Here is a 225,614-nt window from a genome sequence, read left to right on the forward strand (position 1 = left end):
TCCTTTATCTTGGAACAGCGCGAAGTATCTGCAGTCTTCAATGGCATCTCAACAACCGCTCTGTTTTTCGGCGTCATCGTCGCCTCACCGTTTATCGAACTTGTCGTGCGCAAGTACGGGGCGAAACGCACGATCCTCTACAGCACGGGACTGGCGATCATCATGACGCTGGCATTCCCGATCTGGGACAATCTCTACGCGTGGATCGTCTTCCGCGTGATCTTGGGGATCGCCCTCTCCGGCATCTTCGTCTCGACGGAGATCTGGCTGAACACCATCTTGACCGCAAACAACCGCGGGCGCATGTTCGCGTTTTATGGACTGGCCATCGCCATCGGGCTGATGATCGGCCCGCTTGGCATCAACCTGCTCAGCATCTCGCTGTGGGCGCCGTTTCTCGTCAGCGCGATCTGCTATGTCATTCCAATGCTGATCACCATCCGCATCCCGGATGAAGACTCCTGGCTCGCCGAAGCGGAGGAGGAAGAGGGCAGCGGCGTGAAACGCTGGTGGCGCATCTTCTGGCTCGCCCCGTTTGCGATGCTCGCGTCCCTCGTCTACGGCTATCTGGACGGCGCGCTGATCGGACAGTTCCCGATCTACGGCTCGCGTCTTGACATGCTGCCGGCAACGATTTCACTGACGCTCTCGGTCTTCGTCTTTGGATCGATCGTCTTTCAATTCCCGCTCGGCTGGCTATCCGACCTGTGGGGCCGCCGCCAGACGCTGTTGCTGGCTGCCGTCATCGGAATGGTAGGCTTCCTGCTCCTGCCGCTGGCGCAAAACAACACCTGGATGCTGATGACGATGTTTTTCCTCGTCGGCGGCGCACTTGGTTCTTTTTACTCGCTGGGGCTCGCGTATCTCGGGGACCTCTTGCACGGGAACAACCTTACCACCGGCAATGTCCTGTACACGATGCTGTACGGCGTCGGCTCGATCATGGGCCCGTCCTTTACCGGCGCGGCGATTCAGTACCTCGGCAAAGAATGGTTTGCCTGGTCGATCGCGGCGATGCTGCTGATCTACGCAGGGTATGGTTTATTTCACTCACAATCCATTAAGAGCAAGAGTTCATCGTTCACAACAACTGGCAATTGAATCTGAATTTTTGTTCAAAAATAGGACAAAGCGAGTCATTTATGGTAAGATACTTGTGTGGATTCGGTAATTAGAAATCGCGGAAACTTAATGCGATTTACAAAAAATACTAGGGCACTAAGACACGGAAGGGGCTAGGCATAAACATGAAAAAGGCAATTGCAGGCGCAGTGATCGGTGCAGCGGTCGTTGGCGGTATCTGGTTCTTTTCGAACACAGAAAGCAACGTGGCAACGGTAGGCAACACGAAGATCTCTGAGGAGCAGTTCTACTCCAAGCTGGAGCAGGCAGGCGGCAAAGACACCTTGAAGCGCATGATCGAAGAACAAGTCGTGCTCAACCAAGGCAAGTCGATGGGCCTGCTGGCAACCGATGCGGAGATCGACAAAGAGATCCAAACGATCATCGACGAGCGCTTTGAAAAAGACAAGGCGAAGCTGGAAGCAGCGCTGAAAGAAAGCAACATGACCCTCGATGACCTGAAAAAAGAAATGATGATCTCCGTTACCGCGAAGAAGATCGCGACCAAGGACATCACCGTTTCCGAAGAGGAAATCACCGAATACTATGAGCAAAACAAAGAAACCACCCTCGGCACTCCGGCCAAGGCAAAAGCGAAGCACATCCTGATCAAGGATGAAGGCAAAGCAAACGAGATCTACAAGCAGCTGCAAGCGAACCCGGCTGATTTCGAAAAGCTGGCGAAAGAGCATTCCGAAGACTCCTCCAAGGACCTCGGCGGCGACCTCGGCGAGTTCCCGAAAGGCACCATGGTTGCTGAGTTCGAAGCGGTCGTCTTCAACAAGGACGTCAAGCTGAACGAAGTGCAGAAGCCGGTCAAGACCGAGTTTGGCTACCACATCATCAAAGTTGAATCCCGCACCGATGCAGTGGTTCCGAAGCTCGAAGACGTGAAAGAAAAAGTGACCAACACGCTGAAAGAACAAAAAGCGAAGCCGTTCACCGATCTGATCAACGAATTGACTGCAAAAGAAGAGATCAAGATCAACAAAAAAGACTACGAAGGCATCATGGACCCGGCTCCGGCTACTGAAACTCCGGCAGAAGGCACTCCGGGAACCACTACCGAAGACGGTCACAACCACTAAGATGTCATCTCTATCGTTTCCACAAAAAGGCTTGGGCACTCGCTGCCCGGGTCTTTTTTTGTGCATTCAAACGCATGCGAAGTGCTACACTACATAGTAAGAGAGGGGTGCGCTCGCATGGACAATGTCACGCATGCTCTTCACGGTCTCGCCTTGTACGCATTGGCGGCGACCGACCCGGCCCTGGCACAGGACCCGACGGCGATGAGCGCTGTGCTGTGGGCCGCATCGCTTGGTTCGCAGGCGCCCGATTTTGATTTTGTGGTGCGGCTGTTCGGCGGAGATATCGCCTATCTGAAGCATCATCGCGGGATCACCCATTCGATCCCGGCCTGGCTGATCTGGCCGACGGTGCTGGCACTGGTGCTGTGGATCTTTTTCCCGGGGCATTTCGGCTTGCTCTGGTGGTGGAGTTTCCTTGGGGTGATCGTGCATGTCGGGATGGATTTGCTCACGACGTACGGCACGGTGGCATTCTGGCCGCTCTCCAAGCGCCGCTACGGATGGGACATTTTGATGATCGTCGATGTCGTGCTCTGGGCGTTTGGCGCCTTGGGGATCTACTTATGGTGGACGGGAGTGTCTCCTGAGCGCGTACTCTGGTATACAATTTTGCCCTCGGCAGTCTATCTGTTGCTGCGTGTTGCAGTACAGTTTTACCTGCGCAGCCAAGTGCGGCGCTTTTATGAAAAAACGGGTCTGAAAATCGGCCGCATTTCGGTGATCCCGTTCCTTGGGATGTTCCGTTGGAACCTGGTGGTGGAGAGCGCGGAAAAATATGAGCTGGGCACCGCGCATCTGCGCAAAGGAGTCTCGATCAAGAACTCCTACGAACGCAAAGGCGCAGAGCAGGCGCTTGCCGTTCTGGAGCAGTCGCAGGTGTATCAGGTGTTCCGCTGGTTTGCGCGCCATCTGTTCCTCGAAGTGAAAAAAGACGAGACGGGACAGATGCGGGCGGAGATGGCCGACCTGACGTTTGGCTTCAGCGACCGGCTGCCTTTGACCGCGCAGGTGACGCTCGATGCGGAAGGCAAAGTGCTCGAGGAGAAGCTGATCCGCAAACCTGACAAATTCCGCAAAAACGACAAAACAAACAAAAACCACGACGCCAAGTGACAGGTGTCGTGGTTTTGTGTTATTTCGTCGTTTCTAAAAATTCATGCAGCGCCTTGATGATGCCGCGCTCTTCGCCTTGCAGTTCATACAGGCGTTTCGCGAACATGATATATGGCACCGAGTCCTCTTGGAGCAGGAACGCTTGCGTATCCGGTGAGAATCGCGACAGGATACGGTCCGCTTCGGAGTACATGTCCTTGTCGATCGTGTCGTCATCGTGCAGGTAGTGCACCGGGATCTGCAAAGCGTTGGCCAGTTTGCGCACCACTTCCATCGAAGGCTTGGTGCGGGTGCCCCGCTCCAAAGATGAGATGTGGCTGATCGAGAGGCCGGAGCGCTGGGACAGCTCATTCAGCGTCCACTTTTTGCTCAAACGCATCTCGCGCAGTTTGGCTCCCAGCGTATAGATCGAGGATTGTTCCACAGTCGATTCCTCCTCATAAAATGCCGAGCGATTTTAGTAGTAAGTATAACATAGATAGAAGATGTTTGTGAACTAAATTTAAAACGGGATAGTACTTCAAGTAAGATTCGCTACTTTATGTACACATATATACTAAAATTGAACCAGAAATTGTAACTCGACAATCAATCGACACCTTTCGCTAAATTTATGCGCGGATAACCAGAGGCTTACATAGGACGAAAGGAGTATAACTCACAATTTCTTTAGGTCAAATTCACTATTTATCAATTGTAACGGTTGTAGAGGTATAGATTTTTGTAGTAAAGTGTAAATATCATTATATCAACTAATTCTAGCCGCAACTCAGGAGTCAGTTTACAGCTTACAAGAGACGGCAAAGATAAAAAAGGATCACCCGTACGTCGGGTGATCCACCGTTAGACTCGTTTGCGCGAAGCGATCATCTGGCGCAATTTGCGCGATCCGTCGCGGAGCAGTTCCAGGTCGTCCGTCTGATCGGCCAGTTCGCATTGGATCAGAGCGGCCGAGCAGGGGTCCCCTGCTTCGTGCAGGGCGTCCACCGCCTGCTGCATGTACGTTTTGTACCCGTCGGTATTCCCAGTCTGCAGATCGCAGCCGGCGAGGATGCGGTAGAGCCGGGAGCGGTCCCGCGGCTTGTGCAGCCCGGTCAGCGCTTCCAGCGCATGCTGGCGGGCGCTCTCCGGCTCTTGTTGCAACAGGGACAGGGAGGCGAGCCCTCCTTTGGCGCGGTGCAGCTCATCGTGCCCTGCGCTCTCTGCCAGCGTCATCGCCTGCAGGTAATGCTCCCGGGCGAGCTCGTACGCTTGCAGGCTGCTGTGGATCTCGCCCAGCAGGCGCGCCGCTGTGGCTTGCTGCTGCACGTCACCCACCGCTTGAAAATGGTTGTGGGCCGCTTCTGCAGACTCCAGAGCCTGCTCCAACTTGCCAAGCTCCGCCAGCGCCTGCGCGCGCAGGAATTTCATCGCTGCCAGACCGTCCGCATCGCGGAGGAAATCGAACACGAGCTCGGCCTGGCCGCACAGCAAGACGGTCTCGTTCTGCTCGACGCTCTCCATGTGGATCTGCGCCATCTCCATTAAAATACGGCCGACGCGGTCGAACAGCTGATGGCGGTAGGCGAGTTCCAGCGCTGTGGTGTAGACGCCGATGGCGCGCTGCAGTTGATCTTTCGTTTTGGCAAAATCGGCGAGGGCGCAGATCGCATCGACCTGGCGCGGGTAGCTTTTGGTCAAAATAAACAGCTTGTAGGCATCTGTCATCGCCGTTGTTGCACTGTCAAAACGTCCATTGTCGGCGAACACTTGCGCGATCTTATACTGGATCTCGGAGGTGTGCTGTTCATGGTCGGGCAGTTCGGCGGCCACCCAATACATGTCGTAGAGCAGGGTCAGGGCATCGTCCGTCTCACCGTGCGCGACCATCTCGTCAATGCGGGTGAACAGCACTCCGGCCGTTTTTGTAAAATCGGGGTAAAACAGCAGAACTTTCTCAGGCTGCAGCTGCAGAACTTGGCACAGATAAAGCACCGTGTCGATCGTGGGGTTGATCTTGCCTTTTTCAATGTTGTTGACAGCGGTGGGGGAAAGCGAGGAACCTGCCACGTCGCGCATCGTCAGACCGAGTGTGGTCCGGCGCTCGCGCAGCAAGTCCCCGAGAGTGACAGCACGATACTTGTCCATCCGGGACCCCCTTGGGCAATTGTAACTTTTTTCTAGTATATCAAGCAGGGTGAGCTGGTACAACTGTAAACCGACAGCACGTAAACTTCTTAAAAAGTTTGAAAATATCGGCTAAAATCGGAAAAGAATTGTGGTTACTTAGTTGACAGATTTTATATATTTCTTATAATGAAACTAAGTTGAACTAACGATAAATGATTACTCATCACATATATAATCCCGGTTTCTAAAAGTAAGTCAGGCGATAATACGGAGGAGACAGCTATGAAAGCCACTTTAGGACAGAAAATTCGTGAACTGAGAATTCGAAAAGGATTGACGCAAAGCGATCTGAGCGCAGGTTTGGTGACGCCGAGCATGATCTCCCAGATCGAATCGGACAAAGCCAACCCGTCGCACAACCTGCTGGCCGCGATCGCGGAGAAGCTGGATACGCCGATCGAGTACTTCCTGACCGACACCGAAACGCAAATGGAAAAAGTCAGCGTGTACAAGATTGCCAAGGCGCTGATGGCAACTCGTGAGTTTGACAAAGCGATCGAAATGCTGGTCGACTTGGAAGAGAACCCGTCCCCGCACGTGTCCTCGATCGACGTTGCGTACGATCTGGCGGTGTGCTACCTGAACACAGGCAAGCTGAACGATGCGACCGACCGCTTCGAAAGCGTTCTGGATTCTGCAGTGGCGCGCAACGACAACGGCATCCAACTGCTTGTGCTGAACAAACTGGGCGAACTCTCCTATATGGAGAAAAACTACCCGATCGCCATCCACTACTGGAAAAAGGCGTACGAGATGATCAAAAAAGGCCAGCTCGCGGAGCTGTACCTGCAGGCGAACATCATCAAGAACCTCGGCACCGTCTACTACAAGCTGGGCGAGTACAACGAGGCGCTGACGTTCTACCAGGAGTCCAACTCGCTGCTTACCGGCAGCAACCACTTCAAACAGATCGGCGACATCTACCTCGAACTGTCCTTCACCTACCGTGAGATGGGCGAGTTCGAAAAAGCTGCCGAGTACTCCCAATCGGCGCTGTCGATCTTCCAGTCGCTGAACAACATGAAGATGACGATCGACGTGAAGGCAAAATACGGCATCGTCAAAGGCGAGACCGGCAACATCGACGAAGCGATCTCCATCCTCACCCAATGCATGCGCGACTATGCGGACATCGGTTGCGAGACGGAAGTGGGCCAACTGCACAGCGACCTCGCCCGCATCCTGATCCAGGACAACCGCGTCGAGCAGGCGGCGGAGCACTGCGCATCTGCGCTCAAGTTCTTCCCGGAAGAAAACCTCGACCGCGCACACGTCTACCGCATGAGCGGCCAGATCGCCTCGGCGGGCAACCAGGCGGAAGACGCTGCTGAGTTCCTGCGCCAGGCGGTTACGATCTACCAGGACGTGCAGGCGTTTGGCGAACTGGTCAAGGCGTACTCGATCCTCGGCGATATCTACAAAGCAAAAGGCGACTTCAAAGAAGCGATGGAGTGCCTCGAAAAAATGAACGAAGCGATGGAAGAAAACCTCCGCGAACGCAAGATCGTGATTTAATTGCATCGAAAACATAGAAAAAGACCGGGCTCTCTAGCCCGGTCTTTTTTGCGTGTGGAACAGGGAGCGTCCGATCTTGGACAGCCCAAAGCCCAGTGAAACGGCAAGCACGCCGCCCCCGGCCAAGGAGAGGACCGAGACCAGCCGGTAGCCCGAGTCTTCCACGTCGTTCAGATAAAAACGCGCGATCACAAACAAGGCGAGAAACACGCCAAGTGCCAGTTCGTGCCATTTCCAGCGTGAAGCAAACAGCAGGCCGTAGCAGACCAGCCAGACCGGCGTGAACAGAATCAGAAACACCATAAACCAAAAGTGATAATAGAGTTGGAAGGCGATCATGCCTACAAGCGCATACGTCATCACGACGACGGTGCATAAGAGCCCGGAGAGCAGGCTCTGCCGCCAGACCGGGTGTTTCAGAAACCGGCGCCATGGAGCGCCACGGTTGTTTTTAAATGCAGGTGGCAAGCCGGACTGTGCGCCGCCCGGCGGTTTGGACAAGTTCATGAATAGAAGTCTCCTCAAGAGTAGTTGTATTCAAGTGTGGGCGAACGGCAGATGATTTATACCGCACTCTTTAGAACTACTCGAAAAATCACGAAACATGATACGAAATGAAAATTTCGGAATGTTTTTGGCGCAAATCTATATATCTAAAACGAGAGGCTGTGAGAGATTCGTTTGCGAAAAATAGAGGAGGTTTAGACTACATGGTCAAAATGATAGCATTGTACAAACATCCTGAAGATTTGGATGCCTTTAACTCCCACTACTTTGGCACACATTTGGAACTGAACGGGAAGACGCCGGGTCTTTTGCGCACCGAGGTGTCGAAGTTTTTCGACCTGCGCGGGGGCGAGACGGAACATTATTTGATGTGCGAGATGTATTTTGAGAGTCTCGACACGCTGAAAGCGTCGTTTAAAACGCCGGAGAGCAAGGAAGCGGGCGCAGACCTGCAGTCGTTTGCCGGCGGGCTCGTGACGTTCTCGTTTGCTGAAGTGGTGGACTAACTTATTTTGAAAGGGAGTCTCTCACATGTACGAAACGATTTTGTATGCTTTGGAAAACGGAGTTTTAACCCTTACACTCAACCGCCCGCAGGTGATGAATGCCTACAACCAGCAGATGGGCGATGAATTGTATGATGCGCTGAAGAAAGCGGAGCAGGATGACAACGTGCGCGTGATCGTGCTGACCGGAACCGGGCGGGCGTTTTGCTCGGGGCAGGATTTAAGCGACGGGTCTGAATTTAACAATGCCGATCTGTCCAACGCGGTGCGCGAGCGCTACAACCCGCTGATCGTGCGCATGCAGACGATGCGCAAGCCGATCATCGCGGCGGTCAACGGCGCAGCAGCAGGCGCGGGCGCGGCGTTTGCCATGGCGGCCGACTTGCGCATCGCCTCCGACAAAGCAAAATTCACGATCGCGTTCTGCAAAATCGGCCTCGTGCCAGATTCGGGCGCGAGCTATTTCCTGCCGCGCTTGATCGGCGTTGGCAAGGCGATGGAACTGGCGCTGACCGGCGACGTGATCACCGCCGCCGATGCGGAGCGTCTTGGACTGGTCAATAAAGTGGTGCCGGCCGAAGAGCTGGACACGGCAGTACGCGAATTTGCGGGCAAGATCGCCCAAGGGCCGACCTACGCGCTGGGCCTGACCAAGCGCTCGATCTACCAAGGCTCGGAAAACGATCTGTTCACCGCGCTGGAAACGGAAGCGCAGTATCAAGGAATGGCCGGGCGGAGCGAAGATTTCCGCGAAGGGGTGCAGGCATTTTTGGAGAAGCGCGCGCCGGAGTTTAAGGGGCGCTAGTTCTTTCGTCTGCAGGGGCTGACCCGGTCAACTCTGACAGGGAGGTTGCTAACGAATGGCTTTGTCCGAATTGGAAAAAGAGCAGCGGTTGCTGGAGAAGATTGCCCGCGGGGAAACGATCGAGTCGCCAGAGGAGATGACCGAGGAGTATCGGGAGCACCTGATTCACCTCATGCTGATGCAGGCCGACTCGGAAGTGGCCGGCGCGTTTGGCTATGTCCCGTGGATCATGAAAGCGCCGACGACGGCAGAGATGCTGTCGGTGGCGACGATCACCAAGGATGAAGTGCGCCACGGGCGCGTGATGTATAAGCTCCTGCAGGAGCTTGGCGTCGATGTCGATTCGCGCCTGAAAGAGTTCGACTTCACGCTGCGCGTCGGCGAAGAGGTGGAGTTGGGCGCGACCCGGGCGGCGCAAGATGACCGGGTGAACATTTTCTACTATCCGATCAATACGTGGTATGACTTTATCATGTTCAACGTATTGATGGACCGTGGCGCCGGGCACCAGCTGGAGGACTCGGAAGAGTCGTCCTACGGCCCGTGGCGCCGGGTGATGGAAGGGATCATGAAGGAAGAGCTGATGCACGTGGCGCACGGCGATTCCTGGCTGGTGCGTCTGGGCAAAGACCCGGAGCACCGCGAAGCGACGCAAGAGGCGCTCGACCGCTGGTTCCCGCGGGTGATGAATATTTTTGGTAAACCGAATTCGAGACGCAACCAAGTGTACCGCAAGCTGGGCCTGAAAAAGCGCGACAACCACGAAGTGCGCCTCGCCTTCCAGGAAGATGTGCGCAAAGTGGTCGAGCGCGCCGGGCTGCGCATGCCGGCGTGGACGCCCGACTGGGATAAGCTGCAAGAGGACGCGACGATCACCGGGTAACTTTTGATGAAGATGTGTGAAGAGGAGATACCGCAGAAGAGGTATCTCCTTCTTACTGAACCGGAGGTGTCTTTTGTGATTCATAAAGGGCTGACTGTAGGCGAAGTGGTGCACAAATACCCGGAGGCGATCGAGGTGTTCGACAAGCATGAGCTGACCTTTTGCGCCGGGTGCTATGTCACCTTGTTCTCCGAGTTGGAAAAAGCGGCCGGGTATGCGGCGGTAAAAGATCTGGATGAGATGATCTGCGACCTGAAAGCGCTCGTCGAGCGGCTGGAACGGGTGCGCGGTTAGGGAGGCTGGCTGCAGGATGAACGTGTTGGAGCAGCCGGTCGGCGTTATCGGCGCGGGCACGATGGGCATCGGGATCGCCCAGGCGGCGGCGCAGGCCGGGTATGAGGTGTTGTTGTACGATCTGAGCGAAGAGGTGCTGATCGCTTCCCTCGGCGGCCTGCGCGGACGGCTGGAGAAGCGGGAGCAAGCAGGCAAACTGCCGCCCGGCACCGGGGCCGGGGTGGTGAGCCGCATCCGTCCGGTGACCCGCTTGGAGCTGCTGGCCGAAACGGCGCTGGTGATCGAAGCAGCTCCGGAGAAGCTGGAGGTAAAACAGGACTTGTTCGCCAAGCTGGAAGCGGTGGTGTCGCCGACGTGCATTTTGGCGTCAAACACGTCGTCGCTGCCGATCACGGCGCTGGCCGGCAAGCTGAAGCGGCCGGAGCGGGTGGTCGGGCTGCATTTTTTCAATCCGGTGCCATTGATGCAGCTGGTGGAAGTGATTCAAGGGCTGCGGACGGAGGAGCGTGCGGTGTATCTGGCGCGCAGCTTTGCCGAGTCGCTGGGGAAGACGACGGTGCTGTGCAAGGACACGCCGGGTTTTCTGGTCAACCGGGTGGCGCGGCCGTTTTACGGGGAGGCGCTGCGCTTGCTGCAGGAAGGCGTGGCCGATGTGGAGACGATCGACCGGCTGGCCCGCGACGGGGGACGATTCCGGATGGGGCCGTTTCAGCTGATGGATCTGATCGGGATCGACGTCAATCTGGCGGTGAGCGAAAGCGTGTACCGGGCGATGTATGAGGAGCCGCGCTACCGTCCGCACCCGCTGCAGGCCCGTCTGGTGCAAGCCGGGACTTTGGGCCGGAAGACGGGAAGGGGGTTCTACCGCTATGACGAATAGCCGTGTGCTGGTGCTGGGAGATGGGATCATTGCCCGTGAAATGGCTCGGGAACTGGCCGATTCGGGGCAGTTGGTGACGTCGTTTGTGGCGGACGGGCCGCTTTTTGTCTGGAAGGGGGACGGGCTGCACGCGGTGCGCGAGCTGATGCAGACGGTCGAGGTAAGGACGTTTGATGCGGTCGTGCTCGCCTTTGCGTCGGAACGCGAGACCATGCGGGAGATCGTGCGTGAAGTGGAGCGGCGGATGGCGTCCGATGCCCTGTTGCTGATCGCAGCACTTGGGCAGTCGGTCACAGAAGCGGCGTCGTGGTGCGCAGCGCCGGAGCGGGTGGCCGGATACGGATATGTGCCGCCGCTGGCCGGGGTGACCTGTGTGGAGGCGGCAAGCGGGCTGCTGACCTCGGCGGAGACGGCGGAGCGGGCGAGCCAGTTTTTGCAGCAGGGGCTGGGCCGGGAAGCGGTCTGGGTCAAGGACAGCGCCGGGCTGGTCATGCCGCGCGTGGTGGCGATGGTGATCAACGAAGCGGCGTACGCGCTGATGGAAGGGATCGCCGGGGCGGAAGATCTGGACACGGCGATGCGGCTTGGCACCAACTATCCGTTTGGCCCGCTGGAATGGGCCGATCAGATCGGCGTGGAGCAGGTCGTCGCCATCCTGCAAGGGGTGTTTGACGAGCAGGGCGATGACCGCTACCGACCCGCACCGCTCTTGCAGCGGAAAGCGCGGGCAGGACAGCGTTTTTATCCGGAACGGGAGGAGGCGGGAGATGATGCGGATGCGCGAGGCGGTCATTATTGATGCGGTGAGGACGCCGATTGGGCGTTATGGCGGCGCTTTGAAAGAGGTGCGGCCGGACGATCTGGCGGCCGGGGCGATCCGGGCGCTGGTGGAGCGGACGGGGATCGACCCGCTTTTGGTGGACGATGTGATTCTTGGCTGTGCGAACCAGGCCGGAGAGGACAACCGCAACGTGGCGCGGATGGCCGGGCTCTTGGCCGGGCTGCCGGTCAGCGTGCCGGGCGTGACGGTCAACCGGCTCTGCGCGTCGGGGCTGGAAGCGGTCAACGGCGCGGCACGGGCGATTTTGGCCGGGGAAGCGGACGTGGTGATCGCAGGCGGGGTGGAGTCGATGACCCGGGCGCCTTTTGTGATCGGCAAGTCGGAAGGGGCGTTCGCACGCGACGTGCAGGTGTTCGACACGACGATCGGCTGGCGGTTCACCAACCCGCGTCTGGGCGAGCTCCACCACCCGTACGCGATGGGCGAGACGGCCGAAAATGTGGCGGAGCGCTGGAATGTATCGCGCGAGGAGCAGGATGCGTTTGCCCTGCTCAGCCAGCACCGGGCGGCAGCGGCGATCGAGGCCGGCGTGTTTGCCGACGAGATCGTGCCTGTCGAAGTGCCGCAGAAGAAAGGCTTACCATTGCGCATCGAGCGCGATGAGCATCCCCGCGCCGACACGACGATGGAAAAGCTGACCAAACTGCGCCCGGCCTTTCGCGAAGGAGGTACAGTGACGGCGGGCAACTCGTCGGGCGTCAATGACGGCGCGGCTGCTGTGCTGGTCATGTCTCGGGAGAGGGCGGAGCAGTTGGGCCTGACGCCGTTGGCACGCTATGTGGTGTCGGCGGCGGCAGGCGTCGATCCAGCCGTGATGGGTGTCGGGCCGGTGCCTGCTGTGCAAAAAGCGCTCCGGGCGGCCGGGCTGACCCCGGAGCAGATCGATCTGTTTGAGATCAATGAGGCGTTTGCCGCGCAGGTGCTGGCGTCGGTCCGGGAACTGGGCATCCCGCTGGAAAAAGTGAACCCGAACGGCGGCGGCATCGCGCTGGGGCATCCGCTTGGCGCGACCGGGGCGCGGATGGTGGCGACGCTGTTGCACCAGATGAAGCGCCAAGGGCACCGCTACGGCGTGACGACGATGTGCGTTGGGGTCGGGCAAGGCGTGGCGACCGTGTTTGAACGGATCTAAGGGGGCGGGGTCAATGGCAGAACACTATTCGATGATCATCAACGGGGAAGCGGTGGACACGGGCGAGACGTTTGCCGTACAAAATCCGGCGACGGGGGAAAAGATTGCGACGGTGGCACAGGCGTCACTGGCGGACGTCGACCGGGCGGTCGAAGCGGCCCGGGCAGCTTTTCATGGAGTTTGGAAAAAAACAGCTCCGGCCAAGCGCACGCGGCTCTTGATGAAAGTGGCGGAGATCATGCGCGAGAAAATGCGCGAACTGGTGGCGCTGGAAGTGCTGAACACCGGCAAAGCGGTATCCGGCGTGATCGGCGAAGTGCATCAGGCGATCGAAGACTTTGAGTTTTACGCCGGGGCGACGACAAAGATCTACGGGCAGACCTATCCGGCCGCGCCGTTTGTGCTGAACTATACGCTGAAGGAGCCGGTCGGGGTCTGTGCGCAGATCATCCCGTGGAACTATCCGCTGATGATGGCCGCGTGGAAGATCGCACCGGCGCTGGCGGCCGGCTGCACGGTGGTGCTGAAGCCGGCATCGCTTACGCCGCTGACGGCGGTGAAGCTGGTCGAGATCTGCCACGAAGCGGGGATTCCGCCGGGCGTCGTCAACCTCGTCACCGGGCCGGGCGCAAGTGTTGGCGCGTATTTGGCGGAGCATCCGGGCGTGGACAAAGTCGCGTTTACCGGCGAGACGGAAACGGGTAAATCGATCCTCGCCGGTGCGGCCAAAACGATCAAAAAAGCGACGATGGAGCTCGGCGGCAAGTCGCCAAACATCGTGTTCCCCGACGCCGACCTCGAAGATGCGGTGAACGGGTCGATCTGGGCGGTCTTCACCTCGACCGGGCAGACCTGCGAGGCGCGGTCGCGCTTGTTCGTGCATGAAGACGTGTATGACGAGTTCGTTGCGAAGTTTGTGGAGCGCACGAAATCCCTGCGCATCGGCGACCCGGCCGACAAGACGATGCATGTCGGCTCGCTGATCTCCCGCAAGCAGTGGGAGACGGTCGATTCCTATGTCAAAATCGGGCTTGGTGAAGGCGCGGAACTGCTCTGCGGCGGCGCGCGTCCGGAAGGGCTGGAGGAGGAGTTTGCCGACGGGCATTTTTATCTGCCGACGGTGCTCGCGAATGTGCACAACAAGATGCGGGTGGCGCAGGAGGAAATTTTCGGACCGGTCGTGGTGATCATCAAATACTCGACGGAGCGTGAAGTTGTTGAGTTGGCCAACGACACGATCTACGGGCTGGCAGCGACTTTGTGGACGAAAGACACCGCACGGGCGCACCGCGTGGCCGGGCAGTTGCAGACGGGGATCGTGACGGTAAACCATCCGTACACGGCATTCCCGGGCACTCCGTTTGGCGGAAGCAAGCAGACTGGATTTGGACGGGAGCTGGCGTTTGAGACGCTGAATCTGTACACGGAGACCAAGTCGGTTTTGGTGTACACGAGCGACAAGCCGGTCAATCCGTTTGGGCTGTAAGATCGAAGAAGGGCCGTCCATGCCGGACGGTTCTTTTTGTATTCTAGCAGTAATAGGATGTAGAAGAGGGAGAGAGTGGGACAAGGGGGCGTGTGTGATGGGAATTTTTGATGAGATGGCCAAGTATGGGCATGAGCAGATTCATTTCCTTCAACATAAAGGCACGGGGCTGAAAGGCATCGTGGCGATTCACGACACGACGATGGGGCCGGCGCTGGGCGGATGCCGGATGCGGCCGTATGAGTCGGAGGAAGATGCTTTGTTTGATGTGCTGCGGTTGTCCAGAGGCATGACGTACAAGTGCGGCGTGGTGGATGTGGACAACGGCGGCGGCAAAGCGGTCTTGATCGGCGATCCCAACCTCGACAAATCGCCGGAGCTGTTCCGCGTTTTCGGGCGTTATGTGGAGAGTCTGGGCGGGCGTTTTTACACGGGGACCGATATGGGCACAACGCCGCAGGATTTTGTGCATTCGCAGCGGGAGTCGTCCAGTTTTGTCGGGCTGCCGGTGGAGTATGGCGGCTCGGGCAACACGGCACTGCCGACAGCGCTGGGCGTGTTTGAAGCGATCAAGGCGACCGCGCAATGGCTGTGGGGGAACACGGAGCTGAGCGGCAGGCGTTTTGCGGTGCAGGGTGTGGGCAAAGTCGGGTCGCTGGTCGTGCAGCATCTCGTAGAAGCGGGCGGGACGGTGTATGTGACCGACGTGTACCCGCCTTATCTGGAGGCGGTGGCGGAAGCGACACCTAAGGAGCAGTTGCTTGGTGTGGTCCGGCCGGAGGAGATCTACGGGCTGGATGTCGATGTGTTTGTGCCGTGTGCGCTGGGGGCGATCTTGAATGATGACACGATCGCAGAGCTGCGCTGTGCGGCGGTGGTCGGGTCGGCGAACAATCAATTGCTCGACATGGAACGGCACGGCGCGATGCTGGCGGAGCGCGGGATTTTATATGCGCCCGACTATCTGGCGAACGCGGGCGGGCTGATTCAGGTCGCCGATGAGCTGAAAGGCTATGTGCCGGAGCGGGTCTTGGCGAAGACGAAAGGGATCTTTGAGATGCTGCTGCAAGTGTATAAGCTTTCGTCTGAGCAGGAGATTCCAACCTGGCTGGCGGCGGATCGATTGGTGGAGCAGCGGATTGAAAAGGTGAGAGATCTGAAGTCGGTGCGGGTGTAGGAAATCGAAGAGTAAAAAAGTACCCTGCTTGTCCCGATGCTGTGCGCGGCAAAGCAGGGTATTTGTGCTGGAAAATTATCGTGCGGAAGAAGTGGAGAAAAAGCCAATTGGGAGATGCGAAGGAGTTCGCGGCGTACACGCGGGGTGTATCCGGCTTTTTTTGACGGCGAAGGCTTTAGTCTTGGAGGGGTCCGTGCATTTCGTTGTTCAGTTTGCCCATCTGAAGCCTAAGGTGATAGACGTCCATTCTGTTCTTGTAGGACTGGTGTCTGAGATAGGTGTAATCGGTTTTCAGATCGGCGATCTGTTCGTGGATGATCCGGATGTCATCCTTCGTCGCCATCTCTTCACGGAGTTCAGCCAGCTCTTTTTTTGTGGCCATCTCTTCGCGGAGCTCAGCCAGTTCTTCTTTGGTTGCCATCGTCTCGCGAAGATCTTCGACCTGTTGGGTCAGCCCTTTCATCTGTGCGCCTAACATTTCATAATTGGCCATCAGAGCTTTCATCATGCCGCGCATTTCGTCCATGAAGTTTTGCGTCACTTCCATCTTGCACACGCTCCTTTTGTTATGTCAGGTCCCCCCCTGCAGGTATAGACTAGCATGAGAGTTACGCTGTAAACAACAATAAATTTGCACAAATGTGTAACGAGGGGCTTTTATCGAATTGTAGAGAGATTTTTGCAGAACTTTTCGCATATATAGGGAACGAAGGGGGGACAAGTTGATGAACCGGATTGATCAATGTCAGGCAACAGGGAAATCGCTTTCGCCTGAGCTGTTAACGGAAATGTACAAGTGGATGATCACCGTCCGCCATTTTGACCGCCGCGCGGTGCACTTGCAGCGCTCGGGACGGATCGGCACCTATGCGCCGCTGGAGGGGCAGGAGGCGGCGCAGGTCGGGTGCGGTTTTGCTTTGGAAAAACGGGACTGGCTGTTCCCGACCTACCGCGAGCACGGCGTGTCGATGGTGCACGGCCTGCCGATGGCGACGATCTTCCTCTACTGGAACGGCCGCCCCGAAGGCTGCATCTCGCCCCAAGGCGTCAACATCTTCCCGATCGCCGTGCCGATCGCCACGCAGCTCCCGCACGCCGTCGGCGCCGCCTGGGCTGCCAAACTGCGCGGCGAAGACACCGTCACCGTCGGCTTCCTCGGCGACGGGGCGACGTCAGAAGGGGATTTTCATGAAGCGATGAACTTTGCAGGCGTCTTCCAACTGCCTGTGATCTTTTTCTGCCAAAACAACGGCTACGCGATCTCCGTTCCGCTGTCCAAACAGACGGCCACCGAAACGATCGCCGAAAAAGCGGCCGCGTATGGCGTCGAAGGCATCCGCGTGGACGGCAACGACATCATCGCCGTCTACGAAGCGGTCAAACTTGCAGCCGACAAAGCCCGCAGCGGCGGCGGTCCGACCCTGATCGAAGCGGTCACCTACCGCTACGGCTCGCACACCACCGCCGATGACCACACCCGCTACCGGGATGGGGCGGAAGTGGAAGCATGGCGGGAAAAAGACGGGATCGAGCGCCTGAAACATACCTTGCTCGACCTCGGCGTCTGGTCGGAAGAACAGGATGCCGCCGCCTGGAAACAAGCGGACGAAACGGTGCAGCGTGCGATCGACGAAATGCTCGCCGCCCCGCCGGTCGATCACAACCGCATCTTTGACTTCGCTTATGAAACGCTGCCCCGGCACCTGCAGGAACAGCGCGAGGAGATGCGGACTTTGTACGGAAACGGAGGCGGCAAGTGATGGCAAAACTCAATCTGATCCAAGCGATCACCGACGGCCTGCGCGTCGCTTTGCGCGATGACCCGCGCGTGCTGGTGCTCGGCGAAGACGTTGGCGTCAACGGCGGCGTGTTCCGGGCGACAGAAGGCCTGCAGGCGGAGTTCGGCAGCGACCGCGTCGTCGATACGCCGCTGGCCGAAGCGGGCATCATCGGCGCGTCGGTCGGACTGGCTGTCAACGGGATGCGGCCGGTGCCCGAACTGCAATTTGCCGGCTTTATCTATCCGGCGGTCGAGCAGATCGTCTGCCACGTATCACGGGTGCGGATGCGCTCACAAGGGCGGTTTTCCTGCCCGATGGTGATCCGCGCACCGTATGGCGGGGGCATTCGCGCACCAGAATTGCACGGGGACAGCCCGGAGGCTTTTTTCGTGCACCAGCCAGGGCTGAAAGTGGTCTGCCCGTCCACACCGTACGATGCAAAAGGCTTGCTGCTCGCGGCGCTGGAAGAAGGCGACCCGGTGATTTTTTTCGAGCCGATGCGCATCTACCGCGCGTTTAAGGAAGAGGTGCCGGAGGGGCATTACACCGTGCCGATCGGCAAGGCGAGCGTGGTGCGCGAAGGCACCCAGCTCTCCTTGTTCGCATGGGGCACGATGCTGCGCGTGTCGCTGGAAGCGGCGGAGCTGGCCAAGGAGCAGGGCTGGGATGTGGAAGTGGTCGATCTGCGCACGTTGTCGCCGCTCGACCGGGACACCATTTTGTCGTCCGTGGAAAAAACGGGCCGGGCGCTCGTCGTGCATGAAGCGCCAAAGACGGCAGGACTCGGCGCGGAGATCGTGGCGCTGATCAACGAAGGGGCTTTGCTGTCGCTGGAAGCTCCCGTCGGCCGCGTCGGGGGATATGATGCGCCGCAGCCGCTTTTTTCGCTGGAAGATCTGTATGCGCCCGATGCCAAGCGGATTTTGCATGGCATTGCCGGCGTGATGAACTTTTAACAGGAGGGACGTTCGATGACCGTTGCATTCAAGCTTCCCGACGTCGGCGAAGGCATCCACGAAGCGGAGGTCGTGCGCTGGCTGGTGCAGGAAGGCGATGTTGTGCGCGAGTTCGACCCGCTGGTGGAAGTGCAGACCGACAAAGCGTTGGTCGAGCTGCCCTCTCCGGCGTCCGGATGCGTGCAGGAGATCAAAGCGAAAGAAGGCGAGCTGGCTCGCGTCGGCGAGGTGCTGGTGGTGATCGGGGAGAAACAAGAGTCCGTACCGGCCGCTAAGCGGGTGCTCGCCACGCCGTCCACGCGCAAGTTCGCCCGCGATCAGGGCGTGGACATCGCCCAAGTGACCGGCACCGGCCCGGCTGGGCGCGTGACGAAAGAGGACGTGCAGGCTTTTCTACATACAAAAGAAAATACAGTTGCGCCTGCCGCGACGCAAGTATCCAACACCGCGAACAGCCCGGCACCATCATCTACCGTACTTGCCACTGCACCGACCAACACATCCGCCAACTCACCTACTACTGCACCCACCACCACACAGACCTCTGCACCTACTACTGCATCCACCACCCGCATTCCGCTGCGCGGCCTGCGCCGCACCATCGCCGACCGCATGGCCAAGTCGGCGTTCACCGCGCCGCACGTCACGGCGGTCGACGAAGTGGACATGACCGAGCTGGTCGCCTATCGCGCCCATGCCAATGAACTGCTCGCACCAACTCGCCAAAAGATCACCTATCTGCCCTTCATCCTCAAAGCCCTGACTACAGCCCTCAAGTCGCACCCGCACCTCAACGCCCACATGGATGACGCAGCTGGCGAGATCGTCCTGCACAGCGATTACCACATCGGCATCGCCGTCGACACCGAAGACGGCCTGATGGTGCCGGTGATCAAACACGCCGACCGCCGCTCCCTGCTCGACCTCGCCGCGGCTGCTAAAACGCTGACCGATCAGGCCAAAACCCGCACCCTCGCCCTCGACGACATGCGCGGCGGCACGTTCACCATCTCCAACATGGGCCCGATCGGCGGCCTGTTCGCCACCCCGATCCTCAACTACCCGGAAGTGGCGATCTTAGGCATCCACGCCATGCAGGACCGGCCGGTCGTGCGTGGCGGCGAGATCGTCATCCGCACGATGATGAACCTCTCGCTCTCCTTCGACCACCGCGTCATCGACGGTGCCGAAGCGGTGCGCTTTACCAACAAGATCAAGCAGCTTCTGGAAACGCCCCAGCGGCTGTTCCTCGAAATGAGCTAAGGAGGTGCCTCCATGGTCGTAGGAGACATCGCGCAAGAAGTCCAAGTCGCCGTCATCGGCGGCGGCCCCGGCGGCTACGTGGCTGCGATCCGCGCCGCCCAGCTCGGCAAAGAAGTCGTGCTCGTGGAAAAAGCAGACCTGGGCGGCGTCTGCCTCAACGTCGGCTGCATCCCGTCCAAAGCGCTGATCCACGCCGCCAACACCGCCGCCGGATTCGCCCACGCATCCGAGATGGGCCTGCACACCGCCGCCCCCGAGCTCGACATGCCCAAGCTCCAAACTTGGAAAAACGGCATCGTCCAAAAACTCACCGGCGGCGTCTCCACCCTGCTCAAGCAAAACGGGGTCACCGTCACGAAAGGCTCCGCACTGTTCATGACCGATGACCGCATCGCTGTGGAGACGGCATCGGGCATGGAGTACTACCGCTTCGACCAGGCGATCATCGCCGCCGGCTCGCGTCCGCTCCAACTGCCCAGCCTGCCTTTTGACGGCGAGCACATCCTGTCGTCGACCGAGGCGCTGCAACTGACCGAACTGCCTCGCGAACTGCTGGTCATCGGCGGCGGCTACATCGGGCTGGAGCTTGGCACCGCGTTTGCCAAACTGGGCACCCGCGTCACCATCGCGGAGATGGCATCCGACCTCCTGCCTGGCATCGACCCCGCTCTCGTGCGGATCGTGAAAAAAAATCTCCGGCGCTTAGGCGTCACGTTGCTCACCGAAACGGAAGCCCGTGCCCATGCGATTGAAAACGGCCGCGTGCAAGTCACCTTGCGCGAAAAAGGGGCGGACAAAACCATCACCGCCGACAAAGTGCTCGTCACCGTTGGCCGCCGCCCCAACACCGAAGGGCTCGACCTCGACCGTGCGGGTCTGCATCCAGATGAAAAAGGGTTCTTGCCCACTGACGGGCAAGGCCGGACCGCCAACCCCAACATCTTCGCCATCGGCGACATCACCCACGGCCCGATGCTCGCCCACAAAGCCAGCAAAGAAGGCATCATCGCTGCCGAAGCGATCGCAGGTCTGAACAGCCAAAAAGACATGGCCTGCCTGCCCGCCGTCATCTTCACCGACCCGGAGATCGCCGTCTGTGGCCTGACCGAAGCGGAAGCGCGGGAGCAGGGATATGCCGTCAAAACCGGCCAGTTCCCGTTCGCCGTCAACGGCCGCGCCTTAACCACCGGCGCAGGCGACGGCTACTGCCGCATCGTGGCGGACGGGGACAGCGGCGTCGTGCTTGGCGTCCACATCGTCGGCCCCGAAGCGTCCTCCCTGATCGGCGAAGCGGCGCTCGCCATCGAGATGGGCGCCACCCTCGAAGATCTGCACCTGACCGTCCATCCGCATCCGACCCTGACCGAAGTCCTGATGGAAGCGGCAGCCGACGCCGACGGAGCAGCGATTCACCTCGCCAAACGCAAATAAAAAGCATCTGTCTCTTTTAGGAGACAGATGCTTTTTTCAACACCTTCCACTGGCTCACCGCAACCAAAGCGGCCACGCCGACCAGCCCGGCGGCGAGCAGATAGACAAATCGCACCCCCACCGCATCGGTGAGCAGACTCATCATCAGCGATGACAAGGCAAATCCCGTATAAAACACAGTCAGCTTCACCGAAAACACTTTCGGCAGCAGGCGGGCTTCAACCTGCGTTTGAAACAGGGTCTGCTGCACCACGCCTTTCAACTGATGGGGCAGCCCCATTAACAGGCAGATCCCCAGCGCCAGCCACGCCGTGCTGTTCAAGGCGAACCCGACATTGAGCAGGGCATAGATGACCGAGCCCGCGATCAGCAACACGCCCATGCGCGCTTCGACCCATTTGGAAAACGCCGTGACCAGCATCCCGCCAAGCAGCATGCCTGCCATGTACCCGGCGTTCAAAAAGCCAAACCACTGCGCCCCTTGCCCCAAGGCCTCCTGCACAAACACCATCACCACCGCGCCGATCCACACGCCTTCCGCAAGCACTTCCAGCGCGTCCATCACGATCACCAAACGGAGCAGCGGCGAGCGCCAGACGGTGACCCAGCCTTCTTTGACCGACTCCAGCCCCGACTTTTTAGGTTCCTCGGCGTCCTCGTGCTCCGCCTGCAGCGGATCGCGCACACCAAACATCAGCAAGGCGGCCAGCGCATGCAGCCCAAAGCACAGCCACAAGCTGAGCGTTCCCCCAGCCGCGACAAACAGCACCCCGCCCAGCGCCCAGCCGGCCAATTGCACGGTCTGGTCGGTCGAGGCCAGCATGCCGTTGACTTTCACCAGCCGCTCCGTGTCGACCAAGCGCGGCACCATCGCGTTGCGCGCCGGGTTCGCCGCCGAATCAAGCCACGAAAACAGCGCCATCAGCACATACAGGAGCGGCAGCCAGCCCTCATGCAAAAACAGATCAAGATTGACCACCAGCAAAACATACAACAGCGTCTTCCCGAGCTGCGTGCTCCAGAGCAGCACGTCCAGCCGAAAGCGATCGATCAAAAGCGGCGCGGTGAATCCGCCGATCAGCTGCGTGCTCATCGTTACGATCGGCACCAGCGCAGTCAGCATCGCCGACCCGGTCGCACCGTAGATCAAGGCGATGATCACCACGACATACAGCACATCCCCGAGATTCGCAGCCGTCTGCCCAATCCACAGAAAGCGAAACGAAGCGGTCCTGCTCATCGCTTCCTCCCGAAGAGGAACAGGAACAAGGGAATGCGCGCCCGCCGCAGATACTCCTCTTCCGTCGGGAACAGCTCCCGTTTCGGCTTCGACTCGCGCAGCATTTCGACATCAAAACCGGCCCCTTGCAAAGCCAGAAAATACTCCTCAAGCGTATGATGAAACTTTTGCACCCGTCCGCCAAGCCATTCCGCCTCGCGCGGTCCGCTGTGAAAATAGTCATCAATCACCAGGCTGCCTCGCGGTCCCGAGGTCTCCTGTGCAACGCTTGACGTCAGCAGAGGATGCTCCACCGAAAACAAAAACCGTCCGCCGCTGACCAGGCTATGCTGCACCTTGGCAAACACCGGGCCGAGATCTTCCACATAATGCAGAGCCAGCCTCGACAAGGCCAGATCAAATTTTTCTGCGGGCAGTTCGATCTCTTCAAAAGTCCCCTGCACCAAAATCGAGCCGGTTCCTTTCAGTCGTTCCTGGGCGGCCTCCAGCATCTTTTCTGCCGCATCCACGCCATACAGCGACTTCGCGCCGCGTTCCAGCAGCGTAGCCCCGTATTGTCCGTTCCCACAGCCGAGATCGAGCAGATTCAAGCCTGCCACCGACCCGATCAGCTCGTCAATCACAGGCTCCTCCAGCACGGCGTTCGCGCTCAATCCGCGCCCACGCAGCCGCCAGTAGTTTTCGAACACCTCTTCATTATCAAAAAAGTTCTTTCCGGTATGCAGCATACGGAATCCTCCTGAATTTTTTCTAATCGTTGGAAGTTTCCCTAACTATACAATGGTGGCAATGCTCTGCCAAGATGGAAGTTCCTGTGCTAGACTAATGAAAAATGAGCGTTTACAGGGGAGGTTATTCTCATGAGCAAATTTCGACTTGTCCAGCCAGAGGAAGACCGGGCAACGATCGTGCAATTTTTCACCGACATCAGCGAAGCGGAAGCGGCAGAAGGGGACATTCATTTCAACGAAGAGGACTACATCCAATTCGCCAAGCAAAAAGCGGCCGACCTGCCGGAAGGGTTTGTGCTGCTGGAAGACGACGGTCACACTGTCGGCGAGCTCGTCCTGCGCCGCGCCCAGTATGAAGAACGGGAGATCGGCTACCTCAGCTTCATCTACGTCATCCCCGAGGGCCGGGGCAAAGGCTACAGCCAGCAACTGCTCGCTTACGCCGAAACCCTGTTCACCAAGCTCGGCCTCCCCGAATACCATCTCCGCGTCGCCCAAGCCAACGCCCGCGCGATCCGCTTCTATGAAAAGCACGGCTTCCACAAACTCGCCGAAGAAACCAACTCGCTCCAGCAGCTCTGTTGGCGAATGGGGAAGGCAATACAATAAAAGATTCCGAAAACATTAATTAACAAATGTATAAGATTTATCCTGGTGATTTTTTTGAGCAAAAATGAAACCATCCGTCTACTAATTCGTTATAACTAACATACCAACTGTTAGTAATGATGGAGGGAAGATTCGTGCAACTACATGACCCGAGTCTGATTAAGCCGTTTTTCCAAATTCTCACGTACCAGACGAGTGAGGGTGAGTTTGATGAACCAGCTTTTAGACAACTACTGCAAGAGCAATTTAACGCAAGTCATCGTGGCCATGTATACGGTTTTATTTCAGACCCTTTGCCATATCGGCCGTTTGAGAATACGGTCGTGTATCTGATATCACACAAATCCTATCCGTCGTGGCTGAGAACTGAACACAGAACAACTGAGACGATGGATTCGGAAACAGACCTGCTCATCCTCTACAGTGAGCAATCCTATTTATTTGTTCACAGCACTTGTAGCAACATTTCGAAAATGGTTGCCAATTGTTTACAACCAAACTATCGTAAGCTCAACTACAGAGAATACGCAAAAATCCTTTCATCGCAATACAACATCCAGTTTAAATCGCTGGGTATTAAGAATATTTTTGGGGCTGGCGGAATGGCTCCAGAGTCGAAAGCATATTTCGGCAAAGATACCAAACAAACATTATCGTACACAGCAGATTCCGGGTACGGGATGAAGTACTTTTTGGGAACGCGGACTTTGGTTGAAGACGGAGATCCGGAAACGCTTGGGTGCTCTCCACAGAAAAATAAGCTCTGGGGTGGTTGGGCGGAAAATTTACAGGATTTTGTCGACCGCTGCCGGGAGATTGTAATGCAATTGGAACTAGGTGATGGCCAGTTTGGGCTGGACGTGCTGGTTCAGCCTACAGAACCCGTTGAAGCACAATCTGCTGTAGCTTTCTATTTAGATTACAGCGTTGAAAAAAAGGGGTTTGTGCTGTTAGGTACTGATCAAATCGAGCTAACTCCGCACTGGGATGTTTCACTGTTGCCAGATCCGCAAAAAATTCGAGTACGATTCAACGATGATGATGCGCAGATAGCAGATATCAGTTTGACGCGTCATCCAGATGGAACAGCATGGGTTTTCAGCACAAATCACGAGCAGACGGTAATGATGCAGTTTTCTGCTGAAGATCCATTAGAATTAGAGGTGTTCAATGGGCGAAGAGCAAGAGACCTGATTGCTTACCTGAATGAAAACCAAAATTTCACGATGCTCTTTGAAGGCGGTATCGCGTTTCGCGATGGTGAATATTACAAAGACAACCGCTATACTCGACCCTTTCAGGCATCGAAAAGCGATTTGATTGATTGGGCAAATGTTGATTTGCGGAAGGAGTCAAGCCCGCCCTCACCTCCATATACAAAAAATATCTCCACTGCTGTTGAGGAGCATTTGTGCCAACAAAATCCCTTGGTTGGGATCAATGATGATGGGGCTAATGAGGCTGCAGACTTTGTTTGCGTGACGCGGGGCAAGTACATTTTGGTTCATGCGAAATACTCTGCCGACACTAATCCGGGGTTACGAGTTGGGGATGTACAGGTAGTCATTTCTCAAGCGATAAAAAACTTGCGCTTCTTTACAAGTACTTCGTTTCAGTCAAATACTCTAAGCAGATGGAGCGATCGACAGTTTTACCAAGCTCTTCAACAAGATGAGTTAACAGAGCGTCTCTTTGATGCGGTCGAGAACAAAATGGTGGACAAGGAATGTTGGATCGTACAACCAGGTATCTCAAGAGTACAGCTGGAAGATGATCCAGAAAATAAAATACATTGTTTATTGAACCATATGGACGCAATCTGTAAAATGCGAAACATCAAGTTTCGTTTTATCTGTAGTCCATAAAATGGGCTTGAAGTTTATCCCGTAAAAAGATATAATAGGATTAACAGTGCTCACCACGCCTCTCAACGATGCGTACCAGGGTGGGCCTTTTTTGTACCCATTTTTGAGGGGGTAAAATATGAGCAGTACACCGACACCTGTTAAACAGCATTCTTCGTATCAAGATCAGATTCAAAACCTTCTTGACAACGGTCTGCAGATCGCTGATACATTGAAAGCACAGGAACTTCTGAAAAAGGTTAATTATTATCGTCTATCTGGATATATGCGCTTCTTCAAGGATAGAACGACTGGGAAATTCGATTCAAAAGCGACGCTTGAAAACGTATTTCGCCTCTATGAATTTGACAGACGGCTCAGACAATTGGTCATGGGGCAACTTGAAATCATTGAAGTGATGTTTCGGTCGCGGATTAGTTTTCGGATAGCTGACTTTCATGGGCCGCTTGCTTATAAAGATCCCCAATATTTTAAGGATCCGCAACAGCACGCAACTTTTTTAGTTGATCTGGACAAAGAGATTAGTAGAAGTTCGAAGGTGACATTTGTAGCACATCACATCCAGAATTACGGAGGCAACTTGCCAATCTGGGTTGCGATTGAGGTGATGTCTTTCGGTACGCTGTCAAAACTGTACGGTAATATTAGCACTACCGACCAGAAGGGGATTGCAAAAGAGTTTGGGACTTCTCATGAACATGTTGAGAGTTGGCTGAGACATTTTTGTTTAATTCGCAATATATGCGCTCATTATTCTAGAGTGTATGGACGAATGTTTTCCTTCGCCCCGAAGATTTATAAAAGGGATAAAGGGCATTTCTTTGTCATTCATCCTGCTCAACAGCGCACTTTTTATGGAACTTTGTATGCGATGAGGAAGTTACTTTCATCGGAAGAGCAATGGACAAGCTTTTTGATTGAACTTGATGCGTTGCTTGAGGAATACAAGGACGTGGTTACGTTGACTGAACTTGGATTAGATAAAAATTGGTTATCAAAAATGAGGTAACAAAATAAGGCACTCACCATTAACGGTGAGTGCCTTTATATATATCTTCAATCCCATCCAACACTTCCTGTATCCGCATGAAAAACTTCCCCACATGCACACCATCAACCAACGCATGATGTGCCTGCACGCCAAGCGGCACTTTCACCTTCCCATTCTCCTCAAAAAACTTGCCCCAGGCGATGCGCGGTACGCTGTCGTGGGGGTCCATATGTATAGGATGCTGGACGCTGGTGAAGGAGACCCAGGGGAGGCAGGTCACGTACAGCAAGTCATCGCGGCCGGGCTCGTCTTCGAGGTAGACGGTGTCTTTGGCCGCTTCCATCACGCGGGCGGTTTCCTCTAAGAAAACGTGCATCTCCGGATGATACTTCGTTTCTGTAAAACGGAACACATCCTCTGACGTCATCAGTGTAAACGACGGATGCACCACCTCATGCTCGACCACGCCGTCCTCACGAATCCGATGGCGGAACTCTTTCAGCTCATTGGCCGTCCGCACGACCGCGTACAAAAACGCTTTGAAAAAAGACAATTTGTGTTCCTTGACCACTGCTGAGAAACGTGTCACATCAACATTCGCACAGACGTTAAAATGCGGGTAATCCATCGTGCGGAAGTAGTTGAAATGATTTTTCCTCGGCCAGGTTTCCAAATCGATATATCGCATGAAATCGAACTCCTTTTCTGCTATCCTACGAGTAGGATTTTACTGGAAGGGGTGCTGTAAGAGCAAACAATGAAATGTTATTTTGTATCTCGCGTGCAGCTTGGACGGATTTATCGCCACCGAGGACCACGGTGTGGAGTGGCTGCACGAAGCGGCGCGCGCAGAAAATGGCGACAACGGCTATTCTGTCTTTTACAACACGGTTGACGAGATCGTCAAGGGGCGCTTTTGGACAACTCGTCCAGTTGACGTATAGAACGCAATAAAATACGGGAAAGGCTAACAGCATCGAAACGCAAGGAGTGTGCAAGATGAACGAAATTGCGGTCAAAGAGCTGAACGCCTTTCTCGAAGGACAATACATGGGCGTCCACGCCTATGAGCACTACATTCACAACGCGCAAGACCCGCAGCTGAAACGGGAGCTGCAGCGCATTCAGCAGGAGCATAAGCGAAACGCCGCCCGCATCGCTGAACGCATTCAGAACCTCGGCGGGCTGGCCGCAGATGATGTCGGTTTTAAAGGGGCGATTCAGGAGCAGATGGCCGAATGGATGGGTTTCGCGGACACGTACGACGGCATCTTAAAAGAGGCGTACCAAGGCGAAAAAATCGGCTCCGGCATGGCGGAAGAAATCGTACGCGGTGACCTCGACCCGGAAAGCCATCGCCTGATCCAAGACGTGCTGACCGACAACCGCCGCCATCTCGACGAACTGCAAAAAATGCTCCACTAACACTATCCGATTTGCTGCAAAGGGCTGTCATCCGACAGTCCTTTTGTTGTATAATTCTGGTAATAAATGAAAGTGGGGATTTTTCTATTGATGAAATTAGGCTTGATGCACAAGGTGGTCAGCACCGTGCAGGAAAACTGGACGAGCCAGCTGGCTGAGCAAATCGCCGCACCGTGGGGGTTCGACAACGGCAGCGTAAAATATTTTCGGGGCAGCGCGAACTTTATTTTTGTCGGCAAACGAGAGGGACAGACGTATATCCTGCGCTTCAACCATGAGGATGAACGCGAGATAGCAGCGATCGAGGCCGAATTGAAAATCGTCAACTATTTAGCGGAGCAAGGGCTTCGCGTCGCAAAACCGGTGCTTTCCGCCGAACAGCGTGTGGTCGAAACGATTCAGACCGAGCTCGGCACTTTCTATGCCGTCGTGTTTGAAGCGCTGCCGGGCGGACATTGGGAGTTCGAAGCGCTGACCCTTGAGCAATTTGAAAGCTGGGGGCGCGAACTCGGCCGACTCCATCAGGCTCTGAAACAGATGCCGGAGTCATACCGCCAAGGACGTCCGTCTTGGAGCGAACAGCTTGCCCCCTTGCAGCAAACACATCCCGAAGCGGCCGAACTGCTGCAATGGATGGAGACGCTCGATCATTCACCGCAGTACGCGGGGGTCATCCATTATGATTTTGAACTGGACAACATCTGCTGGGATGGGGACAGCGCTGGAATCCTCGATTTCGACGACTGCGCGGTGTACCGCTACGAAGCGGACATCGCCTTCGCCCTGCGCGATCTGTTTGAACATGGCGTCGATGCGCAAGATTCACGCTTGCATGCCTTTCTCACCGGCTACACATCGCTCACAGAACTTGCGCCGGATGCCATCGCGCATCTGCCCAAATACCTGCGGGCGCACGAACTGATTCTGCAGGCCCGCCTGTGCCGTGCGGTCGACATCGCCGACGACCCGATGTACCCGGACTGGCTGCGCGGACTGCGCGTCAAACTCTGGAAGCGGGTAGGCGGGCATTGAAAAAAGAAGTCCGGGCCTAAAACAGCTCCCAGACCATCCACAGACCGAGCAGGATCAGCACGATCCCGCCGAGCTTTTCTGCCGCTTCGCCGAGCAGCGGCTGCAAGCGTTTGCCAAATGTCAGCCCCAGCCACGTAAATAGCAGCGCCTGCAAGCCAAACAGCAACACCGTCCAGCCGAGGGGCAGTCCGGCCAGACCAAATGACAAGCCGACCGCTAACTCATCGACGGAGATTAGCAGGGCGGCAAAAAGCAGCGCCCAGCCGGTCAGTCGGGCTTTTTTCTGCAAGCCTTCCACTTCATCATCATCTTCAAACAGCAGATAAACTCCGACCCCGATCACCGCCAATGCGCCCACCCATGGTCCGTACGTTCCAAGCCAGCTCAGCGCCGTGCGGCCGAGCAGCAAGCCGAGGGCGGGCATCAAGGCTTCGGCGAGCGCAAACACCAGCGCGATCTTTACCCGTCCCTGCACGCCGGACAAGCTGAGCCCGACCGCCATGAAAAGCGTATCCAAGCCAAGCGCCAGAATCGGCGCGATCCATTTTAGTACGTCCATTCGATCCGGCACCTCGCAAAAGTTCTGACATATCCCATGTCTTTCGATCATAGCATCTATGGAGGCTGGTGCCTATTTCCTTGACGGTCAAGCCCAACTGATTTACAATAGAACAATCAAAGGGGAGTAGCTTGCAGGCAGTCCCCCTGCCTGAGACAAAGTCGTCATGACGAGGAGTGATCCTCCGGCTTTGTTGAGCCTAGTGCTTAGCGAGACCTTTGCCATTATTTCCAATGGCAGAGGTCTCTTTTATTTTTGTCCAAAAGGGACATTCTGTATAGGTGAAAGGAGCGATTCCGACGTGTTTGAGTATATCTGGGCCCTGATTTCTATCATTATTATCGACCTGGTCGTTTCGGGTGACAACGCGATGGTCATCGCCCTTGCTTCCCGCCGCCTGCCGGATGAACAGCGCAAGCGTGCGATCCTCTGGGGCACAGCCGGTGCGGTCGGGCTGCGCGTGTCGCTGACCGTCGTGGCGGTCTACCTGCTGCAAGTGCCGCTCTTGCAAGCGATCGGCGGCGTGTTCCTGCTGTGGGTGGCGATCAAGCTGCTCATCGACAACACCGATGAAGAAGCCAACATCAAAGAAGGCGCCACTTTTGGCGCGGCGATCCGCACGATCATCATGGCGGATCTGGTCCTGTCGCTCGACAACATCTTCGCTGTTGCGGCAGCGGGGAAAGAACATATCTCCCTCGTCCTGATCGGTCTGGCTATCTCCATCCCGATCATCGTCTGGGGTTCGACGATCATCCTCAAGCTGATCAACCGCTTCCCGATCCTGATCTACATCGGGGCGGGCGTGCTGGGCTGGACGGCCGGCAACATGCTGATCGATGACAAACTGCTTGCGCCGATCTTCTCCGCGGAGTTCCTGCACTACCTGATCCCGGCAGTTACGACGCTGCTCGTCGTCGGCTTTGGCAAATGGTGGACCTCCCGCCACAAGCCGCAGGTGGAAGCGGAAGCCTAAGAGTTGGGCGCACCGCCCTGTACACGCCCGCATAAGATAGAGCAGGAAAAGGAGGGGAGCGCGATGTGCAAAAACGCTCTCACCCGTGTTCCCGCCGGTCATATGCGAGAGCGCGAACGCGCCTTGATCATCAAACTGATCGATCTGCGCGTCACGAGACAGGAGCGGGGCCCTGTGCCTCTGCATGAGGTGAAGCAGGGAAAATCCATCAAAAAAACACCGCAGTGATCACTGCGGTGTTTTTCTTTTGGCTTCAAAAAACGTGACCAGCTCTTCGGTCAGCCACTCCGGATGTTCCTCCATCGGCATGTGCCCGCAGTTGTTCAGCCGCTCATAGCGGACGACATTGGGCAGCACATCCCGATAGCGGTCACCGATGCGCGGCGGCACGATGCGGTCCTGATCGCCCCACAAGAGCAGGGTCGGGATCTTGATGTTGCTGCACAGGTCCGGAGAGATGCCCGCTTCGCGGTCATGGGCCAGCCGCCGCATCGCCAGCGGGAACTCCTCCCGGCGGTACGGCGCGACATATTCGGCGATCACATCCGACCCGTAGACCGACGGATCGGCGACGATGCGCGAGATCGAACGCCGAAAGCCTCTTTCATCAAACCTGCGTTTCACCAACCATCCCATCCACGCCCCCGACAGCAAGCGCCGCTGCCATGGCTTAAACGCCGGGCGGAACCCGTCGGCCGCGACCAGCACCAGTTGCCGGAACGGGGTCGGGTCGAAGGAAGCGGCGAGCGCGGAGATCTCGCCGCCCATCGAGTGTCCGACGAGGCGCACGTTTTGCAGCTCCAATTTGCCGATCACGTCCAGCACGCGCCGGGCCTGCGCCGACTGCGAATAATCGCCGTCGTTTGGCATGTCGCTTTTGCCAAAGCCGAGCAGATCGAGCGCATAGACCGTATAGCGCAAGGCGAGCTGCTCCGCTACCAGACGCCAGCAGTATGACGAAGCAAACAGCCCGTGCACCAAAAACACCGGCTCGCCTGCTCCGCGCTTTTCTACATAAAGAGTCCCGCCGTCGACGTCAACGTTCAGAACCTGCGGGTTCATCGCTCTTAGTGGTCGCCGTGGTTGTTTTTGCTCGGGTTGGTGATCTTGAAGCCTTCGCTCGGGTAGAGCAGGTATTTGATCGACAGGCCGTTGAGGAAGTCTTTGTTATCCGGACCGACGAGCAGTTCCATGCCTTGTGCGGTCACCACTTCGTCTTCCGGCTTTTGCGTGTCAAAAGCCAAACCGTAGTGTGCGTGGTCGCCGTGCACGTGGTCCACGTAGACGCGGCATTTCAGTTCCGGGTTGTTTTCTTGTGCCAATGCTTCGCGGATCTTTTTCGCCGCGAGCGAGTTCATCTCGATAGTCGTTGTCAAAGGAAAGCACCTCAGTCTTTTTATGGAATACCTCTTAGTATAGCGATTCTTGGTCACGCGCGTCAAAAAAGACCTGCAACAATCCGTTCTGAATCGCCGTCAGCAGGATCGCATTCAACGGCAACATCAAGGCCAGCGTCCCGACGGAGAAAAAGGCGTTCAGCAGAAAGGCCAGCACCGTGTTGACGCCGGCGATGAGCAGAAAATACGTCAAAGCTTTTCCCTTAACCTTGTTCCGCAACTCCACCGAACGGCGAAACGCTGCTTTGAATCCGGTCTGCTCCACGACCACCGTGAATTCGAAAAAGAGAAAATGATAGCGGAACCACAGCATCAGCACGATCGCCAACAAGCCGCCAAACACGCCAAAAACTCCGATGATCGGCACCATGATGCCCATAAACAGCGCCTGCGTAAACATCCACAGCAAAATCTTGCCGAACGAACGGCGCGCATCCTGCCCCGATGTGCCGGGCAGATCGCGCTGGCTGCGGGCGAGCAGCGCAAGGTAATAGGCATTGCCCAAACCATAGATGAACATCGATGAGATCAGCACCAGCAGCGCCATAAAGCCCTTGCCTGCAAAAATTGCGTTGTTCGTGCTCGGCTGATGCGCTGCTTCCAGCAGCGACTGCAGCCCTGGAATCCCTACGTTGGCCGTCACTTTAAACGAAGCGATCGAATCCATCGACTGCGGACCGCCGAGCAGCCCCCAGCTGATCAAGAGACTCCCCGCTTCAAATGCAATCGCAAACAAAGCCGCACCCAGCCACAACGTGCCTTTTCCCGGCATCTTTTGTAATTCCGTCCTCATGTCATCCCTCCCGGAACTGTCTGCTTCCATTATAATAGATAAAAGATTCAAACAATACAGCAAACCCCAATTTTTGTGAAAATGTCTCTTGTCAAAGGACATGTCCACATGCTAAGATACATGGAACAAGTGGAAGGGCCTCTAGGGAGCCGACGGGAAACCGGATCGAACCAAGCGGGGCCGAGCGCATCGGAGATGCGTTACACCGTGGGGATAAAAGACCTGCGGCAAGTTCCAGCACCACGGGAACTTGTCGGCAGGTCTTTTCTGTTTTCCCGACCGGAATTCCGAAGATTGAAGGTGAAGGAGGAGCGTGCAGATGTCCGCGATACGTGTACAAGGATTAACAAAGTCATTCACGATGAAACACAAGCAGGCTGGGCTTATCGGCAGTATCAAAGGGTTGTTCAACCCGACCGTCAGTGAAAAGGTGGCCGTCAAGCCGATCGATTTTACCGTCGAACAAGGCGAAGTCTTGGCCTTTCTCGGGCCGAACGGAGCAGGCAAATCGACAACGATCAAAATGTTGACCGGCATCCTGCATCCCTCCGGCGGCGAAGCGGCCGTGCTCGGCTACTGTCCGTGGACGGAGCGGCATAAGCTGGCCTTTCACATCGGCTCCGTCTTTGGCCAAAAATCGCAGCTCTGGTACCACCTGCCGCCGCTCGACACGTTTGAGCTGATGGGCCGCATCTACGAAGTTGGGCAAAACGATTTCAAAAAGCGCCGTGACGACCTGATCGAGCGCTTCGAGCTGGGGCCGTACCTGCACACCGCCGTCCGCAAACTGTCGCTTGGCGAACGCATGCGCTGCGAAATCGCTGCGGCGCTGTTGCACCGCCCGCAGATCGTCTTTCTCGACGAGCCGACGATCGGCCTCGACGTTGTGGTCAAACACAAGATTCGCGAGCTGATCCGCGAGATGAACAAAGAGGAAGGCACCACGCTCTTCCTGACCTCGCATGACGCCGGCGACATCGAGCAGCTCTGCAAGCGGGCCATCGTGATCAACCACGGCCAGATCATTCTCGACGATACCGTCTCGAACATGAAACGAGACTTCTTAACCTATAAAACGATCAAGCTCAAACTGGCCGAAACGCCGGAGCACTTCCACTGCCAAGGCGTGGAGATCGTCAAGCAAAATGGCAGCGGGCTGCGACTGTCGGTCGACACGACCCAGACGACGATCGAAGAAGCGCTCGCCTACATCGTCAACAACCACCGCCTGGTCGACGTGACGATCGAAGACCCGCCGATGGAAGAGATCATCACCCACATCTACGCCCGCACGGGAAAAGAGGAGGCGAGGAGCGATGCAGCAGCAACTCTCTCGTGAGCCCCGCGTGTCCACCCTGGCCTTGAAACTGGCCAAATACACGGCGGTCGGCTCGATCACCGTTCGCAACAACCTGGCTTATATCTATGACTTTGTGATTCGTTCGTTCTTTCTGATCGTGATCTTGTATGTTTTCATCCAGCTCTGGAGCGTCACCTACGAAAGCGTCGGCACGACGCGGATCGCCGGGTATACGTTTGAACAGATCATCTGGTACCTGATCTTTGCGGAAGCGTTTGTGCTCGCGGCGCCGAAAGTCTCCTTGAAAGTCGAAGAAGAAGTTTTGAAAGGCGACATCGGCTACCAGTTGACCCGCCCGATGAACTACCTCCTGTTCCACTACGCGTCCTACATGGGCGAAGCGCTGGTGCGGGTGGCGATCAACCTCGTGATCGGCGGGCTGTTGGGACTCCTGCTGTTTGGCTGGCCTGATTTTGGCTTTGGCTGGCTGGGCTTCCTGATCGTGATGATCGGTTCGTACACGATGCACTACCTGATCACGATGATGGTCGGACTCTGTGCGCTCTGGGTGGAAGAGGTGCGCGGGATCGATTTTGTTTACAATAAGCTGCTCTTCACGATCGGCGGGATGATGATTCCGCTGGAAATGATGCCCGACACGCTGCAGAAAGTCTGCGAGTTCCTGCCGTTTCAGGCGGTCGTCTACTTTGCGGCGAAGACGGCGGTGCAGTTTGATTTCATTTCCATGCTGAAAATGATCGGCATCCAGGCGCTCTGGGCGCTGGTGATCGGGCTGATCTTGACGGTGATGTATGCGAAAGGAGTGAAAAAACTCAATGTCAACGGCGGTTAAGTATTGGCGGTTTATGCTCACCTGCTGGAAGCTGAACCTGGCGGGGGCGATGGAGTTTCGCACGTCCTTTCTGATGCAGGTCGGGATGATGCTGATCAACAACACGGTCTGGATTTTCTTCTGGGGTGTCTACTTTACGTCGTTCCCGATCATGAACGGCTGGAGCTTCCAGGACGTGATGATGATGTGGGCGGTCTCTGCCGCCGGGTACGGGCTGTCGGCGACGTTGTTTGGCAATGTGTACCGGCTGGCGAACATCATCGCCACAGGGCAGCTCGACACGTATCTGGCCCAGCCCAAGCCGGTTTTGCTGCACGTTTTGATCTCGCGGATGCAGATCGCGGCGATCGGCGATATTTTGTTCGGCGTGATTTTGTTTGGTTTGTTTGGGGATCTCAGTATCTTGGGCATCGTGAAATTTGCAGTGGCGCTGCTGGTCGCGATGCTGATCTTCACCTTTTTTATGGTCTTCGCGCAGTCGCTTGCCTTTTACATCGGCAATGCGGAGGGCTTAGCGAACCAGTTTTTCATCACCTTTATCACCTTTGCGACCTACCCGACCGATATTTTCCGGGGCATTGGACGGATGGTCTTGTTCACGGTGATTCCAGCCGGATTCATCTCCTACTTGCCGGTCGGCTTCCTGCGTGATCTGGATTGGACGTTTACGCTGACTGCAATGGGTGTGGCGGTGCTGCTCACCGTCGGCGGCACATGGTTCTTCTACCGGGGGCTCAAACGGTACGGTTCCGGCAACATGATGAGCGTTCGGATGTAATTTGGAGGAAAATGTTCCCCAGAATGAAGTAATTTCCTAAAAAGACCCGTCTACTTGTATGGACGGGACTTTTTTTTGACTAAAATAGGTAGCAAGATGCTAGTTTTAAGAATCGGGGGGCAGTTATGTCACAGACACCTGTTGTGCAGATCCGCAACTTAACGAAAAAGGTCGGCAAGAAGACGCTTGTGCAGGGCTTGACGTTTGACATTCCGCAGGGTGAAGTCTTTGGGTTCCTCGGACCCAACGGCGCGGGCAAAACCACGACGATTCGCATGATCACCGGCCTGATGAAAATGACTGAAGGCCAAGTGCTGATCAACGGCAAAGACGTGGAAAAAGAGTTCGAAGCGGCGATGACCCAAGTCGGCGCGATCGTCGAGAACCCGGAGATGTACAAGTTTCTCTCCGGCTATGACAACCTCGTGCATTTTGCGCGGATGAACAAAAATGTGGCGCCGGGGCGCATCGACGAAGTGATCAAGCTCGTCGGCATGGAGAACCGCATCAACGACAAAGTGAAAACCTACTCGCTGGGGATGCGCCAGCGCCTTGGGCTGGCCCAAGCGTTGCTGCACAAGCCGACCGTGCTGATCCTCGACGAGCCGACTAACGGGCTCGACCCGGCCGGCATCCGCGAGCTGCGCGACCACCTGCGCATGCTCGCCAAAGAGGAAGGGCTGTCGGTGATCGTCTCGTCGCACTTGCTGACCGAGATGGAGCTGATGTGCGACCGCATCGCCGTCATCCAAAACGGCAAGCTGATCGACGTCAAACCGGTGCGTGAAATGGTCGGCGAGGCGGAGCAGATGGTGGTTCGCTTTGAAATCGACCGTCCGGAAGAAGCGGCAAAAGTGCTGGAGCTGGTCGTCAGCGGCGCTGCGATCACCGTGCAGCCGGACGGGCTGGAACTGACTGTGACCCGCGAGCAGATCGCCGATGTCAACCGCCACCTCGTGCAGGCGGGCCTGAACGTATACGGCATCCGCACCCAGATCAAATCGCTGGAAGACCGATTCCTTGAAATGACAGGCGGTGGACAAATTGTTTAACCTGATCCGCAATGAAAATATGAAGATCTATGGCCGCCCGCGCACCTGGTTGATGTTCGCGGTGCTGATCCTCGTGATCGTCGTGCAGCTGGTGATCACCGACCGCTTCTTCTCCAAGCCGGAAGAAGGCGTTGACTGGAAGCAGGAAATGACGCAGCAGACGCAGAGTTTGCAACAGGCGCTGCACGAAAATCCGGAGATGGACGTCACTTCGCGCAGACAGATGGAAGCGCGGATTTTAATGAACGATTATGCGATCGAACACAACATCGCACCTTACGAATATACCGCTTGGAAATTTGCAGAAGAAACTTCCGACATTATCTTCCTCGTCACCTTGTTTACCGTCATCGTCGCGGGTGATATCGTGGCGACCGAGTTTACCTGGGGCACGATCAAGCTGTTATTGATCCGCCCGGTGAACCGAACGAAGATCTTGTATTCCAAATACGTTTCGACGTTGATGTTTGGGCTGCTGATGGCGGTGATCCTGCTCGTGACCTCATTCTTGCTCGGAGGTCTGGTCTTTGGCTTCGGCGGGGTGGATCAGCCGTTCATGTATGTTGATCAGGACGGCACCTTGCAGCAGATGAACATGGCCGATCGCGTGCTGATGTCGTTTGGTCTGGAATCGGTGACCTTGCTGATGATCGTGACGATCGCCTTTATGATCTCGGCGGCGTTCCGCTCTTCGTCGCTGGCGATCTCCCTGTCGATCTTCGTCATGTTTGCCGGCACGATTGTTGTGCAGGTTCTGGCGCGCTATGACTGGGTCAAATACATCCTGTTCGCCAACCTCGACCTCTCGATGTATTTCATGGGCATGCCGCTCGTCAAAGGCATGACCTTGGGCTTCTCGGTGCTGGTGCTGGCGATCTACTTTGTCATCTTGCATCTGCTGGCGTGGCTCCTGTTTACGAAGCGCGACGTCGCAGCATAAAAAAAGACCGACGGACACTCTGTCCGTTGGTCTTTTTTACGTTTTCTGGGGGGCGAAGATGTCGATGCCAAGCGACTCGAGGACTTCCGCCGCTTCCTCGACGGGGAGTCGGGGCAGGCGGAACTCTTCGGCGAGCGCCTGTTTGATCTCCGGCACCGAGGCCAATTTTTCCTGCTGTGAGGAGCCGTCTTCAAATCGCTGAGTCAATGTGTTGTTGACGAGCGAGATCGAGCGGCCAAGATCAGGCTGCCAGAGCTGGAAGCGCAGGGTTTGCATGAAAAAGGTCTGGCCGGGCGTGTTTTGCTTCTTGATGATCTCGGTAAAATCGGCGAGGGTCAGCTTGCGGTCGGGATACATCTCCCACTCCAAGGTGACGCTGCCCTGCGCGAGGTGTTGAAACTTGCCGTCTTGGATGCGGATGCCGGTGCCGCAGTAAACCTGTTCGCCGCCTGCGGGGAGGGGGATCGGGGAGAAGACGGGTGCGCCGACGCCGACGTCCACGTAGTGCAAGCCTTCGGGCAGCTGGACGGCGATGCCCATGTGGTTCTCGCTGAAGCCGACGAGCCAGGCGTCATAGCCGAGGGCGGTCAGCAGCCGGTGGAAAGAGCTGTTGTGCGTGAAGCAGGTGCCGCCGGCGTCGAGTGTGTGCATATTTTCTACAAATACATCGATCGGGGGATGAACCAGCCCGTTTGTTCATATCGCTTAAAGTAATACAGTTTCGAGATGTTCTCAAATGCGTTGGTGGTCAGATGTGCGGTGCACAAGCGTTCCAGCGCCGCATAGCTTGGCGGTTCGGCGGGCAGGTTGAGGTGCTGCAGGTAGGATGTGACCCAGTTCATCAATCGCCGCCTCCACCGCCACCGCCGCCGTCTCCTCCGCCGGAGTCGCCGCCGCCAAAGTCAAACCAGCCGCCGTTGTCGGTGTCGCTGCTGTCGCTGTCGGGGGTATGGAAATTATAACCGCTGCTCTTTTTATACGAACTTTTTCCGCCGCCTTTTAAGCCCGACAGCAAGACCGCAACGCCGATGATCACGATGAAGAAAATGATTTCCATTTCGTTCACTCCTTTAGCAAGTGGTATTTGCAACCCTTGTCAGATCATCTTACAATGAATCATACGAACTCGCTAACAAATAGTTCCATCATTTCGTCTATCGTAAAGGGGGACCCCCTATGAGTCAAGATGATAAACTCAAACAGCTCGAAGCGGCATTAGATCTGCAAAAACAGGAGATCAAATCTCTCCAATGGCAGGTCGATCTGTTGAATGAACGGATCGGGAAACTGCAGGGGACGGCCGGTCAGAACGGCATGCAGCCCTCTGCACAAGCGGCGCCTGGCCAACCAGGCATGTCGTTGACAGGCACGCAAGGAGCGGCAGGGGCACATGGCGTAAACTCTGCTGCCGGTCTGCCGGGGCAAGCGCCTGTTCCTCCTGGCGCCCAGCCGAAGCAGGCGGAGGAGCAACCGCCGGAGAAGACCGACTGGGAGCACCTGCTTGGACGGGTCTGGCTGCCGCGCATTTTCGTTTTGGTGCTGCTGCTGGGCGTGGTCTGGGGCTTCCGCGCCGCTGTGGTGGCGGGGCTGCTCACGGAGCCGGTGCGGTGCATCCTCGGCGCGCTGGCCGGGGGCTTGTTCCTGTGGTTTGGCGACCGCCAAGTGCGGGCCAAACGCACGGCGCTTGGCAACGTCCTGCTCGGCGGGGCGCTGGCGATCTGGCTGCTTACCGTCTTTGCCGCTCATATGCTTTACGGCATGTTTGGTTCCGGCATCGCCTTCAGCCTGAACGTGCTGATCGTTTTGGCGGGCATCGGGCTCACCCAACTGCACCGCTCCCAGACCTTGGGCATCCTGACGGCGTTTGCAGGCATGCTTGTGCCGTTCCTGCTGAAAAGCGAAACGCCAAACGTCTTGCTGTTCGTCAGCTACGAAGTTTTTTCCTCGCTGATCTACCTGGCGCTTGCGCTGCGCCACAATTTTAAAGCCTTGTATGTGCTGAACTTCATTTTCTTCCACGCCGCGCTGCTCTTTTTCAGCATCGCGACCGGCACCCGGGCCGAGCAAACGGTCGGCTATGGCGTCCTGATCCACCATCTCGCCTTGCTGGCCGCGATGATCGCGCTGAAAGCCCGGGAAAGCCGCTTCCTGACCCTGTTCACTTCGGCGGCGTTCACCATGGGCTGGTGGTATGCTCTGTTCGAACACGACCCGGTCAGAGGAAACCTGTACACGTGGCTGCTGGTGCTCCTGACGGTGATCTACGCGGCGCTGACCTATTATTACCACAAACAAAAAGACACCAGCCGTTTTGCTGTGACGCTGACGATCTCGTCTTTTGCTCTGATGTTCTACTTGCTGCGCATGCTGGCCGGTCCCAACGAAGCGATTGCCTTGCTGCTGGAAGGAGCCTGCCTGTTCGCGCTTGCCCTCTTCCTGCGGGCGCGCGTGCAGGGGATCATGTCGATCGCCATCTTTACCATCGGGCTGGTCGAAACGATCTCCCACGCCATCCCGCAGCTCATATCCGGCCGAACGTTAGCCTGGATCGTGATGACCGTGTCGCTCAGCGCAGTGCTTACCTTCACCGCCAAGATTTTGCGCGCTCGTGAAGCTGACGGAGAAGAGATCAAATTCGAGTGGGTCGTGCTCAAAGCAACGTGGGTCGCCAACGCGATTCTGCTCTTGGCTTTCCTCACGCAGCTCACCGACTTGCTGACCGGCAACTTGTCCAACGATATCCAGCATTTTGCGATCTCCGCCGTCTGGGCGCTCTATGCTGTCGCGGCGATTCTGCTCGGCACCGTCCGCAATTCGCCGCTTGCCCGCATCGCCGGCATGGTCCTCTTGTTCGGCACGCTGCTCAAGCTGCTGTTCTTCGACCTGCCGACCGTCTCGATCCTCGTCCGGGCCCTGCTCTTCATCGGTCTCGGCCTGATCGGACTCGCCATCTCGCGCGTATTTTATAAAAAGTAGGAGGCACACCCATGACGATCAAAATCGCACCGAACCAAAACACGCTCGCCGAAGCGCTGGGCATCCAAATCACCGAACTCAGCTCTGACAAAGTCACCGCCACCATGCCGGTGCATCCTCCGACACATCAACCGTTTGGCTATCTCCACGGGGGCGCATCGGTCGCCCTCGCCGAGACGGCCGCCAGCGTCGGCACCTGGAACCTGATCGACCAGCAGACCCAGGCTTGTTTTGGCCTGGAGATCAACGCCAACCACATTCGCTCCAAGCGCGACGGCATCGTCACCGCCACCGCAACGCCGCTGCACAAAGGCCGCACGACGATGGTCTGGGACATCAAAATCACCGACGAAGCGGGCAAACTGATCTGCGTTTCCCGCTGCACCGTCGCCGTCGTGCCGCAACAGCTCGCATGATCATCGGCACCGGCCTCGACATCACCGAAATCGCCCGCATCGAGCGGCTCTGGCAGCGGCTCGGCGAGAAAGTCTGGGAACGCATCCTCGCGCCCGCCGAGCGCCGCGCCATCACCAATGACAAGCGCCGCATCCAATACCTGGCCGGCCGTTTCGCTGCCAAAGAAGCGGCTGCCAAGGCGCTGGGCACCGGACTTGGCAAAGTGAGCCTGCATGACCTGATCGTCACCAACAACGAGCTCGGCGCCCCGATCCTGACTTTGCATGGACATGCTGCCGAGCTGGCCGGGCAAAAAGGAGTTGGCGCGATCCACCTCACCATCTCGCACTCCGACCAGTACGCCGTCGCACAGGTGATCCTCGAAAAATTTTGATCCTAAAAACTTGTACATAATCGGCGTGGGACGAGAATAGACATGTACCAGTGCAGGGACAACATCCCTTGCGTGATATTTCCCGGGTAATTGCGACAGGACCACACAAACCCTGTCGAATAAGTTAAGGGGGAGAGAGAACGTGCGCAACAAAAGATCGATTTACCTCGTTCTCATCACCGTACTGGTACTCAGTCTCGCGATGGTTGGCTGCGGGAGTAAGAATCAAGAGACGGTGATGAAAGACCTGACGAGCTTCAAGCAAGAACTGAAAAGCTATGAATCGAAAGCAACGATGACCGTCACGGCTCATAACAGCCAGCAAAAGTACTACATCGAAACCTGGTACATGGCACCGAACTACTATCGCATCGCCCTTGGCAATGACGCCAAAGACATCACTCAGGTGATTGTCAAAAACGACGACGGCATTTTTGTCGTGTCGCCGCAACTGAAGAAATCGTTCCGCTTCAAAGGCGACTGGGCGGAAAACCAAGGCCACGTCTACCTGTACCACGCTGCGGTTGACCGCATTTTGAAAAGCAAAGACCTCAAGTACGACGCAGCGGAAGGCAAGCTCAACTTCACGATGAAGATGGAGCCGGAAAACCCGCTCGTGGCCCAGCAGCGCATCGTGCTGAACGAAACCAACCTGCACCCGCTGCAAGTGGCTTTGCTCGACAAAGACGCCAAATCGGTCGTCTCCGTCGATTTCAACTCCTTTAAAACCGGCGTTGACTACAAAAAAGACTCCTTCACTCCGGAAGCTGCGATGACGCTTGCGCCGACCGACGCCCAGCCGGTGATGGCCGGGGCGAAAGACTTTGGCATCATCGAACCGCGCTACCTTCCGGAAGGCGTGACCAAACTCGCGCCGCAGGAAACCCAGTCCAGCGTGCTGCTGCGCTTCTCCGGCAATGATCCGTTCACGATCATCGAACAGCGTCCGGCGGCGGTCAGCTCCGCGCTGAAGAGCGGCGAGATCGTCGATCTCTGGGGCACCACCGCAGTGCTCGCCGAGGTCGAAGGCGGCGAGACCCGCTCGATGCATTGGTTCCACAACAACGTTGAATTCTCGCTGACCGGCAAACTTCCGGTCGATGAGATGATCAAAGTGGCCCAATCGATGATCGGGACGGTAGGAAAATAGACAACACGTACGAACAGGATGGGAGTGCTGATTTTGCGGCACTCCCTTTTTGCAGCAGGACAATTCGGCCCCCTGTCGAATTCTTACAAATCACAATCTGATCGGAAGGTGAAGGGAAAGTGGAAGGGAAGTTTGTGCGCCCGACGTGGGCAGAGATCGACCTCGACAGCATCGCGCACAACGTGCGTGAAGTCAGCAGCATCCTGCCGCCGGGCACCGGCCTGATGGCGGTGGTCAAAGCAAACGGCTACGGACATGGCGCGTTGCAAGTGGCGGAGACCGCGCTGCAAAACGGCGCCAGCTTCCTCGGCGTCGCCGCAGCGGACGAAGGCATCGAACTGCGCGAGGCGGGCATCACCGCCCCGATCCTCATCCTCGGGTACACGCCGACCGACTGCGCCGACCTGGTCGTCAGCCATGGCCTGGCCCAGACCGTCTACAGCCCGGAGCTGCTTCATGCTTTGCACGACGCGGCGATGCGTCAGAACCGCACGGCAGCGATCCATATCAAAGTCGACACCGGCATGGGCCGCCTCGGCTTTATTGACATCGACGAAGCGGTCGAATTTGCGAAAGAAGCTTCCACGTTGCCTGCCCTGCATGTCGAAGGCATCTATACCCATTTTGCGACATCGGACGAGCTCCATTCGCCGTATGCGGAAGAACAGATGCGCCGCTGGGGAGCGTTGCGGGAGCGCTTACAAAATGCGGGTCTGAAAATCCCGTATCAGCATATATCCAATAGTGCGGGCATTCTCCAGTACACGGGATGCCCCGGCAACATGGTCCGGCTCGGCATCTCCATGTACGGCTATTACCCGTCAGACGAAGTTCCGCAAGACATCGAACTGCGGCCGGCGCTGCGGTTTGTTTCACACATCGTGCACTTGAAGTCAGTGCCTGCAGGCACCAAGATCTCCTACGGCGCGACTTATGAAACGACCGCGCCTGCGATGATTGCGACCATCCCGGTCGGCTACGCGGACGGCTATTCGCGCCTCTTGTCCAGCAAAGGCGAAGCGCTGGTGCGCGGCGTGCGCGTTCCGGTGATCGGCCGCGTCTGCATGGATCAGCTGATGCTCGATGTGACCGCTGTGCCCGGCGTGGCAAACGGCGATGAAGTGGTGCTCTACGGCCAGCAGGGCGCAGACCGCATCGCGCTGGAAGAAGTGGCGGAAAAGATCGGCACGATCACGTATGAAGTTTGCTGTATGCTGGGGCGCAGAGTCCCAAGGAAATACCAGCACCTGGGCAAGACAATACAGATTCAAACGATGTAAACAACCTGCGTTTCTGGTCGAAACTGGTATGAAAGGCGAGATGCTTTGACATACTTAGGCTATGATGGGTATAATACTCGTTGGATGTCTAGTGAAAAGGGATTGTATTGTTGCTTGGAGGTGCCGCGTTTTGTCCAATACCAAACGCATTATGGTTAGTGTACCGAATCATCTTTTGCAGGAAGTGGACGGCATTGTGGAGAAGGAAAACCTGAACCGCAGCGAGTTCATTCGCGAGGCGATGAACCTGTATCTGCAAGAGAGAAAGAAGCGTTATATCCGGGAGTCTCTGCAAAAAGGCTATCTGGAGATGGCGAAGATTAACCTAAACATCGCATCAGAAGCGTTTTTGGCGGAGGAAGAGGCGGAGACAACTCTAGACCGTTTAGTTAGCGGGGTGTAGTCGGTGAATGTAAAGCGCGGCGACATCTATTTTGCCGATTTATCGCCCGTCGTAGGTTCCGAGCAGGGCGGGTTTCGACCGGTCCTCATCATACAGAACGACATCGGCAATCGATTTAGTCCAACGGTGATTGTCGCGGCGATTACCGCGCAGATTCAAAAGGCGAAACTGCCTACCCATGTGGAAATAGACGCAAAAACGTACGGTTTGGATCGTGATTCCGTAATTCTGTTGGAACAAGTCCGCACGATTGATAAGCAGCGGTTGACCGATAAGATCACTCATCTCGACGATGAGCTGATGGCAAGAGTAAACGAATCTCTGATGATCTCCTTAGGACTTATCGAGTTCTAAGTCAAAGAGCTGATCCTGTGGGCAAATGGATGTGCAGCAGGGGACGGCTCTTTTTTGCGAGAAAAAAAACCACCTGACCGAGGTCAGGTGGTTTTTGTGTGCGAAACTTTGCTTAAGAATCCTGTGAACCGCCGCGGATGATCACGCTGTTGCCGCTCGGAGCCACGAGGCCGCGCACGATGGCGCTGTGCTCGTTCGGGCCGTCCGGCGTGTTCAGAGAACGATCCGGGGAGCCGCCGCGGATGATGACAGCAAGCTGATCACCATTGTCCATTGCGTCACCGCGGATGATGACTGCTTCCTCTTGGATGTCGCCGCGGATGATGACATCTTGGAAGCCAATCGCCGTAACAGCAGCGATTGCGAAGCTGAGGATTGCGAGTGTTTTCTTCATGTATAAACTCCTCCTTGGTGTCCTCTTGGGACAAGAGACATAAACTTTTTAACTACTTCAATAAATTGAAATAGCAAAAATAATAGAGTCATCAACAAGAATATAGCACAGTTTAGTAAGACTGACAAGCAGTATTGGTAAAGGAGAACCCTACTTACTTTAAAAGAATCTGAATTCTATAATTACTATAAAGATATAGTAATTTGAAAGTACTACAGTCACGCTGCTGGGCTTGTCTTGTGTAAAACTCCACTACTATATAGGACGTAGGTTGTGTTATAAATGTTGCAGAAGGAGGGGAAAATACCCATAGAAAATATATATGAGCGGGACTCTTTACGAATTCGCTCCCTGCTTCTATAATAGAACCAACGCAATGAGGAAAGAAAAGTAAGGCAATTTCCGCTGTCAGAGAGAGAATCCCGAGGCTGTGAGGATTCTTCAGCATGGAGTGCCCGAACGCTGCTTTCTGAGTGCAGGCAAAACCTGCCGGCTTGTGCCCGTTAGCGCACATCTGAGGTGACCGGTCTTCTGCTATGGCTGGTAATCAGGGTGGTACCGCGAGAGTGTGCACAACGCCTTTCGTCCCTGTTTTTTGGGGATGGAAGGCTTTTTTTGTTTGTTTGGCGTTTTACTTTTGCTGTTACTTGCTGTTACTCAATGAGGAGGAGTTTCTTGCTATGAAGTCATCAGAAATTCGCAACCGCTGGCTGAAATTTTTCGAATCGAAAGGTCATGAGATCGTGCCGAGTGCATCGCTTGTGCCGTACAACGACCCGTCCCTGCTCTGGATCAACGCCGGGATGGCGCCCTTGAAGAAATACTTCGACGGCAGCGAGATCCCGCGCAACCCGCGCATGACCAACTCGCAGAAGTGCATCCGCACCAACGACATCGAGAACGTCGGCAAAACGGCGCGCCATCAGACGATGTTTGAAATGCTCGGCAACTTCTCGATCGGCGATTACTTCAAAAAAGAAGCGATCCACTGGGCGTGGGAATTCGCGACGCAAGAGCTCGGTTTTGACAAAGAGCGCATCTACGTGACGATCCACACCGAAGATGAAGAAGCGTTTGGCTACTGGACGAACGACATCGGTCTGCCGGCGGAGCGCATCGCGCGCACCGAAGAAGACAACTTCTGGGACATCGGCGAAGGCCCGTGCGGCCCGTGTTCCGAGCTGTTCTATGACCTCAAGCCGGAGATGGGCAAAGACGAAGTCTTCCATCCGGATAACCATGACGGCAACCGCTACCTCGAGTTCTGGAACCTCGTCTTCACCCAGTTCAACCACAACGCGGACGGTTCCTACAACGAGCTGCCGAAGAAAAACATCGACACCGGTTCCGGTCTGGAACGCCTCTGCCTGATCTTGCAAGGCGTGGAAACCAACTTCGACACCGACCTGTTCCAGCCGATCATCCAGGAGACCGCCCGTCTCGCAGGCAAAGCGTACCATGAAACAGCAGAGTGGGACGTCGCGTTCAAAGTCATCGCTGACCATGTCCGCACCGTCGCTTTCTCGATCGGTGACGGCGCGTTGCCGTCGAACGAAGGCCGCGGCTATGTCATTCGCCGCCTGCTGCGCCGTGCTGTTCGTTGCGGCAAGGTGCTCGGGATCGAGAAACCGTTCATGTACACGCTGGTCGGCATCGTCGGCGACATCATGGGCGAGCACTACCCGGAACTGGTGCAAAAGCGCGAGTTCATCGAGCGCGTCGTGAAAGCGGAGGAAGAGCGTTTCCATGTCACCTTGGCGGACGGCGAGAACCTGCTGGCCGAAGTGCTGGAGCGCGTCAAAGGCGAAGGCAACAACGTTCTGCCGGGCGACCAGGCGTTCCGTCTTTATGACACCTACGGCTTCCCGATCGACCTGACGGAAGACATCTGTGCCGAGCAAGGCATCGCGATCGACCGCGAAGGATTCGAGCGCGCGTTGAATGAGCAGCGCGAACGCGCGCGTGCAGCCCGCAAAGACGTGGCATCGATGGCGGTGCAGACCAACCTGTACGATGAGATCAACATCGATTCCGACTTCGTCGGCTATGACGAATCGGCAGCTCCGGCGACCGTGCTCGCCTTGATCAAAGACGGCGAGATCGTCACCGAAGCGCATGAAGGCGACGAGATCGAGCTGTTCCTCGACCGCACTCCGTTCTACGCAGAATCGGGCGGCCAGGTGGCAGACGTTGGCCTGATCACCGTCGGCGAATCGGCGATCGTCCAAGTCACCGACGTGCAAAAGGCTCCGAACGGCCACAACCTGCACAAAGCAAAAGTCCTCTCCGGCACCGTGGCAGCGCTGGCGACCGTCGAAGCATCGATCGACCACGAGCGCCGCGTTTCGATCACCCGCAACCACACCGCAACACACTTGCTGCACAAAGCGCTGCGCGAAGTGCTCGGCGAGCACGTTGCACAGGCTGGCTCCCTGGTCGGCCCGGACCGTCTGCGTTTTGACTTCTCGCATCTGTCGGGCATGACGCCGGAAGAGATGGCGATCGTTGAGCGCAAAGTCAACGAGCAGATCTGGGCAAACGAAGCGGTCGAGATCAACGAAATGAACATCGACGAAGCGAAGAAGCTGGGCGCGATGGCACTGTTCGGCGAAAAATACGGCGATGTCGTCCGCGTGGTCAAAGCTGGCGACTACTCGACCGAGCTGTGCGGCGGCTGCCATGTCCGCTCCACCGGCGAGATCGGCCTGTTCAAACTCGTCTCCGAGTCTTCGATCGGCGCGGGCATTCGCCGCGTGGAAGCGGTGACCGGCAAAGGCGCGTATGAATTTGTCGTCAGCCAGGAGCGTCTGCTCCAAGACGCGGCAGGCAAATTGCGCGCCAACGTCAACGACCTGCCGAACCGCATCGACCACCTGCAGGCGAACATCAAAGACCTCAGCAAAGAGATCGAAGGCCTGAAAGGCAAGCTCGCAGCCGGTGAAGTCGGCAACCTGCTCGGCAAGATGACCGACGTGTCCGGCGTGCCGTTCCTCGCGGCGAAGCTGGACGGCGTGGACATGGACGGCCTGCGCAACATCGCAGACGACATGAAGAACCGCATCGAGTCGGGCGTTATCGTGCTCGGCGCTTCACAAGGCGAAGACAAAGTATCGTTTGTCGTCGCAGTGACCAAAGACCTGAACGGCCGTGGTATCCAAGCGGGCAAAATCGTCAAAGAAGTCGCAGCGATCACCGGCGGCGGCGGCGGCGGTCGTCCGGAGCTGGCACAAGCGGGCGGCAAAGATGTCTCCAAGCTGCAAGCGGCGCTGGATCAGGCTTCCGCGATCCTCGCCGGCATGCTGTAAAAATTGAGTGAACAGAACGCTCCCAGCCCCGTCTTCTAAAAGACGGGGCTTTTTTATATAAATTAAATGGGGGGCGTGACCGATGGAACTTGCCGAGCTGGAGATTCGAAATCTATTGCTTCATCTGTTGATCGTGCTGTTGCCGGTGCTGTTGTATTTCACCGTCCAAGGCGATGCGGTGTACCGCCGCAAACATCAAATGCTGGTCGGCGTCTTGGGCGGCACAACGGCGATGCTGTGCCTGTCCTTGCCGGTCAAGATCGACAACGTGCTGTGGGATCTGCGCATGATCCCGCTGATCCTCGCCGTCGTCTACGGCGGGTGGCGGGCGGGGCTGATCGCTGCTGTGCCTGCCCTGCTCTACCGGGCGCAGCTCGGCGGCGGGTCGGTGTGGCTGGAACTGGCCGCCGGTGCGGTCAGCCTTGGCATCTGCTTTGTTCTGGCCCGGAGTTTTCTCCGCTTTGCGCCGCGCCAACGCATTTTGCTCTGCATGCTGCTCTCCTTTTTGTCCTTCCTCCCGCTGGGCCTGGCCGTGAACGCATCCCATCTCGATCTGCTGCTCGTGCAGGGCGCTCTGCACATCCTCGGCATCGGGATTTGCTCCTATTTGATCGAAAATAAGATCCAGACCCTGCTCCTGCACCGCGAACTGGCGAATAAAGAACGGCTGAACATCATCTCCGAGCTGGCGGCCGTGATCGCTCATGAGGTGAAGAATCCGCTGACGGTGGTGCGCGGTTTTTTGCAGCTGGCATTGGGATCGCTCGATGAAAAAGCCCGCCCGGCGATGCAGATTGCCCTGACCGAGCTCGACCGCGCCAACTACATCATTTCGGACTATCTCAATTTTGCCAAACCAAGACCGGAGAGCATCCAAGTGTTTGATGTGGCCGATGTCGTGCGCCACATCGCGATGGTGATGGGGGCGTTTGGTACGCTGCGGGGCGTGGAGATCCGCACCGACTGCTCGGAAGGGCTGCTGGTGAACGCAGATGCCGGGCAGTTGCAGCAGGCTTTGATGAACCTCGTCAAAAATGGCATTGAAGCGATCGCCGAGCCGTCGGGCACGGTGACGATTCAGGCTTTTCTGCAAGGGGAGACGGTGCTGCTCTCCGTCCGCGACACCGGAGTGGGCATGAGCGCCGAGCAATTGCGGCGCATGGGCACCCCGTTTTACACCACCAAAACCAGCGGCACGGGCCTTGGCACGATGGTGACGCGCAAGATCATCGAAGGCATGAAAGGCACGCTGACCTTCCACAGCGCGCCGGGGCTTGGCACCGAGGCGGTGGTGAAAATCCCGGCAGTGCTTGTTAAAGAGGTGGTTTGATTGATTTCAGTCATACTCTATTTTCATATTTCCGGATTGTACAGCTGTGAAATAAGTTATACTCGGTAACGTATGCTCCGGGCTATTTCACGACTGTAAAATAAGCTATACTCGGTAAGGTATTCTCTACTTGGAGAATCCTAGTTGTTGCAACAGGAGGAGTCCTTAATGGTGATTCGATTGGCACAAGAGCAGGACCAGCCGTTTCTGGTCCGTGAATATTTGCAGCACTTCAGCCCGCATATGGGAGAAGCGGAGCGTTATGCCTGGCTGCACCTGCAGGTCGACCGGGCTCTGCTCTTGGAGGAGCAGGGGTTCATCCTCGGCCTCGCCACCTGGGGCGCCCGCGACGGTGTCCGCGCCGGCCTCGCCCAGCTCACCGGCCTGCGCATCATCACCACCCGCCGCCGCCAAGGGTTGGGCAGAGAGCTGTTCCAAGCAGTGGTGCGGGATATGGAAGCCTTTTATGACGAGCGCGATGCCGCCCTGCGCCGCCTGTTCCTGTTTGCACCGGAGGAGAGCGGGGGATTTTTTGAGGGGCTGGGCTGTGAAAATCTTGCTTTTGTGAAGGATCACCGCGGAGTACGCCGTAATGATCTCCTCTATATTTGGGAGGAAAAAAATGGCACCTATTGAACTTATTTTGCTATCTATGTAACGCTCAGAAGCGGTACAATAAAAGGGATACATACTAACTTGTTTGTAAGGGGTTTGAAAATGATGACAAAGCGCGTGCTGATCATGACAGCAGTCGAAGCGGAACGGGACGCGATCGTAAAAGGTTTGGGCGATACGGAGCGATTTGACGTGCGGGTCGCGGGCGTTGGCCCGGTCGCGGCGGCTGTCAGGACGGCGAATGTTTTGGCGGGCGGGGATTACGGGCTGGTCGTCAGCGCCGGGATCGGCGGCGGCTTTACGGAGGTGGCTCCGGTCGGCTCGCTGGTCGTCGCGACCGAGATCCTCGCTGCCGACTTAGGCGCACAGACGGGGCAGGGGTTCTCCAGTGTGGACGAGCTGGGCTTTGGCTCTTCCAAGCTGCCCGTCGACGCCGAACGGGCTGCAACAGTCACCGCAGCTTTGCAAGCGGCCGGGCTGATCGCAGCGGCCGGTCCGGTGCTGACGTTGGCGACGGTGACCGGGACGGCGGAGACCGCTCGGGAACTGGCAACACGAGTGCCTGGCGCTGCGGCGGAGGCGATGGAAGGCTACGGGGTGGCTTTTGCTGCGCAAGAGAAAGGCATTCCCGTGCTGGAGATCCGCGCGATCTCCAACGCCGTCGGCCCGCGCGACCGGTCTGCCTGGCGGATGAAAGACGCGTTTGACGCGCTGCAAGCGGCAGGCAAAGTTTTGGTGGAGGTGCTGTAAGATGAAAATCGCTTATTCGCCGTGTCCGAACGACACGTTTGTATTCCACGCCTGGGCGCACGGGCTGATCCCCGGCGCACCGGAGCTTGACGTGATGTACGCCGATATCGACATCACCAACTCCCTGGCTGCCAATCCCGGCGGCCCGGAGATCTTGAAAATTTCCTACGCTGCGCTCCCGTGGGTGCTCAAGGAATACGCCCTGCTTCCCTGCGGCGGCGCACTCGGTCGCGGCTGCGGACCGTTGGTGCTGACCGCGAACCAAGAAGCGGCAGGCAACCCCGCCGCACTTGCCGGCAAAAAAGTCGCGGTGCCAAGCGAACGCTCCACCGCCTACCTGCTGTTCCGGCTCTGGGCGGCGCAAAACGTGCCGGGCGGCGTCGGCGAAATCGTCGTCATGCCGTTCCACGAGATCATGCCCGCCGTGCGCGATGGTAAAATCGACGCGGGTCTCGTCATTCACGAAGCCCGGTTTACCTATCAAAACTTCGGTCTGACCCTGCTCGCCGACATGGGCAACTGGTGGGAAAGCGACACCGGCCTGCCGATTCCGCTCGGCGCGATCATCGCCAAGCGCTCGCTCGATCTGGACGAGATCGCCAACTGGGCCCGCGCCTCGGTCGAATATGCCTGGGCGCACCCGGAGGCATCGCAGGACTATGTCATGTGCCACGCGCAGGAGATGTCGCCTGACGTTGCGAAACAGCACATCGACCTCTACGTCAACGAGTTCACCCGCGACCTCGGTGACAAAGGCTATGAAGCGGTCACCTCCCTGCTGTCTCGCGCGGCAAAAGAGGGTCTGGTGCCGGAGTTCGACCTGTCCCTGCTGAAATAACAAAAGAACACGAAAGGCCATCCTGCTCGTTGCAGGATGGCCTTTTTTATGACTCAAAATAAAGATGATGGTGCAACTGGCACCCCGGATTAAACGACGCCGCGCAAGCTGGGCATTTCGAATCGCAGCCTTTGTACTCCTGCACGGTCAGCTCATGCCCGCACGCGCCGCACAGCACGGCCGGTTCGTCAAACTTTACACGCGGCCATGGCTTCGGCTCGTGATCCGCAACCTCCTGATGGCATTCATAGCACGGATAGTAGCGCTCACAGCACCCGAACTTCAGCGCGATGATGTCCACGTCTGAGTGGTAATGCTTGCAGCGCGTCTGTGCATCGACGTCGACGCCGTATACCTTGGGGCGGACTTCAGGCAGCGGCTCGCCTGCGACCACTTTGCCGATCCCTTCTTGACAGACGCCGTAGGGAAGCCACGGGCAGGTCGAGCAAATTTCCAGCAAATCGTCCGGTTGCATCGACTTGGCCACGCGCGAAAGGATCTCCTCCCACGGCACGACCTCGCCGATCTCCAACCCTAAACGCTGCAAAATCAACGCATCACGCTCCGCCACATTTTGATCCTCGCAGTGATATTCCCCGTCAGGCGGAAAACAGGCGCAAAGCTGATCCGGCCCTTTTACGATCTCACAGGAAGTCTGCGGTTCTGCGAGCAGCGTTCGATAGACGTTGGTCATGTTATCCGCATAGGCGTCCGAATAGCCCATCCCCCGGTAGCCGAGCAGACAGAGCAAGTGATGCCCGCGCAGTGAAATCGGCATGTCGCCCCCTCCTTCTGAACAATTCTATCTCCTATATATAGCACATGCGCTGGCTTCTGAGGAGGGTCTTAGTCGGCCCTCCGTCCCGAGGCGGAGCGTTTACCCGACTGTGGGGCGGCGCGTGTCTGGGTGATTTTTCCTACAATGAAGTTAACAAGAGTTGGAGGGAGACAGCGGATGAACACGGTGTACGAAGTGAACGGACTGACCAAGATCTATGACAATCAGAAAAAGGCCAACGACAACATCTCCTTGGCGATCCGGCAAGGCGAGGTCGTCGGCGTGCTGGGCCCGAATGGCGCGGGCAAATCCACCTTGATCAAGCAGATGGTCGGGCATGTCAAGCCAACCGAAGGGGAGATCCGGCTGTTTGGCGCAGATGTGATCAAACGCTCCGACCTGATCCCGCAGTATGTCGGATACTACGACCAGCGTCCGGCGGCGCTCGATGCGCTGACCGGGTATGAAGCGATCTACTGCACGGGACGGCTGCGCGGCATGTCGCGGGCGGCGGCGAAAGGGGCGGCCGACCGATTGATCGAGCTCTTAAACCTCGGCGAAGTCCGCAAGCGCGAGATTCGCAAAATGTCGGGCGGGCAGCAGCGCATGGTCGGGTTTGCCACCGTTTTGATCGGCGAACTTCCGGTGTTGATCCTCGATGAGCCGACCAACGAGCTCGACCCGGAGCGCCGCCGGCAGTTGTGGGATACTTTGGCGGAAAAGAACCGCCAGGAAGGCACGACGATCCTGCTCGTCACGCACAACGTGCTGGAAGCGGAGCAAGTCGTCGACAAAGTCGCCGTCATCGACCACGGCCAACTGCTCGCCTACGACAGCGTCGGCAAGCTGAAGCAGCAGGTGGACAGCCGTTTGCGGCTGGAGCTGACCGTGCGGCCGGAAGAGGGCGAGCGTCTGGAAGCGCTGCTGAGCGGATACGGCACCTTGCAGCGTCCCGCCGCGAATAAAATCCGCCTCTTTATGGAAGAGGGGCGTGCCGGAGATGCTTTGCAAGCGGTGGTCAGCGAGGCGGGCGACGGCTGCGAAGAGTACCGCGTCGTGCCGCCGAGCCTCGAAGATGTGTATTTTAAGCTGGGTGGAAAGGAAGGATCGATCTAAGATGAAAGCAACAGCTATGCAAGTGCAGGCGGCCCCGATGCCGCAATCGATCGTCAAGCGCGAACCTATCCCGCTCTGGAAGCGCAAAGTCAGCGAAGTGGCCACCCTCTGCTGGATGCAGCTGCTCGAACTCCGTCAAAACTGGATCTGGGTCGTGCTGCTCGCCAGCATGTTCCCGCTGACGACCCTGATGTTTATGAAATTCTTAAATCCCAATCCCACCCCGGCCTACATCGTGCAGGCCATCGCCGGTAACATGATCTTTGGCGTCATCGTGACAGGCGTAAACATGATGTCGCAAAACATCTCCTGGCAGAAAGAGCAAGGGCATTTTACCTACTATCTCTCGCTGCCTGTCCACAAGCTGTCATTCATCACCGCCGTGCTGTTCCGCGGTCTGCTCAATACCGTACCGTCGCTGGTGGTGATGGCGCTGATCGGGAAGCTTGCCTTCGAGGTGGAGTTCCATTACAGCTGGTGGCTCCTGCTCCTGTTCTTCCTGGCGACGTATGTCTGCTCCGCGTTTGGCACGGTGATCGGTTTTTGGAGCAAGAATCAGCAGCTGACCAACATGCTGTCCCAAGTGCTGATGATGTTCCTATCGTTCCTCTCCCCGGTGATGGTCACGATGGAACAGTTGCCGGGTGCGTTGCAAGGCGTTGCTTATGTGTTCCCGACGACTTACATCGCTGAAGCAGCACGGGCGTTGCTGTTGACGGGCTACTCTTCGGCGGTGGGCTGGCAGTTGCTGATTTTGACGGGGTATGCGCTTGTGTTTACGGTGTTGATTATTAAAAAGGCAGATTGGCGTGCGAAATAAGTGAAAATAGGATACAAAAGAAACCTTGCATCTGGGCAAGGTTTCTTTTCTTTTTGAATAGAACAAATAAAACTTGTCCGACTTAAGTTTATATGATATGGTAATTTGTTTTTAACATATAAAATATAGATGGAGGTTTCTATGGTTAAACTAAAAAGTAAAGCGGCTATTTTTGCGATTTCCGCTATGGTGGCAATGGTCCCATTCACAGCACTCGCAAGCAGTTACAACATTTGGTACGAGTTTGATACAACATTAACTGGCCAGACACGTTATTATGATGGTCAAAACATCTCTCTGTCATTGAACTCAAGTACTCCAATATCAGGAATCACGACTTTTAACGTCATGCTTTACCGTGAAGTTAACTGGGGAGTAGATGTTGTTGTGGGTTCTGGTACTGCTCAACGTAACGGGGTCACGAGCTTAAAGTTTCCAAATGTAGGCCCAGAGAATTACTACACCTATTTTTCAAAAGCTTATGACACCGATACTGTTACTGGAACCGGTATCTTTTCCAATTACTAAGTTGATATACTCCATCAAGAATTTATTGTAAAGTAAAGGAGGGGGGATGCAGATTCATGCACCTCCCCTCTTCAAATTTGAAAGGGTGATAATAATGCTGGATTTTGATGGACTGCAGATCGTCATTGCAGGAATACTTTACTTAGTCGTCATCTCTTTGTATATTTTGAAGAAAAAACCAATAGTAGATTGCTTTATTTTAACTGTTTTCTACGTTTATGTTGTCGGTGTCATTGCCATCACTATTTTTCCGATACCTATTCATGATAATGTACTTGAAATTCTTAGAGAAGGTAATATCGAGCCGCCAAACAACTGGGTTCCTTTTGAGTCTATCTCCCAGATGTTGACCAATGCTTCTACGCAGGTTGCAACAAAGCAAATCTTAGGGAACTTACTTTTGTTCCTTCCTTTTGGCTTTTTGCTACCACTGTTAGGAGGACGGGTGATTAAGGCATATCAAGTCCTCGGTTTGGGTTTGGTCGCTTCTTTCTTGATTGAAGGTTTTCAACAATTGATCGGGCTGATAATTAACTTCAATTATCGAGTTTTTGACATTGATGACTGTCTGATCAATACGTTTGGGACCATACTCGGGTATATGCTGTTTAGATTGGCGCTGCCGTTGCTGCAACAGATAAAACCTCTGGGGTACCCCGACAGGAAGAACACTTTGCGTGAATAGGGAACAGCAAAAAATAATTTGGCAGTACCTGTTGCGACATGCGCGAAATTGAACCGGCAACTGGGTAAGCTCAAAGTAGATTGGCGTTCTAAATAAGCGAAAAGCGGCTCTTGCACAGAGCCGCTTTTTTGATATATTGGTGATGCAGAGAATCTGAAATTCAGAAATTCTGCCTCGAATAGCATACAGAAATGCAGACAAAACTGAATAAGGGAGTGCATAGTATATGGCGACAGCAGTCAAGCAGATCATGGATTTAAGGAAAGGCGTGACGGACATGGCGAAGATTCGCCTGAACAAACGCTCCACCATCACCATACCGAAAGCGATTGTCGACCAGTTTAAGCTGCAGGAAGGCGACCAGTTGGAGATCACCGTTGAAAATGGACGGATCATTTTGGAACCGATGTTTTCCGTGCCGATGGATCAGGCGTGGTTTTGGAGCAAAGAGTGGCAGTCAAAGGAGCGCGAAGCAGAGGAAGACTTGCAAGCGGGCCGCGTGTCGGGGCCGTTCACTTCGATGGATGACATCAAAGCGAGACTCGATTCGCTGAAAAAACAGGACTGACCAGGTGCGGCCGATGTGGCATAATCAGATGCAAATCATCATGACCGCCCGATTTGAAAAGTCATTCATGAAACTCGATGCACAGTCACAGGCAGCCGTTCTGGAGGCAATCGATAGGTTGTTTCATCAGCCGGACCATCCTTCTTTACGCAGGAAAAAGGTGCAAGGAACGCACGGCAAAGTGTGGGAGATCAGCGGCAACATGGACATCCGCATCACCTTTCATCTTGCAAAACCGAACGGGATCATCCTGCGCAACTGCGGTCATCATGATGATGCATTAAAAAAACCATAGAAAAAGCGGCTCTCGCACAGAGCCGCTTTTTTGATCCATTATGAACCTTTTGGTTTCGCAAACGGAAACGAATAAACAGCGGCATTAGGAAGTGAAGCTGCTAAACTCTGCAGTTCACGTTCACTCAGGTTTCCGGCGATCCATACGACATGACCTTGATCAATGTAGTAGAAGAGGGTGCCGGTGTCTTGCTTGACGTACCACGCATCGATGCCATTCATCTGAACGACCTTGGCGTTTTTGAGAGCGGAAAATGCTGTGGAATGCGGGTATTTGCCAATGACGATCTGCTTCTTATCGTCTGCGAATACCCAAGCTTGGTTGTCCTCCGTGTTTACGGAGAGTTTGGAGACCACAAATTGTTCCATGGGCAGGTCGAGCCCTTCTTTGTCTGATAACATGCCTGCTTTCTTGATGTGAATGTCAGCGAGTCCGGCTATCGACCACTGCTCTCCGTTATGGGTTAAGAAGAGGAAGGTGTAGCATGGATCGGCAACAGGAACTTTCAGAGCAACGACACCGTTTTGCAAAAAGGTTGTTGCCCATTCTGCATCTTGTTCAGTAGGAGCACGCTTCGTAGAATCGGAAAATTCCCACTCGGTTTGATGGATCGCCGCTTGAATCGGTGTCTGTTTTTGTTCAGAAGGTGCACTTTTGCTGATAATGCTGCGCAACTGAAGGTTATTTTCCGGACTTTGAACTGGGGGCTTCTGGGGCGGATCATTCGGTTTCGATTCTTCGGAACAACCGGAAATGATACTGGCGACAAGTACAAGGGATACGCCGAGGCCAGCTAGTCGGAGGTAACTCATGCTACAAGGTACCAACGCAGCGCGTGCGGTGTTTTGTAAGATTTCCAGCCTGCGATCAATGCTGTTGTCATAACTTGTGTAGCCCCCTAGTGACTTTCTGGATTTCCAGAGAAAGTATAAGTGATGACTTTAGTAGAGCACATATGTCGATGCAGAGCAATAACTTTAATTGAATTGAATCTTCTGTCCAATACAAAAGTGTGCCACTTCCCGCGCCCTTTGAATCTCGCTCACATATGGGATCGCAGTTGCTCATTTTGACTGCGGATGAGTTTCTCTTCACGGTACTGAATAGCAAAAAGCGGCTCCTGATGAGCCGCTTTTTATAGCTGTATTTTTCTTGCCTGACAGTCTCGTTCTGTTGGTCATAGACGGCAACATGGAGTTCCCATTCGAACGAGCAGCGGCATTTGTCTCCGGAAAATCGCCACTTTTTGATGAGTATTATTGACCCTCTCGGGCATCACGTAATTTTAGTTCGCGCAACTTGATCGGCAAGTCTAGCACCTTAATATAGTCATCCCGAACCTCCGGGGACATTGGTTTGCCGTTCACGTCAAGTATTTTGTTTTGAGCAATCTCGTCACGAATTTCTTTTATCGTTTTTCCTTCTGTGGTGGGGAGGATAGCATTTTCTTCAACCAGTTGTCCCAATAAAAAATCGGGTGAAGTCCCAAAATATTCAGCGAGTAGACAGAGGTTGTGGTATTTTGGCTTCGATTCGCCAAGTTCGTATCGAGTATAGGTAGTTCGATCGATTCCTAAGTGTGCCGCAACGGTTTTTTGCGAAACACCCTTTTTTTCACGTAAACACTTTAAACGAGTGCCTATTATCTGCATGCCATCACCTACCTGTACCCCATTATATGTGACAAAATGGCACATTGAAATACGTGTACAATTCGCACATACTAGTCTTTGAAATGTGTATATTTTGCACCTGAAAAGACGGAGGGGAACGGCGGAGTGAACAATACATGGCTTACCGAAAAGCGAAAAAACAAAGGACTCAGCCAGTCTCAGCTCGCAACTCTAGTCGAAGTTGACAGAAGCTACATCACACGGATCGAAAACGGTCGAAGACCCAGCGTGGAGATTGCACAGCGCATCGCAGTGGTGCTTGATTTCCCATGGACCAAGTTTTTTGAATAAATAGTAAGTGGTTTGTTCCTGTTGATAAAGGCGTTTATAGAACAAAATAATAATATTGACACAATTGTTGACTTTAGTTAGTAGTGTTATTACAATTGTAATTGTGTTACTTATGTTTTTCAGGGGATTAAATCCCCCCGAAGAATCTCTTTTAGGAGGTGATCAGGTTGTCTTTGCTGGCACAAGTTAAAGCGGTTACCGTAGCTGTAGAATCCACTCGAAATGCTACGAATAACATCAACATTAAAGGCTAATCGCAATATCATCTGCTCGTTCTATCCTTCTATGTAATGAACGAGCAGACTTTTATATAAAAGGGGGAGTTAGGATGAGTACATTGTTGCTTTATCCGCCGATCACTGACCCGACTTCGGGTTATCATAGTCTGACATACATTGAGACGTATGCTCGGAGTCAGGGCTTTCAAGACATCGATCTGATCGACACAAATATCGAGGCTTTTTAATACACAATGAATTTCGAACAGATTCAACAAATCAAGCTGCGGACTCAATCAAGGCTCAATGAATTAGAGGATCGGGAATCTCTGGATGCCTCTGAACAGATGGAGCTTTTTTATTTGTGGAAAGCGAAGCATTTTCCTTACGATGATTTGCAAGATGCTGTGAAAACCTTGCGAGATGCAGAATCCTTTTACGACTATTCACAATATCGTCCAGCAGTTGAACTGATCGAGGATTGGTTGAACGTGCTGTCTTTATCAGGTTATCCGGGGCAGTTTAGCGGTTTTAGCCTTTCGATTCGTTCTCGGTTTAACTTAATGAGTTCAAAGGATCTGAGTGACCATCGGATCGCTGAACGTATTGCGGCACCTTTTGAGTCATACTTTCAAGATATTCTTCTCCCCATGGTGTTACTACTGCCCTAATATGTCCGTAAATTGATAGGCTCTGCTGTCCAAGAAATGACGGAAAAGATGACCGCGTGAGCGGTGTTAAACAGGAAAGAAAAAACGGGAGAATCAAGTCAATTCTCCCGCGATTACCCGTTTCACCATGTGGTCGTCAATGATTCGATGCTTATTTGCTGCTCCATAGATCAGACTATGTGTGGCCGCCTTATTCACCAAGCGAATCGTACCACTTGAATAACGATAGATCTCATCAACCGCACCATCCGTGAAAATGTCACGGCTAACGCCCGCATATTCCAGATGACGAGCTATGTACGCCCCAACCTGTACGCGGTCGTAGTGAACCAGTTTGCACTGTAGATCAATCCTTTGCCGAATGGCCGTAAACATCTGGAGTTGAAGGCGATCCCACAGTTCATTTTGTCCGACTAGGATCAGAGCCATTGGACTCTGGGCATCCATTTTGAAGTTCAGCAGAAACCGCACTTCTTCAAACATTTCTTTGTCTAACAGATGCGCTTCATCGACCACCACGACTGGTTGCAAGCGATGAATCCCCCGCATCAGCTCAATTTCCCGATGCAGTTGTCTCTTGCTGTCCCCTCGATAAAACTTCGCTTCACACCCCAACTGTTCAAGCAAACCCTTGTAAAAATGGCGAGGCGTTAGCTTTGAATCGGATAGGTACAACAGTTTAAATCTCGATGTGTCGAGCACATCCGCGAATCGGCGGATCGTCGTTGTTTTACCAGTTCCGCAATCGCCGGTCACAACGGAGAACCATTGCCTTTCGGCCGTATATTCCAATCTCTCAAGCGTTTCTTCCAAAACATCCGACGCATACAGCTCATGGGTAGGAATATCACGAGAAAAAGGGGTTCTCGCCATTTCATAAAACGCCTCAAACATCTCGGTTCGCCTCCTCCCGAATTTTGCGGAATGAGACGGCGCGTGTTTGACGTTCTTTCCTGACTTGATTCTTCTTCTCCGCAGCGTCCAGTAACCGTGAACCTTCGACTGTAAGCAGTTCAATTGACGACGGGATAGAGGGGCGTTTTCCTGCCCATTCACCGATAATCAGTTCTTTCGCCTGCCACGGTGTATGGCTGCCATACTCAATTGTAATCGTTGAGATGTCACGCGGGTCGTAGACGACTTCAACCTTATGCCCAATGAAAGAAAGCCCGACCTCGTATTTCTTCCCCATAAAACTGATACAGCCAGCTTTGTCCACTTTTCGCGTTTCGCTGTGTAAAAACGCATCCGCAATGAGAGATTCTTCGGCAAGTCGGAGCGGCGACGAGTCGCTTCGAAACGCCACCTGCGGGCTAGAGTTGTCATCGAGTGCGGAATGGGGTTTGGTCTGGTAACATTCGGTGAGCCAAACTTGGAATAACAGATTGAGCTGGTCGAGTGTCTGGGGCTTTTCAAGCGCAGCTTCCGCTAGGAAACTGTCTATTACCCGGTTGAAACGCTCGATTTTCCCTTTGGATTCGGCTGCATACGGTCTCGTAAAGCGAAGACGTATGCCAAGTTTGGCACAGGTACGAGTCATACTTTTGGTTCGAAATTGCTTGCCGTTATCAAAGTAGACAGAATCAGGTACGCCATTTGTTTGAATCGCGTAACGGAAACAGTCTTCCACAATCGTTTGATCGAGTGTTGGGTAAAAAGCCGCATGCAACACGTAACGAGTTGCATCGTCGATGAACGCAACAAGATAGACTTGCTTGTTGGCTCCGCCTTCACCAATCGGTAGATAAGGCCCGAATTTGATATCAGCTTGCCACAGTTGGTTACGCTGTTTGTGTTGAAAGCGTCTGGCCGCAAGGCCAGAGGTTGAGTATAGTCGCATGTGGCGAGTACTGTAGCCACGCTCCATCAATTTTTCCTGCAAGGTGCTGCGCTTGATCTTACCAGGCTTCGCCAAGCCTTCCCACTCCAAGATCTGAATGATCTGCGCGACACTACGGCTGGGAACCTCTCGGCGAAGCAGTATCGCTTGCTCGAGGAGATTGGGCGTGATAGCTTCGGCTGTTTGCCGCTGACTTTTTCTTTTAGGTCGAAGTCCTGCGAACCCTTCGGTTCGATAGGCAGACAGATAGCGGCGGAGGGTTCGCTCGGATAATCCGGTTTGCTCACAAATGGCTTTCTTCAGTTCTTTGGCTTTTCCAGGGTCAATCCCTTGGGCTACAAGAGGAGAGATCAGTTGCATTCTTTCAACGGCGATTTCTTCCGCCTTTTTTTCACTATTCATAGGAATCTACAGTCCTTTCCAATAGGATGTAGATTCACGATACATCAAGGGACAGCGGACAAGAAGGCAAAACGGGTATGTACCCATAATTGAGAATGAACGATGGGTCGGACAAGTCTCGCCAGCCATCCGACTCCTTGTCCAACATAATGTCCGATCCTTTGGAGTGCAGACGGTGAAGATACGGACAATGGCTCCACCGGATTTCCTGTACGCGCCGCTATCGTTGATAAACAATTCACCCAGTACTGCCAACACTTCTTGAACCAAACGTGCCAGCGATGCAAGGTTGAGTCATCTGCAGCTACGCCTACGGACTGTCCATGTGACAAAACTGATTCGAGGCATTCAGCTTCGTAATGTTTGTTAGGAACGAGCAAGTCCGGCAATTCATGATGGATCTTCTTGCAACACTTGCAACGCAGACGACGAATGATGTAGGTGATTCGTTCACCGGTTGGCTTACGCCCAATACGACTTCGGCTTCCGATAACAAACAGATCTTGCTCACACAAAGGGCAAAAATGTTGCTCTGCACTCCTTACGAAAAAAGTTCTCTATTTTTTTCGAGCTGATAATTTGATATACTAATCATGCTATTTTTGGGGGACGACTCTGGTGCAACTGTTCGAGCAGTGGCACGTCATACAGAGGCGTCCTTTTCCTTTGTAAGATATGTATGGTGGTCATTATATCCGTCAACCATTGGACAGGCAACAGCGTCAGCTTTTGGTCATTTTCAATCGGCTGTAACACCATGGTTCAAGAAAAGGGCTATATTACTGTGGGGATTAATGTTACGTACTGTGCGCAGCTTCCCTTCGCTTTGTATATTGGACGAAAAATACGCGAAGCGTTCCCGGAGATGATGATCTTGTATGGAGGGACAGAGGTATCGGATGTCTGGAAATATCTATCGGATAGATCTAAATTCTTTGATATTTTTGATGCATCTGATGCGTGTGTTATCGGTGAGGGAGAAGCGGCATTTACGAGTTTGCTTGAAATGATTGAGGTGGATTCAAAGTTTTCTCCCATTTCTAATACTGTGTTTCATCCTAAGTACAACTTATCGGTTCCCGACCAACTTATACAATATCAATCCCTCCAAGACACTCCGACTCCTGATTTCAGTAAGCTGAATTGGAATTTATATTTGTCACCCCACCCCTATATCTACTATTCGCCTTCCCGTGGCTGTTATTGGAATAAATGTACCTTCTGTGACTATGGTTTGAACTTCGATTCGCCGACAAGCCCGTGGCGACAGCGTCCCCTTGAGAAAATCATCGAAGACCTTCGTGAACTTTCCAAGCAATTTAAACATATCTACTTTTCTGTCGATGTGCTTGCTCCAGCTATGCTTTTGCAATTAGCAGAACGATTAGTTGAGGAGAAAATCGATATTCGATGGGGGGCGGAAATTCGTTTAGAGCAGTACTGGTCGCTTGAGAGATGTCAATTGTTAAAGGCAAGTGGTTGTACTGACATTTCGGTTGGGTTTGAATCAGGAAATCAACGCATCTTGAACCTGATCAATAAGGGGACACAAGTGACACGGATTCAAGAAACCATTCAGAATTTCCATGATGCCGGCATTGGCGTTCAAGTGATGGGGTTCACTGGATTTCCGACCGAGAGCTTGGAAGATGGATTGGAATCGGTTCGCTTTCTTCATGAGCACCTTGATTCGTGGACTTTCGGAGGATTGGGGACATTTGTGTTGACTCCTGGGGCGATTGTTGCAAAAGAACCGTCAAGATTTGATATCTATAACGTCACCCCATATCAGGGCGAGGATATCGTGCGACAACTTTATTATGACAACCCAACCGGATTGAGCGAGTCAGATAAAAAGATAGTAGAAGAGGAGAAAAAGAAGCTGGTCAAAAATCATTTTGCCCGTCCTTGGGTAGGCGGTATCGACACAGGACATACCATGTTCTACCACGACCGTTATGGGCGACAGGTAGTCTCGATTATACATAAGGACGAGCAGATAAAAGATACTCAAGCGAGATACCGCTTGAACGGAGTTATTGCAGCAGACCTTATTTCGTTCCCAGTTCACTGTTTGTTTCGTGAAGGTGATTTAGACCAACTTCATGAGCAATTCAACCGCGAACAAAAAGGACTGCATCATCATGAAATTAAAAACTTACTTGCTGAGCGTGTAGTGAAACGAGCAGAGACGTCAATAGAACGGCGCAGATATTTCATCAAAAATGATGGTAACGTATATCCGTTTCCTGAAGCGATGATAGACTTCTTATCCTTTTTTGCAAATGGCAGCACACTAAGCAATTTGCTGGAGGCAGTTACCGAAGAAGAGAGAACGTTCTATGCGGAGCTTTGGGAATTTAGTATCTCTAAGCATTTCATTCGCCAAATGCAAGATAAAAATGAACAGCCTCATGTCGAGCGGGAACGAACATGCGTGAGTGGATAGCTGATAGGGAGGACCTAAGATGAATAGCTTGTTCACCGGGATGAATAGTTTGTTCACAAACCGCAATTTTCGTAATCTGTGGTGGGGGCAAACGATCTCTTATTTTGGCGATGTGGTGTTTAGTATTTCGATTTCTTGGTATGTTTTTGAGAAAACGGGCTCTTCGATGCATGTTGCGCTTCTATTGATCGCGGCCTTTTTGCCCGAAGTGCTGTTCGGTATGTTTCTTGGAGCACTGGCCGACCGGTGGGACCGGAAACGATTGATGCAACTATCCGACTTGTTCCAGTTCACGGCGACAGGATTGCTAGCGTTATCTTTCTGGCTGGGGTCGTTTCAATTGTGGCAGATCTACGCGGTGTCGATCTGTCTGTCCCTGGGGAACTCTCTGTTTTCAAGTGCTTTGACAGCGTGGTTGCCTGAAATGGTGGAACAAGAGCAACTGTTGCGTGCCAACTCACTCATGTCTACTTCCAAACAAATCAATCGTCTGGTTGGCGCTACGGTGGGGGGAGCTTTAGTTGCAGTAACGGGTGCGGTCGCAACGATTGCTATTGACTCGCTAACGTTTTTGATTTCCTTTGGATTTCTGCTGTTCGTGCGGGATCAAGGGAAAGTGATGAGATCAACAGATCAAACGGAGTTCTCAATATGGGAAGATATTAAAGTTGGACTAAGCTGGATCAGGAGGCAGCCCGTCATCCTTTTGCTGGTACTGATCGGCATGATCAGCAACATCGCACTTGGCCCAACGAACGTGCTTCCTCCGATGTACATTCAGGTAGAGCTTCAGGCGGATGCAAGTGCTTTGGGGATCTTTGACGCAGCCATCGGATTGGGATTGTTACTTGGCGGGATACTGGTCGGCGTGGTGTCTCCGAAAAGGATCGGAGTATGGTTTCTTGCCGGGCTGGGGCTGCAAGGCACCGGGATGTTGATTGTCTCGCAGGCGCCAACTTTGACAGGGGCGTGCATTGGGAACTTTTTGCTTGGTTTTGCTGTTATGATGGCGGCGTTGCCGCTTGGCACGATGATCCAAGTGCTCACCCCATCTGCCATGCGTGGTCGTGTCGGCAGTGTGATGTCGATCGGGCTGTCGATGGCGATTCCCATTACGTACGGCGGCATTGGAGCATTAGCTGGAGGGATCGGGTCGCGGGTGACTTATGTGCTGGGCGGTTGTTTGCTGTTGTGTTGTGTGGTGTTGGGATTGCTAAATGCCAAGTTGAGAGGGTATCGTTTATACGCTGCTGCAAGTGATGCACTGAGTGAAAAGCCGGCGTGAATGTTTTTGGTGTTTCGTTAGCAGGAGGACTCCTTTCAGTTAATTACAGAGTGTTACCTCGGTTGCAAATGTTGTAGTGCCCAAAACCAGGAGTATCAACAGACCTGACACTTTTGTAATCTTTAGTTTTAATTGTATCCGGGATAGTTTATTATGAGAGTAAACACTGAAGGGGGAATTTGGCATGAAATCGAAAATTGGGGCAATCATACTTGCAGGTCTATTGGCTTGCGGGGTGGGGTCCGTTATGCATGTGGCTAATGAAGCGCCTCCGCTTCCGATGACCAAAATTGCAAATGAAGCACCACCACTACCCATCGATGCATTTGTGGGCTAATTAGTGTGTTCAATTTCAAATGTAACGCTATTGCTGAAGAATCACAGCCTGCACTAGTTGCGGGCTTTTTTGTTTGCGATGTTGTTACAGCAGATGGGAAACCAGCAACTGACAGTGTTGCCTATCCAACGGTTGACGGAATTAATGACCACCATACATCTTTTTGGTTTTGTTTGATATGAAAACATTGTCCCGGCACGAAGACAATGTTTAGATGCTAGTAGGAGAGATCCATATCAAAAAGGGGGACGTAGCGTGCGTTTCCTTTTTCTCAATCGAAGATTCGGTTCACTTTTCGGATCGAGTCTTTTTCCGCACTTGGTGACTCGATTTATTTTGTTCTAATTAACAAACACAACGTAATGCATGATTCGTTGTATATGTTTCTTATTGTTAATTTTCCGTCGCATGTTACGATATAAATAAAAAGGAGTGTGTTCCTTGAAGACAAGGACGATGTTCTTTACGACTGCTTTCGTTTGTATTCTCACGGCGAGTCTACTTTTCAGCGCGATTCAATCTAAGGCATCAACCACGGCAGAACAAGAAGCAAGATATGCTGTAACGCAGTATATCCATGCGTTAAAGACAAGCGATGTTCAGGAAATTATGAAATACACCAAAGACCTTCGCTACCCCAATGAATCACGTAAAAAGCAAGCCTATACCAACATGGCGCAGGATCAGATTCTTTCTGATGTGCATCTGATTTCTTTCAAAAGAACTGACAACGATGAGATGATTGCTACTCTCCGTTTTGTCTCAAAAGTGGCCGGAACACATGAGCTGGATTATCCGGTCATCCAAGAAGAAAACGGAGATTGGAAAGTCCTTATCGAAGGAAAGGCCGTTACGAAAAATAATAAGAAGTAAGGAGTGCAGACACCAGTGTCTCTGATTAAAAAACTAAGTGCCACAGCAATCTTGTTGTCTGCACTATGTGTTTTTGCATCCCCAACTTACGCTGCAACCGCACTTTGCTATTACTCGTTCAATTCGCCTTGGGGTGCAGGTTCACTAACTAATTCTATTGAAGGCCCTGCCTTTGTTGTGAACAATACTGCCGGAGTTGTCAGCATCAAAGGATGGCAGGATACGCCATATTCCGGAACTCCAAATGTCTACTACGAACTCATGAGATCAGACTGGGGGTTTGACACGACGGTCGGCAGTACGACAATTCGCGGGGGTTACCCGCAAAGTTCATCTGCATTGTGGTATTATCATACGTTCACGGGAGTTCAAAAAGGAACAGAGTATTATATCAGAATGTCGTCTCGGTCCTCGACGGGAATGGATGGAGCGGGGAATGCTTACGATGGATATTAAAGAAGAGCGGTCTGTAAGACCGCTCTTTTCATTCGTACTGACGAAAAACCCACACTCGTTTAGATATTTCCTCATTCGACTTCTTCTGTCTGCTCATACATACATCTGCATGCCTCTGCGTAGCTCTTGGTGAGTTCGAAAGACTCCTGTTGCGTATCTGCCACAGCGATTACATAGCCAATGTCGAGATCGGATTTTTTATTTCCAGCCGAAACGCGCTGTTCTTTCCGAGTGAACTTGCTGGCCACAATACCTGGGGACACCTCTTTAGGAGGAATTACTTCTGTTACAGTCCCATGTTCCTTAGGAACGAGAAAATGAACGGTCGCACACTTTCCCTTTAGCAACTTCGGAAAATCCGGAAGTGCACGCCCTAGGTGCAAATCGAGCAGGGCTGCGGAGTTATCTCGTCCTTGCGCATATCGCACGAGTTCATTGATCATGCCGCCTGCCGGACGCGGGTTCACTTCCATCAAGGCTGGTACTCCGTTTGCAGTGATTTTAAACTCGACATGAGCGGCACTGTTCAAAAATTTCAGACTACCTAACCAAGAACGAATGACCGCCAGAACCGAGTCATCCATGTCGTTTCCGAATGAGTACGGGAACGAGTGGGCTACCTCAATGCAGTAGGGCAGGGTAATATATTTTTTCGTATAGCCGATCAATTGCCACAGCCCTGCTTTCGCGTCCCAGATCATCTCCGCACTGTACTCGTCGCCTTCAACATACTCCTCGATCAGTACTTTTCCAGCCCGCTTATATCCGCTCTTTTTTACTGTCTCCATCACCGAAATTGCTTGCATTGCTGCTTGAAAATCTTGTTTTGAATAACAAACGCGAACGCCGGTACTGCCGCTTTCGTCCAATGGCTTGACCACGCAAGGAAGTCCAAATGAAGGAAGTTGGTCAATCTCATCCGGCTCTCTGACTTCAAAAAGCACGGGCTGGCCTGCTCCCGAGACGTTTGTGAACATTCGGGTCTTCTCTTTGAATCGAACGTTCACCAGTCCATCGAGTCCCGTGTGAACCAAACCGTGTTGTGCGGCAACGATTGCAGCCTGAAATACATGGAAGTCATCAAAGGTCAGCACGGCGAGCGGTTGTTTATCCGCCATAAAATGCAAGAGTTTGATGACATCATTGGTATCGATTAGCGTACACTGATCGGCCGCTTCCATCGGATTCACATCGAAGCTTTGGTATTTCTCGGGTTGGCAAGTCAAAAAATGTGTGCTATATCCCAAACGTTTCGCTTGCAGAATGGCTGACAAGCCAGAACCCGAACTGTTGCTTTCAATGATAAAAACTTCGCCTTCGTAACTCACTGCCGCACCTCCGCTAGTTTTAGATGATTGGAAAGGGTACATGTGTACACTTGAATAAAACCAATATAATATGTTTCTTTTTATATATCAACAATTATTAATTTATATCGCTGTTTTAGTGATACTAAAAACTCGTTCTCTCTGCCTGAATGTTTTTCCGCAAATAAACAGGAGTATTTTTATGGTGTAAGTGATCCGTTCACTGATTTGGCTTATGCCCATCACGACTTCTGCTGCCGATCACGAACAGTTCTTGCTCACAGACACTGAGATCCTTTAGCAGTCAGGAATTTTCCAAAACGATATTGTCGCTCCTTTCTGATAAAAGATTAATCGAGACACCCCAAAAGTTTACATAGAAGCGGAAAATGTATTTTGTTTCCGAACTTCACTATGAATGATTTACACTAATGTGTTGTGTCCTTTTTATAAGTGTTACGCATAACACCTTGATTTACGTGCTTGTTGACAAATATTTTTCACAAGTGATAAACTTTAAATGGTATGTAGTGGTTATTAGTAATCGCTATAATGATCACCTACAATACTTGAAAGGGAGTGTGCATGATGTATGAAATAAATTCAGTCATCGCTCGTAATCTTCGCTTTTTGCGAGTTGAGCAAGGTCTTACCTATGAATATATCGCCAAGGTAGCTAATATGGGGAAATCTTCAGTTGAAGATATTGAGAAAATGAAGAAGCATCGGCCGATTAATCCGGATTTTGTCAATGGAATTGCAAAAGCGTTAGGTATAACACCAGACGTACTGAAGGAAGACAACGATGAGATTCGAATGCGAATCGACAACTTAAAAAAGGATATTGATGATGTCCAGTTCTCCGAGAATAAGTCACATCATAATATGGCTGCTATCCAAGGAGAAGCAATTCAACTTGTAGAACTCACTTCTAAACGCGGACCTTATGAACGAATCAATGCTCTTATGATGTTGGGCTACATCGAGTTTCTAAGCTCACGATTTGCCGATGCTCTTTCCAAGTTCCATCAAGCTTATCATATTGCTGAAGCTATCGAAGATAATGAGCAGAAGCATAAAACACGCCACAATATGGCCATGACGTACCTAAGCCAGGGAAACTACAACGAAGTGATAACAATTGTAATGGCAGACCTGAATGAAATTGTAGAATCCGCCTATCGCGCAAGAGATTTTTTTCTGTTAGGCACCGCATTTAAACAACTTCGGGCTTGGGGCAGGGCTACAGACTATCTAAAAACTGCGATTCATGAAATACATCGTTCTAGTCCAAATGGCAGCCCGTTTGAAGGGAGATGCTACCAGATTCTCGGTGATATTCAACGAATCAATGGGAACTATCGTGACTCGATGAATAACACAGAAACCGCAATTACCATGGCTCGAAAATTTTGCGATCTTTTGAACGAGATATATTCAATGCGAACTATGGCATTAACACTTTACAAATGCGGAAAAATCGATGAGGCGAAAAAGGCTTTACAAACGGCCAATCTGAAAGCTAGGGAGTACACCGTCGTTAACGATCTCGAGGTCGCCATTAACACTTTCCATATTGGTGAATTCGAAAAGGATTTTGCGACCGTCAAAAAAAGCATCTCTAAGATCGAACAATTCGAAACTCCTCCTCGAGACTTAGCACTAAAATACGAAACTGCCGCACGAATTGCTATGGAAATCGGTAGTTTTAAAGAAGGACAAGTTTTTTACGAAAAAGCTATAAAGATCTTAGCTGAATAGTTTATTATGGTATATAAAAGGGGGGGAAATGATGAAACTCAAAGCAATTCTATTGATCTTCTTGTTCTTGATCGGAATCACAGCAACTACCGGTTCAATTCTCGCAAACAATGTGCCACCAATCGGCTATAGTCAACCTGTGGCAAATAATGTGCCGCCAATTGGTTATATTGATGGACTGCTGCTGGCTAGTGAAGCGCCTCCGTTGCCACTGGGATAGCACCATACAAAAAAAGTGACCCACACGAATGTGGGTCACTTTTTTTGTAAGATCCGTATCGTTTCAGATAAGCATGTCCTCTGCTGAGATGATATGCGATCGGTATTTTTGCTGTTGACCAGACCGCGAGGGAAGCTCCACCGATTCCGAAAATCACCGGAAGTGCTCCTACACAAATTGCGGAGATTGCTCCGCCGATTGTTGGCAGTTCATTGATTGGCTAATAGGAGCGTAGAGCCTGCACGAGGTGTGGGCTCTTTTTTTTGTTCAAAGATATAAATACGATGACTTAAAAACGGAAATAAAACTCAGCTTCCGAGTTTAACCCAAACCCCTTTTTTTGAACCGATGTGCATGTTAATGTTTGTTCGTGGAGTAAATTAAGCATCGCGGAGATTAATAAAACTTATTTCAGAAAGGAGCGAACCCATATGCAAGACACCTCCCTTGGTCAACGCATCCGCAATCTGCGCCTGCAAAAAGGCTTCACACAGATCGAACTGGCGAAAGGCATTTGCACGCCGAGTATGATCTCGCAGATTGAGTCGGACCGGGCAAGACCTTCTTTCAAAGTCCTAAATGGTGTTGCGGAGCGTTTAGAAGTCCCGCTTGAAAAACTGCTCTCGAACGTGGACATGCATCTCGATGTTGTCAGCAACTACAAAATGGCTCGTGCTATGGTGGCGTCGGGAGAGTATACGTCGGCGATTCCGCTGTTGAATGGGCTGTCGGAAGCATCGCATGGGCAGCTTTCGATCAGTGAGGTTTTATACGATCTTGGTGTTTGTTATCTGAAGACGAATCAACTGGAGGCAGCTGACCAGACCTTCGATCAGGTGTTTGAACTCGCCGTTCTCCGTCAAGACCGACACCTGGCTGCGCGTGTGCTTTGGAATAGTGGTGTTCTGGAGTTGTATCGAAAGAAAAATCAACTCGCTGTATACAAACTTGAAAAAGCGCTTCGCGAGGCTGACGGTATAAAAGAAGTCGATGTGATGCTGACGGGGAGTATCCTCTACGACCTCGGGCGAGCCCATACTCAGTGTGGGGAACCTGACAAGGCGGTGAGCAGCTACGAGGAAGCAGGCAAGTATTTGGAAACCGCTTCAAATGTACGCGATTTAGCACATTTATATTTTGAACTAAGCAAGTCCTACAAACAGCTCGGGGATTTCGAAAAGGCAATCGCTTATTCAGATCGCGCAACCGTCCTTTTTGCGGGGATGGAGAACTTGATTTTAAAGACCAAAATCGAGTGCGAAACTGCTGTGCTGTTAGGGGAAGAAGGGCAACACACGTCAGCAATTGAGATGTTGCAAACGGGTCGTGCTCAATTTCTCGACTTTGGCGAGCGAGAAGAGGCCGGGACAGTTTGCTTGATGATTGGGAAGTTTCAAGTGCTGAGCGGAGAGTTGGAAGGTGCACAAGAATCATGTGAACAGGCGAGGCTGCTATTGCCTGACATTCCCTTACAACGGGGGCGTATCTGGAACCTCGCCGGTCAGATTGCTTTGAAGAAGAACGACCGGGACGAAGCAATCACCTGTTTTGAAAAAGCTGCAGACCTGCTCCAAAAAGCTGATGTGTTCTCAGCGTGGGAAGCTGTGATTCGAGAATTGGCAGAACTTTATGATGAAGTACAGGATTCGAAGCGTGCGTTTGAACTTATGGACGCAGCTCGAAAGATGGCGCAGATCGAGATGCGGCGTCGGGGGATCTCGTTGTGAGTGAGCTACTGCTACTTCAGCCGCGCACCGCTTTGATCCACGCGAGGAGGGCAAAAAAGCTGACCCAAGAACAGCTCGCGAATCGATGTGACATCACGAGGGCTTATCTAGCCAACATTGAACGAGGCAAACATGCACCGTCTTTGCGGACTGCATTTCGGATTGCAAATGTACTGGATTCGACGCTTGAACAGCTTTTTTCAACAGACAGGGAGTGAAAATGTGGAGAATCGTCGTCTTCCTAAGGAACAAATCAGCTATATCAGGTTGCCTGACGCAGATGATTTACAGAACGATATCATGCTGCCCGCCTTTGTGATTTCAGCTACGCAGGCTTTTGCGATCTGCGACAACCAGTTGGAGTTGTGCGTGATCAGCCCTACCCGCCAATCGAATGTATATGAAAGAGTTGCACTGGCCGATCCGATGTTTTATGTAGGAAATGATGAGCAGGTTGTGTTTTACGACCTGACTTCGATGACTTTTGCCGAGTTTGCCAAGAAGTACATGCACATGACCCTGCATGAAAAATGCAGGCACCACTTAATAGAAGCGCGATGGAAGCATCAGTTGACGGTCGAAGAAGTTGCAGGTCGAACTGGTATCACAGTTCACGATTATCTCCAGATCGAACATGGACTACAATCCCCATCTGTAGATGTTGCGCATTCCTTATCAAGGTTGCTTGGCTCTTCGATCGAACAACTCTTTTTTCCGCAAGAAGTAACGGTTTGGCTGGACGAGGTGAAGTAAATGATGGCAGACGTCGAATTGCAATTGTTGAAACAGTTTGAAGATACTCCAGAGTATAAGTCGGTGGTAAGGCGGATTCGCGAGTTGGAATCTGCCGTTAAAAACCGTGTCGATGAAGACTCTTGGGAATTGATCATGAAATGGGAAGAGTTGTGGGCTCAGTTGCTTGTGGCGCAGCAGAGAACGTTGCTTGCAGCGCCGGTTGTGCTTGAGGGCCTGTCTTAATGGAAGAAACGTTTGGAGAATTCCTGCGTGCAAGAAGGCAAGCCAAGGGAATGTCGATCCGTCAACTCGCGCTGTACGCAAACTGTTCCGACTCATATCTCTCTTTATTGGAGCGCGGGATTGCAGGCGGACGCGGACCAACACCAAATTTTTTACTGAAACTTTCGAAGGCGCTTCGTATCCCTCATGAGGTTTTGATGAGAAAAGCCGGTCACTGCACCGACCACCCCACCGAGGTGGTCACGGTTCCCTTTTTGCCGTTGCTTCGCGAGTGTCTCGCAGACAGCCTGGAGGATTTTGCTGAACGGACGGGTATATCTCTTGAGGAAATCCAGCACTTAGAGGAAAGCAAAGATGTAAGCGCAGAAACTGTGATGCTGATCTTCGACATGCTGTTTTGCAAACAACGCGCCTTTACACGCGGGCAACAGACGCTGCTCAATTTGGTGGAGAAGACGTTTCAAAAGGATTCGAAATTGAGTCCGCAGTTGGAGTCCTTGCTGACTTGGTTTTTCGAGGCGCAGGGAGCGCCCGCGGCCAAGGCGGAAGGTGCAGGATTGTTTACAGTGCTAATTTTCAAGAAGGAAGATTGGTGTGCGAAAAAAGCAAGAAGCGGCTCTTGTGCAGAGCTGTTTTTTTGATAGATTGGTGTTGCAGATAATCTGAAAGTCATAATACTGCCTAAGAAAGGCGTGAGGGAGATGGCGAAGAATCGCTTGAACAAACGCTCCACCATCACCATACCGAAAGCGATTGTGATGGATCAGGCGTGGTTTTGGAGCAAAGAGTGGCAGTCGAAGGAGCGCGAAGCAGAGGAAGACTTGCAGGCTGGCCGCGTGTCGGGGCCGTTCACTTCGATGGATGACATCAAAGCGAGACTCGATTCGTTGAAATAAACATGGCCGACCAGAAGCCGTTGATGTGGCTCGCACCTGCGGGCATCATGATAATGCGTTACAAAAACCATAACAAAAGCGGCTCTTGCACAGAGCCGCTTTTTCGCATCGATTTTTATACTGACACTTAGGGGTCACTGATAAAGTTCATCCAAGAACGCAGCGACTTTTTTATAGGTGTCCACGGGCAGCGTATAGTAATACGTCTTGTCTTGGTACTCAATCTTGCTGTAGCCGGTGTCGTTATTGATACACATCAGCCCAAGCGTTGTATCCTTGTTGAACAACAAAGTGTAGTCGGGCATGCACTTGACTTTCAGATTCTTGGCTTCCCAACGATCTGTTTCTAGAAGTCCCAGCAAGGTCTTGATCTCGCTTGGTTGTGTAAGGACGTGGACATCATTTACGCCTTTTACGACTTTGATTTCGTCAACTGGGCCATGCAAAACATCATTGGGCAGATTGCGTCCTTTATTCATGGTCAGCAGATACACCCCAATCAGGACGGCAACGATCAGCAGCAGAGATGTGACCAGTGCTGCCCGCTTACTGAACTTCATAGTAGTACGCTTCTTTTCCGAGCAAGTTCGTTCCGTCGATTTGATATTCGGTAAAGACTACGTAGTAATATTTCCCTTTTTCAAGATCCAAAACTTGTTTACCGGTTTGAGCCAGTTCCTTGTAATTCGCCTTGAGTTGCTTTTTCGCCAATTTCTTGGCATCGGAAATTTGAAGTTCCGAAACTTTCTCCGCGATTTTTGCCTTGGCCGGTTTGGTGTCGATTTTGTTGTTGTAGATCGCTTTGACTTGGTTGTTTTCAACCAAAGCCACAAATCCGCTGGTGGTGGTAAACTCACCAACCGTTTCGACAAGATCTACGACGGCCGAACCGGTGCCTTGATCGATCATGCTGATTTGATAATCCTCAGCGTGGAAAGACTTGTCGATGTTTGCCGCGATGTAGGAGAGAAGCTCGTCATACTGCGGGGAGACCGTATCGAATTGAATTGCGGTTTCCGGCACATGTTTCCGCTTCGCTTCATCCAACGCGACTTCGCTGAGTTCAGCAGTGGACGAATCTTTTGCATAGATGATCGGGATAATCTGGGAAGAGTTGCCGTAAATCTTCGCGTTCTTGACCAGGTTATCCGAGTAGGTGAAGGAGTTTGCATAATCGACCGCATTTTTCACCGTCGTGACGCCCGACACGAACTTCCCTGTATATCGTGCCAACCAGGAGGTGTGGGAGCCAGCTTCAATCGAATCCGGCCAGCCGACAGCTGTATTCGCCCCTTCGTCTACAGCAGTTTTGGTGATATTGCTGGTCCCCAGAGCGGTTTTACAGCCGGCAAAGGTGATCAGTTTGACACTGTTCATATCATAGCTTTGGATGCCGGCATATTTGTATCCGGTGGTGCTGTCAAGGTTATAGCCCATGTAGACACCTGTCATATAAGAGCCATCGTTTCCTTTATAGTTCCATGCCATGTTGTCATAGTTGGCATGTGCGCTGAAGAACAAGATTTCACTCTCCATGCGGGGGGTTCCGGTGTCAGGGTTGTTACCTCTCATATAGGTGACAGTCGGTGCGGTGTTGTAGTACGATTTGTATCCGGCAGACGCAAAGTTATTCGATGCCGTCGTGGCATCACCGCTGGTATCGATGTCGAACAGTCCGTAGTCAGTACCGATTGAATACGCATACTGATATGCAGATGCCCCGGTCGCTGTTGCGGCCAACAAACTGGCCCCCAGCACAAAAGAAGTGATCGCTTTTTTCATTATTTTCTCCCCTTTAAATTATCTAATATATTTACCTCTGTGTAGGTAAATATTACCAAGGAAATAAGGGTGTGTCAATAATGAAATTACTATTTTTATATTAATATAAAATAAAATAAAAGCGACTCTTGCACAGAGCCGCTTTTTTGCGTCCTTCCCTACACAGCCACTTCCCGTACCCTCTGAATCCCGCTCACATACTGGATCGCCTCGAACGTCTCTTCATCGAGCGACTTATCCACCGCCAGAATCATCAGCGCCATACCGCCCTGCGAACGGCGGGCGACTTGCATGGCGGCGATGTTGATGTCGGCGCGGCCGAGGAGGGTGCCGACTTTGCCGATCATGCCGGGCTGGTCGAGGTGCTCGGTCATCAGGAGCGTGCCTTCCGGGGCGAGGTCGACTTTGAAATCGTTGATCTGCACGATGCGCGGGCCGAGGTCGGCGATCAGCGTGCCGGCGATCGTCACATCCCCTTGGCTTGTCTGCACCGTCACCTGCAGCAGGTCGGCATAGAGATCATGGCGCGTCGTCTTCGTTTCCGTCAGCTGAATGCGATGCTGCTCCGCCAAAAACGGCGCGTTGACGTAGTTGACCTCCTCGCCGTGGTGATACCCGAGCAGCCCTTTCAGGATCGAACGGCTCAGCGGGTCGGTCTGCTTGTCGGCGAGCTTGCCCGCGAACGTCATCTCGATCTTCTGCACCGGCCCTTCCGCCAGCGCCGCCGCCAGACGGCCGGCTTTTTCGGCGAGGTCGAGGTACGGCGCAATCGTGCGCATCGCTTCATCCGACAACGACGGCAGGTTGACCGCATTCTTAAACGGCCGATCCCGCAGCAGTTGGAGCAGCTCACGTCCGACGTCGATCGCCACGTTGATCTGCGCTTCTTCGGTCGATGCGCCCAGATGCGGCGCAACCACCACGTTGTCGAAGCTCAGCAGCGGATTCTCCAGCGTGGCCGGCTCGCTTTCAAAAACGTCCAGCGCTGCGCCTGCCACCTTGCCGCTCTGCAACGCCTCGACCAGCGCCGCTTCGTCGATGATGCCGCCGCGGGCGCAGTTGAGCAGGCGCACACCCGGTTTCATACGGGCGAACTGGTCATGAGAGAGCAGATGTTTCGTCTCTTTGATCAAAGGCGTATGCACGGTGATAAAATCGGCCGCTTCGACGATCTCGTCGACCGACGCCATCACCACGCCCATCTTCTCGGCCCGCTCGCGGGTCAAAAACGGGTCGAACGCCAGCACCCGCATGTTAAACGCCATGGCCCGTTTGGCCACTTCCGAACCGATCCGGCCAAAGCCCAAGATGCCAAGCGTTTTGCTGTTCAGTTCCACGCCGACAAATGATTTGCGGTCCCACGCCCCGCCTTTCAGCTTGCCGTGCGCCTGCGGGATCTTGCGCGCCATGGCGAGCAGCATGGCGAAGGTGTGCTCGCAGGTGGAGATCGTGTTCCCGTCCGGCGCGTTGATCACGATCACGCCTTGCCGGGTCGCCGCCAGCACGTCGATGTTGTCGACGCCAACACCGGCCCGCCCGATCGCGCGGAGGTTGACGCCGGCCTGCAAGACTTCGACGGTGACTTGCGTTTGTGAACGGACGAGCAGCGCGTCATACCCGCCGATCACCTCAAGCAGCCCCCCAGGGGTCAAGTCGGTGCGAATGTCCACGTCCACTTCGGGGGCTTCGAGCAAAGCAGCCAGACCCTGCTCCGAAATCGGGTCGCTGACTAATACGCGGTAGTTAGCCATGGGAAACGACCTCCTTCTGCGTCAAAAAGACTTCCTGCGCCGCCCGCACACCCCGGCCGAGCACGACAGGCGCACCTGCCTGGAACAGCCCGATCTCCAACAGCGTCAAGGTCTGCAGCACATCGGCCGGCGAGCAGTATCCCATGTGGCCGATGCGGAAAATCTGGCCTTTCAAATGCTGCTGTCCGCCCGCGACGGCAAGGTTGAACTCGGTGCGCAGCGCCTTGCGCAGTTTCTCCACATCGAAGTCGCAGATGCCGACCGACGTCACGGTTGGCGAAGCGGCCTCATCGGTGGTGAACAACGGCAGTTCCAACGCTTTGATCGCGCTGCGGGTCATCTTTTGCAAGAGCAGATGGCGGTTGAAAATGTTCGAAAGCCCTTCCGCCTCGATCATCGTCAGCACTTCGGCCAGCCCGTAGATCAACGAAACGGCCGGGGTGTACGGCGTGGTGTTCGCCCGCACCTGCTTGCGGTAGGCGCGGAGGTCGAAGTAGAAGCGCGGAGCCTGGTTGCTCTCCACCGCAGCCCACGCTTTATCGCTCACGGCGAGAAATGTCAGTCCGGGCGGCAGCATCAGCGCTTTTTGCGAACCGGTGACGACGATGTCCAGCCCCCAGTCGTCCATCGGCAGGTCGACCGCACCGAGCGAAGACACGGCGTCGACGATCAGCAGGGCGTCGGTCTGTTGCACGCGCCGTGCGATCTGCTGGATCGGATGCAGGACGCCGGTCGATGTTTCGCAGTGCGTAGCGAAGACGGCCTTCACATCGGGGTGCTCGGCGAGGGTGGCGGCGACGAGCTCCGGGTCGATCTCCTCGCCCCATTTCGCTTCCACCTGCAGGACATTCGCCCCGTAGGCTTGGCAGATCTTCACAAAGCGTTCGCCAAAATTGCCTCCGCACAGCACCAGCGCTTTGTCGCCCGGCGAGACGACGTTGGCGACGGCCGCTTCCAGCCCGGCTGTACCGGACCCGGCGAGGATCAGCACGTCTTGGCGGGTCTGGAACACCAGTTTCAACCGCTCGGCCGTCTCGGCGAACAGACGGGAAAAATCTCCGCTGCGGTGTCCGGTGATCGGGCGGTTCATCGCGCGCTCCACCTGCGGGGGATCGGGGTCGGGCCTGGAATACGCAACAGCACTTGTTCGTGGAACATTTTATTTTCCTCCTCATCTCAGCCCATCGTAATGGGTCACAGCAAGTTAAAACAAAAAATCCTCCCATTCCTTTCCGCACATACACACACTGGTGTCTATGATGTGCAGAAAGGGACGAGAGGATTATGAAACTCCTTCGCGGTTCCACCCTTCTTCGCAGTTGGCTCGCGCACAACTGCCTCAGCAGGTCGCAACAGGGGCGCTGCCCCAATCGATTGCTACCCAGAACAAAGCCGATAACGGGGCCGTCCGTCTCTCCCTACTAATCCTGCCCGCCTCCACGAGGTCGAACGGCGTTCGGAAAAAATGCTCTGGAATGCTCGTCTCACTTCCCACGTACCGGTTCGCAGCCACCACCGGCTCTCTGAAACGCGAATAAGCGGACAATTCCTTCGTTGCGTTTTCGTATTTGGCTAAGATGTGAGTTATCTTATCACCCGAAAATAAAAAATACAATCCCTGTTTTTCTTTTGCACCTCCGTCTCATTCTCAGCCTGCAGACGGATGGAAACCTGCGCCGACCTGTCTTATACTTTGCTTAGAGATTGAGAGGGGCGAACGAGATGGCAAATCGCATGCTGGGAATTGTGCTGCTGGTAACCGGTTTTATATTTGTCGTGCCGAACTTTGACTGGTGGGAAGTCTGGACAGTCAAGCTGTCATTTTGGACGTTCTGGCCGTTGTATCTGATCATCTGGGGGGCAATCAACGTGATCGACAGCTTCCGCAAGCGGCGCCGGGCGGGCCTGTTTTCGCTGACGGTGATCGTGCTGGGGACGCTGCTGATCCTCGACCGCCTGCATGTCGCGTCGTTCTCGGCGTGGGCGCTGCCAGGCATCCTGATCCTGTTTGGGCTGATGCTGCTGTTTGGACGCCGCCCGAAAGGCAACGTGTCGATCATCCGCAATAGTCAGCAGGCCGAGGCGTATGTCGACGAGGTGACGCAGGAACTGAGCGGGGATGTCGCCGAGATTCGCGGCAAGATGGGCGATCTGTTCATCGGCGGGCCGCACTGGGAACTGAAAGATTCGGTGATCGAGCAAAAAGTCGGCTCGGTGCGCGTCGATCTCACCGAGACGACGATCCCGCTTGGGGAGACGGTGCTGGAAGTGGAATGCAAGATGGGCGATGTTTTCATATTGGTTCCGGAGGGGCTGCCCGTGACGGTGCAGGCGACCTGCCGGGTCGGTTCGCTCAGCCTGTTCCAGCAGATCAACAACGGCGGGGGCAAGCTCCATCATCAGAGCCCCGGCTATGAGGAAGCGGAGCGCAAAGTCCGCATCATCGCAGAAGTGAAGATCGGTGATCTCAGTGTCAAACGAGCGTGACGTGAAGTTTCGCAGCATCCGCTGGTCGATGTTGTTCGCCTATGTGCGGGCATCGGCAGCGGTTCTTGCTGTTTTCTCCGGGCTGGTCATGCTCGGAGCTTTGTTGTGGGATCTGTTTGCAACAAAACCGCTGCTGCCGGCCGACATCTGGACGGGCGGCTTGTTCACTGTGGTCTTCCTGGCTGCGCTGTTGTCGGTCGTGCTGGCCGGCGGCGTGTCCGGGTATGTGGAAGCGCGCTCGTTCCGGCGCAAGATGATCATTTTTCACGAAGCGACTCTGCTCTGGGCCAACGGTCGCCTCGGGCATCGCGTCGCCGTGCAGGAAGCGGACGATGAGATGGAGAATCTGGCAGGAGCGCTCAATCGGATGGCGGAGCGGTTGGAGGAACAAAAAAGCGCATTGGAGCGCCTCGTGGAGACGAACGAGCAGCTCTATCAGCAGGCGTCCGGAATCGCCGTGCTGGAAGAGCGGGCGCGTTTGTCGCGGGAGCTGCATGACTCGGTGTCGCAGCAGCTGTTCGCCTTGGGCATGACGGCAGGCGCGGCAAGCAAGCTGATGCAGGTGGACGTGGAACGCGCGCGTCCGCTGGTGGCGCAGACCGAAGAGATGGCGGCGAAAGCGCAGGCGGAAATGCGCGCCTTGCTGCTGCAACTGCGCCCGGTGGAGCTGGAAGGAAGATCGCTCGCCGAGGCGCTGGAGCGCTTTTTGCAAGATGTCTGCCCGCGCCATGCGATCCGCTATGACCTCGATGTGGAGCAGGAGAGCGGGCTGTCGGAAGGCTTGGAGTCGCACCTGTTCCGCATCGTGCAGGAAGCGGTGTCCAATGTGATCCGCCACGCCTCCGCCCAGACGCTGCAAGTGCGTTTGGTCAAAGAAGAAGACGATCTGGTCGCGCTGATCGTGCGCGATGACGGGGTGGGATTTGACACGAAGTCGGAGCGGGACGGCTCGTTTGGGCTGCACGGCATCCGCGAGCGCGCCTTGGAGATCGGCGGGAGATGTGAAGTGCGCTCCTCGCCCGGCACGGGGACGGAAGTGCGCGTGAGTGTGCAGCGCTTGAAGCGATAGGAGGGATGGAACGATGGGGACTCACATACGCATTGTATTGGTCGATGACCACGACATGGTGCGGCAAGGGATTCGCACCTATCTGCTGACCGAAGCGGACATCGAAGTGGTCGGCGAGGCGAGTTCCGGCGCAGGTGCGGCCGAACTGGTGCAGGAGCTGGAGCCGGATCTCGTGCTGATGGACCTCGTGATGCCGGGGATGGACGGCGTGGCGGCGACCCGCGAAGTGCTGCGCGTGCGCCCGGAGACGAAAGTGCTGGTCCTGACCTCGTTTGTCGAAGATGACAAAGTCCTGCCCGCCCTCGAAGCGGGCGCGTCGGGGTATCTGCTGAAAACGGTGCTCGGCGACGAACTGGTCGGGGCGATCCGCAAAGTCTTTGCCGGCGAAACGGTGCTCGAACCGGCCGCCGCCGCGAAGATGCTGGCGGCACTCCAGAAGCCAAAAGGTCTGGAGACGGGCAAGTTCGAAGCGCTGACCGAGCGCGAGCAGGACGTGCTGCGTTTGCTCGCAGAAGGGCTGACCAATCAGGCGATCGGCGAAACTTTATATATCGGCATCAAGACGGTGAAGACGCATGTCAGCAACATCCTTGCCAAGCTTGGCGTAGAAGACCGCACCCAAGCGGCGATCTATGCTTTGAAAAACGGGCTGGTGGAAGCGGACGCGAAAAAAGAGTAAGATGGACGGAAAGGATGGGCAAAAGGAGGCAGCAGAGATGAACAGCAGAGGAATTTTGCTCGTCGCTCACGGGAGCATCGTGCCGGGCGCAGAAGGAGATGTGGAGCAGTTGGCCGCATTTTTGAAAAAAGCGACCGGGGTGCAGACGGTGGAAATCGGCTACCTCGACTACACACAACCGTCCATTAGAGATGCAGCAGAGGTCTGTACAGCCCAAGGCTTGACAGACCTTTTGGTGGTGCCTTATTTTCTGACAGATGGATATTTATGCAAAAAAGCGCTTCGGCAGGTGCGGGAAGCGCTTCGTGGAACGGCTGTGAATGTGCAGGAAGCCAGGCCGCTGGGCGGCGCGCCTGAACTGGTCGACGCGATGCTCGACGCGGTGCAGCGCGCAGACTCGCAGCAACCTTAGTGGCAGTCGCCGCACTGGCCGAAGATCTCGAAGCGGTGCGACTCGATCTGGAACCCGCGCGGCGCAGTGATGCCGAGGGCGTCCATCGGGCAGCCTTCGACCAGCTCCGTCTTGCCGCAGACCGTGCAGATGTAATGGTGGTGGTGATGGTTGTTCGTGTCGCAGGTGATGCGGTATTTGCTGCCGCCGTCGCCAAACGTCGATTCTTCGATGATGCCTTCGTCTTGCAGCAGGCGCAGATTGCGGTATACAGTATCGAAAGAGAGGCGCGGGAATACTTCCTGCATCCGCTCCAAAAGTTCTTTGGCTGAGATGTAACGGTCTTCTCCAAGCAGGATGTCGACGATCATCTGACGCTTGCCGGTCAGTTTGAAGCCTTGTTCTTTCAAGCGCTCCAAGAACTTGTCCTTGGCAGCTTGCAGACTGTGGTCATGGCGATGATCGTGAGCCTGCGGATGGTCTTTTTCCGACATGGCAGGGACACTCCTTTCCCAACTTCACTCTATTATAGCACAACAGAAAGGGTGTTAGATTCCGGTGGAACAACAGCTGCGTGCGGTCGGTGCCGCGACGGGCAAGCTTCGGCTGCTCGGGAGCTATTATTTCTTCTTTTTTATCGCGTTTGGCGCGCTTTATACGATGCTGCCTTTATTTCTCGAAGGCAAGGGCTTAAGCAAGCAGCAGGCATCGTCGATCATGGCGGTCGGGCCGGTCGTCACCGTGCTCTTCCAGCCGATCTGGGGGATGATCTGCGACCGCTACAACGCCCAGCGCAAAGTCCTGATCGGCACGCTGATCGCTGCGGCGACGATCGGGCTGATCTACTCGTTTGGCGACACCTATCTGCTGTATCTGGTTCTGTTCGCCGGCATGGCTTTGTTCCATTCGTCGGGCGTGCCGATCCTTGACTCGATTTCGCTCTCGTATACGCAAAAGCACGGCGGCGATTACGGTTCGCTGCGGCTGTGGGGCGCGATCGGCTTTGCGGTGGCTTCCTGGGGCGCCGGGGCGATCGCCGAAGCGACCGATCTGTCGGTGATTTTTTATATTTATGCAGCGGCGATGTTTGTCTGCATCTTCCTCACCAATGGGCTGCCGCAGGAGAGCACGCCGCTTGCGGGGAACATGCTGCACGGGGTGAAGCGGCTGTTTTTCATCCCGCGCTATCTGCTGTTGATGCTCTCGACGTTTCTCGTGTTTGGCGTGATCCAGGCGAACAACGCCTTGTATGGATTCTTCTACATGGCGATCGGCGGAACGGTCGCCGGGGTCGGGCTGTCCTTTTTGATCGCGGCAGGCTCAGAAGCGCCGGTGATGCGCTTCGCCGGAAAGCTGATCAGGCGGTACGGGATGATCCCCGTGCTGATCATCGCGGCCACCGTGTCGTCGATGCGCTGGATCTTCTACGGCACGGAGCCGTCGGCGGTGCTGGTGATGTGGCTGTTGTTCATGCAAGGCATCTCGGTCGGGCTGTACCTCCCGGCTGCGGCGCAGCTGGTGCGCGAGGTGTCGCCGCCGGAGATTCAAGTCACGGCGCTTGGCATCTACTCGGCGGTTGGACATGGGCTGGGCGCGATGACGTGGACGATGGTCGGCGGCGTGCTGGCCGACAAGTATGACATTTTCACCACTTACCAGTTGCTCGGGATCGTCTCTTGGCTCGGCGTCGGGGTGCTGGTGACCTTATACTTTGTAAACAAAAGGCAACGGAGCTGATCCGTTGCCTTTTTTTGGTTGACGATTGGAAAGTTATGTATAATAATATAAACGCATAATAAAAACATTAGAGAAATGGGAGGGTTTTAGATGAACAAAACGTTAAAGCGTCTGGCGATGCTCGGGGCGGTTGCCGCTGTGACTTTGTCGCCGCTGTCGGTGTCTGCTGCACAGGACAAGCAGTATGATCCGTGGCTGGACAAGTCGGTGCTGCATTATCTGACCAACTCCGCCGATGCCAAGCTGTTGCATGACGTGGAAGAGCTGCAGGCGGCCGTCGGGCTGACCGATGCGGAAGTGTCGGCGCTGCGCGGCATCGCCAACGAGGAATACAGCGGGCTGATGCATTTGAAAGGCATGTCTGACGTGTATGTGAAAGACAAGTCGCTGAAGCACGAAGAGAAAGTCAAAAAGGTCGAAGCGATGAACTACAACGGCCGCCACAACGCGATCCTCGCGCAGACCGATGCGAAAGTGCACGCGCTGCTCGGCGGACGCTACAAGGCGTTCCGTGACTATATCAACAGCTGGTGGGCGGAGGATGTGAAGTTCCGCCACGCCGAAAAGCGCGGTCAGATCAACCAGCAGGAATACGGCTACAACGGCCTGCTGCCGGAAGCGCGCGCGGTGAGCACCGTGTACTCGTGGGCGACCCAGTACAATCCGAACACGGCAGGCAAAGTCGAAGTGGCGCTGCCGGATAAGCAGCTCAAGTTTGCCAACCTCGGCTGGGCGACCACCTACACCAACCCGCCGTACACGGTGACGGTGAAAAATGAAAGCAACGGCACGATCCGCTCCGGCCTGCGCGTCGACGAAGTGGGCCCGTGGAACCAGGATGACAACTACTGGGATGCCAACCCGCGCCGGATCTACTCCATGCTGAAGTACACCTCGGCGTGGCTCGATCCGGGCTTCGAGGAAGCGTACATGGCTTATACGGAGAACTACAACAGCGGCTACGACCAGTTCAACCGCAAAGTGGCGAACAAGGCGGGGATCGACATGTCGATCGAAGCGGCGAAGCTGCTGGGCTTCTCGTATCTGCAAAACGGCTGGGTGACGACGACGGTGACCGATCTGCCGTAGGGGAAGAAAAAGGCCGCTGCCGAAGCAGTGGCCTTTTTATATCTTACTCGTAAAAGTCGACTTGGGTGGTGAACCATGCGCCGTGCTGGTCTTGCTGCACCAGTTTCTCGACAGTAGCCAGCGCATATCCCGTGCCGTCTTTTTTGTCGAAGCGGACGAGCGCTTTCGTGCTGCCCGCTTCGATCACAGCCGGCGGGCCGTACTCCTGCGGGGAGAGGATGCCGCCGGTAAACAGATCGTCCATCGCGGCGTGGTCGGCGACGAGGCGTCCGGGCTGTGCGCCGTTGTTGACCTGCTCCTGTACGGGACGCGCCGTTTCTGACGTCCATTTGCCGAGCGGTTGTGTTTTGACCAGTTTGAACTCCTGCGCAGGCTCCTGCGGCGCGGGAGCCTTGTCACCGCTAAACGTGTCAAAGTGGATCACAAACGGCTCTTTCAGCGCAAATCCCTGCGCGTCTTTTGCTGTTTTGGCGATGGAGATCGTATAGGAAGCGTTTGGCTTCAGTCCAGCTGGAAACCACAGCTGCAAGGTCTTGCCGTCCTCCTGCCAGTCGAACAGGACATCGGTGTCCGGTTCGATCGTCAGCGCTTCCTGCACAAAATAGCGTTGCATCGGCTCCGAGAACTTGAGCGTAATCGGGGTGTCGGGCGCTGTGGGCACATTTTTCGCGCCGTCGGGCTGTGAGGCGTAGACCACCGTCGGGGTCGTCAGGTTGAAGTAGGACACTCCGCCCAGACCCAGCGCGAGGATCACGGCTGCAGCCGTCGCGATTTTGGTAAACGGCCGAAACGGACGGCGCTGCTGCTTGGGGAGGATCAGAGGCGGCTCCTGTACAGCGGACACTTCGAGTTCCGGCGGGGCAAAGCCCGGCAGTTCGCGGAACATCTTGCTGATGTCTTGGAAGTCGGCCAGCATCGCCCGGCACTGTGCACAGCTTTTCAAATGCAGGTCGGCCTGCGCCCGCTCGCTTTTGGATAGCATGTCATCGAGATAAGATGACAAAGTGCGTGCATCGAGATGTGTGTTCATCTTAGATCCCTCCGTTTTCATGGCTGAGCAGTTTGCGAAGCGAGATGCGGGCGCGGTAGATGATCGTCTTGACCGCATTTTCCGAGCAGCCGATCGTCTCGGCGATTTCCAAGTAGGAAGCGCCTTCCCGTTCGCGCAGCAGGAGCGCCGCCCGGGCCCGCGGTGGCAACTGGCCCAGCGCCTGCTGGAACTCGCGGAACATCTCCGCTTCCAACAGCGCCGCTTCCGGCGTGTCCGCCGCGCCTGCGACCGGCTCAGGGGCGTCTTCCAGCGCCAGCGCCTGCTTGTTGCGCCGTTTGCGCCACTGATCGACAAACAGGCGGTACCCGGTCTGAAACAGCCAGGGTTTGATCGAGGACAGCGTGTGCTGGTGCTCGTAATATTTCAGGAACGTCTCCTGAAACAGATCATTGGCGTCATGTGCATTCCCCGTCAACCGCAGCAAAAAGTTATACAGCGCGACCCGATGCGCATGATATGTTTCCTCAAAATGCCCTTGGGGCAGAGGCGAGGACATCGAACCATCATCCTTTCGATTGCGGCTTCTTACTCTTTCAGACGCAGAAAACGGTCAAAAGTGTCGCTTGCGGCAAGAAAAAAGCCACGGAAGCTGTCCGTGGCTCTGAAAGCGGTCTATTGAAAGAATTGCGGCACTTTGATCGTAAACGTCGTGCCGGCGCCCAGTTCGCTCTGGACGTAGAGGGAGCCGCCATGCGACTCGATGATTTTTTTGCAGACGGGCAGACCAAGGCCGGTGCCCATCGCTTTGGTGGTGAAGAACGGCTCGAAGATGCGGGTCAATTGCTCCGGCGCGATCCCGACGCCGTTGTCGGTGACGGTGAGCAGGTAGTGGCCCTGTTCGTTTTGCAGGCGCAGGTGGATCAGCCCTTCGCCGCCTTCCAAGGCGTCAAAGGCGTTGCGCACGAGGTTGATCAGCACTTGCTTCAGCTCGCGGGCGATGCCGCGGATGTGGCAGTCTTCGGCGAGTTCCAGCGACAGGTTGACGCCGCGATAGTTCGCTTCGCCTTCCAAGAGCATGAAGGTGTCGCGCACCAGCTCCGTCAGGTGGATCGGCTCCCACTCCGGCTGCGGCGTGCGCGCCATGCTCAGGTATTCGCTGAGGATCGTGTTCATCCGGTCGATCTCGGTCGTCATCACGTCGAGATACTTGCGGTGCGTATCGCCGGTGATCTGCGAGGAGAGCAGCTGCAGGAACCCGCGCACCGAGGTCATCGGGTTGCGCACCTCATGGGCGATCGTCGCCGCCATCTGCACGTAGTTGGTGTGCTGGTCGACGCGCTGCGACAGGTCCTCCCACTCGCGGTACAACGTCTTGTCTTTGATCAGGATCATACAGCCGTCGGCCGATGACGTGTATGCGTTGAGGATCGGGAAGAAATCAAAATCCAGATCGTACTCGCGCCCGTGGATCAGCGCCTGAATGTTGGAACTGTGCATGCGCATGCCTGTGGACAGCGCTTTGTGCAGCGGTTCGCACAAGACTTGACTGTGGTCATCCAACTCCCAGGGCAGCGCCTCCGACAGCTTTTTCCCGAGCAGATCGTGCTCGTTGCAGGAGAAGAGGCGGGAGACGGACGGGTTGATGTATTCGATCTCCTTGTCCTCGTTGATCAAGAGCACGCTCATCGGGATCGCGTTAAACAAATAGTGAATCTTCTGCTCCTGCCGGTCGAGCGCGATCTCTTCCGACAAGTTGCGCACATACAGGAAATAGCCTAACGGTTTGCCTTCGTCTTCCGGCAAACTGCGCAGCGTCGCGGCAAACGGAATCTCCTGGCCGTTGCTGTGCCGGATGACGCCAAGGCAGTTGTCGATCTGCACTTGCTTCTCGACAAGGTCGGAGATGTAGGAGCCGTCCGCCAGTTGGTAACAGCTGCGCCAGTCCTCGACCGACATCGTCTCCAGCTCTTCCTGGGTGCGTCCGAGCAGACGGCGCAGCGATGGATTGGCATAGGTGATCTTCGCATTCACATCGAGCATCAGGATTCCGAGCGGCAGATGTTCGAGCACATGCCGTTTCTGGAGCCGGGCGAACTCGACGAAGCGGATCGCTTTCTGGAACTCGGCGGGAAGCTTCTTGAGCAGAGTCAGTTTGCGGTCGACATCGGCGGTCGAGACGGAGCTCCAGGTCAGCCCTTTCAGCCACTTCGTCACATTGTCGAGTTCGCGCATCAAGGTGGATTCGCGGCGGTATTCGCCGACCGCCGCAACAAACAGCACGAGCAGTGCCAGCCCGCAGATGATCAAGCCGTACAGCCAGATGGTGCGGGTTTCGCCGTGGACGGAAGCGGCCGTCTGGTTGACGGAGATCAGGGCGACTTTTTTGCCGTCCACTTCCAAGACGTTGATATAGTTATAGATCGGCTGTTTGCGAATCTCGTTTTGGACCGAATAATAGCCGGGCTGGCCGGACTGATAGGCCCGGACGGCCTCTGCGGAGATCGTGACTTTTTTGTCGAGGCTGCTGCCATTCATCGCCGAACGCGGGGAGAAAGCGACATTGCGCTCCTGATCGGGCAGATAGATCGAGGCGCCGAGGTTGCCTTGCTCTTCGAGGATCTTTTGATCGAGCATCGGCTGCAGCAACTCTTCCAGCTTGGCGTTGTCACGGGCCAGAAACGCCGCTTTCGCCGCTGCGTTGTTGCGAATATCGTTTTCGAGAATTTGCGCGACCAGTCCAAGCTTGTTGCGGTTCTCTTCATGGACAGCATCTATGGCGACCTGGACGAGAAACCAGGTAGTCAGCAGGATCAACAAAGCGGGCAGCAGGTATTTCCAGGTGTAAAGCGCTTTTCGGTTCATCGAGTTCCCTCTTTTTATGGATAGTTGTTCCAGCTGGATTTATATGAAACACTTTATGAGCTATGTAATTATTCTATTAGCAAAGATGGGCTCTTTATGAGTTCTTTGGTACGATTGCCAAATCCTTTATTTGCCCCGAATTCATTACTTTCCAAAAGGATTTTCGGGCATCGCTGCCGAATCTTTTACCTGTTACGGAACATCTGTTCTCTTGAAGGGATGATGAGGTTTGTCGATCGATATGCTTCTTGATGAGTGGAAGCGCACCCCCTCTTTTATCCAAAATGTCACCCATTGGCGCGTCTACCCCGGTCAGGAAGCGGTGTATGCCGATTTTCCTGCGGCGATGGATGCGCGGATCGGCGAGGGGCTGATCAAAAAGGGCATCCGTCAGCTGTACTCGCATCAGGCGGAAGCTTTTTCGCAGGTCAAGGCAGGTCAGAACATCGTGGTGGTCACGCCGACCGCTTCGGGCAAGACCTTGTGCTACAATCTCCCGGTGCTGGATCACTTGCTGCAGGACCCGGAGGCGCGGGCGCTCTACCTGTTCCCGACCAAGGCGCTCTCCCAGGATCAGATGAAAGAACTGCACGAGATGGTGGAACATCTGGAGCAGGAGATCAAAACGTTCACTTATGACGGCGACACTCCGGTCACCGCCCGGCAGGCGATCCGCCAGGCCGGCCATATCGTGGTGACCAACCCGGACATGCTGCACTCGGGGATCTTGCCGCACCATACCAAGTGGGTCAAGCTGTTTGAAAATCTCAAGTATGTCGTCATCGACGAGATTCATATGTATCGCGGCGTGTTTGGTTCACATGTGGCCAACGTCATCCGCCGCTTGAAGCGCATCTGTAAATTCTATGGTTCGAACCCGCAGTTTATTTGCTGCTCGGCGACGATCGCTAACCCGCGGGAACTGGCGGTGGAGCTGTTTGGCGAAGAGTTTCGGCTGATCGATCAGTCGGGCGCGCCGCGCGGCGAGAAGCATTTTATCTTCTACAACCCGCCGGTCGTCAACCAGCAGCTCGGCATCCGCCGCAGCTCCCTGCTCGAAGCGCGCAAAGTCGCGACGCAGTTGCTCAAGCGCGAAGTGCAGACGATCGTCTTCACCAAGGCGCGGACGCAGGTCGAAGTGATGCTCACTTATTTGAAAGAATCGACCGCAGGCGTCGTGCCGAGCAAAGCGGTGCGCGGCTATCGCGGCGGTTATCTGCCTACAGAGCGGCGCGAGATCGAGCGCGGACTGCGCAGCGGCGATGTGCGGGGCGTGGTCTCGACAAACGCGCTGGAGCTCGGCATCGACATCGGCTCGTTGGAAGCGTGCGTGATCACCGGCTATCCGGGAACGATCGCTTCGGTCTGGCAGCAGGCCGGCCGGGCGGGGCGCCGTCATGGCAAGTCGGTGACGGTGATGGTCGCGTCTTCCGCGCCGCTCGACCAGTATATCGTCCAGCACCCGGAATACTTTTTCGAAGGGTCGCCGGAGCATGCCTGGGTGCATCCGGAGAATCTGATCATCCTCGTCGACCATTTGAAATGCGCGGCGTTTGAGCTGCCGTTTGAGCCGGACGAGCAGTTTGGCGTGGCGACGACGCCGGAGATCCTCGACTATCTGGTTGAAGAGCGCGTGCTGAACAAGGCGACCGACCAGCGCTACTACTGGATGAACGATGCGATGCCAAGCCATGATATTTCCCTGCGCTCGGCGGCACAGGAGAACGTGCTGATCATCGACATGACCGAGCAGAACCGCGTGATCGGCGAGACCGATAAATTCTCCGCGTTGACCACTCTGCATGAAAAGGCGATCTACATCCATGAAGGCGTGCAGTTCCAGGTGGAAAAGTTAGACTTGGAATATGGCAAGGCTTTTGTGCGCAAGGTCGACTCCGACTACTATACCGACGCCGAGCTGGCGGTGAACCTGCGGGTGCTCGATGAGTTTCGCGAGGAGCCGGACGAAGCGGTGCGCCATGGCTTCGGCGAAGTGATGGTCAATGCGATGCCGACGATCTACAAGAAGATCAAGTTCGATACGCATGAGAATCTGGGCTGGGGCAAGATCCATCTCCCGGAGGCGGAGCTGCACACGATGTCGTATTGGCTGGCGTTTGATGAGCCGTTGACCAAGGACATGACCAAGGAAGAGATCGAAGCCGGTCTCGTCGGCACGGCCAACCTGTTAAAAGGCGTGGCGCCGTTGTACCTGATGTGTGCGCCGGGCGACTTGCATGTGCAGCCGCAGGTGCGGGCGATGCACACGAAAGCGCCGACCGTGTTTTTGTACGATTCGTATCCGGGCGGCATCGGGCTGTCCGACAAGTTTTATCAAGTGCGCCGCGATGTGATCCGCACGGCGCTCGACATGCTGGAAGGCTGCTCTTGCGAGCATGGCTGTCCGTCCTGTGTCGGGCCGGTCGAGATCGTCGGCGACAAAGGCAAAGCCACGACGCGCCGCTTCCTGCAGGCGGTGCGGTAAAATGGGCAACAAAAAACTCTTCCTGTCACGGGGCGTGATGGGGAGAGTTTTTTTGTTACGCAATGTTTGCGTACACGATGAGCAGCAAGCCGCTGAGATAGAAGGAACCGACGATCGGGCAGCGGCTGTTCCTGCTCTTGATCAGCGGCGACATCGACCGGATCGCGCCGCTGACGACCAGCAAGAGCCCAGTCATGAAGAAAAACAAGGATTCCTGCACCGCCAAGGCCCCGTCGATCACAAAAAACCGGTAGGCGATGGCGGCAAGCGCATTCCAGAACACGGTGTAAAGCAGCAGGTACAGCAGATAACTCCCGGATGATTGCGTCATTACATCCCCCTCCCCTTCCTTATCTATATTCATAAAACCGGAGAGTTGGTACTCTTACACGTGTTCAGAATTTTGCTTCTTATTTTTCTATCAAAATGAGAGGAATAAAAATAGTAGAGCGGGGCATACTCTATATCAAGAGAACAAAAACCGGTCTGGAGGGATTGAAGATGGCTCATGAAGAAGTGTTGAAATCGTTCTACGCAAGACTCAAAGGTGTGGCAAGCGACGGGTTGACCCGCATTGTCGATCTGGCGAAGGAAGTGGGGATGAGTTACCGCGTGCTTCGGGATCTCTTCGCCTCGTCCGGGCTGGAGATGTTCTGGATCGGCGGAAAAGCGTTTGTGTATAGACATGAAGCGGTGCGAGTGCTGACGGCCTCTTAATTTGATAACGACAGGAAAAGGCGGCCCCGCTAGCAGGCCGCCTTTTTGCTGTTAATTGGTGGAGTTTTGGAGATCATTTGAAGGAGTCGTTAAATTTGCTCAAGAGCTCGCCAAACTGCTGGCGCTCTTCGTCCGACCAGGTATGTAAACGCTCGGTGATGCGGTCGATGCGGGCTTGTTTGGTGCCGGCGTATTCGTGAGCGCCCGCTGGGGTCAGTTGGAACGTGAAGGCTCGGCCGTCCTCCGGGTCGGGGATGCGGGTGACGTAGCCTTTTTGTTCCAGTGCGGTCGCTTGGCGGGAGGCGGTGGAGATGTCGAGGCGGAGTCCTTCGGCCAGCGTTTTGACCCCGGACGGTCCGTGGTCGGAGATGTAGTGCAAGAGCAGATAAGCGGATCGGTCGAGATTGCCGAATTTTTTCTGATTGGTGGCGAGCGACGTGATGTTGCGGACGAGCTTCGCCAGCTCCAATTCCAGCACTTCCAAGTTTTCCAGGGACTGCAGGTCCATCTTGATCACCTCATGTTGACATCTTATAACAGAAAGTTGTATGATGCAAATACATTGATTGCATCATACAACTAGATTGCGGGGGTAACTTCATGTCTCAGGACAGCCTTTTGAAACAGCCCAAAGCGGTGTGGGCGGTGTTTTTCGCCGGGATCATCGCGTTTATGGGGATCGGGCTGGTCGACCCGATTTTGCCCGCCATTGCGAGCAAGCTGCATGCTTCACAGAGTCAAGTGACCTTATTGTTTACCAGTTATAATGCGGTGATGGCCGTCGCGATGCTGATCACCGGCGTGGTGTCGTCGCGGTGGGGCATCAAAGGAACCTTGTTGGCGGGGATCATCACGATTGCCCTTTTTTCAGCGCTTGGCGGCTTCTCCAATGATATCGGGACGCTGGTGGCGCTGCGCGGCGGATGGGGTCTCGGCAACGCATTGTTTGTGGCAACGGCGCTGACGGCGATCGTGTCGCTTTCGAACAGCGGCACGGCGCAGGCGATTATTTTGTATGAAGCGGCGATCGGCCTTGGCATCTCCGTCGGGCCGCTGTTGGGCGGCTGGCTGGGCGCGATGTCGTGGCGCGGGCCGTTTTTGGGCGTGGCGGTGCTGATGGGCGTCGCGTTTGTGTTTCTGCTGTTCATGATGCCCAAACAGGCGGGCCAAGCGACAAAAGCGAAAACATCGCTGCTCGAACCGTTCCGGGCGATGAAACACCGCTCGCTGCTGGTGTTTGGTTTGACGGCCTGCTTGTACAATTTTGGCTTCTTTACCTTGCTGGCCTACGCGCCGTTTGTGCTGGGGCTGGATGAGCATGGCTTGGGCTTCGTGTTCCTCGGCTGGGGCATTTTGCTGGCCGTCACTTCGGTGTTTATGGCGCCGAAGCTGCAGCAGCGCTACGGCACGGTCAAATCGATGGGCGCGATGCTGGGGCTGTTTGCTGTGCTGCTCCTCGTGATGGGGATCTGGACGGACACGCAATGGGTGACGATCGCCTGCGTGGTGTTCGCAGGCGCCTTGCTTGGCAACAACAACACGCTGATCACGACGGGTGTGATGAACGCTGCGCCGGTCGAGCGTTCGACCGCATCGGCCGCATACAGCTTCCTGCGCTTCATCGGCGGGGCGATCGCACCGTTTCTGGCGGGCAAACTGGCCGAGTGGTACAATCCGCATGTGCCGTTTGTGGTCGGCGCGGTGTTTGTGTTTGCTTCGGTCGTGTTGCTCATGCTGAACAAGAAGCATGTGCAGCATGTTGATTTGGTTGAGGCAGGGCATTAAGCATCAGAAAAGGCGGCTCGCAGAACATTGCGAGCCGCCTTTTTGTTTTAAAACGGCCAGACCAGCGGCACGAGCAGCATGGTCACGGCGAACGTGATCAAGGTCATCGGGACGCCAAATTTGATATAGTCGCGGAAACGGTACCCGCCTGGCGCCATGACGACGAGGTAGACTTTGTGGGCGATGTAGGTGAGTGGCGCGGCGTTGACGCCGGTGATCAGCCCGAAGATCAGCGGGATGGGAGAGACCCCCATCGCCGTGGCGGTCGAAATGATCACCGGGGCGAGGAGCAGGGCGGTCGCCGTGTTCGACAGCACCTGTGTGATCAGCGCGCCCAGCCAAAACGTGACGGCGAGCAGGGCGTAGGGGCCGAGGCCGCCGACGCCGTTGATGATGCTTTGGCTCATCAGGTCGATCAGCCCGGTTTCTTTCATCGCGGTGGACAGCGGGATCATCGCGGCGACAAAGACGAGGATGTGCCATTCGACGGAACGGTAGACCGAGTTCATGCTCATGATCTGGAACAGCACGAGCAGCCCGACCGCCAAGACGGCAGAGATGGAGATCGGCAGAGTTTCTGTCGCCGAAAGCAGCAGCATCAGCGCGAGGACGATCAAGGCCAGCGGGCCTTTTTTCCGCGTCTGCGGGTTGTGCGAAGTCTGCGAGATCATGATCAGGCCGGTGTCTTCGCTCAGCTCTTGCATGCTGTCCCGCGAACCTTGCAGGAGCAGCATATCCCCGACGCGCAGCCGCGTGGTCGCAAGCGAGCGGGAGATGGCGTGCCCGTCGCGGTAGATGGCGACGACGGTCACGTCAAATTTTTCGCGAAACCGCAGTTGCTGAAGCGTCCGCCCGACAAAATCGGAGCCGCTGCGGACGATGACTTCCCCGGCGAGGTGGATGTCGGTCTCTTCCATCGAGCGGTGGACTTCCTTTTGTACCGATACGTCCGGGGTGGAGCGCAGTTTCAGCAGGTCGTCGCGGGAGGCGGTGACGAGCAAAATGTCGCCCCGGTGCAGGACGGTGGCGGCGCGGACGCGGTAGACAGAGTCTTCGCGCAGGATGCGGAGGATGTTCAGTCCGTTTTCTTTTAAGAACGAGATGTCTTTTAGCTTCTGGCCGTGCCAGGCGGACGTTTCGGTGACGAGCAGTTCGGTCAGATACTCCGGCACGCCGATCATCGGGCGCGATTGCTCCGTTTCCCCGGTGACGGTCGGCAGCACCCAGCGTCTGCAGAGCACGACGTACAAAGTGCCGAGCGTCAGCAGCGCGATGCCAAGCGGCGCGACAGAAAACAGCGATAAGGACGGCTGGCCCGCTTCGATCAGCGCGTGATTGGCGACGATGATCGAAGAGGAGCCGACGATGGTGAACAGGCCCAGCGTGGAGGACAACGCCAGCGGAAGCAGCATGCGCGAGGCCGGGATTTTGTAACGTTGTTCGAAGCCAAGCACGACGGGCAGGAAGACGGCGACGATGGCGAGGTCGGAGATGAACGAGGAGAGCAGGCCGACGAGGATCATCATCACCGGCATCAGGCGGTGTTCGGTGCGTCCGCCGATGCGCGTCATCCAGACGGCCAAACGGTCGGCGATCCCGGTGCGGACCAGCGCTTCGCCGATCGCCAGCATCGCGGCGATGACGATCACCGCCTCGCTGCCAAAGCCGGCCCAGAGGTCTTTTTCTTTGACAAGCCCGCCAAGACCAAGCGCGAGGAGGATGAAGATCCCGATCACGTCGATGCGGACTTTGTTGCTGACGAGCAGAATGAGTACAATCAAGAGAATGGAGAGTGTCTGCCAAGCTCCTGGAGTAAGATCCGGTATGCTCATTCAGATACCCCCTTTTTATAGGAATTCGTAAAAGTTGGCATTTTTTAGTCCTGTGAGCATATATAGGCTTTCCGTTTTTCCAGATCTGATACAATAAAAGGATTCGGTACGAGGAGTTGAGCGCGATGTTTTTTCTGCAAATGTCTGGCGTCCCAGGTTCCGGCAAGTCGACACTCGCCCGAGCGGTCGGCAAAGCGACCGGCGCGGTGGTGATCGACCATGATATCGTCAAGTCGGCCCTGCTCCAGTCCGGCCCGGCCGATCTGGATGCAGGGAGAGCCGGGATGATGTCGTATGAGATCGAGTGGGCGTTGATCGATTTTCACCTCTCCCAAGGGCAGAGTGTGATCCTCGACAGCCCCTGCCTGTATGACGTGATGGTCGAGCGGGGCACAGCGTTGGCGGAGAAGCATCACGCTACCTATAAGTATGTCGAGTGCGCCCTTGATGACATCAAAGAAGTTGATCACCGTCTGAGGACCCGTCAGAGAATGATCAGCCAGAATGATCGAGTACCGTCGGAAGAAGTTTTCCGCAAAGCGTTTGCAGGGAGCAAGAAGCCCGGGGATGTGCCGTGCTTGATCGTGGATACGTCAAAGGCGTTCGAGAGTTATCTTGATGAGGTGCTGAGGTATGTGGAGGGATAAAAACAGGAGCATGATATTTCTAAATGAGGCACTTGGCAAAAAACAACCCGGCCAGCGCATGCTGCTGGGCATTGACGGCTTGAGCGGGGCGGGGAAGACGACGCTGGTGCAGGGGCTGGTGACGGAACTGGAGGAGCGCGGCATCGAAACGGCTGTGTTGCATATCGACGACTTGATCACCGACCGCAGCACGCGCTACGGGTCGGGGCAGTCGGAGTGGTATGAGCATTACCGGCTGCAATGGGACGTGGCGGGCATCGCGGAAAACGTGTTTCTGGCGTGGAAGCGCGGGGATCGGCAGTTGAAGCTGGGCGTGTACGACTACGCCAAGGACATGGTGCAGCGGCAGACGCTGAAGGTACCGCAGGACGGCCTGTTGATCGTCGAAGGGGTGTACCTGCAGCGCAAGGAATGGCGGGACTTTTTTGATTATCTGCTGTACATCGACTGCCCGCGCGACATCCGCTTCGAACGGATCACGCGGCGCGGCGGGCAGGACCTGCACGACCCGGCGCGGATTGAACTGTACAAACGGCGCTATTGGGCGGCGGAAGATCATTATGTGCTGACCGAACGACCTCGGGAACGGGCCGACTTCGTTTGCGAATTGTCTGAATAGAGCGTTATAAAATTACAACTTTCCTCCGAACCCGCTTTTTTTGTATGATAGAAGCAAACTATTGGTGACTACAGTGCATCCGGAAAGGTGATACCTATGGAAAATACATCGAACTCTTCCGACTTTATCAGGGAGATTGTCGCGGAGGACTTGGAAACAGGCAAGGTCAATACAGTCGTTACCCGTTTTCCGCCGGAACCGAACGGTTATCTGCATATCGGACATGCGAAGGCGATCTGCATCAACTTTGAGATCGCCAAAGATTATAAAGGCAAAACCAACCTGCGCTTTGACGACACGAATCCGGTGAAGGAAGATGTCGAGTACGTCAACGCGATCAAAGAAGACGTGGCCTGGCTTGGCTTCCAGTGGGACGGACTGTTTTTCGCATCCGATTATTTTGACGAGATGTACAACCGCGCCGTGCTGCTGATCAAAAAGGGCCTGGCCTATGTCGACGACCAGTCGGCCGATGAGATCCGCCAAACGCGCGGCACGCTGACCGAACCGGGCCAGAACTCGCCGTTCCGCGACCGCTCCGTCGAAGAGAACCTCGAATTGTTCGACCGCATGCGCCAAGGCGAATTCCCGGACGGCACCCGCGTCCTGCGCGCGAAGATCGACATGGCGTCGCCAAACATCAACCTGCGCGACCCGGTCATCTACCGCATCTCGCACGCGACACACCACAACACGGGCGACAAGTGGTGCATCTACCCGATGTACGCGTTTGCACATCCGCTGGAAGACTCGATTGAAGGCGTCTCCCATTCCTTGTGCTCGCTGGAGTTTAAAGATCAGCGTCCGCTGTACGACTGGGTGATTCGCGAATGCGAAATGCCGCACATCTCGCGCCAGTATGAATTTGGCCGCCTGAACCTGTCCCAGACGATCATGAGCAAGCGCTTCCTGAAGCGTTTGGTCGACGAAGGGGTAGTCGACGGCTGGGATGACCCGCGCATGCCGACCATTTCCGGCGTTCGCCGCCGCGGCTTTACACCGGAAGCGATCCGCGCCTTTGTCCGCGAGATCGGCGTTGGCGTCGGCAGCGGCGAAGTGGATTACAAAATGCTTGAGCACTACATCCGCGAAGACCTCAAGCTGAAAGCGCCGCGCACGATGGGCGTGATTCGTCCGTTGAAAGTCGTGATCACCAACTATCCGGAAGACAGCGTGGAACTGCTCGACGCGGAAGTCAACCCGGAAGTGCCGGAGATGGGCACCAAGCAAATTCAGTTCTCGCGCGAGATCTACATCGAGCAGGACGATTTTATGGAAGAGCCGCCGGCGAAGTATTTCCGCCTGTTCCCAGGCAATGAAGTGCGCTTGAAAAACGCGTATTTCATCAAATGCAACGATGTGATCAAAGACGAAAACGGCAACGTGGTCGAATTGCATTGCACCTACGACCAGGAGACGAAGAGCGGAAGCGGCTTCTCCGGGCGCAAAGTCAAAGGCACGATCCACTGGGTCGATGCGAAAAGCGCCGTTCCGGCAGAGTTCCGTCTCTATGACTCGCTGCTGGCCGACGAGACTGACGCCGAAGACCTGCTGGAGCGGATCAACCCCAACTCGCTGGAAGTGGTGAACGGTTTTGTGGAGGCCGGCCTGAAAGATGCGGCGCCGCAAGACAAGTTCCAATTTTTCCGTCACGGCTACTTCAACGTCGATCCGAAGCACAGCACGGCAGATCATAAAGTGTTCAACTTGATCGTATCTTTGAAGAGTTCGTTTAAGATCTAGGATGTTATAAGAAATAGACGGCTCGTGTGCAGCGAGCCGTCTTTGTTATTGGTATCCTGTTATTAGTAGCTCTAAGGCCTGACATCCGCCATGATGCTCATATAGGAAAGCGTGGTCACTTCGGCATCCCAGTTGACGATTTGGACGTGGTTGATCGGGGTGTTGGGGTGGTGGCGCTTGATGTAGGAGTAGAGGTAACGGTCGTCGAGCGGGTTATCCATGCGGCCGAGCTCTGCGGCGAACTCGACGTCTTGGTCGGCACGGGAGAGGTATAGGGTCAGGACAATACCGTTTTCATTTTCGCGCAGGAACTCATGGACGACTGTGATTGGCATTGGGGTTCCACCTCAGATCTGATCATTTGTTTCCAGTATGGACAAAGGGAGGGCAACTCATGAACGAAATCACCCGCGAGTTTGTGCGGCTCTTTAATACAGAACGGGACTTTTACGAGTGTCACGAGATCTTTGAAGAAGCCTGGAAGGCCGAAGCTCAGGAACCGCTGAAGTCCTACTACAAAGCGATGGTGCAGGTCGCCACCGCCCAGTTTAAGCTGAACCAAGGCTACATGAACGGCTTCCGCAAATTGTACGGCTTCTGCTTCCCCGTCTTGGAAAGCCTGCCTGCCGTCTACCAGGGCCTCGACATCGAACGCCTGCGCACCGAATTTACCGCCCAACTGCACCAACTTCCCGCAGACGCCTACATCACGCCGGGCACGTTTCAGGAATATGGAATTCAGTATTTATCACTGGGAATTGTGGAAATTATTTAATAAAAGGTCATTCGACATTTGTGTCGAATTGTATTTTGTCAAATTGTGTTTAGAATCGGAAGGAGGGTTGGGATGCGGAGTTTGCGAGACCGGCTGAAGAGCTACAAGAAGGATATGGCGCTTGGGGATGCGGAAGTCAGGCTGGAAGAGATGGTGCAAGAAGCGGAGTCGCTGACCGGTGAACTGCCGGAGACGGCGGTGGAACGGGCGCTTCCGGGCGTCGAGCAAGAGACGCCGTTTGGACCGTGCTACTACCGTGATGTTCGCTTTGATGTCCTGTCTGCGCACGGCCATTATCCGCTCGCCCGCACCCGCCACCTTCCGCTTTCGGTGCTATATGGAGTCTGCAAGATCAAAGAGAGTCCCGCCGAATGGGACAAGGTCTGTTTTTTTGATACGGAGACGACCGGGCTCGGTTCAGGGGCCGGGAATTTTATCTTTTTGTTCGGGATCGGCTTTTACGAAGACGATGAATTTATCGTGCGTCAGTATTTTTTGCGCAGCTATGCGGAAGAGCGGGCGGTGCTCTATGCCTTGTCCGATCTGCTCTCGCGCTTTGAAGTCATGGTGTCGTTTAACGGCAAGGGGTTTGACTGGAAGCTGCTTGAGACCCGCTTTACGCTGGCCCGGCTGGAACTCCGGCCGGTGCTGCACCTCGACTTGCTCCCGCCCGCGCGGCGGCTGTGGAAAAAGGTGCTCAAGAATTGCAAGCTGATCACGCTGGAACAGGAAGTGCTCGGGTTTGCCCGCGAAGATGACACGCCGGGCAAGATGGCGCCGGAATTGTATTTTGCTTATCAGACGGACGGGGATGCCCGCCCGCTGGTCGGCATTTTCACCCACAACGTGCATGATATCTTGACTTTAGCAACTCTATCTGCGCATATTGGACTCTTAGTGGAACAGCCTTTGCACATGGCGACCCATCCGGAAGAGCTGTTTGGCCTCTCCAGATGGTACGACGAGTGGGAAAAAAGCGACTCCAGCGTCGCCTGCCTCGTCAAGGTGTCCGAGATGGAAGAGCAGGACTATGCTTGTGAAGCGCTTTGGAAACTGTCTCTGTTCTATAAGAGAAGGGGACAGTATGACAAGGCGGTTTTGCTTTGGCATGACCTGCTGGACGGGGAAGGCATGTGGAAGACTGCGCCGCGCATTGAGTTGGCCAAATACTATGAGCACAAGGCACGGGACTTTGCCCGCGCCCTTGCGCTTACGAATGAGACGATCGAAGTCGTGCAGAGCAGGCGTTCCATCCTGCGCACGCAGCGGCTTGATCATGAGCTGCATGAGCTCAGCTATCGTCGGCAACGACTGCTGAAAAAGTGCGGCGGGGTAGTGGTTGAAGGGGAATTGGGATTGTAGAGTGAGGAGGCACTTTGTTTGCTTACGGGTACTTTTCTTGGTGCTATGATCACCAATGCTTCCGTGATGATTTCCTTCGTATTTCTGCAACACTACATCTATTTGCGTTATGTCGAAGGAAAATCGGAGCGGTATCGCACTGTGTATGGAATCATCGTCCATGGACTTGCCGGGCTGTTGTCGATGCTCTTTGCTTATAAATTAGAAAACGGCGCGATCGTCGATACGCGGATCGTTCCGCTCTTGTTGATGTTTATCTGGAGCAAGCGTTATCTCCCGTGGGCGCCGTATGCGACGGCCGCGCTGATCGTCTTGTTTCGCTTTGGCATCTCGACGGGCGCCGGCGCGTTTGCTTCGCTGCTCAACCTGATCGCCATCGCGCTGATCTTGGGCTTTATCAACTCGATGTGGCTGAGCAAGCAGCAGTTCCGCGTGCGGGCCTGGACGATCACGGTCGTCGGCAGCATCATCAACATCATCATGGCCGGTCTCGTCGGCGCGATGCCGATGATCGACTTTATGCAGCAGTTCGCGGCGACCGTGTTTATCGTGCACATCGTGACGATGATCGCGATGGTCTTTACCTACCGCGCGATCTTCCGCGAGATGCGGGTGCACACCGAATTGCGCGAGACGGCGGAGACCGATTTTCTGACCGGGCTGCAAAATCGCCGCATGCTCGACCGGACGATGGACGAGCAACTGACCGTCGCGTCGCGTGCCGATGCCGAGCTGTCGGTGGCTTTGATCGACATCGACCACTTCAAGAAGGTCAACGACACGTTTGGGCACGAAGCGGGCGATGAAGTTTTGCAGCAGGTCGCGCAGTTGATTCAAAACAACGTGCGCTCATACGACCGGGTCGGCCGGTACGGGGGCGAAGAATTTATGATCGTCTTCCCGCACCTCGGCAAGCAGGCGGCGAGCGAGATCTCCGAGCGCGTGCGCCAGGCGATCGAGACGGCGGAGATCGTGACGTCACAAGGGTTCCATGTGCACGTCACCGTCTCGATCGGCGTGGCGACCCACAAGGAGTCGCGCGGCGATATGCTGAAGACGAAAGCGGATGAGCGCTTGTATCAGGCAAAAAACAGAGGGCGCAACCGCACGGTGAGCGCCGGATGAGCACAGGGCCGATTTTTCCTGATTGGGAGAAATCGGCCTTTTGTAGTACAATGGTAGTTGATGTAATTCGAGCAATCCAAATCATTTACATAGAGGTGACTTTTCCATGTCGACAGCGCTTCAGAACTCCATTATCAAAGATATCAACCTCGCTCCGTCCGGTCATTTGAAAATTGACTGGGTTGCGCAGCACATGCCGCTTTTGAATACCCTGAAAGAACAGTTTGAAAAAGATCAGCCGTTCAAAGGCAAAAAGATCGTCATCTGCCTGCACTTGGAAGCGAAGACCGCATACCTCGGCCTGCTGGTGAAAGCGGGCGGCGCAGAAGTTGCGATGTGCGCGTCGAACGTGCTCTCCACGCAGGACGATGTGGTGGCGGCGCTCGTCGACCGCGGCATCACTTGCTTTGCGATCCACGGCTGCTCGCATGAAGAGTACATGGATCACATCAACAAGGCGCTCGACTTCGCTCCGGACGCGATCATCGACGACGGCGGCGACCTCGTCTCCACCCTGCACAGCGATCCGAACCGCGCTGAGCTGATGAAAAACATCATCGGCGGCTGCGAAGAGACCACGACCGGAATCCTGCGCCTGAAAGCGCTCGATAAAGAAGGCGCGCTGCAGTTCCCGATGGTGGCAGTTAACGACGCGTTCTGCAAATACCTGTTTGACAACCGCTACGGCACCGGCCAGTCGGTGTGGGACGGCATCATGCGCACCACCAACCTCGTCGTCGCGGGCAAAACTGCTGTTGTCGTCGGCTACGGCTGGTGCGGCAAAGGCGTGGCGATGCGCGCGAAAGGCCTCGGCGCACGCGTCATCGTCACCGAGATCGACCCGATCAAAGCGGTGGAAGCGATCATGGACGGCCACGAAGTGATGCCGATCGTCGAAGCGGCGAAACACGGCGATTTCTTTGTTACCGTGACCGGCAACAAAGACTGCATCACGAAGGACGCGTTCGAAGTGATGAAAGACGGCGCGATCCTCTGCAACGCCGGCCATTTCGACGTGGAGATCTCCAAGCCGGATCTGCATGCGTTGTCCACCAACGTCCGCGAAGTCCGCAAGAACATCGAAGAGTTCACCTTTACGGATGGCCGCCGCGTGTTCCTGCTGGCAGAAGGCCGTCTCGTCAACCTGGCAGCAGGCGACGGCCACCCGGCAGAAGTGATGGATATGACGTTTGCCTTGCAGGCGATGGGCCTGCGCTGGATCGTCGAAGAAGGCAAGAACCTCGACCCGCACGTCTACACCGTGCCGGAAGAGATGGACAAATACGTTGCCAACCTGCGCCTGCAAACGTGGGGCGTCGGCATCGACAAACTGTCCGAAGAGCAAGCGCGCTATCTCGATTCCTGGGCTGAGTAAGTCGATAACCTGCTTGTCTAACTGGAGAGGAGCAACAACCATGCAACCATTGATCGGGGTGACCGGGTATCTCCACCCTTATTCGCGGGAAGTGGCGGGTGTCTTCGTCGGGGAAGGCTATACCAATGCACTGGCTGAAGCCGGTGCGGTGCCGCTCGCCGTTCCGTATTTGGAGAAGGAAGAGCAAGTCCGCGCCTTGGCGCACAAGTTAGACGGCCTGCTGCTCGGCGGCGGGGTCGACATGGACCCGACTTTGTTCGGGGAGCAGCCGGTGCCGGGCAATGGCGAAATGTGCCCGGAGCGCGATTGGCTGGAATCGATCCTGTTCGATGAGATGCAAAAGCAAGGCAAGCCGGTGCTGGGCATCTGCCGCGGCGTGCAGGTGATCAACATCCTGCTCGGCGGCACGATCTACCAGGACCTCCCGTCGCAAAAAGACGGCGAACTGATCCAGCACAGCCAAAAGGCGCCGCGCTGGTATGGCGCGCATCACGTCAATGTGACGGAAGGCTCCAAACTTCATGAGATCTTCGGCGCGACCCGCATCCGCACCAACACCTATCACCACCAGGCGGTGCGCGACGCGGCGCCGGGGCTGATCGTGTCGGGTGTGGCAGATGACGGTGTGGTCGAAGCGATCGAGCGTCCGGACGGCCCGTTCCTGCTCGGCGTGCAGTGGCACCCGGAGAACATGTGGCGCAAAGATGCGACGGTGCTCCGCCTGTTCGAAACGTTTGTTGCAGCCTGCAAATAATCTTTGTATCTTTGTCAGCTAAAGACCTCCTGAGGGAGGTCTTTTTTCTTGCGATCACATATAATAGAATTAGAGATTATTAAAAGAGTAAACGGAGGTCGGACGAATGAAAGAGTTGATCGCACAGAGGCTGCAGGAATTATATCCGAAACTGGTGGAGACAAGACGGGATTTGCACCGCCATCCCGAGCTGGGTTTTCAAGAGGTGCGGACGAGCGGGATCGTCGCCGAGTGGCTGCGGGGGCTGGGGTTGGAAGTTGAGACCGGCATCGCGCAGACCGGGGTGGTCGGGCGTTTGCGGGGCGGACGTCCGGGCAAGACGGTGGCGCTGCGGGCCGATATGGACGCGCTGCCGATTCAGGATCTGAAGACGTGTGACTACGCCAGTCAGGTGCCGGGGAAGATGCATGCTTGCGGGCATGACGCCCACACGACGATCGTGCTGGGGGCAGCGACGCTGCTCTCCGAGCTGCGCGAACAGATCGCAGGCGATGTGCTGTTCATTTTCCAGCCGGCCGAAGAAGGGCCGGGCGGCGCTGCGCCGATGATCGAAGCGGGGGTGCTGGAAGGTGTAGACATGGCGTTTGGCATCCACATGGCGCCGATCGCGCCGGTCGGCATCGTCGCCGTCTCGCCAGGTCCGGTGATGGCGTCTGCCGATGAGTTTCGCCTGACCATCCGCGGCAAAGGCGGGCATGCCGCTTACCCGCACATGGCGCTCGATGTCATCCCGGTCGCAGCGCAGGTGGTGACCGCCTTGCAGCAGATCGTCTCGCGGGCTGTCGATCCGACCAAGACGGCGGTGCTGACGATCGGCACGATTCAAGGCGGCACGAAAAGTAACGTCATCGCCGACAGCGTCGAGCTGACCGGCACGGTGCGCACGTTCGACCCGCTGCTGCGCGAAGAGCTGCCCAAGCGCATCGAAAGCATCGTCAGCGGCATCGCGGCGGGCTTTGGCGCGTCGTATGAGCTGGACTACCAGTTCAAGTACCCGGTGCTGATCAACCACGGCGAAGCGGCGCAGTTGATGCGCGAAGTTGGTGTGGAGCTGTTTGGCGAAGGGCGGGTGCTCGATGTGCCGCCGCAGATGACCGGCGAAGATTTTGCCTATTTTCTGCAAAAGGTGCCCGGGTGCTTCACGTTCCTCGGCTGCAAACATCCGGAGCCGCTGGTGGCCGACTACAATGTGCACCATCCGGCGTTTGACATCGACGAGCGCGTGCTGCCCCTTGGGGTGCAGCTGCTGACGGCGGGAGTCCTGACCTACCTGTCGAGATAAACGCCCGTTTTTGGCCGATACGGGACAGATGTCATGTACAAAAAGACGGACAAACGCATTTACTGTACTAACTCAAGAGAACACCTTGAGGGAACGAATTAACCCAGCTCTGAAAGGGGGTCTGTTCCATGTACGGTGCATTCGGCGGATACACTCGTTGGGCGGTTGTTTTCCTGATCATCTTCGTCCTGTTCTTCCTGCTCGTTCCGGGCTACTACGGCGGCGCTCAACAAGGCTGCTAATCGCTTACTTCGATGCAAGCTCCAGTCGGCATTGTGCTGACTGGAGCTTTTTCGTGTTTGGCTGTCCCCGATTGGGGCGGTTCTCTGCATAGAGAAGGTGTAACCACAACACAACCCACGAGGAGGGCAACAGACATGATCGACATCAACCAAGGTTTCTCCAGCATGGTGCTCCGCCTGCAGGCCGGCACAGACGAAGAGGGCAACGGGGTGTACAAAGACAAGTCGTACCCGCGTGTGCTCCCGACGGTAACGCCTGACGACCTGTACCAGATCGGCGAAGCGCTGGCCTCGCTGTCGGCATGGCGCCTGCATTTCATCCAGCGCGTCGACCGTGAAGATCTCGTCCGCATCTAGTTCATCGTTCAGCAAGAGCAAAGCTTTTCAAAACTCCCGGAGGTGACCCCCATGAAACGCGAACTCGAACTGTACTTCCTGACCGACATGAACAAAAAAGTCAAAATCTCGATCCCGGAACCGAAGCCCGACATCACCTCGGCGAACGTCAGCGCCGTGATGGACCTGATCCTGCAAAAAGGCGTCTTCGGATTCGCCCAAGGCCGCCTGATCGGAAAATCTTCCGCCCGCATCGTCGAGACGGAGATCGCCGATATTGCGATCTAGCGGCAAACATACAAAAACCACCTGTCCATCACGGCAGGTGGTTTTTTGTCATACTATTTGAGAGAGTCTTCTATATTCATATCAGGGCGTATTTTATCCAGGAGTTCTTCTTTGGTCTTGGCTTCATACAGCCAGCGGTCATCGGCGAGGATAAAGGGGTGCTTGTAGCAGTCGCCGCAGTTGCCGAGGCAGCCCCAGCGCTGGCCTTCAAGATCTGGATGTTCGGCCTTTAACTGCTCGATGACCCAGTCGGTCCCCTTGTCGAGGTTGCCGATGCATACATCTATTTTTTTAATTTTTCGGCTCATGTCGGTTCATCCTTCCAGTCCTTTTTGGGAAGGCTATTTCCCAAGGGTATTGTAACACAAAAAAAAGAGAAGAATCGCTATGTATTGCCCTCTCAAAAGGTGATACAATAAAAGAGAAACTTGTCGAAAACGCGCGAAGTTGTAAAATTTCGATAATTGATACCTGAATCAGTACCCTGCAGCGTGAAGGAGGGGGAGTCACTATGTTCCATTGGATCATGGAAATGTTGATGGACTACGGTTGGATCGGATTGTTGATCGTCTCACTCGCTGAAGCTTCGTTTCTCCCCGTCGCACCTGACTTGATTTTGATACCGCTTACCGGCGGCGCTCCCGATCTGGGCTTCTTGTACGGAGCGATCGCGGTGGCAGGCTCTGTGTTAGGCTCTTTGTTTGGGCACTTTATCGGCTCGAAGGCGGGCGCGCCCATCCTGCGCAAGTTTATGTCGGAGGAGCGGCTGGCCACCGTCCAGCGCATGTTTGAGCGCTGGGGCATCTGGGCGATCGTCATCGCCGGGCTGATCCCGCTTCCGTTCAAATTGTTCACCATCGCCGCCGGCGTGTTCAACCTGCGCCGCCTGCCGCTGATGATCGGCGCGCTGATCGGCCGCGGCATCCGCTTTTTCGGACTGGTGTTGCTCGTGCGCCAGATCGGCGTGATCAAGATCCCGGAAGGCTTGGAAATGCAGTTTTTGATCGGCCTGCTCATCGTAGTGGGCATCGCCGTGCTGTGGTATTACCTGAAATCGAAAAAAGGCGTCTGGCTGCGCGTGCGCCTGACCGGGCTGCTGAACTTTTTCCGCAAGGATTTCCTGACCCCGGTGCGACGCGGATCGCGCCGCGGCGTTCTCTTTCTGGTCGCCGGGATCATGGCTTCACTGATCGCCGCTACGCTTGTCGGCGATGTCGTATCCGATTTCCTGCAGAAGTTTGATGAAAACACGTATCTGTGGGTGCAGCAGACCCTGCATCCGACGTGGGGCTTCCCGGCCAAAGTCGTCGACTGGGCGTTCTCGGTGCCGGTCGTGATCTTCGGCTATCTGTTCGTATCGTTTGTGCTGTTGTTCCATCTGCGCAAATCTGCGAAAATGCGGCTGTTCTCCGGCCTCGTGATCGGCATGCTGATGATCCAGGTCTCGTTCCGCTACTTCTTCCCGGCTACGGTGGAATCCACCGTCGACATGCTGCTGGAAGTGACGGGCAACACGCTGACCTTGCACACGCTGCCCAGCGGCCAGGTGATGGCGGCGATCGTCTTGTACACGTCGCTCGCCTACATCGTCTGGCAGACGCAAAAGCTGTGGTGGTCGCGCATCCTTGGGCTGCTGGTCGCTTTCTCGCTGATCATCATCGCCCCGTTGTCGCCGGTCTTGATCGGCGATCACTCGCTGTCCTCGACGATGGGCGGCTTGACGGCAGGCATCCTCTGGATGATCGGCTGCCTCGTCACCCGGATCATCTACCGCTCGGTGGAGCGCGGGAAGTATAAAATCACACATGAGTAGAAATGGGGAGGGAGCCGACTAGTCGGCTCCTTTTTTAGTTATCATAAGGACAACCAACTACATAGGGAGCGAACGCGAAATGTTTGAACTTCTAAAACGCGGCAATACCTCTTCGCTGATCGCCGCCACGGGCAATGCTGTGCTGGCGCTGATCAAAGGACTGGCTGCAGCGTACAGCGGGAGCAGCGCGATGTACGCTTCGGCGATGCACTCGGTGGCCGACGCGGTCAACCAGGGCTTTGTTTACGGCGGCAGCGTGCTGGCGGAGAAAAAGCCGACCAAGCGCTTTCCGACCGGCTTTGGCCGGGTGATCAACGTGTTTGTGATGGTTGCGGTGATCGTGGTGACGATCATGGCGGTGGAGACGATCGAGAAAGGCTGGGAGATCATCCACCACCCGAAAGTGTCGGGCGAGATCTGGCTGAACGCGTCCCTCTTGGTGTTATCGATTCTCGTCGACGGCTTTATTTTGATCAAAGCGATGAAAGAGATCGTCCATGAAGCGCGCATCGAGCAGGAGCCCGGGCCGCTGCCGGTCAAAGCGGTGAAAAATCTGCGGCTGGCCTCGCCGCCGACCCGGCTGGTCTTTTACGAGGACTGTGTGGCAACGCTGGGGGCGTTTCTGGCTTTGGTGGCGGTGGTGTTGGCGCCGCTGACCGGCTTTTACGCGCTGGAAGGCTATGCGGCGATCGCCATCGCCTGCCTGCTGCTCCTGGTGGCGTTTCGCGTCGGCTATGACAACATGGTGGGTCTGATCGGCGTCGCCGCTCCGAAAGTGGTCGAGGACAAAGTCGCCGCGATCATCCTGAGCGACCCGGACGCGGTCGATATCAACAAAATGCGCATCCTGCAGGAAGGCCGCTACTACCATGTGGAAGCGTACGTCGAGCTGCGCAAAGGGATGTCGCTGGCCGATGCGGACGATGTAAAGTTGCGCATCCAGTACAAACTGACCGCCGACCCGGACATCGGGGATGCGACGATCGGGATCTTGGAAGACAACGATGTGTTGGACTGGAATCCGGAAGAAGCGCATGTCTGACAATTGTACGTGCTAGAAATGCAGGATGATGAGTATTTATTTAAAAAGGACTCTTGGAAACGGAGGAACTTTTGATGCTCATCATCCGCACGGATAAGACGACATACCGGCCCGATGAAACGGTGCTCATGACGCTGCTCTTGCAAAATGATGGCGAGGAGGCGCGCGAGTACCGTTTTTACACGGCGCAGCGCTTCGATGTGACGGCAGAGCGGGAGGGGCAAAAGCTCTGGCAGTGGAGCCATGACCGCCTGTTTGCCCAAGTGCTGACGACGCTGGTCATCCTGCCGGGCGACTCGCGGGTGTTCAAGGCAGAATGGAAACAGACAGACCCCCGCGGCCGCAAAGTCCACCGCGGCTTGGTCACGCTGAAAGGCTGGATCATCGGCACGGGCGAGCGTGCGGAAACGCAGATCGAGCTGACCGGACGAATTGGATAGATGGGCGGAAAGCGAACAGGCACCCTCGGCGGAGGGTGCCTGTTTGTTGTAATTGGTGTAAAATACGAATTTATTGTTGATTCAAGTCAAAGTGTGATCTATCATTAAAACACGGTTAGGCTTTATGTTTCACTACAGTATTATTTATATACTTCAACCACATCGAATAATCAGGAGGTACTAGAATGAAAGCGATCAAGCTTTTTGCAGGTGCTGCCGTGCTGGCAGGTGTATTGGTTCCGGGAAGTATCGCGATGGCAGCGGGGTCTTACACGGAGGATTTGACGGGACCGCAAGGATCCCCCAACGGCACAATCTTTTTTAGCGATGAATTGGAGTATTGGGGCGGCTCCTATACGGCTTATTTGGCCCGCAATGCATTTGATAACATCATCGACGAAAGATATTGGAATGCGGAGGCGAAAACCGGACACATCGGGTATCAGTTTGCTCAACCGCAAACGATCACCAAGTACACGATGCGCTGGTCTGCTTTAAGCGGCTGGCAGTTCTATATGCCAAGAGACTGGACCTTCGAAGCTTTGGATCCGGTAACGAACCTTTGGGTGGTGCTGGATTCCCATACGAACGTGACCGATTGGAGCGGCTCTTTAAAGAAGGAGTACACGTTCCAGAACACGCGCAGTTATAAGTCGTACCGTATCAACTACACCAGGTCGAATACGACAAATAACTTCTCCGGCATCGGCGAGGTCGAAATGATGGCTTCCTTGCCAAGCGTGCAGCTTGATGTGGATGTATCCGATACCACGCTTTATGGCAGCGAGAATGTGGACGCGTACGTGGTGTCCCGCAACGCGACCGGGTTGGCAACGGAAGAAGTGACAGTCTCCTATGATGACAGCAGCTTCACCCTCGGCGAGATCACGCCTGAGCCGGGCTTCACAATCATTTCCAAGAGTACGCCCGCGCCCGGCCAGATCAAAGTCAAACTGACCAGCAACGGCACGGTCTTCAGCACGACGGCAGAAACGCGAATGTTTAAAATTGGCCTGATGTCCAAAGGCGTGAACAAAACGGCCCGCATCGAAACAATCGGCGGGTCGGCAACAGACAGCGCAGGCAACGTGCTCGCCGCATCGTTTGGCGGTGAAAACGTCGCGATCACCACCAAGGCGGGCGATTTGAACTTCGACGGCTACATCACCGTGTCCGACGTGGCGCTGGCAGCATCGGTATACGGCAGTTACAGCGCGCAGTTGCCGAATGCAGATGTGAACGGGGACATGCTGGTTGACGACACCGATCTTAATTTGATCGGCAGCAATGTCCAATGGCCGGTCATTCCGGATGGCGGACATACTTACACGATGGATTTGACCCAAGGCGGCTTTGTACGTGCGAGCAGCACGCATTCGAGCTACAGCTACTACCAGCCGAAATTTGCTTTTGACGGCGACACAACATCCGGATATTACTGGAATGCCGGCACCAAGGTCCCCTCAGGCTGGCTGGAATACACCCTTCGCACGAAGATGCCGGTGAACAAGTATTCGCTGCTCTGGCAAAAACATACAGGCTACGAGTCGTACATGCCGAAAGACTGGACATTCGAAGGGTGGGACGATGCTGCCCAGCAATGGGTCGTTCTTGACAGCCGACAAGATATCGCAGGCTGGGCGACCGGCAGCAAACGCGAGTTTGAATTTAATAACAGCGTGAATTACGACAAGTACCGCATCAACATCTCCGCATCGAACAATGCGACGTATGTAGGAGTCGGCGAAATGGAGATGTTCTCGAAAATTGGTGTTGACTCACCATGGATTTCGGCGCATCTGCTAAAAGGAGAGTATGCGGCAGGAGAAACGATTGAAGCATATTTAGAAGTGCAGGGTCCAGTAGATACGCTGGCTCAAGATGCAACGGTTACGTTCGACGCTGACATGATCGATTTTGTCGATGCCGTACCGGTCGGAAACGGCGTAAAAATCGTGAAACAAGAATCGACCGGCTTGGGCAAAATGCACTTCGTGCTCGCAAACACAAGCGGTTCGATCATGAATCCGGACCCGATGCTGAATTCGAACTTGATCAAAATGAACTTCAAAGCAAAAGAAAATGTATCGGGTGAGAGCGTGCTCAGCCTGCTTGTCAATTCACTTTACCTGGGGACGAAGCAAGGCGCCGATATCCATTCACAAGGGAGCGGAGTCGACTTCCGAATCTTGCAGCCCTAATCGAACAGCATTCTCTTTTCAGATACGGACATCTTCCGCAGATGTCCGTATCTTTTTTGTTCCTAAAAGTGGTAAACTAGGAAGATAAGGAATGAATGAGTTGCGGATATCATGTGGAGGGGTCCAATCATGGCGATCGATTTTCATGCGGAGAAGAACCGCTTTACCTATACGCGCCGCCACGCGGATGTTTCGTGGACGGCAATGATTGAAAAGCTGGTCGAAGTGCGGGGCAAACATGCGGTCGACATCGGTTGCGGCGGCGGCATTTACACGCGGGCATTTGCGCATCTGGGGGCGGCGCAGGTGACCGGGGTGGATTTTTCGTTAGAAATGCTGGCCGGGGCGCGGACGCAGACGGTGGGCTATCCGCAGATCGCGTACCACAACGGGCACGCGCTGGATACAGGACTGGCTGACGCTTCCTGCGATCTCGTGCTGAAGCGGGCGCTGACCCATCATATGAAAGTGGAAGACCTCGCGCCGAGCTTTGCGGAAGCCCTGCGCATCCTGCGCCCGGGCGGCACGCTGCTCGTGCAGAACCGCACGCCGGAAGACTGCCTGCTGCCAGGCAGCGAGACCAATCTGCGCGGCTACTTTTTCGAGCTGTACCCGCGCCTGATCGAACGGGAGGTCAAACGCCGCCACAGCGGCGAGACGATGCTGGACACGCTGCGCACAGCCGGGTTCCAGATCGTCGAGGAGCACAAGCTGTGGGAGACGCGCAAGGTCTATCCCGATCTGGAAGATTTGGCGGCCGACCTGCTCACTCGCACGGGGCGCTCGATCCTGCATGAGCTGAGCGACCCGGAGCTGCAGGAACTGGTCGCGCACATTCAGGAGCAGATGCTGCACCGCGGCATGTCGGAAGTGTTGGAACAGGACCGCTGGACGATCTGGAAAGCGGTCAAAGCGGCAGATTAGAAAGGGGCATCCGGCGTGATCTACGGCGCATTGATGATCGGCGGCGCGCTTGGCGCATCCTTGCGTCTGCTAACCGGCGTGCTGCTGCCGTTCGGGGCTTGGACGACGCTTGGGATCAATGGGCTGGGCTGCCTGCTGCTCGGCTTTTTCCTCACGTACACGGCGGGAGGCAGGCTGTCCGAGCCTTTGCGCACCGGCATCTCAGCCGGGGTCTTAGGCGGCTTCACCACCTTTTCCACGTTTAGCGTCGAGACGATCGCTTTTTTGCAAAAGGGACTCTGGCTGCAGGCGGCCAGTTACGTTGCGGCCAGTTTGCTCGGCGGCGTTATCCTCGCTTGGTGCGGGATGCTGGCGGCACGAAAGGCGGGGCGGACTTCATGACGATGTGGATGCTGACGATGCTTGGCGGCGCGATTGGCGCGCCGCTGCGTTACGGGCTCGGGCGATTGATCTTGCAAACGTGGCGGGGGGCGTTTCCGTTCCCGACGTTTGTGATCAACCTGCTCGGGTCGTTTTGTCTTGGGCTGCTGTTTGCGGCATTTGCAGACGGTCCGCTGCGCTGGTTTCTCGGCACAGGCGTGCTTGGGGCGTTTACGACGTTCTCCACGTTTGGCGTGGAAGCGGTAACCTTTTTTCAGCAGGGACGCAAAGGGCTGGCTTTCTGCTATGTGCTCGCTTCGGCGCTGCTTGGCGTGCTGGCGGCAGGGCTTGGCTATGCGTGGTATACTGGATGGTAACTATTTGATGCGGAGGGTTCCCCATGTACGATGTGCTTTCGATCGGTGAGATGATCATCGACTTTATGCCGCAGGAGACGGGCGTCACGCTGGATGCGGTGCCTGGCTTTCACAAGGCGGCAGGCGGCGCCCCGGCCAACGTGGCGGTCGGCGTGGCCAAGCTGGGCGGCCGTGCCGCGTTCCTCGGCAAATTCAGCTCCGACCCGTTCGGCGACTATCTGATCCGGACGCTGGAAGGCTATGGCGTGAATACGTCCGGTTGCGCGCGCACCGACGAAGCGAAAACGGGGCTGGCCTTCGTGGCGATCGACGGGGTCGGCGACCGGAGTTTTCATTTTTACCGCAACCCGTCGGCCGACATGCTGCTCGAAGAAGCGGACATCGACGAAGAGCTGATCAAACAGGCGCGCGTCATCCACATCGGATCGGTGACCCAACTGCTCCCGGGAGCGTTTGCCGCGACGGTGAAAGCGCAGAAGCTCGCCCGCGAGCATGGCGTGATCGTCTCCTTTGACGTCAATTTCCGCCTCGGACTCTGGCGCGGGCGCGAAGAGGAAGGCCGGGCGAAGGTCCGCGAGACGGCCTCGCTGACCGACGTGTTAAAAGTCAGCGAAGAAGAGCTGGAATTCCTCACCGGCACGACCAATGTCGAGCAAGGCGCGGCCGAACTGCTCGCGCTGGGGCCGAAGATCGTCTTTGTGACGCTCGCCGAAAAGGGCGTTTTTTATAAAACCAAAGACCTGCAGGCGCGCGTTATGCCATTTCGCGTGCCGGTCGTTGATGCGACCGGCGCAGGCGACGGTTTTGTTGCCGGATTCCTGCGCCAACTGGTCGACCGCGTACAGGGCCGTTCGCTCGACTATTCGCTGTCGATCCCTGAGGAGATCGAAGAGATGGCCCGCTACGCCAACGCGGTCGGCGCTTTGACCGTCTCCCGCCTCGGCGCCATCCCCGCCCTGCCGACCAAGCAGGAAGTCTACGAGTTCATGTACGCGGGCCGGCGCAGAAAAAACGTGACGAAGTGATGACAAAAGCCTCGGAATGTAATTCCGGGGTTTTCTTTATGGAGTTTGTCCGTATAATCTAAGAGAGAACTGGAATGACAGAGAGCGGGGTGCATGTCGTGAGGTTGAACCTGCAGTTGACGAAAGCCTTTTTTCTCAGCGTGCTCGCGTTGGCCGGACTGCTGGTGATTGCGCAGCTGATCCATTGGGAGCGGACCGTGGGGTTTGACAGTTGGGTGATCTCGGTGATTACCGGGTTTCATTCCGAGCTGGTGACCCAAGTGATGGTGCTGTTTACGACAATTGGCGACGCGGCTACAGTGGCGGCGATTACGCTGATGGCGTTGTTCTTGTTATATAACCTCGGCAGTTCGCGGATGGAGCTGGCCTTGTTTTTGGCGGTGGTGATCTCGTCGGGCGTGTTTAACTTTCTGCTGAAGAACGTGTTCCAGCGCATGCGTCCCGGATTCAATCCGCTGGTGCACGCGGACGGTTTTTCCTACCCGAGCGGACATTCGATGTCGGCGTTTGCTTTGTACGGCGTGCTGGGCTTTATGCTCTGGCTGAAAGTGGAGAACAAATTCTGGCGCAGCGCGATGCTTTTCCTCTGCATCGCCATGGTGCTGCTCATCGGCACGTCGCGCATCTACTTGGGCGTGCATTACCCTAGCGATGTGCTGGGCGGTTTTCTGGGCGGGGCCAGCCTGCTCGCTTTTGCCGTGTGGTATTATCAGCAGAAAAAGACGGAAGCGTCCTGAGCGCCTTCCGTCTTTTTTATGTTTTGCGGCGGTAGAAGTTGTATTGCAGCGCCACGAGCGCCAAGGTCAGCAGAAGAAGCAGGTAGGACAAGAGCAGGTTCCACTGATGGTGATGGCGGAGATGGCCAAAGGAGATCATCAGGTACTCGTAGAGCAGCAGCAAGGCGGCGGCGAACAGCGTATAGAAAAATTTGCCCAGCCGCTGCTGCGGAAGATGCTGCAGGTAGAGGTAGCTGACGATCGGGAAAAAGGTCAGATCGAGCAGCACCGGCAGATCGACCACCTGAAACAGCGGGACGAGCTGTTCGTATTCCCAGACCTTCGTGAGATGCGTAAACACATACTGTTCCTTGAGCCGCAGGAGCGAACCGGCGAGCATCGACGGAAACAGCTCGCGAAACCGGCTTTTATCACCAAACAGCCAGAAAGCGAGCAGCGAGAGGGCGACTGTGACGTAGATGAACATCGCTTACTGACTGACCTCCCCGGAGCGGCTGGACCGAAAGTAGGGGCGAACCAGCAGATGTATGCCGTACAGGATAAAAAAGATGATCAGATCGGCAAAAAAGGAATGCCAGAGCGTCCACCAGCGATAATGCTGCATCTCGTCGCGCAAGAGAAACGTCCACTCCAGCAAAACGGAAGGTAATGACCAGGCCACGATGTAGCCGAACTTGACCAGCCGGTTGCGGCGCAGGGGCAAGTACTGGGTGAACAGCACGGCCGTGACCGGATAGATCGAGCTGTCCAAGACCAGCGGGATGTACAGCGCCGGAACTAGCGGAGTATGATAGCCCCACAGCTGGAACTTGAGCATCACCAGATCGGTGATGATGCCGAGCAGCGACGCGACGAGCGCACAGGGGTACAGCTCCCGCAGACGCTGAAAATCAACAAACAGGTAAAATACGGCCCAAGATAGGGCAAACAAGACAAGGAAGGACATGCGCCGGCCTCCAATGCGGGTGATGGCGATAGTATGCCCAATTTAGAGCAAGATAGGAATTAGCTGGCACGGGAACGAAGAAGTAAGGCAGAACGCAAGGCACAGGAGGTACATATGACCGATTTTTCCAAAGTGATCGCCAGCGAGCTTAAGCTCCGGCCGCAACAGGTGAACGCGGTGACGGGGCTGCTCGATGAAGGCAATACGATTCCGTTTATCGCCCGATACCGCAAAGAGATGACCGGCGAATTGGACGAGAACCAGTTGCGCAGCATCCAAGAGCGCCTGCAGTCGCTGCGCAACCTCGCCGACCGCCGCGCCGAAGTGCACCGCCTGATCGAAGAGCAGGAGAAGATGACGCCGGAATTGGCGCAGGCGATCGAAAAAGCGACGACCTTGACCGAGCTGGATGACATCTACCGCCCCTACCGTCCGAAGCGCAAGACGCGGGCCAGTGTGGCGCGGGAAAAGGGCCTCGAACCGCTGGCGAAGTGGCTGGTCGAGCACGGGCACGGCGACGTGCTGCAGGAAGCGGCATGCTATGTGGACGCAGAGAAAGGCGTGGAATCGGCAGAAGACGCTTTGCAAGGCGCCTTGGACATTTTTGCCGAAGAAGTGGCCGATGACGCCCCGACCCGGCAAAAGATCCGCGAGTTGACCCGCCGCAAAGGGTCGATCAAAAGCCTTGCCACCGGCAAAGGCGACGAAGAGCGCGACGTGTACGCCCAGTATGCCGAGCATGAAGAGCCGCTCGATAAAATCCCGCCGCACCGCGTGCTGGCGATGAACCGCGGCGAGAAGGAAGAGGCGCTGCGCATCTCGATTCTCGCGCCAGGCGGCGACATCCAGCGCGTGCTGGAGCAGTTGCACCTGCCGAAGAAACCGACCAACGCCAGTGAGCATCTGCGCCTGGCGCTGGAGGACAGCTACAAGCGCCTGATCGCGCCGTCGATCGAACGGGAGATCCGCGCCATGCTGACCGAAGCGGCCGAAGAGCAGGCGATCAAAGTCTTTGCGCAAAATCTCAAAAACCTGCTGCTGCAGCCCCCGATCAAAGGCAAGACGGTGCTCGCCGTCGACCCGGCCTACCGCACCGGCTGCAAAGTCGCGGTGATCGACGAGACGGGCAAAGTCCTCGACATCGCCGTCACCTACCCGACCCCGCCGATGAGCAAGGTGGAAGATGCGAAGCGGATTTTCAAGAAGCTGATCAAGGAGCATGGCGTGGAAGTGATCACGATCGGCAACGGCACGGCGTCGCGCGAGACGGAGATGTTTGTCGCCGACCTGATCCAGGAGATCAAGGCGCAGCACCCCGGCATCGTCTACCTGATCGTCAGCGAAGCGGGCGCGTCCGTCTATTCGGCGTCGAAGTTGGCCGGGGAAGAGTTCCCCGATCTCGATGTGGCGGAGCGCTCGGCGATCTCGATCGGCCGCCGTCTGCAAGACCCGCTGGCCGAACTGGTCAAGATCGACCCGAAGTCGATCGGCGTTGGGCAATACCAGCATGACGTTTCGCAAAAGCGGCTGGAAGAGCAACTCACCGCCGTCGTCGAATCGGCGGTCAACTCGGTCGGCGTCGACTTGAACACGGCCTCGCCGTCCCTGCTCTCCTACATTTCCGGTCTCTCGGCGAACGTGGCGAAAAATGTGGTCTTGTACCGCGAAGAGGTCGGCAAGTTCACCGACCGCAAACAGCTGGGCAAAGTGCCGCGTCTGGGCCCGAAAACGTACCAGCAGGCGGTCGGATTCCTGCGCATCTCCGACGGCAAAAATCCGCTCGACAACACGCCGATCCACCCGGAGTCGTATGACGCGGCCAAGCAGCTTTTGCAGTCGCTGGGCTTCAAGGTGGAGGATGTCGCCGATCCGCGCCGGCGGGAAGATGTGAAGGGCAGCCTGCTGCAGCTGAATCTGGATGAGACGGCGGAGAAGCTGGGGGTTGGCGTGCCGACCTTGCGCGACATTTCGGAAGCGCTGCAAAAGCCGGGCCGCGACCCGCGCGACGAACTGCCCAAGCCGATGTTCCGCACCGACGTGCTGAAGATGGAAGATCTGCAGCACGGCATGATCCTCAAAGGGACGGTGCGCAACGTGGTCGATTTTGGCGCGTTTGTCGACATCGGCGTCAAGCAGGACGGGCTGGTGCACATCTCGGTGCTGGCCGACCGTTTCGTCAAACATCCGATGGATGTGGTGGCGATCGGCGATGTGCTCGATGTGAAAGTTCTGTCGGTCGATCTGAAAAAAGGACGCATCGCATTAACCGCAAAAGGTGTCAAAGCTGAGTTGGAAGCAGTTGGAATTTAAGTGTTGATTTGACATTGTTGCAACTCACGTGAAATCTAATCGTAACTTTGGTGTAATGATCAAAAATTTTCTGATAATGGTTGACTTCAAATTTGATTCGCAGTACGATGGAGTTGACGGAATCACACCACTACTTTCCTATTGCGATGACCGCTGGTTTTGGTAAAAACTGACGGTTGGTTGCATCCGCCTCCGCACTTTGTTGCGGAGGCGGTTTTTTTATGCCCAAAAAGCGGCCAAAAGGTGCGTCACATCTAGCAAAACGGCAGGAAATTCCTGTAAATGCCTATCAAAAAAGTTGTATAATTCGACAACTTGACTTTAAACATAAAATGATAGTAAAGTGTTTATAGACAAATTAATTCTCCTATTGTATAATACCCGTAGATGAGATAAAATAGGAAGGGCAGGTGGAGTGCAAGATGTTTTCCCTTGGACAGCGTATTCGAGAGTTGCGTATGAAGAAAGGTATCACCCAGATTGACCTGGCAAAAGGACTGTGCACGCCGAGCATGATTTCCCAGATCGAGTCCGATCGGGCGCGGCCGTCGTACAAGATTCTTTTCGCAATTGCAGAAAGATTAGAGGTTCCGCTTGAGAAGCTTTTATCTGATGTCGACCTGAATCTGGAGTATGTCAGCACCTACAAGATGGCACGCGCCATGGTGGCGGCGAAAGAGCACAGTTCGGCGATTCCGCTGTTAAAAGAGCTGTTGGAGACCCCGCGTACCCAGATCTCGACGATGGACATCATGTTCGAGCTGGCCGACTGCTACCTCCACACCGACCAGCTGTCGGAAGCGGAGAAGCTGTTCAACCAAGTGTACGAGCTGTCGATCCTCCGCCAAGATCACCAGCAGCAAGCCCTCACCCTGAAAAACATCGGCCTCGTCGAGTTCCGCCGCAAGCGCTACCAGCTCGCCGCCTACCAATGGCACAAAGGCCTGGAAGAAGCGGACAAGATGGAAGAGCAGGACGTGTTTTTGAAGGCGAGCATTTTGTTCAATCTGGGGCTGGTGCATGACAAGCTTGGGAATCTTTCCGAAGCTCTTGATTATTATAATGGAGCATCGGGGCTCTATGAGGCGACGGGGAGTTTGTATGAGATCGGTCATGTGTATATGGGGCTTGGGATGTCATACAAACGCCTGAATGATTTGGAGAAAGCATCCGAGTATTCGGAGCGGGCAACGGCCATTTTTAACGGATTGGACAATGTTCTGATATCGGTGAAACTTCAAGTGACCTGTGCGGTTCTTCAAGCAGACAAGGGAATGGTTGAAGAAGCGGAGCAGATGTTGGAGAAGGGGATCGCAAAGCTCAAGGAACTTGGGCAGAAGGAAGAAGAAGGCATGGCGATCGTCGAACTTGCCAAGCTCCGTTTGCAACAGGGGGATTTGCAGAGGGCAGAGGAGTTATGTCGGGAAGCCCGAGGGTTGTTGCCTGAACTGCATATGTACCAGGGGTGGATCAATCGTATCCATGGGCAGATCGCAATCGAGCGCAATCAACGTGAAGAGGCAATCCGCCGTTTCCAGATGGCAGCCGACTGCTTTAAGCATATGGACGCGATCACCGAATGGGATGACACGATGTATGATCTTGCTGAGTTGTACCTCGAAGCGGACGATTACAAGCGCGCATTTGGCATCACGAAGGAAGTTCGGGGCTACAGTCGGCTGATATTAGAAGAGAGGGGAATTGTTTTATGAAAAAGGCTGGAGTTCTTGCATTGCTGGTTGTCGCAATTTTCGCAACACAGGCTGGTGCGGCGTCCGCTGCCACCACCAATATTTTCTATCCGGACCCGTTGGTGACCAACCCGGATATTTTTGATCCGGATCCGGAGATTTCCAATCCTTTTGATCCCGACCCGCTTGTCCAAAGCAACTAATCTCTTGGCCTACCCCCTATGGTTCATCCATATGGGGTTTTCTTGTGCGAAAAAAGGCAGTCACTCGGACATGGAATTCGCAATCTTTAGCATATCCTCTTTTGAAATAGGACGCTTTTCATTTTTCCAGATGCCCAGAATATAGTGCAGACCATTTGCTTTTTCAAAATCCAAGAAGCAGATTCTTTGGCGTACTCGGAAGTAGGCTTTTGTGCCGTCTTGCAGGAGGATCGGATCATCGAAGATGGAGGGCGGCTGAAGCGGGTACTTAACAAACACATCCAGGATCAACGTGTCGCCGGAACGATCGCCTAAATAATAGACCCGTAATGCTGTGCTTTTTCGATTGGGGGATGGTGCTAATTTTGCTTTTTGCATCAGGATAGGAAAAGGATAAAAGGTCGGCAGTACGACCTGCTTATGGTACATATCTTCGAACGTTTTAACCGTTTCCGGAACGGACAGGAAGCCATTTTTTTCGTTGTAGAACTCATCATAGTACTGCTTGAGCGTTTTCGTAGGCTGAGGATCGAGAACGTTCTTTTTGGCGTTTTCTGAAGAGCGGACCGACGCCGCAGCAGGCGGGGTGATGGCTTTGACGGTGGCCGATGTGGACAGGAGGGTGACGCACAACAGAGTCAGCATCATCAGTAGTTTTCTTTTCATTTCCAACTCACCTCGCGAGTAGTATGTCCATGTCCAGAAATAAAAAGGAGCCCCTTAAAGTAGGGGCTCCTGCTGCTAACTAGCCAAAGCTGCTGCGGTTTCATCGTTAAACACGAGTTGGAAATCGGTCAGTCCCAGTGCGAAGGCCAATTTAAACAACGTATCAAGTCTCGGGATTGAGGCGCCGCTTTCAATCCGTGCAATCATCGGCTGCTTCACTCCACATTTTTCAGCCAGGTCGCGCTGGCTCATATCAAGTCGTTTTCTGCGCTCAGTAAGTGCTGCGACTAAATCTGCTACGAATTGGATTTCTTTTTTCTCGATTTCGTTTAGTGCCGTTATTTCGCTCAGAATTTCATTCCATTCATCCATTGGAACACCTCCGAAATCAAAATGAGCCGAGAATGCCTTGCTGGAGATAAGATAACAAATTAGTTATCAAACAGCAACACCTTGAAACGATTTCCAATTTTGAGTAGTCTTATCATTAGGAATGAATTGAAAAAGGAGCGACCACCATGCAGGAACCGATTCATCGCAGTTGGCTGCGGATGCAGGCGGGGCGGATTTATTATTCGGCGCGGCGGATGGGGCAGTGGTATCTGTCGGGGACGGCGTACGCGGACGGGAAGGCGGACGCGGAAGGTTTTCCGGCGGTGCATGCACAGCATCGGACGCCGCTGTATCGGAAACTGCGAAACGTGGAGATGTGGCTGCAGGAGAATAAGGTACACAACTTACGCCTTGCGGTGCCGAAGCTGGCCGGGCTGGTGCTGAGGCCGGGGGAGACGATGAGTTACTGGAAGCAGATCGGCTCACCCAGCAGACGCAACGGGTACAAACAGGGCATGGTGCTGCACGGCGGCGATTTTCAGCCAGGGTATGGCGGCGGGCTGTGCCAGCTGTCCAATCTCATCTACTGGATCACCCTGCACACGCCGCTCACCGTCACAGAGCGTTTTCGGCACCAATATGACGTGTTCCCGGACAGCAACCGCACCCAGCCTTTTGGCAGCGGGGCGACCTGCGCCTATAACTACGTCGATCTGCAGATTCGCAACGACACCGACCAGACCTTCTGCCTGCACCTTTACCTGACCGACACCGACCTCGTCGGCGAATGGCGTGCCGAGCAGCCCCCCGAAGTCTCGTATGAAGTCTATGAAAAAGAACACCGCTTCCAACAGCACTACTGGGGCGGATTCACCCGGCACAATCAGATCTGGCGCAAAGTGACAGACCGTCACGGGCAGCAGGTCGGCGACCAATTTGTCACCGAAAACCACGCTTACATGATGTACAGCCCGCTTTTGCCAAGCGGAGAGTCTTCCTAAGCCTGCGTCCGACGATTCTGCGCGACACGATACACCCCGATCAGCAGGGCGAACATGCTCATCGCCCAGACCAGTCCGGCGATGCCGATGAAAAGGGAGTTTTCCTCCGACAGCATCGCGCCGCCATCTGGGCGCAGGCTGGGGTCCGGCTGACCGATCCGGTTGAGCCAGATCGCAACGCCGACCGTAAACAGCAGAAAATGCAGGAGCAGCCACGTGTAATCGGAGTCTTTGCTCTGCACCCACAAGCGAATCACCACCGCAACAGCGAAGATCATCACTGCGCTGTACCCAAAGATCAAGAAACTGACCGTTTCTTCTTCCAATTCCATCTGACCACCTCATCAGCTAAGGAGTTTTGTTATGCGTATCAGGAAGATATTACTAATCGTATCGCCCTTTGTCCTCATTCTGCTCATGGCGACGCCGCTTTATCTGCAAAGCTCGCTGTCCGCTCCGAAAACGGTGGCGGCCACGCCGAAAGAGGCGATCCAGACGTTTCTGGCAGCGATGCAGAATCAGGATGCGGACGCGATGATCGGCATTGTTCGCGACGATGATTACGTCGGCGATTTTGCCTTTCAGCGCACCGATTATGAACAAGGCTTTAAGAGCCAGCAAGTGTCGTCCCTGAACATATTGTCCGAAAAGCAGCTCGACGCCAACACGTCGGAGTATCTGATCGAAATGGTCAGCCCGCTCCAGAATCCGGTCTGTCCGCAGCCGCCGATCCCGGTCAAAGTGATCCGCGACGAAACCAGCGAAGATCCAAGCTGGAAAGTCTGGCTGCAAAACTGGGACCTCAACTGCGATCCAAACTCCCCCCAATTGGGCCAGCTCACTTTCAACCCCCACTCGCGCGGCCCCCGCGGCTTCTGGGAACAGGCCGAACATCTGTTCAAAACAACGTTGAATATAAAATAATTTACTTGATATAATTTTATTAACATTCCGATAGTTATCTGGTAGGATTGAGGAGGTGTCAATAACAAACATTGGAGGAGAATTGAGTATAAAGAAAAAATTGAACACCTTTTGGTCGATCATGCTGTCATTTGTCATGGTCTTCCTGCTTAGCGCACAACCGCATGCGGTTCTTGCTGCAGGTGGAGATGAGACTGCCGTACAGGAGACAAGGGGAACGTCATTAAGTAATAATGCTTCGGTTACGGAGAATGCGGAAGAGCCAGAGGTTTTGCCTTTAGTCTTGGCACCTGTTGCTGCATCCGCGTTATCATCAACTGTCATTAATTCCATTTTTGCGGTATGTCTTGGCTGGTATGTAGGTGCAACTTCGCAAAATCTTTTCAAAGCATCAATCAATGACAAAGAAGCCTATACATTCGAGTCGTATACGGTCGTAACTACTGATAAGTATTACCCTAGTTTTCCTGATTTCATGGAGGTCACCACCACTAGATCCGCAGTAAAACACATGGATCAAAGTATTGTTTTGGAAACACACAAAAGAATAAGAGACTGGTCTAACAATAACAACTATCGTGCGTACAGCTCGACGCCGTTTCCAGGTAATGTAATGTATGTGATCGATATTAACAGCAGTTTAACGGGGACAGTGAACCGTCATCTTGGAAATTCTTTGTACGGGACAAAAGTGAACCCTGGTTTTGCAAACGAATCGGGATTTGATCTTGCCGGATATTCATTGTTTATCATCTCGAATAAAGACACCGAGGAGATTTTTCATGCTCACTTTATGCCTCAGTGGCTGCGTGATCGTGAAATCGAGTATATGCGATACAAAGGACAATTCGATATTCAAACTCATCCTGTTAAGACGGAAAATGATAAATATCTGAAAAGAGACGCTAATTATAGTTGGAATTTCAATTCGGCTATGACAAATCGCGGACTTTTGTACGATACGTATACTAAAAAGTATTCGATTGTGCCGTATAAATAAGATGAGCAGGAGGAGTCTGGGTTGTGAAGGTACATGAAACAGAGTGGAGCAGGCACTTCAAAGCGCTCTTCCAAGCGAGGTTGGGCGACATGCAGGAAATGCTGTTGGAGGAGTTCTTTTATGATGGCACTCACCTAAAAGTCGAGATCGGAGTGATTCAAGACTCGATCATCGGACGAAATTCGCCATACCTGTTTCAGGTCGCACTTGAACATAATGGTAGGCCCCTGATCTCTGTCCATTTAGAGGACTTTGAGGAATTGGAAAGAAATCGTGGGTTGGTTGAATTTCTGGAGACGGTAGACGGCACTCGCATGCCGCTTGGTCAAGCCTATAAGTTCAACAAAATCGAGGTTGCTCCTGGTCTGGAAACAAACGAGATCAAAGCGGTCGCACAGGCGTTGACCCTTCTCATTCATGATTTGGGGGAGCTGATTTTCGGCGAGGAAGTGGAAATGGCCCGTCAGCCCTTAGCATTACAAGAGACTTGGAAGCACGTCTACGGCCCTGACTCTGGAAAAGTGGTTGATTTCAACGGGATCAAATATATTCGATTCGACGACGCGAGAGGCTGGCACTCGTTCTAAGGAATCAACGCATATAAAAAAGCAGGGTGTACACACCCTGCTTTTTTTACTCCCGATTGTTCATCCGCTCAAAAATCGTATCAAGCTCATCCCGCGACGCCCGCAGCGAACGCTCCGATTGACCGTAGCCGATCTCCTGGTCGCCCCGTTCGAAGCCTTGAAAAATCGCATCGGCGAAATCTTCGACCGGCGCACCGAACGTATGCAAGCCAACGCCGCCCAGATCGGTGTTCACCGCTGGCGGGGCCACTTCGATCACTTCCACGTTCTGCTGGGCGACCTGATGGCGCAGGGTCAGCGTGAACGAATGCAATGCTGCTTTGGTCGCGCTGTAGATCGGCACCCACGCGGCCGGCGCAAAAGCCAGACCCGACGTGACGTTGATGATTGTGCTGCCTTCCTTTCCGGTCAGCAAAGGCAGTAACAGGATGGACAAATGCACCGGCGCTTCAAAATTCGCCGTGATCTCCTGCTTCAAATGCCCCCAGTCCGCCTCGCCATCCAACAGATTTACCTGCTGCTGAATGCCCGCGTTGTTCACCAGCACATTCACCTGCGGATGCACTGTCTTGACCCACTCGGCCAGCGCTTTGCGATCCGCCTCGCTCGCCACATTACACACGCGGGTGTGCAGCTCTGGAAATTTCGCTTTGGCCTCGTTCAGCTTCTCCTCGCGCCGCCCGCAGATGATTACCTCATTGCCTGCTTTCAAAAACCGCTCGGCAAACGCCAGCCCGATGCCTGACGCGCCTCCGGTGATCAAGACCGTATTTCCGGACAGCTTCATTGGACAGACCCCCTGCTCCTTTTCCACGATTCTGCCACTTTGGTATGTCCCATCCATTTTTCGGGAATGCAATAGAAAAATCCCCGGAGGTCTCCTCATGCTGTTTACGGCGATCCAACCGATGCTTTTGACGTTGAAATGGGACGCGTTTGATGATGACCGCTACATCTTTGAGCCGAAATGGGACGGCTGGCGCGTTCTCTTGCACAAGCAGGGGGAACGGGTCTCCGCATACACGAAAAACGGGCATGTCATCACCGACAAATTCCCGGAGGCGATCTCAGCAGCCTCCGCCGTCTCGCTGCACGAAGCGATCCTCGACTGTGAAGGCATCTGCATGCGCGGCGGGCGTCCCGTCTTTGACGACTTCGCCTGGCGGGGACGCCTCGCCGACCCGAACAAGATCCGGCAGGCCACACAGACGCACCCGGCCACCTTTGTTGCATTCGATCTGCTCTACAACGGGCAAGACCTGACCGGCTCCGAGCTCATGGAGCGCAAAGCCCGGCTCCACGACGCCCTCCGCCCCTCCGATCTGCTCACTCCCACCTTGTACATCGAAGGGCAAGGCACAGCGTTAAAAAAGCTCAGCGAGCAGCAGCACCTCGAAGGCATCGTCGGCAAGCGCAAAACGTCGCGCTACCAGCAAGGCGTGCGCTCCGAAGACTGGATCAAAGTAAAAAACTGGCAGGAGATCGACTGCATCATCCTCGGCTACCGCATCGCGCCACCGTTTGCGCTGGTGCTCGGACTGCATTTTCGCACCGTCAAATTCAAGCCGGTCGGAACCGTCGAACTTGGCTTCAAGCCGGAAGAAAAACAAGCGTTCCACGAGATCGCGGAACGCCTGCACACCACCCGGGACAGCAAAACGCAATGGATCGAACCTCGCCTCTGCTGCCACATCCAATACCTCGAACGCACCGACACGCACCACTTGCGCCATGCCACATTTCGCGGCTTCCTGTTCGAGAAAAATCCGGACGACTGCTGGTGGACGTATTAGTTTGGCTTACGATGAACTGTCGAGCCCGTTCAAATGCGTCGTATCGTTCATCACCCGCACCATCCGCTGCGGCTCTTTGTACACCAGCACATGAATCGCCGTATCGCCGGAGTGAAAATAGCACGTATTCTGCGCGGGCATCCGCAAAAACGACTGGATCAGCGCTGAGATCATCCCGCCGTGCGACACGACAGCGATGCGCTCATACTTGCCCAGGCAGGCCGTCACAATCTCCGACAGCACGCTTTCCGCCCGCATGCGGAACTGGAACCACGATTCGCCTTCTGCAAACGGCACATGCGGCAGCGTCGGCAGTGGATGCAGGCGGTTGCCTTCTTCGAGCGGCAGTCCGGCCTGCTTGCCGTTGTTGATCTCCATCAGGTCGGGCAGCAACTGCAGCTCCACGCCCGTCTGCCCGGCGAGCACCGTTGCCGTCTCCTGCGCCCGCTTCAACGTGCTGGCGAAAATGATCTGCGGGGGCAACTCTGCCGCCACGCGCTCCGCCATCGCTTGCACCTGACGACGCCCAAGTCCGGTCAAGGAAAAATCGGCCCGGCCCTCGTGCACCCCAAGCAAATCCGCTTCCGATTCCCCGTGACGAATCAGCACAATCTCCATTCCCAATTTCCCCCTCTTATGTAGTGAAGCACAAGCATATAAAAAAGAACCAAACTCTGCAAGTGCAAGTTTGGTTCCTTTTGTACATCTCCCTAATAACCCATGTTACCCGATCGTACCGGTGTCGAGGTTCAGCACGACGCGCTCCGGGCCGACCAGCGCCGTTTCGCGGCGGCAGCGCCATTTTTCTCGTGGCATGGTGCCTTCGATCGTGTGACCGTCTTCGATAAGATCTCCGTGATCGTACAGGTAGTGCGCAATGTTGTAGAGATGGCTGCCCACCTCATTCGGGTCCAGTCCGGCAAAGTGGCACTGCACATCGGGCAGGCCGTGCGCCGACAAGCCGAGCGTGTCGACGATCACTTCGCCGGGCGCCCCATCCACGTTAAAAAAGCGCAGCGAGACCGCCCCGTTTAACCCGTCTTTCGGCTCCAGCTCCTGCGAGATTCGATAGTCGCCCGGCTCGGTCAGCAACTGGCTGATCGGCCAGTGCATCGCTTTCGGCTTGGCGATCTCCAGCACCGCCTGCACGATCTGGTGGAACAGATCCATCCGCGTTCTGTACGGCAAAGCATTTGCCCACAGATCGTGGATTAACATCGTATAGCGGCAGCCTTCCAGCGCCTCGCGCGCGCCTTTCCAATGGAAGGACTGACGGAGCGCCGGTTCCAATTTGTCAAAATTGGGTGGGCCCTCGACCAGATGCATCGCCGTTTGCACGGGCACTTGGCCGTCTTTATAATCCACCGAATATTTGTGCAGGAAAAAAGCCAGCAGATTCGCCTGCTCGCCGTTCTCCAGCGGCTCTACGATGCCGACGCGTGCTTTTAAACTTTTGCGCAGCTCTTCCTGATCGATCTCAGGTCGTTTGTCGAAGAAAAGTTCGACATGGTACGTTCGTGCCAATCCCGTGTCCATCATTCCAACTCCAGCAGCTTTATTCGTCTTTTTCTACCTCTACAATAGCATAAGAACACTTCACACAGGAGCGGGAAAGATTTACAATTAAAAGAGGAAACGGAGGGAGTACCTCATGTATACGCCGTCGCATTTTAAGATGGAAGAACTCGCGGAGATTCAAGAGTTTATCAAGGCGCACTCCTTTGGCATCCTCTTCTCCCAGACCGATCAGGGACCGACCGGCACGCACCTGCCGTTTTATCTGGTGGAAGCAGAAGGCGAGTACGGTGTGCTGTACGGGCACATGGCGCGGGCCAACCCGCATTGGAAAAGCACCGCCCAGGACGTTTTGGTCGTCTTGGCCGGGCCGCACCATTACATTTCGCCGACCTGGTATCAGGCGCCGGACAATGTGCCGACGTGGAATTACACTGCGGTGCACGCGTACGGACAGATCGAAATTTTCGAGGAGCGGGAAGCGCTGTTGGAACTGCTCGACCGCTCGACCGACTTTTTTGAAGCGGGCATGCCAAAGCCGTGGAAGATGGCCGAAAGCCAGGAGTATGCGGAGCGCATTCTCGGCGGGATCGTCGGCTTTAAGATCGTGTTGACTAAGCTCGAAGGCAAACAAAAACTCAATCAGAACAAATCTCCACAGTTGCAGCAGAATGTGATCGACGGGCTGCGCGCACAGGAGAATAGCCAGGCACACGCGGTCGCCGAGCTGATGGAAGAGCGGGCGGCCAAGAAAACGGCAAAGGAGTAACCTCCCATGAACAAGACGCTCAGCGCCGAACTAAACCTGTTTCTGAAAAGGTATGAAGACGCCACCAACTCGCAAGATTTTGCGCAGGTGGCGGAGTTGATCGCCGACGATGCGGTCTACTGGTTTACCGACAGCAGTTGTGAAGGCATCGCCGCGATCCGGGCCTATTTTGACAAGGGCTGGGCGACGGTGAAGGATGAAGTGTACAGCATTCGCGGCGTGCGCTGGGTTGCGCAAGGCGAAACGGTGTCGACCTGCACGTATGAGTTCCACTGGCAGGGGTACATCGAAGGTGAATTGCGCGAAGGCGGCGGGCGCGGCACAAACGTGCTCGTCAAGCGCGACGGACGCTGGCAGATCATTCATGAGCACTTGAGCATCGAGCAAAACTGAGGGAACTTGACCACCTCACAAACATCGTTCGCTCCTCGAAATGTATAACACATTTCATTGCAGAGGAGGAACAGCGATGGAAGACTTCAACGTTCACTCGAGCCGTAACAATGAGATCCAATCGGACATCGGCAGCAGCGCAAGCAGCAAAAGTTCAGTGGGGAGCACCATCAAATCATGGGCGCTGACCCTGATCGTCCTTGCTGTTGTTGTCGGAATCGTTTTGTGGGCCGCAAGTTAGCAGTTGTTTCGCATAGATGGAAAAAGAGCAGGCGCGCTGGGGAAGCGCACTTGCTCTTTTTGCGTTTTATGAAAAATGGCACTCGCGCAGACTCCGCTCCACTTCCTGTCTCCGCACCGCTTCCGTCCAGCCGAGCAGGGGGGCCATGCGCTGGGAGACGAGGGTGATCAGTTCGCGCAGCTGCAGCCCGCGGAAACGGCCGAGCTCGGTGCGGCGGCCGATGATGTCGTCGAGGTGGTTGGCCTGTTCGTGCTGGATCATGTACGGGATCTCCGCTTCGAGCAGGGGCACGGAGGGGACGAGGCGTTTGGCTGAACCGCAGGCCAGCACTGCTTCGACGCGGTCGCCGTAGCGGTGGAGCAGGGCGCTGGCGTCCGCTTCGGTCAGGGCGTGACGGTCGGTGAGGCGCTGGACTTCCTTTTGCCACCACGATTCGATGTGGGCGCTGGGGATCGTTTTGGCGCCGTAGAGCGGCAGGGAGGCGGACAGCTCGTCGCGGCGCTGCCAGTCGCCGAGGTGATCGAGCTGCTCCCGAAGCGTAAGCAGCACGCGCTCCGCCATTTTGCGGTAGGCGGTGAGCTTGCCCCCGGCGATGGTGATCAGGCCGGCGGGGGAGACCCAGATTTCGTCTTCGCGGGAGACGTCTTTGGTGTCATTTTTGCCCTTTCGCAGGTTGTGCTCGGCGACCAGGGGGCGCACACCCGACCAGATGCCGATCACGTCGGACGGGGTCAGACGCAGGTCGGGGCGCAGGCCATTGGCGATGTTCAGCAGGTAGTCGATCTCGCCGCTTGGCACTTCCGGGTGGGCAAGATCGCCGTCGTAGCGCTGGTCGGTGGTGCCGATGTAGGTGATGTCGCCTTTGGGGATCAGGAAGACGAGGCGTCCGTCCGGCGTCTGCACCGCCAAGGCATGGGGGAGCGGAAACCGGGCGGCATCGAAGGACAGGTGAATCCCCCGGCTGTGCGTCACGCGGGAAGTAGCGCTGTTGCGGGCGCGGGAGAGAATTGCGTCATTGCTGACGCGGTCGAGCATATCGTTCTGGCGCGTGGCGGCTGCGAGCTGCCCGGCCGAATTTTCCGATTTTTCACCCGGCAGGTCTTCCAGTTCCAAGACATTTTCAATCCACGGCCCGGCCGCGTTGACCACCGTGCGTCCGCTGACGACGATCGGCTGGCCGGACACCAGGTCGTGCGCGACGACGCCGCAGAGCTTGCCGTCTGCGGTGAGCAATTTTTTCACCGGACAGTCGTTCAACACGACCGCGCCCCACTCAGACGCACTTTGCAAGGTCGAGAGCGTCAGGCGCGCATCGTCGGTCACATACTCGTGGTAAAGCACACCGCCTTGCAGCCCGGTCTTGGTCAGTTTCGGGTGGGACTCCAGCAACTGCCCGGCGGACAGAACTCGCCGACGCTCCGCCTTGACCACTCCGGCCAGGCGGTCGTACAGCCAGATCGCCGTCGACATCGCCAGTTTGCCGTGCTGCATCCCTTTGTAGATCGGCAGCAGGAACGGCACCGGCTCGACCAGATGCGGCGCGAGGCTGCGCAGCACCGCCCGTTCCGAGCCGGCTTCGCGCACGAGGCGCACATGCCCTTGGGCCAGATAGCGCAGCCCGCCGTGGATCAGCTTGGTGGAGCGCGAAGACGTCCCGGAGGCAAAATCGGCCGCTTCCAGCACCGCCACGCGCAGGCCGGCCAGCGACGCCTCACGGGCAATCCCCGCTCCGGTGATGCCGCCGCCGATGATGATCACATCAAACACATCCTGCCGCAGACGCCCGACCCAATAGGAGCGCGGGCGACCCATCCAGCCGCTTTCTGTCATCTGCGTTCACCTCACCTTTGCTTTCAACAGTTATATGTAAAAGTTTACAAAAAAGAGCAGGAGCCCGTAAAGGGCTCCTGCTCCTGGTACGATTAAGATGCGCGACTATCGTGGTGTTTCTCCAAACACGGAACAAATTCGATGGGATCTTGTACGCGACCTTTTTCTGCACCATCCGTTTGTTTAAAGACGAAGCGAACCAAAAGCCAAACGCCTGAAAAGATAACCCCCATGAAAAAAGCTTCCGCAAGAAACATCCCTATACTGCCCAAGCAACTTCACCTCATCGTAATTAGTTTTTCTTCTACTTTAAAGATACGCGATAACTCGACAAAATAAAATGGGTATTTTGTGCCTTTTGCGCCCGTCAGGTATAATAAGGAACATGCAAAATAAGGGCGGTGTGACGATGCGAATCCACGAACTCGGTGAATTTGGCCTGATCGACCGGCTGGCGGCCCGTTTGGGCGAGCCGGATGAGAGCGTTGTGGTCGGCATCGGCGACGATGCTGCTGTTGTACAATATGCTCCGGACATGCAAGTGGTGACGACGACCGACATGCTGGTCGAAGGCGTGCATTTTCGCCGGGACACGATCGACGACCGCTCACTGGGCTACAAATCGCTGGCCGTTTCGATCTCCGACATCGCCGCGATGGGCGGCCGGGCGAAACATGCGGTGCTGTCGCTGGCGATTCCCGTCGATCTCGATGTGGAGCGATTGGATGAGTTATACATAGGCGTACAGGAGATATGCACAGAATATGGTACACATGTCGTCGGCGGCGATGTGGTGAAAACATCGGGGCCGTTTGTGATTTCGGTGACGGTGTTAGGCGTTGTGGAAGCTGGAAAAGCTTTGCTTCGCTCGGGAGCCCGTCCCGGCGATCTGATCTATTTGACCGGCACGGTGGGCGGTTCGGCAGCCGGATTGGATTTGCTGGAGCAAGGACAAGGGCTGGCCGCAACGCTTTCGGAGCAGCAAAAAGCCGACCTGCTGCGCTTCCATCAGCGTCCGGCGCCGCAAGTGCCGGGCGGGCGGATCTTGCTGCAGTCGGGCGGCTGCACGTCGGCAAACGACGTGTCGGATGGCGTGGCGAGCGAACTGAACGAGATCAGCAAGATGAGCGGCGTGCAGTTGGTCGTGGAGGCGGGCAAACTGCCGATCCATGACAGTGTACGCGCGTATGCCGCCTTGCGCGGGCAGGACCCGTTGCAGTGGGCGCTGTTCGGCGGAGAGGATTACCAGCTGATCGGCACGCTCGATCCGGCCAAGCGGGCGGAGATCGAGGCCGATTTTGCAAAAGCGGGCCTGGCCTTGACGATCATCGGACACGCGGAGGCGGGGGCTGGTGTTGTGCTGTTGCAAGACGGCACGCGCCGCGAGCTGCGTCCGAAGGGATTTAACCATTTTGGGAGTTGACATGATGCTGACCTATCACACGGGATCGGTAGAAGAGACGCAAAGCGTCGCGAAGGCGCTCGGGGAGATTGTGCAGCCGGGCGATTTGCTTTGTCTGTCGGGTGATTTGGGCGCGGGCAAGACGACGTTTACCCAGGGCCTGGCGCGCGGATTGGGCGTGGAAGAGCCGGTCTCTTCGCCGACGTTTACGATTATCAAGGAATATGACGAGGGGCGCATCCCTCTGTATCATATGGACATTTACCGCCTCGGCGAGTCGGCGGCGGCAGAAGATCTGGGATTTGACGAGTACTTTTTTGGCGAGGGCGTGTCGGTGGTGGAATGGGCGGAGTGGCTGCAGGATGTGCTGCCGGAAGACCGCGTGCAGGTGATCGTGCACAACCTGACCCCGACAGACCGCGAGATCACATTCGCGGCGACAGGTCCGCGCTCGGAAGCAAGGCTAAAGGAGTTGGAGAAGACGTGCCCTACCTCGCGATAGATACGGCCACACAGACGCTGAGCGTCGCAGTCGGTGAACAGGGAAAGCTGCTCGGCGAAGCGACGACACAGCTTTCGAAGAACCATTCGGTGAAAATGATGCCTTTGCTCGAAGGCTTGATGAGCAACCTCGACCTCGCGCCGGACACCTTGCAAGGCATCGTCGTTGGACGCGGGCCCGGCTCGTATACGGGCGTGCGCATCGCGGTGACGGCGGCGAAGGCGTTTGCGATGGCGCTGAAAATTCCGCTGGTCGGCGTGTCGTCGCTCGATGCGCTGGCCCGGCACGGAGCGATGAGCGACGCGTTGATCGTGCCGATGTTTGATGCGCGGCGCAAACAGGCGTACACGGCGTTTTATGAAGTGCAAAACGGTGAGTTTGTGAAGATCACCGACGATCAGCTGATGGTGCTCGACGACCTGATCAAAGCGATCAACTCGCGCATGGTGGTGCGCCGCTTGGACAAGCGCCCGGTGAAAGTGCTGCTGCTCGGTGACGGCGCGCAGGCGCATCGCGAGGAACTGCGCGAACGGCTCGGGGAAAAAGCGCTGTTTGCGCCGTCGCCCAGCCATGATTTTGTGCGGGCGGCGCATTTGCTGGAAGCGGGGATTCCTCTGATCGAAGCGGGCGAAGCGCATGATGCGGCGACGTTTGCGCCGGAGTACTTGCAACTGGTCGAAGCGGAGAAAAAGTGGCTGGAAGCGCAGGGAGCGGGAGGGAAGACGGAGTGACAGACCCGCTTGTGTACCGGAAGATGGTCTTGGAGGACCTCGACCGGGTGATGGAGATTGAACATCAGTCCTTTTCGCTGCCGTGGTCGCGCGAGGCCTATGTGGCGGAGCTGACCAACAACCATTTTGCCAAATATCTGGTCGTGACGCTGGGCGGCGATGTGGTGGGCTATGCCGGGATGTGGGTGATCTTGGACGAAGCGCACATCACCAACATCGCGATCGACCCGGCTGTGCGCGGGCGGCGTTTAGGCGAACATCTGATGCGCGAAATGATGGCGTGGAGCATGGCGCATGGAGCGGAGCGGATGACGCTGGAAGTGCGCGTTTCCAACCTGGCCGCGCAAAAGCTGTACGACCGCCTCGGCTTCCAAAGCTATGGCATTCGCAAAGGCTATTACACGGACAACAACGAAGACGCGATGATCATGTGGGCGGAACTGCCGCATGCCGACGCCGCTTCGGGAATGGAGTAGAGGGCGGATGAGCTTTGCAAAGAGAATCCGAAGCAAATATGAACAGGACCGCGCAGCCGGCAAACCGGTTGTGATCCTGGGGATCGAGACGAGCTGTGACGAGACGTCGGCGGCGGTGATTCGCGACGGCAAGGAGATCTTGTCCAACGTGATCGCGTCGCAGATCGAGATCCACAAGCGGTTTGGCGGCGTGGTGCCGGAAGTGGCGTCGCGCAAGCATGTGGAGAGCATCAGCGGCGTGGTGGAAGAAGCGTTGGAGCAGGCAGGCGTGACTTTGGACGACCTGTCTGCGGTGGCGGTGACGTACGGGCCGGGTCTGGTCGGAGCGTTGCTGACCGGGGTGGCGTTTGCCAAAGGGCTGTGCTGGTCGAAAGGCATCCCGCTGATCGGGGTGCAGCATATTGCGGGGCATATCTACGCCAACTTTTTGTCGGGCGGGATGGAGCCGCCGTTGATCGCGCTGGTCGTGTCGGGCGGGCATACGGAGATCGTGCATATGCCGGCACACGGCGAGTTTTCGTTCCTCGGCCGCACCCGCGACGATGCGGCAGGCGAGGCGTACGACAAAGTGGCCCGTTCGATGGGTCTCGACTACCCGGGCGGCCCGTTGATCGACCGCCTGGCGCAGGAAGGGAACCCGGAGGCCTATCTCTTTCCGCGCGCGTGGATCGATGAGGAGTCGATGGACTTTTCCTTCTCCGGCTTGAAGTCGGCGGTGATCAATACCCTGCACAACGCCGAGCAGCGCGGCGAGGAGATCGTGCAAGCGGACATCGCGGCCTCGTTCCAAGCCTCAGTGGTCGACGTGCTGGTGGAGAAGACGGTACGTGCGGTGAACAAGACCGGCGTGCGCAATGTCGTGGTCGCAGGCGGTGTCGCGGCGAACAAAGGCCTGCGTGCCCGGCTGACCGAGCGTGCGGGGCAAGAGGGCTTCCATGTGCATTTCCCCACTCTCGACCTCTGCACCGACAACGCCGCGATGATCGCAGCGGCCGCGTTCCCGCTGTATGCGGAAGGCAAGTTCCACGATCTTGATCTGAACGCCATCGCCAGCCTTAGCCTGACGAAGTGGGCGGATACGAAGACGATATAACGAATCATAAGAAAAGAACCTTGCGATCGATGCGAGGTTCTTTTTTGGTAATTCCAAGTAGTCTAGGATTCTAGTGGAATTTTGAGCATATACAATTTTAAGGAACATAATGATAAATAGATGTGTGCTATATGTGTTGATTATATTATGATCGCATAGTAGTATTGCAGTATATTCATTTTAAAGTAAGAACAATTAAAATGAAAGGTGGATGAGTTATGAAAAACGTGAAGAAGGCCATTTTTGGTGCGGTAGCAGCACTCAGCCTGTTGGCTGCACCGAGCAACGCACTTGCAGCAGAAAACGGTTCGTGGGACCCTATCGGTACTTATGACATGGGAGCTAGCGGTAGTTTTAATATCCTAAATGTCTACTCCGGTGGCGGTGACGTAAAATTCTGCGTGACCAGTACTTCTCAAGCCGTCTACTTCAAATTGCAGACCCCTGACAAGCGGCTTTTGTATCATGATGAGTTCTCCAACAACTGCTCGATTTTCAGAGGAGTTGGCGGTGCTGGTTATTATCAACTGATTCATCGTTATGCCGGTCAACCGGCTGTGACGGTTAGTTATTTCGATTGATCCTGTCTCTAATGGGGAAAAACTCCTGTAACCACAATGGTTCAGGAGTTTTTCTTTACCTTGCTGGTCATAAAAGCTTTTCCATCGCCATCACGTCGACGAATTTGCCGTCGAGTTGGCCTTGGTTGTGGAAGACGCCGACTTCGCGGAAGCCTGCTTTGCGGTAGAGGCTCTGGCCTAACGCGTTGAAGGGGAAGGTGAACAGGACGATTTTGTGAAACTGGGCTGCGCGGGCTTGCGACTCGAGTTCGGCCAGGAGCAGTTTGCCGATTCCATGCCCTCGGAAGGCGCGGTCGATGTAGATCGACAGGTCGGCAACACCCCGGTAAGCCAGCCGCGGGCTGTAGGGGTTGACGGACGCCCAGCCGGCGATTTCTCCTTGGGCGGTCTCGGCGATGAGCACGAAGTAGCGCTCTTCTCGCTGCGTAAACCAATGTAGCATGTAGTCCAGCGTTTTCGGTTCCGTCTCCAGTGTGGCGATGCGGTCTTCGATTCCTTGGTTGTAAATTCTCAATATGTGTTCCAGATCGGCTGCAGTGGCTCTGCGGATCACGGTCATCACGATCACTCCTTGTTTTCCAAGATACAGGATGGCTGGGAATTTTGCATCAAAAAAATTTGATACGAAGTATTGCAAATTGGCATGAGATGCCATATGATGGTGTCAGAGAGATGAATCAAGAAAATTTGATGTGAAGGTGAAACACGATGCAGCATGAACATGAACTGCCGATGATCGACAACACGCCGGAAGCGGAGTTTGAAAAGTATGAAGCGAAGTTCAAAGCGCTGGCCGATGCCAAGCGGCTGCGGATCATGAACCTGCTGGTGCGAAACGGCAAGGTCTGCGTATGCGACTTGGCGGAGATGATGAACCTGCCGCAGTCCAAACTCTCGTACCACTTGAAGATTCTGCTGGAGCAGCAATTGATTCTGGTGGAGACGCATGGCAAGTGGAACTACTACCAGCTCAATCAACAAGAAGTGAACCATGTGCTTTCGGAAGAGCTCTGCTGCTTGTTCCGATTGAACACGCCTGGCTGCTGCTAAAATTTTTTTGACCTTCACATCAAAAAATCTTGATGTATCCTTCCAAAAAAAGAGATGGAGATGATGACGAACATGCGTATGCACGTTGCGATCAATGTAAAAGAACTGGAAGCGAGCCTGGCGTTTTACACAGCCTTTTTTGGAACGGAACCGACGAAAGTGAAAGCGGACTATGCGAAATTTGAACTCCAGAACCCGCCGCTGCACTTCTCACTGAACGTGCGTCCCTATGAGTCGCGCGGGGTGCTGAATCACATGGGCTTCCAAGTGGCGAGCACGGAAGCGGTGATGGGAGTGCGCTCCCGCCTGCAAGCGGCCGGGCTGGTGGCGCTGGATGAGATGAACACGACCTGCTGCTACGCCGTGCAGGATAAGATCTGGGTGCGTGATCCGGAAGGCAACGCTTGGGAGATCTTCTTTACGAAAGCAGATTCCGAATTTGAGTCGGCTCGTGAAGTCGGCGACGAAGAGGTTTGCTGTGTGACTCCTGCTCCTACAACAGAAACAGCAACAGTGACCACTCAATCGACAGGCGGCTGCGGGTGCAGCAGCAACTAGTAAAGGCAGATGGGAAAAGATCACTTTGTGTGGTCTTTTTTGCTTTTTCGGTTGGAGTGAATGACAGATTATGTTATAACTTATATATGAGCAATTATTCATATGTTACGATCGTTCTCGAAAAGGGGGCTTACATTTGGGACATCATCATGACCATCATCACCACGATCATCATGATCACGAACACCACCACGGACATGGGCATCACCACCATCACGGGGATGGGAGCCGCAAGTCGCTGACGTTTGCGCTGATCATCACGGGCGGGGTGTTTGCGGCGGAGCTGGCCGGGGGGATTTTGACGAACAGTTTGGCGTTGCTGTCGGATGCGGCGCACATGTTCAGCGACGTGGCGGCGCTGGCGATCTCGTTGATCGCGCTGTGGCTGATGGCGAAACCGGCGACGCTGAAGCGCACGTTTGGGCTGAAGCGGGCGGAGGTGCTGGCGGCGTTGTTCAATGCGGTCACGCTGATCGTCGTCGCGCTGTATATCTTCTGGGAAGCAGCACAGCGTTTCCAACATCCGCCTGAAGTGCAGAGCGGACTGATGCTTGGCGTCGCCTTTGTCGGGCTGGCTGCCAACCTGCTCAGCGCCTGGTTCCTCATGCGCGGCGGCGACCACAAGCACAACCTGAACGTGCGCGGCGCGCTTCTGCATGTGCTCGGCGACGCGCTGGGCTCGGTCGGAGCGATCGGCGCGGCGGTAATCATGATGCTGACCGGTTGGTACTACGCCGACCCGCTCATCTCCGTGATCATCGGCGTGCTGGTGCTGCTCAGCTCGCTGCGCCTGCTCAAAGAAACGATCTCCGTGCTGCTCGAAGCCGTACCGGCACATCTTGATCTCACCAAGATCAAACATGCCATGCAAGGCGTCGCGCACGTCGAAGAAGTGTACGACTTGCACGTCTGGACGGTCAGCTCCGGGTTCCTCTCGATGAGCGGACATGTTGTCATCGACAGTGATGCAAACAGCGACGACGTGCTGCGCAGCCTCGAAGAAGTCCTGTCCCATCAATTCGGGCTCACCCATACCACGATCCAGATCGAACGGGAGAACCGCTCCGCCGGAAATGGAGTCTGCCAATAAAAAACAGCACCCCCTAAGGGTGCTGTTTCGCATTTCTATGAAATTAGAAGCCCCACCAGTAGACGTGCATACCTTGAGAGTACGCCACAGCCAGGTTTTGCTTGAAGGTGGAGGACTTCAGGTTGGTTGCGTCGGTGTAGTTGGAGATGAAGCCCGTTTCGCCGAGGGATGCCGGCATGTTGGTGTTGCGCAGCACGTAGAAGTCGGCCGACTTAACGCCGCGCAGGGTGGAGTAGTGAGATTTCAGCTTGTTGTACAGGTCGGTCGCCAGGCGCTGGCCGTTGGTGCTGCCCGGATAGTAGTAGGTTTCCAGACCGTTCGGCGTGGATGTGGTGTAGGAGTTGATGTGGAAGGACACGAAGAAGTTCGCGCCTTTGTTGTTTGCATACGTGGTGCGGTCGCCCAGCGTCAAGGTGGTGTCAGCGATGCGGGTCATGTACACGGTAGCCGGGTAGTTCGCTACGATGTAGTTCTTGGAACGGGTCGCGATGTCGAGAACAACGTCCGACTCGCGGATGCCGTTGCCGACAGCGCCCGGATCGGAACCGCCATGGCCCGGGTCGAGCACGATGATCGGGTTGGCTTCCGGCATGATGATCGCTTCGTTTGCTTTCTTCAGCGACGGATCATAGTTGGCCGGAGCCGGTTCGGAAGTGGACAGGCCTTCCGGTGCGATTGCGTCCAGAGCTTGACCGTTGTCCTTCGCAGCGAGAGCCGGAGTGGACAGGATGGTGGTGCAGACCAGTGCTGCTACCAAAGTTTTAGCCATTTTCATAGATAACATCTCCCTTTTTCTATGCGTGATTTATTTCTATAAAAAGCGCAGAGCGCCTCGTATAGACAACATGAGATCCGGCCTAGAACAGCAGCCGGACGTTGTGCGGCAGGTCCTGCCAAAAGGCGTCCCACCGGCTGGCGGTCAAATTCTCCGGGTACAAGCCGTAGCCTGCAGGCTCTTTTTGCGCTTCGAGCCACGAGCGGAACTGATTGGTCTGCTTATCCTGATAGAGCAGGCTGTAGATCTTCTGGCGCGATTCCTGGTACGTCTGCTGCTTCGGTGTGGTGATGTCCTCGATGATCAGCCAATAAATCCAGTCACCGTCCTGCACAGGACCTGTGACTTGCCCCTGCGGCGCTTGGAACGCAAAGGCGGAGAATGGCTCCGATGTGTTCTGCGCGAAGACCTGCTGGGAGGTTAACTCTTCCCAAGCGTACATCCGGCCGTTCGGATCGACCTGGAACTGTTCGATCACCGTCTGAAAATCTTTCGCGGTGACGCCGTTCATCCGGGAGACCGTGGCCGCATCGTCAGCTTTGGCGCGCAGGTAGCGGATCGTGCGGAACTCGGGAACATAGAACAGCTCTTTGTTTTCGTTGTAGTACGCGGTCATCTCTTCCTCGGAGACCTGCATCTCCTGCGTCATGCGCTTCTTCAGCTCAAAGCCGATCAGCGCACGGCGGTAGTTGGACTTCGCATCCTCTTCCGTCATCTGCAGTTCTTTCAAAGCAGCAGCACGGTCGGCCGATGTGGCGCCAAGCTGTTCGAGCTGCTTGGTCACCGCCGCCTCATCTGCGGTGATGCCGAGTTCACGGCCCTTGTAGAGCACGAGCTCTTCCAAACTGCGCCGTTCGAGCAGGCTCTGCTCTTCTTCCCGACTGTAGCTGAGGCCCGCGGACAGAGCCGGTCGCAAAGCTTCCCACTCCGTCTTGCGCATCGCCTGCTCATCCACCACAAACAGCAGCGGATTGTACAACAGCCCGGCGAAAAGCAGCAAACTGCCACTGATCAAGATGACTAGACCACTTGTTGCAAGCCAGATTCGTTTTTTCATCTCATCACCTGTTCCAAATGCCTTTCGGTGGCATTATTGCCATAATTATATGATAACGAGTCGTAACTAAAAATTCAATTGTTATTTTTTATTGTTTATATGTTGGTTATAAAGGACATATGACGGAAAAGTGGAAAAATTTACAGGTTATCAACAGAGATGTGCACATATCCACGGAGTTGTTCACAGGCTATTGTGGATAACGTGGAAAAGTGTTGAAACGGGGCGTTTTCTAAATCGACAAATATCCTCAAAAAATTATGTAAAGTAATTTGCGGTTTTGGGGATAAGTAGGGTGTTTTGGGGAGAAATGTTGAAAAATCGGCTTTGGTGGCTGTGGATATGTCTGTGGATAGTGTGGATGAATTGAAATTTGTAAAATAATACTCACAGTTTTGATGTTGGATTCTTGAAAAACTTGTCGAAACTTCTTAAAAAAAGGGATGTCTCCGCAGAGACATCCTTTTTCACGACTTCGAAGGCTGATTGGTCTGCGTGTCCGGCTGCGGCATGCCCGATTGGGGGCGGGTGCCCGCTTCCCACATCTGGGTGGGCTGGGCCGTTTGGTTGTGGCCTTGGGTGTCGTCGAGCGGGGCTTGGTTGAGATTGCCCGATTGGATCGCCTGAATCAGCAACTGGTTGTTCTTGACGATGATGTCGGCGATGGCCAGGCCCAATTTGACGCCGTCGGTTACAGTGCCGTTGATCACTCCGCTGCTGGCGAGAATCTCTTCGATCTCGCGCTCCGACAAGCCGGGATTTTGATTGTTCATTCCTGCACGTCCTTTCCAAGAACAGTTCTGCCTATAGCGTCTCTATCCCGTGGAAAGATCATGCATTAGATGAGCGAATACACCAAGATGACCAGAACGAGGATGACCACGAGCGGCAGGAACAGCGTCGCCACCGCGCGCCCAATCGTGAAGCGGTGCGCCTCGGCAACAAAGCTCAGCGTGAGGAAGAGATAGAAGACATAGGGAGCGAATGAGCCAACCAGCTCAACAAACACCGCGATGGTTGCCCACAGCCCTTCCTGAATCGGAACGCCGTCCAGCAAAAACAGATTGTCTCCGTACAGCCAGACGTTCAGCGGGATCAGCACCAGCGATAGCGCCAGCGGCAGGTGCGCCCAGCCCAGCGCGACGATCAGCTCGCGATACGTGCCTTTCCCGCCAAACAGCCGCCCGACCCAAAGTGTGAGCAAAGCGCCAAACACCAGGCCGAAGAGGGCAGCCACCACCCCGCTGATCACAACCATCAGCCAGATCTGCCACAAGGGCGTGACTTCAAGCATCCATCGCTCTAAGCTGTCCACAGTCTCCGCAAAACCTTCGGCCACACCGGCCAGCACTACGATCAGGAAAAACAGGCCCCGGTACAGCCCGCGGTTGTTCAGCAGAAACCGCATCGTCGCGCGGGGCTTCGAGAAGATCGAAAGCAGGGGGTACATTTTCAAGTGCGATACACCATCCATTTCATATCATCCATTTTCCAAAAATGAGTCCAGCGAAAACTTTCTAAATCTTATCACAAGCGGACGGTTGCCTGAATTCGCTTTTTGCTGGGAACACTGGCAGGTAAAACCATTGTTGATCAAGGAGGGAAGAGCGATGCCCTTTATCCGGGTGCTGCTGCTTTGCCTGTTCCTGTCTTTCGTACCGCCCATGCCCGCCATTCACGCGTCCTCCGAGACGCTCGATACAACTCCTGACCGCCAGGCGCTGCTCGTGCTGATCAACCGCCTCGGCTATGATGACCTCGCCGAGATGCCCGAGCTGCAAAAGCTGTCCCGGCGCGGCGCCGTCGCTTTGATGAACGTCAACACCGGCGGCAAACGCACCGACTCCAACGCCTATGTGACGATGGCGGCAGGCGTGCCTGCCAAGCTGAACAGCAAAGACATGCTCGCTTACAACGCCGACGAAAAGCTCCACGACGTCCCAGTCTCCGCTGCCCACGCCGGACTGCACGGCCATCCCCCCGGGCAGGACGTGCTGCTGATGTCCCTGCCGCGCATTGCGCGCAAACAGGAGCGCTGGAACTTCAAAGCATCGGCGGTGGGTCTCGGCGATGCTTTGCAGCGCCACGGCCTGCAGACGGCGGTGCTCGGCTCCAGCGACAAAGGGAACGAGCTCTGGCGTCCGGCCACGCTGTTCACTTCAGACGAAAAAGGGCGCACCCCGTACGGCGATGTCGGCGACCAGCTGTTAAAAAGCGACCCGGCCCGCCCCTACGGCGTCCGCACCGACTATGAGCGGATGTGGGAAACGTACCGCATCCTGCAAGGGCAGGCTGAGCTTGTCGTCTTTGACCTCGCCGACCTCTACCGCGTCGGAGAGTACCGTCCAAATCTGACCGGGGAGCAGTTTGCTAAGCTTCGCCGCCAAGCGCTGCGTGAAGCTGACCAATTTATCGGAAAGCTGGCAGGCGAAATCGATCAAAACTCCCTGCTCCTCATCGCGTCCCCGCAAGCCCCCGTCTCCGCCCAAGTCCGGGCGGAATGGATCGCGCCGGTGATCGCCGCCGGGGGCAGCATGATCGAAGACTCCGTGCTGACATCGGCGACGACCAGGCGCGAAGGCATCGTCTCCAACCTCGATGTCGCGCCAACTCTGCTGCACTTCCTCGGCGTGCCCAAGCCGCACGGGATGATCGGCTATCCGCTGCAGCCGACCGACGCCATCGGACCCCGCCAGCTCGACGTGTTGAAAGCGTCGACCGTCTGGACGTACAGCAACCGGGCGGCGGTGCTCGGCGCAGTTGGCGCGATTATCGGCAGCGGGCTGCTGCTCGCCGTGCTGCGCCTGTTCCAAGTGCGCACCGGCATCACCCTCGGCGGCATCCGCGTCCTGCTCTGGACGGCGCTCGCCATGCCGCTCTGCCTCTATCTGCTCCCGCTCTTGCGCCCGTCCGGCTTGTGGGAAGTGGCAGGCGGGCTCTGGGCGCTGTACCTGCTGATCGCGGCGATTCCGTTTCGCATCCTGCCGTTTTGCCAAAAGCTGACCGGGCGCCTGATCTGGCTCAGCGCCTGGACGATCCTTGTCATCGTCGTGGACACTTGGCAAGGCGGCATGCTCGCCAAGCGCGGGCTCTTGTCCTACGACCCGATCGTCGGGGCGCGCTATTACGGGATCGGCAACGAATACATGGGCATCGTGATCGGCGCGGCTGTGCTGCTCTACGCGGCGCTCCGGCATGCCACCCGCCTCGAACAGCGCTGGCTTGGCCGGGGCGCAGTCGCCGGCGGGGTGCTCTTGACGATCTTTTTCGCATCGCCCGCCCTTGGCACCAACACGGGCGGAGCGCTGACCATGGCGGGCACGACCGGGCTGTGTCTGGCCATGCAAAAGCGCTGCAAGCTGCTCCCGACGCTTGGCGTTCTGTTCACGTCGCTGCTCGGCGCGGCCGTGATTCTGCTTCTGCTCAACCAGCCCAGCGCCCAGCCTTCCCATATTGGAGCGGCAGCCGGGCAGGTGCTGTCCGGCGGCTTTGACGAGATGTCGCGGATCTTCGCCCGCAAGTCGGACATGTTCGTCCGCCTGCTTTTCTCCTCAGTCTGGCCGAGCCTGTTTTTGCTGCTGCTCTCCCTGTTCGCTTATGTGCTCTTTGCCCCCGGCGGGCATGAAAAAAGAGCATGGCAGACGCGCTATCCCTATTACCGGACAGCGGTCGGCGGCATGCTCGCCGGAAGTTTGGTCGGAATGTTGACGAACGATTCCGGAATTGTGGTGCTGGGGATGATGTCGCTGTTTGCCTTGTTCCCCACGCTTTTGATCTGGCTGGAGACGGAGACCGTCCCCGGCGGCACGCCCAAGCGCTCGCTGTCCTTACGACGGTAAAGGCAGCTTCATCGAGACGGGAGCAGGTTCGAGATCGGGCTTGCCAAACAGGTAGCCTTGGAACAGTTCAAAGCCCTGTTCGACCAGCCACAGCCAGTCTTCCTCCCGCTCCACGCCTTCCGCAAGCGGTGTGGCGCCCACTTCGCGGGCCGTCTGCAAAAACAAGCGGGCGACCTCCTGTTTCTCTGCATCATCGGCCACGCCTTGCACATAATGCATGTCCAATTTGACAAAATCGGGCTTGAGCCGCAGCACATTTTCCAGCGTCGAGAAGCCTTGTCCTACATCGTCGAGCGCATAGCGGAAGCCATGGCGGCGGTAATACTGCAGGATGTTTTCCAGATGGCCGATGCTCTGCACCTCTTCTGTCTCCACCACTTCAAAGACGATCCGGCTCGGATCGATCCCGGTCTCGCGGGCGGCGGCGAGCGTGCTTTGCAGGCAATGCTCGGGCGTGTAGATCGCCGTCGGAATGAAGTTGACAAACACGAGGTTGTCCCCGACGCGGTCAGCCTGGCGCACCGCCTGCATCCGGCAGACGCGGTCGAGCGCAAACAGGCGTCCCCGCGCCCGGGCCGCGTCAAACATCTTGTATGGCGGGATCAGGCCGTCATTGGCGTCGAGCGCTCGCGACAGGAATTCATAGCCGCAGACCTGCGCTGCCCCGTCGTTCACCGACACGATCGGCTGGTAGACGGTGCGCACGCGGCTCTGGTCGATCACGTCGTCGATCCAATGCGCATCGTGGCGGCGGCGCAGCTCTTCCAGACTCAGCCAGCCTGCTGCGGGCAGATCGCCGATGCCTTCGTCGATGGGTAACGCGGAGATCTGCGCCGCATCCATATGCGCGGCAAAATAATCGAGCAGCGCGGCAACGTCCGCTTCGGCTGCCCAAACTGTTTGTTCATCCACTCTTCTCAGCGGGGTGTGCAGATCACCTTGAAGCCATTCCTTCAGGCGCATCCCGTTCTCTTCCCCAAGAAAGCGCACCGCATACCCGGCCGGGCTCGTCGCACAGGCCAGGCATTGTTCCTTCCTTTCGGTCATCCACTAGCTCCCCCTTGCCGTTTTGTCCCTATTACTTGCATATTCGGGTTGTTAAAGATAGATTCCTGTTCCATTTGCATGGTGAGTGATATAATTTCCCAAGCTATCCAAAACAGCTTAGGAGATGACAGTGTTTATGCAGAATTCTCGGGCATTTGAAACGGTCCGCGACGAACTGCTGCTTCATCCTGTCTATAAAAAATTAACCTCGGCGGAGCACGTTCGTCTGTTTATGGAACATCACGTGTTTGCGGTCTGGGATTTTATGAGACTGCTCAAACGTTTGCAGCGCGAACTCACGGTGACCGATGTGCCGTGGTTGGAAGCGATGGAGGAAGCGGAGGCGGACACCGCGCCGATCCGCGGCTTTCTGGATCGGCTGCGCAAAGGCATGACGCCTTGGACGGCGCTCGAATCGCCGGACATTCCGGAGTCGGTGCGCCAGTTTGTGAACACCACGCTCGACATCGCCCTGCACGGCAAACCGCATCAGGTGGCGGCGGCGTTTTTTTACGGTCGGGAAGATATCATCCCCGACATGTTCACACACCTCGTTCGGGAACTTGAGGAAAGCGGCAAGTCGGCGGCAAGGCTTTTGTACTATTTGAAGCGCCATATCGAGCTCGACGGGGATGAGCATGGCCCGCTGGCGGAGCGACTTTTGTCCTACCTGTGCGCAGGAGATGCCGGGCGTGAACGGGAGGCGATGGAGACGGCCGAGCAGAGTTTGCGAAGCAGAATCAAGCTTTGGGATGGTGTAGCCGATTCTCTAACAACTTAAATTTACCCAGATGAAAAAGTTTAGTATGACTGTCAAAAAAATGATGATTTCGACTCTTTGTATTTATTGTATCTTGATGTATAGTTTTATCTCAGGGAGGTGACAAAATGAACCACGACTTGGATCAACTGGAGATCGTTGAAGCGGAAGACCTGCAGGTTGGACATGCGTTCCACACCTTCATGTTCCAATCGCACCTGGACGAATCGGAAGAAGTATAGATTCACAAGCAGGGGTAGCTTGTTTTTCATAGAGAAGCGGGGGGTACTTGTTGGGGGGGCAGGTATCGCCGTGCTTCTCTATCTTTATGAAGACGCAAGATAGACGTTTGATATGAGGGGATTGGCATATGAGCAAAGTGATGCTTGTGTTTCCGCCGCTGACGGAAGCGCGTCTGTTCCCTTACCTGAGTCTGCCGATGATCACCGCCTACCTGCGCCGTGCGGGCGTCGAGGTCGGCCAGCATGATTTGAATCTCGATTTGTGCCACCGCCTGTTTTCAAAAAAGTGCCTCGGCAGCTTTTTGCAGCAGCTGGAGCGCACGTCGCAAGGGCTGTTAAAAGAGGAGTACCGCGCCGAGCTGGCGCGTTATCTGCTCTTGCATCATGATCGGCTGTGGCAGGATGTGATCGAAAAAAAGTCCGGGTCGATCCGCGAGACGGCGGCCGGGCTGCCCTTTGTCCGCCAAGGGGTGGAACTGCTCTTGGAAGGCTCGGTGCTGAAAGAAGAAGTCACGTCGCTTTCGAAGATCGCCAAAAGAGCGCTGGAGTATGAGATCGAAGGGCTGAATGCTGAAGATTTGAATGCTACTGATGCTACTGATGCTACTGATGCTACTGATGCTACTGATGCGACTGATGCGACTGATGCGACTGATGCGACTGATGATCTTGCCGCCGTTGAGCTGTATGGCGTGCTGCGTGAGAAGCTTTTGCAGGAGCAGCCGGATGTGTTTGCCGTATCCGTTGCCTACTACAGCCAACTGTTGCCGACGTTGCTTTTGGCCCGGTGGGTCAAAGAGCTGCGTCCGGAGACGCTGGTCATCGTTGGCGGACAGCAGATGATGCTGCGCGGGGAGGAGATCTGCATGATCCCCGAGTTCGTCCGGCATCTCGACGGCATCGGAGTTGGTCCCGGCGAAGAGTCGATGGACAAGCTGATGCAAGCGCTTGCAGGTGAACTGCCGCGTGCCGACGTGCCTGATTTTATCTGGCTGCAGGGCGGTGAGGCCAGTGTGCGCGGGCCGCGTTCGACGGTGGGGATCCAGCAGGTGCCGACACCCGATTTTGCCGGGCTGAACGTCAAAGGCTATCTGCATGAAGAGTTCCACTTCGGGCTGACGACCTGTGTCGGCTGTTTTTACGGGCGGTGCGTGTTCTGCTCGTACGGCAACCGTTCGCGGCGGGAGAAGAGCTATCAGCAAAAGACCGCTCGGCAACTAGCCAACGAATGCCGCGAGCTGATCGATCGCTACGGCGTGTCGCGGATCAATTTTGTCGATGAAAACACCAACTTGCGCCTTGTGAAAAATGCGATGCGGCTCTTGCGGGAACAAGGGTACCGCCTGCAGTTCACGACGCGCAACCGGCTGGAGGAGTGCCTGCTCGACGCAGCGTTTGTGCAGGAACTGAAAGAGTTGGGTTGTGTGCTGATGTCGTCCGGGTATGAGACGAACTCGCAGCGCCTGCTCGACAAAATGGACAAAGGCGTGCAGGCCAGCCACTACCAGACGATCATCGACAACCTGCACCGGGCGGGGATTCCTTTGCAGCTTGGGATCATGGGCGGCATCTTGGATGAAACGCCGGAAGAGGTGGCGGCATCGCAGGCGTTTTTGGCTGAAAATGCGGACAAGATCGGCATCGACGTGATGCAGATGCTGGTCGCAGAGCCCCAGACGTATCTGGCGGAAGACGCACAGAAGTATGACATCAGGTGGAAAGACACGGCAGAACTCAGGGGCAACCGGCTGTTAAGCTATGGGATGGGCCGGATGGGGAACGACTTTTTGTATGAAGACGGGGATACGTTTGACGAGCGTTTGCAGCGGTTTTTGGAGATCTACAAAAGTGTCAAACCGCAGAAAAACAGCAACCTCGCGCCACATGAACGCAGGCGCGGCAAGCAGGTGGTGCAGGAAGACCTGGAACGGGTAACGCTGATGCCTTGGGTGAAAGTGATCGAGGCAACGCAGCGGCCGGGTCAGCCTGCCAGGCGTTTTATCGCCGACCTGATGTGGCAGCGGTTTTATGTGCTGCCTGAAGGTCTGGCGCTGCAGGGGGGAGACCTGCTGGTGCCGGACGGGCGCGGGGAAGCGCGCAAGATGCTGCAGATGTTCGTGCAAATGGGGTTAGGGCTACCTACATTGTAAGGAGGACGCTTATGGGGGCGTACACGATTCGCATGCCCAAGGTCGCCAAACGGCTGGGCCTTGGGCTGGGCATGGACTTGCCTTGGGGCGGCGAGATCGGATTTATGAAAGACGGTGTGGAAGGCGACACGATCACACCAAAGATGAAGTCATTTTTTGAAAAGCACCGCGGGCAATTTTCCTATCTCTTTTTTGCCTTTCAACCAAAGCACCGCAACCGGCTGCGTGCGGAAGACTATTATGCCGCGTATGACCGCTTGTTTGCGGAAGTGCCGGAGATCGGGCATCGGGCGTTTCATCACACGATGCTGAACATGGGGTCGCTGGAGCCTTATGCGAAAGAGGAGATCATCGAGTTTACCAATAGGCTGATCGAGCGTTACGACCTGGCGTGGATCGTGGAGGATCTGGGGCTGTGGTCGTTGCATGGCAAAGTCCTGCCGTTTCCGCTGCCGCCTTATTTGACACAGGAAGGGCTGCGGGCCTGCATCCGCAACATCGCGGAGTATCAGGAGAAGCTAAAAGCGCCGCTTTGTGTGGAATTTGCAGGCTTTACGGAAGGGTCGAATTTTTATATCGGGGATCTCGACGCGTTCGATTATTTTCGCGAGATCGCGGTGGAGACCGGATCGCCCGTGACGATCGACATCGGCCATGTGCTGAGCTATCAATGGCTGAAAGGGAACACGGGCGAGCGGATGTTTGAGGGATTGGAACGGCTGCCGCTGGGGCATTGTTTTGAGTTCCATCTCTCCGGGTGTCAGATCATCAAGGGCAAGTTTCGCGACCTGCATCACGGGGTGCTGCTCGATGAGCAGCTTGACCTGCTGGAGCACCTGCTCCCGCTGTGCCCCGAGGTGAAAGCGGTCACGTACGAAGACCCTCAATATACAGAAGACGGCACACTGATCGCCAAGGCCGAGCCGAATTTTCTGCGCTTGCAGCAGATCGTGGAAAGGTGGGCGCAGGGATGACGTGTGTGCTGCGAATGGATCAGGCGTTGTACCGCCTGCTGCACCACCGGACGGAGCGCGAGGCGTTTCTGGCCGGGCGGTTTGACGAGCTGGGCTGGCCGGACGAGCTGGTGCAGGCGTTTGCCACCGTCGACCGCGAGGAGTTGTCGGCGACGGCAAAGCAGATCTGCCGCAACCTGCTGGCCGGCGAGCGCGGTTGCAGCCGGGGCTTGCGCGGCGCGTATGGCCGGGTGCTGCAAGCGCTGGAAGCCGGGGGGCGCCAGGCGCTCGATGTGGTGTACGCGTTTGTGGAGTCGGAGCAGTATGACTCCTATCGCGAGGTGCCGTATGCGGGGGAAGGCATCTGTGTGGAGGAAGCGTTTTATGAGTTTTTGGGGCAGGACGAGTGGTTTGTCAGGGATGCGCGGATGATGTGTTTGTTGACGCATGAGTTCCTGACGGCGCTGATGGGGATTTTGACGGTGAATCAGGACCCGGCGTTTTACGTGCGGTCAGAGCTGGTGCACTGGAACGGGGCGGCGAGGGTTGCCGTGCTGCGGTATCCGCGCGCAGTGGCCGAGGCGCTCGGGGGGCGCAAGATCGCCGGGGTGGAAGTGGATGTGCCGTGGCTGTATGCGGCGACGGCAGAGCGTTTTGTGAGCGGGCCGGTGACGCCGCTGGTGGAAGACGTATTGCTGGGCGGAAGAGCATACGATGGGAAGGAGGAGTTGCGGGATACTTTGCAGAAGCTGGAAGAATTAGGGCTTTTGCAGAAGGAGGAGCAGCTTGGATAACATCGGGCGTTTTTTCATGGCGTGCATCCTGTTTCCCATCGGGTACTGTACGATCACGCTGATGCTCAGCGAAGAGCTGGGCGCAGATACGTTGAACCAGTTGAACTTTGGGATCGTGATCGGACTGCTGATTTTTATTTTGGTGAAGCAAAAGAAGGCTTAGGGTGGGTGCCCTGAGCCTTCTTTTATTGTTCTTTAGAAGAGAAGTAGTGTTCCTGAATATCGTCTGCCCAGTAATTGGGGCTTTGCGAAAGGACCGAGTCCGGATCTTCAGCGAACAGTTTGGAGAACCAGGAATCAGTAACCAATTGTTTCGCGGTCTGGGGAGCGATCTGATACATCGTGATCAGTGCTTCTTCGATTTGCTTCAAGAACCAGTCCTGAACCGAGTTATCTGGACTGTGAGAGATAAGGATAGCGGGAGCAGATTTCCTTGGCATGAACATCTGACATCACCTCGCCTATATAGTGAAGTGCTTTATTTGCTGCTAGATTATTGTGAAAAGAGAGTTGATCAATCAGGATTCCTCTGGGCTTAATGCCGTTTACGAAGCGGTCAAAGGAAGATCCTTTCACTTCAAGTTCATAAAGTGCCGTTGTGAAATTAGGATTGCCATCGGCAACTGGACCGTACACATATTGATACCGTAAATCCGTGTTGTGGTCATCGAATGTGTACACTTGGAATTGACCGACATGTGTAGAGCAAGCGATGCCTTTACGATTATTATATACAAATCCTGCCCAACTTGCATCATGGGTAGAGAAACGCTTCCCATCCGAAAGGGAGTCTAAAAAATTCAGATCCAGCTTGTACGCGAGAACTGCCGGGCGCTTTTCGAGTCCGTTTTTGGCCTGCTTTTTCTTTGCCCGTTCTTCCGACATCTTCTTAGCTTGTTCATAACTTGAGGTCAGATAAAAACCTTGCCAAAAGTCCGTGAACTTCCTCCCTTCGACGATATTGATCTGTTTCTTTGATAAGGGAATGATAGAGTCGCTAGTCGTTCCATGAAACCAGACAACAGGCAATTTCTCGATATTCAGCATTCGATCCCCTCTTACCCTTAGTTATGATTGGATTAGAATTATATAGCAGGAAAAAATTGTTGTCTAATCTGTATAGTAAATCAATAAGGCGGATAAATATTGCTTGTATTAATTGAAAAGAGTTGCGGCAGTGAGCCGCAACTCTTTCTTATTTGGATTGAGGGTATTTGGCGATGGCTAGTTTTTTGTGTTCGTTGAATTTTTCCATGTGTTCGCCGAAGTATTCGTAGGTGTCGTCGAGGAATGCGGCTTTGAAGGCGGCAGCGTCTTTGGGTTTTTCGGTGTGGCTGGCGGTGATGGTGTAGTCGAATTTGCCTTGGTAGGCGCCGACGATGGTGTATTCGTCAGGGCGGATGCGGGAGAGGAAGAGGAGGTACTCGCCTTGGGTGGTCATCCATTTGTAGCCGGCCGGGCTGAAGTAGGCGTTGTCTTGGAGGTAACCTTCTTCATAGACTTGCAGGGTGTCGCCTGCTGCAACTAATTTGCCTCCGGTGAAGACGTGGTCGACTTTGATTTTGGAGAGCGAGATCAGCATCGGGTGCATGTCTGCGTTTTTTTCGAGATTGAGCGTTTTGCGGTCGCCCTTGAAGCGGGCTTGGACGATGACGTTGGCGCGGTCTTCCAGCTCTTCGAAGGTCTGGTAGTTGGGATAGCCGACCATGAAGTTTGTTTTCACGGTGACGTTGGACAGGTCAGGTTCTCGGTTGAGGGCATAGATGCTCCCGCCAACGAGAATGACGGCGGCGAGGAGGAGCAGTAGTACGCGTTTTTTCATGGGAGTGGCCTCCGTTGATGATAGGATTCGTGCGGATATTTCGTAATGGCCTGTTGCTTGAGATTATAGAATTCGTCCATATGCTCACCGAAGTATTCATAGCGGTGCTCTTTGTAGGCAGCCAGGTTGCTCCTGGGTTTTTCGGGAGGTTCGGCAGGGGTGGTGTAGTCGAACTTCCCCTGATAATTGCCGACGATATAATAAACATCTCCTTGCTGCTGTGATTTATCTAGGAACAGCAGATACTCCCCTTTTTTCGTCATCCACTTGTACCCGATTGATCCATGGTAGGTATCATCCTCGAGATAGCCTTCTTCGTTGACAAAGATTCGGTTTCCTTTTTGGACTGTTCCTTTGAAGACATTCGTGATTTTTACTGCGGAGCGAGAGACGTAATATGGTTGACCCTCTCCCCAACCTTCCCAATCCACGCTCAAGTCCACTGTCTCTCGTTTTCCTGTGAAGCGGGCACTGACGATCAGATCAGCATCTTGTTCCAACTGTTCGACCTTTTTGTAATGCTCGTACTCGGGGATGCCGAATCCTGTTGTGACTCGGTCAGGCAGCGGATCTCGATTCAGTAAGTAAAGAGCGATGATGCAGAGAACTACGGAAGCGCACCAGATCATTTTTTTCATCGACGAAGCCCTCCTTCCTTTGATTGGACGCAGGTCTCGGCGAGGAGGTTCCCAAATAAGGGGACATTAACCAGAGGATTCGCGCATGAGACTATTGGATAGCTTGGAATCGAGAGAAAAAGGGGCAGAGATGTCTTTTGAACGATTCGCGAGGAATTTAACATTCGAGCTGGGTGTTATGAGATAATCATGGTACACAGCTTTTTCCTTGGAGGGAAACCAATGTCCGCAAACCTTACTTTATCTACGGCAACCATTGCTAAAGTATTACATCAACTTTACGGACTATCGAGTCGTGACATCGCATTTCTGCCAATCGGACATGATCCAAATGCAAGTGTCTACCAAGTGACCGATATACGCAATAAGAAGTATTTTCTTAAACTTATCAAAGGGGACATACGGGAAGTTGGAGTTAAAATACCTTATCATCTCACGTCCTGCGGGATTGAAGGGGTTATCTCTCCGGTGATCGATAAAAACCAACAACTCTGGATGAGGGAGGAAGGCTATCTATGGACCTTATATCCTTTTATAGAGAGTCAGAATGGATACCAAACGGTACTGTCAGAATCCCAATGGGTTTCGTTTGGGCAAACGCTAAAAGCAATCCATTCATTGGAATTACCTGAAGAACTTACTCAGCTTCTTCCCCGTGAGGACTTTTCATCTAAGTGGTGCGAGATCGTGAGGGGATTTGATCTACAGATAAAAACGAATAAGTTCGATGACCCGATCTCAGCAAGATTGGCGGTCTTTTGGGAGGAAAAGCGCAGTGAGATCATCAGATTGGTAGAAAACACGGAACGGATTGGTGAACAATTAAAACAGCATAAGTTCAATTATGTGCTGTGTCATGCGGATTTGCACCCAGGGAACATTGTAATCGATAAGAATCAAAATCTGCTGCTTGTCGACTGGGATAGTCCTATAGCAGCGCCAAAAGAAAGGGATTTGATGTTTATCGGCGGGGGGCATCGCTTTAAACATGTAGATATAGATGCCTTTTATAGAGGATACGGTGAAACTGAGATTAACCAAGTAGCTGTAACATATTATCGAAATGAACGGATTGTGGCTGATATTGCCGCAGATTCTACGGAGATTTTGGGAGAAAAGGGAAGTCAGGAAGACCGTGAAGTGAGGTTATATTTACTTTCGAGGCAATTTGAGCCGAACCGAGAAGTGTCGGTAGCTCTGGATAATAGCTAATAAAAATCGTAAAAACCCCCTTTCTACTCAAAGGGGGTCATACGACAATTGCTAAGCCTTTTTCATAAACACCGTCGCCAGCGCGGCGAGTTGGCAGAGGATGATGATCCCGACCAACATCTGAAAACTCATCCCGGCAAACAGCGTCGCCGCAAAAGCGCCGGTCACAAACTGGATCATTTGAAACACGCCCATGTAACTACCCGTCTCCGCAGGCGGGACGGCGAGCAGGGCGATTTTGTTTTGCGCGGGCATGGTCAGACGGTTGCCGAGGCCGATCAGGAAGAAGATCAGGTAGAAATACGGGATGTAGAACACCACATCCGCAAACCAAAACAACCAGGAACTGCCCACGCTGACCCCGATCCCCGCTGCCAGCGATACGTACGGCCGGCGGTCGGCCATCTTGCCTGCATAACCGGCCGCAACGAGGGCCACCAAGGACTGGGTCAGCATGATCCAGCCCACCGTATCGGCAGGGAAACCATGATCGATTCGCAGATAGGTCGGCGCATACAGTCCGATCGCATTGACCCCGAGGAACAAAAGGAACACCCTGACCGCCGCCGTCATGAACACGCCGTTTTTCGCCATCTCACGCGGGAAAAGCGTTGCGCTGCTGCCGGGGCGGCGTTCTTTCCAGAGCAAGCCGAGCAGCGCCAGAAGGGTCAGCAAACCGACGATCCACTGTCCCATTGCGTCCACCGTGCCCAGCAACAGCACGGAACCACCTAGCACAAACGCAAACATGCTCAGCAGACTCAACCAAGGAATCCTGCGAGCCGCTCCAGCCGACTGCCCTGCATCGACCTTTTGGCCGTCACATGCCTGCGGTCCATCCGCGGGCTGTTCAGACGACTTCGGCAAAAACGCTACCGCCAGCATCAAGGCCAGCAGCCCAAACGCGCCGAGCACCCAAAAGATCGCCGACCAGTGCAGGTACTCGATCACCAATCCGCCCAGCGCCGGGCCGGTCAGCGTTGCCGTCGAAATCACCGCTGCAAACCAGCCGAACGCCCAGCCGAGTTTTTCCTTCGGAAATGAAGCGCGGATCAGCGGGCTCTGCGCGGCGACGATCATCGAGTCGGCGACCGCCTGCAGGGACTGGAAAAACAGCCAGCCCGTCCAGTTCTGCACCAGCCCGCTCATCATCGCGGCCAGGCAAAACAGCACCATCCCAAACAAAAACTGCTTCCGCGCCCCAAACCGGTCGGCCAGAATGCCGAAAAAGGGCAGCCCGACCGCAAACAAACTATAAAAGAGCAGATTCCGCCACTGCAGCGTCGCCTCCGAAATGCCGAAGTCCCGCACCACATCCGGGAACGCGATCACGAGCATCGAGGTGCTCATGACGCTGGCGAACACGCCAAGCGAAATCGTGATGATCAAGAGTTGAGAGTGAAACCGTGACAACAAAATAGTAAGTGCCTCCTTAAAGCGAATACCTCTTACTATACCACAGGTTTTACTTCAATGAAGCACCCTCATTCATAAAAAAAGAGAACGCCGCTGCATCAAAAAACGGCCGTTCTCTTGCCCACGATCAGGACTTCTCGCTGCCCCTTGCCCGCTGAAGCTTCTCCAGACAAAGGTTGACATAGTGCGCCCACAAGGACTCCCATTCCAGCACCAGATCCCATGCGTCCTCGGAGACGACCCTTTTGATCTTTTCTTCAAGTGCGGAAAGCTGCTGCTGCAATGCATGCAGGTCCGGGTCGTCATCCAACCGCTCCAGCAGCCGATTCATCGCATCCCTGTCCATCCTGTTCACCTCCGCCAAGCGCTGCAGGTTGTATACTTTTGTGTAAGATTAGATTCTCCAATTGTGAAATTGACTCCTCCCAGAGGCGGCAATTATTTTCACTCAACGTTTTCGCGGAATCGTTAAAGTGAACCATCACGGGCAGGTGTCCATACGCTTTGCTCCGCGCCGGCATAGACTGAAGGAAAGCGGGGTGGCAAAGGAGGAACCGGGATGGCAGTCAAAAACATAGGCAGAGACATAGCAAGAGGCAAAGGCAGCGGCAAAGGCAGAGTCTCTTTCCCCTTTGGCGTCGCCGGAGGTACAGCGCAGTCTTATCCATTCGGCGCGGCGCAAGGGTACTGGCCGGGCGTGGCGGCCGGCTTTGGCAGTATGGGCTGGATCATCACGTTTCTGGTGCTGTTTTTCATCGGGTTTGTGTTCTGGCGCGTCTGGGCCCAGATCAGTCCGCTCGTCGGTGGCGGATTCTTCTGGTAGCCTGTGCAGCACGACAAAAAAGGGACGGGTGCGGGGATTTTATTTCCCGGCATCCGTCCCTTTTTATACGAAAAGGGGAAAGAGGGTGTCCCGTCTGCAGCCGGGACGATCTATGTTATCGCGACTCTGTCGTCGTGTGCGCTGCCACCTCGCTTTTCTCTCTGTACGACAGAGTGCGCGTCTCCCACGGTGGGGGTTGTGATGTACTCATACGATATGAGCCTGCGCCCGAATGGGTGCTTATCCTCTGTTCAAAAATCAGTTCTTGAATAAAAATACATGAGTATGTATAATAACACAAGACAACGACGCACCCATGGGGAGGGAAAGACAGCATGAAAGGTGTTCTCGTTCTGGAGAACGGACGGCAATTTCGCGGCGAGCTGATCGGCTCGTCAGACTGGAGTTACGGAGAAGTGGTGTTTCACACCGGGATGACCGGCTATCAGGAGATCCTGACCGACCCGTCTTACGCCGGGCAGATCGTCGCCATGACGTATCCGCTGATCGGCAACTACGGGATCAACGAGCAGGATTTTGAAGCAAAACGCCCCTGGCTGACCGGCTTTATCACCGGAGAGGCTTGCGACTCCCCGAGCCATTTTCGAAGCAAAGTGACCTTGCATGAGTATCTGGCGCAACATGGCATCACCGGACTGACCGGTGTCAACACGCGGGCGCTGGTGAAAACGATCCGCGAAGCAGGCAGTCTGAAAGGGTATGTACTGCCGGAATCGAGGCTGGCCGAAGCGGAGCAGTTCCAATATCCCGCGTTGCCCCGCGACCTCGTGCAGATGGTCAGCACGAAAGAGATGCGGCGGATCAACGTGGGTGGTGAACTGCATGTGGTGCTGCTCGATTTTGGCGCGAAGGAAAACATCTCCGGTTCGCTGGCCCGCCTTGGCTGTCAAGTGACAATCGTGCCGGCCGGAACTTCTTTTGAAAAAATCGCCGCGCTGCAGCCGGATGGCATCATGCTCTCCAACGGGCCGGGCGATCCGGCCGACTGCGCGGAGTACCTGCCGTTGGTGAAAAAGCTGGCCGAGACGTATCCGCTGTTTGGCATCTGCCTCGGGCATCAGCTGCTCGCGCTGGCCTTTGGCGCGCAGACAGGGAAAATGGGCTTCGGTCATCGCGGCTCCAACCACCCGGTGCAGGATCTGCAGACGGGCAAGGTCTGGATCACGTCGCAAAACCACGGCTACAGTGTGCAAGAACATGGTCTGCCGCATGGACTCGTCGTCACGCACCGGCATGTGAATGACGGCACAATCGAAGGGGTGGCGCACCAAAGTCTTCCGGCGTTTTCGGTGCAGTTTCACCCGGAGGCCTGCCCGGGGCCGCAGGATGCGGAAATTTTGTTCCACCGCTTTCTGGCCGGGATGAAGGAAAGGAAGGGATCGCAACTTGTCAGCAGCACCTAATCTCGCCAAAATCCTCGTCGTCGGCTCCGGCCCTATCGTCATCGGGCAGGCTGCCGAGTTCGACTACGCCGGAACGCAGGCTTGCAAAGCCCTGCGCGAAGAAGGCTGCGAGGTGATCCTCGTCAACTCCAACCCGGCGACGATCATGACCGACCACGAGGTGGCCGACCGCATCTACATCGAGCCGCTGACCGTGCCGATGCTCACAGCGATCATCGCCAAGGAGCGTCCGCAAGGGCTGCTCGCGACGCTGGGAGGACAGACGGCGCTCAACCTCGCCGTCGATCTCGCCGAAGCGGGCGTGCTTGCCGAGTATGAGGTAGAACTGCTCGGCACGCCGCTGGAGTCGATTCAACGGGCAGAGGATCGTCAACTGTTCAAAGACCTGATGGAAGAGCTGGAGCAGCCGATTCCGGAGAGCGCGATTGTCCATACGCTCGCAGAAGGCCGCGCTTTTCTGCACGAGATCGGGCTGCCGGTCATCTTGCGCCCGGCCTTTACGCTCGGCGGCACCGGAGGCGGGATCGCCGAGACTTGGGAGGAGTTCGAAGACATTCTCCTGCGCGGGCTGAAGCAGTCGCCGATCTCGCAAGTGCTCGTCGAACGGAGCATCAAAGGCTGGAAAGAGATCGAATACGAAGTGATGCGCGACAGCAATGACACCTGCATCACGATCTGCAACATGGAGAACCTCGACCCGGTGGGCGTGCACACCGGCGACTCGATCGTCGTCGCCCCGTCGCAAACGCTGACCGACCGCGAATACCAGATGCTGCGGACGGCGTCGGTGAAGATCATTCGCGGGCTGAAGATCGAAGGGGGCTGCAATGTGCAGTTTGCGCTCGATCCGCTTTCGGAGCGCTACTGCGTGATCGAAGTCAATCCGCGCGTGTCCCGCTCATCGGCCTTGGCGTCAAAAGCGACCGGGTATCCGATCGCCAAGATCGCTGCGAAGATCGCCATCGGGCAGCATTTGCACGAGATTGTGAATCCTGTCACAGGCAAGACGTTTGCGTCGTTCGAACCGGCGCTCGACTACATCGTGGTGAAGATTCCGCGCTGGCCGTTTGACAAGTTCCCGCATGCCGACCGCACGCTGGGGACGCAGATGAAGGCGACCGGCGAAGTGATGGCGCTCGGGCGGACGTTTGAAGAAGCGTTGCAAAAAGCGGTCCGGTCGCTGGAGATCGGCGCGGACGGCTTGGTGTGGAACGGGGAGCTGGCAACGCCTGCCGTTGCCGATGACCGCCGATTGTACGCGCTGATCGCAGCGCTGCGCAGTGGTTTGGCGTGGCAGGAGCTTCAGTCGGCGACCGGCGTGGATGCGTGGTTTTTGCAGAAGCTGCAAGGGCTGGTCGAGGTGGAAGGGGAGATCGCAGCATGCGAACTCTCTTTGGAAAATCTCACCCGTTACAAGCAAAAAGGCTTCTCCGACGCCCGCATCGCCGAGCTGCACGGAAAGGGACTGTCAGCTCAAGATGTGCAGGCTCTGCGCAAAACGTGGAGCATCAAGCCGTCCTATCTCCTCGTCGATACGTGTGCGGCCGAATTTGTATCCGCCACACCGTATTTTTACTCAACTTATCACGGCGAAGATGAATACCTCGCGCCGACCCATAAACAAAAAGCGCTGGTGCTTGGCTCCGGCCCGATCCGCATCGGGCAGGGCATCGAGTTTGACTACTGCTCCGTCCACGCGGTCAAGGCACTGGAACGGCTGGGGTTCGAAACGGTGATCCTCAACAACAACCCGGAGACGGTCTCGACCGATTTTGATACGGCCGACCGCTTGTTCTTCGAACCGCTGACGGCGGAAGATGTGCTGGAAGTGGCGGAGCGCGAAGGGATTCACCGCGTGTTTGTCCAGTTCGGCGGGCAGACGGCGATCAACCTCGCTGAGCCGCTGCAAAGCCAAGGACTGACCTTGGCAGGCACCACGCTCGATGCGATCCACAAAGCGGAAGACCGCGAAGAGTTCCGTCAACTGCTCGACGGACTCGGCATTCCGCAGACGCAGGGCAGTTCGGCACATACCACAGCAGAGGCTTTACAAGCCGCCGCCGCAATCGGCTACCCGGTGATGGTGCGTCCGTCCTACGTGATCGGCGGACGCGCGATGGCGGTCGTGCATAGTGATGAGGATTTGACCCGCTATATGGCCCAAGCGACCGACGTCGCCCTCGGCCACCCGATCCTGATCGACCAGTACCTGACCGGCAAAGAGGTGGAAGTCGACGCGATCTGCGACGGCGAAAACGTCCTGATCCCCGGCATCTTCGAGCACATCGAGCGGGCAGGCGTGCATTCCGGCGACTCGCTGGCCGTCTACCCGCCGCAGTCGCTGAGCCCGGAAGTCACCCTCACCCTCGTTGACTATACGCAAAAAATTGCGGAGGCGCTGGGCATCATCGGCCTGCTCAACATCCAGTTCGTGCTCGCCGGAAGCAGCGTCTACGTGCTGGAAGCCAACCCCCGCGCCTCGCGCACCGTGCCGATTTTGTCAAAAGTGACCGGGGTGCCGATGGTCGAACTCGCCGTGCGCGTTCAGTGCGGCGCCACGCTTGCCGACTGCGGCTACGGCACGGGACTCTACCCGGCCAAAGACCACGTCGTGGTCAAAGCGCCCGTCTTCTCCTTCGGCAAACTGACCGGCCTCGACATTCAGCTGGGCCCGGAGATGAAGTCGACCGGCGAAGCGCTGGGCATCGGCCTGACCTACCCGGAAGCGCTGGCCAAGTCTTTCCTCGGCAGCGGCCTCACCTTGCCCGAACACGGCGGCGTGCTCGTCTCGCTCACCGACCGCTTAAAAGAAGAGAGCCTGCCCCTGCTGCAACAACTCGCTCAGCACGGCATGACGCTCTATGCAACGCCAGGCACCGCCGAATTTTTAGAAAAATCCGGCCTGGCCGCCCACCCCGTTTCCCGTGCTGAAGACGACGTGCTGACCTTGCTCAAATCGGGCAAGATCAACCTCGTCCTCAACCTGCCGACCCAAGGAAACGACCCGGCGCGCCTCGGCTGCCTGATCCGCCGCTTTACCGTAGAAATGAAGATCCCCTGCCTGACCGCGCTCGACACCGCCGCCGCCTGGCTCTTGTCGCTCGAAGCCGGTGCGGGGGTTACCCCATACGCAATCGATTCTCAAGGAGGGATTACCCATGGCAACGATTCCGCTGCACAGCCTGCCTGCTCATAATCTGCAGGGGCGCGATTTTCTGGATTTTGCCGACTTCACGGCACAAGAGCTGCAACAGCTGCTCACCCTGTCGCTCGAACTGAAACTAAAACACAAAGCGGGCGTTCCCTACCGCCCGATGGCGGGGAAGACGCTGGGATTGATTTTTGAAAAAGCCTCCACGCGCACCCGCGTTTCCTTCGAAGTGGCGATGAACCAGCTCGGCGGGCAGGCGATGTTCCTGTCCGGCCGCGACACCCAGATCGGCCGCGGCGAACCGATTCCCGACACCGCCCGCGTCCTGTCGCGCTATCTGGACGGCATCATGATCCGCACGTTTGGGCATGAGATCGTTACCGAATTTGCCGCGTACAGCAGCGTGCCGGTGATCAACGGCCTGACCGACCTGCACCACCCCTGCCAAGTGCTGGCCGACGTGCTGACCTTGCAGGAGAAAAAAGGCAAGGTGCAGGGCCTGACCGTCACTTATGTTGGCGATGGCAACAACATGGCCAACTCCTGGCTGATCGCAGCGCCGAAGTTTGGCATCAACTTGCGCATCGCCACCCCGCCCGGCTATGAATGCGACCCGGCCGTCGTGGCCCAAGCGCAGCAGCTCGCCTCCTTCCACGGCACCGAACTGCTCCTCACGCACGACCCGATCCTTGCGGTGCAAGACACCGACATGATCTACACCGACGTCTGGGCTTCGATGGGGCAAGAGGAAGAGCAGAAGCAGCGCGAGCAGGATTTTGCCGCGTACCAAGTCAACCAGGCGCTCGCCGCCCACGCCAAGCCGGACTATCTATTTATGCATTGCCTGCCCGCCCATCGCGGTGAAGAGGTGTCGGCCGATGTGATCGACGGCCCGAACTCGGTGGTATTCGACGAAGCGGAAAACCGCCTGCACGTCCAAAAAGCGATCATCGTCGCCACGATGGTGTAATTGATCTAACAAAGGAGACTGAAAAACATGTCCAACAACAAAAAACTCATCCTCGCCTACTCCGGCGGGCTCGATACGTCTGTCGCTATCACCTGGCTCAACGAACAAGGCTATGAAGTCATCGCCGTCTCCGCAGATGTCGGCGAAGGCAAAGACCTCGAATTTGTGAAAAACAAAGCGCTGCAAGTTGGCGCCTCCAAGTCTTACATGATCGACGCCCGCGAACTTTTTGCCAAAGAATTTATCCTGCCGTCCTTGAAAGCAAACGCGCTCTACGAACACAAATACCCGCTGTCCGCCGCACTTTCCCGCCCGCTGATCTCGCAGCTGCTGGTGGAGTACGCGGAGCTGGAAGACGCGGTTGCCGTCGCGCACGGCTGCACCGGCAAAGGCAACGACCAAGTCCGCTTCGACGTCTCCGTCACCGCGCTCAACCCGAACCTTGAGATCGTAGCGCCTGTCCGCGAATGGGGTTGGTCGCGCGATGAAGAGATCGAATACGCGAAAGAACGCAACATCCCGATCCCGATCACCAAAGAAAACCCGTTCTCCGTCGACGCCAACCTCTGGGGCCGTTCCTGCGAGTGCGGCGTGCTGGAAGACCCATGGGCGGAAGCGCCGGAAGCGGCGTTTGAATGGACGGTCAACCCGGTCGATGCGCCCAATGCGCCGGAGTATGTTGAGATCGGGTTTGAAAAAGGGGTTCCGGTCTCCTTGAACGGCGAGGCGCTTGGGCTGGTCGAACTGGTCGAGCAACTGAACAAGATCGGCGGCGCGCATGGTGTCGGCCGCATCGACCATGTAGAAAACCGCTTGATCGGCATCAAGTCCCGTGAAGTGTACGAAGCTCCGGCCGCCTTGATCCTGATCGCCGCCCACCGCGAGCTGGAAACGATCACCTTGCCGCGCGAAGTGGCGCACTTCAAACCGCAGTTGGAACTGAAATACACCGAGCTCGTCTACAACGGCCTGTGGTTCTCGCCGCTGAAGAAAGCGCTCGACGCATTTATTGAAGAAACGCAAGCGACCGTCACCGGTACCGTTCGCGTGAAACTGCACAAAGGCACGTACCAGCCGGTCGGCAGAAAATCGGAGCAGTCCCTGTACGACCTCGACCTCGCGACCTATTCGCCGGACGATGCGTTCGACCACAACGCGGCGAAAGGCTTCATCAAGCTCTGGGGCTTGCCGACCAAAGTCTACTCCATAGTCAACAACGGCAAATAAGGGGGCAACACAGATGAAACTCTGGGGCGGACGCTTCACGAAACCGACCAACGAGCTGGTTGAAGAGTTCACCGCATCGATCACCTTCGACCAGCGCCTCGCCGCACAAGACATCCAAGGCTCCCTCGCCCATGTCAAAATGCTTGGCGCATGCGGCATCATCCCGCAAGAGGATGCGGACACGATCCGGGCTGGACTCTTGAAGCTGAAGGGGAAATGGGAAGGGGGTGACCTCCCTTTTTCCATCGGCGATGAAGATGTGCATATGAACCTTGAAAAGCATCTGATCGAAGAGATCGGCCCCGTCGGCGGCAAACTGCACACGGGACGCTCCCGCAACGACCAGGTCGCGCTCGACATGCATCTCTTTTTGAAAGAGGAAACGACCGAATTGGCCGGGCTGCTCACCCATCTCGTCTCGGTGCTGACCGCGAAATCGGAGCAGTACCTCGACGTGATCATCCCCGGCTACACCCATCTGCAGCGCGCGCAGCCGGTGCTGCTCGCCCAGCATTTTCTCGCTTATGCGGGCATGTTCCGCCGCGATGTAGAGCGGATGCAGGACGCGTTGAAGCGGATCGACATGATGCCGCTGGGGGCTGGGGCGCTGGCGGGAACGACTTTCCCGATTGACAGAGAAATGGTCGCGGCTGAGCTTGGTTTTTCGCGGATCTATGAGAACTCGATGGACGCTGTCAGCGACCGTGACTTCATCTTGGAGTTCCTGTCTGCCGCGTCGATCGTCATGATGCACCTGTCCCGTTTTTGTGAAGAACTGGTGCTGTGGTCGTCGACCGAGTTTGGATTCGTCGAGCTGGACGATGCGTATTGCACCGGCTCTTCGATCATGCCGCAGAAAAAGAACCCGGACGTCGCCGAGCTGGTTCGCGGCAAAACGGGTCGCGTCTACGGGCATCTGTTCTCGCTGTTGACGGTGCTCAAGGGCTTGCCGCTCGCTTACAACAAAGATCTGCAGGAAGACAAAGAGGGGATGTTTGACACGGTCGATACGTTAAAAACGTCTCTGATCCTGTTCGCAGGCATGATCGAAACGATGGAAGTCCGCCGCGAAAATACGGAGCGGGCTGTGAAGCAGGACTTCTCCGTCGCGACCGACCTCGCCGACTATCTGGTGCGCAAAGGGCTCCCGTTCCGTCAGGCGCATGAGGTGATCGGCAAGCTCGTCCTGCACTGCATCGGGCAGGGCAAGTATCTGCCGGATCTGACGTTTGCAGAGTATCAGGGCTTCTCCGAGCTGTTCGAAGAGGATCTCTATGCGGCGATCGACGTCCGCAATGTCGTCGAAGCGCGCAACTCGCTTGGCGGAACAGGTACGGAAAGCGTGAAAAAACAGATCGCCGGCTATCAGGACTGGCTGGCGGCGCAGACTCGCGAAGTGTAATCACTTCGCGGGTTTTTTCTTTTTTTCAGCAAAACGTGAACCTTTTTGGGTTTCGTTCGTATTACAAGTAGTTCCAGTTCTTATCAAATTAATCTCTACTATGAAAGGGTGTAAAAAATGGGGAACATTCTTGGGGTACTTACGCAACCGGCCGCCGCGTTTGAACGGCTGCGCGGAAAAGGCGGCTGGGTGCTGACTTTGCTTGTATTGACGGCGTTGTCTGTCTTGGGCGTGTGGCTGCAGCAGGACGCGATGCTCGGCACGGTTGAGCAGGAATTGATCAAATTGGAAGAGCAAGGGCAAGCGATGCCGGACAGCGTGCGAGACATCGCGTCTGCAACGGCGGTTATCATCGGCTATGTCACGGCGGCGCTCAGCATGGTGCTGACGATGTTTGTCGGCGGCCTGCTGCTCTTGCTCGTCAACCTGTTCGTGCGTGGGGAAGCGACTTATATGCAGCTGGCGAAAGTAGCGCTCTTCTCGTACATCCCGACGGTGATCGGGGTGCTGTTGACCGGCATCATCGCATTTGCGACCGGTGCGACCACGATGTATGATGTGTCGCTGACGGCGGGCGCGTTTGTGTCCGACAAATCGTCGATGCTGTTTGTCCTCGGGCAAATGATCAACCCGTTTGCGATCTGGAGCCTGGTGCTGGTCATCATCGGCACGTCGGTGATGACTCGCAAAGGCCGCGGCTCGGTCGCGCCTTGGATCGTGATCGGCTGGGCGATCTTCACCTTCCTCACCCTGCTTGGATCGAGAGCGTAACGCGCCATGAACAAAAAAGTCATCTGGGGTTCTGTCATCGCCGTGTCGGTCATCGGACTCGTCGGGGCGAACGTCTACAATATGAACAAAACGATCGACGTCACCGTCGCGGCGGCGGAAGAAGGCGCGATCACCGAAACGGTGTTTGCCAGCGGGCAGTTGGAGTCGGCCGAGGTGCAGAACTATTTTGCCCCGGCCAGCGGCGTGGTCGCCAAGCTCGAAGTCAAGCCGGGCGACACGGTGAAAAAAGGCCAGGCTTTGTACACCTTGCGTGTCGAGGACCTGCAGCAGCAGCTGAAGATGGAGCAGAACAACGTCAAGATCGCTGAAGCGGAACGCGCGGCGGCGGTCAGGCAAAATGAAGCGGCCAACGACAACCCGCTCTTGCCCGATCAGGAGATCGACCTGACCTTGTACGACCTGAAGATCGAAAACGCTAAGATGGCGGTCGAAGCGGTGCAGAAAAAAATCGCCTCCGCAACTGTCACCGCATCGCAAGCGGGCGTGGTGACCCAGGTGGAGATCAAAGCAGGCCAAATGCTGATGGAAGGCGCTCCGGCGCTGGTCATCGCCAACCCAGGCACCTTGCAGGTGCGGGCGCAGGTTGGCGAACTGGACGCGGGCAAAGTGAAACAAGACCTCGCCGTCACCGTCAGCGGAGACGCTTTTGCCGAGAACACCTATCCGGGCAAAGTCACATATCTGGCTCCGACAGCAGCGGTCCCGAATCCGGCCGCCAAAGAGCCGTCCGTCGAGATGGTCGTCGCCCTCGACAACCCGGCTCCGCAGCTGCGTCCAGGCTACAACGCGACGGTGGAGATCACCTTGACCGAAGCGGAAAAACACCCGCTGGTGCCGCTGGAAGCGCTGAAGCGCGAAGGCGACAACGCGTACGTCTACCGCGTCGAAAACGGCAAAGCGGTAGAAGTGGAAGTCGAGGCGGGCAAAGAGGATGAGGCAAACGTCGAGATCCTCAAAGGCCTGTCCGCCGGGGATGAGATCATCGCCAGCGTCCCGGAAGACCTGCGTGCAGGCAAAAAGGTGAAGGTGCAATGATCACCCTGAACGGCATTTCCAAAACCTACGACCAAGGCGGGCTGGAAGTGCAGGCGCTCCATCCGACCGACCTGTTGATCGACAAGGGCGAATTTGTCGCGATCATGGGCCCGTCCGGCTCTGGCAAGTCGACTTTGATGAACCTGCTCGGCTGTCTCGACATCCCGTCTGCGGGACGTTACGTACTGGACGGCGAAGAGGTGCAGAGCTTGACGGAAGATGAGCTGGCGATCGTGCGCAATCAGAAGATCGGCTTTGTCTTCCAGAGCTTCAACTTGCTGCCGCGCCAGACGATTTTGAAAAATGTCGAGCTGCCGATGCTCTACGGCGGGGTGCCGAAAGCGGAGCGCACGGAGCGGGCGGCCGAACTGCTCGCCAAAGTCGGGCTGGCCGACCGTCTCGGCCATCGTCCAAACGAGCTGTCCGGCGGGCAGAAGCAGCGCGTCGCCATCGCCCGCGCTTTGGCGATGAACCCGCCGATCCTGCTCGCCGACGAGCCGACGGGGAACCTCGACTCCAAGTCATCGCTCGACATCATGCACCTGTTCCGGCAGATCAACGACGAAGGTGCGACGGTGATTCTCGTCACGCACGAAGCGGACATCGCCGAGCATGCCAAGCGCGTGCTGCGCTTTGGCGACGGTGTGATCCGTGAAGATGTGATCAATGAGCACCGCGCGTCTGGGGAGGTGCTGGCATGAATCTGTGGGAAAGCATGCTCCTCGCGCTGGAGAACGTCCGCGTCAACAAAATGCGCTCCTTTCTCACGATCATCGGCATCGTGGTTGGTGTCGCGGCGGTCATCGCCGTCGTCTCGATCGGGCAGGCCGGGAAGTCGTCTTTGGTCAGTGAACTGGGCCAAGTGGCGGACGGCTCGTTTATCGTCATCCCGCAGAGCCAAGGCGACACGGGCGGCGTGACGGTCGACGATGTGGAGCAGATCAAGCGTCTCAAGGGCATCGACGCAGCGGTTGGTCTGCTCACGCTTCCGGCGGAGTCGAAGAAAGGCAAAGAGACGCTCAACTTCACGCTGAACGGCACCAACGCCGACTACACCAAGATCAACAACATGAAGCTGGCAGCGGGGCGCTTTTTTACAGCGGGCGAAGAGCGTTCGCGGCAGAAAGCGCTGGTCGTGGAGCTGAAGTACGCCGAAGCACAGTACGGCTCGGCAGCCAGCGCGTTGAACAAAAAAGTGACTTTAAACAGCAGCGTCTACCGCATCGTCGGCGTCTACAAGCCGGAGGAATCGCTGTTGGCCGGGCTGGCTGGCAACGTGTACACGGCGTTCCTGCCGATCGGGGCGCTGCCGGGTGCAGGCGAAGTGCGCGACGTGCAGTACATTCAGGCCAAAGCGGTGCAAGCGGATGAAGAGGAAGTCCGCGAGCAGGTCAAAGCGGTGAGACAACTGCTCGCCAAGCGTCACAACACGGCGGCGTCGAACTACATCGCCCAAACGGGCGAAGAGACGCAGGAAGCGGTGAAGTCGGCGTTTAACGTGGTGCAGACGATCATCGGTTCGATCGCCGGCATCTCGCTGCTCGTCGGGGGAATCGGCGTGATGAACATCATGCTCGTCTCCGTCACCGAGCGCACCCGCGAGATCGGGATTCGCAAAGCGATCGGCGCGACACCGGGCATGATCATGCGCCAGTTTTTGGTGGAAGCGGTCATCCTCTGCTTCCTCGGCGGTCTGCTCGGCACCTTGCTCGGCCTGATCGCCGCCGGCATCTTCTCGCTTTTCACCGGCTGGCCGTTCCTCGTCTCGTGGTGGACGATCCTGCTGGCATTCGGTTTCTCAGCAGCGGTAGGGATTTTCTTCGGCCTCTACCCGGCCAACAAAGCGGCCCGGATGCAGCCGATCGAGTCGTTGCGGTATGAGTAACTGATGGAGATTCTTGCGCAACTGTGAGGATGATCGGCACAGACTGCCTCTTGGGCAGTCTGTTTTCTTTTTTCAAGATTTTGGAAGTCACAATTCTGTCAGAGTGTTGTAAAATACCCTTATAGACTTCGGGTGAGCTTTTATAATACAATGCCTGTAAGAGATCGAATTTTCGAATAAATAATAGACACACCGTACAGAGAAACAGAGAGAAACAGGGAGGTCACTTCGATGAAACGTATGGCGAAAAAGATGGCAGCGATCACACTGGGGCTTAGCTTGGCGCTTACGGCGGCCGGCTGTTCCGATTCCGGCGAACAAGCGGTAGGCAAGACGGTCAAGGAAGGGGAAAAAGTGGTGGTGTACACCACGTTCCAGGCCCAGGGCAATTTTGCCAAAGAGATCGGCGGCGACAAGGTGGAAGTGGCCACGTTTATGCCGGCCGGGCAGAACTTCTGGCAGTGGGCACCGACGCTTAAAGACATGCGCGATCTGGAAAAGGCGGACGTGATGGTGCTCAACGGCAACGGCGTGGAAGACCGCTGGTGGGACCAGACCTTCGCGACCGTGAAGATCAAAAACGAAGACCTGCTCGTCATCGACGCCTCCGAAGGGGTCGAAGAGCTGGATCTGCTCCGCTACTACAACCCGGACGCCTCCGAAGAGGACAAAGCGAAAAAGCGCGTCGACCCGTGGCACTTCCTCGACCCGCAAAACGCGAAAAAAGAAGTCGACACCATCGCCGCCGCGCTCTCCAAAAAAGCGCCGGCCTACGCAGAAGAATTCAAAAAGAACGCCGACGCTTACAAAGTCAAGCTCGACGAACTCGATAAAAAATACGCCGACACCTTGGCGAAAGTAAAACGCAAAGAAATCGTGTCGCCTTACCCGGCGTTCCAATATCTCACCAAACGCTACGGCCTGAACTACTACGTTCCGACTTCGATCGCCATCAACGACTATCCGATGGATCAGGTGAACGAGATGAACGCGGTCAAAGCGGATTTCGCCAAGCATGACGCCAAAGTGATCTTCTTCGAAGGGGAAGCAGCGCCGCGCGTGCAGGAGTTCCTGTTCCAAATGGGCTACACAGCGGGCATCCTCAACCCGTACGAAGGCAAAACCGACCCGAGCGCAACGAAAGGCTACATCACCGTGATGGAAGAGAACCTCAAGATCTTGGAAACGGCGCTCAATCAATAAGTAAAAACAGGAAGAAAAAGGCACTCAATCTCCGCAAAAGGAGGTTGAGTGTTCTTTTTTGTGGCAACAATCGTAAGTGTTACGATTTACAAACGAATGCAAAAGGAGTATATTGAGAGCGTGGTATTTCGTAATGATTACGTTTTAGGGGGAGTTTGCAGAATGAACAAATGGTGGAAACTAACAGCAGCAACTCTGTTTTCGACTTCGCTTTTGCTCACGGGCTGCGGCGATTCATCCAACCAAGGCGCAGGCAAAGGGTCTGCTTCCGATAAAGTGCAAGTGGTGACGACGTTCTACCCGATGTATGAGTTTACGCAAAAAGTGGCGGGAGATCTTGCCGATGTCTCGGTGCTGGTGCCGGCCGGAACGGAACCGCACGACTGGGAACCAACGGCAAAAGACGTTGCACGCATTTCCGAAGCGGACGTTTTCGTATATAATGGTGCAGGGTTCGAAGCGTGGGTTGATGACGTGCTGCAAACGGTCAACAACCAAGACCTGAAAATCGTGGAAGCATCGCATGGCGCGGAACTGGTCGAAGGCCATCAAGAGCATGAAGAAGCCGGCGACCACACAGAGGAGCATACGCACGGCGCTGTCGACCCGCACACCTGGCTCGACCCGGTGCTGGCCCAGCATGAAGTGCAGGAGATCGCGGCGATGCTGCAAACGGCCGACCCGGCACACAAAGCGGACTATCAGAAGAATGCAGATGCATATATCGCCGAGTTGAAAACGCTGGATGCGGCTTTCCAAACCGGCTTGAAAGATATGAAGTCCAACGAAATCGTCACCTCGCACACCGCGTTCGCCTACCTGGCGAAGCGCTACGGCTTGGAGCAGGTGCCGATCTCCGGCATCTCGCCGGAAAATGAGCCGACGGCAGCGGAGATGAAAGACATCGTGGCGTTTGCCAAAGCGCACAACGTGAAAACGATCTTCTTCGAAACCCTCGCCTCACCAAAAGTCGCCCAGGCGGTCGCCAAAGAAGTTGGCGCGGAAACTGCCGTGCTGAACCCGCTCGAAGGCCTGACGGAAGAGGAAAAGAAGAGCGGTCTTGATTACATCGGCGTCATGAAGAAAAATCTCGAAGAGCTTACGAAAGCTCTTTCGAAATAAATAGCAATCTGAAGAACTTTGATTCGAACTGTGGTCTCGAGAACTGCATTTGAAGAACCGGGGTCGAAGTGCAGGCTGGAATGCGCTTTGGCACCGGCATTTGCTTTTGATTTTGCTCAATTGAAAGGGGGATTGCAGATGGAACTCGCGAACATGAACGACGTGGTGTTTGGCTACGGCCACACGCCGGTGCTGGACGGACTGAACCTGACGATTCGCAAGTCGGAATTTATCGGGCTGACCGGGCCAAACGGTTCGGCCAAGACGACGACCTTGAAGCTGCTGCTCGGGCTGCTCACGCCGCAGCGCGGTTCGGTTGCGATCGAGAAACAGAAAGAAAACGGCAAGCCGGTCGTGATCGGCTACGTGCCGCAGGAGATCGCTTCCTTTAATGTCGGCTTCCCGAGCACCGTCTATGAACTGGTGCGCTCCGGCCTCTTCACGCGCAAACGCTGGTTTGGCCTGCTGCCTAAGGATGAAGTCGCCCGCGTCGAACACGTCCTGCGCCAAGTCGGCATGTGGGAGCACCGCAAACGCAAGATCGGCGAGCTCTCCGGCGGTCAAAAGCAGCGCGTCTGCTTGGCCCGCACCCTCGTCCTCGAGCCCGACCTGCTCGTGCTTGACGAGCCGACGACCGGCATGGACGTCACCGCCCGCACCTTGTTCTACGACCTGCTGCAACATCAGGTCGAAGCGCACGGCCGCACCGTGTTGATGGTCACGCACGATCTGGAAGAAACGTTGCCGCGTCTGACCCGCCTGCTCGTCCTCGACAAGTGGATCCGCTTTGACGGCACCCCGGAGCAGTTCCGCGAACGCATGGATCTGGCACGCCGTCCGGAGACCTTGCCGCTGTACTGCTGCTATGATGACCAGCAGCCGATCCTGCGCCAGAAGCAAGAGGAAGGGGTGAGCTAAGTGTTGGAGATGCTGCAATACGGCTTTTTGAAAAACGCCTTCCTCGCCGGCGGCATGATCGCGCTGATCGCCCCCGTGATCGGCGTCTACATCGTCCTGCGCCGCCAGTCGCTGGTGGCGGAGACCCTGTCGCACGTCTCGCTGGCCGGGGTGGCGCTGGGCGCTCTGCTCGGCTACTACCCGATGCTGACCGGCATGGCGGCGGCGCTGTTTGGCGCGATTTTGGTTGATACGTTACGACGGTCGTTCCGCTCCTACAGCGAGCTGTCGATCGCGATCCTGATGTCCGGGGGCCTCGCAACGGCGCTGGTCCTGATGAGCATGAACCAAGGGGTGAGCCGCAGCTTCACTTCCTATCTGTTTGGCTCGATCATCGCCGTCAACGCCACCGACCTGATGGTGATGGCGGGTGTGATGGTGTTATGCGCGCTCTTTTTCTTCTTCCTCTGGCGTCCGATGTACGTGTTGACATTTGATGAAGAGACGGCAGAAGTGAGCGGCATTCCGACCCGCTGGCTGTCGTTGTCCTTTTCGCTGCTGACCGGTCTGGTCGTGGCGGTCTCGATGCCGATCGTCGGCGTCCTGCTCGTCTCCTCCCTGATGGTCCTGCCGGCAGCGATCGCGCTGCGGCTGAGCAAAGGTTTCACCCTGGCGGTCGTGTTGGCCGTCGTGATCGGTCTGGTCGGCGTCCTGTCCGGCCTCACCCTCTCCTTCTACCAAGACATCCCGCCCGGCGGCACCATCGTGCTCGTCCTGATCGGCATCCTGATCGCCGTGCTTGGCATCAAGCGCCTCGTGCTCTTTTTCCAGACCCGCTTCGGTTCGAAAGAAGATGCGGGAATGGTCGCGAGCAAGACGGTGGAGGAGCGTTAAGATATCTAAAGCAAAAAACAAAAACACCCGCCTCCGGGTGTTTTTTCTTATCATTCCAGCATTTTATTACAGGAACTGACACAGGTGCGTCGAATAGTGTAGAGTGGCGTATGGCCATTTGTCTCTTTGTTCGACATCGTCTTAGCGGCACGAGCCGACAAATCAGACTAGAAAGTGGTGTGAAACGATGATCGAGATGCATGACGTTTGGAAGAACTATCCGAACGGCTCCGTCGCGTTACAAGGTGTGAGCGTACGCATTGACAAGGGCGAGTTTGTCTACGTGGTCGGGCCGAGCGGCGCCGGGAAATCCACGTTTATTAAATTGATGTACCGCGAAGAACGTCCGACCAAAGGATCGATCTTCGTCAACGGATTCAACATCGAACGGCTCAAAGAGCGCAAGATCCCGCTGATGCGCCGCCAGATCGGCGTCGTCTTCCAGGATTTCAAGCTCCTGCCGAACATTACTGTCTACGAAAACGTCGCGTTTGCGCTCGAAGTCATCGAAGCGCCAAAACGCAAAATTAAAGCCCGTGTTCCGGAAGTGCTGGAACTGGTCGGGCTGACCGAGAAAGCGAACGCTTTCCCGAACCAATTGTCCGGCGGCCAGCAGCAGCGCGTGTCGATCGCGCGCGCCCTGATCAACTCCCCGGCAGTTATCATCGCCGATGAGCCGACGGGGAACCTTGACCCGGAAACGTCTTGGGAGATCATGGATTTGTTTGAAGAGATCAACCGCCGCGGCACGACGATCGTGATGGCGACCCACAACAAAGAGATTGTCAACACCATGAAACGCCGCGTCATCGCCATCGAAGGCGGCCAGATCGTCCGCGACCAGAAACGGGGGGTATACGGCTATGAAAATTAGCACGTTCAACCGTCACGGCCGCGAAGGGTTTAAGAACCTGACCCGCAACGGCTGGATGACGTTTGCATCCTTGTCTGCCGTCACGGTCACTTTGCTTTTGCTTGGTGTGTTCCTTCTGCTCGCCTACAATGTGCAGCAGTTTTCCTATCAGTTAGAAAAGCAAGTCCTGATCAGCGTCTCGGTCGTCGACGGCACCGAACGCGCACAGATCGTCGAACTGGAACGCCAGCTGAAAAATCTGCCCGGCGTCTCCGAGATCGTCTTTGTGCCGAAAGAGGACGGCTTGGTGAGTTTAAAGGACAAGTTTGCTGACAATGGCGACTTGCTCGACGGTCTCGAGCAGGACAATCCGCTGCCTGACGTCTTTCGGGTAAAAGCGCAGGACCCGCAGCAAACATCCGCCCTCGCCGCCAAGATTCGCACGTTGAACCTTGTGGAAAAGGCCGAATACGGCGACAAGTCGATCGACCAGCTGTTTGACGTCACCGCGATGGTGCGCAACGCAGGAGCTGTTTTTGTCATCGGGCTGTGCTTTACGGCCCTGTTCCTGATCAACAACACGATCAAGGTGACGATCTTTGCCCGCCGCAAAGAGATCGAGATCATGAAGCTCTGCGGGGCGACCAACTGGTTTATCCGCTGGCCGTTCCTGATCGAAGGCCTCCTGATCGGCGTGCTTGGTTCGGCCCTGCCGATCCTCACGCTTGGCATCGGCTATGACTACCTGACGAAAAACGTGCCGGGCATCATGCTGTTCCGCTTTGCCGATTTCGATCCGCTGATGTACTCGGTCGCGGCGATCCTGCTTGGGATCGGCGCTTTGATCGGGATGATCGGCTCGGTGATGTCGATCAGTCGTTTCCTGCGTATTTAACCTCATGTTTCCAGTTTGTCCGCAGCCGATGCGGGCTAAACATTTGTCGCTTTGGGAAGGGAGACCATGAACATGCAATTCAAGTCTCACAAACGCCTGACTTTGGGTATCGCGTCTGCGCTGGCGCTGGCCATGTTGGTGCCGCAAGCCGCAATCGCCGATCTGAACGATCTGCAAGAACAGCAGCAAAACGAGCAGAGCAAGCTCGACGAGGCCCGCGAGAAAGAGAAAGCGGCCAAAGAGTTAAAAGAACAGTTTCAACAGCAGATCAACGTCAACGCGTCCGAGATCGAAACGCTCTCCGCGCAGATCGACGAAAAGGAAGGCGAGATCGCCCGTCTGCAGACCGAGATTTACAAAAAGGGTCAGCAGATCGAGCGCACGCAGCGTGAGCTTGAAGAGGCGGAAAAGCGCGTTAAAGAGCGGGACAAGCTGCTCAAAGAACGCCTCCGCCTGATGTATGAACAAGGGGAAGTGCAGTACCTCGAAGTGCTGCTCGGCTCCACCTCCTTCTCCGACTTCCTGGAGCGATTTAACGCCCTGCAGATGATCTTCGAACAGGACACGGTCATTCTGAAAAAGAACAAAGAAGACCGCGAACTGATCGCGCAGAAGAAAAAGCAGATGGAAGAGGAAAAGACCACTCTCGTCGGCATGCAGTCCACACAGCTCGAACAAAAGACGCAGCTCGACGGCCTGAAAGCGCAAAAGGAAGAGATCGCCGTCCAGCTCGAGTCGAACAAGTCCGAGCAGGAGCGCATCGAAGCGGAACAGCGCGACATTCAGGAATCCTCGATCAACGCGATCTACGCCCTGCAGCAGCAGATCAGCGAAGAGCGCAACAAGCAGGCCACGCAGAACCCGGGCAACGGCGGCGGCAATGGCGCTCCGGCACTGTCCGGCCCGTTCGCCTGGCCGGTGCCGAGCGGCGGCTGGGTGTCCTCGGAGTGGGGCAACCGCATCGACCCGTTCACCGGACAGCGCGCCGGCCATAACGGGCTCGACATCGCGGCGGCGACCGGCACCGATGTGGCGGCTGCCCAAGGCGGCATCGTGATCACGGCAGGCTGGGTCTCCGGCTTTGGCAACTGCATCATCATCGACCACGGCGGCGACCTCTGGACGCTGTACGGGCATCTGGTCAACGGCGGCGTGCTGGTCTCGGTCGGACAGGAAGTCGGCCAAGGCCAGATCATCGGCAAAGTCGGCTCCACGGGACGTTCGACCGGCCCGCACCTGCATTTTGGCGTCTATCAGAACGGTAAAGATATCGATCCGTATACGTATCTCTAATCCGCAGCATAAATCTACAATTTTTTGAACACCCTTCCCGATGCGGAGGGGTGTTGTACTATCATCGGGCGGATAGAGTATAATAAAATGAAGTTTTGCTTTTGTGAGACAAAGAGATAAAGGTGGTGCAGAAGACGATGTATATCCGAGGCCGCTACTTGGCTCTGGCGCTGATCGCAAGCATCGGGATCAGCAGCGGGGTGACCGCGCTGGTCACGAGCAACAACGGGACAAGCGCTCTTCCGGGCAGCTCGACTGCGACGCCGGAGTTTACCAAGCTGATGGACACTTACAATACGCTTCAGAAGTCGTATTACCAAGAAGCGAAAAGCGATACACTGCTCAACGGTGCGATCGAAGGCATGATCAAGTCGCTCGAAGACCCGTACTCCACCTACATGGCGCCACAAGAGGCGCAGCAGTTCCACGAAAACATCGAGTCTTCCTTCGAAGGCATCGGCGCGGAGATCCGCGAAGAGGAAGGCAAAATTGTCGTCGTCTCGCCGATCAAAGGCTCACCGGCTGAAAAGGCCGGCATCAAGCCAAACGATCGCATCCGCTCGGTCGACGGCAAATCGCTGGACGGCATGACCGCATCGGAAGCGGTGCTGCACATCCGCGGCAAAAAAGGCTCCAAGGCGGAGCTCGTCATCGAGCGTCCGGGCCAGCAAGGCGAACTGAACATTAGCTTGGTGCGCGATACGATTCCGCTGGAGACCGTCTACTCGGAGATGCTGCCGGAGCAGATGGGCAAGATCCAGATCACCAAAGTGTCGGAAACGACCTATACCGAATTTTCCAAAGCGCTGACCGATCTCAAGGCGCAAGGCATGAAAGGCCTGATCATCGACGTGCGTCAAAATCCGGGCGGGCTGCTCGACAAGACGGTGCAGATGGTCGACATGCTGCTGCCGGAAGGAAAGATGATCCTGCAGGTCGAGTACCGCGACGGCTCGAAAGACACCTACAAGTCGGACGCGAAAAAAGAAGACCTGCCGATCGTCGTGCTGATCGACGAAGGCACCGCATCGGCCGCCGAGATTCTGGCCGGCGCGTTAAAAGAGTCGGGCGACGTGCCGCTGATCGGCACCAAGTCGTTTGGCAAAGGCACCGTGCAGACCACCAAGTCGTTTGATGACGGCTCAGATATCAAATACACGATCGCCAAGTGGCTGACTCCGGACGGCAACTGGGTACACAAAAACGGCATCGAGCCGGATTACAAAGTTGAGCTGCCGGCCTACGCCTCCTTGACTGCGATCGACCCGGAGAAGGAAATGCGCCAGGAGCAGTTTTCCAACGAGGTTAAGTCAGCGCAGACGATGCTCGATGCCCTCGGCTTCAAGCCGGGCCGTCTCGACGGCTATTATGACGCCAAGACGACCGAGGCGGTCAAGGCGTTCCAGACGGCAAACAAGTTGGAAGCGACCGGCACGATCAAAGGCACGACGGCGATCAAGATGATGGAACAGCTGCAAGAGAAGCTGAAGAAAAATGACCTGCAACTGGAGATGGCGGAGCGCGTCCTCCGTAAAATGATTCCATAAGGGATTGGAGCAGGAGAGCAGGCGAAACATGTCGAAGTATTGTACCCGAGGAGCATAAGGCTCTTCGGGTCTTTTTTTATTGGATATTATTGTTTTGACATGAGAACAAGGGGCGTGTGAGTGTGACTGAGCTATCCTTTTTGATCTCTGTTTTCTCCGGTCTGGCCAAAGTCGTGGCACATCCTCTTTTTTATGTAGCGTTACTGCTGGTGCTGATGCAATATTTGCGGCAAAACGGCATGGAGCGGCGGATGTTCGGCGTGCGCTGCACCTCGGTGTTCGAGCAGTTTCTGCGCTCGTTTTTGTTCGGCATCGGCGGCGGTGTGCTCGCCACGCTTTTGCTGACGGCGGTCGGCGCGGTCTTGTCGCCGGTCGATATGATCTATGTCTGGGTGGTCGCGCTCGTGCTGGCTCTGGTCAACGTGCGCTACGTCTGTTTTGCGTATGCGGGCGGACTGCTCTCCGTGGTCAGCCTGATCTTGCAGGCGCTGCCGGAGTTTGCGGGCGGTCCGGCGTGGCTGATGACCATCTATCAGGACCTGCGAGGCTTGCACATTCCGGAGCTGATGGCGCTGGTCGCCGTGCTGCACCTCGTCGAGGCGCTGCTCGTCCGCTTTCAAGGGGCGCAGGCGCCGATGCCTGTGTTTGTGGAAGGCAAGCGCGGGCGTTTGATCGGCGGGTTTATCCTGCAGAAGTTCTGGGTGATCCCGATGGGCGCGTTTGTCATCACCGGAACGGGCACAGGCGTTGCCGTGCCGGACTGGTGGCCGCTGATGTCGCTTGGCGTGATCGGGGCAGGGCTGACCATCGTGCCGGTGCCGGCGATCCTCGGTTTTTCCGGTGCGGCTTTGACCAAGACGCCGCGTCAGACCTCGCTGCGCACAGCGAACTATCTGCTCGTCTACAGCGTGATACTGCTCGGACTGGCGATTGGCAGTTCGTATTTTGCCCCGCTGCTGTGGCTGACGGCGCTGTTCTGCACGATCGCGCATGAGCTGTTGATTCTGTGGGAAGTGCGTGAGGAGCAGAGCGGGCAGCCGCTGTATGTGCGCCCGCTGCAAGGGTTGAAAATTCTCTCTGTGCTGCCGAAATCGCCGGCGGAGGAGATCGGGCTGTTGTCGGGGGAGACGATCGTCAAAGTCAACGGCATGCCGGTCAACTCGCCGTATGAACTGCATTTTGCAATCAATCAGAATCCGGCGTATGCCAAACTTGAAGTGCTCACCCCGGAAGGTGAGCCGAGATTTGCGTCAACGCCGATCTATATGGGGGATCATCACCAACTAGGCATCATCCTCGTCCCGGACGATCACGCCCGCCAGTATGTGCGGCTGGGCTCGATCTCGCCGTGGCGATGGCTGTGGGGGCGCTTGGTTGGCGGGGGGAAACAGGCACCATCTTCATACCACTAAAAACATCGAACACGTAGAAGAGTTCTGGGAGGAAACGAAACATGGATATCACAACGGTCATTGGCTTATTGCTGGGGTTGGTGGCGCTTGGAGGCGGTTTCGTACTCGAAGGCGGCCACTTGACGGCGCTGCTCTCCCCAACGGCAGCGATCATCGTTTTCGGCGGCACGTTTGGCGCGGTGGCGCTGGGCACCCCGATGGAAGAGCTGAAGAAGCTCCCGCAAGTCTTGAAAGTCGCCTTTACCTTCAAGCCGAAAGATCCGATGGAAACGATCGACGAGCTGGTCTCGCTGGCGACGACCGCACGCCGTGAAGGGATCTTGGCGCTGGAAGAACGCATTGAAACCTACGATGATGAATTTTTCAAAAATGGCGTCCGCCTCGTCGTCGACGGCGTAGACCCGGATCTGGTGCGCAGCATTTTGGAAACGGAACTGTCCTTCATCGAGTCCCGTCACGAAAAAGCGGTGCAGCCGCTGGACCAAGCGGGCGGTTTTGCTCCGACGATGGGGATTATCGGTACCGTAATGGGTCTGGTGCACGTGCTGGGGAGTTTGTCTGACGTCGCCAACCTCGGGCCGCAGATCGCAACCGCGTTTATCGCGACGCTGTACGGCGTGGCATCGGCAAACGTCATCTACCTGCCGATGGCAACCAAGCTGAAGAACCGCACCAAGCAGGAAGTGTTGATCCGCGAATTGATGATCGAAGGGATCTTGTCGATCCAAGCGGGTGAGAACCCGAACATCCTCGGTCAGAAGCTGAAGGCGTTCCTGGCGCCGAACTTGCGCGTACCGAAAGCGGAGGCAGGGGAAGCAAATGTCGAGACGGCGTAAGAAAGGGCATGGCGGTCATGAGAGCCATGAGCGCTGGCTGATCACCTATGCGGACTTGATCACGCTTCTGATGATTTTCTTCGTGGTCATGTACGCGATGTCGTCGATCGACCAGTCTAAATTTGACTCCTTGTCGGTGTCGATGAACAAGGCGCTCAACCCGAACAACAAGGTGCAGATCGATTCGATGGGCAACACAGGCATTATTTCGAAAACGACCAAAGAAGGCGAGAAAGACGCCAAGGATGACAAGACGCAGCTCGGCGCGACCGAGGCGGAGAAGGAACAGCAGCGCCTCGACGATCTGAAAGCAAAAGTCGAGAAGTTCATCCACGACAACAACCTCGCCGGCCAGATCAACGTGATCGACACCGAGCGCGGCGTGCAGATCACGTTGAACGACACGGCGTTGTTCGAGTCGGGCAGCGCCACTTTGAAAGTGGAAGCGCAGCGCATCTTGGGCGGCATGGCGCCGTTCTTGCAGATCGTGCCGAACGAGATCGCGGTGGAAGGGCATACGGACAACGTGCCGATCAACAACGCCCGCTTCCCGTCGAACTGGGAGCTGTCGGCGACGCGCGCGATCAACGTGTTGCATGACATCGAAAGCAAAGGCGTTCCGGCGAAGCGGCTGCATGCGGTCGGCTATGCGGACACGATGCCGCTGGGTCCAAACGACACGGCGAAGAACCGTTCGTCCAACCGCCGCGTCAACCTGATCGTGCTTCGCGAGCACAAGGCGGAGTCGATCTCGCCGATCGACAAAGAGCATGTGATTCAACCATAAGGGGTAAGGGCAAGATCGCCAGATCTTGCCTTTTTTATTTGCATGTTGTTGTATAATGGAGAGTGGAAGGGGTGCAACGATATGGAGTTTGTAAGAGAACAGCGCAATTTTGAACTGGTTTCTGAATATAAACCGCAAGGCGATCAACCGCAGGCGATTGAGCAGTTGGTCGAAGGACTTGAGCAAGGCGAACGGCACCAGACGCTGCTTGGCGTCACCGGCTCCGGCAAGACGTTCACGATGGCGAACGTCATTGCCAAAGTGAACAAGCCCACCCTGATCATCGCGCACAACAAAACGCTGGCTGCTCAGTTGGCGGCCGAGTTTAAGGAGTTTTTCCCGAACAACGCGGTGGAGTATTTTGTATCCTACTATGACTACTATCAGCCGGAAGCGTACATCCCGTCTTCCGATACTTTTATTGAAAAAGATGCGAAGATCAACGACGAGATCGAAAAACTGCGCCACTCCGCGACGTCTTCTTTGATTGAGCGCAGCGACGTGGTGGTCGTAGCGTCGGTGTCTTCGATCTACGGGTTGGGTTCGCCGACCGAGTACAGCAAGTTCGTCATGTCCCTGCGCGTCGGGATGGAGAAAGCGCGCGATGAAGTGTTGCGCCGCCTGATCGACATGCAGTATGAGCGCAATGACATCAACTTCATCCGCGGGACGTTCCGCGTGCGCGGCGACGTGGTGGAGATCTTCCCGGTGCAGCGTTCGGAGCAGGCGGTGCGGGTGGAGTTCTTTGGCGATGAGATCGACCGGATCACCGAAGTCGATGTGGTGACCGGCGAGATCGTCGGCACGCGTTCGCATGTGGCGATTTACCCGGCGTCGCACTTTGTGACCTCGGGCGACAAGATGCAGGATGCGATCAAAAGCATCCGCGAAGAGCTGGAAGAGCGTCTCAAGGAGCTGCGCGACAACGGCAAGCTCTTGGAAGCGCAGCGTTTGGAGCAGCGCACCAACTATGACTTGGAGATGATGGCGGAGATCGGGTTCTGCTCGGGGATTGAGAACTACTCCCTGCACATGGAAGGCCGTCCGCGAGGCAGCAAGCCAAGCACGTTGTTCGATTACTTCCCGGACGACTTTTTGCTGGTCATCGACGAGGCGCACGTGACGATCCCGCAGATCAACGGGATGTTCAACGGCGACCAGGCGCGCAAAAACGTCCTCGTCGATCACGGCTTCCGCTTACCGTCGGCGAAAGACAACCGCCCGATGAAATTTGACGAGTTCGAGCAGAGCTTCAAGCAGGCGGTCTACGTCACGGCAACGCCGGGCAACTATGAGCAGGAGCACAGCACCCGTGTCGTGGAGCAGATCATCCGCCCGACCGGTCTCCTGGACCCGGTGATCGATGTGCGTCCGATCAAAGGGCAGATCGACGACCTGGTCGGCGAGATCAACCAGCGCATCGCGAAAGACGAGCGCGTGCTGGTGACAACGCTGACCAAGAAGATGTCGGAAGATCTGACCGACTACTTCAAAGACTTGGGGATTAAAGTGCGCTACTTGCACTCCGATATCAAGGCGCTGGAGCGGATGGTTATCTTGCGTGACCTGCGGATCGGGGCGTTTGACGTGCTGATCGGGATCAACCTGCTTCGCGAAGGCTTGGACTTGCCGGAAGTGTCGCTCGTTGCGATCCTCGATGCGGACAAGGAAGGGTTCCTCCGCGCCGAGCGTTCGCTGATCCAGACGATCGGTCGTGCCGCGCGAAATGCGGGCGGGCAGGTTATTATGTACGCCGACAAGATCACCAAGTCGATGGACATCGCGATCAAAGAGACGGAGCGCCGCCGCAAGATCCAGATCGAGTACAACGAAATTCACGGCATCACCCCGCAAACGATCAACAAAAAAGTCCGCGACGTCATCGAAGCGGTCAAATCGACCGACCCGAAAGCAGCCCTCAAAGTCGAAAAGGGCCTCGAGAAGATGTCGAAGAAAGACAAAGACCAGTTGATCGCCAAGCTCGAGCAAGAGATGCGAGAAGCGGCGAAGGCGCTGCAGTTTGAAAGAGCTGCGGAGTTGAGAGATATTATTTTGGAGTTGAAAGCGTCGTAGGGAAACCTGCGATGCTTTTTTTTGAATAGCGGGTGGGCAGTGTTCAGCAGGATCAGATATACTCGTGCCAAATCTGTGGCGAGCGGAGGTGGAAATACGTGTTGAAGCAAAATGAATCTTATGAGCGCCACGAAGAGTATTTACAATGCGTCGAGCAATCGCTCATTCGGGACTATCTGATTTCGGACGAAGATGCGCAGTGTATGGTGAGGCACTCTTGGTTTTTGGAATCGATTCGGAAGAATGCGGAATATATCAAGCATCACCGCCCGGAGTATTGGGCTTCGGAGTTGTATCGGGATTATCAGTTGATTCGCGCATAGGGACACCTCGGACAGCAGATGCTGGCGGGGTGTTTTTTCGCTGTCGAATGGTTGTGAATGACCACCTCTATGCAGAATATGTATCTAATAAAGGAAAATTAGGATAAAATGCACCTATAAAGATTTGATAGTGACACGGGGTGTTGAGGGAGGGCGTTTGATTTGATCACAAAAATTTATCTTGATAATTTTAAGAGTTTTGTCAAAGTCGCAATAAAATTGGGTCCTTTGACTTCTTTTATCGGTACAAACGCCAGCGGGAAAAGCAATATCAAGGATGCGCTTCGAATTCTGCACGGTATTTCCAGAGGGTTTACATTGGCGGAGGCGATCGGCGAGAAATATGGCGAAGGCGGAGTGCCGCTTTGGAAAGGAATTCGCGGCGGTTCCCGAGAGATGATCTTTAGTGGAAACGGCGCAAAGGAATGTCGTATTGGTATTGAATTCCGGGCGCTTTCAATGCCGAAGTTGGGCAGTGGGTTACAAAGCAAGGAATTCTCAGGCGTATACTGGCTGACTATCGCTCTTGATCATGAAAAAGCAAATGCTCCGAAGGTACTCTCGGAAGGCTTACGGATACATGGATACGACTCCAAAAGAGGATACGTACTCTTTCGTAGCAGAACAGAAAATAAAGTTAAAGTAGGAGAGCCTCATCAGCTGAGTAGTACACATAAAAAGTACGCGTTTCGAAATGACATCCCGGCACTTACACAACTTGTAGATCATGCTTCTATTTCTGAAGAAGTAAAAGCATATGTATATGGCCTGATCTATTTGTTGAGAAAGATGAGATTTTTAGATGTCTCCCCCGAAGCAATGCGGCAACCATCGTTGCCAGGACAGATCAAGTTAAGTGACCGCGGTGAGAATTTGTCGTCCGTTCTGCAAGCAATTTGCTTTGATGAAGACAGGAAGAAACTGCTCTTAAAATGGTTGAGGGAACTGTCTCCACAAGAAGTGGTGGATTTTGAGTTTTCCGAGGATACGCAAGGGAAAGTCGTATTTCATTTGGTTGAATCCAATGGCAGAAAGACGTCCGCCTACAGCGCTTCTGATGGCACTTTACGCTTTTTGGCAACCGTTGTTGCGCTGCTTAGTCCAGAATCTGCGATGTTCTATTTTCTTGAAGAAATTGAAAATGGGATTCATCCCTCCAGATTGCATCTTCTTGTGCGGCTTATGGAACAACGAGCAGCAAACTCCGAGATCCAACTCGTATTAACCTCGCATTCACCGTTTATGTTGGATTTTCTTAGTGAACAGTCGCTCCAGAACCTTTCGATTATCTACAGATTACCTGCCAGGGCATTTTCTGAGGTCAAATCTGTTGTCGACATCCCCGACTTTGATGAGCTGCACAAAAACAAAAACGTCTCTGAGATGCATCTTTCCAATTGGTTTGAAAACATTTTGGAGTTCATGGACGAGGAGTGACGACATGAGTTTTAAAGTGCTGGTAATCACGGAGGACTATGTTTACGATCAACATATTGTTCAGCCTATCGTGCGAAAGATTTGCGAAGAAGCGGGAAAGCCAAACGCAAAGGTTATCGTCTGTACAAATCCAAGGTTTCGCGGATTTGAAGACTGCACGAAAATTGATCGGTTGAAAGAAGAGGTCATTGAAATGTATAAGATGGTTGACCTGTTCTTGTTGTTGGTCGACCGGGATGCGAATGAATATAGACACGAGAAACTAGCGGGGATCGAGGCACAGTTAAAGCTTTCCTTACGATCAAATCAGAGTTTTATTACTGAAAATGCACATCAAGAAATTGAGGTATGGGCGTTGGCCGGCTTGGATTTGCCGAAAGGTTGGAGTTGGGCTGAGATTCGCAGCGAGCGAGACCCCAAGGAGAAATATTTCTACAAAGTCTCGAAAGAAATTGCTTATTTGATGATCCGGATCAAGGACGGGCTGAATTGATGAATGTTTCGATGAAACAGTGGGCAAGAATCAAGCAACGCTGCCCTGAAGACATCGGGCGATTGATGAATCGGGTACAAACAGAGTGCGTACTTACTGTGTAATATGATAGGGCACCTCGAACAGCAAATGCTGACGAGGTGTTTTTTCGTGTGGAGGCAGGGCAATACTGGGGGTCATCTGTTGAAAAAGGACGGGTGATCAGCATGCGCAGGATTGTGGAAGAGTTGGAAGTACGGGGCGGCACACCGCTTTGGCTGCAACCTCAGGTCGCGCTTGGCTTGGCTGTGGCGGCGCTGGTGTGGGTGGTGGTGCGGTGCGCGTGGGTGAGTGATGACGCGTATATTACGTTTCGGACGGTCGATAATTTGCTGCACGGGTACGGGCTGACGTGGAACGTCGGGGAGCGGGTGCAGGCGTATACGCATCCGCTGTGGATGTTTTTGATGGCGGTGCTGGCGGGGGTGACGGGGGAAGTGTTTTTAACCAGTATCGGGCTGTCGGTCGCGGTGACGCTTTTGAGCTTGTGGGTGCTGGCGCGGAAGGTGGCGCTGAACTTGTGGACGGCTGCGGCGGCGGTTGGGATGCTGGCGCTGTCGAAGGCGTTTGTCGACTACTCGACTTCGGGGTTGGAGAATCCGCTGACACACCTCCTGCTTGCCGTGTTTTTCTTGCTGCTGATCAAAGAGCGCGGGCTGCTCTGGCTGGCTCTGTGCACGGCACTCCTCATGGTGAATCGGATGGACACGGTGCTGCTCGTCGCTCCAGCACTTGCCGTGGCGTTTTGGCGGGAAAAAGGGGGCTGGGCGCGAAAAACGGGGCTTGTCGCGGCCGGACTGCTGCCGTTTTGGCTGTGGGAAGGGTTTTCGGCGGTGTACTACGGGTTTCTCGTGCCAAACACGGCGTTTGCCAAGCTCGGGACGGGCATCGGGGCGTGGGAGTCGGCACAGCACGGGCTGTTCTACCTGCTGAACTCGCTGCGCCTCGATCCGCTGACGCTGGTGCTGATCTGCTGCGGAGCGCTGCTCGGCCTGCGTTCGCGGGATTGGCGAAAAGCGGCGCTGGCCGCCGGGGCCGTGCTGTATGTCGCTTATGTGGTCAAGATCGGCGGGGACTTTATGAGCGGGCGGTTCTTGACCGCGCCGCTGCTGGTGGCGGTGATGCTCCTCGCCACGTTTCCACTGCCCAAGCGGCTGTTAGCAGCCGCACTGCTGCTTGGGGTGACGTCGCCTTACGCGCCGCTGTGGAGCGGAGCCGATTACGGGCTGCAGCGCGCCGATGTGATCGACCGGCACGGGATCGCCGATGAGCGGGCGTTTTACTATTCGCACGCCGGGCTGCTCCGCGTGCGGGAGCCGGACCACCCGTGGGCGGAGGAAGGCAAGCGGGCTTCAACAAGCGGCTACCCGGTGCAGGTGAAAGCGACGGTTGGCTACTACGGCTATTATGCCGGGCCGGGCGTGCAGATCATCGACCCGTTTGCGCTGGGCGATCCGCTGCTGGCGCGCCTGCCGTTCTTCTACAAAGCGGACTGGCGGGTCGGACATTTTGAGCGCGTGCTGCCACGCGGATATGCCGAGACGTTACGAACCGGCGAAAACCGTTTGGCAGACAAAAATCTGGCTCGGTATTATGACAAGCTCGCCTTGATCACGCGCGGGGACTTGTTGTCCCAAGAACGCTTGGCGGCGGTCTGGGAGATGAACCGCGGCGCGTATGAGCACTGGATTGATCAAGAGGCGTACAAAACCGGGGCAGCGATTGGTGTAAAGAGAAGGTAAAGATTTGCGTTAAGTTCTTAATTAATATGTAGTAATTTGTCGTTTTTGCAAATAGTTAAAAACACTACTAGTCAGAAAATGGGTGATAAGCTATAATTAAGACATCAAATCGTAATCCTATCTAACCGAGGTGGCTTTTTATGAAAAAAGTGATCATCCGTGGCGGCAGCATCTGTGGTTAGTTTCATATCTGGTTCGTTCCTAGCAGAGGATCTGAAGATCGCGACCCCGGCCATTTCATTGGCCGGGGTTTTGATTTTTCGTGTAGTCCGTTGCTTTTTTGACGAAACTGGTTCAATATAGGAGTTAGAGAATGTTTGTTCGTATTCAGAGCGGAAAAGGGGAAGGAAATGGCACAGGAACACATCGTCGTCAAAGGTGCGCGCGCGCACAATTTGAAAAATATTGATGTGACGATTCCACGCGACAAGTTTGTGGTCTTGACCGGTCTGTCCGGGTCGGGGAAATCGTCTTTGGCATTCGATACGATCTATGCGGAAGGTCAGCGCCGCTACGTGGAATCGCTTTCCGCGTATGCGCGTCAATTTCTTGGGCAGATGGACAAGCCGGATGTCGACTCGATCGACGGGCTGTCTCCGGCGATCTCCATCGACCAGAAGACCACGTCGCGCAACCCGCGCTCCACAGTCGGCACCGTGACGGAGATCTACGACTATCTCCGCCTGCTGTTCGCCCGCATCGGGCGGCCGCACTGTCCCAACCACCCAAACATCGAGATCACCTCCCAGACGGTGGAACAGATGGTCGACCGGATTTTGGAGCTGCCGGAACGCACGCGGATTCAAATCTACGCGCCGCTGATCAAAGGGCGCAAAGGCGAGCATACCAAGGTCTTCGAAGACGTTTCCAAGCAGGGCTTTGTCCGTGTCCGCGTCGACGGAGAGCTGCGCGAGCTGTCTGAGGAGATCAAGCTGGAGAAGAACAAAAAGCACACGATCGAGGTCGTCGTCGACCGCATCGTGATCAAAGATGACATCCAGACCCGCCTCGCCGACTCGCTGGAAACGGCGCTCAAGCTGGCGGAAGGCACGGTGATCGTCGGCATCGTCGACGGGGAAGAGATGCTGTTTTCCTCCAGTTTGTCGTGCCCGGAATGCGGATTCTCGGTGACCGAACTGGCGCCGCGGATGTTTTCGTTCAACTCGCCGTTTGGCGCCTGTGAGACCTGCGCGGGCCTCGGCACCAACATGGAGATCGACCCGGACCTCGTGGTGCCGGACTGGTCGAAGTCGCTCGCCGAAGACGCGATCGAGCCGTGGCAGGGCCGCACATCCAACTACTACCCGCAGCTTTTGGAAGCGGCGGCGAACTATTATGAGGTCGACAACAAGCTGCCTTTGCGCGACGTGCCGGAGGAGAAGCTGAAGAAGATCTTGTACGGCAGCCAAGGCGACAAGATCAAGTTCAAATATGAAAATGATTTCGGCCAGTCGAAGATCGCCGAGCTGGAGTTTGAAGGGGTCATCCCGAACCTGGAGCGCCGCTATAAAGAGACGGTGTCCGACTATGTGCGCGAGTTTATCGAAGAGTACATGAGCGCCAAGCCGTGCCCGGCCTGCAAAGGCAAGCGTCTGCGTCCGGAGAGCCTCGCGGTCACCATCGGCGGGGAGAACATCTCGCATGTGACCGGGCTGTCGGTCAATGATGCGTTGAGCTATTTCAACAGCCTGTCCCTGTCGGAGAAAGAGATGACGATCGCCCGCCTGATCTTGCGGGAGATCGAGTCGCGCCTCGGCTTCCTGCGCGACGTCGGGCTGGATTACCTCAACCTGTCGCGCGCGGCCGGCACGCTGTCCGGCGGCGAAGCGCAGCGGATTCGCCTGGCGACACAGATCGGGTCGTCCCTGATGGGCGTCCTGTACATTCTGGACGAGCCGTCGATCGGGCTGCATCAGCGCGACAATGAGCGGCTGATCAACACGCTGGTGCACATGCGCAACCTCGGGAACACGCTGATCGTTGTCGAGCATGATGAAGACACGATGCTGGCCTGCGACTACATCATCGACATCGGGCCGGGTGCCGGCGTGCACGGCGGGACGATCGTCTCGCAAGGGACGCCGCAGGAGGTCATGGCCGATGAAGCGTCGATGACCGGGGCCTACCTGAGCGGGCGGAAGTTCATTCCGGTGCCGGAAGAGCGCCGCAAGCCGGGCGACAAGTGGGTCAAGGTGGTCGGAGCGAAGGAGAACAATTTGAAAAACATCTCCGCCAAGTTCCCGATCGGCTTGTTCACTTGTGTAACGGGCGTGTCGGGGTCGGGCAAGTCGACGCTGGTCAATGAGATCTTGAAAAAGTCGCTGGCGATGCACCTGAACGGGGCGAAGTCCAAGCCGGGTGCGCACAAGACGATCGAAGGGCTGGATTATCTCGACAAGATCATCGACATCGACCAGTCGCCGATCGGCCGGACGCCGCGCTCCAATCCGGCGACGTATACGGGCGTTTTTGACGACATTCGCGACGTGTTTGCCACGACGAATGAAGCGAAGATGCGCGGCTACAAGAAAGGCCGGTTCTCGTTTAACGTCAAAGGCGGGCGCTGTGAAGCGTGCAAAGGCGACGGGATCATCAAGATCGAGATGCACTTCTTACCGGACGTGTATGTGCCGTGCGAGATCTGCAAAGGCAAGCGATACAATCGTGAAACTTTGGAAGTCAAATACAAAGGCAAAAGCATTGCCGACGTGTTAAATATGACGGTGGAGGACGCCGTTGAATTTTTCAAAAACGTGCCGAAGATCGCGCGCAAGATGCAGACTTTGCTGGATGTGGGGCTCGGGTATGTCCGTTTGGGACAGCCGGCGACCACGCTGTCCGGCGGGGAAGCGCAGCGGGTGAAACTGGCTTCTGAATTACATCGCCGCAGCACAGGGCGTACCATGTACATTTTGGATGAACCGACCACCGGTCTCCATACGGCCGATATCGACCGTCTGCTGACCGTTTTGCAGCGTTTGGTGGAGAGCGGGGAATCGGTTGTGGTGATTGAGCATAACCTTGATGTGATCAAGACGGCCGACTACCTTGTCGACCTCGGCCCCGAAGGCGGCGACAAAGGCGGCACGATCGTCGGCTCCGGCACGCCGGAGCAGATCGCCAAGATTGCCGAGTCCTGGACCGGCAAGTTCCTCGGCCCGATCCTCGAACGCGACAAAGCCCGCGCCAAAGTTGCGGTGAAGTCGTAAGCACAACAAAAAGCAGGCTTTTTAGGAAGCCTGCTTTTTGAACTTCTGGAATCGGGATAACGCGTGCTGCTCCGTCTGATGTTTCCGCTCGGCTCGGAGCGTCGCAGTGTAAATCAGGTACAGCACCAGCCCGCCCAGCGACAGAGCCGCATTTTGCAGGAAAAAGCGGGTCTGGTCGCCGGAGGACAGCGTGAACCACTCAACGAGCAGGGCGGCCGGGAAGCCGAGGTACCAACGCCCGGAGAGCAGGCAGAGCAGCAGCGCGGGCAGAACGGTGGTGGCGAACAGCGGGACGGCGTCGGGCACAGGGAGCAGGGTCCAGAGCGGGACGCGGGTGTAGAGCAGGTACAGGGCGAAAGCGGTGACGATCGTGACGGCGAAGCGGTGCAGGTCGGTGTAGAAATGCTGCCGCTCCCGGAAACGCTTCAAGTTGCGGCCATGTTTGGCCAAACTGTACAGCACCGCCCCGACCAACAGCGCGGCGCCAGTGATTAGCAGCAGGATCAAGAGTTTCTCTGCCATGTTCCGTTGACACCTCATTATTCGAAAAGTAGTATTAATGATGTAAAATGAACTGGTGCTTGCGTTTTGCCTTCTGCTTTAGTAGCATGTTTGTTGTAAAGAAACGTACGATCGGAAGATAAGGAGTTTGTCGATGGGAAATTGGAAGCATGAGCATTTATCGCAAGAGTTTGTGCGCTATATTGATCAAGGCGTGGTCGAGCTTTCGAAGCGGCTCCATGAAGAGCCGGCGCTTCGATCGCAGTTGGAATCGGTGATCCAGGAACAGCTGTCCCGCTCCCAGATGGAAGCGCACGACATCGAGCAAGGGCTTTCGATTTTGACCGGTCCGCACATTGCCCAGGCGGTGGTTGCTTCGCTGCGCCTCCTCGACACGCATGAAGAGATCGAAGAGCTGTTAGAAGCAGGCTATGACGAGCAGGCCGTGCACTTTCTGCGCTATCTGGTCGCCCGCTACGGCCCGGTCTTTAAAGCGTTCCGCCGCCGCGTGCATTATCCGCTCGGCTGGCACAAGTGCTCGTTTGCCGTGACCAAGCCGGAATACGGCGGTCCTTATCTGAACATGAAAGTGCTGCGCAACGACGACACCCCGCTCGTCCTTGAAGATGATACAGAATCGATGGTCCGCCTGATCAACCTGATGCTCGGCGCGTTGGAGTTGGTCAAAGACCATGACTCGCTCGCCGAGGAGACGCTCACCGAATTTGCTGAGCGCACGCAAAAGCTGATCAATTCGGCCATCGAACGCACGATGGGCGGTACCAACGGTACGGAACACTAAGCCTTTGTTGAACAGTCTATGACTCTCGCAGACCAGACATGCCGGTTTGCGAGGAAAAAGGAGCGGATTCTTCCGCTCCTTTTGTTTTTGAACAAAACAAGATATGATACCTGTAAAAGCATGTCCACACGGACGATGGAGGGACTACATACGATGAAGATTCTCGTGACGGGCGGGGCCGGGTTTGCCGGTTCGCACATCGTCGACACATTCATTGCGGCCGGACATGATGTCGTGGTGGTGGACAATCTGTTCACCGGCTCCAAAGACAATCTCAATCCCCAAGCCAAGTTTTATGAAATGGACATCAACGACCCGAAGCTGCACGACATGATCGAAGCGGAAGGGATTCAGGCGATCTCGCACCAAGCGGCGCAGATCAAAGTGCCCCTGTCGATCAAAGACCCGGCGATCGACGCGCAGATCAACATCATGGGCACGATCCACGTCCTCGAAGCGGCGCGCAAGTACGGGCTGAAGATCATCTTCGCCGCCTCGGCTGCCGAATACGGCACGCCGCAATACCTGCCGCTCGATGAGCAGCACCCGCTCAACCCGCTGTCGTTCTACGGCTTGAGCAAAAAAGTAGATGAAGACTACATCCGCATGTACGGGGAACTGTACGGCGTCAACTATACGATCCTCCGCTACGCCAACATTTACGGCCCGCGCCAGGGGCGCTTTGGCGAAGGCGGCGTGATCTCGATCTTCCTCGAACAGATGGTCAAAGGCCAGCCGGTCAACATCGAAGGCGACGGCGGCGCGACCCGCGATTACATCTATATCGGCGATGTCGCCGAGGCCAACCTGATCGCGTTGACCTCCGACAAAAACCTCACCGTCAACATCTCGACGGCGACCAAAGTGTCGGTCAACGAACTGTACCAGACGATGAAAGAGCTGACCGGCTATCCGCTCGACGCCACACATGGCCCGGCGCGGGTCGGCGACATCTATCACAGCACGATGAGCAACGATTTGGCGGTCGCCGAGCTGGGCTGGAAGCCGCAGACCTTGCTGCGCGACGGTTTAGCCAAAACGATCGACTGGGGCCGCACCGCCTACGGGACATCGCAATGATGCCCAAGACGATCTCCACCGCCGAGCTGCGTCGCGACTTTGAGCTGGAGCTGATCAATGAAGAAGCCGACATGAGCCGCCTGACTGCCGTTTCGGACATCAACCGTCCGGGGCTCGCCCTGGCCGGCTTTTTCACCTATCATCCGGCGGAGCGCGTGCAGGTGATGGGGCGCACCGAGGTGACGTTTTTTGAAGGGATGAGCGAGGCGCAGCAGCGGGAGCGCGCCGACCTGCTCTGCTCGTATGAGCAGACCCCGTGCGTGATCCTCGCCCGCGACATGGAGGTGCCGACGACGCTGATCGACGCCGCGAAAAAGTACCGCCTGCCGATCCTGCGCACCTCGCTGTCGACGACGAAGCTGACCGGTCGCCTGCAGTCCTATCTCGACAAAAAGCTGGCCAAGGAGACGCTGCTGCACGGCGTGCTGGTCGATGTGTACGGCATCGGCATCCTGATCACCGGCACGAGCGGCATCGGGAAAAGCGAAACGGCGCTCGAACTGGTCAAGCGCGGGCATCGCCTCGTCGCCGATGACGCGGTGGAGATCCGCAACATCGCCGACACGCAGCTGGAAGGCACGTCGCCGGAGATGCTGCGCCACCTGATCGAAATCCGCGGCCTCGGCGTGCTGAACGTGATGACCTTGTTTGGCGCAGGGGCGATCCGCACGCACAAAGATCTCGAGCTGGTGATCAAGCTGACGATGTGGGAAGACAATGTCGCTTATGACCGGCTGGGGCTCGATGAAGAAACGATCAAAATCCTCGATGTCGACGTTCCCTTGTTGACGCTGCCCGTAAGACCTGGTCGTAACTTGGCGGTAATTCTCGAAGTGGCGGCGATGAACCAGCGCCTGAAACGGATGGGCCACAATGCCGCGCGAGACCTGTCAGAAAAGATGTTGAAAAGCATGAACCCGGAGAGTTTCCTCGACTGAGGAGACTCTTTTTATTTTTGTGAGCAGGTCACAAATTTTACTTTTTTCGAGATTTTGGAAGGAACGTGTTGGAATTTGTCGAATACAAACTATCGGATTTTATAACTGTTAATGTCCGTCTAAAACCATGGGTAATTGCGAACTTCAGTTCGCATTTTTGGGTGAGTGTGATGGTGCGTTACTTGGGAGGGATATCATGGGTAAGCTGACAGAGAGAATCAACGACCGCGGTCGTACAGTTGTGGCTGGCAGCATTACAGGAGTAAGAAACTACATCAAGAACATCAATTGGGAACAGGTTAAGGCAAATTGCATTGCGGAGGTCAAAGGCACGTTCCATCTTCGCAATTCGATGGCAGCTCTGGCAGTCTTGTTGCTGACTTCGGTCGGTGTATATACATTTTCGGAAAAAGTAGCCGCTACGGAACATGTTTATCGCGTGTACATAGACGGTCAGTATTATGGTGTGGTCGAGGATAAGTCGTCGATCGAAACGACGATTGAATCGCTCGGCAGCGAGATGAAGGCGGACGTGAGGTTCCAGCCGGTCAATCAGCATGTCAAAGTAACCAATGAAATCTATGTGGCCGATGCGATCGTCGAATCGACTAAGGAATACGCGGAGCTGACCGTCGTTCGCGTCAACGGGCGCGACGTGGTCACCGTGCAGGACGAAGAGACGGCACAGAAGCTGATCGAGCAGCTGAAGTCGCAATACGTCAAGCCGGATGAGAACGCGGAGGTTACGCTGGCTGAAAACGTCGATTTTATCAAGGTCAAAACAGAAGTGCAAAAGGTCACCCCGTTTGACGCGGCGTTCAAGCTGATCACAGACGGCGTCAACGAGCAGCGCAAATACGTCGTCTCGCGCGGCGATTCCCTCTGGGACATCGCGCTGAAGAACAAGATGACGGTGGATCAGCTGCATGATGCGAACCCGAACATCGCCAACATCGATGCGATCGGCGAAGGTCAGGAGATCAACCTCGTGGCGAAAAAACCGCTGATCTCGGTGCAGGCTGTGACGGAAGTAACGCGTGAGCTGACCAAGAACTACGAAGTCGAGTACAAAGAGGACGACTCGATGTACGAAGGCGAAGAAGAAGTCATCCAGGAAGGCGAGACCGGCAAGGTGAAGCAGGTGGTGAAAGTCACCAAGAAAAACGGGATCGTCATCAAGGAAGACTTGCTGAAGGAAGATGTGGTTTCCGAACCGGTGAAGGAAATTATCGCCAAGGGAACCAAGGAAAAGCCGACCTACGGCGCATACAGCGGTCCGGCGACTGCGGTTGGCGGCGGCGGTTGGGCGTATCCGGTCGGCGGCGGTTATGTGTCGTCCTACTACGGTGAAAACCGCGGCGGCCGTCCGCACCTCGCGATCGACATCGCAGCAGGCACCGGCACGGCGGTCTACGCTTCGAACTCCGGCACAGTCATCTGGGTCGGCGATGCGGGCGACGGGTACGGCAACTGCATCCGCATCTCGCATGGCAACGGCGTGGAGACGCTGTATGGACATCTGAGCTCGATGTCCGTCTCGCCGGGCCAGGCGGTCGGCAAAGGCGAATACATCGGCGGCGTCGGTTCCACCGGCTGGTCGACAGGCGCACACTTGCATTATGAAGTGCGCATCGGCGGCGCGCAGGTCAACCCGGCTCCATACATGTAAGAGCATGTGTTTTGAGAGGTCCGTGCAAGTCGCGGGCCTCTTTATGCTATAATTGAACAATGAGTTTTGATGGAGGTGAGGGTGTTGCAAGGCGTTTTGTATCGTGGCTGGCAGGCTGGTCTTCGGACTACGTGGATTTTAGGGAAAGTGATTGTGCCGATCACGCTGATCGTTTCGCTGCTCAAGCATACGCCCGTCATCGAATGGATCGTAGATTTGTTTGCGCCTTTGATGGGGCTGGTCGGTCTGCCGGGTGAAGCGGCGATCGTGCTGGCGCTTGGCTTTATTTTGAACTTATACGCGGCGATTGGAGCGATGTTTTCACTGGCTCTGACTTCGCCGGAAATTTTAATTCTTTGCGTGATGCTGTCCTTTTGCCACAACCTGTTCGTGGAGACGGCCGTGGCGAAGCGCCTCGGCCTGAACACGCTGGTCGTCGTCGCCGTGCGGATGGGCATGGCGTTTCTAGGCGGGGCGGCGCTGCATGTGGCGCTTGGCAATCAGGTCGGAACGGTGGCCGGAACGTATACGCATCTCGCCTATCTGTGGGAGATGCCGGTGCTGACCTTGGTTGGCGAAGTGGGTTGGACGATGTTTAAAGCGGTCGGGCAGTTGGCGTTGATCGTCATCCCGCTGATGATGATGATACAGGTGCTCAAGGAGCGCAAGACGCTCGACCGGCTGGCCGGCAAGATGACCCCGCTGATGCGGGTGCTGGGCCTGTCGGAAAATGCGGCGATCCCGATGCTGGCGGGCATTTGGTTTGGCCTTGCTTATGGTGCGGGCGTGATCTTGGAAGCTTCGCGGGAGAAGCCGATGCAAAAACGCGAGCTGTACCTGCTGATGGTCTTCCTCGTGCTCTGTCACGCCGTTGTGGAAGACACGCTGATCTTCCTGCCGCTGGGCGTCAACGGCTGGTATCTGCTGGCGATCCGTCTGCTGGCAGCGCTGGTGGTGACGTTCCTGCTCGCCCGCATCTGGCGCGCCAAGAAGCAGCAGGCCGCCAATATCGAAAGCAGCAGCATCACATCGTAGCTGGAACCGAGTGGCTTGTACGGAGCAAGGGAGGAACTTGAGATGAACTACCGCTATGTCCTGTTTGATTTGGACGGAACGCTGCTCGATACGAATGAATTGATTCTGCGCTCGTTTGAACACGCGCTCGACCTGCACGTGCCGGGGCAATATACCCGCGCCGACGTACTGCCGCATATGGGCGAACCGCTGGTCGACCAGATGGAGCGCTTTGTGCCGGGCCGCTCGCAGGAACTGGTCGCGACATACCGCAAGTTTAATATTGAACAGCATGATGAGCTCGTCACCGAGTTCCCGCAGGTCCAAGACGTGCTGGGACGCCTGCACAAAGCCGGGGTGAAGATGGCGATCGTGACCTCGAAAATGCGTCTGACCGCCCGGATGGGCTGGGACCTGGTCGGCATCGGGCCGTATTTTGACGCGTTTGTCACGGCGGACGACACCGAGAAGCACAAGCCGCATCCCGATCCGCTGCTCCTCGCGATGCAGCTGCTGGGAGCCGACCCGGCACAGACGCTGATGGTCGGAGACTCGCCGTATGACATCCTCGGCGGGCAGGCAGCCGGCGTGAAGACGGCCGGCGTGGCGTGGAGCCTGCGCGGGGCAGCGGGCTTGCAACCGCACAACCCCGACTATATGATCCACACCATGCAGGAGCTGGAAGCGACGATTCTCGGAACGAGGTGACTTCATGCGCAAGACGGTACGTTATCCTGTCGAAGGGGCCAACGCCCTGTGGCAGATTTATAAAACGGTCAGCTTCTGGAAGGTCGTGAAGAACTTTGCGGTGATTCAGATCGCCCGCTACACGCCGTTTCTCAAGCTGAAAAATTGGCTCTACCGCACCTTTTTGGGCATGGAAGTCGGCGATGACACAGCGGTCGCCTTGATGGTGATGATGGACGTGATGTTCCCGGAGCTGATCTCCGTCGGGCGCAACACGATCATCGGCTACAACACGACGATTCTCGCCCACGAGTATCTGATCGACGAATACCGCCTCGGTCGTGTGATCATCGGCGACAACGTGATGATCGGGGCCAACTCGACACTGCTCCCCGGCATCACGATCGGCGACGGAGCGGTCATCGCGGCGGGCTCGGTCGTCAACCGCGACGTGGCGCCGGGCGCGTTTGTCGGCGGCAACCCGATCCGCGTGATCCGCGAAGGCGTCGACATGACCCCGCCGCACGGCCGACTGGGCGAATCGGACGAGACTGTGGAAGCGCCGGAAGATGACAACAACACGATCTTACACTAAGGATACAGAAAGACCCTCTCCACGCGGAGAGGGTCTTTTTGGTTACGCCTGTGCAGTTGTGACAGTTGGGGTGATCTTGAATTTCATGATCTCCTTCGCCTGGCGGTAGGTGGAAAGCAGGTGCTCCAAGTTGTCTACTTTCATCCAGACGATCAGCAGCATCACTTCTTCATCGTCGCCGGCGATCGTTTGTCCGGTGGGGAACGGCTGCATGGTGGTCAGGACGCCGGGCAGGGCTTTCACCTCGTCGAGGCCTTCGATCGATTCATAGAATCCTGCATGCGGGGCAAACAGGATGAAGTAGCCGTGAGGGTCGTTTTTGCGCTCGTACTGTTCGAGCACTTGGTAGGTGCCGGTCATCAGCTCGACATAGGTGCTGATGTAGTCAACTCCGGCGATCGTGCGCAGGACTTCACTGGTGTAGCCGCCGCCCATCCGCGAGTTGATCTCTAGCACTTGCGGACCGAGGCCGTTCTCACCATAGCGCAGTTCGATATGCGCGATGGAGTTCTTCAGTCCGATCGCTTGAACCGCTTCGACAGCGCATGCTTCCAGCTCGCGGCACTCTTCTTCGGTGAAGCGCACCGGCGGGGAGATCCAGAGGTCTTCGTAGACGCTGCGCCCTTCTTCGGTCACCACCGCCTTGTCCTGCATCACAAGCGGGATGCAGCGGTCTTCGGTGATCAGGACTTCCACTGCCACTTCACGGCCCGGAATGTACTGCTCGAGAAGCAGGCAGCGCATCGGGTCGAAGTGGATCAGCTCGCCTTGCGCGTTCGGGTAGGAGTGTGCCCCTTCGTAGAAGCTCTCGAACGTCGAGCCGGGCAGATGCTCCATGGCATGGCGGAAGTTCTCGGCGACTTCCTCTGCGCTGTTGCATTTCATGATCAGATGCGACGCGATGCCGTTGACCGGCTTCATCAGCACCGGGTAGCCGATGCGGTTGGCTTCGGTCACTGCCGACGCTTCATCGACGGCAAGTCCATAGTCGATCGTGTTTACACCGGCGGCGCGGAACTTGTCGCGCATCAAGTATTTGTTGTTGGCGAGATACAGCGCTTCGACGCCTTGGGACGGCAGGTTGCGCTCATCGGCAAGTTGGGCAACGTGGGCACAGACCAGTCCCTCTTTGCAAAACGGCCCGTTGCCGGAGATCAGCGCGGCGATGTCGGCATCCTGCTCGATCTCGGCGAGAATGCCGCGCAACGTATCAAGATCGAAGCGGTCGGTGTCATAGCAGCGCTCATACACCGGTTTGCCTTCGCGCTCCCTGGCAACATAGTTTTCGAGCGCCGGGCGCTGAATTTCCGGGAATCCTTTCGACACCAGATAGGTGACATATCCTTTGTCTTGGGCGAGGGCAGCCCGGCGGGTCAGAAACAGCGGCAATTCATTATCAATAAAAACGACAGCTTGCGGTCGGCTCATCGGTAGACCTCCAATGGTAATAAGATGATAAAATGAACACTATTTATATTATACATCGCTCATGAAATGATAACCAGAAGGACTTGAATCCTATAGGACAATTTTACTACCTACTAAGCAGGAATAAAGTCACGGGTGTAGAAAAATACGGGCAGGAGACGTCCCGCTGTTCGGCCGGGGGCCTGCTTCTTAGAATCGACAGAAGAGGAAACAGCAAAGCGGCGTTTTCGTGTTCCTAACGAAGAAACAGCCACGATGTCTATGCGACATCGTGGCTGTTTTCTGTTTTGACAGCGCGGCGGCCGGGCTTCCATTTCCCGAAATAGTACAGGGTAAACATCAGCGCCATGATCATCGGCAGCCCGTGGAGGATGCCAACGACCGCAACCGGCTTGAAAATTTCAAACAGCGGCGAGCAGATCACCATGCCGACCGCAAAACCGACCGTCTGCAAGGTGCTGGAAACGCCGAACATCCGGCCGCGTTTCTCATCCGGAGTCTGCTGCAGGCGGGTCGCATACACGATCGCCGATACGCCGTCGGCGATGCCGGCCAGCGCTGCAAAGAGCAAGATGATATAGATCGGGCTCTCAAAGAACAGCAGGATGAAGAACAGCGACATGAAGAACGTGGCGATCCCAAACGCGCGCTCGTTGACCGACGTGTCATTCCCGGTGAACTTCTTCGCCATGATCCGCGAACCGACGAGGTTGCCGATGCCCCAGACGCCCCAGATGATCCCCATGTAAAACGAGGGCTGGTCAGGCTTGAGCTGGGCCGAGAAGACCGGCATGCCGACGTTGTGCGCCGCAGAGCCAAACGTGTCGATCAGGCGAATCGCCATCAGCGACAACAGGACCGGCACGGTGCGCAGGTAGACGTAGATCAGCTTAAACTCGCTGAAGAACGACATGTTTTCCTGCTTGGCAGCAGCGGTGCGCTCTTCGCTGGTGCGCAGCGGGATCGAGAGCAGGTTGAGCGCCGAGACGACATACGTGCAGGCGTCGATGAGGAAAACGGTCTCATACGACACTTTGCCCAGCAGCATCCCGGCCCCAAACAGACCGATCACCATCGCCACCGAGCCCCAAGCGGTCAGGACGGCGTTCGCCTTGACGATGTTCTCTTTCCCGACGATGGCGGGAATACTGGACTGCAGACACACGCCAAACAGCGTGGATAAGCAGCCCATGATAAACGTGAGCGGGATGAGCACGTAGAACTGATAATCGGCCGGCGTAAACACGATCGCCAACAAAGCGGCGGAACGTCCGAAGTCGGAGAGGATCATCAGATGCTTGCGGTTCATCCGGTCGGCGAGAATGCCGGCGTAAAAACCGGCCACAAACGCGCCGGCCAAACGCACCGCCATGAACAAGCCCATGTAGACGGCGCTGTCTGTCAGCAGGTAGACGAACATGTTGAGCGCAACCATGTCAAAGTTGTTGCCGATGTCGGAGATCGTCTTGCCTGCTGTCAGCTGGTACAGATGCCGGAAGACTTTTTTGTTATCCGGCGCAGGTACGGCAGTCGTCATGCGTTGGTCACTTCTTCCTGGGACGTGACGTTCGGGTTGACGGTGAACGTGACGATCTCCAGGGCTTTGTCATAGATTTCGTAGACCTTTTCGTACGACTCGGCCTTGAGGAAGCACATGACAGCAAAGCACTCTTCATCCTCTGCGTGGATGATCATGCCGTTTGGCATCGTTTGTCTGCTTAGGATCATGCCCGGCATTTCTGCCAGCTCTTCCAGACCGTCGACTTGCTCCAGCAGGCCGGAATGCGGCGGATAGATCGTAAACATCGCGTGGATCTCTTCGCTCGACTGATATTCGGCTTCTGCCTTGAAGGTGCCGTCGCTAAGTCCTACACAGGTGGTCATCGCGTCGATTCCGACCATCGCTTTGATGCTGTCCTGCACGAACATGCCGCCGATGCGCGGATTGATCTCCAGCAGCTGCGGCCCCATGCCGTTTTCTCCGTAGCGGAGTTCCACGTGGGAGAAGGTGTTTTTCAAGCCGACCGCTTTGGCAACGGCGACGGCGTAGTCTTTCATCTCTTGCACTTCTTCATCGGTGAAGCGCTGCGGCGGAACGACGAGCAGATGCTCGTAGAAGCAGCGTTCCTTCTCGGACATCGTCACTTTGTCGTGAACGATCAGCGGGAAGATCTGATCTTCCGTGATCAACAGCTCCACGCTCGCTTCACGGCCCGGGATGTACTTCTCGATCAGCATCGAGCGCAACGGATCGAAATCGAGGATCTCGCCTTTGCGGTTCGGGTAGCTGTGCGCCGATTTATACGCGCCGATGTTGGTGGAGTTCGGGAGGCGTTCCATCGCATCGCGGAACTTGGTCACCACTTCTTCTGCGTTTGCGCATTTGACGATCATATGCGAAGCGGCGCCGTTGAGCGGCTTCAGGATGATCGGGTAGCCGATGCGGTTTGCGTGTTCCACAGCGGTCGTTTCATCGGTCGCCAAACCGAAGTCAACGGTCGGCACGCCTTGGTCGCGGAGGGCGTCGCGCATCAGGTATTTGTTGTTGCAGCGGAACACGGCGTCTGCGTTCGGAGACGGCAAGCCGCGCTCTTCGGCGAGCAGCGCCACGTTCGAGCCGACCAGATGTCCTTTGTGGAACATGCCGATCGAGGTCATAAACGCGCCGGCCGGGTACTCCGTCTCCACCTGCGCCACGAAACCGCGCAAGGTTTCGAGGTCAAAATCGTCGGTGGTGATATACTGGTCGAATACCGGGACATCGTTGTTTTTCTGCGTCTCGAAATCGGAGATTGCCTTTTTCTCCTGCTCGGTGAGAGCAGGAGAAATCAGCACGGTGCGGTACCCTTGTTCTTTCGCCATCACCGAACGGCGGGCCAGAACGAGCGGGTACATATTCTCAATAAAAATGAAAGACTTCTGCGTCATGCTTACAGAACCTCCAGTTCGTCGTCATCTCCATCCAGGTAGTAGGAAACGACATATCCATCTTCGTTGATCTCATGCAGCGGCGGCAGTTTGTCGTTGTCGGAGAACTCGAGGAAATCGGTTGCTTTGTACGGCGTGGTCGCTTTGATGTACTTGAGGCCTTCGATCTCGACGTACTCGAGGTGGTGGCCCGGACCGACGCGGTGTTTGCCGATCGGCGTTACGTAGACATAGTGCGGCGCGGTGGAGCCGGAGAAGCGCGAGATCGCATTGAGGATGTCGATGCCTCTTTGCACCGAGGTGCGGAAGTGCTTCGCGCCGATGACCGGCATGCAGTGGAACAGGTAGTACGGCACGATACCGACCGCGAGGAACATCGAGATCAGCTCGAGGATCGCTTGCGGGTTGTCGTTGATGCCTTTCATCAGAACGGTCTGGCCGCGGATGATGATCCCGCGCGAGATGAAGCGCTGTGCAGCGCGGATGACGTCCGGCGTCAGTTCGTCCTTATGGTTGATCGACAGGCCAACCGAGATGTTGCGCGAGTTTGCAGGGTTCTCATAATCGATGTGGTTGAAGCGGGCGATCATCTCTGCCAGCTCGTCGGTGATCGCTTCCGGCTGGAACAGGATGTTGCGGGTGCCGACGCGGATGTTGCGAACGTGCGGGATCTCCGCTACTTTCACCAGAACTTGCTCAAGCAGTTCCTGATCGATGAACGGGTCGCCGCCGGTGATCAGAACGGTCTTGATCCGTGCGTCGGAGCCGATGTAAGCGATCGCTGCATCGATGTTTTCATCGGTCATGCGCTTCGCTTCGCCGCCCAAGGTACGGGTCTTTTTGAAGCAATAGCGGCAATATGCGGAACATTCAAAATAAGGAGTGAGCACGGCGCGGTCTTCGTAAATGCGTTCCAGACCGTAGATGCCATGGTTGTTTTTGCCTTCTTCAAACGGCTTTTCAGTGCCGAATTCAAGAGCTTCATAAGGGCTCGGGATGAACTGTTTAGCTACAGCGTCAGACTCTTTGACCAATTTGCCCAAGGACGGGCTGACTTTAGAGCGAAAACGTTTCAGTACTTCCTGCTGCATCTGGCGTTCACGTTCGGACAACTTCTTTTTGTTGGACGTTTCATTCGAAATCGTGGACATTGCTTGATGCGCCTCCCTTTTGTTTTTACGAATACAACTATATTAACTGATTGTAAGCCTGAGCGCCACTATTATTTTGTTAATTTGTAAGTCATTAATTTCCATCGGCTTTTAGGGAATGATAAGGGAGGAGGGAGGTGCTGGAAAAATTGCTGAAGCCGTTTTACGTGTTTACGGCGCTTGTCGTCTTGTGGGATGTGAAAATGTGGGCAAATCTGCCGCTGTGGATTCACTTGCTGGTCGCGGTCAATCTGATGCTGGCCGCCGTGCTGACCACCTGGCGCGTACTCCGTTGACAGGTGTACGATGCCATGTTAGGATAGCGATAGAATTTCTTTAGTGCATTAGCAGACTAAAGCATTGAGGGTGTGGAAAACGTGGAGAAACCGATTCTGTTCGAAAAGCCGCGCGGGGTGCGCGATGTTTTGCCGCCGCTGGCTGCTCGAAAGCGAGAGATTGAGAAAAAGATAGCGACCGTTTTTCGAAACTGGGGTTATGAAGAGATCGTCACACCGACGTTCGAATATGCAGATACATTTTTAAACGGGGCGTTTCGCGATGATGAAGACAACCTGTTCAAATTCATCGAACGCTCGGGACGAACGGTCGTCCTGCGCCCCGACATGACCGCGCCGATCGCGCGTGTCGTCTCTTCTTTAATGAAAGAGCGTCCGCTGCCGATCCGCTTGTCCTACAACGCGAGCATCTTTCGCCAGCAGGGCCATGTGGCGGGCCGCGATGCGGAGTTTACCCAGGCCGGCGTGGAGCTGATGGGCGATCCTTCGCCCGATGCGGATGCGGGCGTGGTGGCGCTGGCGGCGACCGCTCTGGAAGAAGCGGGCGTCAGAGGGTTTCGGATCGCCGTCGGGCAGGTGCAGTTCCTGCAGGCGCTGTTTGCGGAGCATGTCGCAACGGACAGCGTGCGCGCCCAGCTGTCGGCCGCCTTGGCCGACAAAGATTTTGTCAGCTATGAGCGCCTGATCGCACAGGAAGTGGAAGCGGAAGCGTCGCGGGATGTGCTGCTCACCGTGCCGCGTCTGCGCGGGGGGATCGACGTGCTGGATCAGGCGGCGGAGATCACCCGCTCGGAGCAGGCGCTGGCGGCGCTGGAGAATCTGCGCACGATCTGGCAGATCCTCGTCTTGTACAACGTGGAAGAGTACGCGCAGCTCGATCTTGGGCTGCTGTTGTCCCAGCATTATTACACCGGCGCGATCTTTGAAGGGTATGCGCCAAACGTCGGCTTCCCGATCTGCTCGGGCGGACGGTATGACGAGCTGGTCGGCAAGTTTGGGCGGCCGATGCCGGCGACCGGCTTTATGATCGGGATCGAGCGAGTGCTCGATGTGTTGGAGAAATCGTTCCCGAAAGATCCGAAAGAGCGCTTCCTGATCCTCTATGAAGAGGCCGACCGTTATCCGGTGATCGGATTTGCGACGTTTTTGCGCTCGAAGCGCTTTATCATCACCGCCCAGCGCGTGCATGATGTGGCAGAAGCGATGAAGACGGCCACGCCCGATCATGTGACCTTGATTCCGTTTAAAGGCGGCAAACTGCTGGAGTCGAACAAGCTCCTGCAGGCGATGTACACCGATTTTTGCCATATGTTTTCGCAGTAAGTTGTAACAGAGACAGATAGAGGGGCGGAGTGGAGAGATGACGATTCAGGGGTTGACGGTAGCTCTGTCCAAGGGGCGCATCATGGACGAGACGCTGAAGCTGATGGCGGCGGCCGGCATGCCGCTGCCCGAAGAGCTCGACTCGCGCAAGCTGATCCTGCGCAGTCCGGGCGGGGAAGTGGATTTTATTTTAGCCAAACCGGTCGATGTGCCGACCTACGTCGAATACGGGGTCGCCGACGTCGGCATCGCCGGGAAAGATGTGCTGGTCGAGGCCGGGCGCGATCTGTATGAGCTGCTCGACCTCGGGATCGGCAAATGCAAAATGTCGGTGGCAGGTCTGCCGGAGCAGCAGTCGCATTATTCGATGCCGCGGGTGGCATCAAAATATCCGCGCATCGCGACCGAGTATTTCCGCAGCCGCGGGCAGCAGGTGGAAGTGATTTTCCTGAACGGATCGGTCGAACTGGCGCCGCTGATCGGCCTGGCCGAACGCATCGTCGATGTGGTCGAGACGGGACGCACCTTGCGTGAAAACGGGCTGGTCGTGCAGGAGGATATCATGGACATCTCGACGCGCGTTGTGGCGAACCGGATGAGTTTTCGGTTGAAGAGCACTGCGATCGACGAGTTTGTCGGCCGCATGCGCGCGGTGGTGGAAAAGGGGGAAGTGCTGCGATGATCAAGGTGATGCAGGCGGCCGATTTTGTGCTGAAGCGGGATGAAGAGGATGTGTATGCCGAGCAGCGGGAGGCGGCGCTGGCGATTTTGGCCGAAGTCAAAGCTTCGGGGGACGCGGCGGTCATCGCCTACACGGAACAGTTTGACGGCGCGGCGCTCGACGATCTGCGCATTCCTGCCGATGCGTATGAAGCGGCGTATGAGCAGGTCACGCCGGAGTTTCTCGACGCGCTGCGGGCGGCGATTCTCAACATCCGCCGCTATCATGAAGCGCAGAAGCGCACTTCGCTGCTGCTGCCCGACGCAGACGGCAATCTGCTCGGGCAGATCATCCGACCGCTGCAGCGCGTTGGCGTCTATGTGCCGGGCGGTCGGGCTGCCTATCCGTCGTCGGTGATGATGAACGTGATTCCGGCGCAGGTGGCAGGCGTTCCGGAGATCGTGCTGGTCACGCCGCCCGACCGCGAAGGGAAGATCGACCCGAATGTGCTGGTGACGATCCGGGAGCTGGGCATCACCGAAGCGTACCGCATCGGCGGCGCACAGGCGGTCGGGGCGCTGGCGTACGGCACGGAGACGATCCGTCCCGTCGACAAGATCACGGGGCCGGGCAACATCTATGTCGCTTTGGCCAAGCAGGCGGTGTTTGGGCAGGTGGCGATCGACATGATCGCCGGTCCTTCCGAAGTGCTGGTCATCGCCGATGAGAGCGCCGACCCGGACTACGTGGCGGCCGACATGCTGTCCCAGGCGGAGCATGATCCGCTGGCTGCGGCGATCTGCGTCACGCCATGCGCCGATCTGGCTGTGCGGGTGGCGAACGCGCTGGTCGAGCAGTTGGAGCAGCTGCCGCGCCGCGAGATCGCCGAAGCGTCGATTCGCAACTACGGCGCGATCGTCGTCACGAAGTCGCTCGACGAAGCGGTCGAGCTGTCCAACCGCATCGCGCCGGAGCATTTGGAGCTGATGACAGAAGATGCTCTGTCATTGGTCGGGCGCATCGAAAACGCCGGAGCGATTTTTGTCGGCAAATATTCATCGGAGCCGGTCGGGGACTATTTTGCCGGGCCCAACCACACCTTGCCGACGAGTGGGACGGCACGCTTTTCTTCGCCGCTTGGGGTCGATGATTTTATCAAAAAATCGTCCCTGATCTGCTACAGCAAAGACGCGCTGCTGAAAAACGGGCACCACGTGATCGCGCTCGCCGAAGCGGAGGGCTTGACGGCGCACGCCAATGCGATTCGGGTGCGCTTGGAGAAAGAACGGGAGGTACGCTAGGATGGGACAACGGATTGCACAGATCAAACGCGACACCACAGAGACGCAGATTGAGCTCGCTCTGGACCTCGACGGGGAGGGCAGCCGCGAACTGACGATTCCCGTGCCGTTTCTGCGCCATATGCTCGATCTGTTCGCGAAGCACGGCGGCTTTGACCTGTCTGTGAACGCGAACGGCGATATCGACATCGACGACCACCACACGGTCGAGGACATCGGGATCGCGCTTGGACAGGCCTTTCGGGAAGCGATCGGCGACAAAAAGGGGATTCGCCGCTATGGCAACCGCTTTACGCCGATGGACGAAGCGTTGGCGCAAGTGACGCTCGACATTTCGGGGCGCTCGTTCCTCGTCTTCAACGCGCAGTTTCCGAAAGAGTATGTCGGCACGTTTAACACGGAGCTGGTCGAAGAGTTTTTCCGCGCCTTTGCAGGCAATGCGGGCGTGACCTTGCACATCAACGTGCCCTACGGCACCAACACGCACCACATGATCGAAGCGATCTTCAAAGCGTTTGGCGGCGCGCTGTCCGAAGCGGTGGCGATCGACCCGAAGATGAAGGGGATTCCTTCGACCAAGGGGGTTCTGTAGATGATCGCGGTGATCGACTACGGGATGGGCAACCTGCGTTCTGTAGAAAAAGCGCTGGCTTCGCTTGGCGCAGAGGTCGTCGTCACCGGCGACCCGGAACTGGTAAAAAAAGCGGATGGCGTGGTGTTGCCGGGCGTGGGGGCGTTTGGCGATGCGATGGACAATCTGCAAGAGCAGGGTCTGGAAGCAACGATACGGGAAGTGGTCGCGGCAGGAACACCTTTTTTGGGCATTTGTCTGGGGATGCAGTTGCTGTTTACGAGCAGTGAAGAGCATGGGCTGCACCAGGGGCTGAATTTGATTCCGGGGCATGTGAAGCAGTTTCAGGGCGATTTTAAAATCCCGCACATCGGATGGAATGATCTGACCGTGCAGGGGGACAGCCCGCTTTTGGACGGCGTGGAGAACGGCGATTATGTCTATTGGGTGCATTCGCTGTTCGTGGAGCCGGCCGACCGCAGCGTGCTGCTGGCGTCGACCGATTATTACGGCGAAGTGGCGGGCATCGTGGGACAGGGCAACGTGTACGGCATCCAGTTCCATCCGGAAAAATCGAGCCGGGTCGGGCTGCAACTGTTGAACAATTTTGTAAAACTGGTGCGTGAAGGAGTAACGTCATGAGCGAATTTTTGTTATACCCTGCAATTGACCTGCGCGGCGGGCAGGCGGTGCGGCTGTACAAAGGGGATTATGACCAGATGACCGTCTATGACCGCGACCCGGCGGCGGTGGCGCGGCGTTTTCGCGAGGCGGGGGCCCAGTTCCTGCACGTGGTCGATCTGGACGGCGCCAAGGAAGGTTCGCAGCAGAACCGCCCGGTGATTGAAGAGATCGTGAAAGCGTTTGGCCTGCCGGTGCAAGTCGGCGGCGGCATTCGCACAGGCGAGACGCTGGAAGCGTTGTTCTCGTTTGGCGTGGAACGGGCGATCCTCGGGACGGCGGCGGTGAACCAGCCTGATTTTGTGCGGGCGGCCCTGCAAGAGTACGGGGAGAAGATCGCGATCGGCATCGACGCGAAAGACGGGATGGTCGCGGTGAACGGTTGGTTGGAGACGTCCGACGTGACGGCGGTGGAGCTTGGGCGCGAGTTAAAGGGAGCAGGAGCCTCGCGCGTGATCTTCACCGATATCGCCCGCGACGGGACGCTGACCGGGCCGAACATCCCGGCAATCGTCGAGATGGCGGAAAAAACAGGTCTGGGCGTGATCGCATCGGGCGGGATCAAAGAGACGAACGACCTGGTGGAGCTGGCGAAATACAAGGGGCGCGGCGTGATCGGCTCGATCATCGGCAAAGCGATCTACAACGGCAACATCGAGCTGGCTGCGGCGATTCGCGAGGTGACACCCTCATGTTAACGAAGCGCATCATCCCTTGTTTTGACATCAAAAACGGGCGGGTCGTGAAAAACGTCTCTTTCCTGACCAACGAGCGCGACGCGGGCGACCCGGTGGAGCTGGCCAAGATCTATGAAGAGCAAGGCGCCGATGAACTGGTGCTGCTCGACATCACAGCGACCGACGAAGGGCGTGCCACGATGCTCGACATCGTGCGCCGCACCGCCGATGGCGTGTTCATCCCGTTCACCGTCGGCGGCGGGGTCTCGACGGTGGAAGACATCCGCGAACTGCTCAAGGCGGGCGCGGATAAGGTGGGCATCAACACCGCCGCTGTGAAAAATCCGCAGTTCGTCACCGATGCGGCGAAGAAGTTTGGCTCGCAGTGCATCGTCGTTTCCATCGACGGCAAATGGGACGGGGAAAAACAGGACTGGGAAGTGATGATCCACGCCGGGAAAAAGGCGACCGGGCTGTCGGCGATCGCCTGGGCGCAAGAGATGGAAGCGCGCGGCGCAGGCGAAATTTTGCTGACCTCGTTCGATCAGGACGGGCAGAAAAGCGGCTTTGACCTCGCGTTTACGCGCCGCGTATCGGAAGCGGTGCGCATCCCGGTGATCGCGTCGGGCGGGGCGGGCGAGATGAGCCATTTCTATGATGTGTTTACAGACGGCAAAGCGGATGCGGCGCTGGCGGCGTCGATTTTCCACTTCAAAGAGCTGACGGTGGAAGATGTGAAAGATTATCTGAAAGAGCGGGGGGTGACGGTACGATGAGTTTGGCGTGGATCGACAGTTTGCAATTTGATGAAGCGACCGGGCTGATCCCGTGTGTCGTGCAGGACGTGCAAAGCCGCGAAGTGCTGATGCTCGCCTACATGAACCGCGAGTCGATCGAGAAGACCGTCGAGACGGGGCAGACCTGGTTCTGGTCGCGCTCGCGGCAGGAGCTGTGGAACAAAGGCGCGACGTCGGGCCACGTGCAGCAAGTCGTGCGCTTCGGCTACGACTGCGACCGTGACACGCTGCTCTGTGAAGTGGAGCAGACCGGCCCGGCCTGCCATACCGGCTCCTACACCTGCTTCTTCGAAAGCGTGCCGGGCTATGCGGCGGGCGAGCGCAGCGCGGGACACCGCTATGCCATCCTCGACGAGCTGCTCGCGACCATCGCCGCCCGCGACGCCGAGCGCCCGACCGGTGCTTATACCACGTACCTGTTCGAAAAAGGGCTTGAGAAAATCCTGAAGAAAATCGGCGAAGAGTCGACCGAAGTCGTCATCGCCGCCTTGAAAGGCGACCGCCCCGAGCTGACCGCCGAAGCGGGCGACTTGATCTACCACCTGTTCGTCCTCTTGCAGGAGCAGAAGCTGTCCTTCGACGACGTGCTGAAGCTGCTGGAGGAGCGGCATTCGAAAAAGGATATCCAGAACAAATAAGGGAGACCGCTACAAGGTCTCCCTTATTTCACGCAAAAATTGCACGGTGCGATGATTCCGCTCCACTTCGTTTCCGTACTCGATCACTTTTTCAAAAAAGAAGATCAGCCCGTCGACCACGGTGGTGAAGAATTCGGAGCACGGGAACCGCTTGAGGATCAGATACCGTTTCGGGTACATCAACACAAACTCGATCTGATCCGTTCCGACCGGCGTCCATATCATCCGATAGGGGCTGTCTGTAAAATGTACCTCTGCCTGTCCGTCGCTTTGCCATTGCAGCAAAGCGGTGATAAACGTGCGCCAGATTTCAAATTCGGCCGTCTCGAAGCCAAAAAACATTGCGTCTCCGTCATGCAACGTGATCGCGCCGCTGAAGAATTTGTCCTGCGGTTTGATCAGGCGGCGCGCTGCTTCGTGTTCGATCGGGATGTAGCAGATCTCCGGATGCTGCAGATAGATGAGATAGCTTGGCACATCGTTGTCCAGATTCAGCTCCTGCTGAATTTCCTTGCGGGGCCGTTTGAGATAACTGCGAACTGTCAGCATGGCACACCTCCACGGGTGATTACTTCGCAGCGGTGATAGGAATACCCTTGTCTGATCGAGAAGTACTCCTTGCATGAAGATCGGCAATCTTTCATATAGATGAGGGTAATTTGCAGAAAGGGGTACGATCCACAATGGCATGGCAGCGGAATTTTATCGAATACTTGATGCAGCAGACGGATCGGATGGCAGAAGAGTGGCTGACGTCGTTAAACAAGCGGGCAGGGAATACCTATCCGGCAGTACATACAACAGCAGGACAGGAAGTGCTGACGCGCAGCAAGACGCTGGTCGAGATGCTGATTCGCGGCATGTCGGAGGACGTGAGCGCCGAGGTTGAGAACTGGGCGCAGACGGTCGGAACGCTTCGGGCCAGCCAACAGCAGGCGATCGATGCCTTTCTGGAAAGCTTCACCGCGTACCGCAAGACGGTGCGGCGCTATTTTACGCAGTACTTCAAAACCTATCATGCGGTGCTCGACTATGAAGAATTTGACAGCATGGTAGAGCGCTTTTTTGACCTGCTCGACCAGTTTCAGGAGCGCTTCTCCTACTATTACATCTCATACAAAGACGAAGTGATCAAATCCCAGCAAAATCTGATCGGTGAGCTGGCCGTGCCGGTCATCCCGGTCACGGAGGACACCTGCATTCTTCCGCTGATCGGCGCGATCGACACGCACCGGGCGAAGTTGATCATGGAAGGGTCGCTGGCCCGCGTCACCGAGCTGCGCGCCCGGTACATGGTGCTCGACGTCTCCGGCGTGATGGTGATCGACACGATGGTGGCGCATCACCTGTTTGACATCGTCAAAGCTCTGAAGCTGATGGGCACCACTTCGATCATCACCGGCATCCAGCCGGAAGTGGCGCAGACGATCGTCCAGCTCGGCGTGACGATGACCGACAAGCTGGAGACGATGGCGAGCCTGCGTCAGGCGCTGCGCCGGATCGAGGAGCATCGCAAGCAGGAAGAAGCGACCGGGATTTCCGCCTGGTAAACAAAAAGGCAAGCGCCAATCGAGGCGCTTGCCTTGTTTTTTATGGCGTGATATCTATGCGGTAGATCTTCCACGGCGACACGCCGGGCGAGCGTTTGAGATACAGCAGTCCGGACAGCATGCGGAAGTCGGCGCCTTCGTGCCCGGTCTCCGGGTGGCTCCATCTGATGACGGAGGTGCCGCGGGTCACGCGGATTTGCGCGAGCCGATAGGTTTTGTTGATCAAGGTAAACGTGGTGGGTTCGGTGCCGTACTGGGCAATGCTTACGTTGTAGCCTTTCGCTTGCCAGCCGAGCAGGTATTGGGTCGTGCCATCCCATTTGTCGCGAAACCGTCCGCTGGTATAGGTGCTGTGGATCGCGTTCAGCCCGCTCAACTGCCCTGTGTTGATCAGCTCCATGTATTGGCTGTAATAAGAGGAAGCGACGCTTACGATCTCCTGATCGGCAGACAGGCCCGTTTTTTCCGCGTGCAAGGCGTTGTACAGCACCGTGGCAGCCTGCGCGCGGGAGGCGGGGGCGGCGGGCAGGAACTTGCCGGTTTCGTCGCCGCTCATCAGGCCCATGCGGGTGACTGTGTCGATGTTTGCTTTGCCCCAGTAGGATGCGATGTCAGGATAGGACCTGGCAGCACCGGTTGCTGCGACCGTCGGCGCAAACGCCTTGACGAGCAACGTCGCCATCTCGCCGCGTTCGATGGGGTCGTTTGGTGCGAAGCGGGTGGTCGAGACGCCGCTGACGATGCCTTTGGCGGTGGCGATGCGCACAGAGTTGTAATACCAGTCTGTCGGGCTGACATCCGTAAATTTCTTGCCGCCCGCGTCGCTGGTCAGCCCCATCGCCAGCACCAGCATCGTCACAAACTCCGCCCGTGTCGTCGGATGATCCGCCCGCACCTCCACATGCCCGATCTCCGACGTGGAAAACCCGGAGATCGTCTTCTGCCACAGCAAGTCTTTCATCTCGTCATACGCATAATGACTCAGCGCAAGATCGGAAAACTGATCCACATACCCCGGCTCAACATCGGCCGACGCCACCCCCGTCCCGCTCAGCAGCACTGCCCCCGCGCAGAGGAGCGCGAGCAGGCTTGTCCTCTTTTTCCGCACCGGAATCCCTCCTTTAATCTCTTCTCTGTAGGATTAGAAAAAATACCCAAGGAGATACATTTAACACGTGTATTATGTATGTTTGATATTGAATTAACAAGAAATTAATTCTCTCCTCCAGCGCCTCGTTGGCAGACGCCAAAAAGACGGTTGCTGCACTGGAAGAGAAAAAGTATCAGGACACTAACCGAATTGAGATTCCCCCCAAGCCGATGGGACAGCCGGTCGGCAGAAAGCCCCAGCCGGGTGACCAGGAGATAATCGATCATATTCGCGGGTTTATTCTTGGCACGGCCACGGGTTTGGGCAAATCTCTCGCAGAGCTCGCCGGCAACACCATGGACCCGTTTGGCATGGGAGTCAAAGTGGTAGAAGCGGCCATTGATACCGCTGTGTTGGGCTGGGACCTTACAACAGATACCAAAAACACGGTCAACCAGATCAAGCAGGCGTTCACCGACCTTAAAAATTACTACAACCAGGCTTCGACCGAAGAAAAAGGCCTGATTGAAGGTGAACTTACTGCAACCCTTGCTTTCATCGTCCAAAACAAAAAAGTCATCATCCGCAACGGCAAACTTGCTGGCAGCACACACCCGGTGACAGGCGTACCGTTTGATCTAAAAGGATTCCCGATCTTTGAATCGAAGTTTGATGTGAAATTGGATCCCTCACTTTATAAAAAATCCAATGACGTGCAATTTAGAGACGCGAATTATCAATTGTATGCCGCAATCCAAAAAGACGCTAAATTGGCTTCTCAATTTACGGATGCTGACAAAAAACTGTTGGCAAAAGGCGTTACACCGCCAACTTATACGTGGCACCATCATCAAGATCCGGGTAATTTACAGCTCGTAGACAAAACGATCCATCAAAGTACCGGTCATACGGGTGGGCAACAAATCTGGGGCGGAGGATCTGAAAACAGATAGGCACATAACACGAATAGAGGAGGCAGAACGTGAGTCAATGCGATTTAGAATGGATCGTGCTGGAGGACCGCGTTACCGATGCGGACATTGCACGTGTAGAAGAGTTGTTCAAGATTCAATTTCCAAAAGACTTCATTGAATGCGCCCTTGTGAACCACGGCGGGCATCCTGAAAAGGACGTTTTTGACTTCGGCCAACACATTGGCAAAGTATTTGGCTTCATGCTAAGTTTCAATCCAGAAAGCAGCTTGTACCTACCAAACGTCTACAACAACGTACTCGACCGTCTGGCCGACCATGTATATCCGTTTGCAGATGATCCAGGCGGCAACTTATTGTGTTTTGATTATCGCCGGGACAAGGACAATCCAACGATCGTGTATTGGGATCACGAAGTTGCATTTTTGGATGCAGAAAAAGGGCTGTACCCGGTCTGTGACACATTTACCGAACTGCTGCACAAGCTGTACGAAACACAATATGGGCATTAAAAAGAAGAGGAGATCTCATCTCCTCTTCTTGTGCGTTTGGCAGTGTCGAATGCTTAGTACTCGGTCGAGGTGTAGATCATCGGCATTACATCTTCGAGGTAGTCACTCACGCGTTCCGCGTCTTCGAGATTTAAGATGCCAAGCTTTGCCGCGAACATCGTGTGGTCGCGGACGTCATGAATGTCAAAAATGCCGAACAGATTGGTTTGGATGTGCAAAATGAGCGCTTTGCCAAGAAAATGAGATGAGTAGTTGACCACCAAATCATATTGCGAGTTCTCAGTGAGCAGAGTGACGAAACGGGATCTGGATTCTTCGTAACTTTCGTGGCTGATCATACGCGGCACGAGCATCCACCTCTTTTCCAATATTGAAATGTCGATGTCATTTTAAAATTTACGGAATTGTTCGATAAATTATGTCTGTCCTAGCAAATTTTTTATAGATTGTCCCACGAATTCATTTGACCCTATGTTATACTCTTTACTATGGTAACGTGCAAAAGGGGGCTCGGCTATGTTGGTCGATTATCATACACATCACGTCCGCTGCGGTCATGCGGTGGGCGATCTGGAAGAGTATATTCAGGCTGCCATCGAAAAAGGCGTCCAAGAGCTCGGGCTCAGCGATCACCAGCCGATTCTGCATCTGCCACCGGAGCAGATTTTCCCGGGCTCGGCAATGCCGCTGGAGGAACTGCCCGCCTATGTAAAAGAAGCTCTGGCGCTGCAGGCAAAATACGCGGGACAGATTGACGTCAAAGTTGGGCTCGAAGCGGACTGGATCGAAGGGTACGGCGAGACGGTGCGCGACTTGCTCGCTCAATACCCGTTCGACTATGTGATCGGCTCGGTGCATTTCCTGAGCGGCTGGGACATCACGAACAGCGCCGAACTGGCCGGCTGGGACACGCGCGATGCCGGTGAAGTCTGCACGGAGTATTTTCGGCAAGTGCGGCTGGCCGCGCAAAGCGGGCTGTTTGACACGCTGGGGCATCTCGATGTGATCAAGCGGTTTGGACACGTCCCGACCGCCTTGTACGAACATCTGCTGGAAGAGACCGTCCTGCTTGTGCGCGACGCAGGCGTCTGCGTGGAAGTGAACGCGTCCGGCCTGCGCTATCCGTGCGCGGAGCAGTTCCCAAGCCGCCGCTTGCTGGAGATGATGAACAGCCACGACATTCCGCTCACCGTCGGTTCCGATGCGCACCAGCCGAAATTTGTCGCGGAAGGGCTGGACACCGTCTATGACCTGCTGCGCGAAGTTGGCTACACGCACATTCACGGTTTCACCGCCCGCAAGCGGTATGAGATCGCTTTAACCTGATACGAAAAAAAGACCCCGGCAGCTGCGATCAGCTCCGAGGTCTTTTTGTCGTATATTCTTACGCCTGCGCCTGCTGGGTGGGAGGCTGCACCGGCTTCATTCCCGCTTTGTGCGCGAGGTGGTACATGTAGAAGCAGACCAGCCCGCCGATCACGACGGAAATACCCGACGCAAGCACCACCGGCACGATGGAAAAGACAGCTTGCAACGTGCCGCCGGTCAGCATCGCGATGACCATAAACCCGTTGAACAAGGTCATCACCGTTGTCCCGATGCGACCTTGGTACTCAAACGACACATAGGTCTGCAGCGTCGTCCCAAGGCCGATGTTCAGCATCGAGTTGCCTAACGAGAAGACGACGATCGCCGCCATCGTCACCCACAGGGCCGGATAAGCGACCAGTCCGGCCAGACCAACGCCCATCAGCAGCAACCCGTAGCCGAGCATTCGCTCCGGCGCCAGTTTCATCCGCTGCACGAGCAGCGCTCCGGCCAGCATCGAGCCGCCTTGTAAGGTGACCAGCCAGGAGAGATTTTCTTTTGGCAGTCCGAGGTAGTCTGTGACGATGAAGATCTCCACCACGTTGATCAGCCCGGAGCCAAACCCGATAAACACCTGCGTGAACAAAATCGGCCGCACCGCCGCATTTTTCCACGAGTAGGCAAATCCGTCGCGCATGTCGCGCAAGATCCCTTTGATCTTGCCTTTCGAGTCTTTTGCCGGCGCAGCGGCGCTTGGCGGAACTTTCACCGCAAAGATCAGCAGGAACGACCCGGCCATCAACAGCGCGGTCATACCGAGCGCCCACGCGCCGCCCCACGTCATGTATACCAGCGTGCCGACGGCGGGGCCGATCAGCATCATCGTCGAGTTGGTGACCTGCCGCAAGGAGATCGCCGTTTTCAAGTCTTGTTGCGGTACGAATTGCATGACGAATGCGGCGGCTGAACCTTTGTAGAACAAAGAGCCGACTGTGGAGAGGAACGCCCCGAGGTAGATCAGCCACAACGACCCGGACAGGATCGCGGCCACAAACATCAGCATGATCAGCACCCGGAAGGCGATCGCTCCCAGCATCGTTTTCTTGCGGTCCCAGCGGTCGGCGAACACGCCAACGAAAAAGCCAAACAAGAAGATCGGCGCAAACTCCGCAAACAAGATCGAGGACACGGCAAACGGCGAGTTGTTCGACAGGTCCATCACGATGTAGAGCAGGGCCATGTTGCGCATCCAGTCGCCAAACTCGGACAGCCAGGTGGCGATCCAGTAAAAAAAGTATCTTGGGTTGCCTTTGAGAAATGCCAGCATGCAACTCTCTCCTTTAGGTTCGGATGCCTTACAGTTCGGGAAACAGCGAGAGGAATGCCCGCCACGCGCGGGTCTCGTCGGTCTTCTCTTGCTGGCTGTAGCGCTGCTCCCAGGTTTGCAACAGCTCTTTGAGCTCCTTCCGCACTTCCTGCTGCTGCTCGTCGGTCAGGTAGAGCCAGCCCATCGAAGTGACAGGGCCCCGCCCTTCGGTCGGCTGGCCTGCGGTGTGGAGCTGGTCGATCAGTTGGAGCGACTTTTGGTAGGCGTTCAAATACTCGTCGACAAACGCCCGGCCCATCTCATAGCGAACGGTGCGCTCTTCGTTGTTGAAGGCGTCCGACTCCTGCAAGGCGATGCGGATCTGCTTCGCCACGGGCAGGTAGTATTTTTCGATGACGCCGCCTTTTTCCCGCGTCTCGACCAGCAAAAGCAGACCGGTACGATGCAGTTCCCGCACATGGTAATGCACTTTGGAGGCGGGCAGACCGAGCAGGTCGGCCAACTGTTTGGAGGTGCGCGGTTCGTCGTCAAATTGGTTGAGGATCTGCACGCGCAATTTGTTCGACAGCGCCTTCATCTGTTCCAGCGAGGTCACTTCATAGACGGAATCCTGGTTCATCGTTCACCTCAGCATATGATCAGTAATAACTGCTTGATCCGATTTTTCCGCTCGATCAAATTTTCTTGATCGTCTATTTTCAGTATATCTCCCTCTGCAAAAGAATGTCAATCTTCTGTATACTGTAGCTATCACTGGAAAAAAGGGGAAACCACATACACCATGACGATTGAAACACGCAAGCAAATGAACGCTATAGAGATCGAAGACGTTACCGCCCTTGCCGAACTGGTCAAAGAGTACGACGGCCTGGCGCTAAAACTGAATATGGACATGCTGAAAAACCGCAGAGATGATGTCACGAACGACTTCCTATGCTATCAGGACGGGAAACTGATCGGGTTCCTCGGCATGTATGGCTTTAACAACAAAGAGATCGAGATCAGCGGCATGGTACACCCGGAGCATCGTCGCCAAGGTGTCTTCACCCGGCTGTACGAAGCGGCAAAGGCAGAAAGCGTGTCGCGCGGGATCGCTTCGATGCTGTTCATCGTGGAAGATGATGCGAGGGCAGGGCAGGCGTTTGCCAAGAAGATCGGTGCAGAGTATGAGTTCACCGAATACGGCATGGACTTGAAAAATGAAGGCAAAGCCCCGCAAGGCGGCGAAGTGGAGCTCGTCCGCGCCGCGACCGAAGAGGATGCCGCATTCATCGGCCAACTGATGGCGACCGGCTTCGGACTCCCGGCGGATGAGATGAAGGGCAACATGTCCCGCGACTTCAACAACCCGAACAAGCAAGTCTACATCGGCAAAGTGGATGGCGAAAACATCGCCGCCATCTCGATCGGCCTCGGCGAAGCGGGCACCGCGTTCTACTACGGCTTCGTTGTTGAACCGGAGTACCGGGGCAAAGGCTATGGCCGCTACATCCTCTGGACGCTGGTCAAAAAGATGCAAGCGGAGGGCCGCACCCGTCTCGCACTGGAAGTGGCGACGGAGAATAAGAATGCGCTTGGGCTGTACCAGTCGGTTGGTTTTGAGCTGACAACGGCGTTTGGGTATTATCGGTTGAAAAATAACTACTAAAAAGGGAGATCTGGATGAAAAAGCTTCTTGTTCTTCTTGCGATTTGCGGTGTGGGGGTAAGTCTTGCCGGCTGCATGGAAGAAAGCAGCGCATCGCCTGCTGTGACAGGCAATGAGAAATCCCAGATCGTTTTGTGGAAAAAAACGGCTCATGGAAATGCGGAGTTCGATTTTAATAAAGAAGTTTTGCACGCTGCGGCTCCGCTGGAAGTGAACGAGAAGGCGAAGTTTCTTGTGGACCTCCTCAAGCAGAAAACGGAAGGCTCAGAGTTGGAACCGGTGGTCCCTGAGGATGTTTCACTGCTCAGCGCTGAATTGCATGGCGAAAACTTGACCCTCAATTTTAATGGTGCTGTGAAGTTCCTTGGCCAGAATGAAGGGTACTTTGTGAAATCCATAAACTATACCATGCTGCAGAATTTTGCTGAGATTGCCGCAAGCAACGATATCTCGATTACCTATCAGATCAATGGAGCAACGGTCAAGACACTTAGTCAGTTGGAGTGTAACAAGAATGAAATTTGTTGGGAGCCGTTCCTGTCGTCTGAACTTTGACCCTTACGGGTCTTTTTTATTTCCTCAGCATCCCGTGGTTGCGGATGATCACATCGACGTCGACGTCAGCTTGCAACTGTTGGAACTGCTCGTTTTTCCAATGGGCGAGCTCGGCATTGGAATAGTGGTGGCGGAAAAATTGGCCGGTGCCCAGCACATCGGACTTTGCGGCTTGGGACTTGTGGAGGGTGTGCAGGTAGCGTTCTTTGAAGATTAGCCGGATGTCATCGATCAATACGTCATCGGACACATGGCTTTTGCGTTCCAGAATCGTGACGGTGAGCTTGAATTTCGTATGCAGCATCGGCCGCGCACCTTGCAGTTCCGTCCGGTTGTTGACTTCCGCTTCGAGCAGGCGGATCGCGCCGTGGTGCAGGGTTTGCACGATGCCGCCGCGGAATTCGCCGTGGAAGACGTTGTAGACCAGCGATTCATTCAGGTCGAGCTGGCCGACTTTTTTCCCGTCTTTCATCAAGGCGGCACCGTTGACAGCAAGCATCGTGGTTGTCCCCTTTTTGACGACGGGCATCAGGCAATCTTCCGTTAGCGAATGTTTGCCGCGATACGCTTCCCACAGCGAGGTGCGAACGACTTCCGGGGTCCAGCCCGACTCGGGGCTGAAGAAGTTGTCATACGACGTGCCAGTGCTGCCGGCGACGCTTTTTTTTGAAGACTCGAAAAAAGTATTCATATCGCCCTGCACCACAGCCAGCTTGGTCTTATTGCCGATCTCACGGGTGCGCAGGGCATAATCGATCACTTCCGAGGTGTCGCTCTTCGCCAGTTTTTCGGACAAGAAGATCATTTTGACATGCAGCAGATCGATGGTGCGGTCGAGGTTGGTCGAGATAAAATCGATCGCTTTGGAGATCGACACATGATGCCCTTTGGCGATGATGTACTCGTTTTGTCCGCCGCCGATCTTGGGGATTTTCAGCCAGACGATGTAGCCGCCCTGCTTGCCGATGTCGACCGCCATGGCGGCGGGCAAGGCGCGGTGATTGATGTCTTTGACATCCCAGCAGCCGCTGAGCAAGGGCAGGCAGCAGAGGAGCAGGGCATAGCCTTTCAGCCGTTTTTTCATGCGGACCCTCCTTGGCGCAGCGACCAGACTTTGACCAGCAGCGGAATGCCGAGCATGCAGTACAAGCGCAGCGGCGTATCCCACAGCAGCAAGCGAAACACCCAGTCCCACGACGGGATCTGCAGGGTCACGATAAACAGCAGCACGCCGATGCCTGCGACCAAGCGGTGTTTTTTCATCCGGGGCAGAAACAGCCGGGAGAGGATCTGCGTCGCGATCCAAAAGAACACCGCTTGCAGCAAAATGAGAAATCCAAGCACCGCGCAGACGTAAAACAAGGTGATCCGGTCAAAAACAAACCATTCCATATCGACCGCATCGATCGCGATCAGCATCGAAAACTGGACGCGCACGCTCATCTCCGGTCCAAACGTCAAGATCGGGATGTACACCGCCAGAAAACTGCACAAGCAGAGCAGCACGCCAAGCCCATAGTAGAGCCTCCTCCGGCGCGATCCCGCCAGCAAGGCGCGCTCCCGGTTGAGCATCCCGAGCGTCAAAAACGGGCTGAACACAAACAAGAGCGAGTAAAACCGCACGTCATGCAGATAGGAAAACGAAAAGTCGGTCAGCGGTAACAGGTTGCGATAGTCGAGATTTTGATACGTCATCAAAATCGACCCGGCCAGCAGAGGCAGGCAGATCGCCGACAACAGCATCGCGCTGCGCAAGATCGTGGCGATGCCTTTGCCGGCGAGATACATCGGGACGATGATCAGCATCAGGGACAAGGCCCAGATCGGAGTCTGCTTAAACATCGTGACGGTCAGCATCTCCGCATGGGCGCGGATCACGATGATGATGCTGAACAGCACATAGAGCGCGTAGGGCAAGAGCAGGAGTCGTGCTGCCCAAGTTCCTTTTTCCAAAAAGATGTCGATCAGATTCTGGCCGGGGAACTTTTTCAACCCGGAGACATAGAGCCAGAGATGCAGGAAATAGATCAAACTGACGGTCAGCACAGCAACCCAAGGGGCGGTGCCGAGCACGAGGATCGCTTCCGGGAACATCAGGAAAATGCCGCCGAGATGGATCACGAAACAGAGCAGGTGGATCTGGTTGGGCCGATTTGTCAGGCTGCTCTGTTTATCCATGTGAACCTTCCTGCTGTTCTTTCCATCTGCTGAGATAAGGGACGCCAAACGTCGTCAGTCCGCTGATAAACGCGATCACCCAGACCAGTCCGATGAACAGGCCGATCAGCCCGTAGATCGAGGTGATCACAAGCAGCGCATATTTAAAAATCCGCACGGCAAGCGAAGTTTGGAAACCGATGATCGAAAAGTTGGCCAGCGTCATCGCCGAGATGACGATGATCAGCAGGTTGCTGACCAGATGCGCCTGCACCACCGCTTGGCCGAGCACGATGCCGCCAACCATCGTCACCGTCGGCCCGATGCTTTTCGGCAGGCGCACGCTCGCTTCCAGCACCAGTTCGATGACGAGCAGCATCAGCAGCACTTCGACCAGCGCGGGGTACGGCACCCCTTCCCGGCTCTGGGCGATGGAGAGCGCCAATTGGATGCGCAGCACTTCCGGATTCACAGCGATCAGTCCCACGTACAGCGCCGGAGCGGTCAAGGCGATGAACATCGCGAGGATGCGCAGCAGGCGCAGGAAGTGGGTGATGATGTTTGGGTACCCGCGGTCTTCGGCCAGGTAAAACGCGTCTTGTAGCACCCCTGGAGTGATCAGTGCGGACGGAAACTGATCGACGATCAGCAGCACGCGCCCTTCGCGGAGCATTCGGGCCGCCTCTTGCGGCACATCGGTGGAGAAGATCGTGGGAAACGGATTCCACCACTTTTGCTGCAAGGTGTGGAAGATGCTCTGGGTGGTGGGGTGGTCTTTGGATTTACGCTGTTCGAGCGCTTGCCAGACATCGGCGACCAGCTTTGGATCGGCATTCCCTTCCAGATAGAGCAGACCTGCCTTGCGCTTGGTGTCCGTGCCCAACGTGATCGTGCGATAGGCAAGTTTCGGGGAGGGCAACTGTTTGCGCAAGAGCCCGATGTTGGTGTCCAGCGCTTCTGTAAACGCCACTTGGGTGCCGCGCACCACGCTTTGCGTCTGCGATTCGGAGAGCGAGCGGTCCAGTTGTTTGGTCTGCGGCGTGAACTGCACCCGTTGCGTCCAGTCAGGAAACGAGAGGAACGCCTGCCCCGCCAGCAGCGGGTCGACCGGTTCCCCGTTGACGAGCTGTCCGTCAATCCGCTCCAGCAGCAGACTCCCGACCGCAAAAGCATCTTCATCCGGCAGCACGGCCTCCTCGCTCCACGCCAGCAACTGCTGCTTCGTCTTGTTGGCATCGACCAGCGTCTCGATGTAGATGAGCTCCACCCCAACCCCGAACAGCCGGATGCTCTCTTTTTTATAATCGGCCAAGTTCTCCATCTCGTTCCCTCCTTTCCTGTAGCTTGTTTCCAAAAAGCAACAGTATGCAGAAGGGAGGTATACTTCTGTGAGAAATATTTTTAACATGATTTGATATGGTATAGACTATCAAGTTAATGTTGAAGTGAGATATTATGATAGAAAAATAGGACAAGGGTGTTCTGCAAAATGAGATCGCAACTAGTAGTAGAACGATTTCTTGGCGCTAACTTTGTAGATGAGCCTGATGAGTCTGCATTTGAAGATTTTTGTGTTGAGCTGAACCAGCTCTACGATGTTGAACTCGAAAGCGAACCGTATACGAACCTGATCAGGCATACGATTCGGAAACATGCTGCTATGCTGAGTTTTTTGATTGATGCAAACACCACCGTTGTGTATCCGAGCTTTTATCGGCCTCGTTGGGAGGTTAAGAGCGGTTATAAAGAAGCTGTCCGCCGGGGTGCGAATCTTTATGAAACCGAAGTATTCAATATGCTGTTTCAATTTCATGGGGGCAGGTTTCGGGGGGATGGGATCGCCTTGATGTGTCATGGTCCGAATGGATTTCAAGATGAGTGGATCTTGTTATGTCCAGACGACACAGAAATGAGAATTCAAGCTGAATCAAATAAATACAGGGAAATTGCTCTTGCGATGACCTTTCGGGCACAAATGAACTCTGATCTGCAAAGTGAACTGTTAGAAAATTTGAGTGCGCTGCTGCCGGCAAAAAGATGTGCGAACAGCCTCATGCATGAGTATGGTCACGTCCTTCAATACCGGTTATGGGAATCTGAAGGAATACAGGTACGGGATTTTGCAGCCCTCTACAGGTGGTTTCTTGAAAGGGGGTACGCGCAGAACGTGTCTGCAAGGATTCCAAAGTTTGCGGATTACCCGGATGAGACAAAGCTTCGGTTTTTAAAGGAGGCATTTGTTGAGGATTATAGGATTGGATTGAATGTTGAGAAAAATGGAGGTATATTTGAGTTACCAAATGCATACTGCTTTCGCGGTGATTTTGAAGATCCAAGTTTGATGGCAGAAGGGGTGGAGATCGTGAAGCAAGCTGTGAAGAAAAAAACATCTTCTTTTCGAGGGAGTTATGGTCAAGCCAATGAACCGGATCGTGTTTTGTTGACTGATCAGATCATGGCGAATTCATCAGATTTTAGTACTCGTAACCCACGTATGACCACGGAAGATCATCAGGCAGTCTTGGATCGTCTTCACGCAAAAAGCAAGCTGCAGCCAGTATGATCGGACATATTAATTCAAGAATATAAAAGACCCTCTGCTTATTCAAGCAGAGGGTCTTTCGTTTGAAAACGTCTATTCCACCGCCAACGCCTTCTCGATCGCGTTGGTCAACTCACCGTCGAGCGGCGCGACTCTGGAGCCGAAGCGGCCGATGACGCGGCCGTCGCGGGCGATGAGGAACTTTTCGAAGTTCCATTGCACGTCGCCGGTCTCCGCAGCGTTTTGGGTGAGGAATTGGTAGACCGGGTGCTGGTCGGCGCCTTTGGCGTGGACTTTGTCAAAGAGGTCGAACGTCACGCCGTAGTTGACTTTGCAGAACTCTTGCACTTCTGCGATCGTGCCCGGCTCTTGGGCGCCGTAGTCGTTGGACGGGAAGGCAAGAATGCGCAGGCCTTGGTCTTTGTAGGACTGGTAGAGCTTCTCCAGCCCTTCATATTGCGGGGTGAACCCGCATTTGGAAGCGACGTTCACGATCAGCAGAACGTGGCCTTTGTAGTCGGACAGGGAACGGGTCTCGCCGCCAGCGGTCGTTGCGGTCAGGTCGTGGAAAGTGGTCATGTGCACAGGCTCCTCTCAGGATACGATATTCTTGGCACATTATACCATAACCTGTCCCCTACTGCTTGGGACCGCCTGTGATGCGGATGATGTAGTTGGGCACTTTCACGAACACCGTCCACTCCTCTTCGCCGCCGTCTGCACGTTTGACTTTCACCGGGACGGAAAATTCGCCGTTGCCAGCAGGTGCGACTTCGCCTGTGTCGAGGTAGTAATACTTTTTGCTGACCAGCGCATCAAGCCAGGCTTGGTACTCGGCCGGCGGCGTGTCGAACGCGTTTTCCTGTCCCTCTGCTTTGTAGATCGCAGAGGCGCTGTAGGTCCAGCGGTTCTGAGTCAGGTTGGTCATGAACAGCCCCACCGTATCTTTAAACTTCGGCGCGTAGTAGTTGAGATAGGACTTCTGCTCTTTCATCTCTTTGTACCGCTGGATGTCGTCCGCCGTGATGTTCTCACCGGCCATCTGCGGCGGCTCGTATTCGTGCCAGATGATCAGCGACAGGCAAAGCACACAGGTCACGGCGATCCCAGCGAGCATTTTGTTGTTCTCGACCAACGGCTTGTACGTCTTCTTGTTCACATAGATGTACGGGCGGGCGAGACGCTTCTGCAGTTGGTCGGAGAAATTGGAGATGATCAGGATCGCCGCCCCCATGAAGAGCGCTGCGCTGCAGAGAATCCACGGATATTGGCGCATCATTTTCGACCCGTAGGCGATCAGCGCGCCCCACTCGCCGCTCGTCGTCATCAGGTACGAGATCGGAGGCATGGCATCCGGGTCGATCGTGACTCGCTCGCCGCCGCCGAGGAAGAGGTTCACCACCGCCAACTGCCCGATCAGGAACAAGACCTGCACAAAATCGGTCAAGAACGCAAACAGGATCTCCGGGCGCAAATGCGGCATCAAGTGCCGGAACACCACCCTTGAAGTGGATGCGCCCATCGTGCGGGAGGCGGAGATGTAGAGTTTGCCGCTGTAATAGTGCGAGCGCTCCGAGAACTGCCTCGCCAGCGGGAACACCCCGATCAGGATGATCATCAAAAAGAGGATCTGGGTGGCATCGCCTTTCTTCAGCACCTGATTCAAGCTGTACATCATCGGATAGATAAACAGCAGGGCAGGCACGGCTGTCGTCATCATCTGCAAGGAGTTGATCGCCGACATGCCCCGCCCTGTCGTCCCCGCATACATCCCGAGGGGGAGAGCCAGGCAGAAGCGCAGCATCGTGATCAGCAAAGCAAATCCGATCGTATATTTCGCCCCGTGGAGCAGCAGGGACACCATGTCATAGCCGCGGTGGTCGGTGCCGAGCCAAAATTTATCGGTCGGCGGGAACGGCGCGGAGACCATCTGGCGCTTGCCGTCGATGATCTGATAGTCATAGGTCATTTTAAAATCGTCGGTGATGCCGTGCGGCGCGATCATCGAGCCAAAGACGGTCACGAAGATCAGCAGGAGCAGGAGGAACCACGCGAGTTTGTACTGGAAGCGGTCTCGTGCCGCCGCTTGCTGCAAGTTGACCATCTACGCCACCTCCTTGGTTTTCACCACGAGGAATCGGCGCAGCACGGCGACCAGCACGTGCGTCAACAGGCCAAAGCAGGCGAGGATCGCACAGGTCGCAGGCAGCGACGTCACTTTGTGCAGGTCAGGGTTGATCGCATAGCCGCCGAGCCCAAACACGCCGCACATCACTTCGGCCACCACCAGCGAGGTGATCGCCACCGACACGACGCGGGGCAGCGCGGTCAGCAGGTCTTCGGTGACGTTGCGCATGATGTGCCAGATGATCACGTGCGGGCGGCTCATCCCTTTGGCATACGCGGTTTTAATATAGCCTTCCTCCCACTCGCGGGTGACGGCGATGCGAAACGCGCCGTACATCAGCGCCGTCGGCAGCAGCATGATCGCCAGGAACGGGATCAAAAACGGTGTGTCGCTGCCAAACTGCATGATCGTCAACACTTTTTTGCGCAGAGCCATCGCTAGCAGAATCGCGCCCATCTGCATCAAGGCGACGACCAGAAAATCGGGCATGGCGAGCAGCAGGCGGTTGATCCGGTCGAGCACAGACCCGATTTTCGGCAGCCAGACGGCAAGCAGGGCCAGCAGAAACCCGGCGACGATCGAGGTCAGCAGCGCCGGAATCAAATAGGAGAACGAGCGCGCGACCATCTTTTCCATCTGCGGGTCGATCGGCAATTCCCGGTCTGGGCGGTTGCGGTAGGTGATCGTGCCGTATTCGCCTTGGGTGTAGCCAGTGATCTGGTCACGGATTTCGATCACGAAGTTCTTCACGTCGATCTTTGGCTTGATCGGCATCGGGCCGATGCGCTGGATCTCGGGATCTTTTTTCAAGAGCCTGATGTACTCGCGGGTCTGTCCGTAGGGGACTTCGACGAGGCCGGAGTCTGCGTTTAGTACATAGGTATCTTCATATTTTTTCATGATAGTTTCCAGGTCACGGTCATACTTCACGGTGACATAGATGCGGTCGGATGCTTCTTTTACAAAAATTTTGTCCAGATTTCCAAGCATCAAAATGC

Annotated in this window: 240 protein-coding genes, 1 pseudogene and 1 riboswitch (2 of these 242 cut by a window edge); of the genes and pseudogenes, 169 read left to right on the plus strand and 72 right to left on the minus strand. The window is 55.7% G+C overall.

Features of this window, described 5'->3' with window-relative positions:
- From CBW65_RS09645 to CBW65_RS09655, 3 genes are all read left to right on the plus strand, one after another.
- Positions 1–1,101: the 3' portion of an MFS transporter gene (locus CBW65_RS09645; RefSeq protein WP_087456604.1), read on the plus strand. The gene continues 75 nt to the left of window position 1, outside the view; only the last 1,101 of its 1,176 coding nucleotides appear in the window; its start codon lies off the left edge, out of view; it ends in the stop codon at positions 1,099–1,101.
- Between the two features lie 146 nt (positions 1,102–1,247).
- Complete coding sequence (locus CBW65_RS09650) at positions 1,248–2,210, plus strand: foldase protein PrsA (protein ID WP_087456605.1); 963 nt, start codon at positions 1,248–1,250, stop codon at positions 2,208–2,210.
- A 117-nt stretch (positions 2,211–2,327) separates the two neighbouring features.
- Entirely contained in the window at positions 2,328–3,326 is a 999-nt protein-coding gene (locus CBW65_RS09655; protein ID WP_087456606.1) for a metal-dependent hydrolase, read from the plus strand.
- 19 nt (positions 3,327–3,345) lie between these two features.
- Here the strand turns inward: CBW65_RS09655 and CBW65_RS09660 are convergent, their stop codons facing one another.
- Positions 3,346–3,750, minus strand: coding sequence for a helix-turn-helix domain-containing protein (locus CBW65_RS09660; protein WP_087456607.1), 405 nt, complete (start codon positions 3,748–3,750; stop codon positions 3,346–3,348).
- A gap of 419 nt (positions 3,751–4,169) precedes the next feature.
- The gene (locus CBW65_RS09665; protein WP_087456608.1) at positions 4,170–5,453 is read right to left on the minus strand and encodes a helix-turn-helix domain-containing protein; all 1,284 of its coding nucleotides are present in this window, start codon (positions 5,451–5,453) and stop codon (positions 4,170–4,172) included.
- Positions 5,454–5,717: 264 nt separating this feature from the next.
- Here CBW65_RS09665 and CBW65_RS09670 point away from each other — a divergent pair, with 264 nt between their 5' ends.
- On the plus strand, positions 5,718–7,010 hold the full coding sequence (locus CBW65_RS09670; RefSeq protein ID WP_087456609.1) for a helix-turn-helix domain-containing protein: 1,293 nt from the start codon (positions 5,718–5,720) through the stop codon (positions 7,008–7,010).
- Between the two features lie 33 nt (positions 7,011–7,043).
- On the opposite strand, the gene CBW65_RS09675 is transcribed toward CBW65_RS09670, so the two are convergent.
- Positions 7,044–7,517: a hypothetical protein gene (locus tag CBW65_RS09675; protein WP_087456610.1), complete on the minus strand. Its 474-nt coding sequence runs from the start codon at positions 7,515–7,517 to the stop codon at positions 7,044–7,046.
- A gap of 203 nt (positions 7,518–7,720) precedes the next feature.
- Here CBW65_RS09675 and CBW65_RS09680 point away from each other — a divergent pair, with 203 nt between their 5' ends.
- The 9 genes from CBW65_RS09680 (at position 7,721) to CBW65_RS09720 (ending at position 15,521) form a co-directional block, all read left to right on the plus strand.
- Positions 7,721–8,023 (plus strand): EthD family reductase, encoded by a 303-nt coding sequence (locus tag CBW65_RS09680; protein WP_087456611.1) that lies wholly within the window; start codon positions 7,721–7,723, stop codon positions 8,021–8,023.
- Between the two features lie 25 nt (positions 8,024–8,048).
- Positions 8,049–8,828 (plus strand): enoyl-CoA hydratase-related protein, encoded by a 780-nt coding sequence (locus CBW65_RS09685; protein ID WP_087456612.1) that lies wholly within the window; start codon positions 8,049–8,051, stop codon positions 8,826–8,828.
- Between the two features lie 55 nt (positions 8,829–8,883).
- Positions 8,884–9,711: a 1,2-phenylacetyl-CoA epoxidase subunit PaaC gene (locus CBW65_RS09690; protein WP_087456613.1), complete on the plus strand. Its 828-nt coding sequence runs from the start codon at positions 8,884–8,886 to the stop codon at positions 9,709–9,711.
- A gap of 75 nt (positions 9,712–9,786) precedes the next feature.
- Positions 9,787–10,005: a hypothetical protein gene (locus CBW65_RS09695; protein ID WP_087456614.1), complete on the plus strand. Its 219-nt coding sequence runs from the start codon at positions 9,787–9,789 to the stop codon at positions 10,003–10,005.
- A 16-nt stretch (positions 10,006–10,021) separates the two neighbouring features.
- Positions 10,022–10,885, plus strand: a complete 864-nt coding sequence (locus tag CBW65_RS09700) for a 3-hydroxyacyl-CoA dehydrogenase NAD-binding domain-containing protein (protein WP_087456615.1) — start codon at positions 10,022–10,024, stop codon at positions 10,883–10,885.
- Positions 10,875–11,684: a 3-hydroxyacyl-CoA dehydrogenase family protein gene (locus tag CBW65_RS09705; RefSeq protein ID WP_198299798.1), complete on the plus strand. Its 810-nt coding sequence runs from the start codon at positions 10,875–10,877 to the stop codon at positions 11,682–11,684. Before CBW65_RS09700 ends, CBW65_RS09705 begins: the two co-directional genes overlap by 11 nt.
- A complete protein-coding gene (locus CBW65_RS09710; RefSeq protein WP_087459182.1) occupies positions 11,662–12,858 on the plus strand; it encodes a thiolase family protein in 1,197 nt (398 codons plus the stop codon). Before CBW65_RS09705 ends, CBW65_RS09710 begins: the two co-directional genes overlap by 23 nt.
- A 13-nt stretch (positions 12,859–12,871) precedes the next feature.
- The gene (locus tag CBW65_RS09715) at positions 12,872–14,344 is read left to right on the plus strand and encodes an aldehyde dehydrogenase family protein (RefSeq protein ID WP_087456617.1); all 1,473 of its coding nucleotides are present in this window, start codon (positions 12,872–12,874) and stop codon (positions 14,342–14,344) included.
- A gap of 97 nt (positions 14,345–14,441) precedes the next feature.
- Positions 14,442–15,521 (plus strand): Leu/Phe/Val dehydrogenase, encoded by a 1,080-nt coding sequence (locus CBW65_RS09720; RefSeq protein ID WP_087456618.1) that lies wholly within the window; start codon positions 14,442–14,444, stop codon positions 15,519–15,521.
- 175 nt (positions 15,522–15,696) lie between these two features.
- Here the strand turns inward: CBW65_RS09720 and CBW65_RS09725 are convergent, their stop codons facing one another.
- Positions 15,697–16,068, minus strand: a complete 372-nt coding sequence (locus CBW65_RS09725) for a hypothetical protein (RefSeq protein WP_087456619.1) — start codon at positions 16,066–16,068, stop codon at positions 15,697–15,699.
- Positions 16,069–16,246: 178 nt separating this feature from the next.
- On the opposite strand from CBW65_RS09725, the gene pdhA reads away from it, so the two are divergent.
- From pdhA to lpdA, 4 genes are read left to right on the plus strand one after another with little or no spacing between them, the layout of a single operon-like run.
- The gene (pdhA, locus tag CBW65_RS09730; RefSeq protein ID WP_087456620.1) at positions 16,247–17,281 is read left to right on the plus strand and encodes a pyruvate dehydrogenase (acetyl-transferring) E1 component subunit alpha; all 1,035 of its coding nucleotides are present in this window, start codon (positions 16,247–16,249) and stop codon (positions 17,279–17,281) included.
- A complete protein-coding gene (locus CBW65_RS09735) occupies positions 17,278–18,258 on the plus strand; it encodes an alpha-ketoacid dehydrogenase subunit beta (RefSeq protein WP_269768011.1) in 981 nt (326 codons plus the stop codon). Before pdhA ends, CBW65_RS09735 begins: the two co-directional genes overlap by 4 nt.
- Positions 18,259–18,273: 15 nt before the next feature.
- On the plus strand, positions 18,274–19,521 hold the full coding sequence (locus CBW65_RS09740) for a dihydrolipoamide acetyltransferase family protein (protein WP_087456622.1): 1,248 nt from the start codon (positions 18,274–18,276) through the stop codon (positions 19,519–19,521).
- 12 nt (positions 19,522–19,533) lie between these two features.
- Complete coding sequence (gene lpdA, locus CBW65_RS09745) at positions 19,534–20,952, plus strand: dihydrolipoyl dehydrogenase (RefSeq protein WP_087456623.1); 1,419 nt, start codon at positions 19,534–19,536, stop codon at positions 20,950–20,952.
- A gap of 16 nt (positions 20,953–20,968) precedes the next feature.
- Here lpdA and CBW65_RS09750 read toward each other — a convergent pair whose 3' ends face one another.
- Positions 20,969–22,192 carry an MFS transporter gene (locus tag CBW65_RS09750; RefSeq protein ID WP_087456624.1) on the minus strand — a complete coding sequence of 408 codons (1,224 nt, stop codon included), beginning with the start codon at positions 22,190–22,192 and terminating at the stop codon, positions 20,969–20,971.
- Positions 22,189–22,920: a class I SAM-dependent methyltransferase gene (locus tag CBW65_RS09755; protein ID WP_087456625.1), complete on the minus strand. Its 732-nt coding sequence runs from the start codon at positions 22,918–22,920 to the stop codon at positions 22,189–22,191. Before CBW65_RS09755 ends, CBW65_RS09750 begins: the two co-directional genes overlap by 4 nt.
- Positions 22,921–23,052: 132 nt before the next feature.
- Here CBW65_RS09755 and CBW65_RS09760 point away from each other — a divergent pair, with 132 nt between their 5' ends.
- The 3 genes from CBW65_RS09760 to CBW65_RS09770 all read left to right on the plus strand — a co-directional run bounded on the left by CBW65_RS09760 (position 23,053) and on the right by CBW65_RS09770 (position 26,406).
- Positions 23,053–23,532, plus strand: a complete 480-nt coding sequence (locus CBW65_RS09760; protein ID WP_087456626.1) for a GNAT family N-acetyltransferase — start codon at positions 23,053–23,055, stop codon at positions 23,530–23,532.
- Positions 23,533–23,666: 134 nt separating this feature from the next.
- Positions 23,667–25,397 (plus strand): hypothetical protein, encoded by a 1,731-nt coding sequence (locus CBW65_RS09765; RefSeq protein WP_087456627.1) that lies wholly within the window; start codon positions 23,667–23,669, stop codon positions 25,395–25,397.
- Positions 25,398–25,515: 118 nt separating this feature from the next.
- A complete protein-coding gene (locus tag CBW65_RS09770) occupies positions 25,516–26,406 on the plus strand; it encodes an Abi family protein (protein WP_087456628.1) in 891 nt (296 codons plus the stop codon).
- A 19-nt stretch (positions 26,407–26,425) separates the two neighbouring features.
- Here CBW65_RS09770 and CBW65_RS09775 read toward each other — a convergent pair whose 3' ends face one another.
- Positions 26,426–27,076, minus strand: coding sequence for a chloramphenicol acetyltransferase (locus tag CBW65_RS09775; protein ID WP_087456629.1), 651 nt, complete (start codon positions 27,074–27,076; stop codon positions 26,426–26,428).
- Positions 27,077–27,158: 82 nt separating this feature from the next.
- On the opposite strand from CBW65_RS09775, the gene CBW65_RS24165 reads away from it, so the two are divergent.
- From CBW65_RS24165 to CBW65_RS09785, 3 genes are all read left to right on the plus strand, one after another.
- Positions 27,159–27,332 (plus strand): dihydrofolate reductase family protein, encoded by a 174-nt coding sequence (locus CBW65_RS24165; protein WP_157721859.1) that lies wholly within the window; start codon positions 27,159–27,161, stop codon positions 27,330–27,332.
- 55 nt (positions 27,333–27,387) lie between these two features.
- Positions 27,388–27,813 carry a ferritin-like domain-containing protein gene (locus CBW65_RS09780; RefSeq protein WP_087456630.1) on the plus strand — a complete coding sequence of 142 codons (426 nt, stop codon included), beginning with the start codon at positions 27,388–27,390 and terminating at the stop codon, positions 27,811–27,813.
- A 90-nt stretch (positions 27,814–27,903) separates the two neighbouring features.
- Complete coding sequence (locus tag CBW65_RS09785) at positions 27,904–28,845, plus strand: phosphotransferase enzyme family protein (protein WP_157721860.1); 942 nt, start codon at positions 27,904–27,906, stop codon at positions 28,843–28,845.
- A 16-nt stretch (positions 28,846–28,861) separates the two neighbouring features.
- Here the strand turns inward: CBW65_RS09785 and CBW65_RS09790 are convergent, their stop codons facing one another.
- A complete protein-coding gene (locus CBW65_RS09790; protein ID WP_157721861.1) occupies positions 28,862–29,404 on the minus strand; it encodes a manganese efflux pump MntP in 543 nt (180 codons plus the stop codon).
- Positions 29,405–29,513: 109 nt separating this feature from the next.
- A riboswitch (yybP-ykoY riboswitch) is annotated at positions 29,514–29,677 on the plus strand.
- A 28-nt stretch (positions 29,678–29,705) separates the two neighbouring features.
- On the opposite strand from CBW65_RS09790, the gene CBW65_RS09795 reads away from it, so the two are divergent.
- The gene (locus tag CBW65_RS09795; protein WP_232463474.1) at positions 29,706–30,380 is read left to right on the plus strand and encodes a TerC family protein; all 675 of its coding nucleotides are present in this window, start codon (positions 29,706–29,708) and stop codon (positions 30,378–30,380) included.
- Positions 30,381–30,443: 63 nt separating this feature from the next.
- Complete coding sequence (locus CBW65_RS24170; protein ID WP_157721862.1) at positions 30,444–30,608, plus strand: hypothetical protein; 165 nt, start codon at positions 30,444–30,446, stop codon at positions 30,606–30,608.
- Here the strand turns inward: CBW65_RS24170 and CBW65_RS09800 are convergent, their stop codons facing one another.
- Genes CBW65_RS09800 through CBW65_RS09810 form a run of 3 tightly spaced genes read right to left on the minus strand, consistent with a single transcriptional unit; the run spans position 30,609 to position 32,570 of the window.
- Complete coding sequence (locus tag CBW65_RS09800) at positions 30,609–31,442, minus strand: alpha/beta fold hydrolase (protein WP_087456634.1); 834 nt, start codon at positions 31,440–31,442, stop codon at positions 30,609–30,611.
- 5 nt (positions 31,443–31,447) lie between these two features.
- A complete protein-coding gene (locus tag CBW65_RS09805) occupies positions 31,448–31,756 on the minus strand; it encodes a HesB/IscA family protein (protein WP_232463475.1) in 309 nt (102 codons plus the stop codon).
- Positions 31,757–31,790: 34 nt separating this feature from the next.
- On the minus strand, positions 31,791–32,570 hold the full coding sequence (locus CBW65_RS09810; protein WP_087456635.1) for a hypothetical protein: 780 nt from the start codon (positions 32,568–32,570) through the stop codon (positions 31,791–31,793).
- Positions 32,571–32,889: 319 nt separating this feature from the next.
- On the opposite strand from CBW65_RS09810, the gene CBW65_RS09815 reads away from it, so the two are divergent.
- The 5 genes from CBW65_RS09815 (at position 32,890) to CBW65_RS09835 (ending at position 37,493) form a co-directional block, all read left to right on the plus strand.
- A complete protein-coding gene (locus CBW65_RS09815) occupies positions 32,890–33,909 on the plus strand; it encodes an ABC transporter ATP-binding protein (protein ID WP_087456636.1) in 1,020 nt (339 codons plus the stop codon).
- Positions 33,887–34,723 carry an ABC transporter permease gene (locus CBW65_RS09820; RefSeq protein ID WP_232463476.1) on the plus strand — a complete coding sequence of 279 codons (837 nt, stop codon included), beginning with the start codon at positions 33,887–33,889 and terminating at the stop codon, positions 34,721–34,723. The genes CBW65_RS09815 and CBW65_RS09820 overlap by 23 nt, the downstream gene beginning before the upstream one ends.
- The gene (locus CBW65_RS09825; protein ID WP_087456637.1) at positions 34,707–35,501 is read left to right on the plus strand and encodes an ABC transporter permease; all 795 of its coding nucleotides are present in this window, start codon (positions 34,707–34,709) and stop codon (positions 35,499–35,501) included. The genes CBW65_RS09820 and CBW65_RS09825 overlap by 17 nt, the downstream gene beginning before the upstream one ends.
- Positions 35,502–35,626: 125 nt before the next feature.
- A complete protein-coding gene (locus CBW65_RS09830; protein WP_087456638.1) occupies positions 35,627–36,553 on the plus strand; it encodes an ABC transporter ATP-binding protein in 927 nt (308 codons plus the stop codon).
- The gene (locus CBW65_RS09835; protein ID WP_087456639.1) at positions 36,546–37,493 is read left to right on the plus strand and encodes an ABC transporter permease; all 948 of its coding nucleotides are present in this window, start codon (positions 36,546–36,548) and stop codon (positions 37,491–37,493) included. Before CBW65_RS09830 ends, CBW65_RS09835 begins: the two co-directional genes overlap by 8 nt.
- A 36-nt stretch (positions 37,494–37,529) precedes the next feature.
- Here the strand turns inward: CBW65_RS09835 and CBW65_RS09840 are convergent, their stop codons facing one another.
- Genes CBW65_RS09840 through CBW65_RS09850 form a run of 3 tightly spaced genes read right to left on the minus strand, consistent with a single transcriptional unit; the run spans position 37,530 to position 38,550 of the window.
- Positions 37,530–38,144: an arylamine N-acetyltransferase gene (locus tag CBW65_RS09840; protein WP_087456640.1), complete on the minus strand. Its 615-nt coding sequence runs from the start codon at positions 38,142–38,144 to the stop codon at positions 37,530–37,532.
- Between the two features lie 5 nt (positions 38,145–38,149).
- Positions 38,150–38,335 carry a hypothetical protein gene (locus tag CBW65_RS09845; protein WP_087456641.1) on the minus strand — a complete coding sequence of 62 codons (186 nt, stop codon included), beginning with the start codon at positions 38,333–38,335 and terminating at the stop codon, positions 38,150–38,152.
- Positions 38,335–38,550, minus strand: a complete 216-nt coding sequence (locus CBW65_RS09850) for a hypothetical protein (RefSeq protein WP_087456642.1) — start codon at positions 38,548–38,550, stop codon at positions 38,335–38,337. Before CBW65_RS09850 ends, CBW65_RS09845 begins: the two co-directional genes overlap by 1 nt.
- A gap of 119 nt (positions 38,551–38,669) precedes the next feature.
- Between CBW65_RS09850 and CBW65_RS09855 the strand changes: the two genes are divergently transcribed.
- The 7 genes from CBW65_RS09855 to CBW65_RS09885 all read left to right on the plus strand — a co-directional run bounded on the left by CBW65_RS09855 (position 38,670) and on the right by CBW65_RS09885 (position 44,446).
- On the plus strand, positions 38,670–40,469 hold the full coding sequence (locus tag CBW65_RS09855; RefSeq protein WP_087456643.1) for a DUF2339 domain-containing protein: 1,800 nt from the start codon (positions 38,670–38,672) through the stop codon (positions 40,467–40,469).
- Between the two features lie 11 nt (positions 40,470–40,480).
- Entirely contained in the window at positions 40,481–40,885 is a 405-nt protein-coding gene (locus CBW65_RS09860) for a hotdog fold thioesterase (RefSeq protein ID WP_087456644.1), read from the plus strand.
- Positions 40,882–41,259: a holo-ACP synthase gene (acpS, locus tag CBW65_RS09865; protein ID WP_087456645.1), complete on the plus strand. Its 378-nt coding sequence runs from the start codon at positions 40,882–40,884 to the stop codon at positions 41,257–41,259. Before CBW65_RS09860 ends, acpS begins: the two co-directional genes overlap by 4 nt.
- Positions 41,260–41,401: 142 nt before the next feature.
- The gene (locus CBW65_RS09870) at positions 41,402–42,409 is read left to right on the plus strand and encodes an outer membrane lipoprotein-sorting protein (protein WP_087456646.1); all 1,008 of its coding nucleotides are present in this window, start codon (positions 41,402–41,404) and stop codon (positions 42,407–42,409) included.
- A gap of 119 nt (positions 42,410–42,528) precedes the next feature.
- A complete protein-coding gene (alr, locus tag CBW65_RS09875) occupies positions 42,529–43,689 on the plus strand; it encodes an alanine racemase (RefSeq protein WP_087456647.1) in 1,161 nt (386 codons plus the stop codon).
- A 151-nt stretch (positions 43,690–43,840) separates the two neighbouring features.
- Entirely contained in the window at positions 43,841–44,092 is a 252-nt protein-coding gene (locus CBW65_RS09880) for a CopG family ribbon-helix-helix protein (protein ID WP_087459185.1), read from the plus strand.
- Positions 44,093–44,095: 3 nt separating this feature from the next.
- Entirely contained in the window at positions 44,096–44,446 is a 351-nt protein-coding gene (locus CBW65_RS09885) for a type II toxin-antitoxin system PemK/MazF family toxin (RefSeq protein WP_087456648.1), read from the plus strand.
- A gap of 112 nt (positions 44,447–44,558) precedes the next feature.
- Here CBW65_RS09885 and CBW65_RS09890 read toward each other — a convergent pair whose 3' ends face one another.
- Positions 44,559–44,840, minus strand: coding sequence for a hypothetical protein (locus tag CBW65_RS09890; RefSeq protein ID WP_087456649.1), 282 nt, complete (start codon positions 44,838–44,840; stop codon positions 44,559–44,561).
- Positions 44,841–45,520: 680 nt separating this feature from the next.
- Here CBW65_RS09890 and alaS point away from each other — a divergent pair.
- The 5 genes from alaS to CBW65_RS09915 all read left to right on the plus strand — a co-directional run bounded on the left by alaS (position 45,521) and on the right by CBW65_RS09915 (position 51,678).
- Positions 45,521–48,145: an alanine--tRNA ligase gene (gene alaS / locus CBW65_RS09895; protein ID WP_087456650.1), complete on the plus strand. Its 2,625-nt coding sequence runs from the start codon at positions 45,521–45,523 to the stop codon at positions 48,143–48,145.
- An 82-nt stretch (positions 48,146–48,227) separates the two neighbouring features.
- Positions 48,228–49,475 (plus strand): ATP-binding protein, encoded by a 1,248-nt coding sequence (locus CBW65_RS09900; protein WP_087456651.1) that lies wholly within the window; start codon positions 48,228–48,230, stop codon positions 49,473–49,475.
- A gap of 168 nt (positions 49,476–49,643) precedes the next feature.
- Entirely contained in the window at positions 49,644–50,111 is a 468-nt protein-coding gene (locus CBW65_RS09905) for a GNAT family N-acetyltransferase (RefSeq protein WP_087456652.1), read from the plus strand.
- Between the two features lie 81 nt (positions 50,112–50,192).
- Positions 50,193–50,840, plus strand: a complete 648-nt coding sequence (locus tag CBW65_RS09910) for a futalosine hydrolase (protein WP_408646539.1) — start codon at positions 50,193–50,195, stop codon at positions 50,838–50,840.
- A gap of 1 nt (position 50,841) precedes the next feature.
- Positions 50,842–51,678: a 1,4-dihydroxy-6-naphtoate synthase gene (locus tag CBW65_RS09915; protein WP_087456653.1), complete on the plus strand. Its 837-nt coding sequence runs from the start codon at positions 50,842–50,844 to the stop codon at positions 51,676–51,678.
- Between the two features lie 46 nt (positions 51,679–51,724).
- Here CBW65_RS09915 and CBW65_RS25345 read toward each other — a convergent pair whose 3' ends face one another.
- A complete protein-coding gene (locus CBW65_RS25345; RefSeq protein ID WP_408646540.1) occupies positions 51,725–52,456 on the minus strand; it encodes a DUF1284 domain-containing protein in 732 nt (243 codons plus the stop codon).
- 177 nt (positions 52,457–52,633) lie between these two features.
- Between CBW65_RS25345 and CBW65_RS09925 the strand changes: the two genes are divergently transcribed.
- The 6 genes from CBW65_RS09925 (at position 52,634) to CBW65_RS09950 (ending at position 56,468) form a co-directional block, all read left to right on the plus strand.
- Positions 52,634–53,572 carry an ABC transporter ATP-binding protein gene (locus tag CBW65_RS09925; RefSeq protein WP_087456654.1) on the plus strand — a complete coding sequence of 313 codons (939 nt, stop codon included), beginning with the start codon at positions 52,634–52,636 and terminating at the stop codon, positions 53,570–53,572.
- A 1-nt stretch (position 53,573) separates the two neighbouring features.
- The gene (locus CBW65_RS09930; RefSeq protein ID WP_157721863.1) at positions 53,574–54,392 is read left to right on the plus strand and encodes an ABC transporter permease; all 819 of its coding nucleotides are present in this window, start codon (positions 53,574–53,576) and stop codon (positions 54,390–54,392) included.
- Positions 54,393–54,533: 141 nt separating this feature from the next.
- Positions 54,534–54,920, plus strand: a complete 387-nt coding sequence (locus CBW65_RS09935) for a hypothetical protein (RefSeq protein ID WP_087456656.1) — start codon at positions 54,534–54,536, stop codon at positions 54,918–54,920.
- A gap of 46 nt (positions 54,921–54,966) precedes the next feature.
- Positions 54,967–55,605: a VanZ family protein gene (locus CBW65_RS09940; protein WP_087456657.1), complete on the plus strand. Its 639-nt coding sequence runs from the start codon at positions 54,967–54,969 to the stop codon at positions 55,603–55,605.
- Positions 55,606–55,831: 226 nt separating this feature from the next.
- Positions 55,832–56,173, plus strand: a complete 342-nt coding sequence (locus CBW65_RS09945; RefSeq protein ID WP_198299799.1) for an AbrB/MazE/SpoVT family DNA-binding domain-containing protein — start codon at positions 55,832–55,834, stop codon at positions 56,171–56,173.
- Between the two features lie 28 nt (positions 56,174–56,201).
- Positions 56,202–56,468, plus strand: a complete 267-nt coding sequence (locus tag CBW65_RS09950) for a gluconate 2-dehydrogenase subunit 3 family protein (RefSeq protein ID WP_087456658.1) — start codon at positions 56,202–56,204, stop codon at positions 56,466–56,468.
- A gap of 38 nt (positions 56,469–56,506) precedes the next feature.
- Here CBW65_RS09950 and CBW65_RS09955 read toward each other — a convergent pair whose 3' ends face one another.
- Positions 56,507–57,142: a DUF4367 domain-containing protein gene (locus tag CBW65_RS09955; protein WP_087456659.1), complete on the minus strand. Its 636-nt coding sequence runs from the start codon at positions 57,140–57,142 to the stop codon at positions 56,507–56,509.
- A 582-nt stretch (positions 57,143–57,724) separates the two neighbouring features.
- Entirely contained in the window at positions 57,725–58,120 is a 396-nt protein-coding gene (locus CBW65_RS09960) for a helix-turn-helix domain-containing protein (RefSeq protein ID WP_157721865.1), read from the minus strand.
- Positions 58,121–58,246: 126 nt separating this feature from the next.
- Here CBW65_RS09960 and CBW65_RS09965 point away from each other — a divergent pair, with 126 nt between their 5' ends.
- Entirely contained in the window at positions 58,247–58,432 is a 186-nt protein-coding gene (locus tag CBW65_RS09965; protein WP_087456661.1) for a helix-turn-helix transcriptional regulator, read from the plus strand.
- Between the two features lie 472 nt (positions 58,433–58,904).
- Positions 58,905–59,321, plus strand: a complete 417-nt coding sequence (locus tag CBW65_RS09970) for a hypothetical protein (RefSeq protein ID WP_087456662.1) — start codon at positions 58,905–58,907, stop codon at positions 59,319–59,321.
- A 93-nt stretch (positions 59,322–59,414) separates the two neighbouring features.
- Here the strand turns inward: CBW65_RS09970 and CBW65_RS09975 are convergent, their stop codons facing one another.
- From CBW65_RS09975 to CBW65_RS24810, 3 genes are read right to left on the minus strand one after another with little or no spacing between them, the layout of a single operon-like run.
- The gene (locus CBW65_RS09975; RefSeq protein ID WP_087456325.1) at positions 59,415–60,215 is read right to left on the minus strand and encodes an ExeA family protein; all 801 of its coding nucleotides are present in this window, start codon (positions 60,213–60,215) and stop codon (positions 59,415–59,417) included.
- Positions 60,208–61,563 (minus strand): DDE-type integrase/transposase/recombinase, encoded by a 1,356-nt coding sequence (locus tag CBW65_RS09980; protein WP_087456324.1) that lies wholly within the window; start codon positions 61,561–61,563, stop codon positions 60,208–60,210. The genes CBW65_RS09975 and CBW65_RS09980 overlap by 8 nt, the downstream gene beginning before the upstream one ends.
- Before the next feature lie 44 nt (positions 61,564–61,607).
- Positions 61,608–62,078 carry a DUF6431 domain-containing protein gene (locus tag CBW65_RS24810; protein WP_087456323.1) on the minus strand — a complete coding sequence of 157 codons (471 nt, stop codon included), beginning with the start codon at positions 62,076–62,078 and terminating at the stop codon, positions 61,608–61,610.
- A 242-nt stretch (positions 62,079–62,320) separates the two neighbouring features.
- On the opposite strand from CBW65_RS24810, the gene CBW65_RS09990 reads away from it, so the two are divergent.
- The 5 genes from CBW65_RS09990 (at position 62,321) to CBW65_RS24180 (ending at position 66,963) form a co-directional block, all read left to right on the plus strand.
- Positions 62,321–64,012, plus strand: coding sequence for a B12-binding domain-containing radical SAM protein (locus CBW65_RS09990; protein WP_157721866.1), 1,692 nt, complete (start codon positions 62,321–62,323; stop codon positions 64,010–64,012).
- A gap of 19 nt (positions 64,013–64,031) precedes the next feature.
- Positions 64,032–65,297, plus strand: coding sequence for an MFS transporter (locus CBW65_RS09995; protein WP_087456664.1), 1,266 nt, complete (start codon positions 64,032–64,034; stop codon positions 65,295–65,297).
- Between the two features lie 184 nt (positions 65,298–65,481).
- Positions 65,482–65,634, plus strand: coding sequence for a hypothetical protein (locus CBW65_RS24175; protein WP_157721867.1), 153 nt, complete (start codon positions 65,482–65,484; stop codon positions 65,632–65,634).
- A gap of 441 nt (positions 65,635–66,075) precedes the next feature.
- Positions 66,076–66,507, plus strand: coding sequence for a hypothetical protein (locus CBW65_RS10000; protein ID WP_087456665.1), 432 nt, complete (start codon positions 66,076–66,078; stop codon positions 66,505–66,507).
- Positions 66,508–66,522: 15 nt separating this feature from the next.
- On the plus strand, positions 66,523–66,963 hold the full coding sequence (locus CBW65_RS24180) for a hypothetical protein (protein ID WP_157721868.1): 441 nt from the start codon (positions 66,523–66,525) through the stop codon (positions 66,961–66,963).
- Positions 66,964–67,034: 71 nt separating this feature from the next.
- Here CBW65_RS24180 and CBW65_RS10005 read toward each other — a convergent pair whose 3' ends face one another.
- Positions 67,035–68,291 carry an ATP-grasp domain-containing protein gene (locus CBW65_RS10005; RefSeq protein WP_157721869.1) on the minus strand — a complete coding sequence of 419 codons (1,257 nt, stop codon included), beginning with the start codon at positions 68,289–68,291 and terminating at the stop codon, positions 67,035–67,037.
- Between the two features lie 567 nt (positions 68,292–68,858).
- On the opposite strand from CBW65_RS10005, the gene CBW65_RS10010 reads away from it, so the two are divergent.
- The 8 genes from CBW65_RS10010 (at position 68,859) to CBW65_RS10045 (ending at position 73,852) form a co-directional block, all read left to right on the plus strand.
- On the plus strand, positions 68,859–70,031 hold the full coding sequence (locus CBW65_RS10010) for a helix-turn-helix domain-containing protein (RefSeq protein ID WP_157721870.1): 1,173 nt from the start codon (positions 68,859–68,861) through the stop codon (positions 70,029–70,031).
- A 31-nt stretch (positions 70,032–70,062) separates the two neighbouring features.
- Positions 70,063–70,251, plus strand: a complete 189-nt coding sequence (locus CBW65_RS10015) for a hypothetical protein (protein WP_087456668.1) — start codon at positions 70,063–70,065, stop codon at positions 70,249–70,251.
- Between the two features lie 431 nt (positions 70,252–70,682).
- Positions 70,683–71,978: a helix-turn-helix domain-containing protein gene (locus CBW65_RS10020; protein WP_087456669.1), complete on the plus strand. Its 1,296-nt coding sequence runs from the start codon at positions 70,683–70,685 to the stop codon at positions 71,976–71,978.
- Positions 71,975–72,196, plus strand: coding sequence for a helix-turn-helix transcriptional regulator (locus CBW65_RS10025; RefSeq protein WP_232463477.1), 222 nt, complete (start codon positions 71,975–71,977; stop codon positions 72,194–72,196). Before CBW65_RS10020 ends, CBW65_RS10025 begins: the two co-directional genes overlap by 4 nt.
- A gap of 4 nt (positions 72,197–72,200) precedes the next feature.
- Positions 72,201–72,731 carry a helix-turn-helix transcriptional regulator gene (locus tag CBW65_RS10030; protein ID WP_087456670.1) on the plus strand — a complete coding sequence of 177 codons (531 nt, stop codon included), beginning with the start codon at positions 72,201–72,203 and terminating at the stop codon, positions 72,729–72,731.
- On the plus strand, positions 72,732–72,956 hold the full coding sequence (locus CBW65_RS10035) for a hypothetical protein (protein WP_087456671.1): 225 nt from the start codon (positions 72,732–72,734) through the stop codon (positions 72,954–72,956).
- The gene (locus CBW65_RS10040; RefSeq protein WP_087456672.1) at positions 72,956–73,597 is read left to right on the plus strand and encodes a helix-turn-helix domain-containing protein; all 642 of its coding nucleotides are present in this window, start codon (positions 72,956–72,958) and stop codon (positions 73,595–73,597) included. The genes CBW65_RS10035 and CBW65_RS10040 overlap by 1 nt, the downstream gene beginning before the upstream one ends.
- A 60-nt stretch (positions 73,598–73,657) precedes the next feature.
- The gene (locus tag CBW65_RS10045; protein WP_087456673.1) at positions 73,658–73,852 is read left to right on the plus strand and encodes a hypothetical protein; all 195 of its coding nucleotides are present in this window, start codon (positions 73,658–73,660) and stop codon (positions 73,850–73,852) included.
- A 134-nt stretch (positions 73,853–73,986) separates the two neighbouring features.
- Here CBW65_RS10045 and CBW65_RS10050 read toward each other — a convergent pair whose 3' ends face one another.
- The 4 genes and pseudogenes from CBW65_RS10050 to CBW65_RS10065 all read right to left on the minus strand — a co-directional run bounded on the left by CBW65_RS10050 (position 73,987) and on the right by CBW65_RS10065 (position 78,543).
- Complete coding sequence (locus tag CBW65_RS10050) at positions 73,987–74,412, minus strand: hypothetical protein (protein ID WP_087456674.1); 426 nt, start codon at positions 74,410–74,412, stop codon at positions 73,987–73,989.
- Positions 74,399–75,634, minus strand: a complete 1,236-nt coding sequence (locus tag CBW65_RS10055; RefSeq protein ID WP_087456675.1) for a hypothetical protein — start codon at positions 75,632–75,634, stop codon at positions 74,399–74,401. Before CBW65_RS10055 ends, CBW65_RS10050 begins: the two co-directional genes overlap by 14 nt.
- A gap of 158 nt (positions 75,635–75,792) precedes the next feature.
- Positions 75,793–77,385, minus strand: a complete 1,593-nt coding sequence (gene serA / locus CBW65_RS10060; protein WP_087456676.1) for a phosphoglycerate dehydrogenase — start codon at positions 77,383–77,385, stop codon at positions 75,793–75,795.
- A pseudogene (locus CBW65_RS10065) lies at positions 77,378–78,543 on the minus strand (pyridoxal-phosphate-dependent aminotransferase family protein). The gene serA and the pseudogene CBW65_RS10065 overlap by 8 nt, the downstream one beginning before the upstream one ends.
- A 564-nt stretch (positions 78,544–79,107) precedes the next feature.
- Between CBW65_RS10065 and liaF the strand changes: the two are divergent.
- The 4 genes from liaF to CBW65_RS10085 are packed head-to-tail and all read left to right on the plus strand — an operon-like array spanning position 79,108 to position 82,032.
- Complete coding sequence (liaF, locus tag CBW65_RS10070) at positions 79,108–79,872, plus strand: cell wall-active antibiotics response protein LiaF (RefSeq protein WP_087456677.1); 765 nt, start codon at positions 79,108–79,110, stop codon at positions 79,870–79,872.
- Positions 79,847–80,941 (plus strand): HAMP domain-containing sensor histidine kinase, encoded by a 1,095-nt coding sequence (locus CBW65_RS10075; RefSeq protein ID WP_087456678.1) that lies wholly within the window; start codon positions 79,847–79,849, stop codon positions 80,939–80,941. The genes liaF and CBW65_RS10075 overlap by 26 nt, the downstream gene beginning before the upstream one ends.
- Before the next feature lie 13 nt (positions 80,942–80,954).
- A complete protein-coding gene (locus CBW65_RS10080; protein WP_087456679.1) occupies positions 80,955–81,620 on the plus strand; it encodes a response regulator in 666 nt (221 codons plus the stop codon).
- Between the two features lie 37 nt (positions 81,621–81,657).
- Positions 81,658–82,032 carry a sirohydrochlorin chelatase gene (locus tag CBW65_RS10085; protein WP_157721871.1) on the plus strand — a complete coding sequence of 125 codons (375 nt, stop codon included), beginning with the start codon at positions 81,658–81,660 and terminating at the stop codon, positions 82,030–82,032.
- Here the strand turns inward: CBW65_RS10085 and CBW65_RS10090 are convergent.
- A complete protein-coding gene (locus CBW65_RS10090) occupies positions 82,029–82,505 on the minus strand; it encodes a Fur family transcriptional regulator (protein ID WP_087456681.1) in 477 nt (158 codons plus the stop codon). The two genes, CBW65_RS10085 and CBW65_RS10090, sit on opposite strands and share 4 nt — an antisense overlap.
- Before the next feature lie 64 nt (positions 82,506–82,569).
- Here CBW65_RS10090 and CBW65_RS10095 point away from each other — a divergent pair, with 64 nt between their 5' ends.
- Entirely contained in the window at positions 82,570–83,748 is a 1,179-nt protein-coding gene (locus tag CBW65_RS10095) for an MFS transporter (protein ID WP_157721872.1), read from the plus strand.
- Between the two features lie 90 nt (positions 83,749–83,838).
- A complete protein-coding gene (locus CBW65_RS10100; RefSeq protein WP_087456683.1) occupies positions 83,839–84,837 on the plus strand; it encodes a hypothetical protein in 999 nt (332 codons plus the stop codon).
- A gap of 43 nt (positions 84,838–84,880) precedes the next feature.
- On the opposite strand, the gene CBW65_RS10105 is transcribed toward CBW65_RS10100, so the two are convergent.
- The 3 genes from CBW65_RS10105 to CBW65_RS10115 form a co-directional block, all read right to left on the minus strand.
- Complete coding sequence (locus CBW65_RS10105; RefSeq protein WP_198299845.1) at positions 84,881–85,867, minus strand: Ig-like domain-containing protein; 987 nt, start codon at positions 85,865–85,867, stop codon at positions 84,881–84,883.
- A gap of 1 nt (position 85,868) precedes the next feature.
- Positions 85,869–86,384, minus strand: a complete 516-nt coding sequence (locus tag CBW65_RS10110) for an RNA polymerase sigma factor (protein WP_087456685.1) — start codon at positions 86,382–86,384, stop codon at positions 85,869–85,871.
- Positions 86,385–86,500: 116 nt separating this feature from the next.
- The gene (locus tag CBW65_RS10115) at positions 86,501–88,690 is read right to left on the minus strand and encodes an ATP-binding protein (protein ID WP_087456686.1); all 2,190 of its coding nucleotides are present in this window, start codon (positions 88,688–88,690) and stop codon (positions 86,501–86,503) included.
- A 241-nt stretch (positions 88,691–88,931) separates the two neighbouring features.
- On the opposite strand from CBW65_RS10115, the gene CBW65_RS10120 reads away from it, so the two are divergent.
- Positions 88,932–91,175, plus strand: a complete 2,244-nt coding sequence (locus CBW65_RS10120; RefSeq protein WP_087456687.1) for a DEAD/DEAH box helicase — start codon at positions 88,932–88,934, stop codon at positions 91,173–91,175.
- A gap of 55 nt (positions 91,176–91,230) precedes the next feature.
- Here CBW65_RS10120 and CBW65_RS10125 read toward each other — a convergent pair whose 3' ends face one another.
- A complete protein-coding gene (locus CBW65_RS10125) occupies positions 91,231–91,506 on the minus strand; it encodes a hypothetical protein (RefSeq protein WP_087456688.1) in 276 nt (91 codons plus the stop codon).
- A 170-nt stretch (positions 91,507–91,676) separates the two neighbouring features.
- Here CBW65_RS10125 and CBW65_RS10130 point away from each other — a divergent pair, with 170 nt between their 5' ends.
- Positions 91,677–91,892 carry a hypothetical protein gene (locus CBW65_RS10130; protein WP_087456689.1) on the plus strand — a complete coding sequence of 72 codons (216 nt, stop codon included), beginning with the start codon at positions 91,677–91,679 and terminating at the stop codon, positions 91,890–91,892.
- Positions 91,893–91,965: 73 nt separating this feature from the next.
- Here the strand turns inward: CBW65_RS10130 and CBW65_RS10135 are convergent, their stop codons facing one another.
- Positions 91,966–92,400 (minus strand): MarR family winged helix-turn-helix transcriptional regulator, encoded by a 435-nt coding sequence (locus CBW65_RS10135; RefSeq protein WP_087456690.1) that lies wholly within the window; start codon positions 92,398–92,400, stop codon positions 91,966–91,968.
- A gap of 92 nt (positions 92,401–92,492) precedes the next feature.
- Here CBW65_RS10135 and CBW65_RS10140 point away from each other — a divergent pair, with 92 nt between their 5' ends.
- Complete coding sequence (locus tag CBW65_RS10140; RefSeq protein ID WP_087456691.1) at positions 92,493–93,677, plus strand: MFS transporter; 1,185 nt, start codon at positions 92,493–92,495, stop codon at positions 93,675–93,677.
- A gap of 47 nt (positions 93,678–93,724) precedes the next feature.
- Here CBW65_RS10140 and CBW65_RS10145 read toward each other — a convergent pair whose 3' ends face one another.
- Positions 93,725–95,509: an SLC13 family permease gene (locus tag CBW65_RS10145; protein ID WP_087456692.1), complete on the minus strand. Its 1,785-nt coding sequence runs from the start codon at positions 95,507–95,509 to the stop codon at positions 93,725–93,727.
- Between the two features lie 125 nt (positions 95,510–95,634).
- Here CBW65_RS10145 and CBW65_RS10150 point away from each other — a divergent pair, with 125 nt between their 5' ends.
- The 3 genes from CBW65_RS10150 to CBW65_RS10160 all read left to right on the plus strand — a co-directional run bounded on the left by CBW65_RS10150 (position 95,635) and on the right by CBW65_RS10160 (position 98,518).
- Positions 95,635–96,156: a P-loop nucleotide/nucleoside kinase family protein gene (locus CBW65_RS10150; RefSeq protein ID WP_087456693.1), complete on the plus strand. Its 522-nt coding sequence runs from the start codon at positions 95,635–95,637 to the stop codon at positions 96,154–96,156.
- A gap of 10 nt (positions 96,157–96,166) precedes the next feature.
- Positions 96,167–96,775: an AAA family ATPase gene (locus tag CBW65_RS10155; RefSeq protein WP_157721873.1), complete on the plus strand. Its 609-nt coding sequence runs from the start codon at positions 96,167–96,169 to the stop codon at positions 96,773–96,775.
- 96 nt (positions 96,776–96,871) lie between these two features.
- Entirely contained in the window at positions 96,872–98,518 is a 1,647-nt protein-coding gene (locus CBW65_RS10160; protein WP_087456695.1) for a glutamine--tRNA ligase/YqeY domain fusion protein, read from the plus strand.
- 71 nt (positions 98,519–98,589) lie between these two features.
- Here CBW65_RS10160 and CBW65_RS10165 read toward each other — a convergent pair whose 3' ends face one another.
- Positions 98,590–98,853: a hypothetical protein gene (locus tag CBW65_RS10165; RefSeq protein ID WP_087456696.1), complete on the minus strand. Its 264-nt coding sequence runs from the start codon at positions 98,851–98,853 to the stop codon at positions 98,590–98,592.
- 59 nt (positions 98,854–98,912) lie between these two features.
- Here CBW65_RS10165 and CBW65_RS10170 point away from each other — a divergent pair, with 59 nt between their 5' ends.
- From CBW65_RS10170 to CBW65_RS10205, 8 genes are all read left to right on the plus strand, one after another.
- Positions 98,913–99,293 (plus strand): DUF309 domain-containing protein, encoded by a 381-nt coding sequence (locus CBW65_RS10170; RefSeq protein WP_087456697.1) that lies wholly within the window; start codon positions 98,913–98,915, stop codon positions 99,291–99,293.
- Positions 99,294–99,365: 72 nt separating this feature from the next.
- A complete protein-coding gene (locus CBW65_RS10175; protein ID WP_087456698.1) occupies positions 99,366–100,655 on the plus strand; it encodes a ribonuclease H-like domain-containing protein in 1,290 nt (429 codons plus the stop codon).
- Positions 100,656–100,673: 18 nt separating this feature from the next.
- The gene (locus CBW65_RS10180; RefSeq protein ID WP_087456699.1) at positions 100,674–101,780 is read left to right on the plus strand and encodes a GGDEF domain-containing protein; all 1,107 of its coding nucleotides are present in this window, start codon (positions 100,674–100,676) and stop codon (positions 101,778–101,780) included.
- Positions 101,781–101,886: 106 nt separating this feature from the next.
- Positions 101,887–103,155, plus strand: coding sequence for an adenosylhomocysteinase (locus CBW65_RS10185; protein WP_087456700.1), 1,269 nt, complete (start codon positions 101,887–101,889; stop codon positions 103,153–103,155).
- A 40-nt stretch (positions 103,156–103,195) separates the two neighbouring features.
- Entirely contained in the window at positions 103,196–103,909 is a 714-nt protein-coding gene (locus CBW65_RS10190) for a gamma-glutamyl-gamma-aminobutyrate hydrolase family protein (RefSeq protein WP_087456701.1), read from the plus strand.
- Between the two features lie 106 nt (positions 103,910–104,015).
- Positions 104,016–105,191, plus strand: coding sequence for a M20 metallopeptidase family protein (locus tag CBW65_RS10195; protein WP_087456702.1), 1,176 nt, complete (start codon positions 104,016–104,018; stop codon positions 105,189–105,191).
- Positions 105,192–105,568: 377 nt separating this feature from the next.
- Positions 105,569–105,790 carry a DUF1659 domain-containing protein gene (locus CBW65_RS24185; protein WP_232463478.1) on the plus strand — a complete coding sequence of 74 codons (222 nt, stop codon included), beginning with the start codon at positions 105,569–105,571 and terminating at the stop codon, positions 105,788–105,790.
- 51 nt (positions 105,791–105,841) lie between these two features.
- Entirely contained in the window at positions 105,842–106,057 is a 216-nt protein-coding gene (locus tag CBW65_RS10205) for a DUF2922 domain-containing protein (RefSeq protein ID WP_087456704.1), read from the plus strand.
- Between the two features lie 53 nt (positions 106,058–106,110).
- Here CBW65_RS10205 and CBW65_RS10210 read toward each other — a convergent pair whose 3' ends face one another.
- Positions 106,111–106,365 carry a YuzB family protein gene (locus CBW65_RS10210; RefSeq protein WP_087456705.1) on the minus strand — a complete coding sequence of 85 codons (255 nt, stop codon included), beginning with the start codon at positions 106,363–106,365 and terminating at the stop codon, positions 106,111–106,113.
- Between the two features lie 203 nt (positions 106,366–106,568).
- Here CBW65_RS10210 and CBW65_RS10215 point away from each other — a divergent pair, with 203 nt between their 5' ends.
- The 9 genes from CBW65_RS10215 (at position 106,569) to CBW65_RS10255 (ending at position 114,976) form a co-directional block, all read left to right on the plus strand.
- The gene (locus tag CBW65_RS10215) at positions 106,569–107,870 is read left to right on the plus strand and encodes a VTT domain-containing protein (RefSeq protein ID WP_087456706.1); all 1,302 of its coding nucleotides are present in this window, start codon (positions 106,569–106,571) and stop codon (positions 107,868–107,870) included.
- Between the two features lie 79 nt (positions 107,871–107,949).
- On the plus strand, positions 107,950–108,912 hold the full coding sequence (locus CBW65_RS10220) for a cation diffusion facilitator family transporter (RefSeq protein ID WP_087456707.1): 963 nt from the start codon (positions 107,950–107,952) through the stop codon (positions 108,910–108,912).
- 74 nt (positions 108,913–108,986) lie between these two features.
- Positions 108,987–109,352 (plus strand): BsuPI-related putative proteinase inhibitor, encoded by a 366-nt coding sequence (locus CBW65_RS10225; RefSeq protein WP_087456708.1) that lies wholly within the window; start codon positions 108,987–108,989, stop codon positions 109,350–109,352.
- Positions 109,353–109,537: 185 nt separating this feature from the next.
- On the plus strand, positions 109,538–111,553 hold the full coding sequence (locus tag CBW65_RS10230) for a discoidin domain-containing protein (protein WP_087456709.1): 2,016 nt from the start codon (positions 109,538–109,540) through the stop codon (positions 111,551–111,553).
- A 129-nt stretch (positions 111,554–111,682) separates the two neighbouring features.
- The gene (locus CBW65_RS10235) at positions 111,683–112,477 is read left to right on the plus strand and encodes a class I SAM-dependent methyltransferase (protein WP_087456710.1); all 795 of its coding nucleotides are present in this window, start codon (positions 111,683–111,685) and stop codon (positions 112,475–112,477) included.
- Between the two features lie 15 nt (positions 112,478–112,492).
- The gene (locus CBW65_RS10240) at positions 112,493–112,858 is read left to right on the plus strand and encodes a fluoride efflux transporter FluC (protein ID WP_198299800.1); all 366 of its coding nucleotides are present in this window, start codon (positions 112,493–112,495) and stop codon (positions 112,856–112,858) included.
- On the plus strand, positions 112,855–113,214 hold the full coding sequence (locus CBW65_RS10245) for a fluoride efflux transporter FluC (protein WP_087456711.1): 360 nt from the start codon (positions 112,855–112,857) through the stop codon (positions 113,212–113,214). Before CBW65_RS10240 ends, CBW65_RS10245 begins: the two co-directional genes overlap by 4 nt.
- Positions 113,215–113,237: 23 nt before the next feature.
- Entirely contained in the window at positions 113,238–114,239 is a 1,002-nt protein-coding gene (locus CBW65_RS10250; RefSeq protein WP_087456712.1) for a PfkB family carbohydrate kinase, read from the plus strand.
- A 74-nt stretch (positions 114,240–114,313) separates the two neighbouring features.
- The gene (locus CBW65_RS10255; RefSeq protein WP_087456713.1) at positions 114,314–114,976 is read left to right on the plus strand and encodes a phosphatase PAP2 family protein; all 663 of its coding nucleotides are present in this window, start codon (positions 114,314–114,316) and stop codon (positions 114,974–114,976) included.
- A 16-nt stretch (positions 114,977–114,992) separates the two neighbouring features.
- On the opposite strand, the gene CBW65_RS10260 is transcribed toward CBW65_RS10255, so the two are convergent.
- Positions 114,993–115,442, minus strand: coding sequence for a CBO0543 family protein (locus CBW65_RS10260; RefSeq protein ID WP_087456714.1), 450 nt, complete (start codon positions 115,440–115,442; stop codon positions 114,993–114,995).
- Positions 115,443–115,445: 3 nt separating this feature from the next.
- Complete coding sequence (locus CBW65_RS10265) at positions 115,446–115,922, minus strand: CBO0543 family protein (protein WP_087456715.1); 477 nt, start codon at positions 115,920–115,922, stop codon at positions 115,446–115,448.
- A 114-nt stretch (positions 115,923–116,036) separates the two neighbouring features.
- Between CBW65_RS10265 and CBW65_RS10270 the strand changes: the two genes are divergently transcribed.
- From CBW65_RS10270 to CBW65_RS10280, 3 genes are all read left to right on the plus strand, one after another.
- Entirely contained in the window at positions 116,037–118,232 is a 2,196-nt protein-coding gene (locus CBW65_RS10270; RefSeq protein ID WP_087456716.1) for a Tex family protein, read from the plus strand.
- Positions 118,233–118,654: 422 nt separating this feature from the next.
- The gene (locus CBW65_RS10275; RefSeq protein ID WP_087456717.1) at positions 118,655–119,944 is read left to right on the plus strand and encodes a helix-turn-helix domain-containing protein; all 1,290 of its coding nucleotides are present in this window, start codon (positions 118,655–118,657) and stop codon (positions 119,942–119,944) included.
- The gene (locus CBW65_RS10280; RefSeq protein WP_087456718.1) at positions 119,941–120,126 is read left to right on the plus strand and encodes a hypothetical protein; all 186 of its coding nucleotides are present in this window, start codon (positions 119,941–119,943) and stop codon (positions 120,124–120,126) included. The genes CBW65_RS10275 and CBW65_RS10280 overlap by 4 nt, the downstream gene beginning before the upstream one ends.
- A gap of 60 nt (positions 120,127–120,186) precedes the next feature.
- Here CBW65_RS10280 and CBW65_RS10285 read toward each other — a convergent pair whose 3' ends face one another.
- Positions 120,187–120,792 (minus strand): hypothetical protein, encoded by a 606-nt coding sequence (locus CBW65_RS10285; RefSeq protein ID WP_087456719.1) that lies wholly within the window; start codon positions 120,790–120,792, stop codon positions 120,187–120,189.
- 75 nt (positions 120,793–120,867) lie between these two features.
- A complete protein-coding gene (locus CBW65_RS10290; RefSeq protein WP_087456720.1) occupies positions 120,868–121,164 on the minus strand; it encodes a helix-turn-helix domain-containing protein in 297 nt (98 codons plus the stop codon).
- Positions 121,165–121,310: 146 nt separating this feature from the next.
- On the opposite strand from CBW65_RS10290, the gene CBW65_RS10295 reads away from it, so the two are divergent.
- Positions 121,311–122,126, plus strand: a complete 816-nt coding sequence (locus tag CBW65_RS10295; protein ID WP_087456721.1) for a VanW family protein — start codon at positions 121,311–121,313, stop codon at positions 122,124–122,126.
- Here the strand turns inward: CBW65_RS10295 and CBW65_RS10300 are convergent.
- Positions 122,123–122,458 carry a hypothetical protein gene (locus CBW65_RS10300; RefSeq protein WP_087456722.1) on the minus strand — a complete coding sequence of 112 codons (336 nt, stop codon included), beginning with the start codon at positions 122,456–122,458 and terminating at the stop codon, positions 122,123–122,125. The genes CBW65_RS10295 and CBW65_RS10300 overlap by 4 nt on opposite strands.
- 31 nt (positions 122,459–122,489) lie before the next feature.
- On the opposite strand from CBW65_RS10300, the gene CBW65_RS10305 reads away from it, so the two are divergent.
- From CBW65_RS10305 to CBW65_RS10315, 3 genes are read left to right on the plus strand one after another with little or no spacing between them, the layout of a single operon-like run.
- Positions 122,490–123,050, plus strand: coding sequence for a hypothetical protein (locus CBW65_RS10305; RefSeq protein WP_087456723.1), 561 nt, complete (start codon positions 122,490–122,492; stop codon positions 123,048–123,050).
- A gap of 55 nt (positions 123,051–123,105) precedes the next feature.
- Complete coding sequence (locus tag CBW65_RS10310; protein WP_157721874.1) at positions 123,106–124,050, plus strand: hypothetical protein; 945 nt, start codon at positions 123,106–123,108, stop codon at positions 124,048–124,050.
- A 23-nt stretch (positions 124,051–124,073) separates the two neighbouring features.
- Positions 124,074–124,637, plus strand: coding sequence for a hypothetical protein (locus CBW65_RS10315; protein ID WP_087456725.1), 564 nt, complete (start codon positions 124,074–124,076; stop codon positions 124,635–124,637).
- Between the two features lie 46 nt (positions 124,638–124,683).
- Here CBW65_RS10315 and CBW65_RS10320 read toward each other — a convergent pair whose 3' ends face one another.
- The gene (locus CBW65_RS10320; protein WP_087456726.1) at positions 124,684–125,424 is read right to left on the minus strand and encodes an SDR family oxidoreductase; all 741 of its coding nucleotides are present in this window, start codon (positions 125,422–125,424) and stop codon (positions 124,684–124,686) included.
- A 97-nt stretch (positions 125,425–125,521) separates the two neighbouring features.
- Here CBW65_RS10320 and CBW65_RS10325 point away from each other — a divergent pair, with 97 nt between their 5' ends.
- Positions 125,522–126,430: an ATP-dependent DNA ligase gene (locus CBW65_RS10325; RefSeq protein ID WP_157721875.1), complete on the plus strand. Its 909-nt coding sequence runs from the start codon at positions 125,522–125,524 to the stop codon at positions 126,428–126,430.
- Between the two features lie 6 nt (positions 126,431–126,436).
- Here CBW65_RS10325 and CBW65_RS10330 read toward each other — a convergent pair whose 3' ends face one another.
- Positions 126,437–127,048 (minus strand): histidine phosphatase family protein, encoded by a 612-nt coding sequence (locus tag CBW65_RS10330; RefSeq protein WP_087456727.1) that lies wholly within the window; start codon positions 127,046–127,048, stop codon positions 126,437–126,439.
- A 105-nt stretch (positions 127,049–127,153) separates the two neighbouring features.
- Positions 127,154–127,966, minus strand: a complete 813-nt coding sequence (locus CBW65_RS10335; RefSeq protein ID WP_157721876.1) for a DUF4261 domain-containing protein — start codon at positions 127,964–127,966, stop codon at positions 127,154–127,156.
- 115 nt (positions 127,967–128,081) lie between these two features.
- On the opposite strand from CBW65_RS10335, the gene CBW65_RS10340 reads away from it, so the two are divergent.
- The 3 genes from CBW65_RS10340 to CBW65_RS24190 all read left to right on the plus strand — a co-directional run bounded on the left by CBW65_RS10340 (position 128,082) and on the right by CBW65_RS24190 (position 129,348).
- The gene (locus tag CBW65_RS10340) at positions 128,082–128,714 is read left to right on the plus strand and encodes an FMN-binding negative transcriptional regulator (protein WP_087456729.1); all 633 of its coding nucleotides are present in this window, start codon (positions 128,082–128,084) and stop codon (positions 128,712–128,714) included.
- 6 nt (positions 128,715–128,720) lie between these two features.
- Positions 128,721–129,107, plus strand: a complete 387-nt coding sequence (locus CBW65_RS10345) for a YybH family protein (RefSeq protein ID WP_087456730.1) — start codon at positions 128,721–128,723, stop codon at positions 129,105–129,107.
- Positions 129,108–129,183: 76 nt separating this feature from the next.
- Positions 129,184–129,348 carry a hypothetical protein gene (locus tag CBW65_RS24190; RefSeq protein WP_157721877.1) on the plus strand — a complete coding sequence of 55 codons (165 nt, stop codon included), beginning with the start codon at positions 129,184–129,186 and terminating at the stop codon, positions 129,346–129,348.
- Positions 129,349–129,414: 66 nt separating this feature from the next.
- Here CBW65_RS24190 and CBW65_RS10350 read toward each other — a convergent pair whose 3' ends face one another.
- Entirely contained in the window at positions 129,415–131,178 is a 1,764-nt protein-coding gene (locus CBW65_RS10350) for a glycerol-3-phosphate dehydrogenase/oxidase (RefSeq protein WP_087456731.1), read from the minus strand.
- A 409-nt stretch (positions 131,179–131,587) separates the two neighbouring features.
- Here CBW65_RS10350 and thiL point away from each other — a divergent pair, with 409 nt between their 5' ends.
- The 6 genes from thiL to CBW65_RS10380 all read left to right on the plus strand — a co-directional run bounded on the left by thiL (position 131,588) and on the right by CBW65_RS10380 (position 135,963).
- Complete coding sequence (thiL, locus tag CBW65_RS10355; RefSeq protein WP_157721878.1) at positions 131,588–132,601, plus strand: thiamine-phosphate kinase; 1,014 nt, start codon at positions 131,588–131,590, stop codon at positions 132,599–132,601.
- Positions 132,602–132,605: 4 nt separating this feature from the next.
- Positions 132,606–133,082 carry a tRNA (adenosine(37)-N6)-threonylcarbamoyltransferase complex ATPase subunit type 1 TsaE gene (gene tsaE, locus CBW65_RS10360; RefSeq protein WP_198299802.1) on the plus strand — a complete coding sequence of 159 codons (477 nt, stop codon included), beginning with the start codon at positions 132,606–132,608 and terminating at the stop codon, positions 133,080–133,082.
- A complete protein-coding gene (gene tsaB, locus CBW65_RS10365; RefSeq protein ID WP_157721879.1) occupies positions 133,064–133,813 on the plus strand; it encodes a tRNA (adenosine(37)-N6)-threonylcarbamoyltransferase complex dimerization subunit type 1 TsaB in 750 nt (249 codons plus the stop codon). Before tsaE ends, tsaB begins: the two co-directional genes overlap by 19 nt.
- 23 nt (positions 133,814–133,836) lie before the next feature.
- Positions 133,837–134,289, plus strand: coding sequence for a ribosomal protein S18-alanine N-acetyltransferase (gene rimI, locus CBW65_RS10370; RefSeq protein ID WP_087459193.1), 453 nt, complete (start codon positions 133,837–133,839; stop codon positions 134,287–134,289).
- Between the two features lie 7 nt (positions 134,290–134,296).
- Complete coding sequence (tsaD, locus tag CBW65_RS10375) at positions 134,297–135,382, plus strand: tRNA (adenosine(37)-N6)-threonylcarbamoyltransferase complex transferase subunit TsaD (RefSeq protein WP_087456734.1); 1,086 nt, start codon at positions 134,297–134,299, stop codon at positions 135,380–135,382.
- A 218-nt stretch (positions 135,383–135,600) separates the two neighbouring features.
- The gene (locus CBW65_RS10380) at positions 135,601–135,963 is read left to right on the plus strand and encodes a hypothetical protein (RefSeq protein ID WP_087456735.1); all 363 of its coding nucleotides are present in this window, start codon (positions 135,601–135,603) and stop codon (positions 135,961–135,963) included.
- 67 nt (positions 135,964–136,030) lie between these two features.
- On the opposite strand, the gene CBW65_RS10385 is transcribed toward CBW65_RS10380, so the two are convergent.
- Positions 136,031–136,522: an arsinothricin resistance N-acetyltransferase ArsN1 family A gene (locus tag CBW65_RS10385; protein WP_087456736.1), complete on the minus strand. Its 492-nt coding sequence runs from the start codon at positions 136,520–136,522 to the stop codon at positions 136,031–136,033.
- 149 nt (positions 136,523–136,671) lie between these two features.
- On the opposite strand from CBW65_RS10385, the gene CBW65_RS10390 reads away from it, so the two are divergent.
- The 3 genes from CBW65_RS10390 to CBW65_RS10400 all read left to right on the plus strand — a co-directional run bounded on the left by CBW65_RS10390 (position 136,672) and on the right by CBW65_RS10400 (position 138,661).
- Positions 136,672–137,013: an ArsR/SmtB family transcription factor gene (locus tag CBW65_RS10390; protein WP_087456737.1), complete on the plus strand. Its 342-nt coding sequence runs from the start codon at positions 136,672–136,674 to the stop codon at positions 137,011–137,013.
- Positions 137,014–137,076: 63 nt separating this feature from the next.
- Positions 137,077–137,571, plus strand: a complete 495-nt coding sequence (locus CBW65_RS10395; protein WP_408646541.1) for an ArsI/CadI family heavy metal resistance metalloenzyme — start codon at positions 137,077–137,079, stop codon at positions 137,569–137,571.
- Between the two features lie 136 nt (positions 137,572–137,707).
- Positions 137,708–138,661, plus strand: coding sequence for a cation diffusion facilitator family transporter (locus tag CBW65_RS10400; protein WP_087456738.1), 954 nt, complete (start codon positions 137,708–137,710; stop codon positions 138,659–138,661).
- Between the two features lie 43 nt (positions 138,662–138,704).
- Here the strand turns inward: CBW65_RS10400 and CBW65_RS10405 are convergent, their stop codons facing one another.
- From CBW65_RS10405 to CBW65_RS10420, 4 genes are all read right to left on the minus strand, one after another.
- Positions 138,705–139,436, minus strand: a complete 732-nt coding sequence (locus CBW65_RS10405; RefSeq protein ID WP_087456739.1) for an N-acetylmuramoyl-L-alanine amidase family protein — start codon at positions 139,434–139,436, stop codon at positions 138,705–138,707.
- An 82-nt stretch (positions 139,437–139,518) separates the two neighbouring features.
- Positions 139,519–140,451 carry a peptidyl-prolyl cis-trans isomerase gene (locus tag CBW65_RS10410; protein ID WP_198299803.1) on the minus strand — a complete coding sequence of 311 codons (933 nt, stop codon included), beginning with the start codon at positions 140,449–140,451 and terminating at the stop codon, positions 139,519–139,521.
- A 509-nt stretch (positions 140,452–140,960) separates the two neighbouring features.
- Positions 140,961–141,266, minus strand: coding sequence for a hypothetical protein (locus CBW65_RS10415; RefSeq protein WP_087456741.1), 306 nt, complete (start codon positions 141,264–141,266; stop codon positions 140,961–140,963).
- A gap of 65 nt (positions 141,267–141,331) precedes the next feature.
- Positions 141,332–141,967: a Yip1 family protein gene (locus CBW65_RS10420; RefSeq protein WP_087456742.1), complete on the minus strand. Its 636-nt coding sequence runs from the start codon at positions 141,965–141,967 to the stop codon at positions 141,332–141,334.
- A 136-nt stretch (positions 141,968–142,103) separates the two neighbouring features.
- Here CBW65_RS10420 and CBW65_RS10425 point away from each other — a divergent pair, with 136 nt between their 5' ends.
- Positions 142,104–144,332 (plus strand): hypothetical protein, encoded by a 2,229-nt coding sequence (locus tag CBW65_RS10425; RefSeq protein ID WP_087456743.1) that lies wholly within the window; start codon positions 142,104–142,106, stop codon positions 144,330–144,332.
- On the opposite strand, the gene CBW65_RS10430 is transcribed toward CBW65_RS10425, so the two are convergent.
- A complete protein-coding gene (locus CBW65_RS10430) occupies positions 144,321–145,379 on the minus strand; it encodes an EAL domain-containing protein (RefSeq protein WP_087456744.1) in 1,059 nt (352 codons plus the stop codon). The two genes, CBW65_RS10425 and CBW65_RS10430, sit on opposite strands and share 12 nt — an antisense overlap.
- A gap of 136 nt (positions 145,380–145,515) precedes the next feature.
- Here CBW65_RS10430 and CBW65_RS10435 point away from each other — a divergent pair, with 136 nt between their 5' ends.
- From CBW65_RS10435 to CBW65_RS24195, 5 genes are all read left to right on the plus strand, one after another.
- Positions 145,516–146,160: a DUF3050 domain-containing protein gene (locus CBW65_RS10435; RefSeq protein ID WP_087456745.1), complete on the plus strand. Its 645-nt coding sequence runs from the start codon at positions 145,516–145,518 to the stop codon at positions 146,158–146,160.
- Positions 146,161–146,509: 349 nt separating this feature from the next.
- Positions 146,510–148,531: a B12-binding domain-containing radical SAM protein gene (locus CBW65_RS10440; RefSeq protein WP_087456746.1), complete on the plus strand. Its 2,022-nt coding sequence runs from the start codon at positions 146,510–146,512 to the stop codon at positions 148,529–148,531.
- A gap of 11 nt (positions 148,532–148,542) precedes the next feature.
- On the plus strand, positions 148,543–149,505 hold the full coding sequence (locus CBW65_RS10445; protein WP_087456747.1) for a multinuclear nonheme iron-dependent oxidase: 963 nt from the start codon (positions 148,543–148,545) through the stop codon (positions 149,503–149,505).
- A complete protein-coding gene (locus CBW65_RS10450) occupies positions 149,502–150,278 on the plus strand; it encodes a hypothetical protein (RefSeq protein ID WP_087456748.1) in 777 nt (258 codons plus the stop codon). Before CBW65_RS10445 ends, CBW65_RS10450 begins: the two co-directional genes overlap by 4 nt.
- Complete coding sequence (locus tag CBW65_RS24195) at positions 150,271–150,441, plus strand: hypothetical protein (protein WP_157721880.1); 171 nt, start codon at positions 150,271–150,273, stop codon at positions 150,439–150,441. Before CBW65_RS10450 ends, CBW65_RS24195 begins: the two co-directional genes overlap by 8 nt.
- A gap of 22 nt (positions 150,442–150,463) precedes the next feature.
- On the opposite strand, the gene CBW65_RS10455 is transcribed toward CBW65_RS24195, so the two are convergent.
- The 4 genes from CBW65_RS10455 to CBW65_RS10470 all read right to left on the minus strand — a co-directional run bounded on the left by CBW65_RS10455 (position 150,464) and on the right by CBW65_RS10470 (position 152,738).
- Complete coding sequence (locus tag CBW65_RS10455; protein ID WP_087456749.1) at positions 150,464–150,649, minus strand: hypothetical protein; 186 nt, start codon at positions 150,647–150,649, stop codon at positions 150,464–150,466.
- 19 nt (positions 150,650–150,668) lie between these two features.
- Positions 150,669–151,325, minus strand: coding sequence for a DUF3990 domain-containing protein (locus CBW65_RS10460; protein ID WP_087456750.1), 657 nt, complete (start codon positions 151,323–151,325; stop codon positions 150,669–150,671).
- Positions 151,326–151,473: 148 nt separating this feature from the next.
- Positions 151,474–152,100 carry a hypothetical protein gene (locus CBW65_RS10465; protein ID WP_087456751.1) on the minus strand — a complete coding sequence of 209 codons (627 nt, stop codon included), beginning with the start codon at positions 152,098–152,100 and terminating at the stop codon, positions 151,474–151,476.
- On the minus strand, positions 152,097–152,738 hold the full coding sequence (locus CBW65_RS10470; RefSeq protein WP_087456752.1) for a hypothetical protein: 642 nt from the start codon (positions 152,736–152,738) through the stop codon (positions 152,097–152,099). The genes CBW65_RS10465 and CBW65_RS10470 overlap by 4 nt, the downstream gene beginning before the upstream one ends.
- Before the next feature lie 222 nt (positions 152,739–152,960).
- Here CBW65_RS10470 and CBW65_RS10475 point away from each other — a divergent pair, with 222 nt between their 5' ends.
- Positions 152,961–153,950, plus strand: coding sequence for an aminoglycoside phosphotransferase family protein (locus tag CBW65_RS10475; protein ID WP_157721881.1), 990 nt, complete (start codon positions 152,961–152,963; stop codon positions 153,948–153,950).
- Between the two features lie 51 nt (positions 153,951–154,001).
- Here the strand turns inward: CBW65_RS10475 and CBW65_RS10480 are convergent, their stop codons facing one another.
- Together CBW65_RS10480 and CBW65_RS10485 are read right to left on the minus strand one after the other, a co-directional pair.
- Positions 154,002–155,366, minus strand: a complete 1,365-nt coding sequence (locus CBW65_RS10480) for an MFS transporter (RefSeq protein WP_087456754.1) — start codon at positions 155,364–155,366, stop codon at positions 154,002–154,004.
- Positions 155,367–155,493: 127 nt separating this feature from the next.
- Positions 155,494–155,712, minus strand: a complete 219-nt coding sequence (locus CBW65_RS10485; RefSeq protein WP_087456755.1) for a hypothetical protein — start codon at positions 155,710–155,712, stop codon at positions 155,494–155,496.
- A 213-nt stretch (positions 155,713–155,925) separates the two neighbouring features.
- On the opposite strand from CBW65_RS10485, the gene CBW65_RS10490 reads away from it, so the two are divergent.
- The 27 genes from CBW65_RS10490 to uvrA all read left to right on the plus strand — a co-directional run bounded on the left by CBW65_RS10490 (position 155,926) and on the right by uvrA (position 189,130).
- Entirely contained in the window at positions 155,926–156,189 is a 264-nt protein-coding gene (locus CBW65_RS10490; RefSeq protein WP_087456756.1) for a hypothetical protein, read from the plus strand.
- A gap of 335 nt (positions 156,190–156,524) precedes the next feature.
- Positions 156,525–157,613, plus strand: a complete 1,089-nt coding sequence (locus CBW65_RS10495) for a carbamoyl phosphate synthase small subunit (RefSeq protein WP_087456757.1) — start codon at positions 156,525–156,527, stop codon at positions 157,611–157,613.
- Positions 157,597–160,809, plus strand: coding sequence for a carbamoyl-phosphate synthase large subunit (carB, locus tag CBW65_RS10500; protein WP_087456758.1), 3,213 nt, complete (start codon positions 157,597–157,599; stop codon positions 160,807–160,809). The genes CBW65_RS10495 and carB overlap by 17 nt, the downstream gene beginning before the upstream one ends.
- On the plus strand, positions 160,772–161,734 hold the full coding sequence (gene argF, locus CBW65_RS10505; protein ID WP_087456759.1) for an ornithine carbamoyltransferase: 963 nt from the start codon (positions 160,772–160,774) through the stop codon (positions 161,732–161,734). The genes carB and argF overlap by 38 nt, the downstream gene beginning before the upstream one ends.
- A 27-nt stretch (positions 161,735–161,761) precedes the next feature.
- On the plus strand, positions 161,762–162,961 hold the full coding sequence (locus CBW65_RS10510; RefSeq protein WP_087456760.1) for an argininosuccinate synthase: 1,200 nt from the start codon (positions 161,762–161,764) through the stop codon (positions 162,959–162,961).
- A gap of 13 nt (positions 162,962–162,974) precedes the next feature.
- Positions 162,975–164,363, plus strand: coding sequence for an argininosuccinate lyase (argH, locus tag CBW65_RS10515; RefSeq protein ID WP_087456761.1), 1,389 nt, complete (start codon positions 162,975–162,977; stop codon positions 164,361–164,363).
- Positions 164,364–164,480: 117 nt separating this feature from the next.
- Entirely contained in the window at positions 164,481–165,134 is a 654-nt protein-coding gene (locus tag CBW65_RS10520; RefSeq protein WP_087456762.1) for a YIP1 family protein, read from the plus strand.
- 6 nt (positions 165,135–165,140) lie between these two features.
- On the plus strand, positions 165,141–166,190 hold the full coding sequence (locus CBW65_RS10525; protein WP_087456763.1) for an efflux RND transporter periplasmic adaptor subunit: 1,050 nt from the start codon (positions 165,141–165,143) through the stop codon (positions 166,188–166,190).
- Entirely contained in the window at positions 166,187–166,891 is a 705-nt protein-coding gene (locus CBW65_RS10530; RefSeq protein WP_087456764.1) for an ABC transporter ATP-binding protein, read from the plus strand. The genes CBW65_RS10525 and CBW65_RS10530 overlap by 4 nt, the downstream gene beginning before the upstream one ends.
- On the plus strand, positions 166,888–168,075 hold the full coding sequence (locus CBW65_RS10535) for an ABC transporter permease (protein WP_087456765.1): 1,188 nt from the start codon (positions 166,888–166,890) through the stop codon (positions 168,073–168,075). Before CBW65_RS10530 ends, CBW65_RS10535 begins: the two co-directional genes overlap by 4 nt.
- A 231-nt stretch (positions 168,076–168,306) precedes the next feature.
- The gene (locus CBW65_RS10540) at positions 168,307–169,278 is read left to right on the plus strand and encodes a metal ABC transporter solute-binding protein, Zn/Mn family (protein WP_087456766.1); all 972 of its coding nucleotides are present in this window, start codon (positions 168,307–168,309) and stop codon (positions 169,276–169,278) included.
- A gap of 162 nt (positions 169,279–169,440) precedes the next feature.
- Complete coding sequence (locus CBW65_RS10545; protein ID WP_087456767.1) at positions 169,441–170,400, plus strand: metal ABC transporter substrate-binding protein; 960 nt, start codon at positions 169,441–169,443, stop codon at positions 170,398–170,400.
- Between the two features lie 138 nt (positions 170,401–170,538).
- A complete protein-coding gene (locus CBW65_RS10550; RefSeq protein ID WP_087456768.1) occupies positions 170,539–171,318 on the plus strand; it encodes a metal ABC transporter ATP-binding protein in 780 nt (259 codons plus the stop codon).
- 9 nt (positions 171,319–171,327) lie between these two features.
- Positions 171,328–172,191: a metal ABC transporter permease gene (locus tag CBW65_RS10555; protein ID WP_232463528.1), complete on the plus strand. Its 864-nt coding sequence runs from the start codon at positions 171,328–171,330 to the stop codon at positions 172,189–172,191.
- Between the two features lie 187 nt (positions 172,192–172,378).
- Positions 172,379–173,065 (plus strand): cell division ATP-binding protein FtsE, encoded by a 687-nt coding sequence (gene ftsE, locus CBW65_RS10560; protein WP_087456769.1) that lies wholly within the window; start codon positions 172,379–172,381, stop codon positions 173,063–173,065.
- On the plus strand, positions 173,055–173,939 hold the full coding sequence (gene ftsX / locus CBW65_RS10565; RefSeq protein WP_087456770.1) for a permease-like cell division protein FtsX: 885 nt from the start codon (positions 173,055–173,057) through the stop codon (positions 173,937–173,939). Before ftsE ends, ftsX begins: the two co-directional genes overlap by 11 nt.
- A gap of 72 nt (positions 173,940–174,011) precedes the next feature.
- On the plus strand, positions 174,012–175,232 hold the full coding sequence (locus CBW65_RS10570) for a murein hydrolase activator EnvC family protein (RefSeq protein ID WP_157721882.1): 1,221 nt from the start codon (positions 174,012–174,014) through the stop codon (positions 175,230–175,232).
- A 137-nt stretch (positions 175,233–175,369) separates the two neighbouring features.
- Entirely contained in the window at positions 175,370–176,779 is a 1,410-nt protein-coding gene (locus CBW65_RS10575; protein ID WP_157721883.1) for a S41 family peptidase, read from the plus strand.
- A gap of 122 nt (positions 176,780–176,901) precedes the next feature.
- Positions 176,902–178,191, plus strand: coding sequence for a PDZ domain-containing protein (locus CBW65_RS10580; RefSeq protein WP_087456773.1), 1,290 nt, complete (start codon positions 176,902–176,904; stop codon positions 178,189–178,191).
- A 41-nt stretch (positions 178,192–178,232) separates the two neighbouring features.
- A complete protein-coding gene (locus tag CBW65_RS10585; protein ID WP_087456774.1) occupies positions 178,233–179,027 on the plus strand; it encodes a flagellar motor protein in 795 nt (264 codons plus the stop codon).
- A complete protein-coding gene (locus tag CBW65_RS10590) occupies positions 179,011–179,814 on the plus strand; it encodes a flagellar motor protein MotB (RefSeq protein ID WP_087456775.1) in 804 nt (267 codons plus the stop codon). The genes CBW65_RS10585 and CBW65_RS10590 overlap by 17 nt, the downstream gene beginning before the upstream one ends.
- A gap of 81 nt (positions 179,815–179,895) precedes the next feature.
- Positions 179,896–181,887, plus strand: coding sequence for an excinuclease ABC subunit UvrB (uvrB, locus tag CBW65_RS10595; RefSeq protein WP_087456776.1), 1,992 nt, complete (start codon positions 179,896–179,898; stop codon positions 181,885–181,887).
- Positions 181,888–181,988: 101 nt separating this feature from the next.
- Positions 181,989–182,210: a hypothetical protein gene (locus tag CBW65_RS10600; RefSeq protein ID WP_157721884.1), complete on the plus strand. Its 222-nt coding sequence runs from the start codon at positions 181,989–181,991 to the stop codon at positions 182,208–182,210.
- Between the two features lie 162 nt (positions 182,211–182,372).
- On the plus strand, positions 182,373–183,647 hold the full coding sequence (locus tag CBW65_RS10605; protein ID WP_087456778.1) for an AAA family ATPase: 1,275 nt from the start codon (positions 182,373–182,375) through the stop codon (positions 183,645–183,647).
- A gap of 4 nt (positions 183,648–183,651) precedes the next feature.
- Positions 183,652–184,140, plus strand: a complete 489-nt coding sequence (locus tag CBW65_RS10610; protein WP_087456779.1) for a hypothetical protein — start codon at positions 183,652–183,654, stop codon at positions 184,138–184,140.
- Positions 184,141–184,346: 206 nt separating this feature from the next.
- Positions 184,347–185,921, plus strand: coding sequence for a hypothetical protein (locus CBW65_RS10615; RefSeq protein WP_087456780.1), 1,575 nt, complete (start codon positions 184,347–184,349; stop codon positions 185,919–185,921).
- Positions 185,922–186,271: 350 nt separating this feature from the next.
- Positions 186,272–189,130: an excinuclease ABC subunit UvrA gene (gene uvrA, locus CBW65_RS10620; protein WP_087456781.1), complete on the plus strand. Its 2,859-nt coding sequence runs from the start codon at positions 186,272–186,274 to the stop codon at positions 189,128–189,130.
- Between the two features lie 21 nt (positions 189,131–189,151).
- Here uvrA and CBW65_RS10625 read toward each other — a convergent pair whose 3' ends face one another.
- Positions 189,152–189,652, minus strand: coding sequence for a hypothetical protein (locus tag CBW65_RS10625; protein WP_087456782.1), 501 nt, complete (start codon positions 189,650–189,652; stop codon positions 189,152–189,154).
- Between the two features lie 133 nt (positions 189,653–189,785).
- Here CBW65_RS10625 and CBW65_RS10630 point away from each other — a divergent pair, with 133 nt between their 5' ends.
- The 7 genes from CBW65_RS10630 (at position 189,786) to CBW65_RS10660 (ending at position 196,416) form a co-directional block, all read left to right on the plus strand.
- Complete coding sequence (locus CBW65_RS10630) at positions 189,786–190,433, plus strand: cytochrome c-type biogenesis protein (protein WP_087456783.1); 648 nt, start codon at positions 189,786–189,788, stop codon at positions 190,431–190,433.
- A gap of 153 nt (positions 190,434–190,586) precedes the next feature.
- On the plus strand, positions 190,587–191,513 hold the full coding sequence (locus tag CBW65_RS10635; protein WP_087456784.1) for an NAD-dependent epimerase/dehydratase family protein: 927 nt from the start codon (positions 190,587–190,589) through the stop codon (positions 191,511–191,513).
- Positions 191,513–192,451: an HPr(Ser) kinase/phosphatase gene (hprK, locus tag CBW65_RS10640; RefSeq protein ID WP_087459196.1), complete on the plus strand. Its 939-nt coding sequence runs from the start codon at positions 191,513–191,515 to the stop codon at positions 192,449–192,451. The genes CBW65_RS10635 and hprK overlap by 1 nt, the downstream gene beginning before the upstream one ends.
- 196 nt (positions 192,452–192,647) lie before the next feature.
- The gene (locus CBW65_RS10645) at positions 192,648–194,120 is read left to right on the plus strand and encodes a peptidoglycan DD-metalloendopeptidase family protein (protein WP_198299804.1); all 1,473 of its coding nucleotides are present in this window, start codon (positions 192,648–192,650) and stop codon (positions 194,118–194,120) included.
- Between the two features lie 69 nt (positions 194,121–194,189).
- On the plus strand, positions 194,190–195,155 hold the full coding sequence (locus CBW65_RS10650) for a nucleoside recognition domain-containing protein (protein ID WP_198299805.1): 966 nt from the start codon (positions 194,190–194,192) through the stop codon (positions 195,153–195,155).
- A 42-nt stretch (positions 195,156–195,197) separates the two neighbouring features.
- Positions 195,198–195,842 carry a pyrophosphatase PpaX gene (ppaX, locus tag CBW65_RS10655; RefSeq protein ID WP_087456787.1) on the plus strand — a complete coding sequence of 215 codons (645 nt, stop codon included), beginning with the start codon at positions 195,198–195,200 and terminating at the stop codon, positions 195,840–195,842.
- Between the two features lie 4 nt (positions 195,843–195,846).
- On the plus strand, positions 195,847–196,416 hold the full coding sequence (locus CBW65_RS10660; RefSeq protein WP_087456788.1) for an acyltransferase: 570 nt from the start codon (positions 195,847–195,849) through the stop codon (positions 196,414–196,416).
- Positions 196,417–196,458: 42 nt separating this feature from the next.
- Here CBW65_RS10660 and CBW65_RS10665 read toward each other — a convergent pair whose 3' ends face one another.
- The 4 genes from CBW65_RS10665 to CBW65_RS10680 form a co-directional block, all read right to left on the minus strand.
- Positions 196,459–197,844, minus strand: a complete 1,386-nt coding sequence (locus tag CBW65_RS10665; RefSeq protein WP_087456789.1) for an ATP-grasp domain-containing protein — start codon at positions 197,842–197,844, stop codon at positions 196,459–196,461.
- A gap of 259 nt (positions 197,845–198,103) precedes the next feature.
- A complete protein-coding gene (locus tag CBW65_RS10670) occupies positions 198,104–199,381 on the minus strand; it encodes an MFS transporter (RefSeq protein WP_087456790.1) in 1,278 nt (425 codons plus the stop codon).
- A complete protein-coding gene (locus CBW65_RS10675) occupies positions 199,378–200,772 on the minus strand; it encodes an ATP-grasp domain-containing protein (RefSeq protein WP_087456791.1) in 1,395 nt (464 codons plus the stop codon). The genes CBW65_RS10670 and CBW65_RS10675 overlap by 4 nt, the downstream gene beginning before the upstream one ends.
- A 2-nt stretch (positions 200,773–200,774) precedes the next feature.
- A complete protein-coding gene (locus tag CBW65_RS10680) occupies positions 200,775–201,923 on the minus strand; it encodes a KamA family radical SAM protein (protein ID WP_087456792.1) in 1,149 nt (382 codons plus the stop codon).
- Positions 201,924–202,060: 137 nt separating this feature from the next.
- Here CBW65_RS10680 and CBW65_RS24200 point away from each other — a divergent pair, with 137 nt between their 5' ends.
- The 9 genes from CBW65_RS24200 (at position 202,061) to hisIE (ending at position 208,868) form a co-directional block, all read left to right on the plus strand.
- Positions 202,061–202,219, plus strand: a complete 159-nt coding sequence (locus CBW65_RS24200; protein ID WP_157721885.1) for a hypothetical protein — start codon at positions 202,061–202,063, stop codon at positions 202,217–202,219.
- A gap of 81 nt (positions 202,220–202,300) precedes the next feature.
- Entirely contained in the window at positions 202,301–203,542 is a 1,242-nt protein-coding gene (hisZ, locus tag CBW65_RS10685; RefSeq protein ID WP_157721886.1) for an ATP phosphoribosyltransferase regulatory subunit, read from the plus strand.
- Positions 203,543–203,579: 37 nt separating this feature from the next.
- Positions 203,580–204,224: an ATP phosphoribosyltransferase gene (hisG, locus tag CBW65_RS10690; protein ID WP_087456794.1), complete on the plus strand. Its 645-nt coding sequence runs from the start codon at positions 203,580–203,582 to the stop codon at positions 204,222–204,224.
- Positions 204,224–205,504: a histidinol dehydrogenase gene (gene hisD / locus CBW65_RS10695; protein ID WP_087459197.1), complete on the plus strand. Its 1,281-nt coding sequence runs from the start codon at positions 204,224–204,226 to the stop codon at positions 205,502–205,504. The genes hisG and hisD overlap by 1 nt, the downstream gene beginning before the upstream one ends.
- 1 nt (position 205,505) lies before the next feature.
- Positions 205,506–206,096, plus strand: a complete 591-nt coding sequence (gene hisB / locus CBW65_RS10700; RefSeq protein ID WP_087456795.1) for an imidazoleglycerol-phosphate dehydratase HisB — start codon at positions 205,506–205,508, stop codon at positions 206,094–206,096.
- Positions 206,097–206,717 carry an imidazole glycerol phosphate synthase subunit HisH gene (hisH, locus tag CBW65_RS10705; RefSeq protein ID WP_087456796.1) on the plus strand — a complete coding sequence of 207 codons (621 nt, stop codon included), beginning with the start codon at positions 206,097–206,099 and terminating at the stop codon, positions 206,715–206,717.
- Positions 206,714–207,454, plus strand: coding sequence for a 1-(5-phosphoribosyl)-5-[(5-phosphoribosylamino)methylideneamino]imidazole-4-carboxamide isomerase (hisA, locus tag CBW65_RS10710; protein WP_087456797.1), 741 nt, complete (start codon positions 206,714–206,716; stop codon positions 207,452–207,454). The genes hisH and hisA overlap by 4 nt, the downstream gene beginning before the upstream one ends.
- Positions 207,448–208,209 (plus strand): imidazole glycerol phosphate synthase subunit HisF, encoded by a 762-nt coding sequence (gene hisF / locus CBW65_RS10715; RefSeq protein WP_087456798.1) that lies wholly within the window; start codon positions 207,448–207,450, stop codon positions 208,207–208,209. The genes hisA and hisF overlap by 7 nt, the downstream gene beginning before the upstream one ends.
- Entirely contained in the window at positions 208,206–208,868 is a 663-nt protein-coding gene (gene hisIE / locus CBW65_RS10720) for a bifunctional phosphoribosyl-AMP cyclohydrolase/phosphoribosyl-ATP diphosphatase HisIE (RefSeq protein ID WP_087456799.1), read from the plus strand. Before hisF ends, hisIE begins: the two co-directional genes overlap by 4 nt.
- Positions 208,869–208,877: 9 nt before the next feature.
- On the opposite strand, the gene CBW65_RS10725 is transcribed toward hisIE, so the two are convergent.
- Positions 208,878–209,417, minus strand: a complete 540-nt coding sequence (locus tag CBW65_RS10725) for a hypothetical protein (RefSeq protein ID WP_087456800.1) — start codon at positions 209,415–209,417, stop codon at positions 208,878–208,880.
- Between the two features lie 134 nt (positions 209,418–209,551).
- On the opposite strand from CBW65_RS10725, the gene CBW65_RS10730 reads away from it, so the two are divergent.
- A complete protein-coding gene (locus CBW65_RS10730) occupies positions 209,552–210,418 on the plus strand; it encodes an STAS domain-containing protein (RefSeq protein ID WP_087456801.1) in 867 nt (288 codons plus the stop codon).
- A 40-nt stretch (positions 210,419–210,458) separates the two neighbouring features.
- Here the strand turns inward: CBW65_RS10730 and CBW65_RS10735 are convergent, their stop codons facing one another.
- Entirely contained in the window at positions 210,459–211,526 is a 1,068-nt protein-coding gene (locus CBW65_RS10735) for an S-layer homology domain-containing protein (protein ID WP_087456802.1), read from the minus strand.
- A 128-nt stretch (positions 211,527–211,654) separates the two neighbouring features.
- On the opposite strand from CBW65_RS10735, the gene CBW65_RS25065 reads away from it, so the two are divergent.
- Together CBW65_RS25065 and CBW65_RS10745 are read left to right on the plus strand one after the other, a co-directional pair.
- Positions 211,655–212,461, plus strand: a complete 807-nt coding sequence (locus CBW65_RS25065; RefSeq protein WP_087456803.1) for an HNH endonuclease — start codon at positions 211,655–211,657, stop codon at positions 212,459–212,461.
- A gap of 29 nt (positions 212,462–212,490) precedes the next feature.
- Entirely contained in the window at positions 212,491–212,952 is a 462-nt protein-coding gene (locus tag CBW65_RS10745) for an SMI1/KNR4 family protein (protein WP_087456804.1), read from the plus strand.
- Positions 212,953–213,005: 53 nt separating this feature from the next.
- Here CBW65_RS10745 and CBW65_RS10750 read toward each other — a convergent pair whose 3' ends face one another.
- Positions 213,006–213,290 (minus strand): SAV0927 family protein, encoded by a 285-nt coding sequence (locus CBW65_RS10750; RefSeq protein WP_232463530.1) that lies wholly within the window; start codon positions 213,288–213,290, stop codon positions 213,006–213,008.
- Between the two features lie 178 nt (positions 213,291–213,468).
- Here CBW65_RS10750 and CBW65_RS10755 point away from each other — a divergent pair, with 178 nt between their 5' ends.
- Positions 213,469–214,278: a histidinol-phosphatase HisJ family protein gene (locus tag CBW65_RS10755; protein WP_087456806.1), complete on the plus strand. Its 810-nt coding sequence runs from the start codon at positions 213,469–213,471 to the stop codon at positions 214,276–214,278.
- Between the two features lie 58 nt (positions 214,279–214,336).
- Here the strand turns inward: CBW65_RS10755 and CBW65_RS10760 are convergent, their stop codons facing one another.
- On the minus strand, positions 214,337–215,587 hold the full coding sequence (locus CBW65_RS10760; protein ID WP_087456807.1) for an MFS transporter: 1,251 nt from the start codon (positions 215,585–215,587) through the stop codon (positions 214,337–214,339).
- 28 nt (positions 215,588–215,615) lie between these two features.
- Positions 215,616–216,206, minus strand: a complete 591-nt coding sequence (locus CBW65_RS10765; RefSeq protein ID WP_087456808.1) for a winged helix-turn-helix domain-containing protein — start codon at positions 216,204–216,206, stop codon at positions 215,616–215,618.
- Between the two features lie 162 nt (positions 216,207–216,368).
- Between CBW65_RS10765 and CBW65_RS10770 the strand changes: the two genes are divergently transcribed.
- Together CBW65_RS10770 and CBW65_RS10775 are read left to right on the plus strand one after the other, a co-directional pair.
- Positions 216,369–217,235, plus strand: coding sequence for a GNAT family N-acetyltransferase (locus tag CBW65_RS10770; protein ID WP_087456809.1), 867 nt, complete (start codon positions 216,369–216,371; stop codon positions 217,233–217,235).
- A 14-nt stretch (positions 217,236–217,249) separates the two neighbouring features.
- A complete protein-coding gene (locus CBW65_RS10775) occupies positions 217,250–217,789 on the plus strand; it encodes a GerMN domain-containing protein (protein WP_087456810.1) in 540 nt (179 codons plus the stop codon).
- 16 nt (positions 217,790–217,805) lie between these two features.
- Here CBW65_RS10775 and CBW65_RS10780 read toward each other — a convergent pair whose 3' ends face one another.
- Genes CBW65_RS10780 through CBW65_RS10790 form a run of 3 tightly spaced genes read right to left on the minus strand, consistent with a single transcriptional unit; the run spans position 217,806 to position 221,267 of the window.
- Positions 217,806–218,873, minus strand: a complete 1,068-nt coding sequence (locus tag CBW65_RS10780; RefSeq protein WP_087456811.1) for a Ger(x)C family spore germination protein — start codon at positions 218,871–218,873, stop codon at positions 217,806–217,808.
- Positions 218,870–219,967 carry a GerAB/ArcD/ProY family transporter gene (locus CBW65_RS10785; protein ID WP_087456812.1) on the minus strand — a complete coding sequence of 366 codons (1,098 nt, stop codon included), beginning with the start codon at positions 219,965–219,967 and terminating at the stop codon, positions 218,870–218,872. Before CBW65_RS10785 ends, CBW65_RS10780 begins: the two co-directional genes overlap by 4 nt.
- Positions 219,960–221,267, minus strand: a complete 1,308-nt coding sequence (locus CBW65_RS10790) for a spore germination protein (protein ID WP_157721888.1) — start codon at positions 221,265–221,267, stop codon at positions 219,960–219,962. Before CBW65_RS10790 ends, CBW65_RS10785 begins: the two co-directional genes overlap by 8 nt.
- 168 nt (positions 221,268–221,435) lie before the next feature.
- Here CBW65_RS10790 and CBW65_RS10795 point away from each other — a divergent pair, with 168 nt between their 5' ends.
- Positions 221,436–222,509 carry a hypothetical protein gene (locus tag CBW65_RS10795; protein ID WP_087456814.1) on the plus strand — a complete coding sequence of 358 codons (1,074 nt, stop codon included), beginning with the start codon at positions 221,436–221,438 and terminating at the stop codon, positions 222,507–222,509.
- Between the two features lie 72 nt (positions 222,510–222,581).
- Here CBW65_RS10795 and CBW65_RS10800 read toward each other — a convergent pair whose 3' ends face one another.
- The 3 genes in view from CBW65_RS10800 to CBW65_RS10810 are tightly spaced (at most 58 nt apart) and all read right to left on the minus strand, a layout consistent with a single transcriptional unit that may run on beyond the window.
- Positions 222,582–223,067 (minus strand): glutathione peroxidase, encoded by a 486-nt coding sequence (locus CBW65_RS10800; protein ID WP_087456815.1) that lies wholly within the window; start codon positions 223,065–223,067, stop codon positions 222,582–222,584.
- A gap of 58 nt (positions 223,068–223,125) precedes the next feature.
- The gene (locus CBW65_RS10805; RefSeq protein WP_087456816.1) at positions 223,126–224,592 is read right to left on the minus strand and encodes an ABC transporter permease; all 1,467 of its coding nucleotides are present in this window, start codon (positions 224,590–224,592) and stop codon (positions 223,126–223,128) included.
- On the minus strand, positions 224,593–225,614 hold the 3' portion of the coding sequence (locus CBW65_RS10810) for an ABC transporter permease subunit (protein WP_087456817.1). Its footprint extends 7 nt past the window's final position; 1,022 of the gene's 1,029 nt are visible here — the last part of the coding sequence; its start codon lies off the right edge, out of view; it ends in the stop codon at positions 224,593–224,595.

The sequence above is a fragment of the Tumebacillus avium genome (assembly GCF_002162355.1).
GTDB lineage: Bacteria > Bacillota > Bacilli > Tumebacillales > Tumebacillaceae > Tumebacillus_A > Tumebacillus_A avium.

Bases quoted from the DNA above. Each gene is read 5' to 3' on its own strand.
- CBW65_RS09940 (WP_087456657.1), top strand. From the start codon at position 54,967: ATGCAGATTCATGCACCTCCCCTCTTCAAATTTGAAAGGGTGATAATA.
- CBW65_RS10120 (WP_087456687.1), top strand. From the start codon at position 88,932: ATGCTTCTTGATGAGTGGAAGCGCACCCCCTCTTTTATCCAAAATGTC.
- CBW65_RS10040 (WP_087456672.1), top strand. From the start codon at position 72,956: ATGGAAGAAACGTTTGGAGAATTCCTGCGTGCAAGAAGGCAAGCCAAG.
- CBW65_RS10220 (WP_087456707.1), top strand. From the start codon at position 107,950: ATGTTTGAACTTCTAAAACGCGGCAATACCTCTTCGCTGATCGCCGCC.
- CBW65_RS10730 (WP_087456801.1), top strand. From the start codon at position 209,552: ATGGCATGGCAGCGGAATTTTATCGAATACTTGATGCAGCAGACGGAT.
- CBW65_RS10390 (WP_087456737.1), top strand. From the start codon at position 136,672: ATGCAGCATGAACATGAACTGCCGATGATCGACAACACGCCGGAAGCG.
- rimI (WP_087459193.1), top strand. From the start codon at position 133,837: ATGGTCTTGGAGGACCTCGACCGGGTGATGGAGATTGAACATCAGTCC.
- liaF (WP_087456677.1), top strand. From the start codon at position 79,108: ATGGCAAATCGCATGCTGGGAATTGTGCTGCTGGTAACCGGTTTTATA.
- CBW65_RS10235 (WP_087456710.1), top strand. From the start codon at position 111,683: ATGGCGATCGATTTTCATGCGGAGAAGAACCGCTTTACCTATACGCGC.
- CBW65_RS24175 (WP_157721867.1), top strand. From the start codon at position 65,482: ATGAAATCGAAAATTGGGGCAATCATACTTGCAGGTCTATTGGCTTGC.
- tsaD (WP_087456734.1), top strand. From the start codon at position 134,297: ATGAGCTTTGCAAAGAGAATCCGAAGCAAATATGAACAGGACCGCGCA.
- CBW65_RS09930 (WP_157721863.1), top strand. From the start codon at position 53,574: ATGAAAGCAACAGCTATGCAAGTGCAGGCGGCCCCGATGCCGCAATCG.
- CBW65_RS10535 (WP_087456765.1), top strand. From the start codon at position 166,888: ATGAATCTGTGGGAAAGCATGCTCCTCGCGCTGGAGAACGTCCGCGTC.
- CBW65_RS10105 (WP_198299845.1), bottom strand. From the start codon at position 85,867: ATGAACACACATCTCGATGCACGCACTTTGTCATCTTATCTCGATGAC.
- CBW65_RS10665 (WP_087456789.1), bottom strand. From the start codon at position 197,844: ATGAGCCGACCGCAAGCTGTCGTTTTTATTGATAATGAATTGCCGCTG.
- hisB (WP_087456795.1), top strand. From the start codon at position 205,506: ATGGGACAACGGATTGCACAGATCAAACGCGACACCACAGAGACGCAG.
- CBW65_RS10165 (WP_087456696.1), bottom strand. From the start codon at position 98,853: ATGCCAATCACAGTCGTCCATGAGTTCCTGCGCGAAAATGAAAACGGT.
- CBW65_RS10100 (WP_087456683.1), top strand. From the start codon at position 83,839: ATGAACAAAACGTTAAAGCGTCTGGCGATGCTCGGGGCGGTTGCCGCT.
- CBW65_RS24190 (WP_157721877.1), top strand. From the start codon at position 129,184: ATGGAAGACTTCAACGTTCACTCGAGCCGTAACAATGAGATCCAATCG.
- serA (WP_087456676.1), bottom strand. From the start codon at position 77,385: ATGGCTAACTACCGCGTATTAGTCAGCGACCCGATTTCGGAGCAGGGT.
- CBW65_RS09845 (WP_087456641.1), bottom strand. From the start codon at position 38,335: ATGAACTGGGTCACATCCTACCTGCAGCACCTCAACCTGCCCGCCGAA.
- CBW65_RS09785 (WP_157721860.1), top strand. From the start codon at position 27,904: ATGAAATTAGGCTTGATGCACAAGGTGGTCAGCACCGTGCAGGAAAAC.
- CBW65_RS10780 (WP_087456811.1), bottom strand. From the start codon at position 218,873: ATGAAAAAACGGCTGAAAGGCTATGCCCTGCTCCTCTGCTGCCTGCCC.
- CBW65_RS10010 (WP_157721870.1), top strand. From the start codon at position 68,859: ATGTATGAAATAAATTCAGTCATCGCTCGTAATCTTCGCTTTTTGCGA.
- acpS (WP_087456645.1), top strand. From the start codon at position 40,882: ATGATCATCGGCACCGGCCTCGACATCACCGAAATCGCCCGCATCGAG.
- CBW65_RS10090 (WP_087456681.1), bottom strand. From the start codon at position 82,505: ATGTCGGAAAAAGACCATCCGCAGGCTCACGATCATCGCCATGACCAC.
- CBW65_RS10335 (WP_157721876.1), bottom strand. From the start codon at position 127,966: ATGGACACGGGATTGGCACGAACGTACCATGTCGAACTTTTCTTCGAC.
- CBW65_RS10650 (WP_198299805.1), top strand. From the start codon at position 194,190: ATGGAGGTGAGGGTGTTGCAAGGCGTTTTGTATCGTGGCTGGCAGGCT.
- CBW65_RS10340 (WP_087456729.1), top strand. From the start codon at position 128,082: ATGTATACGCCGTCGCATTTTAAGATGGAAGAACTCGCGGAGATTCAA.
- CBW65_RS10575 (WP_157721883.1), top strand. From the start codon at position 175,370: ATGTATATCCGAGGCCGCTACTTGGCTCTGGCGCTGATCGCAAGCATC.
- CBW65_RS10680 (WP_087456792.1), bottom strand. From the start codon at position 201,923: ATGTCCACGATTTCGAATGAAACGTCCAACAAAAAGAAGTTGTCCGAA.
- CBW65_RS09820 (WP_232463476.1), top strand. From the start codon at position 33,887: ATGCAGCAGCAACTCTCTCGTGAGCCCCGCGTGTCCACCCTGGCCTTG.
- CBW65_RS09945 (WP_198299799.1), top strand. From the start codon at position 55,832: ATGGCGACAGCAGTCAAGCAGATCATGGATTTAAGGAAAGGCGTGACG.
- CBW65_RS09995 (WP_087456664.1), top strand. From the start codon at position 64,032: ATGAATAGCTTGTTCACCGGGATGAATAGTTTGTTCACAAACCGCAAT.
- CBW65_RS10470 (WP_087456752.1), bottom strand. From the start codon at position 152,738: ATGAAAAAAATGATCTGGTGCGCTTCCGTAGTTCTCTGCATCATCGCT.
- CBW65_RS10445 (WP_087456747.1), top strand. From the start codon at position 148,543: ATGGGGGCGTACACGATTCGCATGCCCAAGGTCGCCAAACGGCTGGGC.
- CBW65_RS10395 (WP_408646541.1), top strand. From the start codon at position 137,077: ATGACGAACATGCGTATGCACGTTGCGATCAATGTAAAAGAACTGGAA.
- CBW65_RS10045 (WP_087456673.1), top strand. From the start codon at position 73,658: ATGGCGAAGAATCGCTTGAACAAACGCTCCACCATCACCATACCGAAA.
- CBW65_RS10790 (WP_157721888.1), bottom strand. From the start codon at position 221,267: ATGGAGAACTTGGCCGATTATAAAAAAGAGAGCATCCGGCTGTTCGGG.
- CBW65_RS09665 (WP_087456608.1), bottom strand. From the start codon at position 5,453: ATGGACAAGTATCGTGCTGTCACTCTCGGGGACTTGCTGCGCGAGCGC.
- hisIE (WP_087456799.1), top strand. From the start codon at position 208,206: ATGAGTTTGGCGTGGATCGACAGTTTGCAATTTGATGAAGCGACCGGG.
- CBW65_RS10130 (WP_087456689.1), top strand. From the start codon at position 91,677: ATGGCTCATGAAGAAGTGTTGAAATCGTTCTACGCAAGACTCAAAGGT.
- CBW65_RS09900 (WP_087456651.1), top strand. From the start codon at position 48,228: ATGGAACTTGCCGAGCTGGAGATTCGAAATCTATTGCTTCATCTGTTG.
- CBW65_RS10125 (WP_087456688.1), bottom strand. From the start codon at position 91,506: ATGACGCAATCATCCGGGAGTTATCTGCTGTACCTGCTGCTTTACACC.
- CBW65_RS09915 (WP_087456653.1), top strand. From the start codon at position 50,842: ATGAAAATCGCTTATTCGCCGTGTCCGAACGACACGTTTGTATTCCAC.
- CBW65_RS10760 (WP_087456807.1), bottom strand. From the start codon at position 215,587: ATGCTGGCATTTCTCAAAGGCAACCCAAGATACTTTTTTTACTGGATC.
- CBW65_RS09860 (WP_087456644.1), top strand. From the start codon at position 40,481: ATGACGATCAAAATCGCACCGAACCAAAACACGCTCGCCGAAGCGCTG.
- ppaX (WP_087456787.1), top strand. From the start codon at position 195,198: ATGAACTACCGCTATGTCCTGTTTGATTTGGACGGAACGCTGCTCGAT.
- CBW65_RS10510 (WP_087456760.1), top strand. From the start codon at position 161,762: ATGTCCAACAACAAAAAACTCATCCTCGCCTACTCCGGCGGGCTCGAT.
- CBW65_RS10570 (WP_157721882.1), top strand. From the start codon at position 174,012: ATGCAATTCAAGTCTCACAAACGCCTGACTTTGGGTATCGCGTCTGCG.
- CBW65_RS10210 (WP_087456705.1), bottom strand. From the start codon at position 106,365: ATGAGCCGAAAAATTAAAAAAATAGATGTATGCATCGGCAACCTCGAC.
- CBW65_RS10805 (WP_087456816.1), bottom strand. From the start codon at position 224,592: ATGGTCAACTTGCAGCAAGCGGCGGCACGAGACCGCTTCCAGTACAAA.
- CBW65_RS10155 (WP_157721873.1), top strand. From the start codon at position 96,167: ATGATATTTCTAAATGAGGCACTTGGCAAAAAACAACCCGGCCAGCGC.
- CBW65_RS10160 (WP_087456695.1), top strand. From the start codon at position 96,872: ATGGAAAATACATCGAACTCTTCCGACTTTATCAGGGAGATTGTCGCG.
- CBW65_RS10275 (WP_087456717.1), top strand. From the start codon at position 118,655: ATGTTTTCCCTTGGACAGCGTATTCGAGAGTTGCGTATGAAGAAAGGT.
- CBW65_RS10190 (WP_087456701.1), top strand. From the start codon at position 103,196: ATGCAACCATTGATCGGGGTGACCGGGTATCTCCACCCTTATTCGCGG.
- CBW65_RS10230 (WP_087456709.1), top strand. From the start codon at position 109,538: ATGAAAGCGATCAAGCTTTTTGCAGGTGCTGCCGTGCTGGCAGGTGTA.
- CBW65_RS10270 (WP_087456716.1), top strand. From the start codon at position 116,037: ATGACCGATTTTTCCAAAGTGATCGCCAGCGAGCTTAAGCTCCGGCCG.
- CBW65_RS10450 (WP_087456748.1), top strand. From the start codon at position 149,502: ATGACGTGTGTGCTGCGAATGGATCAGGCGTTGTACCGCCTGCTGCAC.
- CBW65_RS10795 (WP_087456814.1), top strand. From the start codon at position 221,436: ATGAGATCGCAACTAGTAGTAGAACGATTTCTTGGCGCTAACTTTGTA.
- CBW65_RS10645 (WP_198299804.1), top strand. From the start codon at position 192,648: ATGGGTAAGCTGACAGAGAGAATCAACGACCGCGGTCGTACAGTTGTG.
- CBW65_RS09680 (WP_087456611.1), top strand. From the start codon at position 7,721: ATGGTCAAAATGATAGCATTGTACAAACATCCTGAAGATTTGGATGCC.
- CBW65_RS10420 (WP_087456742.1), bottom strand. From the start codon at position 141,967: ATGGATGGTGTATCGCACTTGAAAATGTACCCCCTGCTTTCGATCTTC.
- CBW65_RS10465 (WP_087456751.1), bottom strand. From the start codon at position 152,100: ATGAAAAAACGCGTACTACTGCTCCTCCTCGCCGCCGTCATTCTCGTT.
- hisG (WP_087456794.1), top strand. From the start codon at position 203,580: ATGACGATTCAGGGGTTGACGGTAGCTCTGTCCAAGGGGCGCATCATG.
- CBW65_RS09830 (WP_087456638.1), top strand. From the start codon at position 35,627: ATGTCACAGACACCTGTTGTGCAGATCCGCAACTTAACGAAAAAGGTC.
- CBW65_RS10320 (WP_087456726.1), bottom strand. From the start codon at position 125,424: ATGAAGCTGTCCGGAAATACGGTCTTGATCACCGGAGGCGCGTCAGGC.
- CBW65_RS09675 (WP_087456610.1), bottom strand. From the start codon at position 7,517: ATGAACTTGTCCAAACCGCCGGGCGGCGCACAGTCCGGCTTGCCACCT.
- CBW65_RS10050 (WP_087456674.1), bottom strand. From the start codon at position 74,412: ATGAAGTTCAGTAAGCGGGCAGCACTGGTCACATCTCTGCTGCTGATC.
- ftsE (WP_087456769.1), top strand. From the start codon at position 172,379: ATGATCGAGATGCATGACGTTTGGAAGAACTATCCGAACGGCTCCGTC.
- CBW65_RS10490 (WP_087456756.1), top strand. From the start codon at position 155,926: ATGGCAGTCAAAAACATAGGCAGAGACATAGCAAGAGGCAAAGGCAGC.
- CBW65_RS10135 (WP_087456690.1), bottom strand. From the start codon at position 92,400: ATGGACCTGCAGTCCCTGGAAAACTTGGAAGTGCTGGAATTGGAGCTG.
- CBW65_RS10195 (WP_087456702.1), top strand. From the start codon at position 104,016: ATGAAAGAGTTGATCGCACAGAGGCTGCAGGAATTATATCCGAAACTG.
- CBW65_RS09810 (WP_087456635.1), bottom strand. From the start codon at position 32,570: ATGAGGACGGAATTACAAAAGATGCCGGGAAAAGGCACGTTGTGGCTG.
- CBW65_RS10020 (WP_087456669.1), top strand. From the start codon at position 70,683: ATGCAAGACACCTCCCTTGGTCAACGCATCCGCAATCTGCGCCTGCAA.
- CBW65_RS10080 (WP_087456679.1), top strand. From the start codon at position 80,955: ATGGGGACTCACATACGCATTGTATTGGTCGATGACCACGACATGGTG.
- CBW65_RS10775 (WP_087456810.1), top strand. From the start codon at position 217,250: ATGAAAAAGCTTCTTGTTCTTCTTGCGATTTGCGGTGTGGGGGTAAGT.
- CBW65_RS09980 (WP_087456324.1), bottom strand. From the start codon at position 61,563: ATGAATAGTGAAAAAAAGGCGGAAGAAATCGCCGTTGAAAGAATGCAA.
- uvrA (WP_087456781.1), top strand. From the start codon at position 186,272: ATGGCACAGGAACACATCGTCGTCAAAGGTGCGCGCGCGCACAATTTG.
- CBW65_RS09925 (WP_087456654.1), top strand. From the start codon at position 52,634: ATGAACACGGTGTACGAAGTGAACGGACTGACCAAGATCTATGACAAT.
- CBW65_RS09790 (WP_157721861.1), bottom strand. From the start codon at position 29,404: ATGGACGTACTAAAATGGATCGCGCCGATTCTGGCGCTTGGCTTGGAT.
- CBW65_RS10170 (WP_087456697.1), top strand. From the start codon at position 98,913: ATGAACGAAATCACCCGCGAGTTTGTGCGGCTCTTTAATACAGAACGG.
- CBW65_RS09935 (WP_087456656.1), top strand. From the start codon at position 54,534: ATGGTTAAACTAAAAAGTAAAGCGGCTATTTTTGCGATTTCCGCTATG.
- ftsX (WP_087456770.1), top strand. From the start codon at position 173,055: ATGAAAATTAGCACGTTCAACCGTCACGGCCGCGAAGGGTTTAAGAAC.
- CBW65_RS09825 (WP_087456637.1), top strand. From the start codon at position 34,707: ATGTCAACGGCGGTTAAGTATTGGCGGTTTATGCTCACCTGCTGGAAG.
- CBW65_RS09910 (WP_408646539.1), top strand. From the start codon at position 50,193: ATGATGACAAAGCGCGTGCTGATCATGACAGCAGTCGAAGCGGAACGG.
- CBW65_RS10015 (WP_087456668.1), top strand. From the start codon at position 70,063: ATGAAACTCAAAGCAATTCTATTGATCTTCTTGTTCTTGATCGGAATC.
- CBW65_RS10415 (WP_087456741.1), bottom strand. From the start codon at position 141,266: ATGAACAATCAAAATCCCGGCTTGTCGGAGCGCGAGATCGAAGAGATT.
- CBW65_RS10440 (WP_087456746.1), top strand. From the start codon at position 146,510: ATGAGCAAAGTGATGCTTGTGTTTCCGCCGCTGACGGAAGCGCGTCTG.
- CBW65_RS10675 (WP_087456791.1), bottom strand. From the start codon at position 200,772: ATGACGCAGAAGTCTTTCATTTTTATTGAGAATATGTACCCGCTCGTT.
- CBW65_RS10055 (WP_087456675.1), bottom strand. From the start codon at position 75,634: ATGAAAAAAGCGATCACTTCTTTTGTGCTGGGGGCCAGTTTGTTGGCC.
- alaS (WP_087456650.1), top strand. From the start codon at position 45,521: ATGAAGTCATCAGAAATTCGCAACCGCTGGCTGAAATTTTTCGAATCG.
- CBW65_RS10630 (WP_087456783.1), top strand. From the start codon at position 189,786: ATGGGAAATTGGAAGCATGAGCATTTATCGCAAGAGTTTGTGCGCTAT.
- CBW65_RS09705 (WP_198299798.1), top strand. From the start codon at position 10,875: ATGACGAATAGCCGTGTGCTGGTGCTGGGAGATGGGATCATTGCCCGT.
- CBW65_RS10265 (WP_087456715.1), bottom strand. From the start codon at position 115,922: ATGTCCTTCCTTGTCTTGTTTGCCCTATCTTGGGCCGTATTTTACCTG.
- CBW65_RS24170 (WP_157721862.1), top strand. From the start codon at position 30,444: ATGTGCAAAAACGCTCTCACCCGTGTTCCCGCCGGTCATATGCGAGAG.
- CBW65_RS09710 (WP_087459182.1), top strand. From the start codon at position 11,662: ATGCGCGAGGCGGTCATTATTGATGCGGTGAGGACGCCGATTGGGCGT.
- CBW65_RS10755 (WP_087456806.1), top strand. From the start codon at position 213,469: ATGTTGGTCGATTATCATACACATCACGTCCGCTGCGGTCATGCGGTG.
- CBW65_RS10615 (WP_087456780.1), top strand. From the start codon at position 184,347: ATGCGCAGGATTGTGGAAGAGTTGGAAGTACGGGGCGGCACACCGCTT.
- CBW65_RS10430 (WP_087456744.1), bottom strand. From the start codon at position 145,379: ATGACCGAAAGGAAGGAACAATGCCTGGCCTGTGCGACGAGCCCGGCC.
- CBW65_RS09700 (WP_087456615.1), top strand. From the start codon at position 10,022: ATGAACGTGTTGGAGCAGCCGGTCGGCGTTATCGGCGCGGGCACGATG.
- hisA (WP_087456797.1), top strand. From the start codon at position 206,714: ATGAGCGAATTTTTGTTATACCCTGCAATTGACCTGCGCGGCGGGCAG.
- CBW65_RS10495 (WP_087456757.1), top strand. From the start codon at position 156,525: ATGAAAGGTGTTCTCGTTCTGGAGAACGGACGGCAATTTCGCGGCGAG.
- CBW65_RS10550 (WP_087456768.1), top strand. From the start codon at position 170,539: ATGGAACTCGCGAACATGAACGACGTGGTGTTTGGCTACGGCCACACG.
- CBW65_RS10255 (WP_087456713.1), top strand. From the start codon at position 114,314: ATGACAGAGAGCGGGGTGCATGTCGTGAGGTTGAACCTGCAGTTGACG.
- CBW65_RS10300 (WP_087456722.1), bottom strand. From the start codon at position 122,458: ATGGAATTGGAAGAAGAAACGGTCAGTTTCTTGATCTTTGGGTACAGC.
- CBW65_RS10670 (WP_087456790.1), bottom strand. From the start codon at position 199,381: ATGACGACTGCCGTACCTGCGCCGGATAACAAAAAAGTCTTCCGGCAT.
- CBW65_RS09650 (WP_087456605.1), top strand. From the start codon at position 1,248: ATGAAAAAGGCAATTGCAGGCGCAGTGATCGGTGCAGCGGTCGTTGGC.
- CBW65_RS10085 (WP_157721871.1), top strand. From the start codon at position 81,658: ATGAACAGCAGAGGAATTTTGCTCGTCGCTCACGGGAGCATCGTGCCG.
- CBW65_RS10225 (WP_087456708.1), top strand. From the start codon at position 108,987: ATGCTCATCATCCGCACGGATAAGACGACATACCGGCCCGATGAAACG.
- CBW65_RS10175 (WP_087456698.1), top strand. From the start codon at position 99,366: ATGCGGAGTTTGCGAGACCGGCTGAAGAGCTACAAGAAGGATATGGCG.
- CBW65_RS10145 (WP_087456692.1), bottom strand. From the start codon at position 95,509: ATGAGCATACCGGATCTTACTCCAGGAGCTTGGCAGACACTCTCCATT.
- CBW65_RS09755 (WP_087456625.1), bottom strand. From the start codon at position 22,920: ATGCTGCATACCGGAAAGAACTTTTTTGATAATGAAGAGGTGTTCGAA.
- CBW65_RS09890 (WP_087456649.1), bottom strand. From the start codon at position 44,840: ATGAAGAAAACACTCGCAATCCTCAGCTTCGCAATCGCTGCTGTTACG.
- CBW65_RS10530 (WP_087456764.1), top strand. From the start codon at position 166,187: ATGATCACCCTGAACGGCATTTCCAAAACCTACGACCAAGGCGGGCTG.
- CBW65_RS10765 (WP_087456808.1), bottom strand. From the start codon at position 216,206: ATGAACCAGGATTCCGTCTATGAAGTGACCTCGCTGGAACAGATGAAG.
- CBW65_RS10245 (WP_087456711.1), top strand. From the start codon at position 112,855: ATGACGATGTGGATGCTGACGATGCTTGGCGGCGCGATTGGCGCGCCG.
- argH (WP_087456761.1), top strand. From the start codon at position 162,975: ATGAAACTCTGGGGCGGACGCTTCACGAAACCGACCAACGAGCTGGTT.
- CBW65_RS10215 (WP_087456706.1), top strand. From the start codon at position 106,569: ATGTTCCATTGGATCATGGAAATGTTGATGGACTACGGTTGGATCGGA.
- CBW65_RS10150 (WP_087456693.1), top strand. From the start codon at position 95,635: ATGTTTTTTCTGCAAATGTCTGGCGTCCCAGGTTCCGGCAAGTCGACA.
- CBW65_RS10635 (WP_087456784.1), top strand. From the start codon at position 190,587: ATGAAGATTCTCGTGACGGGCGGGGCCGGGTTTGCCGGTTCGCACATC.
- CBW65_RS10555 (WP_232463528.1), top strand. From the start codon at position 171,328: ATGCTGCAATACGGCTTTTTGAAAAACGCCTTCCTCGCCGGCGGCATG.
- thiL (WP_157721878.1), top strand. From the start codon at position 131,588: ATGCGAATCCACGAACTCGGTGAATTTGGCCTGATCGACCGGCTGGCG.
- CBW65_RS24185 (WP_232463478.1), top strand. From the start codon at position 105,569: ATGATCGACATCAACCAAGGTTTCTCCAGCATGGTGCTCCGCCTGCAG.
- CBW65_RS09880 (WP_087459185.1), top strand. From the start codon at position 43,841: ATGGTTAGTGTACCGAATCATCTTTTGCAGGAAGTGGACGGCATTGTG.
- pdhA (WP_087456620.1), top strand. From the start codon at position 16,247: ATGAACCGGATTGATCAATGTCAGGCAACAGGGAAATCGCTTTCGCCT.
- CBW65_RS10305 (WP_087456723.1), top strand. From the start codon at position 122,490: ATGCGTATCAGGAAGATATTACTAATCGTATCGCCCTTTGTCCTCATT.
- CBW65_RS10350 (WP_087456731.1), bottom strand. From the start codon at position 131,178: ATGACAGAAAGCGGCTGGATGGGTCGCCCGCGCTCCTATTGGGTCGGG.
- CBW65_RS10110 (WP_087456685.1), bottom strand. From the start codon at position 86,384: ATGTCCTCGCCTCTGCCCCAAGGGCATTTTGAGGAAACATATCATGCG.
- CBW65_RS09800 (WP_087456634.1), bottom strand. From the start codon at position 31,442: ATGAACCCGCAGGTTCTGAACGTTGACGTCGACGGCGGGACTCTTTAT.
- CBW65_RS09720 (WP_087456618.1), top strand. From the start codon at position 14,442: ATGGGAATTTTTGATGAGATGGCCAAGTATGGGCATGAGCAGATTCAT.
- CBW65_RS10785 (WP_087456812.1), bottom strand. From the start codon at position 219,967: ATGGATAAACAGAGCAGCCTGACAAATCGGCCCAACCAGATCCACCTG.
- CBW65_RS10460 (WP_087456750.1), bottom strand. From the start codon at position 151,325: ATGCTGAATATCGAGAAATTGCCTGTTGTCTGGTTTCATGGAACGACT.
- tsaE (WP_198299802.1), top strand. From the start codon at position 132,606: ATGCTGACCTATCACACGGGATCGGTAGAAGAGACGCAAAGCGTCGCG.
- CBW65_RS10380 (WP_087456735.1), top strand. From the start codon at position 135,601: ATGAAAAACGTGAAGAAGGCCATTTTTGGTGCGGTAGCAGCACTCAGC.
- CBW65_RS10345 (WP_087456730.1), top strand. From the start codon at position 128,721: ATGAACAAGACGCTCAGCGCCGAACTAAACCTGTTTCTGAAAAGGTAT.
- CBW65_RS10280 (WP_087456718.1), top strand. From the start codon at position 119,941: ATGAAAAAGGCTGGAGTTCTTGCATTGCTGGTTGTCGCAATTTTCGCA.
- CBW65_RS25345 (WP_408646540.1), bottom strand. From the start codon at position 52,456: ATGCCGATTTCACTGCGCGGGCATCACTTGCTCTGTCTGCTCGGCTAC.
- CBW65_RS10625 (WP_087456782.1), bottom strand. From the start codon at position 189,652: ATGGCAGAGAAACTCTTGATCCTGCTGCTAATCACTGGCGCCGCGCTG.
- CBW65_RS09970 (WP_087456662.1), top strand. From the start codon at position 58,905: ATGAATTTCGAACAGATTCAACAAATCAAGCTGCGGACTCAATCAAGG.
- CBW65_RS09840 (WP_087456640.1), bottom strand. From the start codon at position 38,144: ATGCACACACTCGACGCCGGCGGCACCTGCTTCACGCACAACAGCTCT.
- CBW65_RS09960 (WP_157721865.1), bottom strand. From the start codon at position 58,120: ATGCAGATAATAGGCACTCGTTTAAAGTGTTTACGTGAAAAAAAGGGT.
- CBW65_RS10330 (WP_087456727.1), bottom strand. From the start codon at position 127,048: ATGGAGATTGTGCTGATTCGTCACGGGGAATCGGAAGCGGATTTGCTT.
- CBW65_RS10405 (WP_087456739.1), bottom strand. From the start codon at position 139,436: ATGAAAATGGCTAAAACTTTGGTAGCAGCACTGGTCTGCACCACCATC.
- lpdA (WP_087456623.1), top strand. From the start codon at position 19,534: ATGGTCGTAGGAGACATCGCGCAAGAAGTCCAAGTCGCCGTCATCGGC.
- CBW65_RS09760 (WP_087456626.1), top strand. From the start codon at position 23,053: ATGAGCAAATTTCGACTTGTCCAGCCAGAGGAAGACCGGGCAACGATC.
- CBW65_RS10035 (WP_087456671.1), top strand. From the start codon at position 72,732: ATGATGGCAGACGTCGAATTGCAATTGTTGAAACAGTTTGAAGATACT.
- CBW65_RS09950 (WP_087456658.1), top strand. From the start codon at position 56,202: ATGCAAATCATCATGACCGCCCGATTTGAAAAGTCATTCATGAAACTC.
- CBW65_RS10295 (WP_087456721.1), top strand. From the start codon at position 121,311: ATGCAGGAACCGATTCATCGCAGTTGGCTGCGGATGCAGGCGGGGCGG.
- CBW65_RS10385 (WP_087456736.1), bottom strand. From the start codon at position 136,522: ATGACCGTGATCCGCAGAGCCACTGCAGCCGATCTGGAACACATATTG.
- CBW65_RS09855 (WP_087456643.1), top strand. From the start codon at position 38,670: ATGAGTCAAGATGATAAACTCAAACAGCTCGAAGCGGCATTAGATCTG.
- CBW65_RS09990 (WP_157721866.1), top strand. From the start codon at position 62,321: ATGGTTCAAGAAAAGGGCTATATTACTGTGGGGATTAATGTTACGTAC.
- CBW65_RS10545 (WP_087456767.1), top strand. From the start codon at position 169,441: ATGAACAAATGGTGGAAACTAACAGCAGCAACTCTGTTTTCGACTTCG.
- CBW65_RS10520 (WP_087456762.1), top strand. From the start codon at position 164,481: ATGGGGAACATTCTTGGGGTACTTACGCAACCGGCCGCCGCGTTTGAA.
- CBW65_RS10800 (WP_087456815.1), bottom strand. From the start codon at position 223,067: ATGACCACTTTCCACGACCTGACCGCAACGACCGCTGGCGGCGAGACC.
- CBW65_RS10475 (WP_157721881.1), top strand. From the start codon at position 152,961: ATGTCCGCAAACCTTACTTTATCTACGGCAACCATTGCTAAAGTATTA.
- CBW65_RS10250 (WP_087456712.1), top strand. From the start codon at position 113,238: ATGTACGATGTGCTTTCGATCGGTGAGATGATCATCGACTTTATGCCG.
- CBW65_RS10725 (WP_087456800.1), bottom strand. From the start codon at position 209,417: ATGCTGACAGTTCGCAGTTATCTCAAACGGCCCCGCAAGGAAATTCAG.
- CBW65_RS10770 (WP_087456809.1), top strand. From the start codon at position 216,369: ATGACGATTGAAACACGCAAGCAAATGAACGCTATAGAGATCGAAGAC.
- CBW65_RS10260 (WP_087456714.1), bottom strand. From the start codon at position 115,442: ATGTTCATCTACGTCACAGTCGCCCTCTCGCTGCTCGCTTTCTGGCTG.
- CBW65_RS10115 (WP_087456686.1), bottom strand. From the start codon at position 88,690: ATGAACCGAAAAGCGCTTTACACCTGGAAATACCTGCTGCCCGCTTTG.
- CBW65_RS09685 (WP_087456612.1), top strand. From the start codon at position 8,049: ATGTACGAAACGATTTTGTATGCTTTGGAAAACGGAGTTTTAACCCTT.
- CBW65_RS09670 (WP_087456609.1), top strand. From the start codon at position 5,718: ATGAAAGCCACTTTAGGACAGAAAATTCGTGAACTGAGAATTCGAAAA.
- CBW65_RS10485 (WP_087456755.1), bottom strand. From the start codon at position 155,712: ATGGACAGGGATGCGATGAATCGGCTGCTGGAGCGGTTGGATGACGAC.
- CBW65_RS10590 (WP_087456775.1), top strand. From the start codon at position 179,011: ATGTCGAGACGGCGTAAGAAAGGGCATGGCGGTCATGAGAGCCATGAG.
- CBW65_RS09740 (WP_087456622.1), top strand. From the start codon at position 18,274: ATGACCGTTGCATTCAAGCTTCCCGACGTCGGCGAAGGCATCCACGAA.
- CBW65_RS10205 (WP_087456704.1), top strand. From the start codon at position 105,842: ATGAAACGCGAACTCGAACTGTACTTCCTGACCGACATGAACAAAAAA.
- argF (WP_087456759.1), top strand. From the start codon at position 160,772: ATGGCAACGATTCCGCTGCACAGCCTGCCTGCTCATAATCTGCAGGGG.
- CBW65_RS09815 (WP_087456636.1), top strand. From the start codon at position 32,890: ATGTCCGCGATACGTGTACAAGGATTAACAAAGTCATTCACGATGAAA.
- CBW65_RS10285 (WP_087456719.1), bottom strand. From the start codon at position 120,792: ATGAAAAGAAAACTACTGATGATGCTGACTCTGTTGTGCGTCACCCTC.
- CBW65_RS10540 (WP_087456766.1), top strand. From the start codon at position 168,307: ATGAAACGTATGGCGAAAAAGATGGCAGCGATCACACTGGGGCTTAGC.
- CBW65_RS09780 (WP_087456630.1), top strand. From the start codon at position 27,388: ATGAACGAAATTGCGGTCAAAGAGCTGAACGCCTTTCTCGAAGGACAA.
- CBW65_RS10325 (WP_157721875.1), top strand. From the start codon at position 125,522: ATGCTGTTTACGGCGATCCAACCGATGCTTTTGACGTTGAAATGGGAC.
- CBW65_RS10610 (WP_087456779.1), top strand. From the start codon at position 183,652: ATGAGTTTTAAAGTGCTGGTAATCACGGAGGACTATGTTTACGATCAA.
- CBW65_RS09655 (WP_087456606.1), top strand. From the start codon at position 2,328: ATGGACAATGTCACGCATGCTCTTCACGGTCTCGCCTTGTACGCATTG.
- CBW65_RS09690 (WP_087456613.1), top strand. From the start codon at position 8,884: ATGGCTTTGTCCGAATTGGAAAAAGAGCAGCGGTTGCTGGAGAAGATT.
- CBW65_RS10185 (WP_087456700.1), top strand. From the start codon at position 101,887: ATGTCGACAGCGCTTCAGAACTCCATTATCAAAGATATCAACCTCGCT.
- CBW65_RS09775 (WP_087456629.1), bottom strand. From the start codon at position 27,076: ATGCGATATATCGATTTGGAAACCTGGCCGAGGAAAAATCATTTCAAC.
- CBW65_RS10525 (WP_087456763.1), top strand. From the start codon at position 165,141: ATGAACAAAAAAGTCATCTGGGGTTCTGTCATCGCCGTGTCGGTCATC.
- hisH (WP_087456796.1), top strand. From the start codon at position 206,097: ATGATCGCGGTGATCGACTACGGGATGGGCAACCTGCGTTCTGTAGAA.
- CBW65_RS10425 (WP_087456743.1), top strand. From the start codon at position 142,104: ATGCCCTTTATCCGGGTGCTGCTGCTTTGCCTGTTCCTGTCTTTCGTA.
- CBW65_RS09850 (WP_087456642.1), bottom strand. From the start codon at position 38,550: ATGGAAATCATTTTCTTCATCGTGATCATCGGCGTTGCGGTCTTGCTG.
- hprK (WP_087459196.1), top strand. From the start codon at position 191,513: ATGCCCAAGACGATCTCCACCGCCGAGCTGCGTCGCGACTTTGAGCTG.
- hisF (WP_087456798.1), top strand. From the start codon at position 207,448: ATGTTAACGAAGCGCATCATCCCTTGTTTTGACATCAAAAACGGGCGG.
- CBW65_RS09725 (WP_087456619.1), bottom strand. From the start codon at position 16,068: ATGGAAGTGACGCAAAACTTCATGGACGAAATGCGCGGCATGATGAAA.
- CBW65_RS10585 (WP_087456774.1), top strand. From the start codon at position 178,233: ATGGATATCACAACGGTCATTGGCTTATTGCTGGGGTTGGTGGCGCTT.
- CBW65_RS09715 (WP_087456617.1), top strand. From the start codon at position 12,872: ATGGCAGAACACTATTCGATGATCATCAACGGGGAAGCGGTGGACACG.
- CBW65_RS10750 (WP_232463530.1), bottom strand. From the start codon at position 213,290: ATGATCAGCCACGAAAGTTACGAAGAATCCAGATCCCGTTTCGTCACT.
- uvrB (WP_087456776.1), top strand. From the start codon at position 179,896: ATGGAGTTTGTAAGAGAACAGCGCAATTTTGAACTGGTTTCTGAATAT.
- CBW65_RS10660 (WP_087456788.1), top strand. From the start codon at position 195,847: ATGCGCAAGACGGTACGTTATCCTGTCGAAGGGGCCAACGCCCTGTGG.
- CBW65_RS09905 (WP_087456652.1), top strand. From the start codon at position 49,644: ATGGTGATTCGATTGGCACAAGAGCAGGACCAGCCGTTTCTGGTCCGT.
- CBW65_RS10140 (WP_087456691.1), top strand. From the start codon at position 92,493: ATGTCTCAGGACAGCCTTTTGAAACAGCCCAAAGCGGTGTGGGCGGTG.
- CBW65_RS09770 (WP_087456628.1), top strand. From the start codon at position 25,516: ATGAGCAGTACACCGACACCTGTTAAACAGCATTCTTCGTATCAAGAT.
- CBW65_RS10435 (WP_087456745.1), top strand. From the start codon at position 145,516: ATGCAGAATTCTCGGGCATTTGAAACGGTCCGCGACGAACTGCTGCTT.
- CBW65_RS09975 (WP_087456325.1), bottom strand. From the start codon at position 60,215: ATGTTTGAGGCGTTTTATGAAATGGCGAGAACCCCTTTTTCTCGTGAT.
- CBW65_RS09750 (WP_087456624.1), bottom strand. From the start codon at position 22,192: ATGAGCAGGACCGCTTCGTTTCGCTTTCTGTGGATTGGGCAGACGGCT.
- CBW65_RS10290 (WP_087456720.1), bottom strand. From the start codon at position 121,164: ATGGATGAATGGAATGAAATTCTGAGCGAAATAACGGCACTAAACGAA.